Below are 222,954 nucleotides of genomic sequence, written 5' to 3'. Positions count from 1 at the left end.
CGGCCCTTGCGCACCGTGGCGTCGTCGGCGCGCAGCACGCCCTGGTCCTTGAGCTCCTGCTCGCGCACGGTGGCGTTCAGGCCGGCGTTGCGGTCGACGATGCGGAAGCAGCCGCTTTGCTGCATCAGCACGCGCACCAGCGGCAGCGGCGACTCCGGCAGGCCGCCGCGCCCGATGCCGACGTAGCCGCGCTGGTTCTCCACCAGCGAGACCACCGCCACCGGCGCGTCGCATTTCCGCAGCTCCTTGGCGGCATCCTGCGCGCCGGCGGAACCGCCCGAGCCGCTCACCACCGAGCCGCCCTGGCCGAGTTCGACGCCCTGCTTGCCGCAGCCGGCCAGCACCACAGCGGCGGCGGCCGCCGCCACCCACGCGAAGTTCTTCATCTGCCTGTTTCTCCCGAGCGCCGCGATGCTACGGCAACGGCGTGACGCCGCCGCGCCGGCCGAAGATCGCGCTGCCCACGCGCACCAGCGTGGCGCCTTCGAGGATGGCCGCTTCGAGATCGGCGCTCATGCCCATCGAGAGCGTGTCGAGCTCCAGCCCGCCGGCTCGCAGCCGTTCGAGCAGCGCGCGCAAGGCACGGTGCGGCACGCGCTGCGCGGCCAGGTCGCCGGCCGGCTCGGGAATCGCCATCAGCCCGCGCAGGCGCAGCCGCGGCAGCGCCGCCACCGCCGCGGCCACGGCCGGCACCTCGTGCGGCGCGAGCCCGCTCTTGCTCGCCTCGCCGCTGATGTTGACCTGCAGGCACACCTGCAAGGGCGGCAGCCCGGGCGGGCGCTGCGCCGACAGGCGCTGCGCGACCTTCAGCCGGTCGATCGAATGCACCCAGTCGAACTGCTCGGCGACGGCGCGTGTCTTGTTGCCCTGCAAGGGCCCGATCAGGTGCCACTCGATGCCGGGGCGCAGGTCGGCCAGCGCGGCGATCTTGTCCAGCGCCTCCTGCACGTAGTTCTCGCCGAAGCGGCGCTCGCCGGCCGCGTGCGCCTCGCGCACCGCGTCGGGGCCGAAGGTTTTGCTCACACAAAGCAGCGTGACGCTTTGCACGGGGCGCTTGGCGTCGTCGCAGGCGCGTGCAATGCGAGCACGCACTTGTTGTATGTTGCCGAGGGTCGTCGCCATAATCGTTCGAGAGTATCCACGCGGCGAGGCCTTCCGCGCGCCCGGCGCGCCGTTCAATCCGCACCTCCATGGACATCACCCAACTGCTGGCGTTCTCGGTCAAGAACAAGGCGTCCGACCTGCACCTCTCGTCGGGCCTGCCGCCGATGATCCGCGTGCACGGCGACGTGCGGCGCATCAACGTCGACCCGCTCGAGCACAAGCAGGTGCACGACATGGTGTACGACATCATGAACGACGCCCAGCGCAAGGCCTACGAGGAGACGCTGGAGTGCGACTTCTCGTTCGAGATCCAGGGCCTGGCGCGCTTCCGCGTCAACGCCTTCAACCAGAACCGCGGCGCGGGCGCGGTGTTCCGCACGATTCCCTCGAAGATCCTGACGCTCGAGCAGCTCAACGCGCCCAAGGTGTTCGCCGAGCTGGCGCTCAAGCCGCGCGGGCTGGTGCTGGTGACGGGGCCGACCGGCTCGGGCAAGTCGACCACGCTGGCGGCGATGGTCAACCACCTCAACGAGAACGAGTTCGGCCACGTGCTGACGGTGGAAGACCCGATCGAGTTCGTGCACGAGTCGAAGAAGTGCCTGGTCAACCAGCGCGAGGTGGGCCCGCACACGCTGAGCTTCGCCAACGCGCTGCGCTCGGCGCTGCGCGAGGACCCGGACGCCATCCTGGTCGGCGAAATGCGCGACCTGGAAACCATCCGCCTGGCGCTGACCGCCGCCGAGACCGGCCACTTGGTGTTCGGCACGCTGCACACCTCGAGCGCCGCCAAGACGGTCGACCGCGTGGTCGACGTGTTCCCGGCGGCCGAGAAGGAGATGGTGCGCGCGATGCTGTCGGAATCGCTGATCGGCGTGATCTCGCAGACGCTGTGCAAGACCAAGGACGGCTCGGGCCGCGTGGCGGCGCACGAGATCATGCTGGGCACCGCGGCCATCCGCAACCTGATCCGCGAGAACAAGATCGCGCAGATGTACTCGGCGATCCAGACCGGCAACAACATCGGCATGACCACGCTCGACCAGAACCTCGCCGAGCTGGTGCGCCGCAACGTGGTCTCGCCCGCCGAGGCGCGCATGAAGGCCAAGTTCCCCGAGAACTTCCCGGGGTGAGGCCGGACGTGCGCCGGTCCCTGCGGACCGACGCACGCCTGCCGAACCGGCCGAGCTCTGCGAGGCCGTGGACAGAGATAGGAGATCTGCAGAATGGAACGCGACCAGGCATCCAAGTTCGTCAACGACCTGCTGCGCCTGATGGTCAGCCGCAACGGCTCGGACCTCTTCCTCACCGCCGACTTCCCGCCCGCGATCAAGGTCGACGGCAAGGTCACCAAGGTGTCGCCGCAGCCGCTGACCGGCGCGCACACGCTGGCGCTGACGCGCTCGGTGATGAACGACAAGCAGGCCGCCGAGTTCGAGAAGACCAAGGAGTGCAACTTCGCGATCTCGCCGCAGGGCATCGGGCGCTTCCGCGTCAACGCCTTCGTGCAGCAGGGCAACGTCGGGATGGTGATGCGGACCATCCCGCAGCAGTTGCCGACCATCGACAACCTGAACCTGCCGCAGATCCTCAAGGACGTGGCGATGACCAAGCGCGGCCTGGTGATCTTCGTCGGCGCCACCGGCTCGGGCAAGAGCACCTCGCTGGCGGCGATGGTCGACTACCGCAACGAGAACTCGCACGGCCACATCATCACGATCGAGGATCCGGTCGAGTTCGTGCATCCGCACAAGAACTGCATCGTCACGCAGCGCGAGGTCGGCATCGACACCGACGGCTGGGAGCAGGCGCTGAAGAACACGCTGCGCCAGGCGCCCGACGTGATCCTGATGGGCGAGATCCGCGACCGCGAGACGATGGAGCACGCGGTGGCCTTCGCCGAGACCGGCCACCTGTGCATGGCCACGCTGCACGCCAACAGCGCCAACCAGGCGCTGGACCGCATCATCAACTTCTTCCCCGAGGAGCGCCGCGCCCAGTTGCTGATGGACCTGTCGCTCAACCTCAAGGGCCTGGTCTCGCAGCGCCTGCTGCCGCGCCAGGAGGGCAAGGGCCGCATCGCGGCGGTGGAGATCCTGCTGAACACGCCGCTGATCGCCGACATGATCTTCAAGGGCGAGGTCGCCGACATCAAGGACCTGATGAAGCGCTCGCGCGAGCTGGGCATGCAGACCTTCGACCAGGCGCTGTTCGACCTGTACGAGAGCAACCTCGTCACCTACGAGGACATCCTGCGCAACGCCGACTCGGTGAACGACCTGCGCCTGCAGGTCAAGCTGCACAGCCAGCGCGCGCGCAACGCCGACCTGGCCGCCGGCACCGAACACCTGACGATCGTCTGAGGGTTCGCATCCTGGGTCAGAATCGGCCCATGAGCACGAACAGCACGACCGCCTCCAAGACCTACGAGCCGACGCCGGCGCGCAGCGTCGCCTTCCTCGGCCTCGGCGTGATGGGCCTGCCGATGGCCGGCCACCTGGCGCGCGCCGGGCACCGCACCACCGTCTACAACCGCAGCGCCGCCAAGGCGGCGGCCTGGGCCGCCGAGTACGGCGGCCGCAGCGCGCCGACGCCGCGCGAGGCCGCGCAGGACGCCGACATCGTGTTCGCCTGCGTCGGCAACGACGACGACCTGCGCGCGGTGGTGCTGGGCGAGCACGGCGCCTTCGCCGGCATGCGGCCGGGCGCGATCTTCGTCGACCACACCACGGCCTCGGCCGAGGTCGCGCGCGAACTCGGCGCCGAGGCGCACAAGCGCGGCCTGCAGTTCATCGACGCGCCGGTGTCGGGCGGCAACCTCGGCGCGATCAACGGCGCGCTGACGGTGATGTGCGGCGGCGACGCCCAGGCCTTCGAGACGATCCGCCCGGTGGCGCTGGCCTTCGCCAAGGCGGTCACGCTGCTCGGGCCGAACGGCGCCGGGCAGCTCGCCAAGATGGTCAACCAGATCGCCATCGCCGGGCTGGTGCAGGGCCTGGCCGAAGCCATCGCCTTCGGCGAGCGCGCCGGGCTGGACATGAAGGCCGTGCTCGGCGTGATCGGCAAGGGCGCCGCGCAGAGCTGGCAGATGGACAACCGCGGGCCGACGATGGTCGACGACAAGTTCGACTTCGGCTTCGCGGTCGACTGGATGCGCAAGGACCTCGGCCTGTGCCTCGACGAAGCCAAGCGCAACGGCGCGCGGCTGCCGGTCACGGCGCTGGTCGACCAGTTCTACGCCGACGTGCAGGCCGGCGGCGGCAACCGGCTCGACACCTCGAGCCTGATCAAGCGGCTGCGCTGAGTTGCTGTTTGCGCCCGCCGCCGGGCCGCCCCAAGGCGGGCGCCTGGCGCCCCTCGGGGGCAGGAGCGCAAGCGATTGGGGGCCCTATTTCTGGGCCTGCTTGGGCTGGATCTCGGCCAGCTCTGCCTCGGTGATGACCTCGAAGACCTTCACCACCTTCTGCACGCCCGGCACGCCGCGCGCGATGTCGGTGGCGCGGGTCGCCTCGCGCTCGGTGACGCGGCCCATCAGGTAGACGGTGCCGCGCTCGGTGACGACCTTGATGGCGTTGGCGAACACGTCCTTGGCGTCGACGTAGCTCGCCTTGACCTTGCTGGTCAGCACCAGGTCGCTGGAGCGGCTGGCGATCGACGACGAGCCCATCACCGCCAGCTCGTTGACCACCGCGCGCACGCCCTCGATCTTGGCGACCGCCTGCTCGACGGCCACCTTGTCGGTCTCGGCGGCCACCTCGCCGGTCAGCAGCAGGTTGCGGTTGTAGCTGGTGATGGTGACGTGGCCGCGCTCGCCGACCGCCTCGCGCACGCGCGTCTGGCCCTTGATCTCGATGGACTGGTCCTCGAGCTGCGTGCCCGAGGTGCGGCGGTCGGTCACCACCATCGAGGTGCCGACCACGGCGCCGCCGACCAGCAGCGGCGCGCAGGCCGAGAGCGCCGTCGCGGCGGCGAGGCCGGCGATCAGCAGGGCGGGGCGACGAAGAGCGAAGAGGCGTCGATGGGTCATGTGTTGTCCTGTTCTCCCAGAAGCTGGAGGTCGACCGCGTCGCACAGGCAGTGCAGCACCAGCAGGTGCAGCTCCTGGATGCGCGCGCCGCGTTCGTGCGGCACGCAGACGTGCACGTCGGTCTCGCCGAGGCGCTCGCGCAGCCGGCCGCCGCCGCGGCCGGTCAGCGCGATCACCGTCATGTCCTTGGCCCGGGCGGCGTCCACCGCCGCCAGCACGTCGCCCGACTGGCCGCCGGTGCTGATGGCCAGCAGCACGTCGCCGGGCGAGCCCAGCGCCTGCACCTGCTTGGCGAACACCGTGTCGAAGCCGTAGTCCTTGCCCACCGCGGTGAGCAGCGCGCTGTCGGTGCTCAGCGCCAGCGCCGCGAGGCCAGGCCGTTCGCGCTCGAAACGGCCGACGAAACCGGCCGCGAAGTGCTGCGCGTTGCTCGCCGAGCCGCCGTTGCCGCACACCAGCACCTTGCCGCCGGCCGTGATGCAGCCGACCACCGCGTTGACGGCGTCGGCGATCGGCTTGGCGAGCATCTCGGCGGCGGCGTACTTGAGGTCGGCGCTGTCGAAGAACTGCTGCTGGATGCGTTGTTCGAGCATGGGCGGGCATCATAAGACAAGGGCTTACCCTGACAGTTCCGTGCTCACCACGCTGGTGCGCCCCGCTCAGGCCGCCTCGAACGCCCCACGCAGCCACTCGACGCGCCCGGCGTCTATCGCCACCACGTCGAAGCGGCAAGGCGGCGGACTGGCCCAGCGCATCAGGTAGTGCTGCGCGGCCAGCACGATGCGGCGCTGCTTGGCCGCGCCTATGCTGGCGGCCGCGCCGCCGTGGCCGGCGCCGGCGCGAGCGCGCACTTCGGCGAAGACCAGCGTGCCGTCGCGCTCGCGCAGAATCAGGTCGACCTCGCCGCCACGCGCGTGCGGGCCGTGCGCGACCCGATAATTGCGCTCCACCAGCACCAGCCCGGCGCGCTTCAGGTGCGCAAGGGCGAGCGCCTCGCCTTCGTCACCGATCGCCTTCGTCGTCCGCCGTTTTCCCGTGAACTCCATCGACGCCTCGCTGCTGCGGCAGGCGGCTTCGGCCGCCGCCGGTGGCCAGAGTTATCCGGCCGGCGCACTCTACGTCGTCGCCACGCCGATCGGCAACCTCGCCGACCTGAGCCTGCGCGCCATCCACCTGCTGGCGCTGGCCGACGCCGTCGCCTGCGAGGACACGCGCCACAGCGCGCCGCTGCTGCGCGCGCTGGGCATCGCCGACAAGCCGCTGCTGGCGGTGCACGAGCACAACGAGCGCGAAGCCGCCGCCGGCGTGATCGCGCGGCTGGCGCGCGGCGAGCGCATCGCCTTCGTCAGCGACGCCGGCACGCCCGCCGTCAGCGACCCCGGCGCGGCGCTGGTCGCGGCGGTGAACGCGGCCGGCCAGCGCTGCATTCCGCTGCCCGGCGCGAGCGCGGCGGCGGCGGCGCTGAGCGTGGCCGGCGACGCAAACGGCCAGGGCTTCGTGTTCCACGCCTTCCTGCCGGCCAAGGGCGGCGAGCGCGCCGCGGCGCTGCAAGCCCTCGCGGCCGACGCGCGCACCGCCATCGTCTACGAAGCGCCGCACCGCATCGAGGCGCTGGCGCGCGACCTCGCCGCGGCCTGCGGCGAGCGCACGCTGACGGTGTGCCGCGAGCTGACCAAGCAGTTCGAATCGGTGCACACGCTGCGCTGCGCGGCGCTGCCCGGCTGGCTGGCCGAAGACGGCAACCGCCTGCGCGGCGAGTTCGTGCTGGTGCTGCACGCCGCGAGCGCGCCGGCGGCCGGCGCCGACGCCGCGCTGGCGGCGCACGACCGCGTGCTCGACACGCTGCTGGCCGCGCTGCCGCTCAAGCAGGCGGTGGCGCTGGCCGTGGAGCTGACCGGCGCGCCGCGCAACGCGCTGTACGCGCGCGCGCTGGCGCGCAAACGGGACGCCGAGGCCTGACCGGATCAGGGTTTGGCCGTCTGCGCGTCGTGCTTCTGGCGGCGGATGTCGCGGCTGGCGTGGTTCTGCATCTTGTGCAGGCGGCGGCGCTCGGCGCGGGTGACGGTGCCGTCGGCCTTGGCCTTGTTCTCGGCGTGGTCGACGACATGCTGCTCGCGTTCGAGGCGGTGCGTCTCGCGCTTGTTGAGCTGGCCCGAGGCGATGCCCTGGTCGATGCGCTTTTCCTGGTTCGCCTGGCGCTGGTCGACGCCCGGGGTGTCGGCGGCGGCGAAGGCGCCGGCGGCGGCCAGCGCCAGCGCAGCGGCGGCGAGGGTGCGAAGCTTCAACATGGTGCGTGTCCTTTCGTTGTCGTGAGTGACCGCCTTCCAACGAGCGTGCCGCGCGCATCGTTCACCGTCGCCACGTAAAGCCAGGTAAAGCCACGCGAAGCCTTCCGCCGCACGCCGGCTCCTAGAATGGCCCGAACCCTCCAGGACGCGCCGCCATGATCTCCCGCGAACCGACCATCGAACGCCTGGCCATCGCGCGTTCGCTGCTGCTCGAACCCTTCGGGCTGAGCGAGGCGACGCTCGCCAAGGCGCTGGCCACCATCGCCACGCACCGCATCGACGACGCCGACCTGTATTTCCAGTACACGCGCAGCGAGGGCTGGAGCCTGGAGGAAGGCATCGTCAAGAGCGGCAGCTTCGGCATCGACCAGGGCGTGGGCGTGCGCGCGGTGGCCGGCGAGAAGACCGCCTTCGCCTATTCCGACGACATCTCCGAGGCCGCGCTGCTCGACGCCGCGGCGACGGTGCGCAGCATCGCCGCGGCCGGGCAGAGCCGGCGCATCAGGGTGGACGCGCCGCGCAAGGTGGCCGCCAGCCGCATCCTCTACGCGCCGATGGACCCGATCGCCACGCTCGACAGCACGCAGAAGGTGGCGCTGCTCGAACGCATCGAGAAGCTCGCGCGCGCCAAGGACCCGCGCATCGCGCAGGTGATGGCCGGCCTGGCCGGCGAATACGACGTGGTGCTGGTGGCGCGCGCCGACGGCACGCTGGCCGCCGACGTGCGGCCGCTGGTGCGCGTGTCGGTGACGGTGATCGCCGAGCAGACCATCGCCGGCCAGGTGCGCCGCGAGGTCGGCAGCTCGGGCGGCGGCGGGCGCTTCGGCTTCGGCTTCTTCCACGACGGCGTGATCGAAGCGTACGTCGACAAGGCGGTGCGCGCCGCGCTGACGAACCTCGAATCGCGCCCGGCCAAGGCCGGCGAGATGAGCGTGGTGCTCGGCCCCGGCTGGCCCGGCGTGCTGCTGCACGAGGCGGTGGGCCACGGGCTGGAGGGCGACTTCAACCGCAAGGGCTCGAGCGCGTTCTCCGGCCGCATCGGCCAGCGCGTCGCGGCCAGGGGCGTGACGGTGCTCGACGACGGCACCCTGCCCGACCGGCGCGGATCGCTCAACGTCGACGACGAGGGCCATGCCTCGCAGTGCAACGTGCTGATCGAGGACGGCATCCTCAAGGGCTACATCCAGGACGCGATGAACGCGCGGCTGATGAAGGTGAAGCCCACCGGCAACGGCCGGCGCGAGAGCTACGCCGCAGTGCCGATGCCGCGCATGACCAACACCTACATGCTCGGCGGCACGCGCCCGGCCGAGGAGATCGTCGCCGGCCTGAAGCGCGGGCTGTACGCCACCAACTTCGGCGGCGGGCAGGTCGACATCACCAGCGGCAAGTTCGTGTTCTCGGCCAGCGAGGCCTACTGGGTCGAGAACGGCCGCATCCAGTACCCGGTGAAGGGCGCGACCATCATCGGCAACGGCCCGGACGCGCTGACGCGCGTCAGCGCGATCGGCGACGACATGGCGCTGGACAGCGGCATCGGCGTGTGCGGCAAGGACGGCCAGAGCGTGCCTGTGGGCGTGGGGCAGCCAACTTTGCGCATCGACAAACTCACGGTGGGCGGCACCGCGTAGCCGTGTGGTAGAGTGCCGCCCATGTCTTCGCGCAACTTCTTTTTTGCGTACTTCTGGTTCTCGCACCGCCCGGCGGATGGAGAGGCAGGCGCATAAGCGAAGACAGCGCAGCGAATCCAGACAAACCGCCGGGCCCCACGCCCGGCGGTTTTTTTTCGACCGAGATTTCGACGAGGAGCCGTCCTTTCCATGTCCACCAAGTCCGCCACCGAGGGTTGGTATGCGCACTCCGAGCGCACCAGCCAGACCGACGACCAACGCATCAAGGACGTGACTCCCTTGCCCCCGCCCGAACACCTGATCCGCTTCTTCCCGATCGCCGGCACGCCGGTGGAGAAGCTGATCGGCGACACCCGCTCGGCGATCCGCCACATCATGAACGGCAAGGACGACCGCCTGCTGGTGGTGATGGGGCCGTGCTCTATCCACGACCCCGTCGCCGCGCTCGACTACGCGCGCAAGCTCAAGGCGCAGCGCGACAAGTACGCCGACCGGCTGGAGATCGTGATGCGCGTGTACTTCGAGAAGCCGCGCACCACGGTGGGCTGGAAGGGCCTGATCAACGACCCCTACCTCGACGAGAGCTACCGCATCGACGAGGGCCTGCGCATCGCGCGCCAGTTGCTGGTCGAGATCAACCGCCTGGGCGTGCCGGCCGGCAGCGAGTTCCTCGACGTGATCTCGCCGCAGTACATCGGCGACCTGATCTCCTGGGGCGCGATCGGCGCGCGCACCACCGAGAGCCAGGTGCACCGCGAGCTGGCCTCGGGGCTGTCGGCGCCGATCGGCTTCAAGAACGGCACCGACGGCAACATCCGCATCGCCACCGACGCGATCCAGGCGGCGGCGCGGCCGCACCACTTCCTGTCGGTGCACAAGAACGGCCAGGTGTCCATCGTCGAGACGCGCGGCAACAAGGACTGCCACGTGATCCTGCGCGGCGGCAAGGCGCCCAACTACGACGCGGCGAGCGTGGCCGCGGCCTGCAAGGAGATCGAGGCCGCCAAGCTCGGCTGCGCGCTGATGGTCGATTGCAGCCACGCCAACAGCAGCAAGCAGCACGAGAAGCAGCTCGACGTGGCGCGCGACATCGCGCAGCAGTTGCGCGACGGCGGGCGCTGCATCTTCGGCGTGATGGTCGAGAGTCACCTGCACGCCGGCGCGCAGAAGTTCAGCCCCGGCAAGGACGATCCGGCCCGGCTCGACTACGGCCGCAGCATCACCGACGCCTGCATCGGCTGGGACGACTCACTGCAGGTGCTCGAGGTGCTGGCCGGCGCGGTCGGCGCGCGCCGCCAGCGCTGAACGCCTAGGGGTTGAGTTCCAGCTCGACCCAGCGCGTGCCCGGCTCGTGCTTGTGCGCTTCCTCGCGGAAGCCGAGTTCGCGCGCGAGCTGCAGCATGCGGGTGTTCTCGGACAGCACGGTGGCGACCAGGCGCCGCGTGCCGCGCCCGCGCTGGTAGTCGATGATCTGCTTCATCAGCAGCTCGCCCAGGCCCTCGCCCTTCATCTCGCTGCGCACGATGATGCCGAACTCGGCCTCGACGTTGTCGGGGTCTGCGATGGCGCGCACCACGCCCAGCGTGCGCTCGACGCCCTGCGCGTCGCGCTCGATGGCGACGAAGGCCATCTCGCGCTCGTAGTCGATCTGCGTCAGGCGCGCCAGCTCGGTGCGCTCGATGCTGCGCCGGCTGTAGAAGACGCGCAGGCGCACGTCTTCCGGGTCGAGGTGCTGCAGGAATTCGAGGTGCTGCGCCTCGTCCTCCGGGCGCACCGGCCGCAGCGTCAGGCGCCGGCCGCGCCACGCCAGGCTCTGCGCGAGCTGCGCCGGGTAGGGCCGGATCGCGAAGTTCAGCGCGCCGGCCGGCGCGGCCATGCTGACGCGGATGCGCGCGTCGAGCGCCACCGCGCCGCCGGCGTCGGCGATCAGCGGGTTGATGTCCAGCTCGGCGATCTGCGGCACGTCGGCCAGCAGTTGCGACACCGCGACCAGCACGCGCAGCAGCGCGGCCTCGTCGGCCGGCGGCGTGTCGCGGAAGCCGCGCAGCAGCCTGGCCACGCGCGTGCGCGCCACCAGCGCGCGCGCCAGCGGCTCGTTCAGCGGCGGCAGCGCGACGGCTCGGTCGGCCAGCACCTCCACCGCCGTGCCGCCCTGGCCGAACAGGATCACCGGGCCGAAGGCGCGGTCGATGCTGGTGCCGACGATTAGCTCCTGCGCGCCGGCGCGGCGCTGCACCATCGCCTGCACCGTCAGGCCGGCGATGCGCGCCGCCGGGCGCTGCGCGCGCACGCGCGCGAGCATGTCGGCCGCGGCGGCCTGCACCTGCGCCTGGCCGTCCAGGCCGAGCACCACGCCGCCGACGTCGGACTTGTGGCTGATGTCGGGGCTGAGGATCTTGATCACCACCGGGAAGCCGATCGTGCGCGCCGCCTCGGCCGCCGCCGCCGGGTCGGGCCCGACGCGCAGCGTCGCCACCACCGGGATGCCGTAGGCGGCCAGCACCGCCTTGGCCTCGGCCTCGTCGAGCATCTCGCGGCCGCTGCCGAGCACCTGCTGCACCAGCGCGCGCACCGATTTCAGATCGGGCTCGGCGGCCTGCTCCGGGCGCGCCGGCGCCGCCTCGATCAACTGCGCCTGGTTGCGCCGGTAGGTGACCAGCATCTCGAAGGCGCGCACCGCTTCCTCGGGCGTCTCGAAGCCGGCGATGCCGGCGGCGCGGAAGATCTGACGCGCCTCCTCGACCGACTCGCCGCCCAGCCAGCAGCCCAGCACGCGCGGCGGGCTCTGGCTGGCCAGCGGCACCAGCGCCCGCGCGATCTCGGCGCTGGGCACGATCGCGGTGGGCGCGTGCACGAACAGCACCGCGCCGGCCTCGGGGTCGGCGTTGATCGCTTCGAGCGCGCGCACGTAGCGCTCGGCCGGCGCGTCGCCGATGATGTCCACCGGATTGCCGCGCGACCAGTTGGCCGGCATGTGCGCATCGAGCGCGGCGATCGTCGCGGGCGACAGCTCGGCCAGCTCGACGCCGAACTGCTCGGCGCAGTCGGCCGCCATCACGCCGGCGCCGCCGCCGTTGGTGAGGATCACGAGCTTCTCGCCGCGATTGGCGCGAAAGCGCGTCAGCGTCTCGGCGGCGAGGAAGAGCTGCTGCATCGTGTCGACGCGCAGCATGCCGGCGCGCGCCAGCGCCGCGTCGTAGACGATGTCCGAGCCCGCCAGCGCGCCGGTGTGCGAGGCGGCGGCGCGCTGGCCCTGCGCCGAGCGGCCCGACTTGACGACGATCACCGGCTTGTTGCGCGCCGCCGCGCGCGCCGCCGACATGAACTTGCGCGGCGCCTCGATCGACTCGATGTACAGCAGGATGGCGCGTGTCTTCGCGTCGCTGCCGAGGTAGTCGAGCATGTCGCCGAAATCGACGTCGGCATGCTCGCCGAGCGAGACGAGGTGGCTGAAGCCGATGCGCCGCGAGCGCGACCAGTCGAGCATCGCCGTCATCAGCGCGCCCGACTGCGTGACGAAGGCGAGCTCGCCCGGCAGCGCGCCGACGTGCGCGAAGCTCGCGTTCAGGCCCAGGTGCGGCACCAGCATGCCGATGCAGTTGGGGCCGAGGATGCGCAGCACGCTGGGCCGCGCGGCGTCCAGCATCGCCTGGCGCTGCGCGGCGTCGAGACCGGCGGTCAGCACCACCGCCGCGCGCGTGCCGGCCGCGGCCAGCTCGGCGACCAGCCCGGGCACGCTGGCCGGCGGCGTGCAGACGATGGCCAGTTCGGGCGCCTCGGGCAGCGCGGCGACGTTCGGGTAGGCGCGCGCGCCGTCGAAGTCGGCGTACTTCGGGTTGACCGCGTAGCAGCGCCCGGTGAAGCCGTTGCCGTTCAGGTTGCGCCAGACCGTGGCGCCGACGCTGGCCGGGCGCTGCGAGGCGCCGATCACGGCCACCGAGGCGGGCGCGAGGAGATGGTCGAGGTGTCGGATGCTCATGGTGGTCGATGATGGCGTGGCTTCGTGACGATCCTCGCCCCTGTGGTTGATGCCGGTCAAGCGAAGCCGCGCCGATGCGGCGCCGAGGCCGCCGCGCGCCCAGAATCGTCCGATGCACACGACCCACTGGCACCTGCGCGACGCCGACGACCTGGCGCGCGAACACGGCGTCGACCCGGCGCTCGGCCTGGACGACGCGCAGGCCGCGCTGCGCGCCGTGCGGCACGGCCCGAACGAGATCGCCGGCGGCACGCGCCGCACGCCGGCCGCGCTGCTGCTCGAGCAGTTCAAGGACTTCATGATCCTGGTGCTGCTCGCCGCGGCCGTGGTGTCGGGGCTGATCGGCGAGCTGGTCGACACGCTGGCGATCGTCGTGATCGTGCTGCTCAACGCGCTGATCGGCTTCGTGCAGGCCTGGCGCGCCGACCGCGCGCTGGCCGCGCTGCAGCAGCTCGCGGCGGCGCGCGCCACGGTGCTGCGCGGCGGGCAGCGCGTGCTGCTGCCGGCCAGCCAACTGGTGCCGGGCGACATCGTGCTGCTCGAAGCCGGCAACCAGGTGCCGGCCGACCTGCGGCTGATCGAGATCGCGCAGTTGCGCATCGACGAATCGGCGCTGACCGGCGAGTCGGTGGCGGTCGACAAGCACGTGAGCACGCTGCGCGAGGCCGGCGCGGCGCTGGGCGACCGGCTCAACATGGCCTTCAAGGGCACCACCGCCGCGCACGGCCGCGGCACCGGGCTGGTGGTGGCCACCGGCATGGCCACCGAGCTGGGCAAGGTGGCCGGCCTGCTCGACCGCGCCGGCGAGACGCAGACGCCGCTGCAGCAGCGCCTGGCGGCCTTCGGCAAGCGCCTCGCGCTGGTGGTGCTGGCGATCTGCGCGCTGATCTTCGCCATCGGCGTGCTGCGCGGCGAGCCGCCGGTGCTGATGGCGCTGACGGCGCTGAGCCTGGCGGTGGCGGCCATCCCCGAATCGCTGCCGGCGGTGGTGACGGTGCTGTTGGCGCTGGGCGCGCGCCGCATGGTGGCGCAGCACGCGCTGGTGCGGCGCCTGCCCTCGGTGGAGACGCTCGGCTCGGTCAGCACCATCTGCAGCGACAAGACCGGCACGCTGACGCTCAACCGCATGCACGCCGAGCGCCTCGTCGCCGACGGCGCGGCGCGCGAGGAGGCGCTGCGCGCCGCCGCGCTGTGCAACGACGCGGTGCGCGGCCCCGATGGCGCCTGGCAGGGCGACCCGACCGAGACCGCGCTGGCCGCGCTGGCCACCGAGGGCGGCGTGGACGCCGCGGCGCTGGCGCGCGAACGGCCGCGCGTCGCCGAGCTGCCCTTCGACTCCGAGCGCAAGCGCATGAGCACGCTGCACGAGGGCGCCGACGCCTACGTGCTCTACACCAAGGGCGCGCCCGAGTCGCTGCTGCCGCGCTGCACCGCGCGCTGGAGCGCCGAGGGCACGCTGGCGCTCGACCACGAGGCCGCGATGCGCCAGGCCGAGACACTGGCCGCGCAAGGCCTGCGCGTGCTGGCCTTCGCGCGCCGCGAGCTGTGCGACGCCGACCTGTGCGCCGGCGCGGACATCGTCGAGCGCGAGCTCGCGCTGGTCGGCCTGGTGGCGCTGATCGACCCGCCGCGCCCCGAGGCCGAGGCGGCGGTGCGCGACTGCCTGGCCGCCGGCATCACGCCGGTGATGATCACCGGCGACCACCCGGCCACCGCGCGCGCCATCGCGCAGCGGCTGGGCATCGTGGCCGACGCGCACGCCAGCGTGCTCACCGGCACCATGCTCGCGGCCATGGACGACGCCGAGCTGCGCGCGCGCTGCGCCGAGGTGCGCGTCTACGCGCGGGTCGATCCGGCGCAGAAGATCCGCATCGTCGAGGCGCTGCAATCGCTCGGCCGCTTCGTCGCGATGACCGGCGACGGCGTCAACGACGCGCCGGCGCTCAAGCGCGCCGACATCGGCGTGGCGATGGGCCGCGGCGGCACCGACGTGGCGCGCGAGGCGTCCAGCCTGGTGCTGCTGGACGACAACTTCGCCACCATCGTCGCCGCGGTGCGCGAGGGCCGTCGCATCTACGACAACATCCGCAAGTTCGTGCGCTACGCGATGACGGGCAACTCCGGCGAGATCTGGACGCTGTTCCTCGCGCCGCTGCTGGGGCTGCCGATCCCGCTGCTGCCGATCCACATCCTGTGGGTCAACCTCGTCACCGACGGCCTGCCCGGCCTGGCGCTGGCCGCCGAGCCGGCCGAGCGCGGCGTGATGAAGCGCCCGCCGCGCCCGCCCGGCGAGAGCCTGTTCGCCGACGGGCTGTGGCAGCACGTGCTGTTCATCGGCCTGCTGATCGGCGGCCTGTGCCTGGCGGTGCAGGCCTGGGCGCTGGCCACCGGCCACGCGCACTGGCAGACCATGGTGTTCACCGTGCTGACCTTTTCGCAGATGGCGCACGTGATGGCGGTGCGCTCCGAGCGCGATCCGCTGTGGCGGCAGGGGTTGAGCTCCAACCTGCCGCTGCTCGGCGCGGTGCTGCTGACCTTCGTGCTGCAGCTCGCGACGATCTACGTGCCGGTGCTGCAACCGATCTTCAAGACCGAGGCGCTGGACGCCGACGAGCTGGGCATCTGCTTCGGCGCGGCGGCCGTCGTCTACCTCGCGGCGGAAGCCGAGAAGCGCTGGCGCCGGCACCTGCGCTCGCGCGGCGAACACGGCGCATGAGGGCGGGCCGTCACTCGGCGCCGCCGCGCGCCAGCTTCTCGCTCTTCCAGTAGACGTCGTCGCCGCCGCGGCCGTCGAGATTGGCGCGGTTGAGCACGCGCGCCAGCACGAACAGCAGGTCGGACAGGCGGTTCAGGTAGTGGCGCGGCGTGGCGCGCACGGCCTCCGCGCGGCCCAGCGCCACCACCGCGCGCTCGGCGCGGCGCGCCACCGCGCGGCACACGTGCGCGACCGCCGCGCTGCGCGTGCCGGCCGGCAGGATGAACTCCTGCAGCCGCGGCAGCGCGGCGTTGTGCTGCGCCAGCGCTTCGTCCAGGCGCAGCACGGCCTCGTCCTTCAGCAGCGCGTAGCCGGGAATCGACAGCTCGCCGCCGAGGTTGAACAGCTCGTGCTGGATCACCACCAGCAGCTCGCGCACGGCGTCGGGCAGCGGTTCGGCCAGCAGCACGCCGAGGTGGGAGTTCAGCTCGTCGACGTCGCCCATCGCCGCGATGCGCAGATGGTCCTTGGCCACGCGCGTGCCGTCGCCCAGGCCGGTGCTGCCGTCGTCGCCGGTGCGGGTGGTGATCTGCGTCAGGCGTTGTCCCATGGGCGGAATATAAGCCGCTGCCTAGAATGAAGCGCATGAACGCCCCCACCGAACCGCCGCTGCGCGTCGAGCCGCGCGAAGTGCCCGAGGCCATGCTGGCCGCGCTGAAGGCGCGCTTCGGCGAGCGCTGCAGCACCGCGCTGGCGGTGCGCGAGCAGCACGGCCGCGACGAATCGCCCTTCGACGTGCGCCCGCCCGACGCGGTGCTGTTCTGCGAGAGCACCGAGGAGGTGGCCGCCGCCGTCGCGCTGGCCGACCGCCACGCGGTGCCGGTGATCCCGTTCGGCGTCGGCTCCTCGCTCGAAGGCCACCTGCTCGCGGTGCAGGGCGGCATCAGCATCGACGTGTCGCGCATGAACCGCGTGCTGCAGGTGAACCCGGAAGACCTGACCGTCACCGTCGAGCCCGGCGTCACGCGCGAGCAGCTCAACCGCGAGATCCGCGACACCGGGCTGTTCTTCCCCATCGACCCGGGCGCCAACGCCTCGCTGGGCGGCATGGCGGCCACGCGCGCCAGCGGCACGAACGCGGTGCGCTACGGCACGATGCGCGAGAACGTGCTCGCGCTGACCGTGGTGACGGCCAGCGGCGCGGTGATACGCACCGGCACGCGCGCGAAGAAGAGCAGCGCCGGCTACGACCTGACGCGCCTGATGGTCGGCAGCGAGGGCACGCTGGGCGTGATCACCGGCATCACGCTCAAGCTGTACCCGATCCCGGAGGCCATCTCGGCAGCCATCGTGATGTTCGAGCGCATCGAGTCGGCGGTGAACACCACCATCCAGATGATCCAGCTCGGCCTGCCGATCGCCCGCTGCGAGCTGCTCGACGTGAACGCGGTGCGCGCGGTCAACCGCCACGACAAGCTGAACCTGCGCGAAGGCCCGATGCTGCTGATGGAGTTCCACGGCAGCGCGGCGGGCGTGCAGGAGCAGGCCGAGACCGCGCAGGCGATCGCGCGCGAACACGGCGGCGAGGATTTCCAGTGGGCCACCACGCCGGAGGAGCGCACCCGGCTGTGGACGGCGCGCCACCGCGCCTACTTCGCCGGCATGCAGATGAAGCCGGGCTGCCGCACCGTCACCACCGACACCTGCGTGCCGATCTCGCGCCTGACCGAATGCATCAGCCAGGCGGTGGCGGACGCGCAGCAGGCCGGCCTGCCGTACTACATCGTCGGCCACGTCGGCGACGGCAACTTCCACATCGCCTACCTGACCGACCCCGCCGTGCCGGCCGAGCGCGCCACCGCCGAGCAGCTCAACGAGCGCCTGGTGCACCGCGCGCTGGCGATGGGCGGCACCTGCACCGGCGAGCACGGCATCGGGCTGCACAAGCAGGGCTTCCTGGTCGACGAGGCGGGCGAGGGCGCGGTCGAGACGATGCGCACGCTCAAGCGCGCGCTCGACCCGAAGAACATCCTGAATCCCGGGAAGATCTTCGCGCTCTGAGCGCCGGCGCGGCGCTCAGGCCGGGGCCCCCGAGCGTCACTCCCGGGTCGGGATGTTGCTCAGCTCGGTGTTGGCGTCGATCAGCAGCTTCATCAGCCGCATGAATTCCTTGCGCTCCACCGGCGCCAGCGGCGCCAGCAGGCGCTGCTGCGCCTTCAGCATGCGCGGCACGACGGCCTGCAGCACCTGTTCGCCCTTGCGGGTCGGCGTGATCAGCCGGGCCCGGCGGTCCAGCGGCGAGACGTTGCGCGCCACCAGCCCGCGCGCTTCGAGGCGGTCGATCACGCCGCCGATGGTCGAGGTGTCGTAGCCGATCGTCGTCGCCAGCGTCTTCTGGTCGATGCCCGGCTGGTCGCAGATCGTCTGCAAGGACGAGTACTGCACCGGCGTCAGGCCCAGCTCCGACACCTCCTGCGCGAACAGCGCGACGGCGAGCTGGTGAACCCGCCGCGCGAAGTGGCCGGGCTGAGCCCGCAGGTCAAGCTTCTTCCATTGCTCGCTCATGTCCAGCCGTCCAGCCTCCGCACGGGATTACCCGGATTCTAGGTATTCTGATAGACAGTATGCTTATTATCAGCATCGGGTCCATCGACCCGCATCCATCCCGGACGAAGGAGAAACGATGAGCAGGCGAAGCTTCCTGGCGCGTTGCGCGCTGCTGTGCGGTGGTTCGGCGCTGGCCGGCGCCCCGCTGGGCGCGCTGGCGCAGGGCGACGTGGTGAAGGTGGGGCTGATCTTCTCGATGACCGGCCCGTTCGCCTCCACCGGCCGGCAGCTCGAGGCCGGCGTGCGGCTGTTCCAGGCGCAGCACGGCGACCGGGTCGCCGGCAAGAAGGTCGAGCTGGTCATCAAGGACGATGCCGGCGTGCCCGAGCAGTCGCGCCGCCTGGCGCAGGAGCTGGTGGTCAACGACAAGGTGCAGATCCTCGGCGGCTTCTCGCTGACGCCGCTGGCGCTGTCGGCGGCGCCGGTCGCCACGCAGAGCAAGACGCCGGCGGTGGTGTTCGTCGCCGCCACCTCGAGCGTGATCGACGCCTCGCCGTACTTCGTGCGCAGCAGCTTCACGCTGCCGCAGGTCACGCTGGGCATCGCCGAATGGGCGCCGAAGAACGGGCTGAAGACCGTCGTCTCGCTGGTCAGCGACTACGGCCCCGGCATCGACGCCGAATCGGCCTTCAAGCAGCGCTTCGAGCAGCAGGGCGGCAAGGTCACCGAGGCCATCCGCGTGCCGGTGCGCAACCCCGACTTCGCGCCGTTCCTGCAGAAGGTGCGCGACATCAAGCCCGACGCGGTGTTCGTCTTCCTGCCCGCCGGCGTGGGGTCGGCCTTCATGAAGCAGTTCACCGAGCGCGGGCTGGACAAGGCGGGCATCAAGCTCATCGGCACCGGCGACGTCACCGAGGACGACATCCTCAACGACATGGGCGACGTGGCGCTGGGCGTCGTCACCTCGCACCACTACTCGGCGGCGCATCCCTCGGCCGCCAACCAGAAGTTCGTCGAGGCCTACCGCAAGGCCAACGGCGGCAAGCGGCCGAACTACATGGCGGTGGCGGCCTACGACGGCATGCGGATGATCTATTCGGCGTTGCAGGCCACCAACGGCGCCGCCGGCGACGCGCTGCTCGACGCGATGAAGGGGCAGTCCTTCGAGAGCCCGCGCGGCCCGGTCGTGATCGACGCGCAGACGCGCGACATCGTGCAGGACGTCTACATCCGCCGCGTCGAGCGCCGCAACGGGGAGTTCTACAACGTCGAGTTCGACGTGATGAAGGCGGTCCACGACCCCGGCCGCCGCAAGTGACGCCGGGGGCGCCGATGAACTGGCTGAAGAACGCCTGGTACGTGGCCGGCTTCGCGCACGAGCTGGACGAGGGCCGCGTCGTCGCGCGCCGCCTGCTCGACGTGCCGGTGGTGATGCTGCGCCACTCCGACGGCCGCATCGGCGCGCTGGAGGATCTGTGTCCGCACCGGCTGATGCCGCTGTCCTTCGGCACGCGCGTCGGCGACGAGCTGCAGTGCGGCTACCACGGCATGCGCTTCGGCGTCACCGGCGCCTGCACGCTGGCGCCGGGCCAGGCGCACATCCCGCCGCAGGCCTGCGTGCGCAGCTTCCCGCTGGTGCAGCGCCACGGCCTGCTGTGGATCTGGATGGGCGAGGCCGCGCGCGCCGACGCCGCGCTGATCCCCGACCTGCGCTGGAACGAACACCCCGACTGGACGCCCTCGCGCGGCTACCACCACATCGAGGCCGACTTCCGCCTGTCGGTCGACAACCTGATGGACCTCGGCCACGAGAGCTGGGTGCACCTGCGCACCATCGGCAACGGCGAGGAGGAATGCATCCCCAGCTACCCGGTCAAGTGCAGCGTCAAGGGCGAGGGCCTGCTGCACGCCCACCGGGAGATGCCTGACATCGAGCCGCCGCCCTTCTTCGCGATGGTGCTCGACCACCACGGCCGCATCAACCGCTGGCAGACGGCCGTCTACCTCGCGCCCTCGCTGTGCATGACCGACTTCGGCGTCTACCCCCGCGGCGGCTCGCCCGACGACGCCTACCGCAGCCACGTGCTGCACCTGCTGACGCCCGAGACCACGAAGTCGACGCACTACTTCTGGTCGGTGGCACGCAACCGGCGGCTGCACGATGCGGGCCTGACCGAAGCGATCGCCAAGGCCATCGCCCAGACCTTCGACGAGGACATGGTCGTGCTCGGCATCCAGCAGAAGCAGATCGACCGCCACGGCGGCACGCTGCCGCGCGTGGCGATGAAGGTCGACGAGGCGCCGATCCGCGCGCGGCGCATGCTGGAGGCGCTGCTCGAACGCGAACGCGAGGATCCGGAATTCGTCTACCGGCCGCAGGCGATGATCGAGGACAGCACGCCGGAACTCGGCATGGCCTGAGCCGCGGCGCCCCGCTCGCCGCCTCAGCGCCCCTCGAAGCGCGGCTTGCGTTTGGCGAAGAAGGCCTCGATGCCGCGCGGCATGTCTTCCGAACGGGCGCAGGCGTCGAAGGCCGCGGCCTCGGCGGCGAGCTGCTCGGCCAGGCTGCGGTCGAAGCTGGCGCGCATCAGCCGGCGCATGTGGCCCAGCGCCACCGTGGGCCCGGCGGCCAGGCGTTCGGCGAGCTGCCGCACGGCGTCGTCCAGCTCGGCGGCGGGCAGCACGCGGTTGACGAGCTGCAGGCGCAGCGCCTCTTCCGCGCCGAGCGTCTCGCCCAGCATCGCGATCTCCAGCGCGTGGCGCAGGCCGACGCGGCGCGGCAGCGCCCAGGAGGCGCCCACGTCGCAGCTCGTGCCCAGGTTGATGTAGGCGAGGTTCAGCCGCGTGCCCTCGGCCAGCAGGACGAAGTCGGCCAGCAGCATCAGGCTCATGCCGGCGCCGGCGGCCACGCCGTGCACCTTGGCGATCAGCGGCGCGTCGATGCCGGCCAGCAGCAGCGCGGCTTCGTTCAGCGGGCCCAGCAGCGCCGCCGCGCCGCCGGCGGGGTCGGCGCGCAGCGTGGGCAGGTCGCCGCCGGCCATGAAGCCCTTGCCGGCGCCGCACAGCACGACGGCTCGCACGCCGCGGTCGGCCGCGATGTCGCGCGCCGCGTCGCGCAGCGCGAGCGCCATCGGTACGTCGACGGCGTTGAGCGCCTCGGGGCGGTGGAACTGCAGCGTGACGATGGCGCCTTCGCGCGTCACGCGCAGCGGGGAGGCGGTGGATTCCATGGGCGCCTCGTCAGTGATACAGCGCGTCGATCTCGGCGCCGTAGGTCTTGTAGATGGAAGAGCGCCGCACCTTCATCGTCGCGGTGACTTCGCCGTCGTCGTGGTCCAGCTCCTTGGTCAGCAGGTGGAACTTGCGGATCTGCGCCACCTGCGCCAGGCGCGCGTTGCCCTGGCGGATCTCGGCGTCTATCAGTTCGCGCACCTGCGGCGTTTCCACCAGCGAGCGGAAGTGCGTGAACGGGATGCGCCGCGCCTCGGCCCATTTGCCGACGGTTTCGTAGTCGATCTGCACCAGCGCGGCGACGAACTTGCGGCCCTCGGCGACGATGATGCATTCCTTGATGTAGGGGCTGCCCTTCATCGTGTTCTCGATCTCGGACGGCGTGAGGTTCTTGCCGCCGGCGGTGATCATGATGTCCTTCAGGCGGTCGACGATTCTGATCTGGCCGTCGACCTCCTGCACCACGTCGCCGGTGTGCAGCCAGCCGTCCTGGATGCTTTGCGCGCTGGCTTCGGGGTTCTTGTAGTAGCCCGCGAAGACCATCTCGCCGCGGATCTGCAGTTCGCCCGTGTCGGCAATGCGGTACGCCACGCCCTGCGTCACCGGGCCGACCGTGCCGACGACCACGTGCTCCAGCCGGTGGCCGGTGACCATGCCGGTGGATTCGGTCAGGCCGTAGACCTCGACCAGCGGCACGCCGAGCACGCGGAACCAGCGCACCACGTCGGGCGGAATGGGCGCGGCACCGGTGAGCGCGACGCGCGCTTCGCGCAGGCCGATGAAGTTCTGCAGCGCGCGGAACACCAGCCAGTAGGCGATGAAGAAGCGCAGCCGCTCGCCCGGCGTCCACTGGCCGCGCGGCTTCTCGGCCAGCGGCGTGCAGGCGGCGAAGGCGCGCTCGAACAGCGCGCGGCGCAGCCGGCCGGTCTCCATCATCTTGATGTTGATCGCCGCGTGCAGCTTCTCCCAGATGCGCGGCACGCCGAGGAACATGCTGGGCGCGACTTCGCGCAGGTCTTCCTGCACGGTGCGGATCGACTCGCCGAAGTTGACCTGCGAACCCAGGTAGACCGGGCAGAAGGTGGTCAGCATCTGCTCGGCCACGTGGCACAGCGGCAGGTAGGACAGGTGCGTGGTGGCCGCGTCGAGCTGCAGCCGCTCGACGATGCCGGGCACCACGCCGCGCATGTTGCGCCACGAGATCATCGCGCCCTTGGGCTTGCCGGTGGAACCCGAGGTGTAGATCATCAGGCCGATGTCGTCCAGCGTCTGGCGCGCCAGCGCCGCGTCGATCACGGCGGCGTTGCCGCTGGCGGCGCCGAGCCGTTCCACTTCGTCGAAGGTGGCGATCAGCGCGCGCGCCTCGGGCGCGAAGCTGCGCAGGCCCTTGGTCTCCATCACGATGATCTTCTTCAGCCGCGGCAGCTCGGGCAGCGCCTCCAGCAGCTTGTCGGTCTGCTCCTGGTCTTCGCAGACCATGATCTCGATGTCGGCATGGCCCACGACGTAGGCCACCTCGGGCGTCGGGCTGGTGGGGTACACGCCCACGGTGATGGCGCCGACCAGGCCGGCGCCCATCTGCGCCAGCACCCATTCGATGCGGTTCTCGGCGATCACGCCGACGTGGCCGCCGGCCGACAGCCCCAGCGCCGCCAGGCCGCGGCCGAAGTGGCAGGCGCGCTCGTGGTACTGCGCCCAGGTGACCGGCTTCCAGATGCCGAAGTCCTTCTGCCGGATGGCCACGCGCGCGGCGTCGCTGCGCGCGCGCTCACGCAGCATCTGGGGCAGCGTCAGCTCGGGCAGGCTCATGACAGCCAGCGCTTGCGGCGCTTGTAGTGCTTGATGTTCTTGAAGCTCCTGGCTTCGCCGCCGCCGCCCATGCCGAGGTAGAACTCGCGCACGTCGGGGTCGTTGGCCAGGCGCTCGGCGCTGCCGTCGATGACGATGCGGCCGTTCTCCATGATGTAGCCGGCATGCGCCACGGCCAGCGCCACGGTGGCGTTCTGCTCCACCAGCAGCATGCTGGTGCCGCGCTCGGCGTTGATGCGCGCGATGATGCCGAAGATGTCCTCGGTGAGCTTGGGGCTCAGCCCCAGCGAGGGTTCGTCGAGCAGCATCAGGTCCGGCTCGGCGATCAGCGCGCGGCCGATGGCCAGCATCTGCTGCTCGCCGCCCGAGAGGTAGCCGGCCAGGCCCTTGCGCCGCTCGTGCAGGCGCGGGAAGTAGCCGTAGACGAGGTCGAAGTCGGGCTTCGCCGTTCGACCCCGGCCGGTCAGCGCGTAGCTGGCGGCCACCAGGTTCTCCTCCACCGTCAGGTCCTCGAACACGCGGCGCCCCTCCATCACGTGCGACAGGCCCTGGCGCACCAGCTCCTGCGGCGCGAACGCGGCGGTGCTGCGGCCCTTGAACATCACCGCGCCGGACTCCAGCTCGCCGTTCTCCAGCGCGAGCAGGCCCGAGACGGCTTTCAGCGTGGTGCTCTTGCCGGCGCCGTTGCTGCCCAGCAGCGCCACGATCTGCCCGCGCGGCACGGCCAGCGACAGGCCGCGCAGGGCCTGCACGGCCTTGTTGTAGACGACCTCGATGTTGTTGACTTCGAGGACCCTGTCCGTGGCGAGGGGCTGGCTCATGGCAAGCAAGGAACTTCAGGATTCAGTTGGCCATGACGCCGCACGCCATCCGCAACGCGCACAGCGAGCCCAAACCGAGCACTTGCACGGATCCGGCTTTGCCGGTCCGTAGCAAGGCGCCCCCTCGGGGGGCAGCGACCGGGAGGGAGCGTGGGGGCTCACAGTTTTATCCAGTCGGAGGCGGGCACCATCTTCTGCGCCTTCATGTCGGCGCGGTAGACGCGGCCCACCGGGATCGAGTTGCCGCTGATCGTGATGGGCACGCCGATCAGGCCGCCGGTGTCGAAGTCCTTGATCGTGTTCAGCGCCGCCTTGAGGTTCTTGCCGTTCAGCGGCTGGCCGGCGTCGAGGCAGCGCCTGGCCGATTCGGTGAACAGCATCGCGGCCAGGAAGCCTTGGAGGTAGGCCGTGCTCTGGTACTCCGGGCGCATCGCGCGGATCTTCTCCAGCATCGGCGCCTTCTCGGTGTCGTAGTAGTAGCGGTAGGGCATCACGCCCATGAAGCCGTCGCCGTCGGGGCCCATCTTCATCACGGTCGAGCTGTCCATGGTCCAGAAGGTGCCCATCCACTTGCTGGTCATGCCCTGCTGCTTGCCCTGGGTGACGAACTCGGGAATGGGCGCCAGCACGTAGCCGTGGAAGATGGTGTAGTCGGGCGCGGCGCGGCGCAGCTTGATGACCTCGGTGGACACGTCCACGCTGCCGGCCGGCGTCATGATCTTGATCGGCACCGACAGCCCGAGCTGCTTGGCCAGCGCCTCGCTGGACTCGATCGGGTCGCGCCCGAACTCCGAGTCGGAGTAGACGAAGGCCACCTTGGCGCCGGGCTTCTCCTTGGCGATGTGGCGCAGCAGGATGCCGAACATCTCGGTGTAGTCGGGCCCGACCAGGAACTGGTGGGGATACTTCTTCGGGTCGTTCAGCTCGGTGGCGAACGAGGCGCCGGCCATCAGGATGTTGCCGTTGCGGTCCAGCTCGGGGTTGATGGTCTTGGAGAAGCCGGTCGAGTCGCCGTAGTACAGGTTGACCTTGTTCTGGCTGGTGATCTTCTTGAAGGTGGCCACCGAGACATCCACCTTGTAGGCGGTGTCCTCGGGCACGTAGCGCAGCTTGCGGCCCTTGATGCCGCCGGCGTCGTTGACGATCTTCACGTAGTCCTGGATACCGGCGTTGATGCCCACGCCGGCGAAGGCGAACACGCCGGTCATCGGGATCGAGCCGCCGATGACGATGTCCTCGCTGCCCTGCGCCAGCACGGCCAGCGGATGCGTGAGCGCGGCGGCGCCGGCCGCGCCCAGCAGCAGGCCGCGGCGGCGGGTGGAAATGTGTTGTGCTTGCTGTGCCATGGTTGTCTCCTTGGGGGTCAATTGCGGAACGGCCACAGGTGGAAGAAACGGCGCACGCGGCGCCACATTTCTGCGAGCCCCAGCGGCTCGAAGACCAGAAATCCGATGATCAGCGCGCCGAACACCACCAGGCGCACGGGCGAGAGGAACACGGTCAGCTCGGCGCCGCCGGGCAGCAGGTCGACGACGAGCTTGAGCAGCTCGGGCACCAGGGTCATGAACACCGCGCCCAGGATGCCGCCGAGGATGGAGCCCATGCCGCCGACGATGATGGCGGCGAGGAAGAAGATCGACATCGACAGCGGAAAGCTCTCGGGCGTGACGACGCGGAAGAAGTACGCCCACAGCCCGCCCGCCACGCCGGCGTAGAACGACGACAGGCCGAAGGACAGCAGCTTGTAGCGCAGCAGCGGGATGCCCAGCACCTCGGCCGAGATGTCGCGGTCGCGGATCGCGATGAAGGCGCGGCCGATGCGCGTGCGGAACAGGTTGGCCGCGCCCAGCAGCATCAGCACCGTGACCGGCACGATCAGCCAGTAGATGCGGAACGAGGTGTCGAGGTCGACGCCGAAGAAGCGCGCCGGCTGCATCGAGAGGCCGGCCGTGCCGCCGGTCAGCGCCAGGTTGGCGAACAGGAAGTGCGCGATGAACGAGGCCGCGATGGTGGCGATGGCCAGGTACAGGCCCTTCACCCGCAGCGAGGGCACGCCCACGATCAGGCCGCCCAGCATGGCCACCACGCCGCCGGCGAGCAGGTTCAGCGCGGCCGGCGCGCCCCAGCGCGTCTGCAGCACGGCCACCGTGTAGGCGCCCAGCCCCATGAACGCGGCCTGGCCCAGGCTGACGAGCCCGGTGTAGCCGGTCAGGATGTTCAGCCCCGTCGCGCTGGCCACGTTGATCGCCACCAGGCAGGCCATGTACAGCCAGTAGTCGCTGGCGACGAAGGGGAACAGCAGCAGCAGCGCCGCCGCGATGCCCAGCCACGCCTTCTGCGTGCGCGAGTCGAACAGCGCCGCGTCGGCGATGTAGCTTTCCTTGAGAGTTCCGATGCGCATCAGGCCTCCCTACAGCCTCTCGATCTCGTGCGTGCCGAACAGGCCATAGGGCCGCGCCATCAGGATGACCACGAGCACGACGAAGGTGGCGAGCAGCTTGTATTCGCCCCCGAGGTAGGCACCGGCCAGCGCTTCGACCAGGCCGATGACCAGGCCGCCGAGCAGGGCGCCCAGCACGCTGTCCAGCCCGCCGACGATCACGACGACCAGCACCGACAGCCCGAACACGCCCATGCTCGACGAGATGCCGCCGATCGAGCCGACGATGATCCCCGAGACGGCGGCGAGCATCGCCGACACCACCCAGGCCAGCGAGAACACGCGCGGCACGTTGATGCCCACCGAGTAGGCCGCGGCCTGGTCGCTGGCCGTGGCGCGCAGCGCCACGCCGCCGCGCCAGAAGCGGAACACCAGCAGCACCGCACCGATGAACGCGGCCGCCACCACCGCGCCCCAGAACACCTTGGGCGCGAGGAAGGCCTCGCCGATCATGATCGGCGCGCTGGGCATGAACTCGGGCAGGCGGCGCTGGTCGGCGCTCCAGATCATCTCCACCAGCCCGACCAGCACCGAGCCCAGGCCGACGGTGACCATGAACACCGAGATCGGCGGCTCGCCCAGCAGCGGGCGGATCATCGTGCGCTCGATCACCGCGCCCAGCAGGCCGCTGGACAGCACCGCGGCCGGAATCGCCACCCACAGCGGCAGCGCCCACATCGCGGCGAAGGTGAAGAACAGGTAGCCGCCGGCCATCAGCATCTCGCCGATGGCGATGTTCACGACGCGCGTGGCCTTGTAGACCATCACGAAGGCCAGCGCCGCCAGCGCGTACAGCCCGCCGCCGGCGATGCCGGTCAGGCTGATCTCGAACAGGTAGGCCCAGTCCATCACGCCGCTTCCGCGCCTGCTCTCGCATGCAGCTTGCGGCGCAGCTCGCCGACGTCGCCCGAACCGAGGTAGGCGCGGCCCACTTCCGGGTCGGCCTGCACCACGGCCGGCGTGCCCTGCGCGATGACCTGCCCGAAGTTCAGCACCACGACGTGGTCGGACAGGTCCATCACCATGCCCATGTCGTGCTCCACCATCAGCACCGTCACGCCCCACTCGGCGCGCACGTCGAGGATGAAGCGCGCCATGTCCTCGGTCTCCTCGCGGTTCATGCCGGCGACCGGCTCGTCGAGCATCAGGACCTCGGGCTGCATGGCCAGCGCGCGCGCCATCTCGACGCGCTTTTGCAGGCCGTAGGACAGCGCCGCCACCGGCGCGTGGCGGATGTGGTCGATCTCGAGGAAGTCGATGATGCGTTCCTCGACGTCGCGGCGCAGCTCGGCCTCCTCGCGGCGCGCGCGGCCCAAGTACAGCAGCGCGTCGAACACGTTGGTCTTCAGGTGCGCGTGGCGGCCGAGCTTGATGTTGTCGAGCACCGTCATGCCGCGGAACAGCGCGATGTTCTGGAAGCTGCGGCCCAGGCCCATGCGCGCGCGGCGCGGCGCGCTCACGCGCGTGATGTCCTGGCCGTGGAAGCGGATGCCGCCGGCGGTGGGCCGGTAGAAGCCCGAGATGGTGTTGAACAGCGAGGTCTTGCCGGCGCCGTTCGGGCCGATCACCGCGGTGATGGAGCCGGGCCGCACGTCGAAGCTCACGCCGGTGAGCGCCTTCACACCGCCGAAGGCGAGCGTGACGCCGCTGACCTGCAGCAACGCGGCGGCGGCGTCTTCTCGTCTCGTCTCCATCGGTGCCCTTTTGCGGGTTTGCGCGAACGGACCGTGCTCTACTCTTAAGTAAGATGTCTACTCGCAAGTAGATTCTGGATGGCGGCCTTTCACGGAACATCGGTACTTTCCCGGCGCCACCGGTCCATGACCAAGACCACGCCCACCCCCGAGAAGAAACGCGCCGCGGCGGCCGCGTCGCCCTGGGCCAGCGCGCCCGCGCGCGAGCAGCAGCGCGAGGCCAAGCGCAACGCCGTGCTGAGCACGGCCGCGCAGATGTTCAACGAGCGCGGCTTCCACGCGACCTCGCTCGACGACATCGCCGCGCGGCTGCACGTCTCGAAGCCGACGCTGTACTACTACGTGAAGAACAAGGACGAGATCCTGCTCGCGTGCGTGCGCCAGGGCCTCGCGATGACGCTGGAGGGCATCGAGGCCTCGCGCCGGGCCGGCGGCGACGCGGTGGACCAGTTGCGCGCCTGCATGGAGGTCTACGCGCACATCGTGATGCAGCCCTTCGGCGCCTGCCTGATCCGCGTCGGCGACGAGCAGTTGCCGCCGGACAGCCGCAAGGAGCTGCGGCGCATGAAGGCCGGTATCGACCAGGCCTTCCGCCGGCTGGTGGCGCAGGGCGTGGAAGAGGGCTCGCTGGCGCCCTGCGACCCCAAGGTGACGGCCTTCGTGATCGCCGGCGCGCTGAGCTGGATCGCCCGCTGGTACCGGCCGGACGGCGACTACGACGCCGGGCAGATCGCGCAGCGCTGCGTGCAGACGCTGCTGGCCGGCGTGCTGCAGCGGCCCGCGCCGCCGGCCCCGGCCAGGAAGGTCGGCCGGAAAACGCCGCGTCCTTAGAGCCGGTTGGCGGCGGCTCAGCCGTCGGCGAACAGCCGCACGACGCTGGAGAAGTCCAGAGCGCCGCGTCCGGCGCGCTTGTTCATCGCGTACAGGTTGCGCGCCAGTTCGCCCAGCGGCACGGTGGCGCCTATGCCCATCGCGGCCTCGACGGCCAGGCCCAGGTCTTTCAGCATCAGGTCGTTGCCGAAGCCGCCGCTGTAGCCGCGCGAGGCCGGCGCGTTCTCCAGCACGCCGGGCCAGGGGTTGCAGACCTCGGTGGCCCAGCTCCGGCTGGTGCTGACGGCCATCATCTGCGACAGCGTCTTGGCGTCCAGCCCGTGCGCGACGCCCAGCGCGATCGCCTCGCCGGTGACGGCCATGATCACGCCCAGCGCCATGTTGTTGCACAGCTTGGCCACCTGGCCGGCGCCGGCCGCGCCCATGTGGAAGATGTTCTTGCCCATGGCCTGCAACGCCGGGCGGGCGCGCTCCAGCGCCTCGGCCTCGCCGCCGACGATGAAGGTCAGCGTGCCGGCGGCGGCGCCCGCGGTGCCGCCGGAGACCGGCGCGTCGATCATCGCCACGCCGCGCGCCGCGGCGGCCTGCGCCACCTTCTGCGCCGAGGCCGGCGCGATGGTGCTGCAGTCGATCACCAGCGCGCCGGCGGCGAGCTTGGCCAGCAGGCCCTGCTCACCCAGGTACAGCGCCTCGACGTGGCGGCTGGCCGGCAGCATCGAGATCACCACCGCGGCACCTTCCACCGCCGCCCGCGCCGAGGCCGCGACGGCCACGCCCTGCGCCTGCACCTTGGCGACGGCGTCGGCGCTCAGGTCGAAGGCGGTGACCGCGAAGCCGGCCTTGTGCAGGTTGGCCGCCATCGGGCCGCCCATGTTGCCCAGGCCGATGAAGGCGATGCGGGTTGTGTCGGACATGTCTCGTCTCCTTCGAAGATGCGTCAGGCCAGGTCGGCCAGCGGATGCGTGCCCGCGCGCTGCGGCCGCAGGTGGGCCTCGATCAGCGCCGGCGTCACCTCGTCCAGCGTGGCCGGCTGCCAGCGCGGATTCTTGTCCTTGTCGATCAGCAGCGCGCGCACGCCTTCGGACAGGTCGTGATGCCGGCAGCAGCCGACCGAGGCGTTCCATTCGAGCCGGAACACGTCGGCCAGCGACAGGCGGCGCGCGCGCCGCTGCATCTCGAAGCCCAGCGCCGCCGAGGTCGGCGAGCCCTTGGCGAACGCGGCACCGGCCTGTGCCAGCCAGGGGTCGGCGTCCGACGCCAGCGCGCGCAGGCGCGGCGCGATGTCTTGCAGCCGGTCGTGGCCGATCACCTCGCCGATGCGGTCCAGGTGCGCGCGCAGCGGCGACGCCGGCCGCTCGACGCCGCCGCCCAGGCGCTGCAACAGGTGGCTCAGGCGCGCGGCGTCGGCGTCGCGCTCGCCGTCCCACGCGGCGCCGGCGATCGCTTCGAGCAGCGCGCCATGGTCTTCGTGGCGCAGCAGCGCATCGGCCATGCCGGCGAAGCAGGCGTCGGCGGCGTTGATCGACGTGCCGGTCAGCGCCAGGAACAGCCCGGCGCCGCCGGGCAGCCGCGGCAGCAGCCAGCTCCCGCCGACGTCGGGGTACAGGCCGATGCCGATCTCGGGCATGGCCATGCGCGTCTTCGGCGTCACGACGCGGTGCGAGGCGCCGGCCAGCAGGCCGATGCCGCCGCCCATCACGATGCCGTGGCCCCAGCACAGCAGCGGCTTCGGATAACAGTGGATGCGGTGGTCGAGCCGGTACTCGCGCTCGAAGAAGGCTTCGGCCTCGGCCGGCGCCGCCTGGATCGCGCGGTACAGGCCGACGATGTCGCCGCCGGCGCAGAAGGCCTTGTCGCCGACGGCATCGAGCACGACGCCGGCGACCTGCGGGTCGGCGGCCCAGGCGGCGAGCTGCGGGTCGAGCGCATCGACCATCGCCAGCGACAGCGCATTCAGGCTGGCCGGCGCGTTCAGCGTCGCGCGGCCGAACAGGTGGCCGCTGGCGGTGCGCAGCGTGGTGAAGAGAACCGGATCGTCAGCCATTGCGCCACTCGGGCTGGCGCTTGCCCAGGAAGGCGGCCACGCCTTCGCGCTGGTCGGCGGTGTCGAACAGGTCGACGAAGGCCTCGCGTTCGGCCACCAGCGCCTGCGCCGGCGAGCCGTGGCGCGCGCCCTGGATGAGCTGCTTGCAGGCGCGCACGGCGCCCGGGCTCTGCCGCGCCACCTGCTCGGCCAGCGCCAGCGCGCGCGCCAGCGCCTGGCCGCGCGGCACCACCTCGTCGACCAGGCCGATGCGCGCGGCGGTGGCGGCATCGGCGCGCTCGCCCAGCAGCACCAGACGCTTGGCCCAGCTCTCGCCGACGGTCCAGGCCAGCCACTGCGTGCCGCCGGCGCAGGGCAGCAGGCCGACCGAGGCCTCGGGCAGCGCCATCACCGCGTGCTCCTCGGCGATGCGCAGGTCGCAGGCCAGCGCGCATTCCAGCCCGCCGCCCATCGCATAACCGTTGATCGCGGCGATGCTGACGCCGCCGAAGCCGGCCAGCGCCTCGAACGCGGCGCCGAAGCGGCGCGCCATCGTCGCGGCGACACCCTTGTCGCCATCAGCGAACAGCTTCAGGTCGGCGCCGGCGCTGAAGAACTTCTCGCCGGCGCCGGTGATCACCAGCGCGTAGACCTCGCGGTCGGCGTTCAGCGCGCCCACCAGGCGCTGCAGCGCGGCCAGGCTGTCGGCGGTCCAGGTGTGGGCCGGCGGGTTGTCCAGCGTGACCAGCGCGGTGTGTCCGCGCCGTTCGAGGCGCAGGCCGGTGTAGGTGTCGCTCATCGGATGCTTTCCGTCGCGCCGTCTTGCAGCATGCGCCGCGCGACGATCACGCGCATGATCTCGTTGGTGCCTTCGAGGATCTGGTGCACGCGCGCATCGCGCAGCAGCCGCTCGAGCGGAAATTCCTTCAGGTAGCCGTAGCCGCCGTGGATCTGCAAGGCCTGGTTGCAGACCTCGAAGCCGGCGTCGGTGGCCAGCCGCTTGGCCATCGCGCAATAGACCGCGGCGTCGGGGTCGCCGGCATCGAGCTTGGACGCGGCCAGCCGCACCATCTGCCGCGCCGCGACCAGCTCGGTGGCCATGTCGGCGAGCTTGAATTGCAGCGCCTGGAAGTCGGCCAGCGGCTTGCCGAACTGGCGCCGCTCGTGCATGTAGCGCTGCGCGGCGGCCAGCGCGCCCTGCGCCGCGCCGACCGAGCAGGTGGCGATGTTGATGCGCCCGCCGTCCAGCCCCTTCATCGCGATCTTGAAGCCGTCGCCTTCTTCGCCCAGCCGCTGCGCGACGGGCACGCGCACGCCGTCGAAGCTGATCACGCGCGTGGGCTGGCTGTTCCAGCCCATCTTGGCTTCTTTCTTGCCGTACTGGATGCCGGGGCTGTCGGCCGCCACCAGCAGCGCCGAGATGCCGGCCGCGCCGGGGCCGCCGGTGCGGCACATCACCACCAGCGCGTCGGTGGCGCCGGCGCCGGAGATGAAGGCCTTGCTGCCATTGAGCACGTAGTGCTCGCCGTCGAGCCGCGCCGTGGTCTTCAGCGAGGCGGCGTCGGAGCCGGCGCCGGGCTCGGTCAGGCAGTACGACGCGAGCTTGGCGCCGCTGGTCAGCGGCGGGCCCCACAGCGCGGCGACCTCGGGCCCGGCGAAGCTCGTCACCATCCACGTCGCCATGTTGTGGATGGTGATGAAGGCGGTGGTGGACGGGTCGGCCGCGGCCAGTTCCTCGAACACCAGCGTCGCGTCCAGCCGCGGCAGGCCCAGGCCGCCGTGCTCGGTGGCCGCGTACAGGCCGCAGAAACCCAGCTCGCCGGCCTGCGCGATCACCTCGCGCGGGAAATGCGCCTGCGCGTCCCATTCCGCGGCGCGCGGCGCGAGTTCATTGGCCGCGAACTCGCGCGCGGCCTGCTGGAAGGCGCGCTGTTCCTCCGACAGCTCGAAGTTCACCGCGGCGTCACTTCAGGCTGATCGTCGTGTTGACGCCCGAGGACACGCCGTCCTCGAACCAGCGCGCCGTGACGGTCTTGGTCTGCGTGTAGAACAGCACCACCTGCTTGCCGTAGGGCCCCAGGTCGCCGAGCTTGGAGGCGCGCGAGCCGGTGAACGAGAACATCGGCACCGGCACCGGGATCGGCACGTTGATGCCGACCTGGCCGATGTCGATGTCTTCCTCGAACTTGCGCGCCGCCGCGCCCGACTGCGTGAACACCGCGGTGCCGTTGCCGTTGGGGTTGGCGTTGATCATCGCGATCGCCTCGTCCAGCGTCTCGGCCTCGGCCAGGCACAGCACCGGGCCGAAGATCTCCTGCTCGTAGACCGCCATGCCGGGCTTGACGCCGGAGAAGATCGTCGGCGCGATGAAGTTGCCGGCGGCGGCCTCGCCGCCGATCTGCGGCTTGCGGCCGTCGAGTTCGAGCTTGGCGCCTTCTTCGACGCCGCGCGCGATCAGGCCCTCGACGCGCTCTTTCGCGGCGCACGAGATCACCGGGCCGAGGTCGAGGTTGTCCTTGCCCGGGCCGATCTTCAGCGTCCTGGCCTTGGCGACGATGTCGGGAATCCACTTGCGGGCGTCGCCCACCAGCACCGCCACCGACACCGCCATGCAGCGCTGGCCCGCGGCGCCGAAGCCGGCGCCGACCAGCGCGTTCAGCGTCTGTTCCTTGTGCGCGTCGGGCAGCACCACGGCGTGGTTCTTCGCGCCCATCATGCACTGCACGCGCTTGCCGGCCAGCGAGGCGCGGTTGTAGACGTGGGTGCCGACGCGCGTCGAGCCGACGAAGGAGATCGCCTTGATGTCCGGGTGGTCGCAGATCGCGTCCACCACCTCGGCCGCGCCGTGCACGACGTTGAGCACGCCCTTGGGGATGCCGGCCTCGAGCGCCAGCTTCACCAGCTCCATCGTCACCATCGGATCCTGCTCCGAGGGCTTGAGCACGAAGGTGTTGCCGCAGGCGATGGCCATCGGGAACATCCACAGCGGGATCATCGCCGGGAAGTTGAACGGCGTGATGCCGGCGCACACGCCCAGCGGCTGCAGCCGCGTGTAGGTGTCGACGCCGCCGGCCACGTTCATCGCCAGCTCGCCGAGCTGCAGGTTGCCGATGGCCGCGGCGTGCTCGACGACCTCCAGGCCGCGGAACACGTCGCCTTCCGCGTCGGCCAGGGTCTTGCCCTGCTCGGCGGTCAGCGTCGCGGCCAGCGACTTCATGTTCTCGCGGATGAGCTGCTGGTACTTCAGGAAGATGCGCGCGCGCGTGCCTATGGCCGTCTTGCGCCAGGCCGGGAAGGCCGCCTTGGCCGAGGCCACCGCGGCGGCCACCTCGTCGGGCGTGGCCAGCGGCACGCGCGCCAGCACCTGCTGCGTGGCGGGGTTGACGATGTCGCGCCACTGCGTGGTGCGCGACTCGACGAACTCGCCGTCGATCAGCAAGGGAATCTTCGGGACGGGGGTGGACGACATGGGCTTCTCCTGAGGGTTCGACGAACCTTTGAACTGGGCGGGAAGTTTATCCACCGACTTCACACATTTCAACAAGTTGTTGATGTGCAAGGAAAAACATGCAAAATCTTGCGAACAGAAAAGTATGAGTTTGCGAATCTTGTGAAATGACTCCGACCCGGAAACTCTTCGTCGGCCCGCGCGTGCGGCGCCTTCGCGAGCAGCGCCGCTGGAGCCAGGCGCAACTGGCCCAGCGCCTGGCGCTGTCGCTGAGCTACGTCAGCCAGATCGAGACCAACCAGCGCCCGGTGACGGCCGGCGTGCTGCTGAAGCTGGCCGAGATCTTCGGCGGCGACGCGGCGCAGTTCTCCGAGGAGCACCACCGCCAGCAGCTCGCCGAGCTGGACTTCGCGCTGCGCGACCGCACGCTGCGCAGCGAGCCGCTGCCCGCCGCCGCGCTGGTGCGCCTGACCGAGCAGGCGCCCGAGCTGGTGGACGCCTTCCTGACGCTGCACCAGCGCCACGGCCGCTTGCAGGAGGAACACGCGCAGACGGTGGACCGCTTCTACGGCGAGCTGGGTGCCGATGCCGGCAGCGGGCGGGCGCGCGAGGCGCTGGTGCCACTGCCTTACGAGGAAGTACGCGACCACTTCAACCGCCGCAACAACTACCTCGACACACTCGACCGCATCGGCGAGACGCTGGCCGGCGAGCTGAAGCTGGTGCCCGGCCAGCGCGCCGCGGCGCTGCGCGCGGCGCTGCGCCAGCGCTGCGGCATCGAGGTGACGGCCGAGACCGACGCCGAAGACGGCACCTGGCTGCGCCGGCTCGACGCCTCGCGGCGCCGGCTGGTGATTCCGGCCAACCTGACCGATGCGCAGCAGGCCTTCCAGATCGCCAGCCAGTACGCGCTGCTGGCGCACCGCGACGCGATCGAGGCCGAGGTGCGCGACGGCGGCTTCGCCGACCCGGCCACGCAGGCGCTGTCGCGCCAGGGCCTGGCGCACTACGTGGCCGGCGCCACGCTGCTGCCGTACCGCGAATTCCTCGCCGCGGCGCGCGCCTGCCGCTACGACATCGAGCTGCTGCAGCAGCGCTTCCACGTCGGCTTCGAGACGGTGTGCCACCGGCTCTCGACGCTGCAGCGCGGCGGCGCCAGCGGCGTGCCGTTCTATTTCGTGCGGCTCGACCAGGCGGGCAACGTCTCGAAGCGGCAGAGCGCCACGGCCTTCCACTTCGCGCGGCACGGCGGCGCCTGCCCGCTGTGGCACGTGCACGAGGCCTTCGCGCAGCCCGAGCGCATCCTGACGCAGGTGGCCGAGATGCCCGACGGCACGCGCTTCTTCGGCATCGCGCGCACCACCAGCCGCGGCGGCGGCGGCTTCCGCTCGCGGCGCAAGCTGTTCGCCATCGGGCTGGGCTGCGAGCTGGGCCACGCGCGCGAGCTGGTCTACGCCGACGGCATCGACCCGCAGCAGCCGCGCGACGTGGTGCCGATCGGCCCGGGCTGCCGCATCTGCCCGCGCGCCGACTGCGTGCAGCGCGCCTTCCCGCCGGCCGGCAAGGCGCTGCTGGCCGACAGCGACGTGGAGTCGCTGGTGTCGTACCGCTTCAGCAGCGACTGACGCCGCGCGGCCTCAGCCGACCTTGACTTCGCTGACCTGCAGCACCGGCTGCGCGTCGGTGTAGTTGGGGATGTCGCCCAGGATCTCGGCGCCATGCTGGCCCATCGCGGCGCTGAAGGCTTCCACCGAGGTGCACTTGAGCGAGCCGATGGCCACGTAGGGCGCGCCCTGGCCCGGGGCGCCGCCGGCCAGGCCGGCGTCGACGGTGAAGCCCACGCAGGCCGCGCCCAGCCGCGCCTTGACCATGGGCATGTGCTTCTCGCAGTAGTACTGCATGTCGAAGCGGCCGCCGGGCTGGTTGGGGTACAGGATGTGGACGGTGATCATCGGAACGTCTCCTCGCGGGGCGCACCCGCGGCGTGGGTTGAGGGTGAGGGGTTATCGCATGCGGGCCGGATCGCGGCGATGTGGGATTCGCCCGGAGGGCCGCGGGGCCGGACGTGTCAGGCTGGCACACCCGACCCATGCTGGATCAGCCCATTTCGGCGAGCAGCTCGCCGACCGCCGAGACCGGCACCACGTCGACGCCGTCGCGGAGCGGAAAGCGGCGCTCCACCGGGGCCACCACCACCGTGCGCTGCGGCTTCAGGTCGGCACGTGCCTGCCAGAAGCCCTTGCTCACCGTGGGCGCGGATGAGAACTTGACTTCGATGCCCAGCGTGCTCCGCCCGGCCTGCACGACGATGTCCATCTCGGCCCCGGCGGCGGTGCGGTAGAAGCCGAGCTGCGCGCCCGCGGGCAACTGCGCGGCGACCTGCTCGACCACGAAGCCTTCCCACGACGCGCCGACGATGGGGTGGCCTTGCAGGTCCGACAGGCTGGCGATGTTCAGCAGCGCATGCAGCAGGCCGCTGTCGCGGATGTAGGTCTTGGGCGACTTGACGAGGCGCTTGCCCACGTTGGGCAACTGCGGCTCGAGCCGGCGCACCAGCATCGTGTCCACCAGCAGGTCGAGGTAGCGCGTGGCGGTGCTGTGCGACGCGCCGCCCAGCGACAACCCGAGCTGCGAGGCGTTGAAAAGCTGCCCCTGCAAATGCGCCAGCATGCGCCAGAAGCGGTGCAGCGCATCGGCCGCCACGCCCACGCCCATCTGCGGCAGGTCGCGCTGCACAAAGGCCTGGATGAAGTCCTGCCGCCAGGAATAGGCCAGGCGCTCGCTCGGCGCGAGGTGCGCCAGCGGAAAGCCGCCGCGCAGCCAGAGCCGCTGCAAGGCGGCCAGGTCGGGCGCCACCTCGCCGGCCAGCAGCGGCGTCAGCTCCAGGTGGCCCACGCGCCCGGCCAGCGACTCGGCGCGCTGGCGCAGCAGCGCGCCGCCGGCCGAACCCAGCAGCAGGAAGCGGCCGGGCCGCCGGTGGGCGTCGATCTCGGGGCGCAGGTGCACGAACAGGTCGGGCAGCATCTGCACCTCGTCGAGCACGACCAGCTTGTCGCGGTGCTGGGCCAGGAACAGCTCGGGCTCCGCCAACTGCGCCCGGTCGGCGGGGCGCTCCAGGTCGAGGAACAGCGCGCCGGGGTGCCGCGCCGCGACGGCCCGGGCCAGCGTGGTCTTGCCCACCTGGCGCGGGCCGAGCAGCACGACGCCGGGGTAGAAGGCCAGGCGCTCTTCCAGCGCAGGGAGCAGTGCGCGTTCGATCATCATTGCATTTTGACTACGTCATGATCCAAATACAAGGATGATGCTTCCGAGGAAGCTCACCCCACCCCGGCGGGGTGGGGCGCGGCGGGGCGTCCGCCCCCAGACTCCGCGCCCTTCGACACCCGACCAAGGAAACCCCGCCATGCCCAGACGCATCACCGGCCCCCTCGTCTTCTTCGCGCTGGTCGCGGCGGCGCTGCTCGCGGCAGCGCTCGTCGCGACGACCGCCGGCAGCGCCTGGGCCGCCGGCGGCACCGACCCGGCCCGGTTCCGCCTCACCCCCGCGCTGCTGGAGCGCATGGAGGCGGCGACGGCCGAGGTCCGGAAACTGCCGCAGGCCCCTGCGAAGGCCGACGCCGACGATGGCGACGACGAAGATGAAAGCGAGGCCGAATCGGTCGACGACATCGCCCGCAAGCTCGACGCCGACCCGCGCGTGCGCGCCGCGCTGGCGCGCCACGGCCTGAGCAGCCGCGAGTACGCCACCGCCGTGCTGGCCGCGCTGCACGCCGGCATGGCGCTGGCCACCGAGAAGGCCGCCGCGCCCGGGACGGCGCGGAACTTCACGCCCGAACAGCGCGCGAACGTGGAGGTGATGCGCGAGCACCAGAGCCGGAAGAAGCGCCGATGAAAAACCTGCCCGCGCTCGGCCTCGCCCTCACCCTGCTGCTGGCGGCCTGCGGTGGCGGCGGCGCCGAGCCGCAGCCCGCGATCGACCACGTCGTCGCGGGCCGCTTCGTGCTGCGCGTTCAAGCCACCGCCACCGGCTATGCGGCGCTGGAGGAACGGCCCGCCCCGTACCGCGACGGCCTGCCGAGCGCCGCCGTCGACCGGCGCCTGCGCGTCGGCACGCCGGGCGGCGACCACCTCTACGCGCCGCCCGAGGGCTGGTCGCTGATCGACATCGCGGCGCACCCTTCCGGCGAACTCTCGGCCGTGCTGGCCACGCACCGCGAGCTGCGCCTGCTGCGGCTGGACGCGCAGGCGCGCGTGCTCACGAACACCGCGCTGACCGACCCGGCGGCGCCGCTCGACCCCTACTACGACGACGGCGGCATCAAGGACGACGACTCGCTGCTGCCGCTGCACACGCGCGATGCGGTGCGCCTGGCCGCGCTGGGCGAAGACCTGGCCGTGGCCCTGCGCACCGGCCGCCACGCCGTGGTGGCCTACCGCCACGCACATTCCGCGCAAGGCTACGCGCCGCGCTGGCGCCGCCTGTTGGAGCCCGGCACGACGGTGATGGCGCGCTACCTGAGCAGCGGCAGCCACGACACCTACGGCCAGCTCGTCAACCACTTCCAGGTGCTGCTGGCCGCCAACGCGCAGGGCGAGATCGCCGTGGCCGTGCCCGCCGCGCCGCACAACGGCGCCTTCGCGGCGCATGCGGCGCACTTCCCCGCCCAGGCGCCCGCGGTGCTGCCCGACCACGGCGCCATCCTCACACGGCTGGACGGCGCGGGCCAACGCCTGGGCGCCACCTTGTTCGACAGCGGCGGCCCGACGCAGGTGTACGCGCTGCGCGCCGTGCCCGAAGGCGGCTGGGCGCTCGCCGGCCGCCACAAGGTGGCGGGGCAGGACGGCGGCTGGAACGGCTTCGCCGCCTGGATCGACGGCGCCGGCCGCATGCAGCGCCACGCCGTGCTGCACGTGGACGCCGACGACGTGCTGTTCGACATCGCCCCGCTGCCCGACGGCCGCCATCTCGCCGCCGGGGCCACCGGCTACCAGCAGAACCCGGCGGGCGCCAGCATCTCCGACCAGGGCGCGCCTCTGCTCGCCGTGCTGGACGCCCAGGGCCGCATCGCCCGGCGCCTCACGCTGCCCGCCGCGCCGGGCCAGAACCCGGTGCGCAGCCTGCAGGCGCACAACGGCCGCTGGCTCGTGGCCGGCATGCGCGGCGGCCCCGGCACGCACACGGCCGACGCCGACCCCGCGCGGCTGCGCGCCGACGGCTACGTGCTGGAACTGGCGCTGCCCTGATCCAGGCGGCGCAGCAGGTCGCGCCGCTCCTGCAAGCCCAGCCGGTTGTAGAGCTGCCGCCGGTGGTAGACCACCGTGTTGGCGCTGATGCCCATGCGCGCGGCGATCTGCGATTCGGGCAGGCCGCGCGCCAGCCACCATGCCAGTTCGTGCTGGCGCTGCGGCAGGCCGAGCGCCTGCAAGGCCGACAGCAGGCGCACCCCTCGCGGCGCGCGCCGCGTGATGTGCACCGCCACGGCCTGCCGCTCGCCGCGCGCGGCCTCCATGCGCGTGGCGCGCAGCGAGAACCAGCCCTGCGCGTTGCACAGGCGCATCTGCGGCACGGGCAGCGGCTCGCCCGGCAGCGCGGGCGCATGCAGCCGCCGCAGCAGCGCCTGCAAGGGCGCGGGCAGCGCGCCCGCGGCGCCGCGCCAGCGCCAGCCGAAGGCCTGCCGCAGCAAGGCTTCGGCCTCGGGCGAGATCCACTGCGGCCGGCCCCCGGCGGTGGCGACGAGCAGGCCGCTGCCCAGCCGCTCGCTGTCGTCGCCGTCGTCGTGCGCGTCCGCATCGCCCGGCTGCAGCACGTGCGCCAGCGTGGCCTGCAGCGGCGCCAGCACGTCCAGCTCCTCGCGCGTGAACGGCGCCGAGCCCGCGTGGCGGTACAGGACCAGCGTGCCCACGCGCCGGCCGTCGGCGCGCAGCACCAGCGTGGCCCAGTCGGTCACGCCCGAGGGGCGCAGCATCACGTCGTAGAACTCGCTGCGCAGCAGCTCGGCGTAGGGCACCTTCAGCAACTGCGCCAGCATCAGCGGCCCCGCGCCCAGATGCACCGTGTGCCCCAGGTGGTGCAGGCTGCAGCGCAGCACCGCGTTCTCGCTGCGCAGGATGCGCGGGTCGAAGTACGCCGCCTCCCGCGCCTGGATGGCGGGGTCTTCCAGGTAGGTCTGCAACACCCCGTCGCTGCCCGGATGCACGTAGCCGCCCGCATCGAAGCCGACCAGCCGGTGCAGCGCCTGCATCACCGGCTCGACCAGCGGCGGCCCGCGCAGGTCCAGCCCGGCCATCTGCTGCAGACGGGCCAGGGCCTGGCGGGCGCAGCGCGGCGAGGGCAGGCGGGCCGCCGGCGTCGTCACGTCACTGCACCGAGATGCTCGCCGCCGTGGCGCTGGCATCGAACAGCAACTGGCTCGGCCACGCCGGCCACGCGACGCCCAGCGCCGCGTTGTTCGGGTCGCCGCTGCGCGCGAAGGCGGCCACGCTTTGCATCATCGCGTTCGACAGCGCCAGCCGCCCGGGCCGGTTGGCCGTGCTGTTGGCCACGTTCGCGAACAGCGACGGCCCGAAGGTGCCGAACACGAACGGCAGGTCGAAGGCGTGCGCGGCGCCGTAGATGTCGTTCCAGGGCGCGGGCTCCTCGTCCCAGTCGAAGCGGTAGTACCAGACCTTGTCCTGCTGCGACTTCAGCGCCGTCATCACGTTGTCGCGGCTCGTGCCGAAGAAGATCGCGTTCAGCAGGTCGGTCTTGGCGTTGAAGCCCGTCACCGGCGTCGTCACCGGCAGGTATTGCGCGGGGATCCACTGCTCGATCGTGACGGCCGGCGGCGCGTCGGGGTTGTAGCCGAGCTGCGTGGCGAACAGCGTCGCGTCGCTGACCAGCCGGCCGCTGACGCCGCCCAGCGCCGGCGCCAGCGCGAGGAAGGTCGGGAACAGCTTGGCCTCGTCGCGCGTGTTGCCCGCCAGCACCGGCACCTTGAGGTAGTTGCCGGCGTTGATCGCGGCGATCGGATCCTCCGGCAGCACCGCGCCGTCGGGAATCGGCCCCGAGCCGGCCAGCCCCAGCGGCGCCAGCTTGGTCAGCAGCGTCAGCAGCAGCGTGGCCGGATCCTTGGCGCGCAGGTAGGCGGCGATCTGCGCCGGCGTCTGCGTCGCGGCGTAGGCCTGCGCCGTGGCGTCGTCGGTCGCGAGGCGGTCGGCGATCAGCAGCGCGTTGAGCAGCGCGTTGCCCTGCGCCAGCGCGGTGGAGGCCGGGTTCAGCGTCGGGATGCTGCCGGGCGGCACGTTGCTGGCCAGCGAGATGCCGCCGCTCATCGGCACCGCCTTGTGCATCAGCTTCGGGTTGGCGCCGGCCACCAGCGGCGAGGTCAGCAGCGCGTAGACGTTGATCGCCCCGGCCGACTGGCCCATCACCGTGACGTTGTCCGGGTTGCCGCCGAAGGCCGCGATGTTGCCGTTGATGAACTGCAGCGCCTTGATGTTGTCCAGCGTCGCGAAGTTGCCCGAGTCCTCGGCCGCGCTCGCGCCTTCCTTGAGCTGCGGCAGGTTCAGCCAGCCGAAGATGCCGAGCCGGTAGTTCACGGTGACCACCACCGCGTCGGCCGCCTTGGCCAGCGCCGCGCCGTCGTAGACGGGATCGGCGGTGTAGCCCGAGACGTTGCTGCCGCCGTGGATGAACACGATCACCGGCAGGCCGGCGGCGTTGCTGGCGGGGCGCCAGATGTTCAGGTACAGGCAGTCTTCGCTGCCCACCGCCTGGTTCAGCGTGGTGCCGATGGTGGCGTCGTAGGTGTTGTTGGCGCCGGGGCCGTAGATGCGGCCGTACTGCACGCAGGCGTTGGCGAACTTGCTCGCGTCGCGCGTGCCGCTCCAGGCCTCGGGATCGGCCGGCGCCTTCCAGCGCAGCGCGCCCACCGGCGGCTTGGCGAACGGAATGCCCTTCCACGCCCAGGTGCCCGACTGCGCAGAATCGTCGGTGCCGCGCACCGCGCCGTAGCGCGTCTGGCGCAACGTGGGCTGGCTGTCGTCGTCGTCGCTGCTGCTGCCGCAGCCGCTCAGCGCGGCGGTCAGCGCCCCGAGCGACAGGACCGATAGAACCGCGCCGAGGCGCCGCTTGCCGTGCCATGCCATGGTGTGTCTCCTTGCTTGTTTGCGGGGCAAGGAGAGTATGCGTTGCCGGGGCCGGCCTGCGTCAAGAAGAATCCGCCCGCGGGCCCGGGCGCAGCGGCGCCGACACCACGCTCAGCCATAGCGCTTCTCCAGCGCATCCCACTCCGGCTTGCCGACCAGGCGCTGCCGCTCGGCGAAGGGCGTCACCAGGCCGCTGGACTCCTGCACTTCCCGGGTGTCGCGCAGCACGGTCAGCGCCTTCTGCATGCCGGCCACCGCGCCTTGCAGCGCGGCGTTGGCGTACAGCACGATGCCGTAGCCCAGCCCGGCCAGTTCGGCGGCGTTGAAGATCGGCGTGCGCCCGCCGATCACCATGTTCATCAACTGCGGCTTGGCAAGGCGCCGCGGCAGCGCGCGCACTTCCTCGGCCTTGGTGACCGCTTCGACGAACAGGATGTCGGCGCCGGCCTCGGCGAACTGCTGCGCGCGCTCCACGGCGGCGTCGAAGCCCTGCGTGGCGGCGGCGTCGGTGCGCGCCATGATCAGGAAGTCGGGGTCGCGCCGCGCGTCCACCGCCGCCTTGATCTTGCTCACCGCCTCTTCGGTGGAAATGACTTCCTTGCCCGAGAAGTGCCCGCAGCGCTTGGGCGCCACCTGGTCTTCGAGCTGGATGCAGTCGGCGCCTGCACGCTCCAGCGTGCGCACCGTGTGCACCACGTTCAGCGCATTGCCGAAGCCGGTGTCGGCGTCGACGATCAGCGGCACGGTCACCGCGTCGCGGATGCGCGCGGTGTGGTCGGCGATCTCGGCCAGGCCCATAAAACCCTGGTCCGGCATGCCGAACCACATGTTGGTGACGCCGGCGCCGGTGATGTAGATGGCCTCGAAGCCCAGATCTGCGATGACCTTGGCCGACAGCGCGTTGAACGCCCCGGGCACGATGACGCCGCGGCGCGCTTCGGCCAGGGCCTTGAGTCGTTTGCGTGTGGACATGGTCGTGGGTTCGGTGTTCAGAAACTGTCGCCGGGCACGCGCACCCAGCCTTCCATCAGGATGCGGGCGCTGCGGCTCATCTGGGCCTTGGCGACGGTCCAGCGGCCGTCGACCAACCGCGCCTCGGCGCCGACGCGCAGCGTGCCGGAGGGGTGGCCAAAAACAATCGATTTCGGCACCGCGGCACGCTCGCCGCCGCCGGCGGCCAGGTTGACCAGCGTGCCCGGCACCGCCGCGGCGGTGGCGATGGCCACCGAGGCCGTGCCCATCATCGCGTGGTGCAACTTGCCCATCGACAGCGCGCGCACCAGCAGGTCCACGTCACCGGCGGCGATGGTCTTGCCGCTGGCGGCCACGTGATCGCGCGGCGGCGCGACGAAGGCAACCTTCGGCGTGTGCTGGCGCGTCGCCGCCTCTTCGGGGGTCTTGATCAGGCCCATGCGCAGCGCGCCGGCCACGCGGATGGCTTCGAACCGGGCCAGCGCCTGGGCATCGCCGTTGATCGCCTCGCGCAGCTCGGTGCCGGTGCGGCCGATGTCGGCCGCATTGACGAAGACGGTGGGAATGCCGGCGTTGATCAGCGTGGCCTTCAGCGTGCCGATGCCGGGCACCTGCAGCTCGTCGACCAGCTTGCCGGTGGGGAACATCGCGCCGCCGTCGTCGTCGCCTTCCTCGGCAGGGGCTATGAATTCGAGCACGATCTCGGCGGCCGGGAAGGTCACGCCGTCGAGCTCGAAGTCGCCGGTTTCCTGCACCTGGCCGCCACTGACCGGCACATGGGCGATGATGGTCTTGCCGATGTTGGCCTGCCAGATGCGTACCGTGCAAGTTCCATCCTGCGGCACGCGCGCCGGGTCGATCAGCCCGGCGTGGATCGCAAACGCGCCGGCGGCGGTCGACAGGTTGCCGCAGTTGCCCGACCAGTCGACGAAATCCTTGTCGATAGCGACCTGGCCGTAGAGGTAGTCCACGTCGTGGCCGGGCCGGCTGCTGCGCGACAGGATCACGCACTTGCTGGTGCTGGAGGTGGCGCCGCCCATGCCGTCGATCTGCGCCGCGTACGGGTCGGGGCTGCCGATCACGCGCTGGAACAGTTGGTCGCGCGCCGGCCCGGGCTGCCGGCAGCGCTCGGGCAGGTCTTGCAGGCGGAAGAACACGCCCTTGCTGGTGCCGCCGCGCATGTAGGTGGCGGGAATGCGCACCTGGGGAACTCGGGGAATGGATGCCATGGTGTCAGGCCGCCTTCTTCTGGTCGGCCAGGAAGTCCTGCGCGAAGCGCTGCAGCACGCCGCCGGCCTCGTAGATCGACACTTCTTCCGCCGTATCCAGCCGGCAGGTGACGGGCACGTCGACGCTTTCGCCGTTGCGGCGCTGCACGCGCAGCGTCAGCGTGGCGCGCGGGGTGCGCTCGCCGAGCACGTCGTAGGTCTCGGTGCCGTCGAGCTGCAGCGTCAGCCGGTTGCTGCCGGGCTGGAATTCCAGCGGCAGCACGCCCATGCCGATCAGGTTGGTGCGGTGGATGCGCTCGAAGCCTTCGGCCACCACCGCCTCCACGCCGGCCAGGCGCACGCCCTTGGCGGCCCAGTCGCGCGAGCTGCCCTGGCCGTAGTCGGCGCCGGCGACGATGATCAGCGGCTGGCGCCGGTTCAGGTAGGTCTCGATCGCCTCCCACATGCGCACCACGCGGCCCTCGGGCTCGATGCGCGCCAACGAGCCGGCGCGCACGCTGCCGTCGGTATTGCGCACCATCTCGTTCTTCAGCGTCGGGTTCGCGAAGGTGGCGCGCATCGCGGTCAGGTGGTCGCCGCGGTGCGTGGCGTAGGAATTGAAGTCCTCTTCCGGCAGGCCCATCTTCGCCAGGTACTCGCCGGCCGCGCTGTCGGGCAGGATGGCGTTGGACGGCGACAGGTGGTCGGTCGTGATGTTGTCCGGCAGGATCGCCAGCGGGCGCAGCCCGGCCAGCGTGCGCGGGCTGGCGGCCAGCGCGCCCACGCCTTCGCGGTCCCAGTACGGCGGGCGGCGGATGTAGGTGGACTGCGGCCGCCAGTCGTACTGCGGGCTCACCGCGCCGCCATCGACCGGCCGCAGCGCGAACATAGTCTCGTACACCTGCCGGAACATCGCCGGCTTGACGGCAGCGCGCACCAGCGCGTCGATCTCGTCATCGCCGGGCCACAGGTCGGCCAGGCGGATCTCGCGGCCATCCACCACCGCGAGCACGTCGCGCTCGATGTCGAAGCGCACGGTGCCGGCGAGCGCGTAGGCAACGACCAGCGGCGGGCTGGCCAGGAAGGCCTGCTTCGCATACGGGTGGATGCGGCCGTCGAAGTTGCGGTTGCCCGACAGCACCGCGGTGGCGTACAGGTCGCGCTCGACGATCTCCTGCTGGATCTTGGGGTCCAGCGCGCCGCTCATGCCGTTGCAGGTGGTGCAGGCGAAGGCGACGATGCCGAAGCCGAGCTTCTCCAGGTCGGGCAGCAGGCCGGCTTCTTTCAGGTACAGCTCCACCGCCTTGGAGCCCGGGGCCAGCGAGGTCTTGACCCAGGGCTTGCGCGCGAGGCCCAGGCGGTTGGCGTTGCGCGCCAGCAGGCCGGCGGCGATGACGTTGCGCGGGTTGCTGGTGTTGGTGCAACTCGTGATGGCGGCGATGATCACCGCGCCGTCGGGCATCAGCCCCTGCGCCTCCTGCGCGCGCGCCTGCTCCAGGTTGCCGGCGATGCCGCGCTCGGCCAGCGCGCTGGTCGGCAGCCGGCGGTGCGGGTTCGACGGGCCGGCCATGTTGCGCACCACGGTCGAGAGGTCGAAGCTCAGCACACGCTCGTACTGGGCGCCGGCCAGCGTATCGGCCCAGAACCCTGCCGTCTTCGCATAGGTCTCGACCAGCTTGACCTGGGCCTCGTCGCGCCCGGTCAGGCGCAGGTAGTCCAGCGTCTGCGCGTCGATGTAGAACAGCGCCGCGGTCGCGCCGTACTCGGGGCACATGTTGGAGATGGTCGCGCGGTCGCCGATGGTCAGGCCCTTCGTGCCCTCGCCGAAGAACTCCAGGTAGGCGCCGACCACCTTTTCCTTGCGCAGGAACTCGGTCAGCGCCAGCACGATGTCGGTGGCGGTGATGCCGCTTTGGCGCCGGCCCGTCAGCTCGACGCCGACGATGTCGGGCAGCCGCATCCACGAGGCACGGCCCAGCATCACGTTCTCGGCCTCCAGCCCGCCGACGCCAACGGCGATGACACCCAGCGCATCGACGTGCGGCGTGTGGCTGTCGGTGCCGACGCAGGTGTCGGGGAAGGCCACCTGTCCACGTTCATCGTCCTGCACGTACACCACCGGCGACATCTTCTCCAGGTTGATCTGGTGCATGATGCCGTTGCCGGGCGGGATCACGTCCACGTTCCTGAAGGCCTGTTTCGTCCACTCGATGAAATGGAAGCGGTCCTCGTTCCGCCTGTCCTCGATGGCGCGGTTCTTCGCGAAGGCGCCGGGGTCGAAGCCGCCGCACTCCACCGCCAGCGAATGGTCGACGATCAACTGCACCGGCACCACCGGGTTCACCGCGGCCGGATCGCCGCCCTGCGACGCGATCGCGTCGCGCAGGCCGGCCAGGTCCACGAGCGCGGTCTGGCCCAGGATGTCGTGGCAGACCACGCGCACCGGGTACCACGGGAAGTCGCGGTCGCGCCGGCGCTCGATGATCTGGCGCAGGCAGTCGTCCAGGATCGCCGGGTCGGCGCGCCGCACCAGGTTCTCGGCATGCACGCGCGCGGTGTAGGGCAGAGCGTTCCAGGCGCCCGGTTTCAGGGCCTCGACCGCGGCACGCGCGTCGATGTAGTCCAGCGAGGTGCCGGGCAGGGGTTTGCGGAAAGGCTGGCTCGTCGGTTTCATCACGCGCGCTCTGCGATGGGGAAGAACTTCTGGTCTTCGGGCCCGGTGTAGTTGGCGCTGGGACGGATGATCTTGTTGTCGATGCGCTGCTCGATCACGTGCGCCGCCCAGCCGCTGGTGCGGGCGATGACGAACAGCGGCGTGAACATCGCCGTCGGCACGCCCATCATGTGGTAGCTGACGGCGCTGAACCAGTCGAGGTTCGGGAACATCTTCTTCACGTCCCACATCACCGACTCCAGCCGCTCGGCGATGTCGTACATCTTCATCGAGCCGGCCGTCTCCGACAGGCGCCGGGCCACGCCCTTGATGACCACGTTGCGCGGGTCGCTGACCGTGTAGACCGGGTGGCCGAAGCCGATGACGACCTCCTTGGCCTCGACGCGGCGGCGGATGTCGGCCTCGGCCTCGTCGGGATGGTCGTAGCGCTTCTGGATCTCGAAGGCCACCTCGTTGGCGCCGCCGTGCTTGGGGCCGCGCAGCGCGCCGATCGCCCCGGCGATGGCCGAATACATGTCGCTGCCGGTGCCGGCGATCACGCGCGCCGTGAAGGTGCTGGCGTTGAACTCGTGCTCGGCGTACAGGTTCAGCGAGGTGTGCATCGCGCGCACCCACTCGGCGGACGGCCTCTCGCCGTGCAGCAGGTGCAGGAAGTGGCCGCCGATGGAGTCGTCGTCGGTCTCGACCTCGATGCGCTTGCCCTGCGTGCTCCAGTGGTACCAGTACAGCAGCATCGAACCCAGCGAGGCCATCAGGCGGTCGGCGATGTCGCGCGCGCCGGGCGGGTTGTGGTCGTCCTTCTCGGGCAGCGCGCAGCCCAGCGCCGAGACACCGGTGCGCATCACGTCCATCGGGTGCGCGGCGGCGGGCACGGTCTCCAGCGCGCTCTTCACCGCGGCGGGCAGGCCGCGCATCGCCTTGAGCCTGGCCTTGTAGGCCTTCAGCTCGGCGCGCGTGGGCAGCTTGCCGTGCACCAGCAGGTGGGCGATCTCCTCGAACTCGCAGACCTCGGCGATGTCCAGGATGTCGTAGCCGCGGTAGTGCAGGTCGTTGCCGGTGCGGCCCACGGTGCACAGCGCGGTGTTGCCGGCCGTCACGCCGGACAGGGCCACGGACTTTTTCGGCTTGGGGCCGGTGCTGGGGGTCTCGCTCATGGAAGTCTCCGGTTCGGTGGGGTCTGAAGAGGGGTCGGGCGGCCCCGGGCGTCGACGGCGACCATCTCGAAATCGCCGCGCAGCACCGCGTCGGCGGCCGGGCCCTGCTCGGAGTCGAGGTAGCCGACGACGCGCGCCGTCAGCGAGCTGCGCCCGGTGCGCGCGATGCGGGCGCTGAGCTTCAGCACCGCCCCGACGGGCACCGGTTGCAGGAACTCGATGCGGTTGGCGGCCGCCATCACGATGGCCTGGCGCGCGTAGCGCGTGGCGACGAGAAACGCCGCCTTGCCCAGCAGCGCCAGCGCGTTGGGGCCGAACAGCGTGCCGTAGTGGTTGGCCTGTTCGGGAAGCACCAGCTCGGTCAGCGTCAGCTCGTCGCAGCGGGGCGGTTCGGTGGTGCGCAGCATGTTCGCAATCTTCGCGATGCGTTATGCTGGGCGCAACGCCTGAATTGGCGAAGGAAAGCGAAGCGGATTCTGCAAATCTGCGAAGTTTGCGAACAAGGGCGGCCGGGATGCGCAAGACGTTCATGGGGGTGCGGCTGCGCACGCTGCGCGAGCAGCGCGGCCTGACGCAGGCGGCGCTCGCGCAGTTGCTGGCGCTGTCGCCCAGCTACGTCAACCAGCTCGAGAACAACCAGCGCCCGCTGTCGGTGCCGGTGCTGCTGCGGCTGCAGGCGGCGCTGGGCGTGGACCTGCAATGGTTCTCCGAGGACGAGGAGGCGCGCCTGGTCGCGCAGTTGCAGGACGCCGCCGTCGACACCGGCCCGGGCGCCGCGATCGCCGCCGCCGAGCTGCGCTCGCTGGCGCAGCAGATGCCGGCGGTGGCGCGGCGCATGATCGAGCTGCACCGCCAGGCGCGCGAGGCGCGCGAGCGGCTCGAAGCGCTGGCCGACGAGGCCGGCGACCGCGCCGCGCTCAGCGGCGTCGCGCCGAGCCAGCCGCACGAGGAGGTGCGCGACTTCTTCTACGCCAACCACAACCACATCGCCGAGCTCGACGCGCTCGCCGAGTCGCTGCACGCGCAGTTGCGCCCGGCTTCGCTGCTGGCCGGCGAGCTGGCGCAGCCGCTGCAACGCCTGCTCAAGCAACGCCACGGTATCGCGGTGCAGACCGCCGAGAGCGACGCGGACGGCGCGCTGCGCCGCTTCGACGACGCGCGCCGCGTGCTGCGCCTGCACCCCGGGCTGACGCCCGGCCAGCGCAGCTTCCAGCTCGGCGTGCAGCTCGCGTTCCTGGAGGCCGGCGAGCTGATCGCGCAGCGCGTGGCCGGCGCGGCGCTGCGCGGCGCCGAGTCGCGCGCGCTGGCGCGCATCGGCCTGGCGAGCTACTTCGCCGGCGCGCTGGTGCTGCCCTACGGCGCCTTCCTGGCCGCGGCGCAGGCGCTGCGCTACGACATCGAGCTGCTGGCGCGTCGCTTCGGCGTGAGCTTCGAGACCGTCTGCCACCGCCTGTCGACGCTGCAGCGGCCCGAGGCGCCGGGCGTGCCCTTCTTCTTCATCCGCGTCGACCGCGCGGGCAACATCTCCAAGCGCCAGTCGGCCACCGACTTCCACTTCTCGCGCAGCGGCGGCACCTGCCCGCTGTGGAACGTGTACGAAGCCTTCGCGCAGCCCGACCGCGTGCTGACGCAGCTCGCGCAGATGCCCGACGGCCGCACCTACCTGTGGATCGCGCGCAGCGTGCGCAGCCCGGGCGGCGGCTTCGGCGCGCCCGAGCGCGCCTTCGCCGTCGCGCTCGGCTGCGACCGCCGCCACGCCGACCGGCTGGTCTACTCGCGCGGGCTGGCGCTGGACGCCGCCGCCGCCACGCCGATCGGCCCGGGCTGCAAGGTCTGCGACCGCCCGGCCTGCGCGCAGCGCGCCTTCCCGGCGCTGGGGCGGGCGCTGCGCATCCGCGAGGACGAGCGGCTGCCCGAGCCCTACGCGAGCGAGCCTCAGCCGCCCTGCTGAGCCGGCGGCGGCACGCTCCAGCGCTTGGTGGTCTCGCCTCGGGCGTTGACGCTGTCCAGGTGCACGCCGAAGCCCCACAGCCGCGCCACGTGCTTGAGCACTTCCTGCGCGGTGTCGTGCAGCGGGCGGTCGTCGTGCTGGGTGTGGCGCAGCGTCAGCGAGCGGTCGCCGCGCAGGTTGACGCTCCACACCTGGATGTTGGGCTCGCGCTGGCCCAGGTCGTACTGGCGCGACAGCGCCTCGCGCACCGCGCGGTAGCCGCTCTCGTCGTGGATCGCCGCCACCTCCAGCTCGCTGTCGCGCTCGTCGTCGACGATGGAGAACAGCCGGAAGTCGCGCATCAGCTTGGGGCTGAGGTACTGGCCGACGAAGCTCTCGTCCTTGAAGTTGCGCATCGCGTGGTCGAGCGTCTCGAGCCAGTCGCTGCCGGCGATGGCGGGGAACCAGGCGCGGTCCTCGTCGGTCGGGTTCTCGCAGATGCGCTTGATGTCGGTGTACATCGCGAAGCCGAGCGCGTAGGGGTTGATGCCGCTGTAGTGCGGGTGGCCCACCGGCGGCTGGTACACCACGTTGGTGTGCGACTTCAGCCACTCGATCATCATGCCCTCGGACATGCGGCCGTCGTCGTACAGCGTGTTGAGCAGCTTGTGGTGCCAGAAGGTCGCCCAGCCCTCGTTCATCACCTGCGTCTGGCGCTGCGGGTAGAAGTACTGCGCCACCTTGCGCACGATGCGCACCACCTCGCGCTGCCAGGGTTCGAGCAGCGGCGCGTTCTTCTCGATGAAGTACAGCAGGTTCTCCTGCGGCTCCTCGGGGAAGCGGCGCGGCTCCTTCTCGTCGGCGGCCTTCTCGGCCTTCTTCGGCAGCGTGCGCCACAGGTCGTTGACCTGCTGCTGCGCGTAGGCCTCGCGGTCCTTGCTGCGCGCCAGCTCCTGCGTCAGGCTGAGCTTGCTCGGGCGGCGGTAGCGGTCGACGCCGTGGCTCATCAGCGCGTGGCAGCTGTCGAGCAGCTCCTCGACCGCGGCGACGCCGTGGCGCTCCTCGCAGTCGGCGACGTAGTTCTTCGCGTAGACGAGGTAGTCGATGATCGACGCCGCATCGGTCCACATGCGGAACAGGTAGTTGCCCTTGAAGAAGCTGTTGTGGCCGTAGGCGGCGTGCGCGATCACCAGCGCCTGCATCGCCATCGTGTTCTCCTCCATCAGGTAGCTGATGCAGGGGTTGGAGTTGATGACGATCTCGTAGGCCAGCCCCATGTGGCCGCGCTTGTAGTTCTTCTCGGTGGCGATGAACTCCTTGCCGTAGCTCCAGTGGCGGTAGTTCACCGGCATGCCCACCGAGGCATAGGCGTCCATCATCTGCTCGGCGGTGATGATCTCGAGCTGGTTCGGGTAGGTGTCGAGGCCGAAGCGCTCGGCGGTCTCGCGGATCACCGCGTGGTACTGCTCGATCAGCTCGAACGACCAGTCGCTCGGCGCCTCCAGCGGCCGCGCGGCGCGCGGCGGCGTCACGATGTCGGCGGCGCGCCGCACGCGGCCCTTCAGCGCGCCGGCGAGCTCGGGCTCGAACAGGTCGGCGGTGCCGTCGGGCACGAAGTTGGCCTTGCGCGTCATGCGGGGTGCCCTTCCTTCTTGAACAGGTCGCGGAACACCGGGTAGATCTGGCTGGCCTCGGTCGCCTTGCGCACCGCGAAGACCTTGCTCTCGGCGGCCAGCGCGGCGTATTCGTCCCACAGGTTCTGCTCTTCCTCGGCCACCTGCACGTAGGCGAAGTAGCGGCACAGCGGCAGGATGCGGTCGTTCAGCAGATCGCGGCAGCGGCCGCTGTCGTGGTGCCAGTTGTCGCCGTCGCTGGCCTGCGCGCCGTAGATGTTCCACTCGCTGGTCGGGTAGCGCGCGCGCGCGATCTCGTCCATCAGCACCAGCGCGCTGGAGACCACCGTGCCGCCGGTCTCGGTGGCGTGGAAGAACTCGTGCTCGTCGACCTCCTGCGCCTGCGTGTGGTGGCGGATGAAGACGATGTCGATCTTCTCGTAGTGGCGCGTCAGGAACAGGTACAGCAGGATGAAGAAGCGCTTGGCCAGGTCCTTGCGCGCCTCGTCCATCGAGCCGGAGACGTCCATCAGGCAGAACATCACCGCCTTGGAGGTGGGCACCGGCACGCGCACGCGGCTGCGGAAGCGCAGGTCGATCGGGTCGAGGTAGGGAATGCGGTCGAGCCGCGCCCGCAGGGCCTCGATCTGCCGCTCGACTTCCTCGATCTCGCGCGCCGGCGCCTCGCCCTGGCGCTTCATCTCGGCCAGGCGCTCTTCCAGCGCGCGCAGCTCGCGGCGCGACTCGGTGCCCAGCGCGATGCGCCGGCCCAGCGCGCCGCGCATCGAGCGCACCACGTGCAGGTTGTTGGGCGTGCCGTCGCTGGAGAAGCCGGCGCGGTGCGTCTTGTACTCGGGCGTTTCGGCCAGCGTGGTGCGCGCGAGGTTGGGCAGCGCGAGGTCGTCGAAGAAGACCTGCATGAACTCTTCCTTGCTGAGGTGGAAGACGAAGTCGTCCTCGCCCTCGCCGGAATCGCTGGCCTGCCCGCCGCCGCCCCCACCGCCACCGCCGCCCTCGGGCCGCTTGATGCGGTCGCCGCGCACGAAGTCCTTGTTGCCCGGGTGCACCATTTCGCGCCGGCCGCCCTGGCCGTGGCCGAACACCGGCTCGCTGATGTCGCGCTTGGGAATGCGGATGTCCTCGCCGTTCTCGATGTCGCGGATGCCGCGGCCGTCGACCGCGCGCTTGACCGCCTCACGGATCTGCTCCTTGTGGCGGCGCAGGAAGCGCTCGCGGTTGCCGATGGACTTGTTCTTGCCCGCCAGCCGGCGATCGATGATGCTTTGCAGGGCCATCGGTGCCTCGGCTCGCGGCCTCAGGACGACTTCCTCACCCGCAGATACCACTCGCACAGCAGCCGCACCTGCTTGGCGGTGTAGCCCTTGGCGACCATGCGCGTCACGAAGTCCTCGTGCTTCTTGGCCTCGTCGGCGCTCGCCTTGGCGTTGAAGCTGATCACCGGCAGCAGCTCCTCGGTGTTCGAGAACATCTTCTTCTCGATCACCGTGCGCAGCTTCTCGTAGCTGGTCCACAGCGGGTTCTTGCCGGCGTTGTTGGCGCGCGCGCGCAGCACGAAGTTGACGATCTCGTTGCGGAAGTCCTTCGGGTTGGCGATGCCGGCCGGCTTCTCGATCTTCTCCAGCTCGGCGTTCAGGCTGGCGCGGTCGAACACCTCGCCGGTGTCGGTGTCGCGGTACTCGTGGTCCTGGATCCAGTAGTCGGCGTAGGTGACGTAGCGGTCGAAGATGTTCTGGCCGTACTCGCTGTAGCTCTCCAGGTAGGCGGTCTGGATCTCCTTGCCGATGAACTCGGCGTAGCGCGTGGCCAGGTGCTCCTTGATGAAGGCGAGGTACTTCTGCTCGGTCTCGGCCGGGAACTGCTCGCGCTCGATCTGCTGCTCGAGCACGTACATCAGGTGCACCGGGTTGGCGGCCACCTCGGTCGAGTCGAAGTTGAACACCTTGGAGATGATCTTGAAGGCGAAGCGCGTCGAGATGCCGCTCATGCCCTCGTCGACGCCGGCGTAGTCGCGGTACTCCTGGAAGCTCTTGGCGCGCGGGTCGGTGTCCTTCAGGTTCTCGCCGTCGTAGACCAGCATCTTGCTGAACAGCGACGAGTTCTCCGGCTCCTTCAGCCGCGTCAGCACCGCAAACTGGCTCATCATCTTCAGCGTGCCGGGCGCGCAGGTGGCGTTGGCCAGCGACGAGCCGCGCAGCAACTTCTCGTAGATCTTGATCTCTTCCGAGACGCGCAGGCAGTACGGCACCTTGACGATGTAGATGCGGTCGAGGAAGGCCTCGTTGTTCTTGTTGTTGCGGAACGCCTTCCACTCGCTCTCGTTGCTGTGCGCGAGCACCACGCCGTCGAACGGGATCGCGCCGAAGCCCTCGGTGCCCTTGAAGTTGCCTTCCTGCGTGGCGGTCAGCAGCGGGTGCAGCACCTTGATCGGCGCCTTGAACATCTCGACGAATTCGAGCAGGCCCTGGTTGGCCAGGCACAGCCCGCCGGAGAAGCTGTAGGCGTCGGGGTCGTCCTGCGCGAAGGTCTCGAGCTTGCGGATGTCGACCTTGCCGACGAGCGAGCTGATGTCCTGGTTGTTCTCGTCGCCCGGCTCGGTCTTGGCGATGCCGATCTGCTTGAGCACCGACGGGTAGCGCTTGACGACCTTGAACTTGCGGATGTCGCCGCCGTACTCGTCCAGGCGCTTCACCGCCCAGGGCGACAGGATGCGGTTCAGGTAGCGGCGCGGGATGCCGTATTCCTTCTCCAGGATCGGCCCGTCCTCCACGGCGTCGAACAGCCCGAGCGGCGACTCGTTCACCGGCGAGCCCTTGATCGCGTAGAAGGGCACCTCCTGCATCAGTTGCTTCAGGCGCTCGGCGATCGAGCTCTTGCCGCCGCCCACGGGCCCGAGCAGGTAGAGGATCTGCTTCTTCTCCTCCAGGCCCTGCGCGGCGTGGCGGAAGTACGAGACCACCTGCTCGATCGAGTCCTCCATGCCGTAGAACTCGGCGAAGGCCGGATAGATCTTGATGATCTTGTTCGCGAAGATGCGCGACAGGCGCGGGTCGTTGCGCGTGTCGATGGTCTGGGGCTCGCCGATGGCCTTGAGCATGCGCTCGGCGGCCGTGGCGTAGGCCAGGGGGTTGCGCTTGCACTCGGCGAGGTAGTCCTCGAGCGAGAGCTCTTCTTCGCGGGTGCGCTCGTAACGCGCGGCGAAGCTGCTGATCACGTCCATGCCGATCTCCTGTTCATTCAGGACTGGGGAAGTTCTGATGAAGTCCTGGCGGGCTCCATCAGAGCTTTCCGGTATCGGTCTCGCGCGTCCAGCGATGTCGATTCAAGCTTGCGGCAAATCGTTCCTGCCGTAAAGCCGATTTAACCGTGCATTCGGGCGTAGTTCCTCATAAGGGTCTTGTCGCCGCGAATTCAGCAATTAACGTGCCTCGCGCACATTGGTTGATCGGCGCGGCACGCACGGGCACGCCGGCGCGTGCAAAGTTTCGCAAAGCGCGCGTCGCGCTACGCCTCAGCGCGCGGACAGGCCGAGCCTGTCGAGCAGGCCGTTCAACTCGTCGAGCGAGCCGAAGGCGATCGCCACCTCGCCCTGTTCGCCGCGCTTGGTGCGCTTCTTGATGCGGATCTCGACCCTGGCCGTGAGCGCATCGGACAGCTCTTCCTCGATGCGCGTCACGTCGCGCGGCTTTTCCTTGGCCACGCGCAGCAGCGGCTGCTGGCGCTGGTGCTGCAGTCTTGCGACGAGCTTCTCGGCCTCGCGCACGCTGAGCTTGCGCGCCGCCACGTCGTTCGCGGCAAGGATCTGCTGCGCGCCGTCGAGCGGCAGCAGCGCGCGCGCATGGCCCATGTCGAGGTCGCCGGCCATCAGCATCTGCTGCACCGGCTCGCTCAGGTTGAGCAGGCGCAGCAGGTTGCTCGCCGCGCTGCGCGAGCGGCCCACCGCCTGCGCGGCCTGCTCGTGCGTCAGGCCGAACTCGTCGGTCAGGCGCTTGAGGCCTTGCGCCTCTTCGAGCGGGTTGAGGTCTTCACGCTGGATGTTCTCGATCAGCGACATCGCCGCGGCGGCCTCGTCGGGCACGTCCTTCACCAGCACCGGCACTTCGTCGAGCCCGGCCAGCCGCGCCGCGCGCGTGCGCCGCTCGCCGGCGATGATCTCGTAGCGGCCGCCGGCGAGCGGGCGCACCAGCACCGGCTGCATCACGCCCTGCGCCTTGATGCTCTCGGCCAGCTCGTACAGCGAGCCCTCGTCCATGCGCGTGCGCGGCTGGTACTTGCCGGGCTGCAGCACGTCGAGCTTGAGCGCGGCAGGCGGCGCGTCGCCGGCCGGGCGCGGCGCGTCGGCGACCTTGGGGCCGAGCAGCGCTTCCAGCCCGAGCCCGAGGCCCTTGGGTTTCTTGGTGACCATGGGGCGCGATTGTCCGCGATCAGCCGGCGCGCCCGGCCACGCGGCCGAGCAGGGCCAGGCCCTCGGGCCAGTCGCCCAGGCCCGACTCGCCGTTGATGTGGCCGCGCGCGCCGATGTCGACCCGCTCGCTGCCCCAGTCGGCCGCCATGCGCTGCGCGCGCGCCGGCGCGCAGTAGGGGTCGTCGCTGCTGACCACCGCCAGGCTCGGGAAGGGCAAGGCGCGGCGCACGATGGGGCGCCAGTTGAACAGGTTCGGCGGCATGTCGTCGCGCTCGGTGTCCGGCGGCGCGACCAGCAGCGCCGCGGCGACACGATCGTGCAGCGCCGAATGCGCGGCCCAGCTCGCCACGAGCTGGCAGCCCAGGCTGTGCGCGACCAGCAGCGCGCGCTGCGGGGTCTGCAGCAGCACGTCGTCGAGCCGCGCCATCCAGTCGCCGCGGCGCGGCCATTCCCAGTCGGCCTGCTCGACGCGGCGATGGCCGTGCAGCGCTTCCCAGCGGCTTTGCCAATGCTCGGGGCCGGAGTTCAGCCAGCCCGGCAGCAGCAGCACCGCGAGGCCGTCGAGCTCAGGGTTTGCCTTATGCTTGTCGCTCATCGTTTGGAAGCCTCACATGAAGACCCGCGTGTTCGTCGATGGCCAGGAGGGCACCACCGGCCTGCGCATCCACGAGTATCTCGCCCAGCGCGACGACGTCGAGGTGCTGCGCATCCACGCCGACAAGCGCAAGGATCAGGCCGAGCGCGCGCGCCTGCTGAACGCCGCCGACGTGGCCTTCCTGTGCCTGCCCGACGCGGCGGCGAAGGAGGCGGCCGCGCTGGTGACCAACCCCAAGACCTGCCTGATCGACGCCAGCACCGCACACCGCACCGCGCCGGGCTGGGCCTTCGGCCTGCCCGAACTGGCCCCCGGGCAGCGCGCCGCGCTGCGTGAGAGCAAGCGCATCGCGAACCCGGGCTGCCACGCCTCGGCCTTCATCCTGCTGCTGCGCCCGCTGGTCGATGCCGGCCTGGTGCCGGCGGCGCTGCCGATCAGCGCGACCTCGATCACCGGCTATTCCGGCGGCGGCAAGAAGATGATCGAGCAGTACGAAGCGGGCGGCGATGCGCGCCTGAGTTCGCCGCGGCCTTATGCGCTGACGCTGGCGCACAAGCACATTCCGGAGATGACGACACATGCGCGGCTTGCGCAGGCACCGAACTTCATGCCCATCGTCGCCAGCTTCTACAAGGGTTTGACAGTGAGTGTGCCCTTGCATCTGTCGCAATTGCCGGCCGGAACGACCGGCGAGGCGCTGCACGCCGCCTACGTGAAACACTACGGCGGCGAGCGCTTCGTGCGCGTGATGCCGCTGTCCGACCCGGCCACGCTGGAAGCGGGCTTCTTCGACGTGCAGGCCTGCAACGACACCAACCGCGTCGACATCTTCGTGTTCGCCAACGACACCCAGGCGCTGCTGATGGCGCGCCTCGACAATCTCGGCAAGGGCGCCAGCGGCGCCGCCGTGCAGGCGATGAACCTGCACCTGGGCGTGGACGAGGGCCTGGGCCTCTGAGCGCTCAGGCCGCTACGGGGTCGCGCGCCCGGTAGTGGTAGGCGTAGGCGTCGGCGAAGCCGAGCCGGTGGTAGATGGCCCGCGCGGCGTGGTTGTCGCTGTCGACCTGCAAGTAGGCATGCTTCGCACCGTGTTGGTGCGCTTCGGTCAGCATCCGGGCGCACAAGCGGCTCGGCATAACCCCGGCCGCGCGCCGATTCGGCGGTGAAGATGTCGTACAGCCCGACCAGATCGGCCTCCTGCGCATACTGTCCGCAAGCGACCACTTCGCCGTCCAGCCGCATTTCATAAGCATGAAAGGGCACCGGCGACTGCGCCAGCCGCTGGCCGTGCGCGAGCCTCTGCGCCAGCGGCGAGCCGCGCAGCGCGCCGACCCGCTGGGCAAACGCCTCCAGCCCGACCGGCTGGATGACGAGGTTCGCCGGCAGGCTGGGCGGCACGATGTTGGCCACATCGTCCAGCACCATCACGCGGGTGTCGGCCAAGCGCTGCAGACCCATCGCTTCGAGCGTCGCGTCCAGCCCGGCGGGTTCGCTGAAGGGCGTGATGCGCATGATCAGCGGCAGCCCGGCCTGCGCATACACCGGCTCGCACAGCGCCAGCTTGTGCGCCGCCGGCATGCGCCCGGGCGCCACCGCGTTGATGCAGCGCGCGCGCTTGGCCTTGCCTGGCGAGAAGCGCAGCAGCCACCCGTCGACCCAGCGCTGCTGCGGCGGGGCGCTGGCGTTCAGGCCGGCGTCTTCGACGCGCGACAGCAGACAGGGGTCGAAGCTGCGCGCGATGACCGGGTTCATGCGCATCGGCGTCGGCCCCGGGCGGTCAGCGCATGCCCTCGATGCGCCGCACCATCTCGTTGGCGAACTCGACGAAAGCGACCGCGCCGCGCGAGGAGGGGTCGAACACCACGCCCGGCAGCCCGTAGCTGGGCGCTTCGGCCAGGCGCACGTTGCGCGGAATCACGGTGTCGAAGACCTTGTCGCCGAAATGCGCCTTGAGCTGCTCGCTGACCTGCTGCTGCAGCGTGATGCGCGGATCGAACATCACGCGCAGCAGGCCGATGATCTGCAGGTCGGGGTTCAGGTTGGCGTGCACCTGCTTGATGGTGTTGACCAGGTCCGACAGCCCTTCGAGCGCGAAGTACTCGCACTGCATCGGCACCACCACGCCGTGCGCGGCGCACAGGCCGTTGAGCGTCAGCAGGCTCAGCGAAGGCGGGCAGTCGATCAGCACGAAGTCGTACTCGGCATCGACGGCGGCCAGCGCGGCTTTCAACCGCTTGTCGCGGCGCTCCAGCTCGACCAGCTCGACCTCGGCGCCGGCCAGCTCGCGGTTGGCGCCCAGCACGTCGAACCCGGCTTTCTCGCTGCGGCGGCGCGCTTCGGCGATGCCGGCGCTTTCGAGCAGCACGTCGTAGACCGACAGCTCCAGCGCGCGCTTGTCGACGCCCGAGCCCATCGTGGCATTGCCCTGAGGATCGAGGTCGACCACCAGCACGCGCTGGCCGATGCGCGCCAGCCCGGCGGCCAGATTGACGGTGGTGGTGGTCTTGCCGACGCCGCCTTTCTGGTTGGCGATGCAGAAGATTCGGGCCATGTGACTCGCGAGGGGGAAATGCGGGCCGGGGCCCAGGAACGGCGCGCCGCGGATACCCTGCGGCGCGACTCAGGAATGTACCAGCCCGGGGCCGGGCGCCTAGGCCTGTTGGCGCATCCAGACGATGCAGCGCTCGGCGTCCAGGCCGGGTACGGTGATCGGTTCCACGTGAAACACGTCGATCCCGGCGGGCAGGGCGTCCAGTTCGACCAGTTCGGCCGTCGGCGTCTTGCCTTTCATCGCCGCCCAGACGCCCGTGGGCGCCAGCAACGGCCGGGTGAGCGTCACGAAGTCGGCCAGCGAGGCAAAAGCGCGCGAGACGATCAGGTCGAAGCCGCCGGCTTTCAGCGACTCGACACGCGCATGCTCGGCGCTCAGGTTGCGCAAGCCCAGTTCGACCGCCGCCTGCCGGATGAACGCGGCCTTCTTGCCCACGGCATCGACGCACGTCACCGACCACGCCGGCTCCAGCGCGGCCAGCACCACGCCGGGCAGGCCGCCGCCGCTGCCGACGTCGAGGATGCGGCACGCCGCACTGCTGCCGAGCTGCCGGCGCAGCGGGCCGACCACCGCAAGGCAATCGGCCAGGTGCTGGGTCAGCATCTCGGCCGGCTCGCGCACCGCGGTCAGGTTGTAGGTGGCGTTCCAGCGTTGCAGCAGCGCGAGGTAGGCGAGCAGCCTGGCCTGCGTGGCCGCGTCGACCGCCAGGCCCAGCGATTCGCAGACGCCGGCCAGCGCCGGGCCGAGCGCCGGGCCGAGCGCCGAGGCCTCAGGCCGCATCGTCGACCGATTCGGTGTTCGCGGCGAAGCCCTTGAAGCGGCCCTTGCGCAGATGCACCAGCAACAGCGAGATCGCCGCCGGCGTCACGCCCGAGATGCGCGAGGCCTGGCCCAGCGTCTGCGGCTTGTGGCGCGCCAGCTTCTGGCGCACCTCGAAGGACAGGGCGGTCACCTGCGCATAGTCCAGCTCGGCGGGCAGCTTCAGGTTCTCGTAGGCCGCGGCGCGCTCGACCTCTTCGTTCTGCTTGTCGATGTAGCCGGCGTATTTGATGGCGATCTGCACCTGCTCGATCACCGCGTCGGCCAGGCGCTCGCCCAGCTCGGCGCGCAGCGTTTCACGTGAAACGCCGGCTTCGGGCTTGGTGATCGCGGCCAGTTCCGCCACTTGATCGAAGGCCACGCCGGGCCGGCGCAGCAGTTCAGCCAGGCTGTATTCGTGCTCCAGCGCCTTGCCGATCAGCCGTTCGGCGTCGGCCGCCGTCACCAGCCCGGGGTGCACCCAGGTCGATTTCAGCTTCTCGCTCTCGCGCGCCAGCGCGTCGCGCTTGCGGCTGAACGCCGCCCAGCGCGCATCGTCCACCAGGCCCAGGCGCCGGCCTTCATCGGTCAGGCGCAGGTCGGCGTTGTCCTCGCGCAGTTGCAGCCGGAACTCGGCGCGGCTGGTGAACATGCGGTAGGGCTCGGTCACGCCCTTGGTGATCAGGTCGTCGACCAGCACGCCGAGGTAGGCCTGGTCGCGCCGCGGCAGCCAGGCCGGCTCGCCGCGCACTTGCAGCGCCGCGTTCAGGCCGGCGAACAGGCCTTGCGCCGCCGCCTCTTCGTAGCCGGTGGTGCCGTTGATCTGGCCGGCGAAGAACAGCCCGCCGATCGCGCGCGTCTCGAAGCTCGCTGTCAGCTCGCGCGGGTCGAAGTAGTCGTACTCGATCGCATACCCGGGGCGCAGGATGTGCGCGTTCTCCAGCCCGTCCATCGAGCGCACCGCGGCGATCTGGACGTCGAAGGGCAGCGAGGTCGAGATGCCGTTCGGATAGAACTCGTGCGTCGTCAGCCCCTCGGGTTCGAGGAAGATCTGGTGGCTCGTCTTGTCGGCGAAGCGGTTGATCTTGTCTTCGATGCTCGGGCAGTAGCGTGGGCCCACGCCTTCGATCACGCCGGTGAACATCGGGCTGCGGTCGAAGCCGGAGCGGATGATTTCGTGCGTGCGCTCGTTGGTGTGGGTGATCCAGCAGGGGAGCTGGCGCGGGTGCATCACCGTGTCGCCGACGAAGCTGAACACCGGCATGGGTGCATCGGAACCCGGCATGCCGTCGCCGGGCTGCTCGGTCAGGCGGGTGAAGTCGATCGAACGGCCGTCCAGGCGCGGCGGCGTGCCGGTCTTGAGCCGGCCCTGCGGCAGCTTCAGTTCCTTGAGCCGGGACGAGAGCGAAATCGCCGGCGGATCGCCGGCGCGGCCGGCCGAGTGGTTCTGCAGGCCGACGTGGATGCGTCCGTCGAGAAAGGTGCCGGCCGTCAGCACCACGGCCCGCGCCACGAAGCGGACGCCCACTTGCGTGACGACGCCGGCAACGCGGTCGCCTTGCAGGACCAGGTCGTCGCAGGCGCCCTGGAACAGCCACAGATTCGGCTGGTTCTCTACCCGGCGGCGGATCGCGGCCTTGTAGAGCAGGCGGTCGGCCTGCGCGCGCGTCGCCCGCACCGCCGGGCCCTTGGAGCCGTTGAGCATGCGGAACTGGATGCCGGCCTCGTCGGTGGCCAGCGCCATCGCGCCGCCCAGCGCATCGACCTCCTTGACCAGATGCCCCTTGCCGATGCCGCCGATCGACGGGTTGCAGCTCATCTGGCCGAGGGTCTCGATGTTGTGCGTCAGCAGCAGCGTGGCCGCGCCCATGCGGGCGGCCGCCAGCGCCGCCTCGGTGCCGGCATGGCCGCCGCCGACGACGATCACGTCGAATTCCTGGGGGAACAGCATCTCAGTGGCGCCCGGCCGTTCCGAAGCCACTGAGCGCCCCCTCGGGGGGCAGCGAACGACGTGAGCTGGGGGGTGTCATCCTGATTGCCTGATTTTTCAGCAGGTCGAGATTGTAGGGAGCGATCGGCTATCGTGCCTTCCGCAATGAACACCCCACCGTCCGCCGCCGAGATCCAGCAGCTCGATGCCCTGTACCCTGCGCTGGCCGCGCTGCCGCCCGCGCTGCACGACACGGTGCTGACGCGGCAGACGGCGTGGCTGAGCGTGCCCGCCGCCGCCACGGTGTTCGAGGAGCAGTCGCCCTGCCAGGGTTTCCCGTTGCTGCTGGCCGGCGAGGTGCGCGTCGCGCGCGGCTCGGCGCAGGGGCGCTCGCTGGAGCTGTACCGCGTCGGCCCCGGCGAGCTGTGCGTGGTCTCGGCCTCCTGCCTGTTCGGCCACCATCTGCTCAGCGCGCACGGCCAGACCACCGCGCCCACGCGGCTGGCCGTGCTGTCGCCGGCAGCGCTGGACGCCTGCTGCGCGCACGAGCCGTTCCGCCGCTTCGTCTTCGGCGTGTTCGCCGACCGGCTCGCCGAGCTGATGGAGCTGGCCGAGGCGGTGGCCTTCCAGCGCCTCGACCGGCGCCTGGCCGCCGCGCTGCTCGGCCACGGCGAGGTGCTGCAAACCAGCCACCAGGCGCTGGCCGACGAGCTGGGCACGGTGCGCGAGATGGTGACGCGGCTGCTGCGCCGCTTCGAGCGCGCCGGCTGGTTGGCGCTGGGCCGCGAGCGCATCGAGCTGAAGGACGCCGCGGCGCTGCGCCGCCTGGCTGCTGGCGAGGCGGGCGAGCTTCCGGCTGTGTGACCGCGGTCACAGACCGGCGCCGCGGCGCGCCGCACACTGCGCCTACCCCGGCCCGTATCCCCTGGAGCGCCGGATCTCAGGAGCAGACACCATGAAAACCAACGCAGGAACCCTGGACCGCGCGCTGCGCATCATCGCCGGCCTCGTGCTGATCGGCCTGGCCGCCACCGGCACGGTGGGAATGTGGGGCTGGATCGGCATCGTGCCGCTGGTCACCGGAGCGCTCGGCTGGTGCCCGGCCTACACGATGCTCGGCATCAACACCTGCCCGATGAAGCGTTAGCGCCCCGGCGGCCGCAGCATCTCGATGTGCGGGATGTTGTCTTCCAGGTATTCCTCGCCGACGCTGGCGAAGCCGAAGCCGCCGTAGAAGCGCGCGAGGTGCGCCTGCGCGGAGATGCGCAGGCCGCCGCCGGGGAACAGCGCCTCGGCCTCGGCCACCGCGCGGCGCACCAGTTCGCGGCCCAGCCCGGTGCCGCGCGCGGCCGCGCTGGTGATCACGCGCCCGATCGAGGCCTCGGCGTACTTCACGCCCGGCGCCACCAGGCGCGCATAGGCCAGCGGCTCGCCGGGTGATGCCGTCGACGCGGCCGGCCACGCGGCAAGGTGCCAGCAACTCGGGTCGACGCCGTCGGCGTCGAGGTACGGGCAGTTCTGTTCGACGACGAAGACCTGCTGGCGCGCGCGGTAGATCGCGTCCAGCTCGGCGACGCTCAGGCGCTCGAAGGCGCTGCAGCGCCAATGGATCTCGGAAGGGTTGGAATCGGCCATGCGGCGATGATGCCAGCGCCGCTTCAGCGCACCGCCGCGCGGCGCAGCACGCCGGCGACGAAGCCCACGCCCAGCAGCGCCAGCGCCGCGCACACCAGCAGCGAGGCCAGCAGCGCCTCGGTGCCGAGCGCCTCGCCCTTGAGCACGCGCGTCATCAACGTGTTCTGCGCCAGCGCCGGCACCCAGAAGTGCCAGCGCTCCTCGGCGCCCGGGTTGAGCAGGCCCACCAGCGGCAGCAGCGAGCAGGCCAGCACCACCAGCGCGGTGCTGGCCTGCGCCTCCTTGACGCTCTTGCAGCGGATCGCCACCGCCATCAGCAGCGCGGCCAACGCCGCCGCGAAGGGCGCGATCACCGCGATGAACCACAGCGCCTCGCGCACGCCGAACTGGAACAGCGCCGCCAGCGAATCGCCGCGCAGCAGCCATTGCGCGGGGATGAAGCTGAAACACGACAGCACCGCGATCAGCAGCGCCACCGCCGACACCGCCGCCCACTTGCCCAGCACCAGCGCCAGCGGCGCGGCAGGGTTCATCAGCAGCGGCTCCAGCGAGCCGCGCTCGCGCTCGCCGGCGGTGGTGTCCAGCGCCGCGTGCAGCGCGCCGTACAGCACCGCCATCAGCACGAAGAAGGGCAGCATGCCGGTGAGCTGCGTGCCGCGCGTCTGCGGGTTGGCGAGGTCGCGCTCGTCGAGCCGCACCGCCTCGGTCAGCTCGGTGGACACGCCGCGCAGCGCCAGCGCCAGCGTGGCGCGCTCGCGGTTGAAGCCCGCCACCAGTTGCTGCACGCGCCACACGCCGGCGCTGGCGCGCTTGTTGGCGCTGTCGCTCACCAGCCGCAGGCGCGGCGCCTCGCCGCGCGCCAGCGCCGCCTCGAAGCCGTCCGGCACCACCAGCACCGGGTCGCCCAGCTCGGCGCGGCGCAACTGCGCCTCGTGCTCGGGCGGCGCCGGCTTGATCGTGAAACCCTGGCGCGCGAGGTAGTTGGTGAGCGTGGGCGCGTGCTCGGCGCCCGAAAGCACCAGCTCGCGCCGCTCGGCGCGCGCCTCGAACGAGGCCACCAGGCCCGACAGCGCCACCAGCACCAGCGGCCCCATCAACACGCTGGACAGCAGCACCACCGCCAGCGTGCGGCGGTCGCGCAGCGCATCGAGCAGCTCTTTCCCGAACACCGTCCACGCGCCGCTCATGCCGGCACCTCGTCGTCCGCGTAAGCCAGGCGCACGAAGGCCTCCTCGAAGTCGCGCGTCGCGCAGCGCGCCAGCAGCTCGGGCACCGTGCCCTGCGCGACGGTGCGGCCGCGCGCGATCACGACCACCTCGTCGCACAGCCGCTCGACCTCCTGCATGATGTGCGTCGAGAAGACGATGCACTTGCCGCCGCCGGCCGGCGAGGCGAGCCATTGCAGCGTCTCGCGCAGCGCGCGCGTGGCGACCACGTCCAGGCCGTTGGTCGGCTCGTCGAGCACGATGTGCGCCGGGTCGTGCACCAGCGCGCGCGCCAGCGCCACCTTCATGCGCTCGCCCTGGCTGAAACCCTCGGTACGGCGGCCCAGCAACTGCGTGCACTCCAGCATCTGCGCCAGCGCCTCGGCGCGCGCGGCCGCCTCGTCGCGCGCCATGCCTTGCAGCGCGGCGAAGTAGAGGATGTTCTCGCGCGCCGTCAGGCGCGGGTAGAGGCCGCGCGCGTCGCTGAGCACGCCCATGCGCGCCAGCGCCTCGCGCGGGCGCTGCGCCACCGCGATGCCGTCGACCTCCAGCGTGCCGGCGTCGGGCGCGATCAGCCCGGCGAGCATGCGCAGCGTCGTGGTCTTGCCCGCGCCGTTGGGGCCGAGCAGCCCGGTGATGCGGCCGTCGGCGGCGACGAAACTCACGTCGCGCACCGCCTGCACCGGCGCGGCGCGCGCGCCCAAGGGCGTGCCGCGCGGCGCCGCGAAACACTTGCTCAGGCCGGCCACGCGGATCATCGCGCCGGCTCCCGGGCGAAGGCCTGCGGCGGCAGGAAGGCCGGCGGGCGCGGCATCGTGGTGGCGCAGGCGGCGTCGAGCGCCAGCGCGTCGGCGTCGCCGGCCGCGTCGATGAAGCGGAACAGCAGGTCGGGCACGCAGCCGCTGCCGAGCAGGCCGTGGCCGGCGTTGGGCACGATCACGTGGCGCGCCTGCGCGCCCAGCGCCTCGGCCACGCGCCGGGCGTGGCGCGGCGGCGTCGCCGGGTCGAGCCCGCCGCTGAGCAGCAGCACCGGCGTGGCCGAGCGGCCGACGGTGTAGAAGGCCTCGGGCACCGCGCCGCGCGGCCAGAAGGCGCAGGCCTGCTCGTACAGCGGCGCGAGGCCGGCGCCGAAGTCGCGCGCCGGCGCCGCGTTCGCGCGCGCCAGGCGCGGCATGTCCTCGGCGCAGATCACCGAGAAGTGCATGCCGGTGGCGATGCCCGGCGCGCCGCGCCGCGACAGCGCGCCGCCCAGCGTCACCAGCGGCTCGAAGCGCGACTGCGCGGCCGCCTCGATCGCCGCCGGCAGCGCGGCGGCCAGCGCCGGCACGTACAGCGGCGCGCGCACCACGGCCAGCACCACGTCGCGCGTCAGCGTGAAGCGCTGCGGCGCGCCGGTCAGCGGGTCGGCCACGGTCGCCTCGCGCGGCAGCGAGGCGAGCAGCGCCTCCCAGTCCTGGCGCAGCGCCGACCAGCGCCGCTCGCAGGCCGGCTCGGCGTGGCAGGCGGCGAACAGCGCATCGAGCGCCGCCTGCGCATCGACGCCGCTGCTGGCCGGCAGCACCATGTCCGGCGGCGCCACGCCGTCGAGCACGCTGCGCCGCAGCGCCTGCGGAAACTGGCGCTGGTACTCCAGCGCGGCGCGCGTGCCGTACGACGCGCCGACCAGGTTGATGCGCCGCGCGCCCAGCGCCTGCCGCACCGCGTCGAGGTCCTGCATCGCCAGCGTGGTCGTGTAGAAGCCCAGGCTGGCCGCCTCCTTCACGTGCGGGCGCTGCAGCAGGCGCTCGCGGCACTCGCGCAGCTTCTGCAACTGCCGGCCCACGTCGGCCGACTCGGCCAGCGGCTGCGCGGCCGGCTCCTCGCAATCGAGCGGCGCCGAGCGGCCGGTGCCGCGCTGGTCGACGAAGACGATGTCGCGGCGGTTGTTCAGGCGCGCGAACACGCCCATCATCGCGCCGGCCAGGTCGATCGCGCTCTGGCCGGGGCCGCCGGCGAGCGGAAACACCGGGTCGGGCAGCTTGCGCCGCGCCAGCGCCGGCACGACGACGTAGTGCACCTCGATGCCGATGCCCTCGGGCCGCGCCGGGTCGAGCGGACGCGCCACCGAGCCGCACAGCACCTCGCGCGCCAGCCCGTCGATGCGGCAGGGCGCGGGCTCGGCGGCCTGCGCCGCGCCGCCGGCGCCCAGCAGCACGGCCAGCGCGGCCGCAAGACGCCGGGCCCTCACGGCTCGCCGAGGAAGCGGTTCAGCTCGCCCGAGGCGAGCAGGCGTTCGAGATCGCTCGCGCCGCCGATCAGCACGCCCTTGGCGAACACCATCGGGAAGGTCGGCCAGCCGCTCCACATCTTCAGCGCGTTGCGGCGCCGCCACTGGCTGAAGTAGCTGCCGAACGCCAGGTACTGGTGCGCCAGGCCGGCGCGGTCGAGCGCGCGGCGCGCCTTGCGGCAATGCGGGTTGCCGGCCATGCCGACGACGAGGATGCGGTTCGAGGCCGCCGCCGCCTGCACGTTGTGCACGATGTCGGCGTGGCGGTTGGCGACGCTGTCGCGGATCGCCGGGTGGATGCGGCTTTCCTCCAGGATGCTGCGGGGCATGGCGCGATGGTCCTCGGGCTGTCCGGCTCGCTGCCGGCAAGGCCCGAGGTTAGCCGACCGCGCCGCTCAGGCCGCCAGCACCCCGCGCTGGTAGTCGGCGAAAGCCTGCCGGAGCTCCTGCGCCGTGTTCATCACGAAGGGGCCGTGCTGCGCGATCGGCTCGTTCAGCGGCGCCCCGGCGACCAGCAGGATCTGCACCGCGCCGCCGCCTTCCGGCGCGGCCAGGCGCACGCCGTCGGCGTCGGGCGCGTTGGCGAGGATGGCCATCGTCTCGCTGCCCACCTCCGTGCCGCCGACCCGCGCCGGCGCGCCGCCGTACACGTAAGCGAAGGCGTTGTGCCCGGCCGGCAGCGGCAGGTCGAAGCCCGCGCCGGGCGGCAGCGTGATGTCCAGCACCAGCGGCTCGGTGGTCGGGCGCGTGACCGCGCCGTCCACGCCGTGCGTGCGGCCGGCGATCACGCGCACCGCCGTGCCGTCGTCCAGCGTGAAGGCCGGCACCTGCGCGCCCGGCACGTCGCGGTAGGCGGGCGGCTGCATCTTGTCGCGGGCCGCGAGGTTGACCCACAACTGGAAGCCGGCCATGCGGCCCTGTTCCTGCTCGGGCATCTCGGAGTGCACGATGCCGCGCCCGGCGGTCATCCACTGCACGCTGCCGGGCTCCAGCAGGCCGCTGTGGCCGGCGCTGTCGCCGTGGCGCATGCGCCCGGCCTTCATGATCGTGACGGTCTCGAAGCCGCGGTGCGGATGGTCGGGAAAACCGCCGATGTAGTCGCTCGCCGCGTCGCTGCCGAAGGCGTCGAGCATCAGGAAGGGGTCGAGGCGGCGTTGCAGCGGCTGCGCCAGCACGCGCGTGAGCCTGACGCCGGCGCCGTCGGAGGTGGCTTGTCCGCGCACCAGCCGCTCGACGCCGCGCGAGCGGGCGATGGTTCGGGCAGGAAGGGTCTTCATGGCGTCAATGTAGGCGCGCGGGCGCGCCGTTTCGAGTCAGGCGATTCGAACGCCGCGCGCAATCCCCTTGCACGCCGGTAGTCCGCGCGGCGATGTAATCTGCGCCATCCCATCAACCCCACGGAGACCCTCTTGAAGCTCTACTACAGCCCCGGCGCCTGCTCGCTCTCGCCCCACATCGCGCTGCGCGAGGCCGGCCTCGCCTTCGAGCCGGTGCTCGCCAGCACCAAGACGCACAAGCTGCAGGACGGCACCGACTACTACACCATCAACGCCAAGGGCTACGTGCCGCTGCTCGAACTCGACAACGGCGAGCGCCTCAGCGAAGGCCCGGCGATCGTGCAGTACATCGCCGACCAGGCGCCGGCCAGGAAGCTCGCGCCGCCGGCCGGCACGATGGCGCGCTACCGCCTGCAGGAGTGGCTGAACTTCATCACCACCGAGCTGCACAAGAGCTTCTCGCCGCTGTTCAATCCGGCGATGCCGGAAGAGGCGCGCGCGCTGTACCGCGCCAAGCTCGCCGAGCGCTTCAAGTGGGTCGACGGCCAGCTCGCCGGCAAGACCTACCTGATGGGCGAGGACTTCAGCGTCGCCGACGGCTACCTGTTCGTCGTCGCCGGCTGGGGCAAGCACGTCGGCGTCGACATCGGCGGCCTGGCCAACCTGGGCGCGTTCATGGCGCGCGTCGCCGCGCGGCCGGCGGTGCAGGAAGCGCTGAAGGCCGAAGGCCTGCTGAAGTGAGCTGACACGCGATGCGCGCGCGCGGCCGGCGCGTGGGGTTCGCGGTGATGGCGCTGGCGGCGCTGGCCGCCGGCGCCGCGCGCGCCGACGCGCCCGCGCCGGGCCGCTACGCCGGCCGCCTGTGCGTCGCGGTCGGCGCGGCCCCGGCCGACTGCGGGCCGGCACGCATCGACGTGCTGGGCGCGCGGCGCCTGAACGTGCGCATCGCCGACCTGGTCTGGCGGCTGCGGCTGAAAAGCAGCCAGGTCGACGTGGTGCTGATGCACGGCACGATGCAGATCGACGGCTTCTTCGCCCCCTTCGAGTGGGACGGCCGGACGCTGAACTTCCTCGACCTCGAAAAGCGCACGCACTACGCGGTCGAGATCGGGCGCTGAGGCACTGCGGCGCCGCGGCCCCGAGGCCCCCGATCAGGCCGCCGCGGCGGGTTTCAGCACCGCGTCGCAGACGCCGCGCGCCTCGCCGCCGGCGGGCAGCCTGGCGCACACCGCGTCCAGGCGCCGCTGCAGGCGTTGCAGCACGGCGGCGTGTTCGCCCATCGGATCCCAGTCGCGCAGCAGCTTGCCGATGCGCTGCATCGAGCGGCCGCTGCGCGCCTCGAAGGCATCGGGCTGCGCCGCCGCCTCGTCGATCAGGCGCGCCGCCAGCGCCTCGATGCGCGCCGCGTCCCGCGGCGCCAGCTCGACCAGCGCGCGCAGGTGGCCGGCGCCCCATTGCAGCCGCGTCGCCGCGCCTTCGCTCTTCTCGAAGGCCTGCGCCGACCAGTCGACCGCCGCGGCCGCGTCGCCGCGCTTCCTCGCGTTGTCGGCCAGGCCGGACATCAGGTAGTAGGGCGAGTGGCTGCGGGCCAGGTTGGCCTTCAGCAGCGCGTCGGAATCGTCGAGCAGCCCGGCTTCTTCGAGCGCCCAGGCGGCGGTGGTGATCACGGCCTGGCGCTCGTAGCCGTCGCTGATCTCGCGGTCGAAGCGCGCGGCCAGCGCGCGCAGCTCGGCCTGCAGGGCCGGCAGCCGCTCCGGCTTCGTCAATTGCACACGCGCCGCCAGCGCGCCGAGGCGGTCGGCGCGCGACAGCGTCGCATCGGCCTGCAGCGTCGCCAGCGCCGCGTCGAAGGCCGCCACCAGCGGCGCGCGCTCGGGCGCGTCGGGCGCCGCCAGCGCGGCCACGATCTCCCGGGCGCTGCCGGCCAGCACGTCGACGTGGCGGCGCGCGCGGCCGGCATCGGCCAGCAGCGCCGTCAGCGTGCGGCGCTGCTCGGCGGCGTCGGCCACCACGCCCTGGCCGCCCTGGGCACCCTCGGCGGCCAGCGCCTTCAGGCGCAGCCGCAGCGCCGCGTCGGCCGAGCTGTCGGGGCAGGCGCGCGCCAGCTCGCGCAGCAGCGCGGCCGGGCCGTCGCGGCCGGCGAGTTGCTGCTGGTCGGTCTCCCACGAGTACCAGGCGAGCAGCCGCCAGTCGGCGTCGCTCAGGTCCTTGCCGCCGGCGCGGGCAGCGGCCAGCAGCTCGCCGGCCGGGCGCTGCGCCGCCAGCGCGAGCGCCAGCAGCTCGTTGTACTGCTGCGCATCGACCTCGCCGGGCAGGCGCGTCAGCTCGCGGCCGTCGCGGGCGAACACCACCGTGGTCGGGTAGCCGCGCACCGCGAAGCGCGCGCCGAGCTTCTGCGCGCCCGGCGCGTCGCCGTCGACGTAGACCGGCACGAAGGCGCGCGAGCGCTCGATGAAGTCCTGCCGGTTGAACAGCGTCGCCTTCAACTGGTTGCACGGCGGACACCACTGCGCGCCCCAGTAGACGAACACCGGCTTGCCCTCGGCCCGGGCGCGCGCGAAGGCGGCGTCCACCTCGGCGTCGCCGGCGGCCCGCACCCAGGCGATGCCGGCCGGCGGCGGCGCCTCGTCCTTCTTCGAGCAGGCGGCTGCGGCCAGCGCGGCGGCGAGGACGAGAAGCGGGGCGAATCGCGGCGTCGGCATGGTCGGGACAGTGTGCCGCATCGGCGCCGTTCGCGCCCGCGCCCTCACTCCAGCGGCGGCACCGAGTCGCGCAGCTCGTCGCGCGCGCCGTGCGAGGCGAACTGCGCCAGCGCCACGCCGCCGAGCGTGATCGCCGCGCCGGCCAGCTTGGTGGCGGTGTAGCGCTCGCCGGTGGCGAGCCAGGCCACCAGCGCGGCCACCGGCGGCATCAGGTACATCAGCGGCGCGGTGCGCGCCACGCCGCGCACGGCGTTGATCCAGCCCCACGCGATCCAGCCGAAGAAGGCCGCCACCAGCACCGCGTAGAGCGTGCCGAGCCAGACCAGCGGCGGCACCGCGCCCCAGTCGACGCGCAGGCCCTGTGCGGCGCTGAGCGCGATCACCGGCAGGCTGCCGAGCAGCGTGCCGTAGGCCATCACCACCACGCCGCCGTGGCGCTCGATCAGCGGCTTGCACCACACGGTGTACAGCGAGAAGAAGGCCGCCGCGACCAGCAGCACCAGGTCGCCGCCGCTGGCCTGCCACTGCGCGCCGACCAGCTTGTCGGACAGGAACACCAGCACGCCGCACACCGCCAGCGCCACGCCGGCGACCTGGCCGCGCGTGAGCTGCTCGCTGCCGTGCCAGCGCAGGATCAGCAGCGTGAACACCGGCCCGATGGCCAGGATCAGCGAGCTGGAGAACGCCGTCGACCAGTGGATGCCGTAGGTCACCAGCCCGACGTGCAGCAGGTGCCCGGTGAGCCCGAGCCTGAAGAGCTGCCAGAACTCGCGCCGCGACAGGCGCGGCCAGCGCGTGCCGAAATGCGCCAGCAGCAGCAGCGCCGCGGCCACCGGCATGATCAGGTAGCGCACGAACAGGAAGCCGCCCGGCGTCAGCGCGGTGAACACCGCCTTCTGCACGCTGAAGTTGCTGCCCCAGCACAGCACCAGCACGAGCGCGGCCCACAGCGCGACACGTTCCCGCTTCGCGGCGGCCGTCGTCATGCGCTGCTCCCGCCCAGCCAGGCCTGCGCCTCGTCGTCGAGCGCCGGCTCGGCCGTCGCGCGCGCCAGCGCCATCCAGGTGGCCAGCGGCAGGCGCATCGCGCGGCGCGGCGCCGGCCGCGCCACCTCGAGCGCGCCGGCCGGGCCGGCGAACATCACTCCGAATTCCATCGGCACCTCGTCGGCATCGGCGATGCCTTGTTTGAGCACGTACCAGCATTGGCTGGACAGCATGCGATAGGCCTCGCGCTTGCAGGGCTGGCGCAGGTCGGACAGCAGGTCGGCGCGCGTCACCTTGACCTCGTGCGCGGCCGGCTCCAGCCAGTCTTCCACCGTGGTGTGGCGGATCGAGAAGACGTCGGGCATCGCCATCACCCAGCGGCCCGCCCCGCCGTCCCCGGCGCCCTCGACGTGCGCGCGCAGCGACAGCCCGCGCCAGGCGATGCGGCCGGCGCGTGTCATCTCGCGCGCCACGCGCCCGACCAGCGCCTCGTGCGCGCCGCGCCGCGCGCGGTTGCGCGCCAGCGTGGCGGCCAGCGCGGCGACGCCGCCGTCGGTGACACGCAGCGTCTCGTGGCCGCTGCCGTGGCGCACGCGCTCCAGCAGCCCGGCGGCGAGCAGCTCGGCTTCGATCAGGTCCTGGCAGGGCCAGCCGGCCGAGCGCCACACCTCGCGCAGGCGCCGCTGGTGCGCCGCCGAGGCGGCCAGCGGCGGTGAGGACGGGGTCGGTTCGGGCGGCGTCGGCACGGCCCGCAGCGTAGCGCGAAGCCGGCCGGCCCGCTTGCCACACATACCCTACAGGGCATATACTCCATACTGTATATGAACCGTGCCGCCATGAAACTCCTGCTCGCCGCCTCGCTGCTCGCCGCCGGCGCCCACGCCGCCGAGCCGGTCGGCGTGCCGACCATCGCGGTCGCCGCCGGCGGCGGCGGCGCCACGGCCGAGTTCGACGGCGTGCTGCAGCCGGTGCGCCAGGCGACGCTGACCGCGCAGACCGGCGGCAACGTGCTGGCGCTGCGCGTGCGCGCCGGCGAGCGCGTGCGGCGCGGCCAGCCGCTGCTGCGCACCGACGACCGCGACAGCCGCGCCGGCGTGGCGCAGAGCGACGCCGCGGTGACGCAGGCCGAAGCCGAGGCGCGCCTGGCCGAGGTGGCGCTGACGCGCAGCCGCGACCTGAACAGGAGCGGCTTCATCAGCCAGGCCGCGGTGGACAGCGCCGAGACGCAGGCCCAGGCGGCGCGCGCCGGGTTGGACCGGGCGCGCGCCGCGCGCGCCCAGGCCGCGCTGGCGCAAGGCCATGCCGAGGTGCTCGCGCCCTACGACGCGGTGGTCAGCGCCACGCACGTCGAAGTCGGCGACCTCGCGCTGCCCGGCCGGGCGCTGCTGACGCTGTACGAACCCGGCCGCCTGCGCGCCGTGGTGCAGGTGCCGGCCTCGCGCGCCGCGGCGCTGGCGGCGGCCGGCGAGGTTCGCGTGTTGCTGCCCGACGGTCGCGCGCTCGAACCCGGCGCGCGCGAGCTGCTGCCCGCCGCCGACCCGGTGTCGCAGACGATCGAATGGCGCCTCGAGCTGCCGGCCGAGGCGAACGGCGCGCGCCCCGGCCAGTCGCTGCGCGTGCGCGCCGCCGGACTGCGCGCCGAGGGCGCGGCCGGGCGCCCCAGCCTGCCGGCCGGCGCCGTGCTGCGGCGCGGCGAGCTGACCGCCGTCTACGTCGCCACGCCGCAGGGCTTCGCGCTGCGCGCGGTGCGTGTCGCCGCGGCGGCCGGCGGGCGCGTCGAGGTGCTGGCCGGCCTGAACCCGGGCGAGCGCGTCGCCGCCGACCCGCTGCGCGCCGGGCTGCACGGCGCGCGCGCCGCGCCATGAGCGCCCCCACCCTCGGCGTCTCCGGCCGCCTCGCCCGGACCTTCCAGCGCCACGCGCTGACGCCGCTGCTGGCGCTGGTCGCGCTGCTGCTCGGCGCCTTCGCGGTGCTGGTCACGCCGCGCGAGGAAGAGCCGCAGATCAACGTGACGATGGCCAACGTGCTGATCGCCTTCCCGGGCGCATCGAGCGCCGACGTGCACGCGCTCGTCGCGCGCCCGGCCGAACAGGTGCTCGGCCAGATCGCCGGCATAGACCACACCTTCTCGGTGTCGCGCCCCGGCATGGCGGTGCTGACGGTGCAGTTCCAGGTCGGCGTGCCGCGCACCGAGGCGCTGGTGCGGCTGTACGACGTGCTCGACGCCAACCAGGACTGGCTGCCCGCCAACCTCGGCGTGCTGCCGCCGGTGGTCAAGCCCAAGGGCATCGACGACGTGCCGGTGCTGGCCGTCACGCTGTGGACGCGCGAGGGCGCCAGCGCCGCCGAACTGGAGCGCGTGGCGCACACGATGGAGGCCGAGCTCAAGCGCGTGGCCGGCGTGCGCGAGGTGACGACGATCGGCGGCCCGGGGCGCGCGGTGAACGTCTGGCTCGACCCCGGCCGGCTGCGCGAGCGCGGCATCGACATCGCGCGGCTGCAAACCACGCTGGCGGCCGCCAACCAGGCCATGCCCTCGGGCGCGGTGCTCGACGACGGCGCCGCGCAGCCGCGCCTGCTCGGCGTCGAGACCGGCGAGTTCCTGCGCTCGGCGGCCGAGGTCGGCGAGCTGATCGTCGGCGTGTCCGGCGGCAAGCCGGTGCGGCTGTCGGAAGTCGCGCGCATCGAGGACGGCGCCCGGCAGCCGCGGCGCTACGTCTGGTTCACGCCGGGCGCGGCGGCATCGGACGCCGCCGGCGCGGCGCAGCCGGCGGTGACGATCACGATCACCAAGAAGCCGGGCAGCAACGCCGTCGACGTGGCGCGCGCCGCGCGCGAGCGCCTGGCCGAGCTGCGCAACACGGTGCTGCCGCAGGGCGTGGAGGCGAGCATCACGCGCGACTACGGCGAGACGGCCGCCGAGAAGGCCAACAAGCTGATCCAGAAGCTGGCCTTCGCCACCGGCTCGGTGATCCTGCTGGTGGGCCTGGCGCTGGGCCGGCGCGAGGCGGTGATCGTGGGCGCGGCGGTCGTGCTCACGCTCGCCGCCACGCTGTTCGCGTCCTGGGCCTGGGGCTTCACGCTGAACCGCGTCTCGCTGTTCGCGCTGATCTTCTCGATCGGCATCCTGGTCGACGACGCCATCGTGGTGGTCGAGAACATCCACCGCCACCAGGCGCTGGCGCCCGGCAGGCCGCTGTCCGACATCATCCCGGCGGCGGTCGACGAGGTCGGCGGGCCGACCATCCTCGCCACGCTGACGGTGATCGCCGCGCTGCTGCCGATGGCCTTCGTCAGCGGGCTGATGGGGCCGTACATGAGCCCGATCCCGATCAACTCCAGCCTGGGCATGGCGCTGTCGCTGGCGATCGCCTTCACGGTCACGCCCTGGCTGGCGCTGCACCTGATGAAGCCCCACGGCGGCGGCGACCACGCCGTGGCGACGAACGCGCCGACACGCTTGCAGCGCCTGTTCGAGCGCGTGCTGCGCCCGCTGCTGGCCAGCGCGCGCAAGCGCTGGCTGCTGCTGGCGGGCATCGTCGCCGCGCTGCTGCTGTCGGCCGGGCTGGCGGTGGTGCAGTGGGTGGTGCTGAAGATGCTGCCCTTCGACAACAAGAGCGAGTTCCAGGTGGTGCTGGAGATGCCCGCCGGCACGCCGCTGGAGCAGACCGCCGCGACGCTGCAGCGGCTGGGCGCGCAGCTCGCGCAGCAGCCCGAGGTGCGCGACCTGCAGGGTTACGCCGGCACCGCCAGCCCGATCACCTTCAACGGCCTGGTGCGCCAGTACTACCTGCGCGCCGACGCCGAGCAGGGCGAGTTGCAGGTCAACCTGGTCGACAAGTCGCGGCGCCACGAGCAGAGCCATGCCATCGCGCAGCGCCTGCGCCCGGCGCTGGACGCCATCGCCGCCGAGCACGGCGCGCGGCTGAAGGTGGTGGAGGTGCCGCCCGGCCCGCCGGTGCTGGCGCCGCTGGTGGCCGAGGTCTACGGGCCCGACGAGGCGATGCGCACGCACGCCGCCGAGCAGTTGCTGAAGGCGTTCGGCGAGACCGCGCACATCGTCGGCATCGACAGCACGCTGGCCGCCGACGCGCCGCGCGCCTGGCTGCGCATCGAGCGCCAGCGCGCCGAGACGCTGGGCATCCCGGTCGCCGTGATCGCGCAGACGGTGCACGCCGCGCTGTCGGGCGCCGACGCGAGCTACCTGCACGACGGCCACAGCAAGTACCCGGTGCCGGTGCGGCTGCAACTGCCCGCCGAACAGCAGTTCGGGCTGGACGCGCTGCTGGCGCTGCCGCTGCGCGCGGCGGGCGGACCACTGGTGCCGCTGTCCGAACTCGTGCGCGTCGAGCGCGGCGTGATCGACAAGCCGCTGCACACCAAGGACTTGCAGCCGGTGGTCTACGTGCTCGGCGACGTCGGCGAGCGCGCGGTGGCCGGCGACGAGCGCCGCCTGGTCGACTCGCCGCTGTACGGCCTGTTCGCGGTGCGCGCCCGGCTCGGCGACGCCGGGCCCGGCGAGTACTGGATCCGCCAGCCGGGCGACCCGTACCGCGAGGTCGCGCTGAAGTGGGACGGCGAGTGGCAGATCACCTACGAGACCTTCCGCGACATGGGCGCGGCCTACGCGGTCGGCCTGGTGCTGATCTACCTGCTGGTGGTGGCGCAGTTCCGCAGCTACCTGACGCCGCTGGTGATCATGGCGCCGATCCCGCTGACCCTCATCGGCGTGATGCCCGGCCACGCGCTGCTCGGCGCGCAGTTCACCGCCACCTCGATGATCGGCATGATCGCGCTGGCCGGCATCATCGTGCGCAACTCCATCCTGCTGGTCGACTTCATCGAGCTGCAGCTCGCGCGGGGCCGGCCCTTCGAGGACGCGGTGGTCGCCGCGGCCGCGGTGCGCGCGCAGCCGATCGCGCTGACCGGCCTGGCCGCGATGACCGGCGCCTTCTTCATCCTCGACGACCCGATCTTCAACGGCCTGGCGGTTTCGCTGATCTTCGGCATCTTCGTCTCGACGCTGTTGACGCTGGTCGTCATCCCGGTTCTTTATTTCGCGCTGTACCGGCGGCGCATCCAACCCAGGAGTTCCACATGACCGTCGAACGCGCCGTGCGCATCATGGCCGGCTTCTTCGTGCTGCTCTCGCTCGCGCTGGGCGTCGAAGGCAGCCCGATCTTCGTCAGCCGCTGGTTCCTCGCCTTCACCGCCTTCGTCGGCGCGAACCTGTTCCAGTCGGGCATCACCGGCTTCTGCCCGCCGAGCTTCCTGCTGCGCAGGCTCGGCCTGAAGGACGGGGGCTCGGCCTGCTCGCGCTGAAAAATGAACGACAAACCGCTCGCGCACCTGTTCCCCGGCTGGTTCGCCATCGTGATGGGCTGGTCGGGCCTGGGGCTGGCCTGGCACCGCGCCGCGCCGCTGATGGGCGAGGCCGCGCAGGGCATCGCGCTGGTGGCCGCCGCCGTCGCGGCGCTGCTGTTCGTGCTGCTGGCCGCGGCGATGCTGCTGCGCCGCCGGCGCCACGCGCAGGCGCTGCGCGACGACCTCGCGCATCCGGTGCGCCACACCTTCTTCGCCGCCATCCCGATCTCCGGGCTGCTGCTGGCCACGCTCGCCGTGGCGCTGTTCGGGCCCGAGGTTCCGGGCGCACGCACGCTGTGGTGGATCGCCTCGCTGGCGCAGTTCGGCATCACGCTGTGGGTGCTGGCCAAATGGACCGCCGGCCCGGCCGGTGGCCCCGGCCACAAGCCGAACTGGAGCGCGGTGACGCCGGTGCTGATCATTCCCATCGTCGGCAACGTGCTCGCGCCGCTGGCCGGCGTGCCGCTCGGTCACGCGGCCTGGGCCTCGGCGCAGTTCGGCCTGGGGCTGCTGTTCTGGCCGGTGGTGCTGGTGCTGAACTTCGTGCGCACCGCGCAGGCCGGCATGCCGCCCGAGCGGCTGCTGCCCTCGCTGTTCATCTTCATCGCGCCGCCGGCGGTGGTGGGCATCGCGGCGCTGCAGTACGGCGCGCCCGCGCCGCTGCCGTGGATGCTGTGGGGCATGGCGCTGTTCCACGCGCTGTGGGCCGGCACGCAGCTGCGCCGCATCGCCGCGCTGCCCTTCGGCATACCGCACTGGGGCATGAGCTTCCCGCTCGCCGCGCTGGTGGTGCTGTCGCTGCGCCTGGCCGCCACGCCCGACGGCGCCTGGCTGCGCGTGCCGGCGCTGGCGCTGCTGGCGCTCGCTTCGCTGGTGATCCTCGCGCTGAGCGCCGCCACGCTGCGCGGCCTGCGCGCCGGCACGCTGCTGGTGGCCGAGGGGCCGGCGGTGGTGCCCATCCACGCGCAGCCGGGCGCGGCGTGAACCACGGCGGCGTCGCACGGTATCGCACACAATGGCTGCCCGCCCGACGACTCCGGCCGTGTCCAGCGCGCCGTCCTGCACCATGCCCGTCCTGAACGACGAGAAGTCCCGCACCGACCTGCTGCACCGCCTGCGGCGCGCCGAAGGCCAGTTGCGCGGCATCCAGCGCATGATCGAGGAAGGCGAGGAGTGCCTGGCGATCGCCGGCCAGATGTCGGCGGTGCGCAAGGCGCTGGACAGCGCCTACGTGCGCATGACGGTGTGTTTCATGGAGCAGGAGCTGGCCGCCCGGCTCGGCGACAAGCCCGCGGCCCAAGCCGACCTGGGCCAGATGCTCGACAACGTCGAGACGCTGCTGGGCAAGATCCGCTGAACGGCGAGCAACCCTGTTGCGCACAGGGGAACGCCCGGCGCAGATTCGCAGCGCGGCCCATCCTGGCCGCCTTCTTCACGAGGAGTCCACGATGAAGAACGCCCTGATGGCGCTGTCCCTCGCCCTGGCCGCCGGCACCGCCCTGGCCCACAACTGCCCCAACGAGATGAAGGCCATCGACGCCAAGCTGGCCACCAGCCCCAAGCTCGGCGACGCCGACGCCGCGAAGGTGAAGCAGTTGCGCGCCGACGGCGAGACGGCGCACAAGGCCGGCAAGCACGACGATTCGATGAAGGCGCTGGGCGAGGCGAAGAAGATCCTGGGGATCTGATCGCCTCGCCGCGTCGTGCCACGGCGCCTCAGGGCGCCCAGTAGTCGATCGAGACCAGTTGCATCCCGTTGGCCAACGTGGTGGTGAGCCCGAGTTCGCGGTAGTCACCCGCCACGCCGGCCAGCGGCACCAGCGATTTGTCGGCCTCGCTGCAACGCGGGTTCTGCGCCGCGGCGATGCCGGCGGTGTAGGTCGAGGTCGAGATGCCCGAGGCCCACGGCGTCCGGCCGCCCGTCACGCTGGCCGTCGTGTCGCCCGGCTTGGCGATCCGGGGCGAGAGGATGGTGCGCTTGTTGTAGCTGGTGCCGTCGACGATCGCGTTGTTCTGCCCGAACAGGTAGGCGCTGTCGACGCGGCCGAGCAGCGCGGGCGCCGTCCACGACAGCGACACGTCGGTCAGCGCGCCGGCGCCGCTGCCCGTCGGGCTGAGGTAGGCGGCCACGCTGGCCGGCGCCAGCGTCGGCCACCAGCCGGCGGCGTTGTCGACGTAGGGATTGAAGTCGGGGTCGCTGACGATCAGGCGGTGATAGGCGATCCGGTCGGGCTGGTCCGGCGTCGCGCTGCCGAAGAAGAAGAACTCCCACTTGTAGGTGCCGTAGGGCACCAGCGCCTCGGTGGTTCCCTCCGGCGTGTCGGCGTAGTCCACGTTGGCCCCCGGCCACGCGCCGCCCGGCCCTTCGCCGGTGAGGAATTCGGCCCCGACCTTGAAGTCCACGCTCGCGTTGCCGGTCCAGTAGCGCGGCTGGTTGACGCCGCCGTCGACCACGTAGGTGTCGCCGGTCTTGCTGACGATCACCATGCGGTCGGAGGTGCAGCGCGACGAACGCGACAGCACCACGCCGGCCGCCGGCAGCCCGGGGCCGCTGACCCGCGCCGCGCGCACGCCGTTCATGCCGGGGCCGGACGGATCGAGCATCAGGCGCAGCACGGCCTCGTAGCGCGACCGCGAGGAATAGCCGGCCGGATTGGCGGGCGCCGCATTGCGGTTGACGTAGCGCTGCAGACGCAGCTGCACGTCGTAGTCGTAGGGCCGCTGGTTGCCGACGAACTTCCACGCGCCGTCCACCTTCGCCAGCAGCAGCGCACGGCGCGTCGCCTGGTTGTTGGCCGCCGGCAGCGTGGCGCGCATGTCGACCGCCACGCACTGCGCGGTGTTGCAGTAAGGGTTCTTGATCTCTTTCGGATCGCTCAGGTTCGCCGCCGGCACCACCAGCAGGATCGCCGGGCGCTGGAACTTCGCGCCGTCGAGATTGGGGTTGAGCAGGCTGGCGCCCTGCGACGCCATCCAGGAGTAGCCGTTGACCTTGAAGTCCGGCACGTCGGCCTCGCAGGCGGCGGCCAGGGCGGTGGGCGAGCCGTTCGCGTCGGTGGCCGTCACGCGCTGCGCCGCCGGCAGCGCGTAACACGCCGTCCAGCGCGCCGCGATCGCATCCAGTTCGGCGGCCGTCGGCAGGTCGCTCGCCGTCGGCGGCAGCGTCGGCGCCGTGGCCGGCGTGGTCGCGGGCGTCAGCGTCGCGGGCGGCGCGACGCCGTTGCTCGTGGCCGCCTGCGCATTGTTCTGGATCGTCACCGTGCCGGCCGGCATGTCGCTCGGGTTGGTCTTCACGGTGATCTGGTCGAGTACCGCGTCGACGCCGCCGCCGGTCGCGGCGAACGTGGTCGTCACCGGGTTGTAGGTGCCGCCGGCGCCGGCGGCCGCCGCCAGCGCCGCCGCGATCGTCGGGTCGCTGTTGAGCACCGCCATCAGCGAAGCCACCGCATTGGCGAAGGCATCGGCATTCGCGCCGCTGAATGCGGCGGCGAGCTGCGCCGGATCGCTCAGCGCCGCCGGGTTGCCGCCGGGCGCCACCAGCACCGCGATGGCGTCGGTCAGCGGCGTGATGTTGGCGGTGTTGGCGGCGCCGGCGGTGGCCGTCGGCAGCACCGAGTAGAGCGTGCGCGCCACCCCGTCCTGCGTGAAGGAGACTCGCAGCGAGAACGGCGCGCGCAGGTTCCGGCCGACGATGCTGAAGCTGCCGTCGGCCGCGGTGGTCACCGCCGCCGGATCGACCGAGGCGCCGTCGGCATCGACCAGCGTGACGGTCGCTCCGGCGATCGGCTCGCCGTTGGCGGCGACGCCGACGACGGTGGTCGCCGGGCCCGGCTCGTCCGAACCGCCGGACGAGCCGCCGCCACAGGCGGCCAGCAAGGCGATGCTGCCGGCCAGCGCGGCGACGAGCGGAATGGGTCGGAAGGGAATGCGCGTCATGAAGTGCCTCCGTTGAAGCCGCAGGAATGCGGCACGGAGGCACTGTCGTCAAGACGCGCACATCCGGCATCGCCAGATGTGAGGAAGGCGCGGCTTCGTGTCGCCGATCAAGTCGCCGGCTTGTCCGACAAGGCCTTGAGGTTGTCCTTCAGCTCCTGGCTCATCGGCGCCTGCAGGTTGATGCCCTTGGGCGGGATCGGCGACTCGAACCACTTCTTGTAGAGCCGCTCGAACTCGCCGCTCTTCATCATGGTGGCCAGCGTGTCGTCGACCAGCTTCTTGAATGCCGGGTCGTCCTTGCGCAGCATGATCGCGTAGGGCTCGACCTGGATCGGGTCGCCCACCACGGCCAGCTCGGCCGGGTTCGCGGCGCTGGCCTTCAGGCCGTACAGCAGGATGTCGTCCATCGCGAAGGCCACCGCGCGGCCGCTTTGCACCAGCAGCGCGGCCTCGGCGTGGTCTTTCGCGCCGATCAGGTCGATGCCGAGCTTCTGCTCGTCGTTGAGCGAGCGGATGATCTTGAAGTTCGTGGTGCCCGTGGTCGAGACCACCGTCTTGCCCTTCAGGTCGGCCAGCGTCTTGACCGCCGTGCCGGCCTTCACCAGGAAGCGCGTGCCGGTGTAGAAATAGTTGGTCGCGAAGGCCACCTGCTTGGCGCGCTCGCTGTTGTTGGTGGTGGAGCCGCACTCGATGTCGATGGTGCCGTTCGCCAGCAGCGGAATGCGGTTGGCCGAGGTCACCGCCTGCGTGGTGACCTTCAGGTCGGCGCGGCCGGTGGCCTTCTTCACCTCGTCGACGATCTTGCCGCAGATCTCCCAGCCGAAGCCGGTGGGCTGCGCCTTGTCGTCGAGGTAGCTGAACGGGATCGACGACTCGCGGTAGGCCACGCCGATGCTGCCGCTGGCCTTGACCTTGTCGAGCGTGGATTGCGCTTGGGCCGCGAACGGCAGGGCACAGGCGACGGCGATGAGCGAGAGAGAGAGTCTGCGCATGGAGAGTGTTCCTCGGTGAGGGGTGAACAAGGGATTGAGGCGGCTGGTGGCCGCCGCAAGAACCATGCTAGCCCGCGCGGCGCATGCGGTCACTCGGGGTGTTCTCGGTACTGCGCCGCGGCGCGCCGCAGCCGCTGCGCGATCGCGGCGGCCAGCGCCTTGTCACCCACCACCTGCACGCTGTCGCCGTGGCGCAGGATGTCCATCGACAGCTCGGTGGCGTCGGCATAGGGCACCTGCAGCTCGTAGCGGCCGTCGCTCAGGTGGCGCGACTTCTGCTGCGGATGCCACTCCTCGCTGGCCACCCACTGCGCGGCGTCGGGCACGAAGCGCAGCGTGGCCCACTTCAGCTTCGCGCCGCTGGCGCCGTAGATGCCGTAGCCGGCGTCCAGCGCCGCCTCCAGCTCGCGCAGCGGCAGGCTCTTCGCCCGGGCGTCGAGCACGCCGGCCTCGCGCACCGCGTCGAGCGCGAAGCGGCGCAGCGCGTCGCTGCGGTGGCACCAGGCGTCCAGGTACCAGGTGGCGCGGTAGTGCACCAGGCGCTGCGGCGAGACCTCGCGTTCGCTCTCGCGCCGGTCGCTGCGCTTGAAGTAGCGCAGCCGCACGCGCTTGCGCTGCAGCAGCGCGCTGCCCAGCAGTTCGAACCAGCGGCTGGGCACGCGCCGGCGCGCAGTGCCGATCACCTTGATGCGCCGCATCAGCTCGCGCGACTCGGCGGCGTCGGCGCCGATCAGTCCTTGCAGCCGCTCCAGCAGCGGCTGCAGGTGGCGCGACAGCACGCCGTCGTCGTCCAGGCCCGCGAGCAACTGGTGCATGGTCAGCAGCGCGTGGATCTCGTGCTCGCTGAACCACAGGCCGGGCAGCTCGTGGCGCGCGCCGCGCGGCGCGGCGGCGCCGCTGTCGAAGCGGTAGCCCTTGTCGAAGGCGTCGTAGACGATGGGCGCGTACAGCCGGTCGCGCAGGTATTGCAGGTCGCGCTTGAGCGTCGCGGGCGAGACGGCCAGCTCCTCGCGCAGCGCGGCGAAGCCGACGCTGCCGCGGCTCCTGAGCAGCATCTCGATCTTGTAGAAGCGTTCGGTGCGGTCCATCGGTCGTGCTCGGATCCTGCCGGTGGCTCACGGCGTGAGCCTGCCCGGGCGAGCTTACCCCGGCTTCGCGCGGCGCCGCTGGCTCATCCCCTGAGCCACCCGGCCGTAACACTGCATTGGCCTGCCGCGGCCCGCGGCGCCCACCGGGAACCCGACCATGACCACCACCTTCACCCACGACACCTGCCCCGCCACCACGCTGACCGCGCTCGACCGCATCGGCTTCGAGCTGGGCTGGGACTACGCCCACCACGGCGTGCAGCCGCCGGCGCCGTACGCCGACGAGGCCTCCAGCCTGCGCGACGGCCTGCGCGCCGGCGCGGCCACCTTCGGCACGCGCACGCTGATGCCGACGCGCCACGTGCGCAAGTGGCTGCAACTGCGGCTGCACGCCTGGCTGCGCGGGCGCAGCGTCGAGCTGATGCAGGTCACGCCCAGCCACCTGCGGCAGATCGAGGCCAGCCACTGCCCGGTGACGCGCATCGCGCTGTCGGCCGCCACGCTGCAAGGCAGCGACGCCTCGGTCGACCGCGTGCGCAACGACGCCGGCTACGCCGCCGGCAACCTCGTGATGATGTCCACCCAGGCCAACCACGCCAAGGCGGCGCACGGCTTCCGCGACGCGCTGCGCATCGTGCGCGACCTGGAAACCGCCCGCGCCGGCGCGGGCGGCGGGCTGACGGTGGCGCAGTGGGCGCGCGTCGCGGTGCTGTGCAGCTTCGTCGAGCCGCTGTCGCACGAGGAGGCGAGTGCGCTGCCGCTGCTGGTGCTGCCGCCGAACCGCCTGCGCCTGTTCAACCCGGTGCAGGCGGTGCAGGCCTTCGTGAGCCGCCAGTTGCTCACGGCGGGCTGGAGCCAGCGCATCGCGCGCTTCGAGGTGCTGCTGCCCGGCAAGCCGGCGCGGCGCGCCTTCCAGATGTTCTTCCACGCGCTGCTGCCGCGCGTGCTGGAGGCCGGCCGCTGCGACGAGCCGCAGCGCGCCCGCTGGGCGGTCGAAGACGCCTGGCGCAATCCGCTGGTGATGAAGCGCTGGCGCGCCTTCGCCCGGCTGCTGACGCCGGCGCAGTGCGAAGCGCTGCTGGCGCGCGCCGCCGCCAAGGGGCTGGCGACGCAGCGCATCGAGCAGATCGGCACCGCCCAGGCCACCGAGGGCTGGAACCTCGATTCGCGCGGCTACGTGCCGCATGCGGTGGTGGCGCGGCGGCCGTTTGCCATGCCGCACCAGGCGACGCTGCCTTTGATGTGAGCCGGTGCTCACACTGATTAATTTTCATTATACCAATCCATTTCAATCAAACGTTTGATTTGCGGAGTACCATCTCCGCCCATGACCGATATCAATATCGCGGCCGCGCCGCGGCCGGCGCGACCCGGCCGCGGCGACGGCGAGGCGGCGCGCGAGCGGCTGCTGCACGCCGCGCTCAACCTGTTCGCCCACCAGGGTTTCGCCACCACCTCGACGCGCGAGATCGCCGAGGCCGCCGGCGCCAACCTCGCGGCCATCAAGTACTACTTCGGCGACAAGGCCGGGCTGTACCGCGCGGTGTTCTTCGAGATGCAGTCCAAGCCGGAGGACGACATCCGCCGCTTCGGCGGCGAGGCGCTGAGCCTGCGCGAAGCGCTGCGCGGCCTGTACCTGGGCTTCCTGGAGCCGCTCAAGCAGGGCGAGCTGACCACCTTGTGCATGAAGCTGCACATGCGCGAGATGCTCGAACCCAACGGGCTGTGGGGCGAGGAGATCGAGCACGGCATCCGCCCGATGCACGAGGCGCTGCTGCGCGTGCTGTGCCGGCACGTCGGCGCGGCCGCGCCGGACGAGCACATCGAGCGCCTGGCCGTCTGCGTGGCGGCGCTGGGCGTGCACCTGCACGTTGCCCGCGACGTCACCGACGCGCTCGCCCCGGCGCTGAACGAAGGCGCCGACGCGCTCGACCGCTGGCTGGACGCGCTGGTGATGTACGCCGAGGCGATGGTCGCGTCGGAAGTGCGCCGGCGCGCCTCGGCCCGCCAGCCGTGACACCAGGGAGAAACAAGCCCATGCCGCGACACCCGCTTTCCCCGCGCCGCGCGCCGCTGGCGCTGGCCGCGCTCGCGCTGGCCGCCTGCGCCAGCATCGACCCCGCCCCGGCGCCGGCCACGGCCGCCGCGCCGGCGGCGCAATGGCAGGCGGCGCTGCCGGCCGGCGCCGACCCCGCCGTTGCCCTGCGCGACTGGTGGCAACAGTTCGACGACCCGCTGCTGACGCAGTTGATAGACGCCGCCCAGGCCGCCAGCCCGACGCTGGCCGACGCGCGCGCCCGCATCGAGCAGGCGAGCGCCGCGCGCACCGGCGCCGGCGCAGCGCTGGGTCCGACCCTGAACGCCGGCGCCAACGCCACGCGCGGCCGGCTCGACCTCGCCACGCCGGTCGGCACCTCGCTGGGCGCGAGCCTGCAGGCCGGCTGGGAGATCGACCTGTTCGGCGCCAACCGCGCCAGCCGCGACGCCGCCCAGGCGCGCCTCGAAGGCAGCCAGGCGCAGTGGCACGACGCGCGCATTTCGGTGGCCGCCGAAACCGGCTCGGCCTACCTGGCCTTGCGCGCCTGCGAAGCGCAGCTCGCGCAGCGCGAGCTGGACGCCGCTTCACGCGCCGAGACCGCGCGGCTGACCGAGCTGGCCGCCAAGGCCGGCTTCGAGGCGCCGGCCAGCGCCGAGCTGGCGCGCGCCAGCGCCGCCCAGGGCAACGCCACGCTGACGCAGCAGCGCGCCAGTTGCGAGCTGGCCGTCAAGGCGCTGGTGGCGCTCACCGCCTTGCCCGAAGCGTCCTTGCGCGAGCAACTGGCCGCACGCCGCGCCAGCCTGCCCCGGCCGGCGCAGCTCGGCGTCGCCGCGGTGCCGGCGCAGGCGCTGGCGCAGCGGCCCGACGTGGCCGCCGCCGAGCGCGAGCTGGCCGCCGCCGCCGCCGACACCGCGCAGGCGCGCGCCCAGCGTTATCCGCGCGTCACGCTGGCCGGCAGCATCGGCCCGTCGCGCTTCGAGAGCGGCGGCGCCAGCGCCAGCGGCACGCTGTGGAGCATCGGGCCGGTCAGCGTCAGCCTGCCGCTGTTCGACGGCGGCGTGCGGCGCGCCAACGTGCGCGCCGCGCAGGCCGCCTACGACGCCGCCGCCACGCGCTACGCCGCCCGCCTGCGCGGCGCGGTGCGCGAGGTCGAGGAGGCGCTGGTGGCGCTGGCCAGCACGGCCGCGCGCGGCGAGGACGCGCGCAACGCCGCCGAGGGCTACGAACGCAGCCTGCGCGCCGTCGAGGCGCGCTACCGCGGCGGGCTGGCCAGCCTGTTCGAACTGGAAGACGCGCGCCGCAGCGCCGTGGCCGCGCAGTCCGCGCTGATCGAGCTGCAGCGCGAGCGCGTCGCCGCGTGGATCTCGCTGTACCGCTCGCTCGGCGGGGGCTGGAGCGCCGACGCGCTGGCCGCCGCCGCCGACACCCCCCGCCGCTGAACCCAACACCGAGAAGAACGCCATGCCCGCCTCCCACCGACTCCTGTTCGCCGCCGCGCCGCTCGCCGTCGCGCTGGCCGCCCTGGCGATCACCGTCGTCGTGCACGCCGCCGACGCGCCCGCCGCCGCGGCGCCGGCCAAGCCGGCGCTGACCGTCACCGTCACCAGCCCGCAGCCGGCCAGCGTGCCGCTGAAGATCGCCGCCAACGGCAACATCGCCGCGTGGCAGGAGGCCAGCATAGGCACCGAGGCGAACGGGCTGCGCCTGGCCGAGGTGCGGGTCAACGTCGGCGACGTGGTCAAGCGCGGCCAGGCGCTCGCCACCTTCGCGCCCGACACCATCGCCGCCGAGCTGGCGCAGACGCGCGCCGCCGTCGCCGAGGCCGAGGCCACGCTCGCCGAGGCCGGCGCCAACGCGCAGCGCGCGCGCGAGCTGCAGGCCACCGGCGCGCTGTCGGCGCAGCAGATCAACCAGTACCTGACCGCCGAGCGCACCGCGCAGGCGCGCCTGGAAGCGCAGCGCGCCGCCGCGAAGACCCAGCAACTGCGCCTGGCGCAGACGCAGGTGCTGGCGCCCGACAACGGCGTGATCTCGGCGCGCAGCGCCACCGTCGGCGCGGTGCTGCCGGCCGGGCAGGAGCTGTTCCGCCTGATCCGCGGCGGGCGCCTCGAATGGCGCGCCGAGGTGGCCGCCGCCGACCTGGCGCAGCTCAAGCCGGGTGTCGCCGCGACGGTCACGCCGGCCGGCGGCACGGCCATCGCCGGCCGGCTGCGCATGGTCGCGCCGACCGTCGACGCGGCCACGCGCAACGGCATCGTCTACGTCGACCTGCCGCAGCCCGGCGCGGCGCGCGCCGGCATGTTCGCGCGCGGCGAGTTCGAGATCGGCCAGGCGCAGGGCCTGTCGCTGCCGCAGGGCGCGGTGCTGCTGCGCGACGGCTTCAGCTACGTGCTGCGCGTCGGCCCCGACTCGAAGGTGCAGCAGGTGAAGGTGAGCACCGGCCGGCGCTGGGCCGACCGCGTCGAGATCACCGGCGGGGTCGACCGCAACGCGCGGGTGGTCGCCGCCGGCGCCGGCTTCCTCGGCGACGGCGACCTGGTGCGCGTGGTCGACGCGGCGCCCGCCGCACCTTCCGCGGCGTCGGCGCCGGCGGCCAAATAAGGAGCGCGGGCATGGCCATCAACGTCTCCGCCTGGTCGATCCGCAACCCGACGCCGTCCATCCTGCTGTTCCTGATGCTCACGCTGGCCGGGCTGGTCGGCTTCCGGGCGATGAAGGTGCAGAACTTCCCCGACATCGACCTGCCGATGGTCAACATCGTCGCCGCGCTGCCCGGCGCCTCGCCGGGGCAGCTCGAAACCGAGGTGGCGCGCAAGATCGAGAACTCGCTGGCCACGGTGCAGGGCCTCAAGCACCTGTACACCAGCCTGACCGACGGCACCGTCACGATCACCGCCGAGTTCCGCCTCGAGAAGCCCACGCAGGAAGCGGTGGACGACGTGCGCGACGCCGTCTCGCGCGTGCGCTCCGACCTGCCGTCCGACCTGCGCGACCCGGTGATCAAGAAGGTCGACCTCGCCGGCACGCCCATCCTCACCTACACGGTGGCCTCGCAGAAGATGGACGACGAGGCGCTGTCGTGGTTCGTCGACAACCAGGTCGCCAAGGCGATGCTGGCGGTGCCCGGCGTCGGCGCGGTGTCGCGCGTCGGCGGCGTCGCGCGCGAGGTGCGCGTCGAGCTGGACCCGGCGCGGCTGCTGGCGCTCAACGCCACCGCCGCCGACATCTCGCGCCAGCTCCGCCAGGTGCAGCAGGAGGCCTCGGGCGGCCGCGCCGACCTGGGCGGCGCAGAGCAGTCGGTGCGCACCATCGCCACCGTGCAGTCGGCCGAGGAGCTGGCGCGCATGGAGGTGGCGCTGGCCGACGGGCGCCGCATCCGCCTCGACCAGGTGGCGCGCGTGCACGACACCGTGGCCGAGCCGCGCTCGGCGGCGCTGCTGGACGGCAAGCCGGTGGTCGGCTTCGAGATCGTGCGCTCGCGCGGCGCCGGCGAGATCGAGGTCACCGACGGCGTGCGCGCCGCGCTGGCCAAGCTCAAGGCCGAGCACCCCGACATCGCCATCACCGAGGCCTTCAACTTCGTCGATCCGGTGCAGGAGAACTACGACGGCTCGATGAAGCTGCTCTACGAGGGCGCGGCGCTGGCGGTGCTGGTGGTGTGGCTGTTCCTGCGCGACTGGCGCGCCACCTTCGTCTCGGCGGTGGCGCTGCCGCTGTCGGCGATCCCGACCTTCTTCGTGATGCACCTGATGGGCTTCACGGTCAACACGGTGACGCTGCTGAGCCTGTCGCTGGTGGTCGGCATCCTGGTCGACGACGCGATCGTCGAGATCGAGAACATCATGCGCCACCTGCGCATGGGCAAGACGCCGTACCAGGCCGCGATGGAGGCCGCCGACGAGATCGGCCTGGCGGTGATCGCCACCACCTTCACGCTGATCGCGGTGTTCCTGCCCACCGCCTTCATGAGCGGCATCGCCGGCCGCTTCTTCGTGCAGTTCGGCTGGACGGCGGCGATCGCGGTGTTCTTCTCGCTGGTGGTGGCGCGCATGCTGACGCCGATGATGGCGGCCTACATCCTGCGCTCGCCCAAGCACGTGGAGAAGCCGGCGCGCTGGCTGGACGTCTACCTCGGCTGGGCGCGCTGGTGCCTGAAGCACCGCTTCTGGACGCTGCTGGCCGCCGCGGCGTTCTTCGTCGGCAGCTTCGCGCTGGTGCCGCTGCTGCCCACCGGCTTCATCCCGCCCGACGACCTCTCGCAGACCCAGGTGACGCTGACGCTGCCGCCGGGCAGCACGCTGGCCGAGACCACCGCCGCCGCCGAGCAGGCGCGCGCGCTGGTGCAGAAGAACGAGCACGTCAAGCTGGTCTACACCGCGATCGGCGGCGGCGCGGCCGGCTCCGACCCGTTCGCGCCCACGCTCGCCGAGGTGCGCCGCGCGGTGCTGACGATCAACATGACGCACCGCGACGCGCGCCGCGGCCTGTCCAAGCAGGCCATCGAGGCGCAGTTGCGCGACGCGCTCGAGGTGCTGCCGGGCGCGCGCGTCAAGGTCGGCCTGGGCGCCTCCAGCGAGAAGTACGTGCTGGTGCTGGCCGGCGAGGACGGCCGCGTGCTGAGCGCGCACGCCGCGCAGGTCGAGCGCGAGCTGCGCGGCATCCCCGGCATAGGCGCGGTGACCTCGAGCGCCAGCCTGGTGCGGCCCGAGCTGATCGTGCGGCCCGACTTCGCGCGCGCCGCCGACCTGGGCGTCACCTCGCAGGCCATCGCCGACACGCTGCGCATCGCCACCAACGGCGACTACGACCAGGGCCTGCCGAAGCTGAACCTCAGCGAACGCCAGGTGCCGGTGGTGGTGAAGCTCGCCGACGACGCGCGCGCCGACCTCGCGCTGCTGTCGCGCCTGCCGGTGCCCGGCGCGCGCGGGCCGGTGCCGCTGGGCAACGTCGCGACGCTGGCGATCGATTCCGGCCCGACCGAGATCGCGCGCTACGACCGGCTGCGCAACGTCAACTTCGAGATCGAGCTGAACGGCCAGCCGCTCGGCGAGGTCGAGAAGGCCGCGCTGGCGCTGCCCTCGCTGAAGAACCTGCCGCCCGGCGTGATCCAGACCTCGGTGGGCGACGCCGAGGCGATGGGCGAGCTGTTCGAGAGCTTCGGCCTGGCGATGATCACCGGCGTGCTGTGCATCTACGTCGTGCTGGTGCTGCTGCTGAAGGACTTCGTGCAGCCGGCCACCATCCTGGCCGCGCTGGTGCTGTCGGTGCCGGGCGCGTTCCTGGCGCTGTTCATCACGCAGTCCTCGCTGTCCATGCCCTCGATGATCGGCCTGATCATGCTGATGGGCATCGCGACCAAGAACTCCATCCTGCTGATCGACTACGTGGTGCTGGCGCGCCGCGAGCACGGCCTCGCCCGCTGGGACGCGCTGCTCGACGCCTGCCGCAAGCGCGCGCGGCCCATCGTGATGACCACCATCGCGATGGGCGCCGGCATGATGCCGATCGCGCTCGGCCTGGGCGTGGACCCGAGCTTCCGCGCGCCGATGGCCATCGTCGTGATCGGCGGGCTGATCACCAGCACCTTCCTGAGCCTGCTGGTGATCCCGGTGGTGTTCACCTTCGTCGACGACCTCGTGCAGTGGTTCGCCCGGCACGCGCACCGGCGCGGCCACGCCGCCGGCGCGGCGCCGGCGCAGCCGACGTGACGCCGGCCGAGCACCGCACGCTGGCCGCCGCGCTGGGCGCGGCGCTCGGCCCCGGCACGCGCACGATCGAGACGCACATCTCGACGCTGCTGCTGGCCGGCGACTTCGCCTACAAGCTGCGCAAGCCGCTGCGCCTGCCCTTCCTCGACTTCTCGACGCCGGCGGCGCGGCGCCGCGACTGCGAGGAAGAGCTGCGCCTGAACCGGCGCACCGCGCCGGAGCTCTACCTCGACGTGCGGCCGGTGCAGGGCAGCCTCGCCGCGCCGCGCGTCGGCACGCCCGGCGATGCATCCGGCGCGATCGACTGGCTGCTGCGCATGCGCCGTTTCGACGACGACCTGCTGCTGGCCCGCCTGGCCGCGCGCGGCGCGCTGGGCGCGGCCGAGGTCGATGCGCTGGCGCGCGAGGTGGCCGATTTCCACGCGGCGCTGCCCGCCTCGCCGGCCGCCTGGGGCGAGCCCGAGGACGTGCTGCGCTGGGCGCGCGCTAACTTCGCTGCGCTCGGCGACACACGCGGCCTGCGCGAGCTGCACGGCTGGAGCGAACGCGAGTTCGAGCGCATCGCGCCGCGGCTCGCGCTGCGCCGCGCCCAGGGCCGCGTGCGCGAGGGCCACGGCGACCTGCACCTGGCCAACATCGTGATGCTGGATGGTCGGCCGGTGCCCTTCGACGCGATCGAATTCAACCCGGCGCTGCGCCACGCCGACACGATGGCCGACGCCGCCTTCGTCTTCATGGACCTGTGGCGCCACGGCCTGCCATCGCTCGCCTGGCGCTTCGCCAGCGCCTACGCCGAGCGCGGCGGCGACCACGAGGGCCTGGCGCTGTTGCCCTTCTTCGCCGTCTACCGCGCGCTGGTGCGCGCCCAGGTGGCGGCGCTGCGCAACGACGAAGCCGCCTGCGCGCGCGACATCGGCGTGGCGCGCGAGATCGCCGCGGCGCGCCGCGCGCGGCCGCTGCTGCTGCTGACCGTCGGGCTGTCGGGCTCGGGCAAGAGCACGGTCGCGCTCGAACTGCTGCAGGCGCTGGGCGCGCTGCGGCTGCGCTCCGACGTCGAACGCAAACGCCTGGCCGGGCTGGCCGCCGAGGCGCGGCCGACGCCGGCGCAGGCCGGCGCGCTCTACGCCGCCGCGATGACGCGGCGCACCTACGCGTGCCTGGGCCGCCTGGCGGGCACGCTGCTGGAGGCGGGCCTGAACGTGGTCGTCGACGCCGCCGCGCTGCGCCGCCACGAACGCGACGCGCTGCGCGCGCTCGCCGAGGCGCACGGCGCCGAGTTCCGCCTCGTCGAATGCGTGGCGCCCGAGGCGGTGCTGCGCGAGCGCATCGCGCGCCGCGCGGCCGAGGGCCGCGACGCCTCGGACGCCGACCAGGAGGTGCTGGGTTTGCAGTTGCGCATCGTCGAGATCCCGGCCGCCGACGAAGGCGCGCTGCGCCTGGACACCGACGCCGACCCGGCCACCGTGGCGCGCCGCTGCGCCGCGCTGGCGGCGCGGCTGGCGGCTCAGTGATCCTCGAGCCGCGTGCCGGTGCCCTCGGCCAGCTCGCCGGTGTCGGCGTCGACCCAGTCGGCCAGGCCCAGCTCCTGCTCGGCTTCCTGCAGCGTCTCGCCGGGCTCGGGGTTGTCGTCGAAGCCGGCGTTCATGTCGGCCAGCGCCTCGGCCGCCGTGTCGAAGGGGCCGAACTCCTGGTGGCCGTCGATGGCGATCCAGTAGTAGCCGTCGGGATGGCGCACGATGCTGCCGTCGTCGGGCAGCGAGGCATCGGCCAGCGAGGCCTCGTCGAAGCCGGGCTCGGGCGGCATGTTCAGCGTGGCTTTGAGCGACTTCATGGCGGCTTCTCCGGTCGACGGCCGCATCGTATGCCGCAGCGGCGCGGCCGTGTTGAACTGAATCAATCGCCCGCCCAGGCCCGATCGAAGGCCGGCATACTGCGCCCCATGCGAACCCTCACCTCACGCCTGACCGCCGTCCTCGCCTCGCTGCTGCTCGCCGCCTGCGCCCTGCTGCCGGGCAGCGACCCGCTGCGCGTCGAACTGGTGGGCATCGAACCGATCGAAGGCCAGGGCCTGGAGCTGCGCCTGGCCGTCAAGCTGCGCGTGCAGAACCCGAACGACGCGCCGGTGGAGTTCGACGGCAGCGCGCTCGAACTGGAGGTCAACGGCAAGACGCTGGCCAGCGGCGTGAGCGACCAGCGCGGCAGCGTGCCGCGCTACGGCGAGCGCGTGCTGGTGGTGCCGATGAGCATCTCGGCGCTCGGCGCGGTGCGCCAGGCGCTGGCGCTGGCCGACGGCAGCATGACGACGCGCGACTCGGTGCCCTTCGTGCTGCGCGGCAAGCTCGCCGGCGGCGCCTTCGGCGCGGTGCGCTTCAGCCAGGAAGGCTCGCTCGCGGTCGGAACGCTGCTGCCGCGCGCGGCGCGCTGAGCGTCTTCAGATCGCCCCCACGCAGCCCGGCGCGCCGCAGCGGCAGGCGAGCCTGCCCTCGTGGTGCGTCTCGCCGTAGTTGGCGGTGATCTCCTCGCCCGGCGCGATGTCGCGCATCGCGTAGAACTCGACGCGGCCCTGGCGGATGCGCAGCACCGCGTTGGGCCGGCACGAGTGGTTGGTGAAGCGCAGCGGGTCGGCCGAATGCGAAGCGTCGATCGCGCGCGTTTCGCTCAGCTCGACGATCATGATGCGCCGCTGGCCCTTGGCGCGGCGCCGCGCCTCGCGCACGCTGATCGCCTCGCCGCGGATCTCGCCGATCTTGCGCCGCGCCGGCACCGCCTCGGCGGCGAAGGCGCCGCGGCCGTCGATGCGGCTGGGCTTCACGTCCACCGCGTACTTCTGCGGGTCGGCGGGCACGCCGCGCCGGCGCGGCGCGGCGGGGGCGGGCGCAGGGGCGGCGGGCAAGGGCTGGACGCGGGGCATGGTCACGATTGTCGCGCCGCGCGGCCGGGCGGCGATACTGCCGGCCATGCTCCAGCTCGACGCCGCCGCCACCGCCGCGCAGCTCGCCTTCGAGGCGCTGGTGCCGGCGCTGCGCGAGGCCTTCGCGCATGGCGCCGAGGTGCCGCTGCGCCACACCCACACCATCACCGATCCGGCCGACCCGCAGGGCCCCGGCGGCACGGTGCTGCTGATGCCGGCGTGGCGGCCGGGCGGCCTGTTCGGGCTGAAGACGGTGATGATCTTCCCGGCCAATAGCGCTCGCGGCCTGCCCGGGCTGCATTCGCTGTACACGCTGTTCGACGCGCGCACCGGCGTGCCGCTGGCGCAGCTCGACGGCAACGAGATCACCTCGCGCCGCACCGCCGCGGCGGCGGCGCTGGCGGCCTCCTTTCTGGCGCGCGAAGGCGCCGCGCGGCTGCTGGTGCTGGGCACCGGCCGCGTCGCGCGGCTGCTGCCCGAGGCGATGCGCTGCGTGCGGCCCATCGCGCGGGTGCGGGTGTGGAACCACCGCCCCGAAGGCGCCGCGGCGCTGGCACGCGACTGGCGCGAACAAGGCCTGGACGCGCAGCCCGTGGACGAGCTCGCCGCCGCGGTGGCCGAGGCCGACATCGTCAGTTGCGCCACGCTGGCCACCGCGCCGCTGGTGCAAGGGCGCTGGCTGCGCGCGGGCGCGCACCTCGACCTGATCGGCAGTTTCACGCCGCGCATGCGCGAGTGCGACGCCGAGTGCTTCGCACGCGCCCGCGTCTTCGTCGACACCGAGGAGGCGCTGGCCAAGTCGGGCGACGTGCTGGCCGCCGTCGCCGAAGGCGGCTTCCGCGCCGAGCGGCTGCAAGGCACGCTGGCGCAACTGGTGCGCGGCGAGCGCGCCGGCCGCCGCGACGCCGGCGAGATCACGCTCTTCAAGGCTGTCGGCAACGCGCTCGAAGACCTGGCCGCGGCCGAACTCGCCGCCGCCGCTATGCTCGGGCGATGAGCAGCACCGCACGCCCCATCCGTTTCTGGTTCGAAGACTTCCCCGCCGGCAGCGTGCGCGAGTTCGGCGCCAAGCCGGTGACGCGCGAGGCCGTGCTCGCCTTCGCCGCCGAGTTCGACCCGCAGCCCTTCCACCTCGACGACGCGGCCGCCCAAGCCTCGCTGTTCGGGCGCCTGTCGGCCAGCGGCTGGCACACCTGCGCGATGACCATGCGCATGATCTGCGACGACCACCTGCTCGACGCCGCCAGCCTCGGCTCGCCGGGCATCGACAGCCTGCGCTGGACCCGCCCGGTGTACCCGGGCGACACGCTGTCGGTGCGCATGGAAGTGCTGGAGGCGCGCCCCATGGGCAGCCGCCCCGACGTCGGCCTGGTGCGCCAGCGCTGGCAGGTTCTGAATCAGCAGCGCGAGGTGGTGATGACGATGGAAGGCTGGGGCATGCTGCGGCGCCGGCCCGCGACGGACTCCTGAGCGCGGCGCCGGCTCACCAGTCGCCTTCGTCCAGGCGGCCCGGCGTGCTGTCTTCCTCGACCAGCGTATTGCCCAGGCCGAGCAGTTCGCGCGCGCGTTGCAGCGCGATCAGCCCGTCGTGCGTGCGCTGATGGTGGCGCAGGCCGCGCTCCATGGTCCACACCACGTCGATCAGCGTCGCGCTGGCCGGCGCCGTGCGCACCTTCTCGGCCAGCCGCGCGCCGTTGGGCTGCGGGTCGAGCCGCAGGCAGTCGAGCAACTGCGCGCGCGCCCGCTGCAGCACCGGCGGCTCCTCGGCGGGCGGTGGCGGTGGCGGCGGCGGTGGCGGCTCGGGCGGCAGGAAGGGCGCCGGTTCCGGAGTCATCTGTTCTTGTTCTTGCTCCTGCTCCTGCTCCCGCTCCGGTGCCTCGTCCACCTCGCCGCCGACCTCCACGGCCAGCTCGGTGATCTCGGCCGGCCGCGGCGACTCCAGCGGCGCTTCGTCCGGCGGCGGCGCCGCGCTCGGCGGCTCGGGCGGCAGCTCGACGTAGCCCATGCGCACCAGGTCCTCGAAATGGCTGGTGGCCGACCCGGCCTGGTGCGCCAGGCTCAGCACCTGCGCCAGCGCGCGCCGCCCGTCGACCAGGAACAGGATGGTGCGGTGGCGCGGGCCGATGTCGCCGGTGCGCCGCCGCAGCGCCAACTGGCCGAGCGCGGTCTTGGTGGGGATAACCGGGGCGGACATCGGCGGTCGGGTGGGCCTGCGGGACGGAGCGCCATCATTGTCCGGCGCGCCCCCGGGCGCACGACGCGCTCGCCCGCAACCCGCACCATGCCCGTGATTTCCGTCGCATGCCCGTCGCCCGGCGGCGACCCCTGGCGCCGGGTGCGTGCACGCTGACGGACAAAGCCCTTCGCGGCGGATGACGCGCGGCGAGCGGCTGCCTATCTTTGCGGCTCTCGTTCAACACCCCCGCACGGAATCCCGGAGTGAACCGCGTCACGTTCGCCGTCGTCAGACTGCTGACGCTGGGCCGCTGGCCCGCGTCGCCCTCGCGCGCGCCGTCGGCGCGGCGGCGCGTCTGGCGCATCACCGACAGCAAGCCCGAGGGCGAGTGGGTCGAGATCGACGACAGCGGCCCGCCGCGCAGCACCACGCCGGCCGACTTCGACGACCGCCCGACCCTGCCGATGGACAGTTGGGCCACCTCGTCGATGGACCTGCGCGACGGCATGCACGTCGTCGAACTGGATCACCCGCCCGGCGACGACGCCGCCCGGCCCCGCTGAGCCCGTGCGGGCCGCGCCCGGCCGACAATCGCGCCATGAAGTACCTGCACACCATGGTCCGCGTGAGCGACCCGCAAGCCTCGCTGCGTTTCTACTGCGATGCCCTCGGCCTGGAACTGGTGCGCCGGCACGAGGTGCCGGCCGGCCGCTTCACGCTCTACTTCCTTGCCGCGCCGGGGCAGCACGAGGCGCAGGTCGAGCTGACGCACAACTGGGATCCCGAGGCCTACGGCGGCGGGCGCAACTTCGGCCACCTCGCTTACGAAGTCGACGACATCTACGCCGCCTGCGAGCGCCTGCAACGCCACGGCGTGACCATCAACCGCCCGCCGCGTGACGGCCGCATGGCCTTCGTGCGCTCGCCCGACGCGATCTCGATCGAACTGCTGCAGGCCGGCGCGCCGCTGCCGCCGGCCGAGCCCTGGGTGTCTATGGCCAACAGCGGGAGCTGGTGAGCGGTCGCCAAAGCTGGAAGCTAGTTTGATCGCTGGACTCCTGCCGGACAATCACGGGCCATGAGCGCCTTCACCCTCCCCGGCTTCGACCTTCCGGCCTTCATCGCCGCCACGCTGGCCGAGGATCTCGGCGTGGGCTTTCCCGGCGGCGGTCGCGACGTGACCAGCGAGAGCGTCATCCCCGCCGAGGCGCGCTTCGCGGGCGTGATGGCAAGCCGCGAGGATATCGTCGTCGCCGGCCTGCCGATCGCCGCGGCCTTCTTCCGCCATCTCGACCCGGCGTGCGCGGTCGACATCCTCGCCGCCGAGGGCGAGGCGGTCCCGGCCGGCGCCGAACTGCTGCGCGTCACCGGCGCCGCCCGCGCGCTGCTCACGGCAGAGCGCAACGCCTTGAACACGGTGCAGCACCTGAGCGGCATCGCCACCATGACCCGTGCCTACGTGCATGCGATGGGCGGCCGCGCAACGCTGCTCGACACACGCAAGACGCTGCCGGGCCTGCGCCGCCTGGAGAAATACGCGACGCGGCTGGGCGGGGCGGAGAACTACCGCATGGGCCTGTGGGACGCGGCGATGATCAAGGACAACCACATCGCGGTGGCGGGGGGTGTCGGCGCGGCGGTGGCGCGGGCGAAGGCGGCGGGCATCGCGTGGATCATCTGCGAGGTGGATCGGCTGGACCAGATCGAGCCGGCGCTGGCGGCGGGAGCGAACCATCTGCTGCTGGACAACATGGCGCCGGCAACGCTGGCCGAGGCGGTGGCGCTGGTCGCAGGGCGCGCGAAGACCGAGGCTTCGGGAGGCGTGCGGCTCGACACGATCGGCACGATTGCGGCGAGCGGCGTGGACTACGTCTCGGTCGGCCGGTTGATGCAGAGCGCGCCGGCGGCGGATATCGGGCTGGATCTGGCGATGGTGTGAGCGCGGGTTCTTGAAGTCTCGGAGACGCCTAGCGTTTGAGCCGAGCCGCAAGCATCGGCATGGCGCTTGTCGGCTCCAGCGAAGGGTTAGGCGTCACTGCGGCACTTCGCGTACATGTAGCAAGCTCTGGGTATGGATGAGATGTTTGGATGGATTGTGTACTGCTCAAACCTACCCTCCCGGTCGAAGCCTGATTTCTCCAGAGTTCGTCGAGAAGCCTTGTTGTCTACGTCGCAGGTTGCCTGGACGCGATAGATGCCAGGAAGGGAAAACAACTGGCTGACCAGGGCTTCGATAGCCTCGGGCATGAAGCCGTGGCCCCATTCGCGTTTGGCCAAGACGTACCCGATGTCGACCATATGCCCCTGGAACCGAGCATCGAGCATACCGATCGGTTCATCGCGATCCTGACGAGTAATTACGTAGGGAAGGCGGTCTTCACCTTCCCAGGATCTCAAACAGTCGCAGATAAACTCCTGAGTCTGGCTGACTTCTGTGTGCGGCCGCCAGATCATGTAATGCGCTACATCGGGGTCTTGTCCATATGCAGCGAAGATGCGTGAGGCGTCCGATGCTTTCGGCTTTCTGAGTCGCAACCTGTGCGTATTGAGAGTCTCTGGAAGTACGGGCATGGGAGTTGTGACGCCTAACGTGCTTTAGACCGCACCTTTCGCCTTGCCCCGCTGACCAGACTTCTGCCGGGCTGGCGGCTTGGGCTTCGGCAGCGGAAGAGCAGCCTCCGTGACTTCGAAGGCCCTGCCAAGAAGCGTCGGGTTCTCGAGCTCTTCCTCGAGCAAGAAATAGTTCTTGGAGCCGGGATAGGCCGGCGCCTCCGTGGGCGACCCGAGCAGGGCGCGCGCCGCATCCGTGGGCTTCAGGTAGAGCTTGTCGTCGCAAACGAAGGCAACGACCTTCGTGTTCAGATAAAGCGCGTATTCGCCGAACATGCGCTTATGGGCAAGGCGATCGCCGAGGCCGCTCTGGTCGGCGATGAACGCCACGGTCTTGATGTCGGAAGCCATCGCGAGAGACGGTGGACAGACGGTGGACGCGCGACCCGACGACACCTCACACGTCGATGTTCGCCGCCCTCAGCGCGTTCGTCTCGATGAAGTCTCGCCGCGGCTCGACCTCGTCGCCCATCAGCATCGTGAAGACGCGGTCGGCCTCGATGGCGTCGTCGATCTGCACCTTCAGCAGCCGGCGCACTGTCGGGTCCATCGTGGTCTCCCACAACTGCTCGGGGTTCATCTCGCCCAGGCCCTTGTAGCGCTGGCGGCCCACCGCGTTCTCGGCCTGCTGCATCAGCCAGGCCATGGCCTGGCGGAAGTCGTCCACCTTGGCTTCCTTCAGCCGCTCGCCCTCGCCGCGGCTCACGGTGGCTTCGCTGCCCACCAGGCCCTTGAAGGTCTTGCCGGCGCCGGCCAGCGCCTCGTAGTCGGCGCCGTGCACGAAGTCGGCGGTGATCACGCTGCTCTTGGCGTTGCCGTGGTGCATGCGGCTGATGCGCAGGTGGTGCTTGTCGGTGCGCGCGTCGAATTCGGCCACCACCTCGGCGGCGTTCAGCGCGCCTTTCAGCGCCGCGGCCGAGGCCTCGGCGGCTTCCAGCGTGTCGAGGTTCAGCTCCAGGCCGTTGGCCAGTGCGCGCAGCGCCTCCACGTCCATCCAGTTCGACAGCCGCTCCACCACGTTGTTGGCCAGCACGTATTGCCGCGCCAGCGTCTCCAGCGCCTCGCCCTGCAGCAGCGCGGCGCCGGGCACGCCGGTGGCGAGCCTGGCGTCCTTCAGCGCCACGCGCAGCAGGTAGGCGTCGAGCTCGTGGCCGTCTTTCAGGTACTGCTCGTCCTTGCCGAGCTTGACCTTGTACAGCGGCGGCTGCGCGATGTAGACGTGGCCGCGCTCCACCAGCACCGGCATCTGGCGGTAGAAGAAGGTCAGCAGCAGCGTGCGGATGTGCGCGCCGTCCACGTCGGCGTCGGTCATGATGATGATGCGGTGGTAGCGCAGCTTGTCGGCGTTGAAGTCCTCGTTGCCGATGCCGGTGCCCAACGCGGTGATCAGCGTCAGGATCGCGTCGCTGGACAGCAGCTTCTCGTAGCGCGCCTTCTCGACGTTGAGGATCTTGCCGCGCAGCGGCAGGATCGCCTGGAACTTGCGGTCGCGCCCCTGCTTGGCCGAGCCGCCGGCCGAGTCGCCCTCGACGATGTAGATCTCGCACAGCGCCGGGTCTTTCTCCTGGCAGTCGGCCAGCTTGCCGGGCAGGCCCATGCCGTCGAGCACGCCCTTGCGGCGCGTCATCTCGCGCGCCTTGCGCGCGGCCTCGCGGGCGCGCGCGGCCTCGACGATCTTGCCGCAGATGATCTTGGCGTCGTTCGGGTTCTCCAGCAGGTAGTCGGCCAGCGCCTTGCCGACGACTTCCTCCACCGGCCCGCGCACCTCGCTGGACACCAGCTTGTCCTTGGTCTGGCTGCTGAACTTCGGCTCGGGCACCTTCACGCTCAGCACGCAGCACAGGCCCTCGCGCATGTCGTCGCCGCTGATCTCGACCTTGGCCTTCTTGGCCAGCTCGTTGTCCTCGATGTACTTGTTGATCACGCGCGTCATCGCCGCGCGCAGGCCGGTCAGGTGCGTGCCGCCGTCGCGCTGCGGGATGTTGTTGGTGAAGCACAGAACCGATTCGCTGTAGCCGTCGTTCCACTGCATCGCCACTTCGCTGGTGATGGTGGTGCCCTGGTCGCTGGCCTTCTCGCCGGTGGCGTGGAAGACGGTGCCGTGCAGCACCTTCTTGCCGGTGTTGATGAAGTCGACGAAGCCCTTCACGCCGCCGGCGAAGGCGAAGTTGTCTTCCTTGTTGTTGCGCTCGTCGACGAGGCGGATCTTCACGCCGTTGTTCAGGAAGCTCAGCTCGCGCAGCCGCTTGCTGAGGATCTCGTAGTGGAAGTCGACGTTGCTGAAGATCTCCTCGTCGGGCAGGAAGTGCACCTCGGTGCCGCGCTTCTCGGTGTCGCCCGTGATCTTCATCGGCGAAACGTCGAACCCGTCCTTCTGCTCGATCAGGCGATCCTGCGGCACGCCCTTGCGGAACTCGATGAAGTGCATCTTGCCGTCGCGCCGCACCGTCAGGCGCAGCCACTTCGACAGCGCGTTCACGCAGCTCACGCCCACGCCGTGCAGGCCGCCCGAGACCTTGTAGCTGTTCTGGTTGAACTTGCCGCCGGCGTGCAGCTCGGTCAGCGCGATCTCGGCGGCGCTGCGCTTGGGCTCGTGCTTGTCGTCCATCTTCACGCCGGTCGGGATGCCGCGGCCGTTGTCGATGACTGAGATCGAGTTGTCGGTGTGGATGGTGACGACGATGTCGTCGCAGTAGCCGGCCAGCGCCTCGTCGATCGAGTTGTCGACCACCTCGAAGACGAGGTGGTGCAGGCCGGTGCCGTCGGAGGTGTCGCCGATGTACATGCCGGGCCGCTTGCGCACCGCCTCCAGGCCTTCGAGGATCTGGATGCTGCCTTCGCCGTAGCCGGAATCGGAAGGCTTGGGATCGGGCGACTGCGATTCACTCATGGCGTGTATTCGAGAGGGCCGGCAAAGCCGGACCGGGTGTCTAACGAGACAGAACCCCCCGCTTGGCGGGGGGCAGGGGGGAGCGAAGTGGAAACGATCCGAAGGATCTGGGCGCCGCAGGCGCTCAGATCCGCATCGGCATCACGACGTACTTGAAGCCGGTCTGTTCCGGAATGGTGATCAGCGCGCTGGAATTGGTGTCCTGCAGCTCCAGCTTGATCATCTCCTGGCTCATGTTGGTCAGCGCGTCGATCAGGTAGGTGACGTTGAAGCCGATCTCGATGCTGTCGCCGTCGTAGTCGACCTCGAGTTCTTCCTTGGCCTCTTCCTGCTCGGCGTTGCTCGACGCGATGCGCAAGGTGCCCGGCTCGATGTTGACGCGCACGCCCTTGAACTTCTCGGACGTCAGGATCGCGGCGCGCTGCAGGCTCGCCAGCAGCGGCGCGCGGCCCAGCGTCACGGCGTTCTTGTGGTTCTTCGGGATCACGCGGTTGTAGTCGGGGAACTTGCCCTCCACCAGCTTGGTGACGAACTCCATGCCGCTGAACACGAACTTGGCCTGGTTGCCGGCGAAGCGCATCTCGATGGCGGTGTCCTCGTCCTTCAGCAGGCGCTGCAGTTCGAGCACCGTCTTGCGCGGCAGGATCACCTCCTGCTTGGGGATCTCGACGTCCAGCGTGGCCTGCGCCAGCGCGAGGCGGTGGCCGTCGGTGGCCACCAGCGTCAGGTTGCGGCCTTCGGCGACGAACAGGATGCCGTTGAGGTAGTAGCGGATGTCGTGCACCGCCATCGCGAAGTGCACCTGGTTGATCAGGCCCTTGAGCGTCTTCTGCGGCACGCTGAACATCGGGCCGAAGTCGACGGCCTCCTGCACCAGCGGGAAGTCGTCGGCCGGCAGTGTCTGCAGCGTGAAGCGGCTCTTGCCGCCTTGCAGCGTCAGCTTGTTCTGGCTCGCGCTCAGGCTCACGGTCTGGTCGGCCGGCATCGAACGCAGGATGTCGATCAGCTTGCGCGCGCCGACGGTGGTCGCGAAGCTGCCGGCGTCGCCGTCGAGCTCGGCGCTGGTGCGCACCTGGATCTCGAGGTCGCTGGTCGTCAGTTCGACCTGGCCGCCGTTCTTGCGGATCAGCACGTTGGCCAGGATGGGCAGCGTGTGGCGCCGCTCGACGATGCCCGCCACGGCCTGCAGCGCGCCCAGCACTTTTTCCTGCGTTGCCTTCAAGACAATCATGTCAACCTCTTGAATTGGTCGTCTTAGTAGAGGACCGGGTTTTCTGTGGAGAACGCTATTTTCGCCTTTTCCGTCAAGCCTTTACGCACGGCCAAACCCTGTGCGGCAAGGGCCGGAGAAGGCCCGCGCGAACTTGAACAACTGCGCCGGTCGGCCGCAGGCTGTGGACAGCCGCGCGCTTGTTCCGGCGCTGTCCCCAGAGTTGTCCCTTGACACCGGTCGGTTTTCAAGGCTTCAACCCTTCAGGGTCTGTTCCAGCACGTGCAGTTGCTGGTTCAGCTCGCTGTTCTTCTGCCGCTCGCCGGCGATCTTGCGCACCGCGTGCAGCACCGTCGTGTGGTCGCGCCCGCCGAACAGCTCGCCGATCTCGGGCAGGCTCTTCTGCGTCATCTCCTTGGCCAGGTACATCGCGATCTGGCGCGGCCGCGCGATCGAGGCCGGGCGCTTCTTGCTGTACATGTCGGCGACCTTGATCTTGTAGAAGTCGGCCACCGTCTTCTGGATGTTCTCGACGCCGACCTGGCGGTTCTGGATCGACAGCAGATCCTTCAACGCCTCGCGCGCCAGCCCGATGTTGATCTCCTTCTGGCTGAAGCGCGAGTAGGCGAGGATCTTGCGCAGCGCGCCTTCCAGCTCGCGCACGTTGGCGCGCACGTTCTTGGCGACGAAGAAGGCCACGTCTTCCGGCATCGGCGCGCCTTCCTGCTCGGCCTTGCGCATCAGGATGGCCACGCGCATCTCCAGCTCGGGCGGCTCGATGGCCACCGTCAGGCCGGCGTCGAAGCGGCTGGTCAGGCGCTCGTCGATGTCCACCAGCCCCTTGGGGTAGGTGTCGCTGGTCATGATGATGTGCGCCCGCTTGGCCAGCAGCGCCTCGAAGGCGTTGAAGAACTCCTCCTGCGTGCGCTCCTTGCCGGCGAAGAACTGCACGTCGTCGATCAGTAGCAGGTCGAGCGAGTGGTACTTGGCCTTCAGCTCGTCGAAGGTCTTGCGCTGGTAGTTGCGCACCACGTCGGTGATGAACTGCTCGGCGTGCAGGTACAGGATGCGCGCGTCGGGCCGGTCGGCCAGCAGCGCGTTGCCCACGGCGTGGATCAGGTGCGTCTTGCCCAGGCCGACGCCGCCGTAGATGAAGAGGGGGTTGTACATCTGCCCCGGCGCGCCGGCCACGTGCAGCGCGGCGGTGCGCGCCATCTGGTTGGCGCGGCCGGGCACCAGCGTGTCGAAGGTCAGTTGCGGGTTCAGGCGGCTCAGCGAGGACGGCGACGGCGGCGCCGCGGCCGGGCCGCGCGGCGTGGCCGTGGCGGCGTTGCTGCCGGGCATGCGCAGCGCCGCCACCACCTGCTGCGCGGCGGGTGCTGCGCTGCGCGTGGCGGCCACCGGCGCGTCGCGCGGCGCCAGCGTGATGTCCAGGCGCACCGGCTTGCCGGCCAGCTCGCTGAGCACGGTCTCGATGCGGCCGGCGTACTGGTTGCGGATCCAGTCGAGCTTGAAGCGGTTCGGCACCCGCACGGTCACGACCGCGCCGCCGGATGCGTCGTCGCTGACGTCGGCGGCCGGCAAGGGCCGGATCCAGGTGTTGAATTGCTGCTCTGGCAGCTCGGCTGCGAGTTTCTCGCAGCCGCGTTGCCACAGGTCTGCCGCCATGTTGTGGAAAAGTCTTCTGGAAAGCGCCCGGATTCTACCCATAGCCGGCCGGCGCGCCAGTGGTTATCCACAGATCGGCGCGGCACCCGGTCCGGCACCACGGCGGGGCTTTGGCGCCCAAGTCGTTGACCACAAAGCGCTTTCTTGCTGTAATCGCGGGTTCGCCGAAGCCCTCCTGCGTGGAAACCCTCGAGTTCCCGCGAGCGGCCGGCCAAGCCCCGCGGAGTCGCAGCCGCCCGTGGGCACACCGCCTCGAAACTGCACACGCTGGACCCATCATGAAGCGCACCTACCAAGCCTCCAAAGTCCGCCGCGCCCGCACGCACGGCTTCCTCGTCCGCATGAAGACGCGCGGTGGCCGCGCGGTCATCAACGCGCGCCGCGCCAAGGGCCGCAAGCGCCTGGCCGTCTGAGGCCGGCGGCCACCCGCCGCCCGCTCCTGCGCCGTGCTCGGTCGCATCGTGCGCTCCGTCGACTTCGAACGTGTGCTGCGCTGCGCGCCGCGGGCGCGCACGGCGCACTTCGCACTGCACCACCTGCGCGGCCGGCCGACACCGCCCGCGGGGGGCCGCGCCAAGCGCGATCGGGCCGACTTGTCAACAGGCGAAGCCCCTCTTCCCGAATGGCCTGTGGATGACTGTTGCGCCAGCACAAGTCCGCCGGCCGTGCGGCACTGGCTCGGGCTGGTGCTGCCCAAGCGCCATGCGCGTCGCGCGGTCACCCGTTCGCTGCTGAAGCGCCAGATCCGCGCCGCCGCCGGCCGCGGCGAAGCGGCGCTGGACGACGGTCTGTGGGTGGTGCGGCTGCGTTCGCCGTTCGACGTGCGCGCCTTCCCCTCGGCCGCCTCGGCCGCGCTGGCGGCGGCGGCGCGCGAGGAACTGAGCACCCTGTTCCGCCAGGCCCGCACGTGATGAAACGCCTGCTGATCGCCCTGGTGCGCGGCTACCGGCTGCTGCTGAGCCCCTGGCTGGGCAGCGGTTGCCGCTTCGAGCCGACCTGCTCGGCCTATGCGCTCGAAGCGCTGGAACGCCACGGCGCCGCGGCCGGCAGCTACCTCGCGGCGGCGCGCGTCCTGCGCTGCCACCCGTGGTGCGCGGGCGGCGTCGATGCCGTGCCGGCGTGCAAGCCGGCGCTGTTCTCCCATTTGTCCGACAAGACCTCCTCATGACCGACTTCCGCCGCACCCTGCTGTGGGTGGTGTTCTCGATGTCCCTGGTGCTGATCTGGGACGCCTGGCAACGCCACAACGGCCAGCCCTCGATGTTCGCCCCGGCGCCGGCCAAGCCGGCCGCGGCGGGCGCATCGGCGGCGCCCGGCGCCGTGCCGAGCCCGGCCACGCCGGCTCCCGCGCTGGCTGCGGCGACGGCCGCGCCCGGCGCCGAGCCGGCGGCGCCCGCCGCCGCGGCCTCCGCGCCGGTGGCCAAGCAGGTGACCATCGCCACCGATCTCGTCAAGGCGACGCTGGACAGCGCGGGCGGCTCGCTGGTGCGCCTGGAACTGCTCAAGCAGGCCGACCAGAACGACCGCACCAAGAACGTCGTGCTGTTCGACCAGTCGGCCAAGCGCCTGTACAAAGCCGAGAGCGGCCTGATCCCGCCGGCCGGCGGCGCCGGGCTGCCCAACCACCGCACGGTGATGGAGCTGGTGCCGGGCGACCTCGCGCTGAAGGAGGGCAGCAACGAGCTGCAGGTGCGCTTCGAGTCGCCCGAGATCGGCGGCGTCAAGCTCGCCAAGATCTACACCTTCCGCCGCGGCGACTACGTGATCGGCGTGCGCCACGAGGTGAGCAACCCGTCGGGCGCGGCGCTCAGCCCGCGCCTGTACCTGCAACTGGTGCGCGACGGCAACCCGCCGGAGGGCGAGTCGAGCTTCTACTTCACCTTCACCGGCCCGGCGATCTACACCGACGCGAGCAAGTTCCAGAAGATCGACTTCAAGAAGATCGAGAAGCGCCAGCCCGGCGACAAGCCCGACCACGCCGTCACCGGCGACGACGGCTGGGTGGCGATGGTGCAGCACTACTTCGCCTCGGCCTGGCTGCCCGACAACGGCAGCGGCGCCAGGCTGCCGCGCGAGTTCTACACCGGCAAGGTCGACACCAACACCTATTCGGTCGGCATGTTCCTGCCGGTCGGCGAGGTGGCCGCCGGCGCCACCAAGGCCTTCGACGCGCAGCTCTACGCCGGCCCGCAGGAGGAGAACAAGCTCGCCGCGCTGGCGCCAGGGCTCGAACTGGTGAAGGACTACGGTTGGTTCACCATCCTGGCCAAGCCGCTGTTCTGGCTGCTGACGCAGCTTCACGGGTTGCTGGGCAACTGGGGCTGGGCGATCGTCGCGCTGGTGGTGCTGCTGAAGATCGCCTTCTTCTGGCTCAACGCCAGCGCCTACCGCTCGATGGCGAAGATGAAGGCCATCAACCCGAAGGTGATGGAGCTGCGCGAGCGCCTGAAGGACAAGCCGCAGCAGATGCAGCAGGAGATGATGCGCATCTACCGCGAGGAGAAGGTCAACCCGCTGGGCGGCTGCCTGCCGATCTTCGCGCAGATGCCCTTCTTCATCGCGCTGTACTGGGTGCTGCTGTCCAGCGTCGAGATGCGCAACGCGCCGTGGATCGGCTGGATCAAGGACCTGTCGGCGATCGACCCGTTCTACATCCTGCCGCTGCTGATGACCGGCACCAGCCTGCTGCAGACCTGGCTGAACCCGACGCCGCCCGATCCGGTGCAGGCCAAGATGATGTGGATCATGCCGCTGGTGTTCTCGGTGATGTTCTTCTTCTTCCCGGCCGGCCTGGTGCTGTACTGGCTGACGAACAACATCCTGTCGATCGCGCAGCAGTACCTGATCAACAAGCAGCTCGGCGTGCTCGGCAAGGGCTGACGGGCTTTTTCGTGAAGCACTTGGGCTGGGGGGCGTCTCCCCTCGCCTGGGGGCTAGGCGTGAAAGCCGCGCCTGCGGAACATCGGCGCCAAGGAAGCACTCCTTCCACCGATTCCATGCGGGGCAGACCCGGACCAGCACGACGCGTGCACCGGCCGGCTCGGGCAGTGCAACGGACCGGCGCCCCCCAGGCCGGACGCCGCTACCCCCCGCGCCAACCAAGGGCGGTGCGTCGCCATGACGCACCGCCCTTCGTCTTGCCAGAATCCGTCCCATGCTGCCTCGCCACCACGAGCCCATCGTCGCCGTCGCGACCGCGCCCGGCCGCGGCGCGGTGGGCATCGTGCGCGTGTCGGGGCGTGCGCTCGAAACGCTGATCGCCGCAGTGTGTGCACGCCCGCTCGCGCCGCGCGTGGCGAGTTACGGGCCTTTCCTCGCCGCCGACGGCTCTACGCTCGACCAGGGCCTGGCGATCCACTTCCCGGCGCCGCACTCGTACACCGGCGAGGCCGTGCTCGAACTGCAGGCGCATGGCGGGCCGGTGCTGCTGCAACTGCTGCTGGCGCGCTGCCTGGAGGCGATGCCGGGGCTGCGCCTGGCGGCGCCGGGTGAATTCACCGAGCGCGCCTTCCTCAACGGCAAGCTCGACCTGGCGCAGGCCGAGGCCGTCAGCGACCTGATCGAAGCGAGCACCGAGCAGGCCGCGCGCTCGGCCGGGCGCTCGCTCGCCGGTGCGTTCTCGAAGCAGGTCAACTCGCTGCGCGACCGGCTGGTCGAACTGCGCATGCTGGTCGAGGCGACGCTGGACTTCCCCGAGGAGGAGATCGACTTCCTCGAAAAAGCCGACGCGCGCGGCCGCCTCGCGCGCATCGCGGCCGAGCTCGACGCGGTGCTGGAGCGCGCGCGCAGCGGCGCGCTGCTGCGCGAAGGCATGCGCGTGGTGCTGGCCGGCCAGCCCAACGTGGGGAAGAGCTCGCTGCTCAACGCGCTGGCCGGCGCCGAGCTGGCGATCGTCACGCCGATTCCCGGCACCACGCGCGACAAGGTCAGCGAGACGATCCAGATCCGCGGCGTGCCGGTGCACGTGACCGACACCGCCGGGCTGCGCGACCCGGAGGCCTGCGCCGACGAGGTCGAGCGCATCGGCATCGCACGAAGCTGGGACGAGATCGCGCGCGCCGACGCGGTGCTGTTCCTGCGCGACCTGACGCGCCTGGGCGAGCCCGGCTACGACGAAGCCGATCGCCGCATCGCGCAGGCCTGGCCCGCCGGCCTGGCCGGCTCGGGCCGGCTGATCGAGGTCTTCAACAAGGCCGACGCGAGCACGCTGCGGCCCGAAGGCGGCGACGCCATCGTGGTCTCGGCGCGCAGCGGCGACGGCCTCGAACGCCTGCGCGAGCGCCTGCTCGAACGCGCCGGCTGGCATGCGCAGCCCGAAGGCGTGTTCATCGCGCGCACGCGCCACGTGCAGGCGCTGCGGCGCACGCGCGAGCATCTCGAACGCGCCGCCGCGCTGGCCGCGCAACGTGACGCCGCGCTCGACCTGCTGGCCGAAGAGCTGCGCCTCGCGCACGACGCGCTCGGCGAGATCACCGGTGTCTTCACGGCCGACGACCTGCTCGGCGAGATCTTCGGCCGCTTCTGTATCGGGAAGTAAAGGCGCCGCCACCGCGTGTTCACGCGGGTTGAGACGGCTGTAACAGCGGCCGATAATGAGTCGACAACCGGCGCAAACCCGCGCCGCACAAGGAACACGATGGACATCGCCCCGCTGGTTCAGGCCATGCAGACGCTCAACGCGGAAGACGCCTTCCGCCCTCGGCTCACGCTGGACCAGTGGCGTGTCATCGCCCCGTTCCTGACGCGCCACGAGATCCGCTCGGGCGACCTGCTGATCAAGCAGGGCGACAACGACCGCTCGATGTACATGCTCGCGCAGGGCTCGCTGCAGGTGTTCATCAGCGGCGGCGCGCCGGGCAGCAGCCGCATCGCGATCCTGCGCGCGGGCTCGGTGGTCGGCGAGCCGGGCCTGTTCAACGACGGCCCGCGCATGGCCAACGTCGAGGCGATGACGGCCTGCGAGGTGTGGGCGCTGCGCGGCCCGCGCCTGGAAGAGCTGGCCCAGCGCAACCCGGCGTTGGCGCTCGAGCTGCTGCGCGCCGCTGGCAACGTGATGGCGGTGCGCATGCGCGCCAACCTCTCCAAGCAGATCCCGTTCACCTGAAGCCCGCGGCCGGGCCAGGGGTCGTCAGCCCGTCCCCAGCAGCTTGCCCTCGGCCAGCGCCAGCGGCTCGGGCAGGCCCGAGAGCACCAGCGTGTCGCCCGCGCCCAGCAGCAGCGCGTCGGTCGGCGCCGTCACCGCGCCGGAGGCGCGCCGCACCGACACCACCGAGACGCCGATCGCGTGCAGCGCCTGGTCGGCCAGCGTCTGGCCCAGGCAGGCGGCCGCGCCGGGCAGCGTCACGCTGAGCAGCCGCGCGGTCTGGCGCTCGTCGACGTTGTCGTCGTCGGCGCCGTGGAAGTAGCCGCGCAGCAGGCCGTAGCGCGCGTCGCGCTGGTCCTGCACGACGCGGATGACGCGCCGCATCGGCACGCCCACCAGCGCCAGCGCGTGGCTGGCCAGCATCAGCGAGCCCTCGATCGCCTCGGGCACCACCTCGGTGGCGCCGGCGGCGCGCAGCCGCTCCATCTCGCTGTCGTCGATGGTGCGCACGATCACCGGCACCTTGGGCGCGTGTTCCTGCACCAGGTGCAGGATCTTCAGCGCGGAGGGCGTGTCCTGGTAGCTCACCACCACCGCGCTGGCGCGCGCCAGGCCGGCGGCCATCAGGCTTTGCAGCCGCGCGGCGTCGCCGAACACCACGCTCTGGCCGGCGGCGGCGGCCTGGCGCACGCGGTCGGGGTCGAGGTCCAGCGCCATGTAGGGGATGCGCTCGTGCTCGAGGATGCGCGCCAGGTTCTGCCCGCAGCGGCCGTAGCCGGCGATGATCACGTGCGCCGCGGTATTGATCGAGCGCTTGGCGATCGAGGTCATCGCCACCGACTGCATCAGCCAGTCGCTGGCCGACAGCTTCATCACGATGCGGTTGCTGTACATCACCAGGATCGGCGTGGCCAGCATCGACAGCACCATGCTGGCCAGCACCGGGCTGAGCCAGCGCGCGTCGACGAGCTGGTGGCCGGCGCCCAGCGTCAGCAGCACGAAGCCGAACTCGCCGGCCTGCGCGAGGTACAGCCCGGTGCGCAGCGCCACGCCGGGCTGCGCGCCGAACAGCCGCGCCAGCGCCGCCACCAGCGCGAACTTGGCCAGCACCGGCACCAGCGTCAGCAGCAGCACCAGCGGCCACTCGGCGACCACCGGGTGCCAGTCGAGCTTCATGCCGATGGTGATGAAGAACAGGCCGAGCAGCACGTCGTGGAAGGGCCGGATGTCGGTCTCGACCTGGTGCTTGTATTCGGTCTCGGCCACCAGCATGCCGGCGACGAAGGCGCCCAGCGCCAGCGACAGCCCGAAGTGCTCGGTCAGCCAGGCCAGGCCGAGCGTGATCAGCAGCAGGTTGAGGACGAACAGCTCCTCGCTCTTGCGCCGCGCCACCAGCGTCAGCCACCAGCGCATCGCGCGCTGGCCGCCGACCAGCAGCACCGTCAGCAGCGCCGCCGCCTTCAGCCCGGCGGCGCCGAGCGACACCGCCATGTCGGCCGCGGGCGAGCCCAGCGAGGGGATCAGCACCAGCAGCGGCACCACGGCCAGGTCCTGCAGCAGCAGCACGCCCATCACGCGGCGGCCGTGTTCGCTCTCCAGCTCGAGCCGGTCGGCCATCAGCTTGACGATGATCGCGGTGCTCGACATCGCCATCGCGCTGCCGAGCACCACGGCGCCCTGCCAGTGCAGGTCCCAGGGCTGGCCGGTCAGCAGCGTGTAGCCGTGCGACAGCAGCGTGTTGCCCAGCACCGCGCCGAGGATGGTCAGCAGCACCTGCGCCAGCCCGAGCCCGAACACCAGGTGGCGCATGCTCTTGAGCTTGGGCAGGTTGAATTCCAGCCCGATCACGAACATCAGGAAGACGACGCCGAACTCGGCCAGGTACTGGACGCCGGCCGAGTCCTTGGCCAGCGCCGTCGCGTTCGGCCCGATCAGCACGCCGACCACCAGGTAGCCGAGCATCGGCGGCAGCTTGGCGAGCCGGCAGACGACCGCGCCGGTGACCGCGGCCACCAGGTAGAGCAGGACGAGTTCGAGCGTGGTGGCCATGAAGCGCGCGGGGATGGGGCGATGCTACTGGACGCGCGGCCCGCTTGACCCTCGGCTAGACTGCGCCGGCCATGCCGCCGACCTCCGCCCCCCCGCCCTCGCAGCCGGCCCGGCAGTTCGCGCCCGAGAGCCTGCTGGCCGCGCAGGGCGTGCGCGTCGCGATCTTCGACGTCGACGGCGTGCTGACCGACGGGCGCATCTACGTCGGCGAGCAGGGCGAGGTCTTCAAGGCCTTCAGCACGCTCGACGGCCACGGCCTGAAGCTGCTCGCGCGCGGCGGCATCGAGCCGGTGGTGATCACCGGGCGCGACTCGCCGGCGGTGCGGCGGCGCGTCGCCGACCTCGGCATCCGCCACGCGGTGTACGGTGCGGCCGACAAGCTCGCCGCCGCGGCGCCCGTGCTCGCGGCGCTGGGCGCCGGTTGGCGCGAAGTCGCGGCGATGGGCGACGACTGGCCCGACCTGCCGCTGATGACCCGCGCCGCCTTCGCCTGCGCGCCGGCCGGCGCGCACGTCGAGGTGCTCGCCATCGCCCACCACGTGACGCGCGCGCGCGGCGGCCACGGCGCGGCGCGCGAATGCTGCGACCTGCTGCTGACGGCGGCGGGGCGCTACGCCGAGCTGCTGCGCGGGCACCTCGTCACGCTGGACGGCGCTGCGTCGTGAAGCTGGCCGGGCGCCGGGCCGCTCCCAAGCCGGCCAGCATCCCCTCGGGGGATCGACCGACGTACCCGTCGGGCGAGGGGCCGACATGAGCGACACCCTCGACGACCTGGCGGTGCTCGCGCCGGCGCCGGCCACCGACCGGCGCCGGCTGCGCCTGCCCTGGCACCTGCGCCTGCTCGAAGCCGCCACCGCCTACCTGCCGGTGCTGCTGATGGGCGCGCTGGCGCTGTCCACCTGGTGGCTGGTCAACGTCTCGCCGCCGCCCGAGGCCGCGCGCCCACCGGCACCGCCGCGCCACGAGCCCGACTACACGATGCAGCGCTTCACCGTGCAGCGCTTCGCCGCCGACGGCCACCTGCGCGTGCAGATCGAGGGCACCGAGATGCGCCACTACCCCGACACCGACACGCTGGAGATCGACAGCCCGCGCATCCGCGCCTTCGCGCTCGACGGGCAGGTCACCAACGCCTCGGCCAAGCGCGCGCTGGCCAACGGCGACGGCAGCGAGGTGCAGTTGTTCGGCGCGGCGCAGGTGGTGCGCGAGGCGGCGCGCGGGCAGGCGGCGCTGGAGTTCCGCAGCGAGTTCCTGCACGCCTTCCTCGACACCGAACGGGTGCGCTCGCACCTGCCGGTGCAGGTGCGCCGCGGCGGCGCCGAGATGCGCGCCGACGGCATGGAGTACGACAACCTGGCGCGCACCGTCGAGCTGAAGGGGCGCCAGCGCGCCACCTTCGCGGCGCGCCCGCGTCCGTGAGGTCCGCATGAACGAGCGCCCCCTGGTTTTCATCACCGGTGCCTCCAGCGGCATCGGCCAGGCGCTGGCCGCGCGCTACCGCCGGGCCGGCTGGCGCCTCGCGCTGGTGGCGCGGCGCGACGCCGAGCTGCGCGCCTGGACGCAGGCGCAGGGCTGCGCGGCGGACGACGCCGGCGTCTACGCCGCCGACGTGCGCGACATCGCCGCCGTCACCGCCGCCGGCAAGGCCTGCCTGGCCGCGCAGGGCGTGCCCGACGTGGTGATCGCCAACGCCGGCATCAGCGTCGGCATGGACACCGAGGTGGCCGAGGACCTCGAGGTGATGCGCGCCACCGTCGAGACCAACGTGGTCGGCATGGCGGCCAGCTTCCACCCGTTCGTGCGCGCGATGCGCGAGCGCGGCAGCGGCGCGCTGGTGGGCATCGCCAGCGTGGCCGGCATCCGCGGCCTGCCCGGCCACGGTGCCTACTGCGCCAGCAAGGCGGCGGCCATCGCCTACTGCGAAAGCCTGCGCGGCGAGCTGCGCGGCAGCGGCGTGAAGGTGGTGACGCTGCTGCCCGGCTACATCGCCACGCCGCTGACGCAGCGCAACCGCTACGGCATGCCCTTCCTGCTGCAGCCCGACGAGTTCGCCGAGCGCGCCTTGCGCGCCATCGAGGCCGGCACCAGTTACCGCGTCATTCCCTGGCAGATGGGCGTGGCGGCCAAGCTGATGCGGCTGCTGCCCAACCCGCTGTTCGATCGCCTGCTGGCTGGCCGGCCGCGCAAGCGCCGCCAGGGCGAGTGAAGCGGCGCGCCGTCGCGATGCCGGCCGCGCTGGTGGCCGCGCTGCTGGGCTGCGGCGCGGCGCTGGCGCAGCCGCAGGCCTGGCGCCTGGACGCCGGCGCGGCGCCGCTGCGCATCGACGGCCGGCTCGACGAGCCCGCCTGGGCGGACGCGCCGGTGCACGACACCTTCGTGCAGTACCTGCCGCTGGACCGCCAGCCCGCGCCGGCGGGATACCGCACCACGCTGCAGATCGTCGTCGAGGCGCATGCGCTGGTGATCGGCCTGCGCGCCTGGGACCCGCGCCCGCAGGACATCCGCGCGCCGCTGATGCGGCGCGACAAGGTGGCGCGCGACCAGGACTTCGTCGCCGTGCTGATCGACCCGAGCGGCTCGCGCCGCTCGGCGCAGTTCGTGCGCGTCAACGCCGCCGGCGTGGTGGCCGACGGCATGTTCGTCGTCGGCCGCCAGGACGAGGAGGAGGACTTCGCGCCCGACTTCGAGCTCGACGCCGCGGTGCAGCGCCTGCCCGACGGCTACAGCGTCGAGCTGCGCCTGCCGCTGCTGAGCCTGCGCTACCCGCACGAGGGCGGCGCGCCGTGGCGGCTGATGGCGCTGCGCAGCATCCCGCGCGACGACAGCGTGCTGCTGACCAGCGCGCCGCTGACCAAGGACGCGATCAGCTTCATCGCCGAGCTGCAGGAGATCGGCGGCATGGACGCCGTCGCCGAACAGGCGCGCTCGCAGGCACTGCTGTCGATCCGCCCCGAGCTGACGCTGCGCTCGACGCGCGATGACGACGGCCGGGGCCGGCGCGGCGGCTCGTCGCGCGCGTCGCTGGGCGCCGAGATCAAGTGGCGGCCGCGCGCCGACTGGGTGTTCGACGCGACGCTGAACCCCGACTTCTCGCAGGTCGAGCTCGACGTGCCGCAGCTCGCCGTCAACACCCGCTTCGCCCAGGCGCTGCCCGAGAAGCGGCCGTTCTTCCTGGAAAGCACCGACGTCATCGCCTTGCCCGAGGCGGCCTTCTACTCGCGCACCGTCACCGACCCCGCCTGGGGCCTGCGCGCCACCTGGCGCGGCGCGAGCGCCGACGCCACCGCCTTGTCGCTGCGCGACGAGGGCGGCGGCCTGCTGCGCCGGCCCGGGCCGTTCGGCACCGCCTGGCTGCCGCAGCAGCGCCGCTCGCAGGCCACGCTGCTGCGCGGGCGCTGGCATGGCGGCGAGCAGTTCAGCGCCGGCGCGCTGCTGAGCACGCGCGAGGAGGCCGAAGGCGGCGCGAACAACCGCGTCGCCGGCGTCGATGTCGAATGGCGGCCGGGTCCCGAGCAGCGCTGGAGCGCCCGCGCGATGGCCTCGCGCAGCCGCGACGCCGGCATCGGCCCGGGCGAGAACGGCCACCACCTGCAAGCCGACTGGCTGATGCGCACGCCCGACTGGCAATTCACCGCCCAGGCGATCGAGATCAGCCCGCGCTTTCGCAACGACAACGGGTTTTTCGACCAGGCCGGCGTGCGCATCGCGCAGACCGAAGTCATCCGCCGCTGGGGCGAGGCCGAGCTGCCCGGGCCTTTCGCGCTGCGCGCCCACGAGCTGGAGACCTACCTGTGGGTGCAGCACCGCTCGACGCTGGCCGACGGCGCGCAGCCGGCCGGCCAGACCGTGCTGCGCCAGCTTCACCCCGGGCTGTGGCTGGCCGCCGCGCGCAACACCGAGGCGTGGGTGCAACTGCAGTTCGACGCCGAGCGCGCGCGGCGCGACACGCCGCTGCGCTCGACGACCCGGCTCGCCGCCGGCTACACCGTCAACCCGGCGCCGTGGCTGACGCGGCTGAACGTCGAGGGCGAGCTCGGCCGCCGGCTCGACGTCGACGCCGACCGCGTCGGCCGCGGCACGCAACTGCTGGCCGAGCTGAACCTGCGCGCGCCGCTGGGGCGCTGGTGGCTGGAGTCGGAGCAGCGCGTCGAGCACGTCGCCATCGCCGCGCCCGACGGCCGGCGCGCGCGCGCCGACACCGCGCTGCAATGGCTGGCGGTGCTGCACGCCGACGCGCGCGACTCGCTGCGCGTGATCTGGCAGGGCACGCGCAGCCGGCGCTTCGGCAGCGGCGAGGCGCTGCCGCCCGAGGATGCGCGCGGCGAGGTGGCGAGCCTGGTGTTCCTGCGCCGCTTCGGCGTCGGCCGCAGCCTCAGCCTGGGCTGGAGCCGGCAGGCCGAGCGGCCGGCGCCGGGGCTGCCGCGCGAACGCGAGCGCGAGGTCTTCGCCAAGATCTCGATCGACGTGCCATGAAAAAGGGGCGGTGCCTGCGCACCGCCCCTTCTCTCGAAACCCGCTTCGGCTCAGTAGCCGCCGCGGCCACCACCGCCGCCGCCGTAGCTGCCGCCGCCACCGCCGCCGGAACGGCCGCCGCCGCCGTAGCCGCCACCGCCGGAACGGCCGCCGCCACCACCGTAGCCACCACCGCCACCGCCACCGTAGCCGCCGCCACCCGAGCGGCCACCGCCGCCGTAGCCGCCACCGCCATAACCGCCGCGGCCGCCGCCGCCGCCGAAGCCGCCCGGACGCTCCTCGCGCGGACGGGCTTCGTTGACCACCACCGCGCGGCCCGCCAGCGGCTGGCCGTTCATGCCGTTGATGGCGGCTTGCGCCTCGGCGTCCGAACCCATCTCGACGAAGCCGAAGCCCTTCGAGCGGCCGGTGTCACGGTCCATCATGACCTTGGCGGACGTCACCGTCCCGAACTGCGAGAAGGACTGCTGGAGATCCTCGTCGCGGATCGAATAGGCGAGGTTGCCGACGTAGAGTTTGTTGCCCATGGGAAGAGCCCCTTTTTCAAAGACCTGCAGAACTGGAGCTTCTACCCATCGTGAACCATTCAAGCGAAGGCGCCGCGTCCAAGCACAGGCTGAGGAATATAAGTGAACTGCGTGAAACTTCGCAGCGTGTCAAGCGAGAAAGTGTTGTTTTCGGGCTCACGGTGAGCAGGCCCTAGCATTCGCCCATGGACCTGTTCAAACCCCTGATCGCGCTGCTGGCCATCGTCAACCCGATAGGGGTTATCCCTTTCTTCATCCACTTCACGCGCGGCTTCAGCGCCGAGCAGCGCGTGCGCACCATCCGCGTGTCCGCTTTCAGTGCGTTCTGCGTCATCTCGGTGAGCGCGCTGGCGGGCATCCGCATCATCGAGTTCTTCGGCATCTCGCTGGCGTCGTTCCAGGTCGGCGGCGGCATGCTGCTGCTGATCTCCTCGCTGCAGATGCTCAACGCCCAGCCGGCCGAGGGCCGCCGCGAGGACGTGAGCGACGGCGACAGCAAGGTCGACGCCGGCGCGAGCATCGCCGTGGTGCCGCTGACCATCCCGCTGCTGACCGGCCCGGCGACGATCTCGACCATGGTCATCTACGCCGAGAAGACGCGCCACTGGTGGCAGCTCGGCGTGCTGGTCGGCTACGGCGTGGTCATCGGCCTGGCGGTGTGGGCGGCGTTCAGCCTGTCGGGGCGCATCGCGCGCGTGCTCGGCCAGACCGGCATCAACGTGATGACGCGGCTGATGGGCCTGATCCTCGCCGCGCTGGCGGTCGAGGTGATGAGCGACGGATTGGTGAAACTCTTCCCCGTGCTGGCCTCGGTGGTGCGCTGAGAATCGGGGCATGACGGAAACCCGATACGACACCATCGTCTGCGGCGCCGGCACGGCCGGCTGCCTGCTGGCCAACCGCCTGAGCGCCGACAAGACCCGCCGCGTGCTGCTGGTCGAAGCCGGCGGCAACGATGACTACGTCTGGGTGCACGTGCCGGTGGGCTACCTCTACTGCATCGGCAACCCGCGCACCGACTGGCTCTACGCCACCGACCCCGACCCCGGCCTGAACGGCCGCTCGCTGCGCTACCCGCGCGGCAAGGTGCTGGGCGGCTGCTCCAGCATCAACGGCATGATCTACATGCGCGGCCAGGCGCGCGACTACGACCACTGGGGCGCGCTCGGCAACCCGGGCTGGAGCTGGGCCGAGTGCCTGCCCTGCTTCCTGAAACACGAGGACTTCCACAAGGGCGCCGACGCCTTCCACGCCGCGCCCGGCTTCGACCCGAGCGGCGAGCGCCCCGGCGGCGAATGGCGCGTCGAGCGCCAGCGGCTGCGCTGGGACATCCTCGACGCCTTCGCCGCCGCCGCGCAGCAGACGGGCATCCCGGCCTGCGACGACTTCAACCGCGGCGACAACGAAGGCGTGGGCTACTTCGAGGTCAACCAGCGCGCCGGCGTGCGCTGGAACGCCACCAAGGCCTTCCTGCGTCCGATCCAGGAGCGCGACAACCTGCAGGTCTGGACCGGCGCCCAGGTGCGCCGGCTGCTGCTGGAGCGCGACGACGCCGGCGCGCTGCGCACCGCCGGCATCGAGGTGCGGCCGCACGGCGGCGGCGAGCCCGTCGAGGCGCGGCTGAAACCCGGCGGCGAAGTGATCCTGGCCAGCGGCGCGATCGGCACGCCGCAGATCCTGCAGCTCTCCGGCATCGGCCCGGCCGCGCTGCTGCGCGAGCACGGCATCGCGGTCGAGCACGAGCTGCCCGGCGTCGGCGCCAACCTGCAGGACCACCTGCAGATCCGCGCCGTCTTCCAGGTCGAGGGCGTGGACACGCTCAACGTGCTGGCCGGCTCGTGGTGGGGCAAGGCGCGCATCGGGCTCGAATACCTGTTCAAGCGCAGCGGGCCGATGAGCATGGCGCCCTCGCAGCTCGGCGCGTTCACGCGCAGCGACGCCGCGCAGCCGCACGCCAACCTCGAATACCACGTGCAGCCGCTCTCGCTCGACGCCTTCGGCCAGCCGCTGCACCCCTTCCCGGCCTTCACCGCCAGCGTGTGCAACCTCAACCCGAGCAGCCGCGGCGCGGTGCGCATCCGCAGCGCCGACTGCGCCGACGCGCCGAGCATCGCGCCGAACTACCTCTCGACCGAGGAAGACCGGCGCATCGCCGCCGAGTCGCTGCGCCTGACGCGCCGCATCGTCGCGCAGCCGGCGCTGGCGCGCTACAAGCCGCGCGAGTACAAACCCGGCGTGCAGTTCCAGAGCGACGCGGAGCTGGCGCGCCTGGCCGGCGACATCGGCACCACCATCTTCCACCCGGTGGGCACCGCGAAGATGGGACCGGCCGGCGACGCCGGCGCGGTGGTCGACGCGCGCCTGCGCGTGCACGGCGTGGCCGGGCTGCGCGTGGCCGACGCCAGCGTGATGCCCACCATCACCAGCGGCAACACCAACGCGCCGACGCTGATGATCGCCGAACGCGCCGCGCAATGGATCGCCGAGGAGCGGCGCTGAGCGCCCCGCCATGACCGAGGCGCTGTACGCCGCCAACTCGGCCGTCTGCCTGGGCTGCGGCGCGGCGCTGCTGCTGGCCTGGCGGCGCGACCACGAGCAGGCCTTCCTGCGCATGGTCGGCCTGGCCTTCCTGCTGCACGCGCTGCTCGCGCCGTCCTACGCGGCGATGCGCGCCAGCGCGCCGCCGCTCGACCGGCTGGCGCTGGGCGTGATCCTGCTGGTGGCGATGCTGTCGGCCGGGCTGGTGCTGATGGGCGTGGCCTACCTCGCCGAGCGGCCGCTGACCAGGCGCCAGCAGCGCATCAGCCTGGCGCTGCTGCTGGCCGGCGCGGTGCTGCTGCTGCCGCTGGGTGATCCCGCCGCGCTGATGGTGCCGACGCTGATCAACGCGCTGCTCGGCGCGGCCGCGCTGGCCTGGCTGGCGCGGCGCGGCGGCGTCGCCGAACTGCTGTCGGGCGTGCTGCTGGTGCTGCTGGCGTTCAACGCATTGCAGGTGCAGGTGATCGGACCCTCGGCCACCGAGCGCCAGCTCGTGCTGGCCATGCTGCTGCGCCTGGGCGCCGCGCTGGCGCTGCTGCACGCCGCCGGGCGCCGCTCGGCGCAGGCGTCGCGCCTCGCGCGCGAGCGCTTCGAGCGGCTCACCGAGCATTCGCACCAGGGCGTGGCGGTGATCCGCGGCGAGCAGATGCTCTACGCCAACCCGGCGCTGCTGCGCATCTACGGCCTGGCCTCGCTGCAGGAGGTGCACACGCTGTGGCGCGACGCCACCATGCCCGAAGGCGAACGCGCCGCCGGCCGCGAGCGGCACCGCCGCCTGATCGCCGGCGAGACGGAGCGCGAGGACTGGTCGGGCCAGCGCTTCCGCTTCGACGGCACGCCGATCCGGCTGCGCTTCTCGGCCTGGCGCGTCGACTGGGACGGCGAGAGCGCCGAGCAGGTGATCGTCACCGACGAGACCGCGCAGCACGACGCGACGATGGCGCTGCTGCACCAGGCCACGCACGACGAGCTGACCGGCCTGCCCAACCGCAGCGCGCTGCTGGCGCGGCTGCGCGAGCTGTGCGCCGCCGACGCCGGCTTCGCGCTGCTGCTGCTCGACGTCGACCGCTTCAAGCTCTTCAACGAGGCGCACGGCCCCTCGCTCGGCGACGCGGTGCTGCGCGCGCTGGCCGAGCGGCTGACGCAGGCGCTGCGCGGCGAGGCCGAGGTGATGCGCCTGGGCGAAGACGAATTCGCGCTGCTCGCGCCGGCCGACGACGCCGAGCGCGCCGCGCACGCCCTGGCGCAGCGCGTGCGCGAGCTGCTGGCGCGGCCGCTGGCGCTGCCGGGTCAGGAGTTCTTCCTCGACGTGTCGATGGGCGTCGCGCTGCACCCGGCGCACGGGCGCGGCGCCGAGGCGCTGCTGCGCGCCGCCAACGCCGCGATGCACGAGGCCAAGCTGGTGCCCGGCACCTCGCTGCAGTTCGCCGAGGAGCGTTTCGAGCGCGGCTCGGGCGTCACGCTGCTGGCCGAGCAGGCGCTGCGCGCCGGGCTGCGCGACGAGCAGTTCAGCCTGGTCTACCAGCCCAAGGTCGAGGTGCGCAGCGCGGCGCGCCCGCCGGTGCTGGTGGGTTTCGAGGCGCTGGTGCGCTGGGACCACCCGGTCAGCGGGCGCATGTCGCCGCTCGAATTCGTGCCGGCCTCCGAGCGCACCGGCATGGTCCGCGCGCTCGGCGCGCTGATCCTGGAGCGTGCCTGCGCGCAGCTCGCGCGCTGGCGCGCCGACTACGGCCACGCCGTGCCGGTGGCGGTGAACGTCTCGCCGCTGCAACTGCTCGACCCCGGCTTCGTCGACGAGGTGCTGGCGCTGCTGGCGCGCCACGGCGTGCCGCCGGCGCTGCTGACGCTGGAGATCACCGAGAGCGTCGCGGTCACGCACATGGAACAGGCGCGCGGCCGCATCGCGCGGCTGCGCGCGCACGGCATCGAGGTGGCGCTGGACGACTTCGGCACCGGCTTCTCGTCGCTGAACATGCTGCGCAGCCTGCCGCTGCGCACCGTGAAGATCGACCGCAGCCTGGTCGAGCCGCTGCCGGCGCCCGACGCCACCGCGGTGGTCAAGGCGATCTGCGACCTGGCCGCGACGCTGGACCTCGACGTGATCGCCGAGGGCGTCGAGACGGAGGCGCAGTCGGAGGCGCTGCGCGCCGCCGGCTGCAAGGTGATGCAGGGTTACCTGTACGCGCGCCCGCTGGCGCCCGCCGAGGCGGCGCGCTGGCTAGACCGCGCCGACGGCGGCGGCGCCGGCATGGCCTTCCGGCTGCGCGGCTGACGCCGGCCGCTGCCGGCCGCTGCGGCACACTCGGCGCATGTCTTCCGCCCGCGACTTCAGCACCGTTCTGCTGCCCGGCCTGGCCTGCGATGCCGAGCTGTGGCGCGACCAGCTCGCCGCGCTCGGGCCGCGTTACGCGCCGCGCGTGGCGGACGTGCACACCCGCGCCGAGACCCTTGCCGCGATGGCCGAGCTGCTGCTGGCCGAACACCCCGGCGAACTGGTGCTGATCGGTGCCTCGATGGGCGGCCGCATCGCGCTGGAGGCGGCGCGGCGCGCGCCGAGGCGCGTGCGCGGCCTCGCGCTGCTGGGCAGCACCGCGCGCGCCGACAGCGACGAGATGCGCGCGATGCGCGGCCAGGCGGTCGCCGAGTTCGAGGCCGGGCGCGGCGAGGCGCTGCTCGACGCCAACGTCTGGTTCGTGTTCCACCGCAGCGCCTGGGACGACGAGCCGCTGCTCGACCGCTACCGCGCGATGGTGACGCGCGCCGGTGACGCGCAACTGGTCCGGCAGAACCGCGCGATCATGGGCGCCGCCGACCAGCGTGGCGCGCTGCCGGCCATCACCTGCCCGACCCTGGTGGTGTGCGGCGAGGGCGACGCGGTGACGCCGCCCGAATGCTCGCGCGAGATGGCCGCCGCGATCCCCGGCGCGCGGCTCGAATGGCTGCCCGGCTGCGGGCACATGCCGACGATGGAAAAGCCCGCCGCGGTGAACGCGCTGCTGCTCGACTGGCTGTCCGGGGCAGGGTAATTCCCGCTGCGGCGCGGGCGCCCACCCCCCTACAGTTCGCCCACTGCGCGGCGGCACCCTCGGGTGCCCGGCTGGGCGGGGGACTGAGGAGACGAACAAGCAGCAGGCCGCGCCAAGTCGGCCGATGCACAATCCGAAGGGCGCCGGGGCCATCCCCGGCGCCCTTTTCACTTCCCCCTTCCCATGACCGAACTGGCCTTCGTCGCGCTGGCGTCGCTGTTCGCCGGCTGCGTCGACGCCATCGTCGGCGGCGGCGGGCTGATCCTGGTGCCGGCGCTGTTCGGCATGTACCCGGGCGCCGCGCCGGCGACCCTGCTGGGCACCAACAAGGGCGCGGGCATCTGGGGCACGGCCTGGGCCACCGGGCAGTTCGCGCGCCGCGTCCGGCTCGCCTGGGGCGCGCTGCTGCCGGCCGCGCTGGCGGCGTTTGCCGGCAGCCTCGTCGGCGCCTGGGCGCTGACGCTGGCCAGCCCCGACGGCCTGCGCCGCGCGCTGCCCTTCGTGCTGCTGGCGGTGCTCGCCTACACGCTGGCACGCAAGGACCTGGGCCGCGAACACGCGCCGCGCCTGGCCGGTACGGCGCAGACGCTGGCGGCCTGCACGATCGGCGCGGTGGTCGGCTGCTACGACGGCTTCTTCGGCCCGGGCACCGGCAGCTTCCTGGTCTTTCTGTTCGTGCGCATGCTCGGCTTCGACTTCCTGCACGCCTCGGCCGGCGCCAAGCTGCTGAACACCGCCACCAACGCCGCGGCGCTGCTGCTGCTGGGCTGGAAGGGGCATGTGTGGTGGCAGGTCGCCGCCGTGCTGGCGCTGGCCAACGTGGCCGGCAGCCTGATCGGCACGCGGCTCGCGCTGCGCCACGGCGCCGGCTTCGTGCGCGTGGCCTTCATCGTCGTGGTGGCGGCGCTGATCGCCAAGACCGGCTGGGACGCCTTCGCCATCGCCCGCTAAGGCCCCGGCACCGAATTGGCCGCGTTCGCCGGCGCTGTTCCGCGCTTCGGCGCTTGGCGCGCCGCCTAGCATCCGGGCCATGCCCGTCGACGCCCAACTGCGCTCCCTCGACATCGACATCCCGGCCCAGCCCGAGGCGCTGGTCGAGCTGTCGCTGCTGCTGGCCGACGACGAGGTCAACCTGCAGGCCGTCAGCGCGCTGATCACCGCCGACATGGCGCTGGCCGCCGCGGTGCTCAAGGCCGTCAACTCCTCGCGCTACGGCCTGGCCGGGCGCGTGCAGAGCGTGCAGCAGGCCATCACCTACCTGGGCACGCGCGAAGTCGCGGCGGTGACCTTCGAGCTGGGCTTGAAAGCCGTCTTCCCCGGCGCGCCCGAGCTGCAGCCGCTGTGGGAGCGCGCCGGCGTGCGCGGCCTGCTGATGGGGCGCATCGGCCAGGCGATCGGCGTCGACCCGTGGGCGGCGCATTCGGCCGGGCTGTTCGAGGAATGCGGCAAGGCGGTGCTGTTCCGCCACGCGCCGCGGCGCTACGAGCCGCTGCTGCGCGCCGCCGAGAACGACGAAGACCTGCTGCTGCTAGAGCACGACGAATTCGGCGTCAGCCACGACGCGCTGGGCGCGGCGCTGTGCGAGACCTGGGGCCTGTCGCCCGCGGCGGTGCACAGCGTGCGCTTCCACGTGATGGTCAACGCCACGCTGCAACTGCCGATGCAGGTGCAGCGCCGAGCGATCTGCGCCGTCTCGGCGATCGCCGGCGCGATGATGCGCGACCCGGCCACGCTCGACGTGGTGGCCGCCAGGGTGGCGCCGCAGGCCGACCTGGACACGACGCTGGTGATCCGCGGCGCGCGCCGCGTGCAGCAGCAGATCGAGAACGCGGTGGCGCACGCGCGCGCCGAGGGGTAGCCGGCCGGGCCCTAGCCGCCCTGCCCGCCCTCGTCGCGCATGCCCTGGTGGTGGCTGAGGAACACCCGGCCGCGGAACCAGCGCTGCCAGCCGCCGGCGCGCAGCCGGTCGAGCACCGGGCCCTTGACCTCGGTGAGATCGAGCCGGATGCCGCGCTCGGCCAGCAGGTCGTGCAGCGCGCGCAGCGCCTCCAGCGCGCTGAAGTCGATCGCATTGACGGGGGACATCAGCAGCACCACGCGCCGCGTGCCGGGCAGCGCGGCGAGCTGCCCGTCGACCACGCCCACCAGCCGGCGCGCGTTGGTGAACAGCAGGCTCTCGTCGATGCGCAGCGCCAGCACGCCGGGCGTGCAGTGCACCGCGTGGCGGTCGACGTTGCGGTAGTGCTCGGTGTCGCCGACGCGCCCGATGCGCGCCACGTGCGGGTTGGCACTGCGCTGCAGCAGCAGCCCGACCGACAGCACCACGCCGGCGGCCAGCGCCACCTCGGAGCCGACGAACAGCGTCAGCACGCCAACGCCGGCCATCACCCCGAACTCCGGCGGCGAGTAGCGCCAGGCCTCCGCGAAGGCGCGCCACTCGACCACGCCCAGCACCGCGATGACGATGCTGGCCGCCAGCACCGCGCGCGGCAGCCAGGCCAGCGGCGCGGTCAGCAGCAGCATCGCCAGCGCCATCAGCAGCGCGGTCCAGGCGCCGGCGGCGCGTGTGCGCGCCCCGGCCTCGGCGTTCAGCGCGCCGCGCGAGAAGCTGCCGCCGATCGGCATGCCGGCCGAGCAGGCCGACACCAGGTCGGCGGCCGCCAGGCCGGTCAGCTCGCGGCGCGCGTCGACCTGCTCGCGGCGGCGCAGCCCCAGGCTCTCGGAGACGGCCAGGCTGCTGACGAAGGTCACCAGCGCGAGCGGCACCGCGCTGGGCAGCAGCCGCCACCACAGCGCGGCGTCGAGCGGCGGCAGCGCCAGCGGCAAGGCGAACGCCGGCAGCGCGCCGACCAGCGCCACGCCGCGTGTGTCGGCGGCCAGCGCCCAGGCCAGCGCGATGGCCAGCCCGACCACCGCCAGCGGCGCGCAGCGCGCCAGCAGCGACGCGTGCTGAGGGCTCAGCCAGCGCGCCAGCAGCGGCCGGGCGGCGCGCCGCGTCCACCACAGCAGGGCCAGCGCCAGCAGGCCGAAGGCGGCGGTGAGGGCGTGGCCCGGCACGCCGCTGGCCCGCCACGAAGCGACCAGCGCCGGCACCGTGAAGCCCTTGGCCGGGCTGCCCAGCAGCGCCGGCAGTTGCGACAGGCTGATCGCCAGCGCCGCCCCGGTGGAAAAGCCGTGCAGCACCGGCGTGGACAGCAGCGCGGCCAGCGCGTCGAGCCGGAACAGCGCGGCCGCGCCGAGCAGCAGCCCGGCTTCGGCGGCCAGCACCAGCGCGGCGGCCGTGGCCGGCGTGCCGGCGGCCACCACCGGCTCGATCGCGTGCGCGGTCAGCAGCGCCACCACCGCCACCGGCCCGACCGAATTGACGCTCGACGAGCCGAGCGCGGCGTACACCGCCATCGGCAGCAGGCTGGCATACAGGCCCGCCTGCGGCGGCAGGCCGGCGAGCAGCGCGTAGGCGAGGCTCTGCGGAATCAGCAGGACGGCGACGATGGCCGCCGCCAGCAGGTCGTCGCGCAGCGCTTCACGCCGGTAGGCCCGCCAGCGCGCGCGCATTCAGTCGACCTGCGCCCCCGAGGCCTTGACGACGGCGGTCCACTTCTTCGTCTCGGCGCCGATGAACTTCGCGAAGTCCGCCGGGCTCATGCCGCTCGGGATCGCGCCCTGCGCCTGCAGCCGCTCTTTCAGCGCCGGCGTGGCCAGGGCCTTGGCGGTTTCCTGCTGCAGCCGGTTCACCACCTCGGCCGGCGTGCCGGCCGGCGCCAGCAGCCCGAACCACGAGCTGGCCTCGAAACCCGGCAGCGGCCCGGCCTCGGCCACCGTGGGCAGATCGGGCAGCGCCGCGCTGCGCTCGGCGCTGGTGACCGCCAGCGCCTTGAGCTTGCCCGACTTGATGTGCGGCATCGCCGAGGGCAGGTTGTCGAACATCAGGTCCATGTTGCCGCCGATCAGGTCGAGCAGCGCCGGGCCCGAGCCGCGGTACGGGAAGTGGACCATGTAGGTGCCGGTCATGCTCTTGAACAGCTCGCCGGCGAGGTGGATCGAGGTGCCGTTGCCGCTGCTGGCCATGTTCAGCTTGCCGGGGTTCGCCTTGGCGACGCGGATCAGGTCGGGCACGCCGCGGATGCCCAGCGTCTCGGCCTTGGCCGGGTTCATCACCAGCACGTTGGGCACGCCGGCCACCAGCGTCACGGGCACGAAGTCCTTGACGTGGTCGTAGGGCATCTTGCGGTACAGCGCCGGGTTGATCGCGTGCGTGCCCACCGTGCCCATCAGCAGCGTGTGGCCGTCGTTCGACTTCGCCACCATGTCGGCGCCGACGTTGCCGCCGGCGCCGGGCTTGTTCTCGATCACGAAAGGCTGGCCGAAGACGCGGCTCAGCTCGGGCGCGAGCGCGCGCGCCAGGATGTCGGTGGTGCCGGCCGGCGCGAAGGGCACGACGATGCGCACCGGCTTGTTCGGCCAGGCGCTTTGCGCGAGCGCCGGCAGCGGCGCGAGGCAGACGGTCAGGAGGGCGGCGAGCAGCGGACGGCGCATGACGGGAGTCCTTGGCTGGGGTTCGAAGGGAACCCGCAGTGTCGTGCCGGGCGCCGCGGCGCCGTCAGAGGTCGAACCCTGGAAGGAGGCGAAAAAAGGAGGGAAGCGGGACGAAGGTTCCGGGGCTCGCTCTCAACCCCCCCGGAGTCGCCCGCTTCCCTTGGTGGACAGGTGTCAGTCCGCGAAAAAAAGCCCCTCTCTCACAACCTCGAAACGATCGACTGGCCGTTCAACGCGCGCCGCTCGGGCGCGGGAACAGCGAAAGCTGAGCCGGCTCGCGGCTCGACTTCAGGACTTGCGTCTGGCGCGAGGCCAGCACCGGCCGCACGGCGGTCGGCCGCACCGGCTGCGCCGCGGCCAGGCGCGGCGTGGGGGTCGGGGGGGTGATCGGCAGCATGGCGGGCACCTCTCGAATTCAACGGAACTCGCTGGCCGCGAAGGCCGGGCCCTCGCGGTTCAGCCCCAGCACGCCGGCGGCGCGCTCCACCCAGTCGGCCAGCGCCGGCGCCTTGGGCAGTCGCGGCGCCGCGGCGTTCGACAGCCGCAGCAGCGACGACGCGCCGCCGTGGCAGTGCGGGCCGGCCGGACGCAGCCGGCGGGTGGCGGGGGCGAAAGGCGAGCGGGCTTGCGGCATGGTGTCAACGACGTCCGGTATGTGTCTCGTGCGTCCCGGCGGCGGTGGCTGCCGCTGCGCGGGCGTGTGCACTCGCCAACGCATCGTCCGTGCCATGCCGGCGCGGCGGCGGCGCCGTGCGCTAGATCACGAACTGCGGCATGACACAGCCGCCACGCGGCGCGGGCGGCGGCAAAAACGGGCTGAAATGTAAGTGCTTCGATACAAGGCCGACCAAGCCGGTCAGGCCGCCGCCACGTAGCCCCGCGGCACCGCGCCCAGCAGCCGCCGGGTGTACTCCTCGCGCGGCGCGCTGAGGATCTGCGCCACGCCGGCCTGCTCGACCACCGCGCCGTCCTTCATCACCAGCACCTCGTCGGCCATGAAGCGCACCACCGCGAGGTCGTGGCTGATGAAGATGTAGGCGAGGCCCAGCTCGTCCTGCAGGTCTTTCAGCAGGTTGAGCACCTGCGCCTGCACCGAGACGTCGAGCGCGCTGACGGCCTCGTCGAGCACCAGCACCTCGGGCTCCAGCGTCAGGCAGCGCGCGATCGCGATGCGCTGGCGCTGGCCGCCGGAGAACTCGTGCGGGTAGCGGTTCAGCGCGGCGTCGTCCAGGCCCACCCTGGCCAGCAGCGCGCGGGCGCGCTGCGCGCGCTCGGCGTCGTTCGCGGCGATGCCGTGGATGGCCATCGGCTCGGTGAGCGTCTGCGCCACCGTGAAGCGCGGGTTCAGCGAGGCGTAGGGGTTCTGGAACACCACCTGGATGCGCCGGCGCATCGGCAGCATCTGCTCGCGCGACAGCGTGAACAGGTCGCGCCCGTCGAACACCGCGCTGCCGCCCACCGGTCCGCCGGCCGGCTCGTGCAGGCGCAGCAGCGCCAGGCCCAGCGTGGTCTTGCCCGAGCCCGATTCGCCGACGATGCCCAGCGTGTGGCCGCGCCGCAGCGTGAAGCTCGCGCCCTTGACGGCCTGGAACTCGCGCCGCCCGAACACGCCGCGGCGGATCCAGAAGCTCTTGGTGACGCCGCTGGCCTCCAGCACCACCGGCGCGTCGGCGCGCTTGGGCGGCGGCGGCGCGGCGGCGGCGGTGTCGCGCCCGGCCAGGTGGTCGTCGATCACCTTGAGCCGCGCGCCGCGCTGCTCCAGCGTCGGCCGGCAGGCCAGCAGCGCCCGCGTGTAGGCGTCGCGCGGCGCGGCGAAGATCTCGGCCGCCGAGCCCTGCTCGCGCACCGTGCCCTGGCGCATCACGACGACGCGGTCGGCGATCTCGCCGACCAGCGCGAGGTCGTGGCTGATGAACAGCATGCTCATGCGGTGCGTGTCCTTCAGCCGGCGCAGCAGCTCGAGGATCTGGCGCTGGATGGTCACGTCCAGCGCGGTGGTCGGCTCGTCGGCGATCAGCAGCTTGGGCTCGCAGGCCAGCGCCATCGCGATCATCACGCGCTGCTGCTGGCCGCCCGAGAGCTCGTGCGGATGCGCCGCCAGGCGCCGCTTCGGCTCGGGCAGGCCGACCTCGGCGAGCAGCGCCTCGGCCTTCTCGAGCGCCTGGCGGCGGCCCAGGCCGAGGTGCTGCCGCATCGGCTCGCAGAGCTGGCGGCCGATGGTGAACACCGGGTTCAGCGAGCTCATCGGGTCCTGGAACACGCAGGCGATGTCGCGGCCGCGCAGCGCGCGCAGCTCGGCCGGCGCGGCGGCCAGCAGCTCGCGGCCCTGGAAGCGGATGCGGCCGCGCCGCTCGGCGTTGTCGGGCAGCAGGTTGAGGATGGACATCGCGGTGACGCTCTTGCCCGAGCCCGATTCGCCCACCAGCGCGACGGTGGTGTTCTCGGGCACCTCGAAGCTCACGCCGGCGTCGCCGCGCCCGACCGCCTCGGTGTAGCTCGCGCGCTGGCCGCGCCCGAGGCGGAAGCGCACGCGCAGGTCGTCGATGGTCAGCAGCATCATTCCGCTCCGCGCAGCTTGGGATCGAGCGCGTCGCGCAGCGCGTCGGTCATCAGCGAGAAGGCGGTGACGAACACCGCCATGAAGGCCGTCGCCGCGGCGAGCTGCCACCAGTGGCCGAGGATCAGCTCGCTCTGCGCCTCGGCGAGCATGGTGCCCCAGCTCACCTGGTCGACGCTGACGCCCAGGCCGAGGTACGACAGGATCACCTCCGCCTTGATGAAGCCGACCACCAGGATCGAGAGCTGCACCAGGATCACGTGGCTGGTGTTGGGCAGGATGTGGCGGAAGATGCGCGAGAGCGCGCTGGCGCCGATCGCCTCGGCGGCGCGCACGTACTCGCGCACCGAGTGCTTCAGGAACTCGGCGCGCACGAGGCGGTAGACGCCGGTCCAGCCGGTGAGCCCGAGGATCAGCACCACCGACTGCACGCCGCGCCCGGCCACCGCCGCGAAGGCGAAGATCAGCAGGATGCCGGGAATCGAGGTGAAGACGTTGTAGAGCCACTCCAGGAAGTCGCCCGCGCGCCCGCCGAAGAAGCCCGCCAGCGCGCCCAGCACGGTGCCGATCAGCGTGGCGACGATGGCCGCCGCGACGCCGACGAACACCGAGATCTGCGCGCCCTTGATCGCCTTGGCGAGCACGTCGCGGCCGAGGCGGTCGCCGCCGAAGGGCAGCGTCTCGCGCCGCACGACCTCGGCGGTCTGGTACTTCTTGGCCAGCTCGGCCCATTCGGCGTAGCGCGGCGCCAGCGGGTCGACCGCCGAGATGTCGACGTTCGGCCCCTCGGGCACCGGGATCGCGCCGGCGCCGGCCGTCTTCGCCGCCGGGCCCATGAAGGTCGGCGGCGCGTTCGGCACGCCGACCTCGCGCTGCCAGTCGCCGGCCACCAGCCCCAGCGCGGCGGCCAGCATCAGCAGCACGAAGGCCGCCACCACCGCCAGCGACACCATGCCGACGCGGTCGCCCCGGAAGCGTCGCCACGCCGCGGCCCACACGCCCTCCGAGCGCGCGCCATCAGGCAGTCGCCGCGGAACCGGCTTCGCCGGGCCGCTGGCGGCGCCCCCCTGGGGGGGGGCGACGAAGTCGCTTCCGGGGGGGGTCATTTCAGCACCACCCGCGGGTCGACCAGCTTGTACAGAACGTCGGTGGCGAGGTTCACCACCATCGTGATCACCGCGAGGTAGACGGTCACGGCCTGGATCACCGGGTAGTCGCTGCGGTTGACCGCCAGCAGCACCTCGCGGCCCAGGCCCGGGATCGAGAAGAACACCTCGATCAGGAACGAGCCGACGAAGATGCCCGGCAGCGACACCGCCACGTTGGTGAGGATGGGGATCAGCGCGTTGCGCATCACGTGCGTCAGCAGGATGCGCGGCTCGGCCAGGCCCTTGGCGCGCGCGGTGCGCACGTAGTCCTGGCCGATCTCGTCGAGGAAGAAGCTGCGGTACAGGCGCGTCTGCGGCGCGATGCCCACCATCACCGCCAGCAGCACCGGCAGCGGCGTGTAGACCAGCAGGTTGGTCGCCAGGCTGTCGGTCCAGCCCTGCACCGGGAACCAGCCGAGCTGGAAGGCGAACAGGTACTGGCCGACGATCACGTAGACCAGGAAGGAGATCGACAGCGCGATGGTGGTGGCGATCATGATCGTGCGGTCGGTCAGCGAGCCGCGCAGGTAGGCCACCAGCAGCGCGATCGGAATCGCCAGCAGCGTGTCGAGGATCAGGATCGGCACCATCACCGTCAGCGTCGCCGGCAGCCGCGTGGCGAACAGGTTGGCCACCGATTCGTTGGTGGCCCAGCTCCGCCCCCAGTCGAAGGTGACGATCTGCTTCAGGAAGATGCCGAGCTGCACCCACCACGGCTCGTTCAGCCCGAGCTGCTGGCGGATCGCGTCGACCTGCTCGGGCGAGGCCGACAGCCCGCCGAGGATCTCGGCCGGGTCGCCGCCGAAGGCCTTGAAGAGGAAGAACACCAGCAGCACGACGCCGGCGAGCGTCGGGATCATCTGCCACAGGCGTCGGATCAGGTAGGCGGCCATGGGCCGGGAGTCTAGGGCCATCCGCCGATAGACTCCGCGCCGATGCGACCCCGAGAATTCCCGTGATGTCCGTGCGCGCCCTTGCCGCGACCCTGATCCTCGCGCTCGCCGGTGCCGCCGCCGCGGCGGCCGACGGCGCGCCGCGCGTGCTGCGCTACGCCTTCCCGGTCGCCGAGACGGGCTTCGATCCGGTGCAGATCTCCGACCTGTACTCGCGCACCGTCGTGGCCGGCATCTTCGACGCGCCGCTGACCTTCGACTTCCTGGCGCGCCCGCCGCGCATGAAGCCGAACACGCTGGTGGCCATGCCGGAGATCGACGCCGAGTTCCGCACCTTCACCTTCCGCGTGAAGCCGGGCATCTTCTTCGCCGACGACCCGGCCTTCCAGGGCAGGAAGCGCGAGCTGGTCGCGCAGGACTACGTCTACACCCTCAAGCGCCACTACGACCCGCGCTGGAACAGCCCCAACCTGTACCGCCTGGAGGCGGTGAAGATCCTCGGCCTGTCGGAGCTGCGCCGCGAGGTGCTGGCGAGCAAGAAGCCCTTCCCCTACGACCAGCCGGTCGAGGGCGTGCGCGCGCTGGATCGCTACACCTTCCAGGTCAGGCTCGCCGAAGCCTCGCCGCGCTTCCACCAGGAGGTGATGACCGACCACGGCAACTTCGGCGCGGTGGCGCGCGAGGTGGTCGAGGCCTACGGCGACAAGATCATGGAGCACCCGGTGGGCACCGGCGCGTTCCGCCTCGCGCAGTGGCGGCGCAGCTCGCGCATCGTGCTGGAGCGCAACCCCGGCTACCGCGAGCAGTTCTACGACGAGCAGGCGCCGGCCGACGACCCGCGCTCGCAGGCCATCGCCGCGCAACTGGCAGGGCGGCGCATGCCGATGCTCGACCGCGTCGAGATCGCCATCATCGAGGAGTCGCAGCCGCGCTGGCTGTCGTTCCTGAACGGGCAGACCGACCTGATGGAGCGGCTGCCCAACGAGTTCGCGCCGGCGGTGATCCCGAACGACAGGCTGGCGCCCAACCTCGCCAGGCGCGGCATCACGATGGAGCGCACGCCGCTGGTGGACATCACGCTGGCCGCGCTGTTCAACCAGGACGACCCGGTGGTGGGCGGCTACACGCCCGAGAAGGTGGCGCTGCGCCGCGCCATCGCGCTGGCCTACGACAGCGACCAGGAGATCCGCCTGGTGCGCAAGTCGCAGGCCATTCCGGCGCAGACCGCGGTGGCGCCGCTGACCTTCGGCTACAACCCGGCGCTGAAGACCACGATGAGCGACCACGACCCGGCGCGCGCGATGGCGCTGCTCGACCTGTACGGCTATGTCGACCGTGACGGCGACGGCTGGCGCGAGCGGCCCGACGGCTCGCCGCTGGTGCTGGAGTACGCCACGCAGCCCGACCAGGTGAGCCGCCAGCTCGCCGAGCTGTGGGAGAAGAACATGAAGGCCGTCGGGCTGAAGATGGTCTTCAAGGTCGCCAAGTGGCCCGAGAACCTGAAGGCCTCGCGCGCCGGCAAGCTGATGATGTGGGGCGTGGCCTGGGCGGCCACCACGCCGGACGGCGACACCTTCCTCGCGCTGGCCTACGGGCCGAACAAGGGCGGCGCGAATCACTCGCGCTTCGCGCTGCCGGCCTTCGATGCGCTGTACGAGAAGCAGAAGGCGATGCCCGACGGCGCCGAGCGCCAGCAGACCATCGAGGAGGCCAGCAAGCTGATGGTGGCCTACGTGCCCTACAAGCTCAGCAGCCACCGCATCGCCACCGACCTGATGCATCCGTGGGTGATCGGCTTCCGCCGCAATCCGTTCGTGCGCGAGTTCTACAAGTACCTCGACGTCGACCCGGCGCTGCGCGACAAGGAGGTGAAATGAAGCGCTGGCGCCGCGTCGCGCTGGCGCTGCTGTGCGCGCTGCCGCTGCTCGCCTCGGCGCAAGGCCAGAAGGTGCTGCGCTACGCCTTTCCCGCCGCCGAGACCGGCTTCGACCCGGCGCGCGTCAACGACCTGTATTCGCGCTACGTCACCGCGCACGTGTTCGACGGCCTGTACGAGTTCGACCCGCTGGCGCGGCCCTTCCTGGTGCGGCCCAACGTCGCCGAGAGCATGCCGCGGCACAGCGACGACTTCCGCACCTGGACGGTCCGCATCCGGCCCGGCATCCACTTCGCCGACGACCCCGCCTTCAAGGGCGCCAAGCGCGAGCTGGTGGCGGCCGACTTCGTCTATTCGTACAAGCGCTTTTTCGACCCCGAGACCAAGAGCCCGGTCTACTCGGGCCTGGCCGAGCAGGGCATGCTCGGGCTAGACGCGCTACGCGAGCAGGCGCTGAAGACGGGCCGCTTCGACTACGACCGCGAGGTCGAGGGCCTGCGCGCGCTGGACCGCTACACCCTCCAGTTCAAGCTCGCGCAGCCGCGCCCGCGCTTCATCTACACGCTGGCCGCCGGCGACCTGTTCGGCGCGGTGGCGCGCGAGGTGATCGAGGCCTACCCCGCGCAGAGCATGGAGCATCCGGTGGGCACCGGGCCGTTCCGCCTCGTGCAGTGGCGGCGCAGCTCGCGCATCGTGCTGGAGCGCAACCCGAACTTCCGCGAGCAGGTCTACGACGCGCAGCCGGCGCCCGACGACACCGAGGGCCAGGCCATCCTGGCGCGCTTCAAGGGCCGCAGGCTGCCGATGATCGACCGCGTCGAGATCGCCATCGTCGAGGTGCAGCAGCCGCGCTGGCTGTCCTTCCTCAACGAGCAGTTCGACCTGCTCGCCGTGCCGGGCGACTTCGTCAACATGGCGGCGCCCAACGGCAAGCTCGCGCCCAACCTCGCCAGGCGCGGCATCGGGCTGCACCGCGTGCTCAACCCCGACCGCACGCTGTTCTTCTTCAACATGGAAGACGCGCTGGTCGGCGGCGTCGAGCCCGGGAAGGTGGCGCTGCGCCGCGCCATCAGCCTGGCCACCGACACCGCGCGCGAGATCACCAGCGTGTGGCGCGGCCAGGCGGTGCCGGCGCAGAGCGTGGTGGCGCCCGGCACCTGGGGCTACGACCCGGCCTACAAGAGCGAGAACGGCGAATACGACCCGGCGCGCGCCAAGGCGCTGCTCGACCTGTACGGCTACCTCGACCGCGACGGCGACGGCTGGCGCGAGCGCCCCGACGGCACGCCGCTGGAGTTGCACTACGCCTCCACGCCCGACGAAAGCTCGCGCCCCTTCGAAGACCTGTGGAAGCGCAACATGGACGCGATCGGCCTGCGCCTGGCGATCGACAAGGCGCAGTGGCCCGAGCAGCTCAAGCGGGCCAAGGCCGGGCAACTGATGATCTGGCAGCTCGGCTACTCGGCGGCCAACCCCGACGTGCAGGACGGCCTGGGCATCCTCTACGGCCCGGCCTCGGGCGGGCAGAACCTGCCGCGCTTCCGCCACGCGCGCTTCGACGAGATCTACCGCCGCATGGACGGCCTGCCCGACGGCCCCGAGCGCCTCGCGCTGCTGCGCGAGGCGCAGTCCATCGTCACCGCGCTGATGCCGATGAAGTACAAGGTGCACCGCGTGCTCACCGACCTGACGCAGCCCTGGCTCGCGGGCTACCGCCGGCCGCTGTACGGCCAGCAGTTCTGGCAGTACGTCGACATCGACCCGGCGCGCCAGCCGCCGCGGCGCTGAGGCCATGCGGCGGCGCGACTGGCTCGCCACGTCCGCCGCGTCCGCCGCGCTGCTGGCCGCGCCGCGCCTGCCGGCCGCCGCCCCCGCGCCGCGCGACAACACCTTGCGCGTGGCCTTCCGCGTCGCCGAGACCGGCTTCGATCCGCTGGCCATAGGCGACGAAAACTCGAACCGCGTCGCCGCCTGCATCTTCGAGTCGCCGCTGACCTACGACCACCTGGCGCGGCCGGTGCGGATGGTGCCGCTGACCGCCGCCGCGCTGCCCGAGGCGGCCGACGACTTCCGCAGCTTCACCTTCCGCATCCGCCCGGGCATCTTCTTCGCCGACGACCCGGCCTTCAAGGGCCGGCCGCGCGAGCTGGTGGCGGCCGACTACGTCTACGCCGTCAAGCGCTACTACGACCCGCGCAACAACAGCGAACTGCTCTACCTGTGGGAGAACGCCGGGCTGCTCGGCCTGACCGAACTGCGCGAGCGCGCGATCCGCAGCAAGACGCCGTTCGACTACGACCGCGAGGTCGAGGGCATACGCGCGCTGGACCGCTACGCCTTCCGCGTCCGGCTCGACAAGCCGGCGCCGCGCCTGGCGTACCTGTTCGCGCAGACCGGGCTGGCCGGCGCCGTCGCGCGCGAGGTGGTCGAGGCCTACGGCGCCGACATCGCCGCGCACCCGGTGGGCACCGGCGCCTTCATGCTCGGCGCGTGGCGGCGCGGCTCGCGCATCGAGCTCGTGCGCAACCCGCGCTACCGCGAGCGCGTCTTCGAGGCCGCGCCGGCCGAGGGCGACGCCCAGGCCCAGGCCCTCGCGCGCGAACTGGCCGGGCGGCGCCTGCCGCTGGCCGACCGCGTGGAGATCAGCGTGATCGAGGAGTCGCAGCCGCGCTGGCTGGCCTTTCTCGACGGCTCGCTCGACCAGCTCGAGGTGCCGCTGGACTTCGCGCCGGTGGCCCTGGCCGGCGGGGCGCCCGCGCCGCACCTGGCGCGGCGCGGCGTGCGCCTGCAGCGCGTGCCGCAGCCCGACATGGCGATGACCTACTTCAACATGCAGCACCCGCTGGTGGGCGGCTACACGGCGGACAAGGTGGCGCTGCGCCGCGCCGTCGCGCTCGCCTACGACAGCGGCGAGGAGCTGCGCGCGCTGCGCCACGGCCAGGGCATCGCCGCGCAGTCGACCGTGCCGCCCTTCACCTCCGGCTACGACCCCGCCTACCGCAGCGAGATGGGCACGCACGACCCGGCGCGCGCGATGGCGCTGCTCGACCTGTACGGCTACGTCGACCGCGACGGCGACGGCTGGCGCGAGCAGCCCGACGGCTCGCCGCTGGTGCTGCGCCTGTCGTCCACCGGCAGCCAGTTGGCGCGGCGCGTCAACGAGCTGTGGCGCAAGCACATGGCGCGCGTCGGCCTGCGCATGGAGTTCGACGTCGCCACCTGGGGCGACCTGCTCAAGCGCAGCCGCGCCGCGACGCTGATGATGTGGGGCTACACCTGGGTGGCGCAGTCGCCCGACGGCGGCTTCTTCCTCGGCATCGCCTACGGGCCGAACGGCAACGAGTCGAACGACGCGCGCTTCGCGCTGCCCGCCTTCGACCGCCTCTACGAACGCCAGGGCGTGCTGCCCGACGGCGCCGGGCGCGACGCGCTGATCCGCGAGGGCAAGAACCTGCTGGCCGCGCACATGCCGTACAAGGCGCACGTGCATACCATCGTCAACGACCTGCTGCAGCCGCGCGTGCGCGGCTTCTGGCGCCATCCGTTCGCACGCGACACCTGGGTCTACACCGGGGTCGACATGGAGACATCGACATGAACACGCTGCCCGAACCGCAGATCCTGAGATTCACCCGCTGGCTGGCCGAGCACCGCGGCCTGCGCTTCGACCCCGGCACCGCCGAGGGCTACGACACGATGTGGCGCTGGTCGGTGACCGAGCTGGAGGCCTTCTGGGGCGCGGTCTGGGACTACTTCGGCATCGAGTCGCCGACGCCGCACGCGCGCGTGCTCGCCGCGGCGGCGATGCCCGGCGCGCGCTGGTTCGAGGGCGCGCAGCTCAACTACGCGCGCCAGGTGCTGCGCCACGCCGACGCGGCGCACGCGGCCGGGCATCCGGCCCTGGTGTTCCAGAACGAACGCATGCGCGCGCGCGGCGAGCTGCAACACGTCGCCTGGCCCGAGCTGCGCCGCCAGGTGGCCTCGCTCGCCGCGGCCCTGCGCGGCATGGGCGTGCGGCGCGGCGACCGCGTCTGCGCCTTCCTGCCCAACACGCCGCAGACCATCGTCGCCTTCCTCGCCGCGGCCAGCGTGGGCGCGATCTGGTCGGTGTGCTCGCCCGACATGGGGCCGCTGGCGGTGCTCGACCGCTTCCGCCAGATCGAGCCCCAGGTGCTGATCGGCGTGGACGGCTACGTCTACGCCGGCACGGAGCACGACCGCCTGCCGGTGCTGCGCCAGTTGCTCGACGAACTGCCCAGCGTGAAGCACGCGGTGCTGCTGCGCTACCGCGACGAGGCGGCGGATGCCGCCGCGCTGGCCGCGCCCGGGCGCACGCTGCACGACTTCGCCGCGCTGACCGCGAACGACGCGCCCTTCGAGCCCGAGTGGCTGCCCTTCGACCACCCGCTGTGGGTGGTGTATTCCAGCGGCACCACCGGCCTGCCCAAGCCCATCGTGCACGGCCACGGCGGCGTGGTGCTGGAGTCGCTCAAGATGGGCACGCTGCACAACAACCTCGGCGCCAGCGTCGAGACCGGCGACCGCTACCACTGGTACAGCGCGACCGGCTGGATCATGTGGAACACGCAGCCCGGCGCGCTGCTCGGCGGCACCACCGTGTGCATCTACGACGGCAACCCCGGCACGCCCGACCTGACGACGCTGTGGCGCTTCGCCGCCGACGCCGGCGCGACCTTCTTCGGCGCCGGCGCGGCCTTCTACGCGAGCTGCATGAAGGCCGGCATCGAACCGGCGAAGGCGGCGGACCTCTCGAAGCTGCGCGCCATCGGCTCCACCGGCTCGCCGCTGGCCAGCGACGCCTACCAGTGGGTCTGGGACCACCTGCCGCAGGTGGACGGCCGGCGCATCTGGCTCACGCCGATCTGCGGCGGCACCGACTTCGCTGGCGCCTTCCTCGCCGGGCTGCCCACGCTGCCGGTGGTCGAGGGCGAGATGCAGTGCCGCTGCCTGGGCGCGGCGGTGGAGGCCTGGAGCGAGCCGGACGCGAGCGGACGCGGCCGCGCGCTGGTGGACGAAGTCGGCGAGCTGGTGTGCGTGCGGCCGATGCCGTCGATGCCGCTGCGCTTCTGGAACGACGCCGGCGACAGGCGCTACCTCGACAGCTATTTCGACATGTACCCCGGCATCTGGCGCCACGGCGACTGGCTGCGCATCACGCCGCGCGGCGGCGCCATCGTCTACGGCCGCAGCGACGCCACCATCAACCGCCACGGCATCCGCATGGGCACGGCCGAGCTGTACCGCGCGGTGGACGCGCAGCCCGAGGTGCTGGACAGCCTGGTGGTCGACCTCGAATACCTCGGCCGCGAGAGCTACATGCCCCTGTTCGTGGTGCTGCGCGAGGGCGCGGTGCTCGACGAGGCGCTGGTCAAGCGGCTCAAGCAGGCCATCAAGCAAGCGCTGTCGGCGCGCCACGTGCCCAACGAGATCTTCCAGGTCAGCGCGATCCCGCGCACGCTGTCGGGCAAGAAGATGGAGCTGCCCGTCAAGAAGCTGCTGATGGGCACGCCGCCCGAGCAGGTGTTCAAGCTCGACGCGATGGCCAACGCCGAGTGCGTGGCATGGTTCGCCGGCTTCGCGAAGCGGCGCCAGGCCGCCTCGCAGGGCTGAGCCTCACAGCGGCAATTCGGTGTAGTAGCGCCCGCCGTGGAAGATCAGCGGCTGCGCGCCGGCGCGGTGCGTGCAGCGCTCGACCTCGCCGACGAAGATGACGTGGTCGCCCTCGTCGTAGCGGCTGCGGTTGAAGCACTCGAACACCGCCGCCGCGCCCTCGATCAGCGGCGCGCCGGCCGTGCCCTCGTGCCAGGCCACGCCGGCGAAGCGGTCGACCTGCTTGGCGGCGAAGCGCTCGGCCAGCGCATGCTGGTCGGCCGCGAGGATGTTGATCGCGTAGTGCGAGCCGGCGTGGAAGGCCGCCATCGAGTTGGCGCGGCGCGACAGGCTCCACAGCACCAGCGGCGGCGTGAGCGACACCGAGTTGAAGGAGTTGGCCGTCAGCCCGACCGGCACGCCGTCGGCCCCGCGCGCGGTGACGATGGTCACGCCGGTGGCGAACATGCCCAGCGCCGCGCGGAATTCGAGCGAGGAGAAGGAGGGCGAGCGCGCCTGCATGGGGGGATTGTCATGCAGCGGCCGCGCCGGGGTGGCGGCGGGGGAATAGCCGGCCGCCGGCCTGCGAAGTCGCCGAACTCCGTTCGCCCTGAGCTTGTCGAAGGGCTCAGCCCGAACGGGGGGATTGGCCAGAGTCGAGACCGGGGCGAGAGAGTCACCGACCTCGATCTGCCGAACGGAACGTGCCATGGCTAAACCACGCCGACCAGGCTGCCAGAATATGCCAACCGACCCGCCTTCCCGAAGCTCAGCCATGCCGACACCCAACGTCGTTCTCAGCGACCACCAGCACGAACTCGTCGAGGCGCTGGTGCAGTCGGGGCGCTACCAGAACGCCAGCGAGGTGCTGCGTGAAGGCCTTCGCCTGATCGAAGAGCGCGAGCGCCTCGAAGACATCAAGCTCGAGGCGCTCAAGCAGGCGGCGCGGCAGGGCTGGGCCGACGTTTCCGCCGGGCGCTATGCCGATGTCGACGATGCCCGGCTCGGGGACTTTGTCGGGCAACTGGGCCTGCGCGCGGCGCGCCGGGCGAAGACCGCGAGCTGATGCCTCGCCATCGCCTTTCGGCGGCGGCGCTGCGCGACATCGCCGCGCAGCCCGAGCGGCCGGGCAGCATCGACCGCCCGGAGCTGGGCGCGGGCGTGCGCTCATGGCACCTGCGCCTGAGCCGCGAGCGCGCGGCGAGCGGCCCCGTTCGGCGGCCGCGCCACTTTCTCGTCTACCGCGTCGAGCCGGGGCTCGTCGTGATCGGCCGCGTGCTCCACGATGCGATGGAGCTGGCGCGGCACCTGGACCCGGGAGCGGACTGGTCGTGACCCCGCACCGCCCGCTCGCGCAGCGCCTCGCCGCCTGGCACCGCCTCCTCGTCGTCGCCCTGCTCGGCTTCGCCAGCGGGCTGCCGCTGGCGCTCACCGGCCAGGCGATGCAGGCCTGGCTGAGCATGCAGGGGCTGGACGTGGCCACCATCGGCTTCCTCAGCCTGGTCGGCCTGCCCTACACCTTCAAGTTCCTGTGGGCGCCGCTGATGGACCGCTTCGAACTGCCCTGGCTGGGCCGGCGCCGCGGCTGGCTGGTGCTCACGCAGCTCGCGCTGGCCGGCGCGCTGCTGGCGATGGCCGCCACCTCGCCCACCGACGCCACGCGCGCCTTCGCGCTGCTGGCGCTGCTGACGGCCTTCGTCTCGGCCTCGCAGGACGTGGTGATCGACGCCTACCGCACCGACCTGCTGCCCGCCGCCGAGCGCGGCCTGGGCTCGTCGCTGAACGTGCTCGGCTACCGCCTGGCGATGATCGTCTCCGGCGGGCTGGCGCTGATCTGGACCGACCCGACCCAGGGCGGCGGCTGGAGCTGGCCCGAGGTCTACCGCTTCATGGCCGGCGTGATGGTGGCCGCCGCCGTGGTGTCGGCGCTGCTGCTGCCGCGCCTGCCGCGCGCGCCGCGGCCCAGGACCGACGCGCGCCACGACCTGCTCGGCTTCCTGGCGCTGCTGGCGGCCGTGGCGGCCGGCGTGCTGCTCACCGACCGCGTCGTCGCGCCGCTGCTGCGCGCGCTGCTGCCCGCCGCGCCGCGCTGGGCCGACCTGCTCGCGCTGCTGGCCGGCATCGCGATCACGCTGCCGCTGGCCGCCTTCGCGGCGCGGCGGGCGCGCTTCGAGACGCTGCTGTCGGGCCTGGCGAACTATTTCGCGCAGCCGGGCGCGGCGGCCTTCCTCGCCTTCATCGTGCTGTACAAGCTCGGCGACGCCTTCGCCGGCTCGCTGATGACGCCCTTCCTGCTCAAGAGCATGGCCTACGCGCCGGCCGAGGTCGGCGTGGTCAACAAGGTGATCGGGCTGTGGCTGACCATCGGCGGCGCGCTGCTCGGCGGCGCGCTGATGCTCAAGCTCGGCCTGTGGCGCGCGCTGTTCGCGTTCGGCATCCTGCAGATGGCCAGCAACCTCGGCTTCTGGTGGCTGGCGGCCAACGGCAAGGGCGTGCTGCCGGGCCTGGTGATCCCGGCCTTCGACTGGGGTTTCGTGCAGCTCGCCGCGGCCACGCCGGTGGACGGCGGGCTGCTGATGGTGATCGCCTTCGAGAACCTCTCCGGCGGCATGGGCACGGCGGCTTTCGTCGCCTTCCTGATGAGCCTGTGCAACCAGCGCTTCACCGCCACGCAGTTCGCGCTGCTGTCGGCCTTCGCGTCGGTGGGGCGGGTGTGGGTGGGGCCGCTGGCCGGCGTGCTGGCCGAGGCGATCGGCTGGCCGGCCTTCTTCCTGGTGTCCACGCTGGCCGCGCTGCCGGCGTTGTGGATGCTCTGGTGGCTTCGCGCGCCGCTGCGCGCGCTGGAAGCCGAACCCGGGACCCCTTGATCGAATTGGCCGGGTTTGGCCGGGAATGCCTTAGATTGCGCGCCATGAAGCAAGATTTCCGCACCGATGCCGAGCTGACCCTGCCCGCGCTGGCGCGGGCCCATGCCCGCGGCTGCCGCTGCGCGCTGCACTCGCGGCGCCTGTTCACCGGCGGGCTGCTGGCCGCCGCCGCGCTGCCCGCGCTGGCGCGCGAGGGCGTGAACGTGGGCAAGCGCTCGAGCTTCTCGAAGCTGGTGTCGGCCGACCAGATCGAGCAGGCCGCCGCGCAGCAGTACCTGCAACTGCGCCAGGAGGCCGCCTCGAAGAGCGCGCTGGCGCCCGACAACCACCCGCAGGTGGTGCGCCTGCGCGCCATCGCGCAGCGCATCATCCCCTTCACCTACGAGTGGAACTCGCGCGCGCGCGAATGGAAGTGGGAGGTCAACCTGATCGGCAGCAAGGAGCTGAACGCCTTCTGCATGCCGGGCGGCAAGATCGCCTTCTACTACGGCATCCTGCAGGAGCTGCAGCTCAGCGACGACGAGGTGGCGATGATCATGGGCCACGAGGCGGCGCACGCGCTGCGCGAACACGCCCGCGAGCGCGTCGGCAAGACCGCCGCGACGCGCGGCGCGATCGAGATCGGCGCCGCGCTGTTCGGCCTGGGCAACGCCGGGCGCCTGGCGGCCGACCTCGGCGGCCAGTTGCTGACGCTGAAGTTCAGCCGCGAAGACGAATCCGAGGCCGACCTGGTCGGCATCGACCTGGCCGCGCGCGCCGGCTACGACCCGCACGCCGGCGTGACGCTGTGGCAGAAGATGGCGCAGGCCTCCAAGGGCGCGCCGCCGCAGTTCATGAGCACCCACCCCTCGGGCCCGACGCGCATCCAGGACATCCAGAAGAACCTGCCCAAGGTGCAGCCGCTGTACCAGCGCGCGCCCAAGCCGCCGCGGCGCTTCGAGCCGCCGAAGAAGGCCTGAGCGGCGCCCGGGCGGCCGCCCCTCAGGTGCCGCCCACGAACGGATTGCTGCGCCGCTCCTGCCCGAACGTGCTCTGCGGCCCGTGGCCGGGCGTGAAGCGCACCGCGTCGCCGAGCGGCCACAGCCGCGTCGTGATGGAGCGCACCAGCGTGTCGAAGTCGCCCTGCGGGAAGTCGGTGCGGCCGATGCTGCCGGCGAACAGCACGTCGCCGACGAAGGCGTGCCGCGTGGTCGGCTCGTAGAACACCACGTGCCCCGGCGTGTGGCCGGGGCAGTGGCGCACCAGCAGCTCGCAGCCGCCGACGCGCACGCGGTCGCCGTCGTGCAGCCAGCGTGTCGGCGTGAACGGCTCGGCCTCGGGAAAGCCGAACATGCGGCTTTGCTGCGGCAGCGCGTCGATCCAGAACTGGTCGGCCTCGTGCGGGCCGACGATCGGCAGCCCGAGCGTGCGCGCCAGCGTGCCGGTGGCGCCGGCATGGTCGATGTGCGCGTGCGTCAGCCAGATCTGTTCGAGCGCGAGGCCCAGCTCCTTCACGGCGCCGAGCAGCACGTCGATGTCGCCGCCGGGGTCGATCAGGGCGGCCTGCATCGTGGCGTCGTCCCACACCAGCGAGCAGTTCTGCTGGAAGGCGGTGACGGGGAGGGTGCGGTGGCGGAAGCTCATGCTGCGTGTTCTTCGGCAACTCGGAGTCGACGCTCGACGACTGGGCCGGCAAAGCGCACAGAGTATGCCGCCGCGGCTTCAGACGCTCGCAAGGCTCGACCCCGAGGGCCGGGCTCAGCGCGGCCGGTCGCCCAGGATGGTCGCGCGATGCATCACGCGCCGGTGCGGCAGGTAGTCGGCCGTGGCGTAGTGCTGGGTCAGCCGGTTGTCCCAGAAGGCGAGGTCGTGGCGCTTCCAGCGCCAGCGCACGCTGAACTCGGGCTTCGCGGCGTGCACCCTCAACTGGGCCAGCACGGCGTCGCTCTCGGACTTGCCGAGTTCGACGATGCGGCTGGTGAAGCCCTCGTTGACGAACAGTCCGCGGCGCCCGCTCTCCGGATGGGTGCGGATCACCGGGTGGACCACCGGCGGATGGCGGTCGCGCGCCGCTTCCCAGCGCAGCCGCTCCTCCGGCGTGCGGGCGAAGCGCCAGGCCGGGAAGGACTGCAGGAAATCGTGTTCCGCGTGCAGCGGGTCGAGGAAGCGCCGGTAGGGCTCGGACAGCGCCTCGTAGGCGGCGATGCCGCTGGCCCACAGCGTGTCGCCGCCCGTGGGCGGCAGCAACTGCGCGGTCAGGATCGCGCCGAGCGGCGGCGTCTCGATGAAGGTGACGTCGGTGTGCCAGTTGTCGTTGTCCGGCGGGTTGTCGTTCGAGGTGTCGAGCACGACGATCTCGGGCGCCTCGGGATGCGAGGGATAGACCGGGTGGATGTGCAGCTCGCCGAACCGGGCCGCCAGGTCGCGCTGCTGCCGCGGCGTGACGGGCTGGTTCTCGAAGAACAGCACGTGGTGGGCGAGCAGGGCGCGGTGCAGCGCCGCCCGGTCGTGCCCGGCCAGCGGGCGCGTCAGGTCGACGCCGTCGACGAGGGCGCCGACGGCCGGCCCCAGGGGCGTGACGTTCATGATCTTCCCTGCCAGGGCACGAGGCGGCGCTGCAGCGCGCGCAGGCCGAGTTCGAGCGAGAACGCGATCAGCGCGATCACGACGATGCCGAGCACGACGATGTCGGTGTTCAGGAACTGCGCCGCCGACTGCACCATGAAACCCAGGCCGCGCGTGGCCGCGACCAGTTCCGCGGCGACCAGCGTGGACCAGCCCAGGCCGACGCGGATGCCGGTCAGCACGTCGGGCAGGGCGCTGGGCAGCACGACATGGCGCAGCACCTGCGCGCGGCTGGCGCCGAACGACTGCGCGGCGCGCAGCCGGCTCTGCTCGACGCGGCGCACGCCCGTGGCGGTGGCGATCACCACCGGCGCGAAGATGGCCAGCGCGATGAGCAGCACCTTGGAGACCTCCCCGATGCCGAACCAGATCACGATCAGCGGCAGGTAGGCCAGCGGCGGCACCGGCCGGTAGAACTCGACCAGCGGGTCGAACACCGCGCGCGCCCGGGGCGACAGGCCCATCCACAGGCCCAGCGGAATGGCGCCGGCCAGCGCCAGCAGCAGCGCCAGGCCCACGCGCGCGAGGCTGGCGCGCGCATGCTGCCAGAGCGTGGCGTCCATGAAACCTTCGCCGGCCACGGCGGCGAACTTGGCTGCCACCAGCGCGGGCGGCGGCAGGAACAGCGGCGCGATCCAGCCGGCGGCCGTGACCAGTTGCCAGAGCCCCAGCAGCGCGGCCACCGTCAGGGCGCTCAGCCAGCGTGGATGCCAGGGGCGCGGCGCGCGGGCCGAGGGCGGCTGGTTCATGTCCGCGAGCGCCTTGCGCAGCGTGATCGGCGATACGGCTTGCATGGCTCAGGCGGCGCGGTCTTCGAGCGCGAACACCGCGCCGAGCACCTGCTCGCGCACCGCGACGAACTCGGGCAGCGACTTGAGCCGCCGCGCCGGCTCGCCGGCGGCGAAGCGGCGCGAGAAGGCGAGCGGCCGCTGCTCGACGATGCGGGCCGGGCGCGGCGACAGCAGCACCAGCTCGGTGGCGAGGAACACGGCCTCCTCGACGCCGTGCGTCACCAGCACGATGGTCTTGCCGGTGGCCGTCCAGACCCGCAGCAGCAGCTCCTGCATGCGCTCGCGGGTCAGCGCGTCGAGCGCGCCGAAGGGCTCGTCCATCAGCAGCACCTCGGGATCGGCGGCCAGCGCGCGCGCGATGCCCACACGCTGGCGCATGCCGCCGGAGAGCTCCCAGACGCGCCGGTCGGCATGGTCGCGCAGCCCCACCAGGTCGAGGAAGTGGCGCGCGCGCTCTTCCCGCGCCGCGCGGTCCAGGCCGCGCAGCCGCAGCGGCAGCGCGACGTTGCCGAGCACGTCGAGCCAGGGCAGCAGGGCGTCGTCCTGGAACACCACGCCGCGGTCGGCGCCGGGGCCGTCGATGTTTCGCCCCGACACGCTCGCGCGTCCGGCGCGCAAGGGCACGAAGCCGGCGATCAGGTTCAGCAGGCTGGACTTGCCGCAGCCCGAGGGCCCGAGCAGCACGGTGATGCCGCCGTCGGGGATCGTCAGCGACAAGGCGTCCAGCACCGTGGTCGAGCCGGCGTCGTCCCCGTAGCCCGCCACGACCCTCTCCAGCTCGACCACGGCCTGGACCCGGTGGTGTTCAGTTCCGGGCGGCGACCTGCTGCGCCGCGCCCTTCAGCGCGGCCTGCACGAAGCGCGGCGTCGCGTAGGGTTTGTAGTCGGCCAGCAGCTTGTCGACCTTGCCCTGCTCCTTCAGGAACTTCGAGGTCTCGGTCAGCGCCTTGACCGTGCTGCCGCCCAGCAGCGTGGCCTGCTCGGCCAGCGTCGGGAAGCCGCTGCCGGCCAGCAGCTCGGCGATCTCCTGCGGCTTCGCGCCGGTGAGCCGGCTGATCTTCTCGACGTTCGCCGCATCGCCGGCGAAGGCCTTGGCGTCCTTGCGGTAGGCCGCATAGGCCTCGCCCGTGACACGCGCGAACGCGGCGACCACGTCCGGGTTCTTCTGCGCAAAATCGCGCCGGACGATCCAGGCGTCGAAGGTCGGCGCGCCCCACTTGGCGACCTGCGCCGAGTCGGTCAGCACCTTGCCGCTGGCCTTGATCTGGCCGAGGGCGGGGTCCCACACGTACGCAGCGTCGATGTCGCCGCGCTGCCAGGCGGCCGCGATCTCGGTCGGGCGCAGGTTGACGATGTCGACCTTCTTCGCATCGACGCCCCAGTGCCGGAGCGCGGCGAGCAGGCTGTAGTGGGTCGTCGAGACGAAGGGCACCGCGACCTTCCTGCCGACCAGGTCGGCCGCCTTCGAGATGCGGCTGCCGTTGCGCACCACCAGGGCCTCGGCGTTGCCGATCTCGGCGGCGATGAAGAAGGTCTCGACCGGCAGCTCCTTGCTCGCCGCCGCGGCCAGCGGGCTGGAGCCGACGTAGCCGATCTGGATGTCGCCCGAGGCGACCGCCGCGATGACCTCGGCGCCGCTCTCGAACTTGCGCCATTCGATCGTCCGGCCGGTGGCCTTCTCGTACAGGCCATCGGCCTGCGCGACCTTGGCGGGCTCCACGACGGTCTGATAGGCGATGCGCACCGTCTCCTGCGCCAGCGCGGCGCCGCCAACGGTGAACGGACCCAGCGACAAGGCCAGGGTCATGAGGAACTGCGATCGGCGCATGGAAGACCTCCTGTGATTCGAGGAGGCGGAAGTTAGCGGGCGCCGTCGATGGCGTGAACGACCGAATCCGGATGAGCTCATGCCGATTCCGCAGCTTCGCGCCGATGCCGATCGGGCGCCGATGGCGCGCGGCGGGGCTTTCCCGCTTTGCGCATATCGAAGCACACAAAGCTTCGTTCCGCCGTGCGTGGCGAATGCCTACGCTGCCTGCCGTCCATAGCCATCAGAACCGCCGAGAGCCCCATGTCCGCCGTACTGAACGAGATCCGACTGCCCCCCGTGCTCGAAACCGCGCGCGCCGCCGCGCAGGCGGCCGGCCTGCCCTACGCCGGAAGCGTGACGCCGGCCGACGCCTGGGCGCTGGCGCAGGTGGGGCTGGCGACGCTGATCGACGTGCGCAGCACCGAAGAGCGCAAGTTCGTCGGCCATGTGCCGGGCATCGCGCACGTCGCCTGGGCCACCGGCACCAGCCTGACGCGCAATCCGCGCTTCGTGCGCGAACTCGAGGCCAAGGTCCGCAAGGACGAGGCCGTCCTGCTGCTGTGCCGCAGCGGCAAGCGCTCGGCCCTGGCGGCCGAGGCGGCCGCCAGGGCCGGCTTCACGGCCGTGTTCAACGTGCTCGAAGGCTTCGAGGGCGAGATCGACGAGCGGCATCAACGCGGCCAGTCCGGCGGCTGGCGCTTCCACGGCCTGCCCTGGGTTCAAGACTGAGGAGATCCACCATGACCCGCATCCACGATGACAACTCGCTGTCCATCGGCCGCACGCCGCTGGTCAGGCTCCACCGCGTGCTCGACGGCGCCAAGGCCACCGTGCTGGCCAAGATCGAGGGCCGCAACCCGGCCTATTCGGTGAAGTGCCGCATCGGCGCGGCGCTGATCTGGGACGCGGAGAAGCGCGGCCTGCTCGGGCCGGGCAAGGAGATCGTCGAGCCGACCAGCGGCAACACCGGCATCGCGCTGGCCTTCGTCGCCGCCGCGCGCGGCATCCCGATCACGCTGACCATGCCCGAGACCATGAGCCTGGAGCGCCGCAAGCTGCTGCTGGCCTACGGCGCGAAGCTGGTGCTGACCGAAGGCGCCAAGGGCATGAAGGGCGCGGTGGCCAAGGCCGAGGAGATCGCCGCGTCCGACCCGAAGTACGTGCTGCTGCAGCAGTTCAAGAACCCGGCCAACCCGGCGATCCACGAAACCACCACCGGCCCCGAGATCTGGGAGGACACCGGCGGCGCGATCGACATCCTGGTCTCGGGCGTCGGCACCGGCGGCACGATCACCGGCGTGTCGCGCTACATCAAGAACACCCGGGGCAAGGCGATCCAGTCGGTGGCGGTGGAGCCCGCCGCCAGCCCGGTGCTGACGCAGCAGCGCAACGGCGAGGAACTGAAACCCTCGCCGCACAAGATCCAGGGCATCGGCGCCGGCTTCGTGCCGGAGGTGCTCGACCTCTCGCTGGTCGACGGCATCGAGCAGGTCGGCAACGAAGAGGCGATCCGCTACGCGCAACGCCTCACGCGCGAGGAAGGCATCCTCTCCGGCATCTCCTGCGGCGCGGCGGCGGCGGTGGCGGCGCGCCTGGCGCAGCGCCCCGAGAACGCCGGCAAGACCATCGTCGTGATCCTGCCCGACTCGGGCGAGCGCTACCTCAGCTCGGTGCTGTTCGAGGGCGTGTTCGACGCCGCCGGGCTTCCGCCCGCGCCGGCGAAGGCGGCCTGAATGGGCGGCGAGTCCTTCGACCTGACGCGCATCGTCGACGGGCTGCGCCAGGCGCGCACGCGCTGGCGCAACGCACGGCAGCGCGGCCGCGAGGTCGGCGGGCGCGAGCTGCCCTCGCGCGAGGCGCTCGCGGCCATCGTCGACGGACTGCGCGGCGCGCTGTTCCCGATGCGGCTGGGGCCGCCCGACCTGCGCCAGGAGAGCGAGGACTACTACGTCGGCCACACGCTCGACGCGGTGCTCGGCGCGCTGCTCGCGCAGGTGGGCCTCGAACTGCGCCACGCGGCGCGGCAGCAGCCCGGCCACGGCGACGCCGACGCGCGCGCGCTGGCCCTCGTGCGCGAGTTCGGCGGCGCCTTGCCGCGCATCCGCGAGCTGCTGGACAGCGACGTGCTCGCGGCCTTCCACGGCGACCCGGCGGCGCGCAGCGTCGACGAGGTGCTGCTGTGCTATCCCGGCGTGCACGCGATGATCCACCACCGCATCGCGCACGAGCTGCACGTGCTGGGCGTGCCGCTGCTCGCGCGCCTGGTGGCCGAGCTGGCCCACGGCGCGACGGGCATCGACATCCACCCCGGCGCGAACATCGGCGCGGGCTTCTTCATCGACCACGGCACCGGCGTCGTGATCGGCGAGACGGCGCAGATCGGCCGCAACGTGCGCCTGTACCAGGCCGTCACGCTGGGCGCCAAGCGCTTCGCCACCGACGCCGACGGCCATCTCGCCAAGGGCGGCGCGCGGCATCCGGTCGTCGAGGACGACGTGGTGATCTACGCCGGCGCCACCATCCTCGGCCGCGTGACCATCGGCCACGGCTCGACCATCGGCGGCAACGTCTGGTTGACGCGCAGCGTGCCGCCGGGCAGCCGCATCGCCCAGGCCAGCGCGCGCGAGGACGCGGTGCTCGAAGGGGCGGGGATCTAGAAGATGGGCGATCCCCGCGCCGGCGTCGGCGAACGTTTCGGCCACGCGGTGCGGCAACTGCGCGAGGCGCGCGGCTGGTCGCAGGAGCGGCTGGCCAATTGCGCCGAGCTCAACCGTTCGTACATGGGCGAGATCGAGCGCGCCGCGGCGATGCCCTCGCTGGCCACCGCCGCCAAGCTGGCCCGGGCGCTCGACGTGCCGCTGTCGCACCTGATCTCGCGCTGCGAGTCGCCAGTCGCGGACTGATTGGTGGCTATAGCCGGTTGATCCCGCGCGAGGGGGCCTCGACACTGCCACGCGCCGAATTCCTCGTCGACAAATCCGCTTTTTGCATCCAGGAGCCTCTCATGGCAGACCCCCAGGCCTCGCAGCTCGCGCTCGGCGACGCCGCCGCGCGGCAGCTCGCCAACGCCACCAAGACCGCGCCCGTCCTCTCGACCATCAGCCCGCGCTGGCTGACGCATCTACTGCAATGGCTGCCGGTCGAGGCCGGCATCTACCGCCTCAACCGCGTCAGGAACCCCGAGGCGCTGAAGGTGCTGTGCGCCAAGCGCGACGAGGCCGAACTGCCCACCACCTTCGCCGACTACGACGAAACGCCGCGCGAGTACTTCCTCAACGCCGTCAGCACGGTGCTGGACGTGCATACGCGCGTGTCGGACCTCTACAGCAGCCCGCACGACCAGATCAAGGAGCAACTGCGCCTGACGATCGAGACGATCAAGGAGAAGCAGGAAAGCGAGCTGATCAACAACCCCGACTACGGCCTGCTCGCCAGCGTGACGCCCGAACAGATCGTCTACCCGCTGACCGGCGCGCCCACGCCCGACGATCTCGACGAACTGCTGACGCGCGTGTGGAAGGAGCCGGCCTTCTTCCTGACGCACCCGCTGGCCATCGCCGCCTTCGGCCGTGAGTGCACGCGGCGCGGCGTGCCGCCGCCGACGGTGAGCCTGTTCGGCTCGCAGTTCCTGACCTGGCGCGGCATCCCGCTGGTGCCCAGCGACAAGGTGCCGGTGGCCGACGGCAAGACCAAGATCCTGCTGCTGCGCGTCGGCGAGAAGCGCCAGGGCGTGGTCGGCCTGTACCAGCCCGGGCTGCCGGGCGAGCAGAGCCCGGGGCTGTCGGTGCGCTTCATGGGCATCAGCCGCAACGCCATCGCCTCGTACCTGATCTCGCTGTACTGCTCGCTGGCCGTGCAGACCGACGATGCGCTGGCGGTGCTGGAAGACGTGGAGATCGGCAAGTACCACGACTATCCGGACACCTACAAGTAAGCCGCGCGGAGCCTCGTGATGACGACTCCCGACATCCCGGGCGCCGCGTTGCCGCCCGGCCTGCCCGACCCCGCGGCGCTGGCGCGGCTGGCCGGCGAGTTCTTCGCCGCGCCGCCCGGCAGCGGCGCACCGGCCATCGGCGGCGTGCCGGTGCCGGCCACCGTGCAGCCGGCGGGCCTGTCGCTGCCGCCCGGCGCCAGCGGCCCGGCCACGCCGGCCGCGCAACCCACGGGCCTGCCGCCCGGTGTCAACCTCGTGCCGACCTCGCCGCAATCGGTCGGCGTGCTGGGCGCGACGGCGCCCAAGCTCGTGCCGAACGCCACGGCGCCCAACGGCGTGCCCGACCATGCGCTGGAGGCCGCGCCGGCCTATGACGGCCGGCTCGGCAGCCATCTGCTCGGCCTGCCCCGCGTCCCCGAGTTCTACTTCGTCGAGCAGGCGGCGCGGCGCGAGCCCGTGGTGCCGGCCGTTCCCGCCGAGGCCCATCCGCCGTTCGACGTCGACGCGGTGCGGCGCGACTTCCCGATCCTGCAAGAGCGCGTCAACGGCCGGCAGCTCGTGTGGTTCGACAACGCCGCGACGACGCACAAGCCGCAGGCGGTGATCGACCGCCTCGCGCACTTCTACGCGCACGAGAACTCGAACATCCACCGCGCCGCGCACGAACTCGCCGCGCGCGCGACCGACGCCTACGAGAACGCGCGCGAGATCGTGCGCCGCTTCATCGGTGCCGGCTCGACCGATGAGATCGTCTTCGTGCGCGGCACCACCGAGGCGATCAACCTGGTGGCCAAGAGCTGGGGCGCGCGCAAGGTCGGCGCGGGCGACGAGATCGTGGTCTCCCACCTCGAGCACCACGCCAACATCGTGCCGTGGCAGCAACTCGCCGCCGAGAAGGGCGCGACGCTGCGCGTGATCCCGGTCGACGATTCGGGCCAGGTGATCCTCTCCGAATACGAGAAGCTGCTCAACGGTCGCACCCGGATCGTCTCGGTCACGCAGGTGAGCAACGCGCTGGGCACGGTGGTGCCGGTGCGGGAGATCGTCGAGATCGCCAGGCGCCGCGGCATCACGACGCTGGTGGACGGCGCGCAGTCGGTGTCGCACCTGCGCGTGGACGTGCAAGCGCTCGGCACCGACTTCTTCGTCTTCTCCGGCCACAAGATCTTCGGGCCCACCGGCATCGGCGTGCTCTACGGCCGCCGCGAGGTGCTCGAGGACATGCCGCCCTGGCAGGGCGGCGGCAACATGATTGCCGACGTGACCTTCGAGAAGACCGTCTACCACGGCCCGCCGACACGCTTCGAGGCCGGCACCGGCAACATCGCCGACGCGGTGGGGCTGGGTGCCGCGCTGGAGTACGTCGAACGCATCGGCATCGAGGCGATCGGCCGCTACGAGCACGCGCTGCTCGACTACGCCACCGCGCGGATGAAGCCGATTCCCGGCGTGCGCCTGGTCGGCACCGCCAGGGACAAGGCCAGCGTGCTGAGCTTCGTGCTCGACGGCCACGGCACCGGCGAAGTCGGCCAGGCGCTCGACCGGGAAGGCATCGCGGTGCGCACCGGCCACCATTGCGCGCAGCCCATCCTGCGCCGTTTCGGGCTGGAGACGACGGTGCGGCCTTCGCTGGCGTTCTACAACACCCGCGAGGAAGTCGACCGGCTGGTGGCGGTGGTGCGGCGACTGGCCGGCACACGGCGCTGACGCCGGCCGGCGCGCGCGCCTAGGGCCTGTTCACCCTACGGATGCCAGTGCGAACGAGCCTGGCAGGGCGCAGGGCAAGGCGCGCGACGACGCCAAGCCTGGACGGCTTGGCTAGGAGCGCAACGCCGCCGTGCGCCCTGCCAGGCCCGTTCCCTGCGGGTTGCCCCGACAAAGCCCGCGCGCGGCGTTGCAAACCTTGCCCAGGCGTCCAGCCTGGGCTGCGCTTTGCGCCTTGCTCGCGGGCTTTGTCGTGGCAACGCATCTGGCATCCGTAGGGTGAACAGGCCCTAACGCCACAGGTCGACCGGCCGGCCCTGCGCGCGCAGCCGCTCGGCGCGGGCCTGCACGAAGCGCTGGAACTGCGGCTCGTCGCGGTAGGCGCGGCTGGCGACGTAGTCGAACGCGCTCTCGATGTGGAAGGGCCGCAGGTAGCCGTCGAAGCGGAACACCTCGGCGCCCGCGGCGTCGAAGAACACCGCCGTCGGGTAGAGGTTGATCTTCAGGTCGCGCGCCCACAGCGAGGCATCGAGCCGGCGGCCGTCGGGCGTGACGAGCCGCGCAGGCGTCCCCGGCACGAGGCGCGCGACGTCGAAGCCCGCGAGCAGCCGGCGCAGCGGCTCGCGCGTGAAGGCCTCGTCGTGCATCTCCGCGCATTCCTTGCACGACGGCGACTCGAACAGCACCGCCAGCGGCCGGCCGCGCCCGGCCCGCGCCAGCAGCGACGGATCGCGCATCAGGTACGGGCGCGCGCCGCGCTGGGGCACCGGCGGTTCGTCCAGCCGTTCGCTCATGTATTCGGCCAGCGAGCGCTCGCGGTCGCGGCGCTGGATCACGTAGTCCAGCACATGCGTGAAGCGCTCGGGCGGCAGGTAGCCGTTCAGGCGCAGCACGAGGCGGCCGTCGGTCTCGAAGAACAGCAGCGTCGGCGTGAACTGCACGTTCAGCGTCCGCGCCAGCGCCTTCTCGGTGGTGTGCGAGCCGTCGATCCAGGTCACCTCGGCATCGCCCCATATGTTGATCGCGATGGCGACGAAGTTCGCGCGCGTCTTGTCGGCCAAGGGCCCGGGGCCGAAGTTGGCCTTCATCAGCGCCTTGCAGTAGGGGCAGCCGTCCTGCCCGAAATAGACCATCACGCGCTTGCCAGCGCGGGCCGCCTCCGGGATCTCGTCCTTGAAGTCGAGCAGGCTGTTGGAGAACCAGCGCGGGATGTCGATCGCCTGCGGCGAAGGCTGGGGCGCCTGCGCGGCGGCCGGCAGCGCGGCCCACAGCAGCGCTGCCAGCAGCACGCGGAACAGGCGTGGCAGTGTCGGGGAGGAGCTGCTCATCGTCGCTTCGGTCACGAGGGGCGGGTCGGGCCGATGGTAGCGGGCCGCCGCGTCCCATGGCGCCTTCAGCGCTGCATGCCCCAGCGCCGCACGGTGAGGCGCTCCAGCGTGTCGAAGCCGAGGCGCTCGACCAGCAGGCCGATCAGGATCACCATCACCAGCCCGGCGAACACCTTGTCGGTGTACAGCTCGTTGCGGTTCTGGAAGATGTACCAGCCGAGCCCGCCGCGGCCCGACGAGGCGCCGAAGAATAGCTCGGCGGCGATCAGCGTGCGCCACGCGAAGGCCCAGCCGATGCGCAGGCCGGAGAGCACCGCCGGCAGCGCCGACGGCACCAGGATCTGCGCCACGTAGCGCAGCCCGCGCAGGCCGTAATTGCGGCCGGCCATGCGCAGCGTCTCGGGCACGGCCTGGAAGCCGCTGAAGGTGGCCAGCGCGAGCGGCCACAGCACCGAGTGCACCAGCACGAAGACCAGGCTGGCGCGGCCGAGGCCGAACCACAGCAGGGCCAGCGGCAGCAGCGCGATGGCCGGCAGCGGGTTGAACATCGCGGTGAGCGTGGCCAGCAGGTCGCGCCCGATCTGCGTCGACACCGCCAGCACGGTGAGCACGAAGGCGGCCAGCACACCCAGCGCGTAACCCTGCACCAGCACGGCCAGCGAGATGCGCGCCTTGTCGAGCAACTCGCCGCCGGCCAGGCCGTCGGCGAGCGCGCGCGCGGTCTGCGTGAACGTGGGCAGCAGCAGGTCGTTGCCGGCCAGCCGCGCGGCGACTTCCCACAGGAGCGCCAGCGCGAGCACGATCAGCCCCTGGCGCAGCGCCGCGTGCCGCCACAGCCGTTGCGCGAGCGGCAGCGGCCGCTCGGGCGCCACGTCGGCGAGCGGCTCGAGCGCGCGTTCGAACTCCGGGCGCACCGGCGGCAGCACGGCGCTCACGCCGGCGCCTCCTCGAACAGCAGCCGGTGGATGCGCTGCGCCTGCGCCTGGAAGGCCGGGCTGCCCGCGCCGGCGAGGTCGAACTCGTGCGCGTTCAGCTCGGCGCGCACGCGCCCCGGCCGCGGCGAGAGCACCAGGATGCGGTTGCCGACCACCAGCGCTTCCTCGATCGAGTGCGTCACGAACAGCAGCGTGAAGCGCACCTCCTCCCACAGCGCGAGCAGTTCCTCCTGCATGCGCCGGCGCGTCAGCGCGTCGAGCGCGGCGAAGGGTTCGTCCATCAGCAGCACCTTGGGCTGCATCGCCAGCGCGCGCGCGATCGCCACGCGCTGCTTCATGCCGCCCGAGAGCTGGTGCGGGTAAGCACCGGCGAAGTCGGCCAGCCCCACCTTGGCCAGCGCGTCCAGCGCGCGCTCGCGCACCTCGGCGCGCGGCCAGCGGCGCGTCGCGCGCAGCGGGAATTCGACATTGCCCAGCACCGTCTTCCACGGCGGCAGCTGGTCGAACTCCTGGAATACGACGATGCGCTCCGGCCCGGGGCCGTGCACCGCCTCGCCGTCGAGCAGGATCTCGCCCTCGCGCGGCGCGAGGAAGCCGGCCACGGCCTTGAGCAGCGAACTCTTGCCGCAGCCCGAGGCGCCCAGCAGCACGAAGCGGTCGCCGCGATGCAGCTCGAAGCCGACGCGGTGCGTGGCGCGCACCACGCGCTCGGTGGTGGCGTATTCGAGCGTCAGGTCGCGCACGCGCAGCAAGGGTTGCGCGGCCGCCGCGGCATCCGCGACGCGCGGCGCCGCGCCGCGGTGGTCGAGCGCCGGCAGGGGCAGGACCGCGGCCATGCTCAGTTGGCCGCGGCGTTGTGCGCGTCGTCGAAGAAGTAGTCCTTCGCCGACGCGGGCTTGTTCTTGATCGCGCCGATGCGGTGCATGAACTCGGCCAGCGCGTAGGTGTTCTGCGGCGTCAGCTTGAACTCGACCTCGGGGTTGCGGATGATCTTCAGCAGCAGTTCGCGGTCGACGCCGCTCTTGTTGCCGCGGATGAAGATGTCGGCCGCCTTCTCCGGGTTGGCGCGGATGAACTGCGCGGCCTCGGCCAGCGCGTCGACGAAGGCCTTGTAGGTCTTCGGGTTCTCCTTGCGGAACTTCTCGGTGGCGTACAGCACCGTCGCCGAGGCCGGGCCGCCGAGCACGTCGTAGCTGTTGAGCACGATGCGCGCGTTCGGGTTGCCGGCCAGCTCCTGCTCCTGGAAGGGCGGGTTGCCGAAGTGCGCCGTGACCTCGGTGCCGCCCTTGATGATCGCCGCGGCCGCCTCGGGGTGCGGCACCGCCACCTGCAGCCTGTCGAGGCGGTTGTACTGCGCGTCGCCCCACAGCCTGGCCGAGGCGAGCTGCAGGATGCGCGACTGCACCGACACGCCCGCCGCCGGCGTCGCGATGCGGTCCTTGTCGCCGAAGTCGGCGATCGTCTTCACCGCCGGATTGTTGGTGACGAGGTAGTAGGGGAAGTTGCCCAGCGAGGCGATGCCCTTGACGTTCTGCCTGCCGAGCGTGCGGTCCCAGACCGTCAGCAGCGGGCCGACGCCGGCGCCGGCCACCTCGATCGAGCCGGACAGCAGCGCTTCGTTGACGGCGGGGCCGCCGGAGAGCTTGACGTACTCGACCTTGACGTCGATACCCTGCGCCTTGCCGTGCTTCTCGATCAGCTTCAGGTCGTCGGCCACGTTGAGCGCCAGGTAGACGATGCCGAACTGCTCGGCGATGCGCAACTGGCCTTCGGCCCGGGCGGGCGTGGCGACGGCGGCGGTCAGGGCAAGGGCGAGTGCGGCGAGGTCGCGGCGGGCGTGGCGGGTCATCGGATCTCCAGTGGAAAGGCTCAGAAGGGCCGGTCGCCCTCGATCGTGGTGCGGTTCAAGCGGCGCCGCAGCGTGTCGGGGCAGCCGGTGGCGAGGTGGATGACGCAGCGGTTGTCCCAGAACACCATGTCGTGGGGCCGCCAGCGGTGGCGGTACACATGCTCCGGGCGCACGCTGTGCGCGAACAGCCGCGCCAGCAGGTCGGCGCTTTCGTCTTCCGGCAGGCCGACGATGCGCGTCGTGAAGTGCTCGCTGACGAACAGGGCCTTGCGGCCGGTTTCGGGGTGCGTGCGCACGACCGGGTGCACCTGCGGCTTCACCTGGGCGATCTGCGCGTCGCTGAGCCTGGGCCGCCAGGGACTGCGCGCGCGCAGCGCCTCGTACTTGCACAGGTACGAGTGCTCGGCCCGAAGCCCCTCGACGGAGCGCTTCAGCGCCGCCGGCAGCGTGTCGTAGGCGAGGTGCATGTTCGCGAACAGCGTGTCTCCACCTTCGGACGGCAGCTCCTGCGCGTGCAGCATCGAGCCCAGGCTGGGCTTCTCGACGTAGGACAGGTCGGAATGCCAGTAGTGCCCGGCGTCGCCCAGGCCGATGGGCCGGCCGTTCTCGACGATGTTGGAGACGACCAGGATCTCCGGGTGGCCCGGCAACTGGAACTGGTGCAGCACGTGGATCTGCAGCGGCCCGAAGCGCCGACTGAAGTCGATCTGCTGCCGCGGCGTGATGCGCTGGTCGCGCAACACCAGCACATGGTGGTCGAGGTGGGCCCGGTGGATGCGCGCGAAGGCCGCGTCGTCGAGCGCGCTGCCGAGGTCGAGGCCCGTCAGCTCGGCGCCGAGCGGCGCATCGAGGCGCCGCACGACGAAGTCATCCCGCCGATGCCGCGTCGGTGCGGCCTGCGTCGAGGGTGAGAGAGCGAGGCTCATGGCGGTGTCCGGGGTAAAACCGCCACTCTAGGCAGGGCGCCCCGCGAACCGAAGCGCGGAATGCGCATGCGCTTCCTCGCTCGGCGCATGAGCGCGCGCGGGCGAGAATGCCGCCATGAACGACACCCCTGAACTCGAAACCCTGGAAGGCGCCACCGGCGACTCGCCGGTGGCCAGCGTGATCGTGCTGCACGGCCTGGGCGCCGACGGCCGCGACTTCGTGCCGGTGGCGCAGGCGCTCGACCTGACGGCGGTGGGCGCGGTGCGCTTCGTCTTTCCGAACGCGCCGGTGCGGCCGGTGACGATCAACGGCGGCTACCGCATGCGCGCCTGGTACGACATCGTCGGCGCCGACCTGCAGCGCCGCGAGGACGAAGCCGGCCTGCGCGAATCGGCGCGCGCCGTCGCCGCGCTGATCGCCCGCGAGCGCGAACGCGGCGTCGCCGCGAATCGCATCGTGCTGGCCGGCTTCTCGCAGGGCTGCGCGATGACGCTGCTGGCCGGGCTGCGCTACCCCGAGCGCCTGGCCGGCCTCGCCGGGTTGTCGGGTTACCTTCCGCTGGCGGCCAGCACCGCGGCCGAGCGCAGCGAGGCGAACCGCGACGTGCCGGTCTTCCTCGCCCACGGCAGCCAGGACGAGGTCGTCGCGCCGGCACGCGGCATCGCCTCGCGCGACGCGCTGCGCGCGCTCGGCCACGAGGTCGAGTGGCACGAGTACCCGATGGGGCACTCGGTGTGCCCCGAGGAGGTGGGCGCGCTCAACCAGTGGCTGCTGCGCGTGCTCGGCGCCCTGCCCTGAGCCTCAGATCACGCCCTGCGCCAGCATCGCGTCGGCCACCTTGACGAAGCCGGCGACGTTGGCGCCGTCCACGTAGCTGATGCGGCCGTCGGCGCGCCGGCCGTGCTGCAGGCAGGCCTCGTGGATGCTGCTCATGATGCCGTGCAGGCGCGCGTCGACCTCGTCGCGGCCCCACGACAGGCGCATCGCGTTCTGGCTCATCTCCAGGCCCGAGGTGGCCACGCCGCCGGCGTTGCTGGCCTTGCCCGGCGCGTAGAGCACGTCGCTGGCCTCGAACACCTTCACCGCCTCCAGCGTCGAGGGCATGTTGGCGCCCTCGGCCACGCACTTCACGCCGTTGGCGACCAGCGTCCGGGCGTCGTTCTCGTCGAGTTCGTTCTGCGTCGCGCAGGGCAGCGCCACGTCCACCGGCAACCGCCAGGGCCGCGCGCCGGGCAGGAACTCGACGCCCTTGACGCGCTTCGCGTAGTCGTCGACGCGGCCGTAGTGGTGGTTCTTCACCTCCATCAGCTCGGCCAGCTTGTCGGGCGTGAAGCCCTGCGAGTCGACCACCGTGCCGCTGGAGTCGGACACGCTGACCACCTTCGCGCCCAGCGCCATCGCCTTCTCCACCGCGTACTGCGCCACGTTGCCCGAGCCCGAGACGCTGACGCGCAGGCCCTCGAACGACAGGCCCTTGCGCTTGAGCATCTCCTCGGCGAAGTAGACGGTGCCGTAGCCGGTGGCCTCGGGGCGGATCAGCGAGCCGCCGTAGGCCAGGCCCTTGCCGGTGAACACGCAGTCGGCGCGGTTGCTGAGCTTCTTCATCATGCCGGCCATGAAGCCGACCTCGCGGCCGCCCACGCCGATGTCGCCGGCCGGCACGTCGGTGTCGGCGCCGACGTGGCGGAACAGCTCGCTGACGAAGGCCTGGCAGAAGCGCATCACCTCGCCGGCGCTGCGGCCCTTGGGGTCGAAGTCGGAGCCGCCCTTGCCGCCGCCCATCGGCAGCGTGGTCAGCGCGTTCTTGAAGGTCTGCTCGAAGGCGAGGAACTTCAGGATCGACAGGTTCACCGAGGGATGGAAGCGCAACCCGCCCTTGTACGGCCCGATCGCCAGGCTGTGCTGGATGCGGTAGCCGCGGTTGACCTGCACGTTGCCGTGGTCGTCGACCCAGGAGACGCGGAACAGGATCACCCGCTCGGGCTCGACCAGGCGGTCGAGCAGGCCGTGCTCGGCGTATTTCGGGTGCGCCGTGATGTAGGGCCACAGGCTCTCGATGACCTCGGTCACCGCCTGGAGGTACTCCGGCTGGCCGGGGTTGCGTTGGGCCACGTGGGCCAGGAAGTCGTGGCTGGAGGCGTGCTTCATGAGGTGGGGCGCGGCGCGGGCGGGGTGGGGGAAATCCCCAAATTATCCCAGCCGGGAACCTTTCCGGTGCCTGACGCCCGTCTGCGGGGCGCAAAACGCACTTGTGCGGTGCTTCGCGGCTTCTAGGGAGGCTGGGCCGTCGCGGTCGCCGTACTTCATCGCTAACATTTCCGGCGAACGGGAAGGTGGTATCCAAAAAGGGGCGACAGCGATGGGCGACATCACCGCGTTGATCCGGCGCGCGCGCGGCGGCGACCGCGGCGCGCTCGACGCGCTGTTCGACACGCTCCACCCCGAGCTGCGCCGCATCGCCCACGCGCGGCTGACGCGCCACCTGCGCGACACGCTGCTCGACACCACCGCGCTGGTCAACGAGTGCTACCTCAAGTTCTCGCAGGCGCAGCGGCTCGGCCCGGACGACCGCGCGCACTTCCTCGCCTACGCCGCCAGCGCGATGCGCTCGATCATCGTCGACTTCGCGCGCGCCAAGGCCGCCGAGCGGCGCGGCGGCGACGCGCCGCACGTGACGCTGGACACCACGCTGGCCGAGGGGCTGGGCGCGCCGCACGGCGAAGACGAGATCGTGCGCGTGCACGAGGCGCTGGCCGAACTGGCCCGGCTCGACGCGCGCCTCGCGCAGGTGGTGGAGATGCGCTACTTCGGCGGCATGACCGACGCCGAGATCGGCGCCGCGCTGGGCCTGACCGATCGCACCGTGCGGCGCGACTGGGACAAGGCGCGGCTGCTGCTGGCCGCCGCGCTGAAGGCGTGACGCGCCGCGGTGTCCGGATCGGCGCGCGCAGTCCGTAACACAGGGCAAGCCACCGACCCGCCGGAGTTCCCCGCCGATGCTGCTGCCCGTCACCGCCGCCGACTGGCCCGCCGTCAGCGCGCTGCTCGACGAACTGCTCGCGCTGCCGCCGGCCGAGCGCGACAGCTTCGTGCAGGCGCTCGACGGCGAGAGCGCGCGCTACCGCGACACGCTGCGCCACCTGCTGGCGCAGTCGGCCGGCAAGGAGACCGCCGACCTGCTGGCCACGCTGCCGCGCGTGGCGCTGCCGGGGCTGGGCGACGAACCCGGCGCGGGCCAGCAGGTCGGCCCCTACCGGCTGCTGCGCGAACTGGGCGCCGGCGGCATGGGCGCGGTCTGGCTGGCCGAGCGCGCCGACGGCACGCTCAAGCGCCAGGTGGCGCTGAAGCTGCCGCGCCTGGCCTGGGGCGCCGGGCTGGCCGAGCGCATGGCGCGCGAGCGCGACATCCTCGCCGCGCTGGAGCATCCGCACATCGCGCGGCTGTACGACGCCGGCGCCGACGACCACGGCCGGCCCTACCTGGCGCTGGAGTACGTCGAAGGCCAGCCGATCGACGCCTACGCCAGCGCCCACGGCCTGAACGTGCGGCAGCGGCTCGAACTGCTGCTGCAGGTGGCCGCCGCGGTGGCGTTCGCGCACAGCCGGCTGGTGGTGCATCGCGACCTGAAGCCGAGCAACATCCTGGTGACGGCCGACGGCCAGGCGCGGCTGCTCGACTTCGGCATCGCCAAGCTGATGGAAGGCGGCACGGCGAACGAGACGCAGCTCACCCGACAGGCCGGCCGCGCGCTGACGCTGGCCTACGCCAGCCCGGAGCAGATCAAGGGCGAGGCCATCGGCACGGCCAGCGACGTTTACTCGCTGGGCGTGGTCGCCTACGAACTGCTGGCCGGCGTGCGGCCCTACAAGCTCAAGCGCGGCAGCGCCGCCGAACTGGAAGAGGCGATCGCCGCCGTCGACCCGCCGCGCGCCAGCGACGCCGCCGTCGATGCGCAGGCAAGGAAGGCGCTGCGCGGCGACCTCGACGCGATCCTGAACAAGGCGTTGAAGAAGGATCCGGCGCAGCGTTATGCGACGGTCGAGGCCTTCATCGACGACGTGCAGGCGGCCCTGGCCTCGCGCCCGGTGAAGGCGCGGCCCGACGGCTGGGCCTACCGGGCGCGCAAGTTCGTCGCGCGCAACCGCGCCGCTGTCGCCTCCGCCGCGCTGCTGCTGGCCGTCGCGGCGGTCGGCGCGGGATCCTCGATCCACCAATACCGGCAGACGGTGGCCGAGCGCGACCGGACGCTGAGCGCACTCGAGCGCGAACAGGCGGTCAGTGCGTTCATGCAGTCGCTGATCACCAGCATCGACATCGGCCGCAGCGTGACGGCGCCGGAGCTGCTCGAACGCAGCGAAGCGCTGCTGGCGAACGAGCGCCTGTCACCGCCCCAGGAGGCCACGGTCCTGTACACCATCGCGCAGTTGCATTCGTCGCACGGCGCTTTCGCCCGCGCGCAGCCGCTGATCGACCGCGCCGTGGAGCGCGCCGAGCAAGGCGGCGACCGCGAGCAGCTCGGCCTGGTGCGCTGCCTGCAGGCGTCGATCGCCGGCCGCCGCGGCGCAGACCCCGATGCGGCCGACCGGCTCGAGAGGCTCGCCGCCGAGCATGCCGACTCCGACACGGTGTTCGTCGATTGCCTGACGGCACGCGCGTATCTGGCGCAGCTTGCCAATGACGCAACCACCGCTGTCCGTTCCGCCGGTCTGGCGCTCGAACGCGCGCGCCGGCAGGCCAACCTGAAACCGGCCCATCACGCCATGCCGGTCGCCGCGCTCGCATATGGACATTCGCTGGCGGGACAGCCGGACAGCGCGCTGCCGCTGTACGCAGAAGCGATCGACCTGTTCCGCTCGGTCGGCCAGGAAGACTCGGTGCGCGCGATGACGGTCTGGAACAACTGGGCCCTGGCGCTGCTGGCGGCCGGCGACCCGAGCCAGGCGCTGGCGGTGCTCGATCGGGCGCTGGCCCTGCACGCGCGGCGCGCGGCCGGCGCCGCGCCGCCGCTCTTCGTGGTGGCCAACCGGGCGCGCATGCTGCTCAATCTCCACCGCCTCGACGAGGCGGTGGCCGAGGCACGGCGAGCCGCTCCGCTCGCCCAGGCCGCCGGCAATCCCACTGCGTTGATCGTTGCGGGCGTCACCGAAGCCGATGCGCTGCGCCTGCAGGGGCGATCCGGCGAGGCGCGCGCGCGGCTGCAGGCCTTGCGGGCCGCCGCGCAGGGCAAGGTGCCCGCGGGCGGCCCGGCCGACATCGGCCTGCTGCGCTTGCAGGCGCTGCTCGATGCGCAGGGCGGCCACGTCGCGCAGGCGCGCGCGACGCTCGACCAGGTCGTCGGCATGCTGGACGACCGCGGCCTCAAAACCGCGGTATTGGCCTCGGCGCTGAATGAGCGCGCGCAACTGGCGTTGCGGGCCGATCGCCTGCCGGAGGCCGAACGGGACATCGAGCGCGCGCTGGCCATCGCCCGCGCGGCCCAGGGCAGGCAGCCGCACAGCGGCGTCACCGGGCTCGTCTTGCTCGAACGCGCCCGGCTGAAGGCGCTGCGCGGCGACGCCGCCGGAGCACGCGCCGATGCCGCCGAGGCGCAGCGGCAGTTGCAGGCCGCGCTGGGCGCGGCCCATCCGGAAACGCTGGCGGCGGCGCGCGCCGTGTCTTCCTAGCGTCCGCCGCGCTGTCCGGATCCGGCGCCCGCTTCCGTACTGAGAGGCAAGGGGGCCAATCGGCCCACGTCGGGAGCACACGATGGACTGGGCTTACAAGGGGATGATGGCCGCCGGCGCGCCGCGGCGCGCGTGGCGCACGGCGCTGCGGGGCCACTACCGGCAACTGCTGGGCTGGGCCTTCACGCTGTTCGCCACGCTGCGCGTGGTGGCCTACCTGCCCACGCTGGCACTGATCTGGCAGCAGGGCGATTCCAGCCAGCACTCGCTGCTGACCTGGCTCATCTGGCTGGGCGGCAACCTGACGATGGCCGCCTGGCTGCACGAAACCGCCCCCGGCCGCAACAGCAAGGCGATCCTGGTGAACCTGGGCAACGCCACGATGTGCCTGGCCGGCGTCGTGACGATCCTCTGGTTCCGCCTGTAGCCGCCGGGCTCGCCTACAGCGTGAAGTCGTAGTCGATCACCAGCGGCGCGTGGTCGGAGAAGCGCTGCTCTAGGTAGATGTGCTCGTGCCGCGCCAGCTTCGCAAGCGCCGGCGTCGCCAGGTGGTAGTCGAGCCGCCAGCCGACGTTCTTGGCCCAGGCCTGGCCGCGGTTGCTCCACCACGTGTACTGCTCGGGGTGCGGGTTGAGGGTGCGGAACACGTCGACCAGGCCGATCTCGTCGAGCAGCGCGGTCATCCAGGCGCGCTCTTCGGGCAGGAAGCCGCTGTTCTTCCGGTTGCCGCGCCAGTTCTTCAGGTCGATCTCCTTGTGGGCGATGTTGACGTCGCCCACCAGGATGAACTCGCGCTCGGCCTTCAGCGCGCGCAGGTGCGGCGCCATCAGCGCGAGGAAGCGGTACTTGGCCTGCTGGCGCTCCTCGCCGCTGCTGCCGCTGGGGAAGTAGCAGCTGACGATCGAGAGCCTGCGCCCGGGCGTGTCGAAGCGCGCCTCGACGTAGCGGCCCTCGGCGTCGAACTCGGCGTTGCCGATGCCGGTGATCACCGCGCTGGGCGCCCGGCGCGTGTACAGGCCGACGCCGGCGTAGCCCTTCTTCTCGGCGAAGTGGAAGTGCCCGCTCATGCCGGCCACCACCTCGAAGCGGCCGGCCACGTCGGCGGCCTGCGCCTTGACTTCCTGCACCCCCATACAATCGGCCACCACGCCTTCGGCCCAGGCTGCGAAGCCCTTGGTGGCCGCCGAGCGGATGCCGTTCAGGTTGAGCGTGACGAGACGGAACACGAGACAAACCCTCCGATGACGACGAACCCCGCGACCGACCCCCTGGCCCAGGACTTCGTGCGGTTCGCGGTCGACGCCGGCGTGCTGCGCTTCGGCGAGTTCAAGACCAAGGCAGGCCGGCTCTCGCCCTATTTCTTCAACGCCGGGCTGTTCGACGACGGCGCCAAGCTCGGCCGGCTGGCGGAATTCTATGCACGCCGCCTGGTCGCCTCGGGCCTGCCCTTCGACATGCTGTTCGGCCCGGCCTACAAGGGCATCACGCTGGCGGCGGCGGTGGCCATCGAGCTGGCGCGGCTGGGGCGCAACGTGCCCTACGCCTACAACCGCAAGGAGGCCAAGGACCACGGCGAGGGCGGCACGCTTGTCGGCGCGAAGCTGGCCGGCCGCGTTCTCATCGTCGACGACGTGATCTCGGCAGGAACCTCGGTGCGCGAATCCATCTCCCTGATCCAGGCCGCCGGCGCGCAGCCGGGCGGCGTGGCGATCGCGCTCGACCGCCAGGAGAAGGCGACGGCCGACGACGGCGCCGACGCGCCCTGGTCGGCCGTGCAGTATGTCCAGCAGCGGCTGGGTCTGCCGGTGGCGGCCATCGCAACGCTGGCCGACTTGCTGCAATACTTGAACGCGAGCGCCGATGCCGGGCTGCGGTCCCACCTCGGCGCGGTTTCGGCCTATCGGGAACGCTACGGAGTCTGACCACGTGCTCAATTCGCTTCGCCCGCTGCTGCTCGCGTCCCTGACGGGCGCGGCGCTGCTCGCGCCGTTCGCGTCGGGTGCGCAGGACAAGCGCGGCGGCCTGATCTACAGCTGCGAAGTGGGCGGCCGCCGCATCACGTCCGACCGGCCGATCGCCGAGTGCAACGCGCGCGACCAGCGCGTGCTGAACTCCGACGGCTCGGTGCGCGAGGTGCGCGCGCCGGTGCTCACCGCCGACGAACGCGCCGCCTTCGAGGCCCGCCAGCAGGAGGAAGCGCTGGCGCGCGCCCAGCAGCGCGAGGCGATCCGGCGCGACCGCAACCTGCTGGCGCGCTTTCCCACCCAGCAGGCGCACGACAAGGCGCGCGAGGCGGCGCTCGACGTGGTGCGCACCAGCCTGAAGACCTCCGAGTCGCGCCTGGCCGCGCTGGAGAAGGAGCGCAAGCCGCTGGTCGACGAGACCGAGTTCTACGTCGGCAAGCAGTTGCCGCTGAAGCTGCGCCAGGCGATCGACGCCAACGACGCCGCCGCCGACGCGCAGCGCGACCTGGTGGCGAACCAGAAGGCGGAGATCGTGCGCATCAACCGCAACTACGACGAAGAGCTGGAACGGCTGCGCCGCCTGTGGAGCGGCGCGCAGCCGGGCTCGCTCGGGCCGCTGGCGGTCAGCCCGCCAGCTTCTTCTTCAGCAACTCGTTGACCTGGGCCGGGTTGGCCTTGCCCTTGCTCGCCTTCATCGCCTGGCCGACCAGCGCGTTGAAGGCCTTGTCCTTGCCGGCGCGGTATTCCTCCACCGACTTCGGGTTGGCGGCCAGCACCTCGTCGAGGATGCGTTCCAGCTCGCCGCTGTCGGACATCTGCTTCAGGCCCTTGTCCGCGATGACGGCGTCGACCTCGCCGCCCTGGCCGCTCCACAGCGCGTCGAACACCTGACGCGCGCCGTTGTTCGAGATGGTGCCGTCGGCGATGCGCGCGACCAGCGCGCCGAGCTGCGCGGCGCCGACCGGGCTGGCCTCGATGGCGCGGTCCTCGGCGTTCAGGCGCCGCGACACCTCGCCCATCAGCCAGTTCGCCACCAGCTTGGGCTGGCCGCAGGCCCGCGCGGCGGCCTCGAAGAACGCGCCCATCGCCTTGCCCTGCGTCATCATCGCCGCGTCGTAGGCGGGCAGCCCGTAGTCGCGCTGGAAGCGTTCGCTCATCGCGCGCGGCAGCTCGGGCATGCCGGCCGCGACGCGCGCCACCCACTCCGGCGCGATCACCAGCGGCGGCAGGTCGGGGTCGGGGAAGTAGCGGTAGTCGTGCGCGTCTTCCTTGGTGCGCATCGCGCGCGTCTCGCCGGTGTCGGGGTCGAACAGCACGGTGGCCTGCTCGACGCGGCCGCCGTCCTCGATCAGGTCGATCTGCCACTGCACCTCGAAGTCGATCGCCTGCTGCAGGAACTTGAAGCTGTTCAGGTTCTTGATCTCGCGCCGCGTGCCGAAGGGCGCGCCGGGCCGGCGCACCGAGACGTTGGCGTCGCAGCGGAAAGAGCCCTCCTGCATGTTGCCGTCGCAGATGTCGAGCCAGGTCACCAGCGCGTGCAGCGCGCGCGCGTAGGCCGCGGCCTGCGCCGAGCTGCGCATGTCGGGCTCGGTGACGATCTCCAGCAGCGGCGTGCCGGCGCGGTTCAGGTCGATGCCGGTCTGGCCGTGGTAGTCCTCGTGCAAGGACTTGCCGGCGTCTTCCTCCAGGTGGGCGCGCGTCAGGCGCACCACGTGGCGTGCCTGCCCGATGAAGAACTCGAGCTCGCCGCCCTGCACCACCGGGATCTCGTACTGGCTGATCTGGTAGCCCTTGGGCAGGTCGGGGTAGAAGTAGTTCTTGCGCGCGAAGATCGACAGCGGCGCCACCGTGGCGCCGACCGCCAGCCCGAAGCGGATCGCGCGCTCGACCGCGCCGCGGTTGAGCACCGGCAGCGTGCCGGGCAGCGCCAGGTCCACCGGGCAGGCCTGGGTGTTCGGCGCGGCGCCGAACTGCGTGCTCGCGCCGCTGAAGATCTTCGAGCGCGTGGAGAGCTGGGCGTGCGTCTCCAGGCCGATCACGACCTCGTAGCCGCGGATCAGGTGTGTGCTGCTGCTCATGCTGCCTCGAATCCGCCCGGCACGCGGGCGTGCCAGTCGGTGGCCTGCTGGAAGGCGTGCGCGGCGTGCAGCAGCGCGCCTTCCCGGAAGTAGTTGCCGATGAGCTGCAGGCCCACCGGCATGCGCCCCTCGCCGAAGCCGGCCGGCACGCTCATGCCCGGCAGCCCGGCCAGGCTGGCCGGCAGCGTGAAGATGTCGGCCAGGTAGGCGGCCACCGGGTCGTCGCCCTGCGCGCCGATCTTCCAGGCCACGCTGGGCGCCACCGGGCCGGCGATCAGGTCGCACTGGCGGAACGCGGACTGGAAGTCGTCGGCGATCATGCGGCGCAGCTTCTGCGCCTGCAGGTAGTAGGCGTCGTAGTAGCCGTGCGAGAGCACGTAGGTGCCGATCATGATGCGGCGCTTGACCTCGGCGCCGAAGCCCTCGCTGCGGCTCTTCTTGTACATGTCGAGCAGGTCGGCGTACTTCGCCGCGCGGTGCCCGTAGCGCACGCCGTCGAAGCGCGACAGGTTCGAGCTGGCCTCGGCCGGCGCGATGATGTAGTAGACCGGGATCGACAGCTCGGTGCGCGGCAGGCTGACGTCGAGCAGCGTGGCGCCGAGCTTCTCGAACTCGGCCAGCGCGGTGCGCACAGCGCCGTCCACGTCGGCGGCCAGCGCGGCGGGGAAGAACTCGCGCGGCAGGCCGATGCGCAGGCCGGCCAGCGGCTTGCCGGCCGGCGCGCCCTCGCGCGGCGCGAGCATCTGCGCATGGAAGTCCTGCGGCGCGCGCTCGGCGCTGGTGGAATCGCGTTCGTCGAAGCCGCTCATCGCCGACAGCAGCAGCGCGCAGTCGGCCGCCGAGCGCGCCATCGGGCCGGCCTGGTCGAGGCTGGAGGCGAAGGCCACCATGCCGTAGCGCGAGCAGGTGCCGTAGGTCGGCTTGATGCCGGTGATGCCGCAGAAGCTCGCCGGCTGGCGGATCGAGCCGCCGGTGTCGGTGCCGGTGGCCGCCGGCACGAGGCGCGCCGCCACCGCGGCCGCCGAGCCGCCCGAGGAGCCGCCCGGCACGCGCGTCGTGTCCCAGGGGTTGTGCACCGGGCCGAAGGCCGAGTTCTCGTTGGCCGAGCCCATCGCGAACTCGTCGCAGTTCAGCTTGGCCAGCGTGACGGTGCCGGCCTGCGCGAGCCGCGCGACCACGGTGGCGTCGAACGGGCTGCGGTAGCCCTCCAGCATCCTCGAGCCGGCGGTGGTGGGCAGCGCGGCGCTGGCGAAGATGTCCTTGTGCGCGATCGGCACGCCCAGCAGCGCGCCGCCGCCGTCCTTGCCGCCGGCGCGGCGCGCGTCGGCGGCCGCGGCCTGCGCCAGCGCCGCCTCGCGGTCGCTGGCCAGCACGGCGCCGAGCGCGGCGTGTTTCTCCAAACGATCAAGCAGCGCGCCGGTCGCTTCGACGCTGGACACCTCGCGCGCACCCAGCGCGCTCGCCAGCTCGGCCACGCCCATCTCGTGGACCGGCTTCATGAAGCCCCCTTGGCGCTTCGCGCCGTCCCCCCAAGGGGGAGCACGCACGTCTTGAGGCGGCTCGGCGACGCGCTCATTCAATCACCTTGGGCACGAGGAACAGGCCGTCTTCCACCGCCGGCGCGCTGCGCTGGTTGAGCGCGCGCGCGTCGCTCTCGGTGACGGCGTCGTCGCGCAGGCGCGCCGCGACCTCCTGCACCGCCGACAGCGGCGTGTACAGCGGCTCGACGCCGGAGGTGTCGACCGCGCTCATCTGCTCGACGATGCGGAAGAAGCCGTTGAGCTGCGGCAGCAGCGCGGCCCGCTCGGGCTCGGAAAGCTCCAGCCGCGCGAGGTGGGCGATGCGGCTCACGTCCTGGGGGGTGAGGGCCATGGATGGAAAGGCGGAAACAGGGTGAAAACGCGCGGCCCGCACCCCGGGGAATGCAGGCCGATGGGGTATTATCCCCGGTTATCCACAAGCCCTTGCGCAGCGCGCCGCGCTTCGCACCGAAGCGCTTTCCACACCCATGTTCGAATCCTTTCGTCGCTACTTCTCGACGGACCTCGCCATCGACCTGGGCACGGCCAACACGCTGATCTACGTGCGTGGCAAGGGCATCGTGCTCGACGAGCCGTCGGTCGTGGCGATCCGCCACGAGGGCGGCCCCAACGGCAAGAAGACCATCCAGGCCGTCGGCGCCGAGGCCAAGGCGATGCTCGGCAAGGTGCCCGGCAACATCGAGGCGATCCGCCCGATGAAGGACGGCGTGATCGCCGACTTCACCGTCACCGAGCAGATGCTCAAGCAGTTCATCAAGATGGTCCACCCGCGGTCCGTCCTGAAGCCGAGCCCGCGCATCATCATCTGCGTGCCCTGCGGCTCGACCCAGGTCGAGCGCCGCGCGATCCGCGAATCGGCGCTCGGCGCCGGCGCCAGCGAGGTGTACCTGATCGAGGAGCCGATGGCCGCGGCCATCGGCGCCGGCCTGCCGGTGTCGGAGGCCTCCGGCTCGATGGTGGTCGACATCGGCGGCGGCACCACCGAGGTCGGCGTCATTTCCCTCGGCGGCATGGTCTACAAGGGCTCGGTGCGCGTCGGCGGCGACAAGTTCGACGAGGCCATCATCAACTACATCCGCCGCAACTACGGCATGCTGATCGGCGAGCCGACCGCCGAGGCGATCAAGAAGCAGATCGGCTCGGCCTTCCCCGGCTCCGAGGTCAAGGAGATGGAGGTCAAGGGCCGCAACCTCAGCGAAGGCGTGCCGCGCAGCTTCACGATCTCGTCCAACGAGATCCTGGAGGCGCTGACCGACCCGCTCAACCAGATCGTCTCCAGCGTCAAGAACGCGCTCGAGCAGACGCCGCCCGAACTCGGCGCCGACATCGCCGAGCGCGGCATGATGCTCACCGGCGGCGGCGCGCTGCTGCGCGACCTCGACCGCCTGCTCGCCGAGGAAACCGGCCTGCCGGTGCTCGTCGCCGAGGATCCGCTGACCTGCGTGGTGCGTGGCTGCGGCATGGCGCTGGAGCGCATGGAACGCCTGGGCTCGATCTTCACCTCGGAGTGACGCGCGTCGCCGCGCGCGCGTGAATCCGGCAAGGCGGCCATGCCCCTCGGCACCCTCGACCGCACGCCGCCGCCGTTCTTCCGCCAGGGACCGTCGGCGCTGACGCGGCTGATGATCTTCTCGGCGCTGGCGCTGTTCCTGATGGTGGCCGACACGCGCTTCGAGCTGGCGCGCACGCTGCGCGCGGCCATCGCCACCGTGCTGCACCCGATCGAGCGCGTGCTGCTCGTGCCGGTGGCGGCGTGGCGGGGTGGCAGCGACTACCTGATGGGCCTGCAGCGCGCGCTCGCCAAGGAAGAACGCGCCGGCGCGGCGCTGGCGCGCCAGGCCGAGCGCGCCGCGCGTGTCGAGCAGTTGCAGGCCGAGAACGACCGGCTGCGCGCGCTGCTCGAACTGCGCCCGGCGCTGGCCGTGCGCACCATGGCCGCCGAGGTGCTCTACGACGCGCCCGACCCGTACTCGCGCAAGGTGATCATCGACCGCGGCGCGACGCACGGCGTGGCGCCGGCCTCGCCGGTGATCAACGAGGCCGGCGTGCTCGGGCAGGTGACGCGCGTCTACCCGCTGTCCTCCGAGGTGACGCTGCTGTCCGACAAGGACGCGGCGATCCCCGTGCTCAACACCCGCAACCAGTTGCGCAGCGCCGCCTTCGGCGTGCGCAACGGCATGGAGCTGCGCTTCATGGCCGGCAACGCCGACGTGCAGGTCGGCGACCTGCTCGCCACCTCGGGTGTCGACGGCATCTACCCGCCGGGGCTGCCGGTGGCGAAGGTGACCGTGGTCGACCGCAAGATCGACACCAGCTTCGCGCGCATCCTGCTCGAACCGGTGGCGGTGGCCGACGCGGTGCGCCACGTGCTGGTGCTGGAGCCGGTGGGCGTGCAGATGCCGCCGCCGCCGGAGCCGGTGCCCGACGAGCCCGCCAAGCCGGCGAAGCGGGGGACGAGGCGATGACTGGGCCGCCGTCACGGGAGCGCGCGCCATGATCATGCCGCGTGGCGACACCCTGCTGCTGCCGGCGAACCCGCTGTTCGTCTGGCTGACGCTGGTGCTGGCCTTCCTGCTCAACCTGGTGCCGCTCGGCCGCGTGCCGGCGATGCCCGACTTCCTGGCCGTCGTGCTGGTGTTCTGGAACGTGCACCAGTCGCGCCGCGTCGGCGTCGGCGCGGCCTTCGTGTTCGGGCTGGCGATGGACGTGCACGACGGCGCGGTGCTCGGCCAGCACGCGCTGGCCTACACGCTGCTGAGCTTCTTCGCCACCACCGTGCACCGCCGGCTGCTGTGGTTCACGGTGCCGTCGCAGGCGGTGCAGATCCTGCCGCTGTTCTTCGCCGCGCACCTGGTCTCGCTGGTGGTGCGCATGGTCGCCGGCGGCATGTTCCCGGGCTGGGAGCTGCTGCTCGCGCCGGTGTTCGAGGCGCTGCTGTGGCCGCTGGTCACCTGGATCCTGCTGGCGCCGCAGCGCCGACCGCCCGACCCGGACGAGAATCGACCGCTGTGATGACGACCCCCGGCTTCCCGAGTACGGCAAGCCACCCCCCGAGGGGGTGCGGGCCGGCTCGGGAGCGGCCCGGCGCTCGGCCCGCCTGCCGTGGAGCTGCGACGTGACCGAGCTGAAGAACGTCGAGCAGGAACTGTCGCGTTTCAACACGCGGCTGCTGGCGGCCGGCGCGTTCGTGCTGTTCGGCTTCGGGCTGCTCGGCGCGCGCCTGGTGCACCTGCAGATCGTCAAGCACGAGGAACTCGCCACCCAGGCCGAGAACAACCGCATCGCGGTGGTGCCCATCGTGCCCAACCGCGGCCTGATCGTCGACCGCAACGGCATCGTGCTGGCGAACAACTACTCGGCCTACACGCTGGAGGTCACGCCGTCCAAGGCCGGTGAGCTCGAGCCGCTGATCGACCGGCTCTCCGAGATCGTCGAGATCCAGCCGCGCGACCGCAAGCGCCTGAAGCGGCTGCTGGAGGAGAGCAAGAGCTTCGAGTCGCTGCCGATCCGCACCAAGCTCAGCGACGAGGAGGTGGCGCGCTTCACCGCGCAGCGCTTCCGCTTCCCGGGCGTGGACATCAAGGCGCGGCTGTTCCGCAACTACCCGCTGGGCGACACCGGCGCGCACCTGCTGGGCTACATCGGCCGCATCAACCAGGCCGAGAAGGAAGCCATCGAGGAGACCGAGGACGCCGCCAACTACCGCGGCACCGAGTACATCGGCAAGCTCGGCATCGAGCAGAGCTACGAGGCCGAGCTGCACGGCATCACCGGCTTCGAGGAGGTCGAGACCAGCGCCGCCGGCCGGCCGGTGCGGCGCCTGCGCAGCAGCCCGGCGACGCCCGGCAACAAGGTGGTGCTGTCGGTGGACATCAAGCTGCAGGCGCTGGTGGAGCGGCTGTTCGGCGAGCGGCGCGGCGCGCTGGTGGCGCTCGACCCGCGCAACGGCGAGGTGCTGGCCTTCGTCAGCAAGCCGACCTTCGACCCCAACCTGTTCGTCGACGGCATCGACCACGAGAGCTGGAAGGAGCTCAACGAGTCGATCGACAAGCCGCTGCTGAACCGGGCCCTGCGCGGCACCTACCCGCCCGGCTCGACCTTCAAGCCCTTCATGGCGATCGCGGCGCTGAATTCCGGCAAGCGCGGCCCGACGCAGGTGATCTACGACGGCGGCACCTTCCAGTTCGGCAACCACACCTTCCGCAGCCACGGCGACAGCGGGCTGGGGCCGGTGGACATGGTGCGCAGCATCGTCAAGTCGAGCAACGTCTACTACTACTCGCTGGCCAACGAGATGGGCGTCGACCTGATGCACGAGCAGCTCTCGCCGTTCGGCTTCGGGCGCAAGACCGGCATCGACGTCGAGGGCGAGGTGACCGGACTGCTGCCGTCCACCGAGTGGAAGCGCCGCGCCTACAAGAAGCCCGAGCAGCAGAAGTGGTACGCCGGCGAGACCATCTCGCTGGGCATCGGCCAGGGCTACAACAACTTCACGATGCTGCAGCTCGCCAGCGCCACCGCCACGCTGGTCTCCGGCGGGCAGCGCTACAAGCCGCGCTTGGTGCGCGAGGTGGAAGACGTGAGCACCGGCGAGCGCCGCGAGATGGCGCACGCCGAGCTGCCGCCGCTGCCGCTCAAGCCCGAGCACGTCGAGCTGATCACGCGGGCGCTGTACGGCGTCACGCAGGAGGGCACCTCGGTGCGCTCCTACCTCGGCGCGCCGTACAAGTCGGGCGGCAAGACCGGCACCGCGCAGGCGGTGGGCATCCGCCAGAACGAGCGCTACAACGCCGCCAAGCTCGAGGAGCACAAGCGCGACCACTCGCTGTACATGGCCTTCGCGCCGCTGGAGGCGCCGACCATCGCGCTGGCCATCGTGGTCGAGAACGCCGGCTTCGGCTCCGAGGCGGCCGCGCCGATCTCGCGGCGCGTGTTCGACTACGCGATCGCCGGCCTGTACCCCAGCGAGGAGGACATCGCGCTGACGCGCGAGGGCAAGTCCGGCGCGCCGGTGGGCAAGCCGCGCCCGGCCGCCGAAGTGCCGCTGCCCGGCGCGATGACCGTGCTGCCGGCCCTGGTGGCCGGCGCCGCGCCATGAACGCCGGCACCCGCCCCGCGGCGATGAACGTCGCCTTCGAGCGGCCCTCGGTGTGGCAGCGCATCGTGCCGGTGTTCACCGGCTTCGACGGCCCGCTGTCGCTGGCCATCCTGCTGCTGGCCGGCGCCGGCATGGTGACGATGTACTCGGCCGGCTACGACAGCGGTACGCGCTTCGTCGACCACGGCCGCAACATGCTGATCGCCTTCGGCATCCTGTTCGTCGTCGCGCAGGTGCCGCCGCAGCGGCTGATGCGGCTGGCGGTGCCGCTGTACGTGCTGGGCGTGATCCTGCTGCTGGCGGTCGAGTTCGCCGGCATCACCAAGAAGGGCGCGACGCGCTGGCTCAACGTCGGCATCGTGATCCAGCCCAGCGAGATGCTCAAGATCGCCGTGCCGCTGATGCTGGCGTGGTGGTTCCAGCGCCGCGAGGGCGCGCTGCGCGTGCCCGACTTCCTCGTCGCCGCCGCGCTGCTGGCGCTGCCGGTCGGGCTGATCGTGAAGCAGCCCGACCTCGGCACCGCGATCCTGGTGCTGTCCGCCGGGCTGTACGTCATCTTCTTCGCCGGGCTGTCGTGGAAGCTGATCGTGCCGGTGCTGCTGACCGGCGCGGTGGCGATCACCGCGCTGGTGATGTCGGGCGACGCGATCTGCGAGCCCGGCGTGAAGTGGCCGGGGCTGCGCGAGTACCAGAAGCACCGCGTCTGCACGCTGCTCGACCCGAGCAAGGACCCGCTCGGCAAGGGCTTCCACACATTGCAGGGCATGATCGCCATCGGCTCGGGCGGCGTCGAGGGCAAGGGTTTCATGAAGGGCACGCAGACGCACCTGGAGTTCATCCCCGAACGCACCACCGACTTCGTGTTCGCCGCCTTCGCCGAGGAGTTCGGGCTGATCGGCTGTGCCGCGCTGCTGCTGGGTTTCGTGTTCCTGATCTTCCGCGGGCTGATGATCGCCGCCGAGGCGCCCACGGTGTTCAGCCGGCTGCTGGCCGGCGCGATCACGCTGAGCTTCTTCACCTACGCCTTCGTCAACATGGGCATGGTCAGCGGCATCCTGCCGGTGGTGGGCGTGCCGCTGCCCTTCATCAGCTACGGCGGCACGGCGATGGTGACGCTGGGGCTGGGGCTGGGCATCCTGATGTCGATCGCGAAGAGCCGCCGGATGCTGCAAAGCTGAGGCGCGCTACGGCGCCGGCGCGGCTGCCGCGTCGCCGCCCGGCGCCTGCGCCTCGGGCGGCTCGGCGTGCGCGGCCGGGAAGCGCAGCGTGAAGCGCGCGCCGGGGCCGAAGGCCGCGCCGCCCTGGTCGCTCAGGCCCGGGCGATGGCGCAGGTTGGCGTCTTCGAGCTGGATCTGCGCGCCGTGCTGCACGGCGATCTCGCGCACGATCGCCAGGCCCAGGCCGCTGCCGTCGACCTCGGTGCCCAGCGTGCGGTAGAAGGGCTGGAAGACACGCTCGCGCTCGGCCGGCGGGATGCCGGGGCCGGAATCCTCCACCTGCAGCACCACGACCTGGCCGAAGGGGTCGTCGACCAGCCGCACCGTCACCGTGCCGCCCACCGGCGTGTACTGCAACGCGTTGTCGACCAGGTTGCGGATCAGCTCGCGCAGCAGCAGCGGGTTGCCGCTGACCAGCGCCTTGCCCGCGCCGGCCGTGCCGCCGCGGCCGGTTTCGGGGCCCTCGTAGCCGAGGTCGATGCGCTTTTCCAGCGCACGCGGCACGAAGTCGTGCACGGTCTCGGTGGCCAGCCGCGCCAGGTTGACGCGCTGGCGCTGCACCTGCTGCTCGCGGTTCTCGGCGCGCGCCATCGCCAGCAACTGGTTGACCATGTGCGCCGCGCTCTGGCTCGACAGCGCGATCTGCTGCAAGGACTTCTTCAGCTCCTTCGGGTCGCGCTGGCCGGCGTCGATCTCGCGCTGCGCCAGCTCGGCCTGGGTGCGCAGCCCGGCCAGCGGCGTCTTGAGCTGGTGCGCCGCGTCGGCGAGGAAGTGCTTCTGCGTGGCGATCGACTGGTCGAGCCGCGCCAGCAGGTCGTTGATCGCGCGCACCAGCGGCGACACCTCCTCGGGCGCCTCGCGCTCGTCGATCGGCGAGAGGTCGCTGCTGTCGCGCCGGCGGATGCGCCGCTGCAGCTCGTTCAGCGGCGCGATGCCGCGCACCAGCGCCAGCCACACCAGCAGCACCGCCAGCGGCAGGATCACGAACTGCGGCAGGATCACGCCCTTGATGATCTCGGTGGCCAGTCGCGAGCGCTTGCCCAGCGTCTCGGCCACCTGCACCAGCGCCATGCCCGCCTCGACGGGGCGCCCCGGCATCGCCACCCAGACGTAGCCGATGCGCAGGTCTTCGTTGTGCAGCATGCCGTCGCGAAAGCGCAGCTCGCCGGGCGCGCGCGGCTCCTCCTCGGCGGGCAGCGGCAGGCTCAGCTCGCCGCTGAGCAGCTCGCCGCGCAGGCCCAGCACCTGGTAGTGGATCTCGTCGTCCTGGTCGGTGTGCAGCACTTCCGAGGCGCCGCCGGGCAGCGTGAAGCCGGCGCTGGCCTCGCCGTCGGCCGCCTCCAGCAGCACCACCTGCTTGGCCAGCACGCGCGTCATCTCGCCCAGCTCGCGGTCGAACGGCTTGTTGGCGATGTTCTGCGCCACCAGCCAGGTCAGCGCGACGCTCATCGGCCACAGCAGCAGCAGCGGCGCGAGCATCCAGTCGAGGATCTCGCCGAAGAGGGAGCGCTGTTCCCTGGTGCTGCCGGGCATTCAGTTCAGTTCAGGCCGCGATCTTTTCCAGGCAGTAGCCCAGGCCGCGCACGGTGGCGATGCGCACCGGCCCCTGCTCGATCTTCTTGCGCAGGCGGTGGATGTAGACCTCGATCGCGTTGTTGCTGACCTCCTCGCCCCACTCGCACAGGCGCTCGACGAGCTGGTCCTTGCTGACCAGCCGCCCGGCGCGCTGCAGCAGCACCTCGAGCAGCGAGAGCTCGCGCGCCGACAGCTCGATCATCTGGTCGTTGATGTAGGCGACGCGGCCGGTGGCGTCGAAGGTCAGCGGGCCATGTTTGATCACCGACGAGGCGGTGCCCAGGCCGCGGCGCGTCAGCGCGCGCACGCGCGCCTCGAGTTCCTGCAAGGAGAAGGGCTTGGCCATGTAGTCGTCGGCGCCCAGGTCCAGGCCCTTGACGCGCTGCTCGATGCTGTCGGCCGCCGTCAGGATCAGCACCGGCACCGCCGAGCCGCGCGCGCGCAGCTTGCGCAGCACCTCCAGCCCGTGCAGCTTGGGCAGGCCCAGGTCGAGGATCAGCAGGTCGAACTCGTGCGAGGCGAGCGCCGCGTCGGCCTCGGTGCCGCTGCTGACCCGGTCGACCGCGTAGCCGGCGTTGCGCAGCGAGCGCAGCAGGCCGTCGGCCAGGACCTGATCGTCTTCGGCGACAAGGATGCGCATGGTTGTCTCCTAGCGGCCCTCGCCGGGGGCCATCGCCCTCATTGTAGGGATGGGCGAAGATCGGGCCCGCATCTACTGTACAAACATCCAGCTTTTGCGCTACAGTGCCGTCACTTCCCAGGAGAACGCCGCATGGACGCACCCGTCAAAGCCCTCAACACCGAAAAAGCCAAGGCCCTGCAGGCCGCGCTGGCGCAGATCGAGAAGCAGTTCGGCAAGGGCTCGATCATGCGCCTGGGCGAGGGCGAGAAGATCGAGGACATCGAGGTCGTCTCCACCGGCTCGCTGGGGCTGGACATCGCGCTGGGCGTCGGCGGCCTGCCGCGCGGCCGCGTGGTCGAGATCTACGGCCCCGAATCCTCGGGCAAGACCACGCTGACGCTGCAGGTCATCGCCGAGATGCAAAAGGGCGGCGGCACCTGCGCCTTCATCGACGCCGAGCACGCGCTCGACACCGCCTACGCGCAAAAGCTCGGCGTCAACCTGCAGGAGCTGCTGATCTCGCAGCCCGACACCGGCGAGCAGGCGCTGGAAATCGTCGACGCGCTGGTGCGCTCGGGCTCGGTCGACCTGGTGGTGGTCGACTCGGTGGCCGCGCTGACGCCCAAGGCCGAGATCGAAGGCGAGATGGGCGACTCGCTGCCCGGCCTGCAGGCGCGGCTGATGAGCCAGGCGCTGCGCAAGCTCACCGCCACGATCAAGAAGACCAACACCATGGTCATCTTCATCAACCAGATCCGCATGAAGATCGGCGTGATGTTCGGCAGCCCCGAGACCACCACCGGCGGCAACGCGCTGAAGTTCTACGCCTCGGTGCGCCTGGACATCCGCCGCATCGGCTCGATCAAGAAGGGCGACGAGGTCATCGGCAACGAGACCAAGGTCAAGGTCGTCAAGAACAAGGTCTCGCCGCCGTTCAAGACCGCCGAGTTCGACATCCTCTACGGCCAGGGCATCAGCCGCGAGGGCGAAGTGATCGACATGGGCGTCACCCACAAGATCCTCGACAAGAGCGGCGCCTGGTACGCCTACGCCGGCGAGAAGATCGGCCAGGGCAAGGACAACGCGCGCGAGTTCCTGCGCGAGAACCCCGAGCTGGCGCGCGAGATCGAGAACAAGGTGCGCGAGGCCGTGGGCATTCCGCAACTGCCCGCCGACGCCGCCGCCGAGAAGTGACGGGCGCGTCGTGGCCGCACCGCCGCGCTCGCTGAAGGGGCGGGCGTTGCAGTGGCTGGCTCAGCGCGAGCACAGCCGCGCCGAGATGCAGCGCAAGCTGCTGCCGCACGCGCGCGCGCTGGCGGCCGAAGCGCCCGAGCCCGGCGAGGTGATGGCGCGCGTCACCGAAGTGCTCGACTGGTTGCAGGCCCACCAGTACCTGTCCGAACGGCGCTTCGCCGAGTCGCGCATCCACGTGCGCGCCGCGCGCCACGGCAACCTGCGCATCCGGCAGGAACTGGCCCAGCACGGCATCACGCTCGACGCCGATGCGGCGCAGGCCTTGAAGTCCAGCGAGTTCGAGCGCGCCCGCGAGGTCTGGGCACGCAAGTTCGGCGCGCCGGCCGCCGACGCCGCCGGCCGCGCCCGGCAGGCGCGCTTCCTGACCGGCCGGGGCTTTTCGCCCGAGACGGTGCGGCGCGTGCTGCGCCAGTCCGGCACGCCCGGCGACGACTGATCCGGCGCGCCGGCGCGGCGCCAGCGCGCTGTCAGCTTTGATGCAAAGCAGCATGCTACATTGCGCGCCGTTCGCCGCCCCTCCCCTCCTTTCCGCAAGCGAGACAATCCCATGAAGATCCACGAGTACCAGGGCAAGGAAATCCTGCGCCAGTTCTCCGTGCCGGTGCCGCGCGGCTACCCCGCGTTCAGCGTGCTGGAGGCCACCGAAGCCGCGCAGAAGCTCGGCGGCCCGGTCTGGGTGGTGAAGGCGCAGATCCACGCCGGCGGGCGCGGCAAGGGCGGCGGCGTCAAGCTCGCCAAGAGCCTGGACGACGTCAAGGCGCTGGCCGGCCAGATCCTGGGCATGCAGCTCAAGACGCACCAGACCGGCCCCGAGGGCCAGAAGGTGCGCCGCCTCTACATCGAGGAAGGCGCCGACATCAAGAAGGAGTACTACGTCTCGCTGGTCACCGACCGCGCGACGCAGAAGGTCGCCTTCATCGCGTCCAGCGAAGGCGGCATGGACATCGAGGAAGTCGCGCACAGCAGCCCCGAGAAGATCATCACCGAGACGATCGATCCGCTGACCGGCCTGTCCGACGCGCAGGCGAAGAAGATCGCCGCGGCGATCGGCCTGCCCGAAGGCTCGCACGCGCAGGCGGTGACGCTGTTCCAGAACCTGTACCGCTGCTACATGGAGACGGACGCCTCGCTGGTCGAGATCAACCCGCTGAACTGCGACAGCAAGGGCAACCTGATCGCGCTCGACGCGAAGTTCAACTTCGACTCCAACGCGCTGTTCCGCCACCCCGAGATCGTCGCCTACCGCGACCTCGACGAGGAGGACCCGGCCGAGATCGAGGCCAGCAAGTTCGACCTCGCCTACATCCAGCTCGACGGCAACATCGGCTGCCTGGTCAACGGCGCGGGCCTGGCGATGGCGACGATGGACACCATCAAGCTGTTCGGCGGCGAGCCGGCCAACTTCCTCGACGTGGGCGGCGGCGCCACCGCCGAGAAGGTCACCGAGGCCTTCAAGATCATGCTCTCCTCGCCCAAGGTGAAGGCCATCCTGGTCAACATCTTCGGCGGCATCATGCGCTGCGACACCATCGCCGAGGGCGTGATCGCCGCGTGCAAGGCGGTCAACCTGAGCGTGCCGCTGGTCGTGCGCATGAAGGGCACCAACGAGGAGCTGGGCAAGAAGATGCTGGCCGATTCCGGCCTGCCCATCATCAGCGCCGACACGATGGCCGAAGCCGCGACCAAGATCGTCGCGGCCGTGAAATAAGGAGCACGCACATGAGCATCCTGATCAACAAGGACACCAAGGTCATCACCCAGGGCATCACGGGCAAGACCGGCCAGTTCCACACCCGCGGCTGCCAGGCCTACGCGAACGGCAAGAACTGCTTCGTCGCCGGCGTCAACCCGAAGAAGGCCGGCGAGCACTTCGAGGGCATCCCCATCCACGCCAGCGTGAAGGACGCCAAGGCCGCCACCGGCGCGACCGTCAGCGTGATCTACGTGCCGCCGGCGGGCGCCGCCGACGCGATCTGGGAAGCCGTCGAGGCCGACCTCGACCTGGTGATCTGCATCACCGAGGGCATTCCCATCCGCGACATGCTGATGGTGCGCAACAAGATGAAGCGCAAGGAGGCGCAGGGCGGCAAGAAGACCTTGCTGCTGGGCCCCAACTGCCCCGGCCTGATCACCCCCGACGAGATCAAGATCGGCATCATGCCCGGCCACATCCACAAGAAGGGCCGCATCGGCGTGGTGTCGCGCTCGGGCACGCTGACCTACGAAGCGGTGGCGCAGCTCACCGAGATCGGCCTGGGCCAGAGCAGCGCGGTGGGCATCGGCGGCGACCCGATCAACGGCCTCAAGCACATCGACGTGATGAAGGCCTTCAACGACGACCCCGACACCGACGCCGTCATCATGATCGGCGAGATCGGCGGCCCCGACGAGGCCGACGCGGCGCGCTGGTGCAAAGCCAACATGAAGAAGCCGATCGTCGGCTTCATCGCCGGCGTCACCGCCCCCCCGGGCAAGCGCATGGGCCACGCCGGCGCGCTGATCTCGGGCGGCGCCGACACCGCCGACGCCAAGCTCGCCATCATGGAGGAGTGCGGCTTCAAGGTGACGCGCAACCCGTCGGAGATGGGCCGGCTGCTGAAGTCCCTGCTGTGACGCGCCGGGGGCGCGCGCCGCGTTCGTAGTTGTACGAACGCACCCGGTCGGCCGAGCTGCCTAGAATCCAGGCAGCTCGCAAAAAGGAGGGCCCGCGTGGCCCTCCGCTCCATTCCGACAAACGGGCCCTCCTGCCATGGACCTCTCTTCCGGCGCCTTCTGGGCAGCCCTCGGCTCCATCATCCTCGCCAACGTGGTGCTGTCCGGCGACAACGCCGTGGTGATCGCGCTGGCGGCCCGCTCGCTGCCGCCGCAACAGCAGAAGAAGGCGATCTTCTGGGGCAGCGGCGCGGCCATCGTGATGCGCATCGTGCTGACGCTGATCGCCGTCGAGATGCTCAAGTGGCCGTGGCTGAAGGCGGTGGGCGCGGTGCTGCTGGTCTACATCGGCGTCTCGCTGCTGCTGGAGGACGAAGGCGAGGGCGACGGCGGCCACGAGGCCGGCGGCATGGTGGCGGCGATCCGCACCATCCTCGTCGCCGACCTGGTGATGAGCCTGGACAACGTGCTGGCCGTCGCCGCCGCCGCCAAGGGCGACACCGTGCTGCTGGTCATCGGCCTGGCGGTCAGCATCCCGCTGATCATCTTCGGCAGCACGCTGCTGCTCAAGGTGATGGAGCGCTTCCCGATCATCATCACGCTGGGCGCCGCGCTGCTCGGCTTCCTGGCCGGCGAGATGCTGCTCACCGACCCGGCGGTGACCGAGCGCTTCGGCACGCTGTCGCACGAGGTCGTCAACGCCGCCGGCGTGGCCGGCGCGGTGCTGGTGGTGGCCCTGGGCACCTGGCTGCAGCGCCGCGCGCGGCGGCGCGCCGACGCGGCCTGAGAGGCCCCCGGGGCGTCCGGTCTTCGGTAATCCCTCACTTGCGCCGTGGTCCGGGGCGCCTATACTGCGCCGCTAGAAGGGGAGTAGCTCAACTCCATCGCACGCGCCCCCGGGAGCGTGCGCCAAGGTTTCGACAGATCGCCAATCCGAAGCGCAAGCTTCCGGTCTGTCGGGCAACAACAAACGACTTCAGCCGAGCAAGACCTTCGATGCAAGCCGCATGAGCGGCAGGATCGAAGCCGTCTCGCCTCGCACAAGGGGCCGCTCCCTCGTTCCTGTCGCCCATCCGGTTTGCACCGTTGTCGTGCAACCCGTTTGGAGCCGTTATGGAACTTTTCACCGCTTCGTGGTGGTCAGCGCTGCTGGCCATCGTGCTCATCGACCTCGTGCTGGCCGGCGACAACGCCATCGTCATCGCGCTGGCCGCCCGCAACCTGCCCGCGCACCTGCAGAAGCGCGCCATCGTCTGGGGCACCCTCGGCGCCGTGGTCACGCGCAGCGCGATGACCATCGGCGTCGTCTGGCTGCTGCGCATCCCGGGGCTGATGCTGGTCGGCGGCCTGGGCCTGGTCTGGATCGCCTACAAGCTGCTCGCGCCCAGCGAGGGCGGCGGCGAGCACGCGCCGCAGGCCCACACCTTCTGGGGCGCGATGAAGACCATCGTCATCGCCGATGCGCTGATGGGCGTCGACAACGTGCTCGGCGTGGCCGGCGCGGCCAAGGGCAGCTTCGACCTGGTCGTGATCGGCCTGGTGATCAGCGTGCCCATCGTCGTCTGGGGCAGCACGCTGGTGCTCAAGCTGGTCGAGCGCTTCCCGGCCATCACCTATATCGGCGCCGGTGTGCTCGCTTACACCGCGGGCCACATGATCGTCAGCGAGCCGCTGCTCAACCAGGTCTACGACCCGAGCCTGGCCGGCCGCATCGCCACCTACGCGGTGCTGATCGTCGGCGTGCTCGCCGCCGGCTGGTGGGCCGCGCGGCGCGCCGAGGCGCGCAACGCCGCGTCGGCCACATGAATCCCCTGTCCGCACACGAGAGGAGCCCCGAGATGGAAAAGATCGTCGTCTTCGTCAACGATGCGGAGCATGCGCTGCACATCGTCCAGCCGATGCTGCCGGGCAGCGCGCCCACGCACTGGATCATCGTCGCCACGCCGCCGACGCTGACGCGCCACATCGGCCGCTGGGTGTCGCACTCGGCGCGCCAGCAGTGGCTGGAGCGCTGGAGCGGCGAGCTGTTCGCGCGCCTGGAGCCGGTGCTGCGCGAAGCCCCCGGCAGCAAGGTCGAGAAGATGATGGTCAAGCGCCCGCTGGTCGAGGTCAGCGAAAAGCTGAAGACGCGCCTGGGCGCGGTGCGCTTCCTCGATGCGCGCCGGCCCAAGCTCGGCAAGACCGACGAGCCGGTCAGCGCCGACCAGCCGGCCGCCGAGCAGAGCCAGTGGGCCTACCCGGTGGCCGCCACCGCCGGGCTCAGCGCGATGCTGACACTGGCCGACTGACGCCGCGCCCCGCCGCCGCGCTCCGGCTTCCGGGGCGCGGCGTGTGCTAACTTCCCGCCCCAATGGGCGTGCTGTGGTTAGTCTCGGTCCCGCTGGTGGCCGCGTACCTGTTGTGGGGCTTGCCGCGCCTGGGCGCGCGCCGGGCCGGGCTGCTGACGGCCGCCGTCGTGGTGGCGGCCTGCGTCGGCGCCGCGCTGGCCGGCGCGATGTGGCCGGTGGCCGCGGCGCTGGTGCTGCTCGCCGGCCATGCCGGATACGAACTCGGCGCCTCGCGCGCACGCCGCGCCGACGCCCCGGCTGCCGCCGCGCCGCCCGCGCCTGAGGCCACGCGGCCGGCCGGCGCGATGCCCGCCACGCTCGGCCGCTACCGCATCGAAAGCGAGATCGGGCGCGGCTCCATGGGCGCCGTGTACCTGGGGCGCGACCCGCAGATCGGCCGCCAGGTGGCGATCAAGACCCACGCCCTGGGCCGCGAGTTCGGCGCCGACAAGCTCGGCGAGGCGCGCGAGCGCTTCTTCCGCGAAGCCGAGACCGCCGGCCGCCTGCAACACCCCGACATCGTGACCATCTTCGACGCCGGCGAGGCCGACGGGCTGGCCTGGATCGCGATGGAATACGTGCGCGGCGTCGACCTGCAGCGCCACACCGCGCCGGGCCGGCTGCTGCCGGTGCCGCAGGTGCTGGAGATCGGCGCGCGCGTGGCCGAGGCGCTGTCGTACGCGCATTCGCAGGGCGTGGTGCACCGCGACGTCAAGCCCGCCAACGTGATGGTCGACCCCGAGGGCGGCGCGGTCAGGGTGATGGATTTCGGCGTCGCGCGCATGGACGACGCCAGCCGCACGCGCAGCGGCATCGTGCTGGGCACGCCCTCGTTCATGTCGCCCGAGCAGATGGCCGGGCGCCGCGCCGACGGCCGCAGCGACCTGTATTCGCTCGGCGTCACGCTGTTCCAGCTCCTCACCGGCACGCTGCCGTTCGAGGGCGGCAGCATGGCCGAGCTGATGCGCCGCATCGCCACCGAGCCGCCGCCCGACCTGTGCAGCCTGCGCCCCGAGCTGCCGCGCGCGCTCGCCGACGTGGTGGCGCTGGCGCTGGAAAAGCGCCCCGAGGTGCGCTACGCCGACGGCTTGCAGATGGCGCAGGACCTGCGCGCGGTCGCCTCCGCGATGCTGGCCCCGGTGGGCGCGCCGGACGTGAAGGATGACGCGTTCGAGAAAACCGTGACGCTGGCCCGCGTCGAACCAAGGCACAATTCCGCATCATGAGTGAGCGCGCCCGGCGCTCCCGACCCGGCCGCTTCCCGCCATGTCCCTGCCCGACGCCGACTCAAACATGCCCCTGGAGTTCTTCTGCGCCACCGACACGGGCCGGGCGCGCAGCAACAACGAAGACTCGGTGGCGGTCGACGACGCGTCGCGCCTGGTCGTGCTGGCCGACGGCATGGGCGGCTACAACGCCGGCGAGGTCGCCAGCGGCATGGCCACCTCGTTCATCAAGACCGAACTGGGGCGCTGGCTGGAGGAGGCGTCGGACAACGCCTCCGACACCGACGTGCGCCGCGCGATGGACATCTGCGTCGACAACGCCAACCGCGCGATCTTCAACGCCGCCAACTCCAACCCGCAGTACGCCGGCATGGGCACCACGCTGGTGGTCGGCGTGTTCCGCGACGGGCGGCTGCTGATGGGCCACGTCGGCGACTCGCGCGGCTACCGGCTGCGCGGCGGCCGGCTGGCGCAGATCACGCACGACCACTCCTTGTTGCAGGAGCAGATCGACTCGGGCCTGATCACCGCCGAGCAGGCCGCCTTCTCGGCCAACAAGAACCTCGTCACGCGCGCCGTCGGCGTCGAGGACACCGTGCTGCTCGAGACGCACCTGCACGACGTGATGCCCGGCGACGTGTACCTGCTGTGCTCCGACGGCCTGTCCGACATGCTGGACGACGAAAGCATCGCGCAGTTGTTGCAGAGCAGCGACGCACTCGGTGAAGTGGCCGCGGCCCTGGTGGACGCCGCCAACGACGCAGGCGGAAAGGATAATATCTCGGTCGTGCTGGCGAGGGTGCGCGGCCCGGCCGGTCCGGCTCGATCGTGGTGGCCCTTCCGTCGGTGACGCGGCCCGGGGACGAGAACAGAACCGAAAACACACGAGATCACGAGGACAACGAGCATGGGCAAGCTGGTCGTTTCACTGGACGGCGTGGTGATCAAGGAAGTGCAGATCACCAAGGACAAGACCACCCTCGGCCGGCGGCCCTACAACGACATCGTGATCGACAACCTCGCCGTCAGCGGCGAGCACGCCGTGCTGCAGATGGTGGGCGCCGACGTCTTCATCGAAGACCTCAACAGCACCAACGGCACCTACATCAACGGCAAGGCGGTTAAGAAGCAGCTTCTCAGCCACAACGACACGGTCGAGATCGGCAAGTACAAGATCAAGTACCTGGTCGAAGACGGCACCGACTACGAGAAGACCATGATCATGAAGCCCGGCGCGGCCCAGCCCGCCGGCTCCGCGCACGGCTACCAGCCGACGCAGGCCTTCGGCGCCTCGGCCTTCGGCACGCTGGGCGGCGGCTCCGGCCCGGCCTCGATCAAGGTGCTCAACGGCGCGGCGGCTGGCCGCGAGGTCATGCTCACCAAGGTCGTCACCACCGTCGGCAAGCCCGGCGTGCAGGTGGCCTCTATCACCAAGCGCCCGGGCGGCTACGTGCTCGCCCACGTCGAGGGCGCGCTGCGGCCCACCGTCAACGGCAGCCCGGTGACCGGCGAGACCGTGCAGCTCAAGAACGGCGACGTCGTCGAGCTGGCCGGCACGCAGATGCAGTTCGTGCAGGCCTGACGCCGCCGGCCCGACGCGCGCCCCGATGCGTACCGGCGCGCTGCGCTGGGCCCTGCTGGGCATCGCGCTGGCGCTTTCGCTGATGCATGCCAGCGGCCTCGTGCCGCTGCGCTTTGTCGAGCAGCTCGACTTCGCCATCGACGACGCGCGCCTGCGCGCCACGCTGCCGGGCAGGAAGGATGCGCGCATCGTCATCGTCGACATCGACGACGCCAGCCTCGCGCGCATCGGCCGCTGGCCCTGGCCGCGCGAGCGCATCGCGGCGCTGGCCGAGGCGCTGTTCGAGCGCCAGCGCGCCGCGCTGGTCGGCTTCGACCTGGTGTTCTCCGAACCCGAGGCGGGCGGCGCGGGCGATGCCGCGCTGGCGCGCGCGCTGGCCGGCCGGCCGGCGGTGCTGGGCTACTTCCTCACCGACTCCGCCGGCGCGCCGCGCAGCGGCGTGCTGCCGGCGCCCGTGCTCGACGCGCCGCTGCCCGGCGCGCCGGCCTGGCGCGGCTGGGCCGCCAGCATCGCGCCGCTGGCCGCCGCGGCGCCGGCGGCCGGCTTCTTCAACGCCCTGCCCGATGCCGACGGCGTGCTGCGCAGCCTGCCGCTGCTGGCCACGGTGGACGGCGCGGCGCGCGAATCGCTGGCGCTGGCGATGCTGCGCGTGCACGCCGGCCGGCCGGCGGTGCGGGCCCTGCCCGGCGCCATCGAACTGCAGCAGCACGGCGCGCGGCTGCGCATCCCGCTCGACGCGCGCGGCGCCGTGCGCGTGCCCTACCGCGGCGCCGGCGGCGCGCGCGGCGGCTCGTTCGACTACGTTGCGGCGGCCGACGTGCTCGAAGGCGCGCTGGCCGACGGCGCGCTGGCCGGCAAGCTGGTGCTGGTGGGCTCCAGCGCGCCGGGCGTGTTCGACCTGCGCAGCACGCCGGTGGCGGCGGTCTACCCCGGCGTCGAGGTGCATGCCAGCCTGCTGTCCGGCCTGCTCGACGGCCGCGGCCCGGTGGCGCCCGACTGGTCGCGCGGCTACGCAGTGGCGCAACTGCTGGCCGTCACCGCGCTGCTGGCCCTGCTGCTGCCGCGCCTGCGCCCGGCGCGCGCCGCCGCCGCGACGGTGGCGCTGGCCGTCGCGCTGGTGCTGCTCGACCAGTGGCTGTACCGCGTCCACGGCCTCGCGCTGCCGCTGGCCGCCGCGCTGCTGCTCACCACGCTGGTCTACGCCGGCATCACCGGCTGGGGCGTGGTGGTCGAGGGCGCGCGGCGGCGCGGGCTGGCGAAGCTGTTCGGCACCTACGTGCCGCCGGAGCTGGTGGCGCAGATGGCGCGCGACCCGCAGCGCTACGGCATGCAGGCCGAGAACCGCGAGCTGACCATCCTGTTCTGCGACATGCGCAACTTCACGCGCATCTCCGAGGCGCTGCCGCCCGAGGAGCTGCGCGCGCTGATCAACCGCTTCTTCTCGGCGATGACGCAGGAGATCCGCGCCCACCGCGGCACGCTCGACAAGTACATCGGCGACGCGATCATGGCCTTCTGGGGCGCGCCGGTGGCCGACGCCGACCATGCGCTGCACGCCGTGCAGGCGGCGCAGGCCATGCTGGCCCGCATGGACGGGCTGAACCGCGCGCTGCGCGAGCGCGGCCTGCCCGAAATCGGGCTGGGCATCGGCATCAACACCGGCCTGGTGTGCGTGGGCGACATGGGCTCCGACATCCGCCGCAGCTACACCGTGATGGGCGACGCGGTGAACCTCGCCTCGCGCATCGAGGCGCTGACGCGCGTCTACGGCGTCGACATCCTGCTCGGCCAGGGCACGCGCGAAGCCATCGGGCAGCGGCTGCCTCTGGTCGAGGTCGACCGCGTGCGCGTCAAGGGCAAGCAACAGGCCGTGACCCTTTTCACGCCGCCCTTGCAGGCCCATGCGGCGCAGGCCAGATTTGCCGACGAAGTGCGACTTTGGAGCCTTGCCTTGGCGCACCACCGGGCGCAGCATGCCCAGCAGGCGCTGGATTCGCTGGCCGCGTTGCGAGACGGGTTCGGCGATTCGGCGTTGAGTGGGCTGTACGCCCAGCTCGGCGAGCGCATCCGGCGCTGGGCCGAACACCCCGAGCCGCCCGACTGGGACGGCACCCGCACCTTCGACAGCAAATGATCGTCAAAGTCCTCGGCTGTTCCGGCGCCATCGCGGCCGGCAGCAGGACCACGTCCTTCCTCGTCGACGACGACGTGCTGATCGACGCGGGCACCGGCGTCGGCGACCTCGCGCTCGAGGCGCTGGCGCGCATCGAGCACATCCTGATCAGCCACTCGCACCTCGACCACGTGCTGGCCATCGGCCTGCTGGCCGACAGCGTGATGCGCGCGCGCCGCGCCGCCGGGCGCGGGCCGATCCGCGTGCACGCGCTGCCCGAGACGCTGGCCGCGCTGCGCGAGCACATCTTCAACGGCGTGATCTGGCCCGACTTCACGCGCCTGCCCAGCGCCGAGCATCCGGTGCTGCAGTTCGTGCCCTTCGCGGTGGGCAACCAGATCGAGGTGGCCGGCAAGCGCATCGAGGTGATCAGCGCCTCGCACACCGTGCCGGCCTGCGGCTTCGCCGTCGACGGCGGCGAGGCGGGCTGGTGGGTCTACACCGGCGACACCGGCCCCAACCCGGCGCTGTGGGTGCGCCTGCGCCACATGAAGATCGCCCACCTCGTGATCGAGACCGCGTTCAGCGACGAGGAGCGCCAGCTCGCCTACATCAGCCGCCACCTCTGCCCCGCCGCGCTGGGCCACGAGCTGGCGCAACTGCCCGGCAGCGTCGAGGTGCACATCACGCACATCAAGCCCGGCGAGACCGAGGCGGTGATGAGCGAGATCGGCAAGCTGGCCAGCGGCCACCGCATCCGGGCGCTGAGCGCGGGGCAGGTGATGCGGCTCGGCGAGGCGTAGCAAGACCGCACAGCCCGAGCCGGCGCTGGCGGAGCGTCGAACAAGCAATGTAGTAACATTCCTACATTTCTTGATTCGTTCAGGAGTTGCGCCATGACCATCACCACCCTCTCCAGCCGAGAGCTGAATCAGGACGTGACCCGGGCCAAGAAGGCGACCCGCAGCGGCCCAGTGTTCATCACCGATCGCGGCAAGCCCGCGCACGTGCTGTTGAGCTTCGAGGACTATCAGAGGCTGACCGGACAGCGACGCAACATTGCCGATGCGCTGGCAATGCCCGGCATTGCTGACATCGAGTTCGAGCTGCCACGTGTGACCCTTCGCGCCCGGCCGGCTGATTTTCGATGATGTACGTGCTCGACACCAACGTGCTGTCCGAGCTGCGCAAGGTGCGGCTCGGCAAGGCCGATGCGAACGTGGCGGCGTGGTCGGAAAGCGTCGATGCGGCCGACCTCTTCGTGTCGGCCATCAGCATCATGGAACTGGAGCTTGGCGTCCTGTCGGTCGAACGCAAGGACGCAGCCCAAGGAGCCTTGCTGCGCTCGTGGCTCGATCAGCACGTGCTGCCCGAGTTCGCCGGGCGCACCTTGCCCGTCGACACTGCCGTGGCGCAACGCTGCGCCCGGCTGCACGTGCCCGACAAGCGCGGCGAGCGTGACGCGCTCATCGCGGCGACGGCGCTGGTGCACGGCATGGCGGTGGTCACTCGCAACGTGGCCGATTTCGAGCCGACGGGAGTGAGCCTCGTCAACCCGTGGGAAGCAATGTCGTGAACACCCTGCAGGGCGCGCTGCCACACTGAACAACGGGCCCGCGGGCCCTTTTTTCGTTGGATCACAAGGACTTGGCGCGGGTGACCATTTGCGTCAGCCGCGACCGGACCGGTCCGGCCAGCCGAACCGACTGTGACTGTTTGCGTCAGCGGTGCGGCCGCAATTCACGGAATTTCGGGCCGATTTCGATGGCACGCCCTTCGCAACGGAGAAAGCCGTGTCCCTCCCCAACCTCTCTTAGACAGGAGTTCTCATGAAGCGTCGTATGCAACAGGGTTTCACCCTCATCGAACTGATGATCGTCGTGGCGATCATCGGCATCCTGGCGGCGGTTGCGCTGCCGGCGTATCAGGACTACACGATCCGCTCGAAGGTCACTGAAGGTCTGGCCCAGGCCAACGGCGCGAAGACGGTGGTCTCCGAGACCTTCGGCTCCAACGGCGGCTTCCCGGCGGGTGCCACGTTCACCCCCTCTGCTGCGACGGCCGCTGCCTGCGTCAACACGGACCACTGGTGCTTTGTCGTGACGAAGAATGTGTCATCGGTTGCTATCACCCCGGCCAATGGCGAGGTCACGGTCACGTTCGACACGACGGCCACTGGCATCCCGCAACTGGGTGCTGCCAATACCCTGACCCTGGTGCCGACGATCGGCGGCACGGCGCTGGCCGCTGCCAACGCCACCGGCAACATCGACTGGCACTGCAAGAGCGCTGGCTCGACCTTCGCTGTCGGTACCGCGGGCACGCTGCTGGCCCGTTATGCCCCGGCCCAATGCCGCGGCGCGGTCTAAGGACTGGCTGACAGGAAAGGTTGCGGCCCTGCGCCGCAACCCGCCCAGACAACGGCGTGCCTCGGCACGCCGTTGTCGTTCCGGCAACGCGTTTTGCATCCGCACCCCTACACTGCGCGACCCATGACCGAGTCGAGACTCATTGCGCTCAAGGATCGCTTCGTCGCTGCGGGCTGGCACCTGGCGATTTCCGCGTTGCTGGCCGCCGCCTGCGCAGCCCTGGTTTTCGGGCTGTGGTATCCAGGCGCTTTTCGCCTGCTGGCGGGCGGCCAGAGCCTGTTCCTGTTGGTCGTCAGCGTCGACGTGGTGCTCGGCCCCCTGCTCACATTCGCGGTATTCAACCGCGCCAAGGGCTGGCCGCACCTGCGTCGCGATCTGGCCGTGATCGGCGCACTGCAACTGGCCGGCCTTGTGTACGGATTGCACACGGTCTACATCGCGCGCCCGGTCGCGCTGGTCTTCGAGGCCGACCGCTTTCGCATGGTCTCCGCCCTGGACGTCTACGAGCCCGAACTGCCAAAGGCGCGAGTCGAATATCGCAAACTTCCGCTGACAGGCCCGTGGATGCTGGCCACGCGCGACGCCGAGGCGGGTGCCGAAAAGTCGGATGCCCTGATGATGGCCTTGGAGAAGGGCTTTGACATGGGGCAGCGGCCCCTGTTCTGGGAGCCCTACGACGCGTTCAAGTCGGTGGCGGTTCGGCGCGCACGTCCGATGAAACTCCTGCTCGATCGCTATCCGGCGCAATTGAACCAGATGGCGTCCGTGTTGGCCAAGCACGGGCTGGCCCCCGACGCGGCGCGCTTTGCGCCCGTATTGGCGCGCGGCGACTGGGTTGCCGTGCTCGACGCGCAGGGCAACATCGTCACCTTCCTCGAGGCGGACGGGTTCTTCTGATCGCTCCGAGTAGCGCATATCGGATCGGCGGTGTACTAGCTGCGCCGCACATCATTCGCTCCCCGTGCGGCGGAACACCCTGAACGAATGACGGCATAATTGCATTTCGACATCATTGGAAGTCGAGCATGACAGCCAAAGCCGCGCCCCTGCGGGCCACCACCTTCCGCCTGACACCCGAGAACGAAGAAGGCCTGCGCCTGCTGCACGCCGAACTCGGGCGGCCGCTGAACAAGCTCGTGAACCAGGCGGTGGCCGAGTACATCGAGGCGCAGTCGGAGAGCCTGGAGCGCAAGCTCGAGCAGACGCTGACGAGCCTGAAGGCCTATCGGCGCCGCGATCCGGGCTTCAGGAAGGCCATCGAGGCGTTCGCCGAAGCCGAGGCCGCGCTCGACGATCCGGCCGAGGGGCACGTATCTTCCCTTCCCGAAGGCCCCGCGCTGACGCTCGTGCGCGAGGCGCTGCGTGGCGGCTGACTGGGAAGAGGACTCCCCGCGGCTGCGCGGGAATCTCATCGAACTGCTGGAGACGCTTGCCGACGCGGCGCCCGCGCGCCACGCCATCGACGTCCAGGCGGTCAAGGCGTGGCATCGCCGGACGATGCAGGGCCTGCGCGTGCCGGATCCGGCGCTGGTCGGTGTGTTCCGCGGCGAGCCGGGCGCCGAGCGCCTTCGCGTCCACGTCGGGTCGCACGAAGGCGTGCCGCCGGCGCAGGTGGCCGGCGAAGTGGGGCGCTTCGAAGCGACGCTGGCGCGCGTGTTGGCGCGGCTCGACGAGATCGTCCCGGCGGGCGCGGCGTTGACCACCGACGGCGCCGCCGCCGTCGTCGAACTGGCCGCTTGGGCGCACGGCGAATGGGTGCGCATCCATCCGTTCTGCAACGGCAATGGCCGCACGGCGCGCATCCTCGCGAACGTGATCCTGATGCGCTACGGCCTGCCGCCGGCGCTGCGGCTGAGGCCGCGCCCGGAGGGCCGCTATGCCGTGGCGTCGTTCGAGGCCATGCGCGGCAATCACCAGCCGATGGTCGCGGTGATCGTCGAAGCGCTGAGGGACCAGACGGCCCCGCCGCCGTAGCCCAGACGCATGCAACACCTCCCCGCCCCACACCTCGCCCTCGCCACCGCGGCCGTTGCCGCCCCGGTGCTGATCGCCTTCAACGTCGCCCCTTCGGCGACCTTCATCAACCAAGCCGCCGCGCTGGTCGGCTGGGGCGCGTGGGCGATGCTGCTGGCGATGGCCTTGCCGAGCGCGGCCCCGCCATCGAACACAGCGCCCGATCGCGGCGCGGCCGCGCTGCTGCTGGCGCTCCTGCTCATCGCCGCCAGCGCCTTCGCCGCGCCGCTGTGGACCGGCCTGCCGTGGACGCTCGCGCTCTCGGCCATCGGCGTGATCGGCGCGGCGATGCTGGTGGCGGCGCTGGCCGTGGCGCTGCAACGCGCGGGCCTCGGCGAAGCCGCTTTTGCCTCGTTCTGCTTCGCGCTGCTCGCCGCCGGGGTGCTGGCCGCGCTGGTGGGCTTCGTGCAGGTGTATGCGCCGGCCTGGGCCGACGGGCAGTGGATCGCCGCCGGCACGCTGGGCGCGCGCGCGGTCGGCAACCTGCGCCAGCCCAACCACCAGAGCAGCCTGCTGCTGTGGGCGATGATCGCCACCGTCTGGCTGGGCGGCAGCGGGCGGCTGTCGCGCGTGGCCCTGCCGGCCTTGCTGCTCGCGCTGCTGGCCGGCGTGGTGCTCACGGCCTCGCGCACCGGCATGGTGGGCGCGGCGCTGCTGACGCTGTGGGGGCTGGCCGACCGGCGCCTGACGCGCCGCGTGCGCCTGCAGCTCGTGCTGGTGCCGCTGGTGTACTTCTTCTGGTACGAGCTGTTCGCCGCGCTGGCGCACCAGGGCGGCACCACCTTCGCCGGCGAGGCGCAGATGCACAAGGCCGATCCGTCCAGCTCGCGCTTCGGCATCTGGGCCAACACGCTGACCCTGATCGCGGCGCATCCGTGGGCCGGCGTGGGTTTCGGCGGCTTCAACTTCGCGTGGTCGCTGCATGTGTTCCCGGGGCGGCCGGTGGCGTTCTTCGACCACACGCACAACCTGCCCTTGCAGCTCGCGGTGGAGCTCGGCCTGCCGCTGGCCGCGCTGGTGCTGGCGCTGCTGCTCTACGCGCTGTGGCGTGCGCTGCGCCTGGCGCGCGAGGGGGAGGCCGGCGACATCGCGGCGCGGCGCGCGGCGCTGGCGATGGTGGTGATGATCGCGCTGCACAGCCAGCTCGAATATCCGCTGTGGTACGCCTACTTCCTGCTGCCGGCGGCGTTCGCCTTCGGCATCGCGCTGGGTGGGCCGGCGCCGGCCGGGGCGTCGCGGCGCTCCCGGGCGGCGGGGGCGCGACCCCCTCTCTGGCTGCCGGCCGCGCTGGCGCTGCTGCTCGGCGGCGCGGCCTCGCTGGCCGACTACCGCCGCGTCGCGGTGATCTTCTCGCCGGCCAGCGCCACGCCGCTGGCGCAGCGCATCGAGGAGGGCCGGCAGAGCTGGTTCTTCGGCCATCACGCCGACTACGCCGCGGCCACCGTGGCCGCGCACCCCTCCGACGAGATGGCCGCGCTGGCGCGCGCCACGCACTACCTGCTGGATACGCGCATCACGGTGGCCTGGGCCAAGGCGCTGGCCGAGCGCGGCGAGGTCGACAAGGCCCGCCACCTCGCGGCGCGGCTGCGCGAGTTCCGCAACCCCTTGTCGGCGGAGTTCTTCGCGGTGTGCGACGAGCCGGCGGGCGAGGGCGCGCCGAAGCCGTTCCAGTGCGAGGCGCCGCGGCGGGGGTATGACTACGTGGATTTCCGCTGAAAGCCCGTAGCGCAATTGCGATACGATGCCGCCATGAAGACCGCCACGATCCCGTCCGTCCGCGTCGAGCCCGAGTTCCGCGCCGAGGTCGAGGCTGTGCTGGGCGAAGGCGAAACGCTCTCGGAGTTCGTGGAAGCCTCGGTGCGCGCCGGGGTCGAGCGGCGTCGCACCCAGGCGGAGTTCATTGCGCGCGGGCTGCGCTCGCGCGACGAAGCGCGCCGCACCGGACAGTACGTCGATGCCGAGGTGGTTCTGGCCAAGCTGCAGCGCAAGCTCGACGCGGCACGCGAGCAGCTCGCCAAGAAGAGCCGGTGAGCTTCAAGGTCAGGCTGACGCGCGAGGCGGATGCCGATCTCGCGCGCTTGTTCGATTTCATCGTCGAACGCGAATTGGCGCGCGACAGCGGCGGCGATCTCAGCCTGGCGGAGCGTGCGCACGCGGCGATCCGCGCGGGTTTTGCGACGCTCGAAACTTCGCCGTTCACCTGCCGCAAGGCCGCATCGAGCCCCTTCCTGCGCGAGCTGATCGTGCCTTTCGGTCGCGCGGGCTACGTCGTGCTGTTCGAGATCGAAGGTGCCGCCGAGGTCACGGTTGTCGCCGTGCGCCACCAGCTCGAAGACGACTACCACTGATACCCATTCGCGTTCGAACGCATCAATGTTCCCGTTCGGGCTGAGCTTGTCGAAGCCCCACCGAGGCACTCGCGTGCCCTTCGACAAGCTCAGGGCGAGCGGAGTCTGACGCTCGAACGCGAATGGGTATGAGTCGCGGCATCGGCGCGACTCGCTACGCCGCCACCCACTCCCCGCTCTTCCCCCCGCGCTTTTCCAGTACGCGGATCCCCTCCATCACCATCCCGCGATCGGCCGCCTTGCACATGTCGTAGACGGTCAGCAGGCCCACCTGCACCGCGGTCAGCGCCTCCATCTCGACGCCGGTGCGGCCGAAGGTCTCGACCTGCGCGGTGCAGCGCACGGCGCTGGCCGCCGCGTCGATCTCGAACTCCACCGCCACGCGCGTGATCGGCAGCGGGTGGCACAGCGGGATCAGCTCGGCGGTGCGCTTGGCGGCCTGGATCGCCGCGATGCGCGCCACGCCGAGCACGTCGCCCTTCTTCGCGCCGCCGTCGCGGATCAGCGCCAGCGTCGCGGCCTGCATGCGGATGGTGCCGGTGGCGCGCGCGACGCGGTGCGTCTCGGCCTTGGCCGACACGTCGACCATGTGCGCCTGGCCCCGTGCGTCGAAGTGCGTCAGCGGTGAGGAGGACATGCGAGGAAACACGCGGGAAACGTTTAGCGGGCATCATAGCGACGATGCTTGCCCGCCTTCGCCGCGCGCTCGCGGCCGTCTGCGCCGCCAGCCTGCTCGCGCCCGCCGCGCCGCCGCTGCGCGCGCAGAACAACCTGCCCGCGCTCGGCGACGCCGCCACCGAGGATTTCGGCGTGGCCACCGAGCGCCAGATCGGCGAGCAGATCATGCGCGAGATCCGCCGCGACGCGGCCTACCTCGACGACCCGCTGCTGCTCGAATACGTGCAGGGCATCTTCGCGCCGCTGGTGGCCGAGTCGCGCCGCGAGGGCCACGTCACGCCCGACATCGACTCGCGCTTCGCCTGGGAGGCCTTCCTGGTGCGCGACCGCAGCGTCAACGCCTTCGCGCTGCCCGGCGGCTACGTCGGCGTGCACCTCGGGCTGATCGCGGTGACGGCCACGCGCGACGAGCTCGCCTCGGTGCTCGCGCACGAGCTGTCGCACATCACGCAGCGCCACATCGCGCGCGGCATCTCGAACAGCAAGCGCCAGTCGATGCTCGGGCTGGCCGCGCTGCTGATCGGCATGATCGCGGCCAGCCGCTCGAACAGCGCCGACGCCGCCAACGCGGTGATCGCCGGCAGCCAGGCCGGCATGATCCAGGGCCAGCTCAACTTCTCGCGCGACATGGAGCGCGAGGCCGACCGCATCGGCTTCCAGTTGCTCGCCGGCGCCGGCTTCTCGCCGGCCGGCATGGCCGCGATGTTCGAGAAGCTCGACCAGGCCGCGCGGCTGAACGACAACGGCGGCTACCCCTATCTGCGCAGCCACCCGCTGACCTCGGAGCGCATCGGCGAGGCGCGCGCGCGCCTGGGCACCACGCCGCCGCGGCCGGCGCCGGGGCCGGACGGCGCGAGCTACGAGCACGCGCTGGCGCAGGCGCGCGCGCGCGTGCTGATGGACACGCGCGTCGACGCGCTGCGGCGCTGGCAGTCGCTCGACCTCGCGCGCACCGATGTCACCGCAGCGCAGAAGCTGGGCGACGCCTACAGCAGCGCGCTGGCCTCGGTGCTGCTGCGTGAGCCGGCGCGCGCCGACGGCGCGCTCGCGCGGGTGCAGTCGCTGCTGGCCGACAGCGGCCGGCCCGAGGCGCGCGCCGCGCGCTGGGTGGCGATGCTGCGCGCCCAGGCGCTGCTGGCGCGCGGCGACGCCGCCGGCGCCGGCGCGGCGCTGGCGCCGCTGGCCTCCGACACCAGCCGGCCGGTGCAGCTCATGCACGCCGACGTGGCGCTCGGCGCCAGCGCCGGCAACGAAGCCGCGCTGCGCCGCAGCGCCGAGGAATTGCAGACGCGCGTGGCGGTGCAGCCCGGCGACGCCACCGCCTGGGCCACGCTCGGCCGGCTGTGGGCGCGCCTGAACGAGCCGCTGCGCGCGCTGCGCGCCGAGGGCGAATCGGTCTACGCGCTGGGCGACCTGCGCGGCGCGATCGACCGCCTGCGCGCCGGCCAGCGCGCCGCGCGGCCCGGCAATGCGTCCGACTTCATCGAGGTGTCGGTGATCGACGCGCGGCTGCGCGACATCCAGGCCCAGTTGCGCGCGCTGATGGCCGAGCAGGAGCAGCAGCGCTGAGGCCCTAGACTGCCCGGCTGACATCGAGACCGGGAGAGACGATGCGTGCAGGGATGGGCAAGGCGGCTGCCGCATGGCTGGCGGCGCTGGCGTGCACGGCGGCGCAGGCCGTCAGCGTCGCGACGATGACGCCGCGCGGCGAGGTGGCGCAGGTGCGCCAGGTGACGCTGCGCTTCAGCGAGGCCGTGGTGCCCTTCGGCGACCTGCGCCTGCCCGATCCGGCGCGCGTGCGCTGCGAAGGCACTTCGATCAGCGGCCGCGGCCGCTGGGCCGACGAGCGCACCTGGCTGTACGACTTCAGCGCGGCGCTGCCGCCGGGCTCGCGCTGCACGCTGCAGATCGACGCCGGCTGGAAGCCGCTCAACGGCAGCGTCAGCGGCGCGCGCGAGTTCGGCTTCGGCACCGGCGGGCCGGCGGTGGTCTCCACCCAGCCGTGGAGCGGCGCCACGATCGAGGAAGACCAGCACTTCCTGCTGCGCCTGTCCGGTGCCGCCGCGCCGGCCAGCGTGGCGGCCAACGCCTGGTGCGAGGTCGAGGGCATCGGCGAGCGGCTGCCGCTGAAGATCGTCGAAGGCGCCGCGCGCGAGGCGGTGCTGAAGGCGCGCCGCCTGTCCCCCCGGGCCGGGGCCGACGCGCTGCTCGCCGCCTGCCAGCGCCCGCTGCCGCCGGACGCGCGCGTGCGCCTCGTGTGGGGCCGCGGCATCGCGGCGCAGGCCAACCCGAAGGTGCTCACCAGCGTCGAGCAGCGTTTCGAGTTCCGCGTGCGCGCGCCCTTCCAGGCCGAGTTCTCCTGCGAGCGCGAACGCGCCGGCGCGCCCTGCCTGCCGATCCGGCCGCTGAGCGTCGGCTTCTCGTCGGCGGTGCCGCGCGCGCTGGCGGCGCAACTGCGCCTGCAGCCCGAAGGCGGCGGGCAGGGCATCGCGCCGGCCTTCGACAAGGACGACAAGAGCGAAGACGTGCAGCACGTCGCCTTCCCGACGCCGCTGGCCGCGAACGCGCGCTTCCGCGTCGTGCTGCCGGCAGGCCTGAAGGACAGCAGCGGCCGCGCGCTCACCAACGCATCGAGCTTCCCGCTCGCGGTCGCCACCGGCGACGCGCCGCCGATCGCGAAGTTCGCCGCCGCGCCCTTCGGCATCGTCGAGCGCGAGGCCGGCGGCGCGGTGCTGCCGGTGACGCTGCGCCACGTGCAGGGCGAGCTGCGCCCGGCCGGCGGCGGCGGCGCGGTGCGCATCAAGCGGCTGGACGGCGATGCCGAGGTGCTGGCCTGGTACGCCAAGGTGCTCAAGTACCACGAGGCGCGGCTGAGCGCGAAGGAGCTGGGCCTGCCCTCGCGCGAGTGGACCGAGACCGTGCGCGAGACCGACGCGCGCGGGCGCGTCGTCGAGCGCCGCGTCGAGCGTTACGTGGGCACGCGCGAGGTGTCGCTGCTGGCCAGCGACGCGCAGGCGCAGCGCCTCGAACTGCCCGCGCTCGCCGGCGGCGACCCGCGGCCCTTCGAGGTGGTGGGCATTCCGCTCGCGCAGCCGGGTTTCCACGTCGTCGAGATCGAGTCGCGCCGGCTCGGCCAGGCGCTGCTCGACCGCGACGCGCCGGTGTTCGTGCGCAGCGCGGTGCTGGCCACCAACCTCGGCGTGCACGTCAAGATCGGGCGCGAGAACGCGCTGGTGTGGGTGACCTCGCTGGACCGCGGCAAGCCGGTGGCCGATGCCGAGGTGGCGGTCAACGACTGCCGCGGCGCGCGCCTGTGGGCTGGCCGCAGCGACGCCAGCGGCATCGCCCGGGTCGAGCGCGCGCTGGCCGAGCAGGGCGACTGCCCGGCCGACGGCGGCTTCTTCGTCACCGCGCGCAGCGGCGCCGACATGGCCTTCGTGTTCAGCAGTTGGCAGAAGGGCATAGAGCCGTGGCGCTTCGCGCACCCGACCGCCAGCGGGCCGCAGGCCGAGACGGTGGCGCACACGGTGTTCGACCGCACGCTGCTGCGCGCCGGCGAAACGGTGGCCATGAAGCACTTCGTGCGCGGCGAAGCCGCCAGCGGCCTCGTCAACCTCGACGCCAAGGCATTGCCCGACCGCGCCGTGCTCGTGCACGAAGGCAGCGGCGAGGAAGTGGTGCTGCCATTGGCCTGGAGCGGCACGCGCAGCGCCACCTCGAGCTGGCACATCCCGGCGGCCGCCAAGCTCGGCAGCTACCGCGTGCTGCTGCAGCGCTCGAACGCCGACGAACGCCTGCAGCAGCGCTGGGACAGCGGCGACTTCCGCGTCGAGGAGTTCCGCGTGCCGATGGTCGATGCGCGCGTGAGCGGCCCGCGCGAGCTGCCGATCGCGCCGGCGGCGCTCGACCTCGCGGTGCAGCTCAACTTCCTGTCCGGCGGCGCGATGGGCAACGCGCCGATCAAGGCCAGCGCGCTGCTGCGCCCGCGCGGCGTGAGCCTGCCCGGCTACGAGGACTACAGCTTCCAGCCGCCGCGCGGCGCCGAGGCCGCCGCCGACGAGACGGGCGACGAAGACTCGCCGCACGGCGACGGCGTGCTGGTGGCCGACAAGCTCGCGCTCGCCACCGACAAGGCCGGCGCCGCCACCGTGGCGCTGAAGAACCTGCCGAAGATCGAACGCCCGAGCGAGCTGCTGGCCGAGGTGAGCTACACCGACCCGAACGGCGAGGCGCAGACGGTGGCCACCACGCTGAAGCTGTGGCCCGCCGCGGTGCTGCCCGGCATCCGCGCCGGCTCGTGGGCCAGCGTGCGCGGCAAGGTGAACTTCACCGCGCTGGCGCTCGATACCGCCGGCAAGCCGCTCAAGGGCCAGGCGCTGGAAGTGCGCGCGCGGCTGTCGCAGGTGATCAGCACGCGCAAGCGCATCGTCGGCGGCTTCTACGCCTACGACAACCGCACCGAGGTCAAGGAGCTCGGCACGCTGTGCACGGGCAGCAGCGACGAGCGCGGCCAGCTCGCCTGCGAGGCGAAGCTGGACAGCGCCGGGCAGGTGGAGCTGGTGGTGGCGGCCAAGGACGGCGCCGGCCGTGTCGCCGAGGCCGCCACCGACGTCTGGGTGACGCGCCACGGCGAGCTGTGGTTCGCGCAGGACAACGACGACCGCGTCGACCTGCTGCCCGAGAAGAAGCGCTACGAGCCGGGCGAGACCGCGACGCTGCAACTGCGCATGCCGTTCCGCGCCGCCACCGCGCTGGTGGCGATCGAGCGCGAGGGCGTGATGGACACGCGCGTCGTCGCGCTGCGTGGCGACGACCCGAACATCGCGCTGAAGATCGAGAAGGGCTGGGCGCCCAACGTCTACGTCAGCGTGCTGGCGCTGCGCGGCCGGGTGCGCGAGGTGCCATGGTACTCGCTGTTCCAGTGGGGCTGGAAGCAGCCGCTCGCGTGGTGGCGCGCCTACCGCGACGAGGGCCCCGACTACGCGCCCCCGACCGCGATGGTCGACCTGGCCAAGCCGGCCTTCAAGCTCGGCGTGGCGGCCTTGCAGGTGGGCCTGGCCGAGCACGAGCTTCAGGTGAAGGTCGCGGCCGACCAGCCGCAGTACGCGGTGCGCCAGACCGCCAAGGCGCGCATCCAGGTGCTGCACGCCGGCCAGCCGCTGGCGAACGCCGAGGTGGCGTTCGCGGCGGTCGACGAAGGGCTGCTCGCGCTGCGCGGCAACGCGTCGTGGGACCTGCTGCACGCGATGCTGCGCCAGCGCGCCTGGGGCGTGGCCACGGCCACCGGCCAGAGCGAGATCGTCGGCCGGCGCCACTACGGCCGCAAGGCGGTGGCCGCGGGCGGCGGCGGCGGGCGCGGCGGCACGCGCGAGCTGTTCGACACGCTGCTGCTGTGGAAAGACCGCATCACGCTCGACGCCAAGGGCGAGGCGCTGGTCGAGGTGCCGCTGAACGATTCGCTGACCAGCTTCCGCCTCGTCGCGATCGCCGACGACGGCGCGCAGCGCTTCGGCAGCGGCGCGACCAGCATCCGCGTCACGCAGGACTTGCAGATGCTCTCCGGCCTGCCGCCGCTGGTGCGCGAGGGCGACCGCTTCGCCGCGCTGCTGACGCTGCGCAACACCACCGCGCGGGCGATGACGCTGCGCGCCACGCTGGCCGGCACCGCCAACGGCAACGGCGCTGGCGGCGAGATCGTGCGCACGCCGCTGAACCTGCCGCCGCAGGCGCTGACGCTGGCCGCCGGCGCGGCGCAGGAAGTGAGCTGGCCGATCGACGTGCCGGCGGACGCCTTCAGCATCACCTGGCAGGCCAGCGTGCAGGAGCAGGGCGGCGCCGGCGCGAAGGATGCGCTGAAGGTGACGCAACAGGTGAGCGCGGCGGTGCCGGTGCGCGTGCTGCAGGCGACGCTGGCGCAGCTCGACGGCGGCTTCTCGCTGCCGGTGGCGGCGCCGGCCGATGCGCTGCCCGCCAGCGGCGCGAAGCGCGGCGGCCTGTCCGTCGGCCTGCAGCCCCGGCTCACCGGCGCGCTGCCCGGGCTGCGGCGCTTTTTCGAGAGCTACCCCTTCGTCTGCCTGGAGCAGAAGGTGTCCAAGGCGGTGGGCCTGCGCGACGCGGCGCTGTGGGCCACGGTCAGCGGCGAGCTGCCGGGTTATCTGGACGGCGACGGCCTGGCCAACTACTTCCCGCCGCGCGCCGAAGACGGCGCGCGCGGCAGCGACCGCCTCACCGCCTACCTGATCGCCGCGACGCACGAAGCCGGCTTCGCGCTGCCCGAGGCCGCGCGCAAGGCGATGCTCGACGGCCTGGCCGCCTTCGTCGAAGGGCGCATCGAGCGGCGTTTCTGGTCGCCCCGGGCCGACCTGGACGTGCGCAAGCTCGCCGCGCTGGAGGCGCTGTCGCGCCACGGCCGCGCGCAGCCGAGGATGCTGGGGGCTATCAAGCTCACGCCGAACCTGTGGCCGACCGCGGCGGTGATCGACTGGCTCTCGATCCTGCGCCGCGTCGAAGGCATTCCCGAGCGCGCCGGGCGCATCGAGGAAGCGCAGCAGATCCTGCGCGCGCGGCTGACGTTCAGCGGCAGCACGCTGCGCTTTTCCACCGAGGACGAGGACTTCTGGTGGTGGCTGATGGACAGCGCCGACGCCAACGCCGCGCGGCTGATCCTCGCGACGCTGGACGAGCCCGGCTGGAAGGACGACCTGCCGCGCCTGGTGGTGGGCAGCCTGGCGCGCCAGAAGCGCGGCGCGTGGCTGACGACGACGGCCAACCTGTGGGGCTCGCTGGCGCTCGACAAGTTCTCGGCCAGGTTCGAGGCCGAGAAAGTGGCCGGGCGCAGCAGCGCGAGCAGCGGCGCCGCGTCGCGGACGCTGGACTGGGCCGCCAAGCCCGAGGGCGATCGTTTCACGCTGCCCTGGCCGGCCGCGCCGGGCACGCTGGCGGTGAACCACCAGGGCGCCGGCAAGCCCTGGCTGACGGTGCAAAGCCTGGCCGCGATTCCGCTCGAAGCGCCGCTGCGCGCCGGCTACGCGATCACGCGCAGCGTCGGCGCGGTCGAGCGCAAGGACGGCGGCCGCTGGTCGCGCGGCGACGTGATGCGCGTGCGCCTTGAAATCGACGCGCAGTCCGACATGAGCTGGGTGGTGGTGAGCGATCCGGTGCCCGCCGGCGCCACGCTGCTGGGCTCGGGCCTGGGCCGCGACTCGGCGCTCGCCACGCGCGGCGAGAAGCGCGAAGGCGGCGCGTGGCTGGCTTACGAGGAACGCAGCTTCGAGGCCTGGCGCGGCTATTACGAATTCCTGCCGCGCGGCAGGCACGTGGTGGAGTACAGCGTGCGGCTCAACAACCCCGGCCGCTTCGCGCTGCCGCCGACGCGCGTCGAGGCGATGTACGCGCCCGAGGCCTTCGGCGAGCTGCCCAACGCGGCGCTGGAGGTCGCGCCGTGAAGCGCGCGCTGGCCGCGCTCGCGCTCGCCGTCTCGACGGCGGCGCAGGCGCTGCCCGGCTTCGACGAGGTGCGCGCCGCGCACCGCCCGTCGGACCTCGTGCTGCTCGACCGCCACGGCGTGGCGGTGCAGACGCTGCGCGTCGACAAGCAGGTGCGCCGCCTCGAATGGGTGGCCATCGAGCAGATGTCGCCGGCGCTGCTGCGCGCCGTGATCGCCAGCGAGGACAGGCGCTTCCACGAGCACAGCGGCGTCGACTGGCGCGCGGTGGCGGCCAGCGCCTGGAGCAACCTGTGGAACACGCGCACACGCGGCGCCTCGACGCTGACGATGCAGCTCGCCGGCCTGCTCGACGACGGCCTGGCGCGGCCCGAGGGCGGGCGCAGCGCGGCGCGCAAGCTCGGCCAGGCCTTCACCGCGACGCAGCTCGAACGGCGCTGGCGCAAGAGCCAGATCCTGGAGGCCTACCTGAACTCCGTGCCGCTGCGCGGCGAGCTGGTCGGCGTGGGCGCGATCGCGCAGACGCTGTTCGGCAAGCACGCCAGCGGGCTCGACGACACCGAGGCCGCCATCATCGCGGCGCTGGTGCGCGCGCCCAACGCCGCGCCGCAGCGCGTCGCGCAGCGCGCCTGCGAACTGCTGAAGCAGCAGGCGCTGGGCTGCGAAGGCCTGGACGTGATCACGCGCGCCGCGCTGGAGCGGCGCGGCGCGATGCCGCTGGGCGAGCAGCTCGCGCCGCACTTCGCGCGCCAGGTGATGGACCCCGCCGGCCCGGCGCGCCAGCCGAGCACGCTGGATGCGCGCGTGCAGCGCCTGGCGATCGGCGCCTTGCGCCGCCAGCTCGCCGAACTCTCGGGCCGCAACGTGGAGGACGGCGCCATCGTCGTGCTCGACAACGCCAGCGGCGCGGTGCTGGCCTGGGTCGGCGCCAACGGCGCCACCTCGGCGGCGGCGCAGGTCGACGGCGTGCTGGCGCGGCGCCAGCCGGGCTCGACGATCAAGCCCTTCGTCTACCAGCTCGCCTTCGAGCGCCGCCTGCTGACGCCGGCCAGCCTGCTCGACGACTCGCCGGCGCAGATCGCCACCGCCGCCGGGCTGTACCTGCCGCAGAACTACGACCGCGACTTCAAGGGCTGGGTCAGCGTGCGCAGCGCGCTGGGCAACAGCCTGAACGTGCCGGCGGTGCGCGCCGGCGCGATGCTAGGGCCGGACGCGCTGTTCGCGCGGCTGAACGACTTCGGCCTCGCGCTGGCCGAGAGCGGCGGCCACCACGGCGCGGCGCTCGCGCTGGGCAGCGCCGACGTCACGCTGCTCGGCCTGGCCAACGCCTACCGCGCGCTGGCCAACGGCGGGCTGTTCGGCGCGCCGTCGCTGCGCGGCGAGGCGCCGGCGCCGCGGCGCGTGGCCGACGCCGGCGCGGTGCACCTGGTGGTCGACATCCTGGCCGACGACGCGGCGCGCGCGCGCACCTTCGGACTGTCCAGCGCGCTGGCCACGCGCGGCTTCGCAGCGGTGAAGACCGGCACCAGCAAGGACTTGCGCGACAACTGGTGCGTCGGCTTCACCGATCGCTACACCGTCGGCGTGTGGGTCGGCAACGCCAGCGGCGCGGCGATGCACGCGGTGTCGGGCATCAGCGGCGCGGCGCCCATCTGGCGCGAGATCGTCGCGGCGCTGCACGAAGGCCGGCCCTCGCGCGCGCCGGCGCGGCCGGCCGGCGTGCTGGCGCAGCGCATCGAATTCGACGGCGGCCGCGAGCCGGCGCGCGACGAGCTGTTCCTCGCCGGCACCGAGCAGGCACGCTGGCGCGCCAGCGCGCAGCTCGCGCCGCAGCGCAGCTTCGGCATCACCAGCCCGCGCGACGGCAGCCGCTTCGCGCTCGACCCCGACATCCCGCCGCAGGCGCAGCGCATCGTCTTCGAGGGCGAGCACGGCACCTGGCTGCTCGACGGCAAGCGCCTGGGCACCGGCAGCCGGCTGCGCTGGGCGCCCTGGCCGGGCCGGCACGAACTGAGTCTGCTCGACGCGCGCGGGCGCGCGGTGCAGACGGTGCGCTTCGAGGTGCGCGGCGCGACGCTGCGCGCGCAGGCGGCGCAGGACCCCGCTCAGGCCACCAGCTTGCGCGACGCGAAGAGGCGCTCCATCGCCGCGTCGATCACGATGCCGCAGGCGCTGTAGATCAGCGAGCCGATCAGCGCGGCCGCGAAGCCGCTGACCGTGAAGCCTTCGAGGATGTTGGCGGCGGCCCAGAACATCAGCGCGTTGATCACGAACAGGAACAGTCCGAGCGTCAGCAGCGTCACCGGCAGCGTCAGCAGCACCAGCAGCGGACGCAGCAGCGTGTTGAAGATGCCGATGACAAACGCCGCGATCATCGCCGAGCCGAAGCTCTTCACGCTCACGCCCGGGTAGAGGTAGGCCACCAGCAGCAATGCCGAGGCCAGCAGCAGCCAGCGGATCAGGATCTTCATGGGGCGAAGAATAACCGTGCGCGGCGCGCACCGTCTTGACTTCCGTTAACAATCGGAAGTAATACGAATGATTCGTGTTAATCTAGTCGGTTGCGACAGCCCGAACCACGAACCACCGTGCCCCGACCACCCCAACGAGACGAACTCCCGCCCGCGCAGCGCCGCATTGCCGTGCTGGCGATCCTGGCGCTGCACGGCGCCGCCGCCTGGGGCCTGATGCAGGTCGACGCGGTGCGCAACGCGGTGGCCGAGGCCGCGCCGCTGTTCGTCGACCTCATCGCGCCGCCGGCGCCCGAGCGTCCGCCCGAGCCGCCGCCGCCGCCACCGCCGTTGAAGAAGCCGCCGCCGCCGGCGCCGGTGATCGCCGCGCCGCCCAGGCCCAGCCCGGCGCCGCCGCCCTTCGTCGTGCCCGAGCCGCCGCCCGAGCCGGTGCCGCCCGCGCCGCCGGAGCCGCCGCCGGTGGTGGCCGTGGCCCCGGCGCCGCCCGCGCCGCCACCGCCGCCGCAGCCCACGCGCGAGCTGCCCGCCTCGGCGATCCAGTACCTCGACCCGCCCGACCCGGTGTACCCGCGCGCCTCGCGCCGGCTCAACGAATCGGGCCAGGTGATCGTGCGCGTGTACGTCGGCTCCGACGGCCTGCCGCGCCAGGTGCAGGTGCTGCAGTCCAGCGGCTTCGCGCGGCTCGACGAGGCGGCGGTCGAAGGCGTGCGCCGCGCCCGCTTCCGCCCGCCCACCGAGAACGGCCAGCCGATCGCCGGCTGGGCGCGCATCCCGATTCCCTTCGAACTGGAGAAATGAACGTGAACGCTGAAACCTCGCTGGGCTTCGGCCACTTCATCGCGCAAAGCGATGCGGTGGGCAAGACGCTGCTGGCGGTGCTGGTGCTGATGTCGGTGCTGTCGTGGGTGATCATCGCCCTCAAGGGCCTGACGCTGGTCGCGCGCCGCCGCCGCAGCAACACCTTCCTGAACTTCTTCTGGAACGCCACTTCGCTGGAGGCGGTGCAGCACGAGATCGTCACGCACGGCGCGCGCGACCCGTTCTCGCACCTGGCCAGCCACGCGATGCAGGCGCAGTCGCACCACGCGCGCTACGGCGCCGCCAAGCTCGAAGAGGCCGGCACGGCGAGCGACTTCGTCACGCGCACCATCAAGAAGGTGCTCGACGAGGAGAACACGCGCATGGAAAACGGCCTGGCGGTGCTCGCCACCGTCGGCGCCACGGCGCCCTTCGTCGGCCTGTTCGGCACGGTCTGGGGCGTGTACCACGCGCTGGTGGCCATCGGCATGAGCGGCTCGGGCACGCTCGACAAGGTGGCCGGCCCGGTGGGCGAGGCGCTGATCATGACCGGCCTGGGCCTGGCGGTCGCGATTCCCGCGGTGGTGGGCTACAACTGGCTGACGCGCGCCAACCGCGTGCTGATGTCGCGCCTGGACGCCTTCGCCTACGAGGTGCACACCTTCGTCGCGATGGGCCAGCCGCTGGCCGCCGCCGACGCGCCGCCGGCGCCGCCGGTGCGCGCCGTGCCGACGCGCGCGGCCTGAGCGGAAGGAGGCGCCCATGGCCTTCGCCAGCTTCGATTCGCAGCGCGGCAGCGCGCCGGTCTCCGACATCAACATGGTGCCGCTGATCGACGTGATGCTGGTGCTGCTGGTGATCTTCATCGTCACCGCGCCGCTGCTCACCCACGCCGTCAAGCTCGAGCTGCCGCAGGCCAGCTCGCAGGTCAACCAGGCCAAGGCGGACAAGGTCGAGTTCGCGATCGACGCCACCGGCAAGCTCTACTGGAACGGCGAGCAGGTCTCGCGCGAAGAGGCCGCCGCGCGCTTTGCCGCGGCCGGCCGGCAGCAGCCGCAGCCCGAGATCCACCTGCGCGCCGATCAGGCCGTGCCCTACCGCCACGTGGCGCGCACGCTGGCCGACGCCTCGCGCGCCGGACTGACCAAGGTGGGCTTCGTCAGCGACCCCGAGAACCCCTGAAGACACGTCCCTGAAGACACAAACCCCCAGACAACGAGGAGTGAGGAACCCATGAAGAGCAACCGCAGACAAGCCCGGCGCAGCGCGCCGGCCGCATCGCCCCTGCTGCCGCTGGGCGCGCTGGCCGCCGGCTTCGGCCTGGCGTTCGGCAGCGCGCAGGCTCAGACCGCCGCGCCGGCCGAGGAGGCCAAGAACGAGGCCACGCTGGCGCCGATCAAGGTGAAGGCGCAGGCCGAGACGCAGGGCAAGGACGGCGTGCGCGCCACCGAGACGCGCATCGGCAAGGGCCAGCAGGAGCTGCGCGACATTCCGCAGTCGATCACCGTGGTCACCGAGCGCCTGATCGACGACCGCAACCTCGACACGATGAAGGACGCGCTGCGCAACACCGCCGGCATCACCTTCCAGGCCGCCGAGGGCCAGGAGGAGGACATCCGCCTGCGCGGCTTCGCGCTGCAGTCCACCGGCGACATCTTCCTCGACGGCATGCGCGACCCGGGCTTCTACGACCGCGACAGCTTCAACTGGGACCGCCTCGAGGTGATGCGCGGCTCGGCCTCGATGCTGTTCGGGCGCGGCTCGACCGGCGGCGCGGTGAACCAGGTCAACAAGCAGCCGATGCTGATGAACCAGAACGAGCTGTCGCTGACGCTGGGCAACGGCAGCTTCGTGCGCGGCACCGGCGACTTCAACGTCAAGACCGGCGACGAATCGGCGCTGCGCGTCAACGCGCTGGTCAACCAGGCCGACCTGGGCGGCAACGAGATCGACAAGCTGGGCATCGCGCCGACCTTCCGCTGGGGCATCGGCACGCGCGACGAGTTCTCGGTCGGCCTGTACAAGCTGCAGTACAAGAACGGCATCAACTACGGCTTCCCCTGGCTGCAGAACAAGATCAACGATGCCTTCGAGCCCGACGCCTACTACGGCGCGGCCAGCGACTACATGGCCGGCGGCACGACCTGGGGCACGCTGACGCACACGCACCGCTTCAGCACCGACAACGAACTGCGCACGGTGCTGCGCATCGGGCGCTACACGCGCGACCAGCGCGCCAGCCCGATCCGCTTCGCGGGTATGGCGCTGCAGCCCGGCGGCGTGGCGGTTTCGCCCGCGACCATCGGGCCGGACACGGTGCTGACGCGCGGCAATCCGAACGGCACGAACAAGATCCAGGACATGGACAGCATCTACTTGCAGAGCGACTACAGCGGCAAGTTCGATGCCCTCGGCATGAAGCACGCGCTGCTGTCGGGCGTGGACATCGCGATCGACGATTTCAACCGCTATGCCACGGTGACGCCGCCCGGCGTGACGATTCCCGCCAAGCCGAACACCACGATCGGCACGCCGGGCGACAGCGGCGCGGTCAACGAGGGCGCCCGCTCCGTTCGCCGCAGCCAGACCTTCGACGCCAAGGCGATCGGCGTGTACGCGCAGGACCTGGTCGAGTTCATGCCGAAGTGGAAGCTGCTCGCCGGCCTGCGCTGGGACCAGTTCGACGGTGACTACCGCACCTATGCCACAGCCAACCTGGGCGGCACCAACACCACGCCTCCCGGCACCGAGACCGCCCAGCGCGACCGCAAGGACTCGCTGTGGAGCAAGCGCTTCGGCCTGCTGTTCCAGCCGACCGACCACCAGTCCTACCACCTGTCCTACGGCACCTCGTTCAACACCTTCGGCGACGCCTACTCGTTCGACCCCAAGGGCGCGAACACGCCGCCGGAGGCCAGCCGCAACATCGAGCTGGGCGGCGCGATCGACTGGGCGCAGGGCCGCTTCACGACGCGCTTCGCGCTCTTCCACGCCACCAAGTACAACGAGCGCAACACCGACCAGGACACGGTCAGCCCGGACAACTACATCCTCTCCGGCAAGCGCCACGCCGCCGGCATCGACCTCGACTTCGCCGGCCGCATCACGCCGGAGTGGGAGCTGTTCGCGGCCTACGAGTGGATCCCGTCGGCCAAGGTCGACAAGGGCATCCTGGTGGGCGGCGAAGTCGAAGGCAGCCGCCCGGCGATGACGCCGCGCCACTCGGGCACGGTCTGGACCACCTACCGGCTCTCGCCGAGCTGGCGCGTCGGCGGCGGCCTGACCGCGCGCAGCGGCACGCGGCCCTACCTGGCGAACTTCTACGCGCCGAAGTTCGTCACCGGCGACCTGATGGCCGAGTACACCACCGGCAACCTGGCCTTCAAGCTGAACGTCACCAACGTGACCGACAAGCTGTACGCCGACCAGCTCTACCGGGGCCATTACATTCCAGGCAAGGGACGCACGGTGCAACTGACCAGCACCGTCAAGTTCTGAGGCCTTTTCCCTTTCTCCAACGAGCAGAGCCGCCGCCATGCTCCTGACCCTGAGCGGGGTGCTGAACCCCGACGAACTGCGCGAGGCGCGCCGGCTGCTGGCCGGCGCGGCCTGGGAGGACGGCCGCGCCACGGCCGGCGCCCAGGCCGCCACGGTGAAGAACAACCAGCAGCTCGCCCAGGACGGCGAGGCCGCGCGCGCGCTGCGCGCGCTGGTGCTGCACGCGCTGGAGCGCCACGCCACCTTCTTCTCGGCGGCGCTGCCGAAGAACATCTTCCCGCCGATGTTCAACCGCTACGCCGGCGAGGCCAACACCTACGGCAACCACGTCGACGCGGCCATACGCTACACGCCGGCCGGGCGCGTGCGCACCGACCTGTCGTGCACGCTGTTCCTCGCCGACCCGCACGAGTACGACGGCGGCGAGCTCGTCATCGACGGCGCCGCGGGCGAGCGCCGCGTCAAGCTGCCGGCCGGCGACATGGTGCTCTACCCGAGCACCAGCGTGCACCGCGTCGAGCCGGTGACCCGCGGCGCGCGCGTGGCCAGCTTCTTCTGGGTGCAGAGCATGGTGCGCAGCGACGAGCAGCGCAGCCTGCTGTTCGAGATGGACCGCGCGCTGATGCACCTGCGCTCGACGGTGGGCGAGATGGACGCGGGCGTGGTGGCGCTGACCGGCACCTACCACAACCTGCTGCGCCTCTGGGCGGATACGTGACCCCCCCCCGCAGCGCCTCCGGCGCTCCCCCCCGGGGGGGCGCCGCTGGCGGACCGGCGGAGCCGGATCCGCGGCGGCCGCTCGAGGGTGCCGCGATTCGTCTCGACGACTACGAGGCGCTGGCGCGCGAGCGCCTCGACGCCAACGCCTGGGCCTACTTCGCCGGCGGCGCGGCCGACGAGATCACGCTGCGCGCCAACCGCGAGGCCTGGGCCGCGCACTGGCTGCACCCGCGCGTGCTGCGCACGCTGGCGCACGGGCACACGCGCGTCGAGCTGCTGGGCCGCACGCTGGCGCACCCGATCCTGGTCGCGCCGATGGCCTTCCAGCGCCTCGCGCACGACGGCGGCGAACTCGCCAGCGGCTTCGCCGCCGCGGTGCAAGGCGCCGGCATGGTGCTCTCGGCGCAGGCCAGCGTGCCGCTCGAAGACGTGGCGCGGCTGGTGCTGCCCGAGGCGACGCGCGGCCCGCTGTGGTTCCAGCTCTACCTGCAGGGCGACCGCGGCTTCGACCTCGACCTGGTGCGGCGCGCCGAAGCGGCCGGCTTCGAGGCGCTGGTGCTGACCGTCGACGCGCCCATGCACGGCGCGCGCGACCGCGAGCGCCGCGCCGGCTTCGCGCTGCCCGGCGGCATCGCCGCGGTGAACCTCGCCGGCGCGCCGCCGCTGCCGCGCGGCGGCGAACTGTGCGGCGGCCTGCTCGCCGCCGCGCCGGGCTGGGACGACGTCGACTGGCTGCGCGCGCAGACGCGCCTGCCGCTGGTGCTCAAGGGCGTGCTGCATCCCGACGACGCGAAGCGCGCGCAGGCGCGCGGCGCCGACGCGCTGATCGTCTCCAACCACGGCGGCCGCACGCTCGACACCGCGCTGCCGACGGCCTGGGCGCTGCCGCGCATCGCCGACGCGCTCGGCGGCACGCTGCCGCTGCTGGTCGACGGCGGCATCCGCCGCGGCACCGACGTGCTCAAGGCGCTCGCGCTCGGCGCGCGCGCGGTGCTGGTGGGCCGGCCCATCGTCTTCGCGCTGGCGGCCGCGGGGCCGCAAGGCGTGGCGCACGCGCTGCGCCTGCTGCGCGACGAACTCGAGATCGCGATGGCGCTGGCGGGCATCGCGACGCTCGATGCGGTGCCGCGCGAACTGCTCTTCGATGCGCCGAAATCGCAGCCGGCGCTCCCTGGGAGCGCCCCAGGTGACGCTTGAGCGCGACAAAAGCGCACTTTCGCTCGACAAGATCGACTCGCCACGAGTGAAAACTGCTTCTCAATGCAGCAGGCACGCTATACCATTCGCTCCGCACGGTGCTATGGAGAAATGAGGTTCCACGCGAGCCTCGCCCATCCCGGGCACATCAATCAGACTTTTGATGGAGAGAATCGACATGGCAACTGCGAAGAAGGCTCCCGCCAAGAAGGCGGCAGCGAAGAAGGCCCCGGCCAAGAAGGCCGCCGCTCCGGCGAAGAAGGCTGCGGCCAAGAAGGCGCCGGCCAAGAAGGCCGCCCCGGCGAAGAAGGCACCGGCGAAGAAGGCTGCCGCGAAGAAGGCTCCGGCCAAGAAGCGCACCCCGAACGCCGCGTTCCTCAAGCCGATGACCCCCAGCTCGGCACTGGCCGCGATCATCGGCGACAAGCCGCTGCCGCGCACCGAGGTGACCAAGAAGGTGTGGGAGTACATCAAGAAGCACGGCCTGCAGGACAAGATCAAGCGCACGCTGATCAACGCCGACGCCAAGCTGAAGGACGTCACCAAGCAGGCTCAGGTCTCGATGTTCGAGCTGACGAAGTACGTCAACGCCCACCTGAAGTGAGCGATGCTGCGGCGGCCCCCCGGGGCCGCGCAGACTGCAAGCCGGCCCGCGTGGCCGGCTTTTTCATGCCCGCGGCGCTGGCTCAGCCGAACACGCGCTGCAAGCCGGCCAGTACCTCGCGCACGTCGATCGGCTTGGTCCAGTAGTCCTCGAAGCCGGCCTCGCGCGCCGCCGCGATCTGCGGCGCCATCGCGTCGGCCGACAGCGCGATGCAGCGCAGCGTGCGCGTCGCCGGCGCCTCGCGCAGCCGCCGCACGACTTCGGCGCCGCCGAGGTCGGGCAGGTTCATGTCGACCAGCACCAGGTCGGGGTGCAGCGCGGCGGCGCGCGCCAGGCCGTCGTGGCCGCTGGTGGCCACGTGCAGCGACCACGCCGGGCGCAGCCGGAACACCTCGTGCATCAGCAGCGCGTTGAGCGGCTCGTCCTCGATGTAGAGCACGCAGCGCGGCGTGCTGGAGGCCTCGGCCGGCAAGGGTTCCGGCTCCGTGTGCGCCGGCGCGTCGCCGTCGATGCCGGTATCGGGGGCGGGCTCGCTGGCGGCCAGCACCACGCTGAAGGTCGAGCCGCTGCCGGGCGCGCTGCGCACCTGCAGCGCCGCGCCCATCGCCTGCACCAGCTCGCGCGTGATCACCAGCCCGAGGCCGCTGCCGGGCACGCCGCTGGCCTCGGCGCCGAGGCGCTCGAAGTGCTGGAACAGCCGCGCCTGCTGCTGCGCCGTGAGTCCGGCGCCCTCGTCGCGCACGGCGATGCGCACGTGGCCGTCGATGCGCACGATGTCGACGTGCACCGCGCCGCCCGGCCGGTTGTACTTGATCGCGTTGGACAGCAGGTTCACCAGCACCTGTTCGAGCGCGCGCCGTTCGGCGCGCACCCAGTGCGCCGCGGCGCCGGCCCGCGGCGCCGGCAGGTGGATGCCGGCCGTCTCGGCCAGCGGCGCCACCAGCGCCAGGCAGTGCGCCAGCGCCGCGCCGGCGTCCACCGGTTCGAGCACCAGCGCGGAGGCGTCGCGCTGGTGTTCGATGCGCGCCAGGTCGAGCACGTCGTTGATCAGCGCGAGCAGGTGCGTGCCGGCCTGCACGACCTTGTCGATGCGGCCCTGCTGGTCGGGCGCCAGCGGCGCCCGGCGGTCCAGCGCCATCAACTGCGCGAAGCCGAGGATGGCGTTCAGCGGCGTGCGCAGCTCGTGGCTCATGCGCGAGAGGAACTCGCTCTTGGCTCGGTTGGCGCGCTCGGCGTTCTCCTTGTCCTGGCGCAGCCGCTCGGTCTCGGCCTGCTCGGTGACGTCGCGGCAGGTGATCACCATGCCGCCGTGCGCGCCGTGCGTGTCGAGCAGCGTGTTGCCGACGAATTCGAGCGTGTAGGCGCCGCCGTCGGGGCGGCGCATGCGCGCCCGCGCGTGCAGCGGCCCGCCGCCGGCGATGGCGCGCCGCAAGGCGGCCACGGTGCGCTCGCGGTCCTCGGGCGCGATCGCGGCGGCCCAGTCGTCGATGGTGCGCGCCGGCTGCGGATGCGGCAGACCGTGGTGGGCGCAGGCGCGCTCGTCGAATTGCAGGCGGCGGCCGGCGAGGTCCAGCTCCATCAGGCCGAGCCCGGTGGCGCGCGCGGCCATCTGCCAGCGCGCCTCGATGCGGCGCAGCGCGTGCGCGGTCTGCTCGCGCTCGGTGACGTCGGCGCTGAAGGCGTGCCACAGCGTCGCGCCGTCGGGCAGGCGCTCGGGCGAGGCGTGCGTCTCGATCCAGCGCAGCCGGCCGTCGGCCAGCGTGCAGCGGTAGACGTCGTGCCAGCGGCTCAGCTCGCGGCCCGAGCGCTCGATGCCGGCCAGCACGCGCGCGCGGTCGTCGGCGTGCACGATCTCGAAGGCGTGGTCGGGGTGCGCGATCACCTGCGCGGCGGGCACGCCGAACACCTCCTCGACGCCGCGGCTGATGTAGGGGAAGGAGCGCCGCCCGTCGGCGTGGCTGACGAACTGGAAGATCATCCCCGGGATCTGCGACGACAGCTTGCGCAGCAGTTCGTCGTGGCGCGTCGCGCTGCTGCGCGCGTCGATCTGCGCGGTGACGTCGCGCGCCGTGCCGCGCCAGCCGCGCAGGCGGCCGTCGGTGTCGACGATGGGCAGGGCGCTGCGCGACACCAGCAGCCGGCCGCGCGGCGTGTGCTTGGCGGTGACGGTGCGGCTGAACGGCTCGCCGCGGCGCAGCAGTTCGAGCAGCGTGGCCGGCGGCTGCAGGGGCTGGCCCTGCGCGTCGAGCAGCGGCGCGTCGGCGATGGCCTGGCCGAGCAGCGATTCGCTGGGCAGCCCGGTGACCGGCTCGAACTGCCCCGAGATCCAGCGGTAGCGCAGCGCCTCGTCCAGCTCCCACATCCAGTCGCCGCTGGCGCGCGCCAGGTCGTGCAGCCGCACGCGCTCCTCGTGCAGCGCGCGCAGGCGGCGCCGGCTGCGCAGCAGCTCGCAGCCGAGCCGCGCCAGCCCGAGCAGCGCGGCGTGCTGCGCGGCGTCGAGCGTGCGCGGCGCGCGGTCCATCACCGCCAGCGTGCCGAGCCCTTGGCCGTCGAGCACCAGCGGCACGCCGGCGTAGAAGCGCAGGCCCTCGGTGCCGGTGTCGTCGATCACCAGCGGGGCCGTGCCGAGGATGGCGCGGGCGCACAGGCTGTGCGGGCGCGGCACCTCGGCCAGCGTGATGCCGTGCGCCGCCTTGACCCACTGGCGCTCGGCGTCGATCAGCGAGAACGTGGCGATCGCGCAGCCGGTGGCCGCGGCGGCGGTGGCGACGAGCGCGTCGTAGGCCGGCTCGCGCGGCGTGTCGAGCAGGGCGAGCTCGCGCAGCGCGGCCAGACGCGAGGGCTCGTCGGCGGGGAGCGCGGGTTCGGGCACGGCGGGCTCAGCCGCGCGCGAGGCGGCGCTGCACGAAGTCGAGCCGGTCCTGGCCCCAGAACAGCTCGCCGTCGATCACGTAGCTCGGCGCGCCGAACACGCCGGCGGCGATGGCGCGCTCGGTGTCGCGCTCGTAGCGCACATGGGCCGCCTGGCTCATCGCGTCGTCGAGGCGGCGCGCCGGCAGGCCTTCCTCCGCGACGATCTTCGCCAGGTCGCGCGGGTCGGCGATGTTGCGCTCGTCGACCCACACGCCGCGCAGGATGCGCCCGGCGATGCGCATCGCCGCGTCGCCGCCGTCGTGCATGTCGACCGCGATGATCAGCTTGGCGGCGTCGTCGGGGTTGACCGGGAAGAACTTCGGCTGCAGCACGATCGGCCGGCCGAGGAACTCGCTGAAGCGCTGCAGCTCGACGAGCCGGTAGGCCAGGCGCTGCGGCGCGCGCTTGGCCAGCGGCAGCCCGCCGGAGACCGGGAAGACCTTGCCGCCCAGGTCGACCGGCAGCACGTTGATCGCCGCGCCGGCCTCGCCGGCGATCCGCGCGAAGCGCTCGTGGCCGAGGTAGGTCCACGGCGAGTGGGGGGCGAAGTAGTAGTCCACCGTCAGCGCCATCGCCGGCTCCTCGTTCGTGTGTGCGGGAGGCGCAGTCTAGAGCAGCCCCGCCAGATATCTCCCCGTATGGCTGTGCGGATGGCCCGCCACTTCTTCCGGCGTGCCCTGCGCCACCACCGTGCCGCCGCCGGCGCCGCCTTCGGGGCCCATGTCGATGACCCAGTCGGCGGTCTTGATCACGTCGAGGTTGTGTTCGATCACGACGATGGTGTTGCCGGCGTCGCGCAACTGGTGCAGCACGCGCAGCAGCAGCGCGATGTCGGCGAAGTGCAGCCCGGTGGTCGGCTCGTCGAGGATGTAGAGCGTGCGGCCGGTGTCGCGCTTGGAGAGCTCCAGCGCCAGCTTGACGCGCTGCGCCTCGCCGCCGGACAGCGTGGTCGCGCTCTGGCCGAGGCGGATGTAGCCCAGGCCCACGTCGAGCAGCGTGCGCAGCTTGCGCGCCAGCGTGGGCACGGCGGCGAAGAACGCATGCGCGTCTTCCACCGTCAGGTCGAGCACCTCGGTGATGTTCCTGCCCTTGTAGAGCACCTCCAGCGTCTCGCGGTTGTAGCGCCGGCCGTGGCAGACGTCGCAGGGCACGTAGACGTCGGGCAGGAAGTGCATCTCCACCTTGATCACGCCGTCGCCCTGGCAGGCCTCGCAGCGCCCGCCGCCCGACGACGAGGCGACGTTGAAGCTGAAGCGCCCGGCGCCGTAGCCGCGCTCGCGCGCCATCGGCACCTCGGCGAACAGCTCGCGGATCGGCGTGAACAGGCCGGTGTAGGTGGCCGGGTTGGAGCGCGGCGTGCGGCCGATCGGGCTCTGGTCGACGTTGATCACCTTGTCGAAGGCGTCCAGCCCGTCGATCGTGTCGTGCGGCGCGGCCTCGGCGTGCGCGTTGTAGAGCTTGCGCGCCACCGCGGCGTACAGCGTGTCGTTGACCAGCGTGCTCTTGCCCGAGCCCGACACGCCGGTGACGCAGGTGAACAGGCCCACCGGGATGTCGACGTCGACGTTCCTCAGGTTGTTGCCGCGCGCGCCGGTGATCTTCAGCGCCTGCGTCGCGGCGCCGTCGGCGAACGCGCGGCGGCGTCGCGGCACCTCGATCCTCAGCGCGCGCGCGAGGTAGCGGCCGGTCAGCGATTCGGGGTTGGCGGCCACCTCGTCGGCCGTGCCCTGCGCGATCACGCGGCCGCCGTGCACGCCGGCGCCGGGGCCGAGGTCGATCACGTGGTCGGCGGCGCGGATCGCGTCTTCGTCGTGTTCGACCACCAGCACGCTGTTGCCCAGGTCGCGCAGGTGGCGCAGCGTGCCGATCAGGCGTTCGTTGTCGCGCTGGTGCAGCCCGATGCTGGGCTCGTCGAGCACGTACATCACGCCGGTCAGGCCCGAGCCGATCTGCGAGGCGAGGCGGATGCGCTGCGCCTCGCCGCCCGAGAGCGTGTCGGCCGAGCGGTCCAGGCTCAGGTAGTTCAGGCCCACGTCGTTGAGGAACTGCAGCCGCGAGCGGATTTCGCGCACCACCTTGTCGGCGATGCCGGCCTTGGCGCCTTCCAGCCGCAGCGACTCGAAGTAGGCCAGGCACTCGCGCAGCGTGAAGTGCTCGACGCGGTAGATCGGCTCCTGGGGCGCGTCGGCCGTCTCGGCGCCGCTGACCAGGAACACGTTGCGCGCCTCGCGCCGCAGCCGCGCGCCTTCGCAGTCGGGGCAGGGGCGGGCGGCCTGGTAGCGCGCCAGGTCTTCGCGCACCGCGGCCGAGTCGGTCTCGCGGAAGCGCCGCTCGAAGTTCGGCAGGATCCCCTCGAAGGGATGGTGGCGCTTGACCACGCGCTGCCGGCCCTTGGCGCCTTCGGCCTGGTAGACGAACTCGATGTCCTCGCCGCCCGAGCCGTGCAGCAGCACGCGGCGTGCGGTCTCGGGCAGTTCCTCGAAGGGCGTGTCGATGTCGAAGGCGTAGTGGCGCGCCACGCTTTCCAGCAGCGAGAAGGTGTAGGCGTTGCGCCGGTCCCAGCCCTTGACCGCGCCGCTGGCCAGCGACAGCGACGGGAAGGCGACCACACGCTCGGCGTCGAAGGCCGTCACCTGGCCCAGCCCGTCGCAGCTCGGGCAGGCGCCCACCGGCGAGTTGAACGAGAACAGGCGCGGCTCGAGCTCGGGCAGCGAGTAGCTGCACACCGGGCAGGCGAACTGGCTGGAGAACAGGTGCTCGGCGCCGGTGTCCATCTCCAGCGCGATCGCGCGGCCCTCGGCGAGGCGCAGCGCGGCCTCGAAGCTCTCGGCCAGGCGCTGCTGCAGGCCGGGCTGCACCTTGACGCGGTCGATCACCACGTCGATGTCGTGCTTCTCGGTCTTCTTCAGCCTGGGCAGCTCGGCCGCCTCGAAGGCGGTGCCGTCGACGCGGAAGCGCACGAAACCCTGCGCCTGCCAGTCGGCGAAGGCCTCGGCGAACTCGCCCTTGCGGTCGCGCACCACCGGTGCCAGCACCATCAGCCGCGTGCCCTCGGGCAGCGCCAGCGCCGCGTCGACCATCTGGCTGACGCTCTGCGCGCGCAGCGGCAGGTGGTGGTCGGGGCAGAACGGCGTGCCGGCGCGCGCGTAGAGCAGGCGCAGGTAGTCGTGGATCTCGGTGACGGTGCCCACCGTCGAGCGCGGGTTGTGGCTGGTGGCCTTCTGCTCGATGCTGATCGCCGGCGACAGGCCCTCGATCACGTCGACGTCGGGCTTGTCCATCAGTTGCAGGAACTGGCGCGCGTAGGCCGACAGGCTCTCGACGTAGCGGCGCTGGCCCTCGGCGTAGAGCGTGTCGAAGGCCAGGCTCGACTTGCCCGAGCCCGACAGCCCGGTGATCACCACCAGCCGGTGGCGCGGGATGTCGAGGTCGATGTTCTTGAGGTTGTGGGTGCGGGCCCCGCGCACGCGGATGGCGTGCGCGTTGTCATCCCCGACGCGGATGGCCGGCGACTCGGGAACGACGGGAGCGGGAGAGGGCGGCATCGCTTCGCTCGGGGCAAACCGCCCATCATAGCGAGGCGGGCGAAGCCACCCAGGCTCACCTCAGGGGCCGAGCGCGTCGAGCGAGGATTGCAGCGCGCCCATCTGGCCGGCCGACAGCGCCACCGACTCGGTCTTGCCGCCGCGCGTGAGCTGCATGCCGTTGGGGCCCAGGCGCAGCACGGCGCGCGTGACGCCGTCGCGCGTGAAGCGCAGCGTGGTGCTCGTGGTCGCGCCGGCCGCGGCGCCGTGCTGCCAGGACGGGCGCGACGCGCGGTCGGCCTGGGCGATCCAGTTCTGCATCGCGTCGTCCATCGCGCGCGACTCGCCGTCGTCGCGCTGCCAGCTCCAGGCCTCGGCCTTGCGGCGGATCTCGAAGCGCAGGTTGCTCAGGCTGGGCGTTTCGACGGCGGAGGCGGCCGGCGCGGGCGCGGCGGCCGCAGTGGCGGCGGCCATGCCCGCCGCGGCGGCTTCGCGGCGCTCGGCGCGGGCGCTGTCGCGCGTGGCCATCTCGGCGGCGGCGGGGGCCGCAGTGGCTGGCGCCGGCGGGGCCGGCGCCGCCGCGACCACGGGCGGCGGCTGCTGCGCTTCGACCTTGCGCGCCGGCGCGGCGGCCACGATGGCGGGTGCCGGCTTCTCGGCGACACGCCGGGCCGCTTCGGGCGCGCGCGTCTCGGCGGGGGCTGTCGCGGGTGCGGGTGTGGCGGGTGCGGGTGTGACAGGCGCGGGCGGTGCGGCCGCCACGACCTCCTCGCGCGGCGCGGCGTCGTTCTCGTCGGGCGAGTCGCCCATCCACACGACGCCGGCCACGGTGCAGAGGAACACCGCGGCGAAGCCCGCCGCCACCGGCGGCCGCGCCAGCCAGGCCCACAGCGCCGCCAGCGGGCCCGGTGCGCCGCCGCCTTCGCGCAGCGTGCCCGAGTTCACCGCCGCCGGCGCGCGCTCGATGCGCGGCGCCACCGCGGCGCGGCCCATGCGCAGAATCGTTTCGTTCAGCTTGGGCGGCGGCGCGGCCTCGGCGTCGGGCGCGTGGCGCAGCGCCTCGCGCAGCCAGGCGTCGCGCGGCAGGTCGCTGCTCTCATGCGATTCATTCATCGCGGCGACTCCGGCGCGAGGTAGGCGCCCATGCAGGCACGCAGCTTGGCCATCGCATAGCGCAGCCGCGTCTTGGCCGTCTCGAAGCCGACTTCCAGCGCATGCGCCACCTCGGCCAGCGCGAGGCCGTCGTCGTGGTGCAGCAGGAAGGCGCTGCGCTGCGCCAGCGGCAGCTCGTCGAGGCAGGCGAGCAGCTTCTCGCCGGCGCGGCGCCAGAAGGCCAGTTCATCGCCCTGCAAGGCGGCCGCGGCCGGCGCGGGCCAGTGCTGCCAGGCGTTGACGCCGGCCTCGGGCTGCCAGGGCTCGCCGTCTTCGCCCGCGTGCGCATCGAGCGCGACCTCGCGGCCGCTCTTGCGCAGCAGGTCGATGGCGCGGTGGTGCGCCAGCGTGAACAGCCAGGTGCGGAAGCTCGCGCCCTGCGGCTGCCAGCGCGCGCGCGCCTGCACCACGCGCAGCCAGGTGTCCTGGAACACCTCGTCGGCTTGCGCCGCGTGGGCGCCGCCCAGCAGCCGCCGCACGAAGCGGTACAGCGCCAGCCGGTGGCGCGCGTAGAGCTGCTCGAACGCCGCGGCCTCGCCGCGCGCGTAGGCGGCCATCAAGGCGTCGTCGTCATCGGGCAGGGCTTGCTCGCTCATCGGGGTGGGAGTCTGCCTCATCCGCCCTTGCTACGGCCGGCGCGCGCGAACGGGGTGATTTCCATTTGTAGTTCGAGCCGTGGTTCAGCCGGCGCCACCCCGTTGTCACCCCGTTCGGCGCCCTGTCGCGTATCAGCCTCGTCCCCCCACGACGAACAGGAGCATGACGATGGGAGCCCCGCGATTCTTCTTGTCCACCCTCGCGCCGCTGGGCGCCGCGCTGGCCTTGCTGGCCGCCTGCGCGCAGGCCGCGCCCGCCGCCTGGCCGCCGGCCTGGAACGAGCCGCCGGCGCCGCAGCAGCAGCAGGACTTCACGCTGCCGGCCTTCGAGCCGCCGAGCGCGAGCCACTGCCGCCGCCTGCCGGGCACGCGCGAGGTGCCGGGCGGCGGCGGCCAGTGGAGCGAAGGCCGCCTGCGCCGCGGCCTCGGCCACGCCGAGAGCGCGCCGGCCGCCGCCGAAGACCGCGCCGAAGACCGCGCCGAGGGTCGTGCCGAGGGTCGTGCCGAGATGGCGGCCAGAAGCATGGCGCCCGCACCCGCCGCCACGGCGGCGCTGCCGCAGCCCGCGCCGCGCATCGCGCCGCGCCGCGAAGCGGTCACCGCCGGCATGGTCGACGACAACGCCGACTTCGGCGAATACCTCGCCTACCGCCAGCGCAACGCCGGCCTGGCGGTGCGCGAGCGCGACATCGCCGAGCGCTACCTGCTCGAAGTCACCGATGCCGCCGGCCGCCCGGTGCACGACGCCGAGGTGGCGGTGCAGCGCGCCGGCCGCGCCGAGCCGGTGATGTGGGCCCGCACCGACACCGCCGGGCGCGTCTGGCTGCACCCGCGCGCCTTTCTCGCCCCCGGCGTCGACGACCGCGCGCTCGGCATCGCGGTGCGCAAGGGCGCGGCCTGGTCGCGCGCCACGCTGCTGCGCGGCGAGCAGCGCGCCGCGTTGCAGGTGCGCCTGGGGGGCGCGCAGAACCCGGCGCAGCGTGCGCGCCTGGACCTCGTGTTCCTGGTCGATGCCACCGGCTCGATGGGCGACGAGATCGCCAAGCTGAAGGCCTCGATGCGCGCGATGGCGCAGCAGATCGCGCAACTGCCCGGCCAGCCCGACATCTGCTGGGGCCTGGTGGCCTACCGCGACCGCGGCGACGCTTTCCTGACGCGCACGCACGACTTCACCGACGACCTGGCCGCCTTCCAGGGCGTGCTGGCGCGTGTGCAGGCCGGCGGTGGCGGCGACACGCCCGAGGCGCTCAACGAGGCGCTGCACGAGACGGTGCACCGCCTGAGCTGGCGCGCCGACGCGGCGCGCATGGTGGTGCTGGTCGCCGACGCGCCGCCGCACCTCGACTACGGCGGGTGCATGGAGCCCCCCGAAGCCGAAGGCTTCGGCCCCCCGAGGGGGCAGCGTCCAGGCTCGGGGCGGCCCGGCGCCTGTCCGCAGTACGACATCGAC

The 222,954-nt window shown here is 71.8% G+C and carries 204 protein-coding genes (2 of these 204 running past the window's edge); 111 read left to right on the top strand and 93 right to left on the bottom strand.

All coding sequences use genetic code 11. The annotated features are described in order from the left end of the window. Both QM792_RS02585 and QM792_RS02580 read right to left on the bottom strand, forming a co-directional pair. A protein-coding gene (locus QM792_RS02585; protein ID WP_415147616.1) for a CsgG/HfaB family protein crosses the window boundary here: on the bottom strand, window positions 1–386 show its start. Its footprint begins 421 nt before the window's first position; the window shows 386 of its 807 coding nt (coding positions 1–386); the start codon lies at window positions 384–386; its stop codon lies off the left edge, out of view. A gap of 28 nt (window positions 387–414) precedes the next feature. Next, window positions 415–1,122, bottom strand: coding sequence for a YggS family pyridoxal phosphate-dependent enzyme (locus QM792_RS02580; protein ID WP_415147615.1), 708 nt, complete (start codon window positions 1,120–1,122; stop codon window positions 415–417). Between the two features lie 68 nt (window positions 1,123–1,190). On the opposite strand from QM792_RS02580, the gene QM792_RS02575 reads away from it, so the two are divergent. The 3 genes from QM792_RS02575 to QM792_RS02565 all read left to right on the top strand — a co-directional run bounded on the left by QM792_RS02575 (window position 1,191) and on the right by QM792_RS02565 (window position 4,405). Beyond that, window positions 1,191–2,234, top strand: coding sequence for a type IV pilus twitching motility protein PilT (locus QM792_RS02575; protein ID WP_415147614.1), 1,044 nt, complete (start codon window positions 1,191–1,193; stop codon window positions 2,232–2,234). Between the two features lie 93 nt (window positions 2,235–2,327). After that, window positions 2,328–3,464, top strand: a complete 1,137-nt coding sequence (locus tag QM792_RS02570) for a PilT/PilU family type 4a pilus ATPase (protein WP_374366556.1) — start codon at window positions 2,328–2,330, stop codon at window positions 3,462–3,464. Window positions 3,465–3,493: 29 nt separating this feature from the next. Continuing rightward, window positions 3,494–4,405 carry an NAD(P)-dependent oxidoreductase gene (locus tag QM792_RS02565; RefSeq protein WP_415147613.1) on the top strand — a complete coding sequence of 304 codons (912 nt, stop codon included), beginning with the start codon at window positions 3,494–3,496 and terminating at the stop codon, window positions 4,403–4,405. An 84-nt stretch (window positions 4,406–4,489) separates the two neighbouring features. Here the strand turns inward: QM792_RS02565 and QM792_RS02560 are convergent, their stop codons facing one another. From QM792_RS02560 to QM792_RS02550, 3 genes are all read right to left on the bottom strand, one after another. Then, window positions 4,490–5,128, bottom strand: coding sequence for a BON domain-containing protein (locus QM792_RS02560; RefSeq protein ID WP_415147612.1), 639 nt, complete (start codon window positions 5,126–5,128; stop codon window positions 4,490–4,492). Continuing rightward, window positions 5,125–5,721: a phosphoheptose isomerase gene (locus QM792_RS02555; protein ID WP_415147611.1), complete on the bottom strand. Its 597-nt coding sequence runs from the start codon at window positions 5,719–5,721 to the stop codon at window positions 5,125–5,127. Before QM792_RS02555 ends, QM792_RS02560 begins: the two co-directional genes overlap by 4 nt. A gap of 66 nt (window positions 5,722–5,787) precedes the next feature. After that, on the bottom strand, window positions 5,788–6,174 hold the full coding sequence (locus QM792_RS02550) for a YraN family protein (RefSeq protein ID WP_415147610.1): 387 nt from the start codon (window positions 6,172–6,174) through the stop codon (window positions 5,788–5,790). On the opposite strand from QM792_RS02550, the gene rsmI reads away from it, so the two are divergent. Then, window positions 6,164–7,087 carry a 16S rRNA (cytidine(1402)-2'-O)-methyltransferase gene (rsmI, locus tag QM792_RS02545; RefSeq protein WP_415147609.1) on the top strand — a complete coding sequence of 308 codons (924 nt, stop codon included), beginning with the start codon at window positions 6,164–6,166 and terminating at the stop codon, window positions 7,085–7,087. The two genes, QM792_RS02550 and rsmI, sit on opposite strands and share 11 nt — an antisense overlap. Window positions 7,088–7,092: 5 nt before the next feature. On the opposite strand, the gene QM792_RS02540 is transcribed toward rsmI, so the two are convergent. After that, window positions 7,093–7,416 carry a hypothetical protein gene (locus QM792_RS02540; RefSeq protein ID WP_415147608.1) on the bottom strand — a complete coding sequence of 108 codons (324 nt, stop codon included), beginning with the start codon at window positions 7,414–7,416 and terminating at the stop codon, window positions 7,093–7,095. A gap of 155 nt (window positions 7,417–7,571) precedes the next feature. Between QM792_RS02540 and tldD the strand changes: the two genes are divergently transcribed. Beyond that, the gene (tldD, locus tag QM792_RS02535; RefSeq protein WP_415147607.1) at window positions 7,572–9,047 is read left to right on the top strand and encodes a metalloprotease TldD; all 1,476 of its coding nucleotides are present in this window, start codon (window positions 7,572–7,574) and stop codon (window positions 9,045–9,047) included. Window positions 9,048–9,236: 189 nt separating this feature from the next. After that, a complete protein-coding gene (locus QM792_RS02530; RefSeq protein ID WP_415147606.1) occupies window positions 9,237–10,352 on the top strand; it encodes a 3-deoxy-7-phosphoheptulonate synthase in 1,116 nt (371 codons plus the stop codon). 4 nt (window positions 10,353–10,356) lie between these two features. On the opposite strand, the gene QM792_RS02525 is transcribed toward QM792_RS02530, so the two are convergent. Further along, entirely contained in the window at window positions 10,357–13,026 is a 2,670-nt protein-coding gene (locus QM792_RS02525) for a bifunctional acetate--CoA ligase family protein/GNAT family N-acetyltransferase (protein ID WP_415147605.1), read from the bottom strand. A gap of 112 nt (window positions 13,027–13,138) precedes the next feature. Here QM792_RS02525 and QM792_RS02520 point away from each other — a divergent pair, with 112 nt between their 5' ends. Beyond that, window positions 13,139–15,742 (top strand): cation-translocating P-type ATPase, encoded by a 2,604-nt coding sequence (locus QM792_RS02520; RefSeq protein ID WP_415147604.1) that lies wholly within the window; start codon window positions 13,139–13,141, stop codon window positions 15,740–15,742. 10 nt (window positions 15,743–15,752) lie between these two features. Here QM792_RS02520 and QM792_RS02515 read toward each other — a convergent pair whose 3' ends face one another. Further along, window positions 15,753–16,331 (bottom strand): cob(I)yrinic acid a,c-diamide adenosyltransferase, encoded by a 579-nt coding sequence (locus QM792_RS02515; protein WP_415147603.1) that lies wholly within the window; start codon window positions 16,329–16,331, stop codon window positions 15,753–15,755. 35 nt (window positions 16,332–16,366) lie between these two features. Here QM792_RS02515 and QM792_RS02510 point away from each other — a divergent pair, with 35 nt between their 5' ends. Next, window positions 16,367–17,782 (top strand): FAD-binding oxidoreductase, encoded by a 1,416-nt coding sequence (locus tag QM792_RS02510; protein ID WP_415147602.1) that lies wholly within the window; start codon window positions 16,367–16,369, stop codon window positions 17,780–17,782. 36 nt (window positions 17,783–17,818) lie between these two features. On the opposite strand, the gene QM792_RS02505 is transcribed toward QM792_RS02510, so the two are convergent. Further along, window positions 17,819–18,286, bottom strand: coding sequence for a MarR family winged helix-turn-helix transcriptional regulator (locus QM792_RS02505; protein ID WP_415147601.1), 468 nt, complete (start codon window positions 18,284–18,286; stop codon window positions 17,819–17,821). Window positions 18,287–18,404: 118 nt separating this feature from the next. On the opposite strand from QM792_RS02505, the gene QM792_RS02500 reads away from it, so the two are divergent. Further along, window positions 18,405–19,586 carry an ABC transporter substrate-binding protein gene (locus QM792_RS02500; protein WP_415147600.1) on the top strand — a complete coding sequence of 394 codons (1,182 nt, stop codon included), beginning with the start codon at window positions 18,405–18,407 and terminating at the stop codon, window positions 19,584–19,586. 14 nt (window positions 19,587–19,600) lie between these two features. Next, window positions 19,601–20,689, top strand: coding sequence for a Rieske 2Fe-2S domain-containing protein (locus QM792_RS02495; RefSeq protein WP_415147599.1), 1,089 nt, complete (start codon window positions 19,601–19,603; stop codon window positions 20,687–20,689). A 23-nt stretch (window positions 20,690–20,712) separates the two neighbouring features. Here QM792_RS02495 and QM792_RS02490 read toward each other — a convergent pair whose 3' ends face one another. From QM792_RS02490 to QM792_RS02460, 7 genes are all read right to left on the bottom strand, one after another. After that, complete coding sequence (locus QM792_RS02490; protein WP_415147598.1) at window positions 20,713–21,498, bottom strand: enoyl-CoA hydratase/isomerase family protein; 786 nt, start codon at window positions 21,496–21,498, stop codon at window positions 20,713–20,715. Between the two features lie 10 nt (window positions 21,499–21,508). Beyond that, complete coding sequence (locus QM792_RS02485) at window positions 21,509–23,308, bottom strand: AMP-dependent synthetase/ligase (RefSeq protein WP_415147597.1); 1,800 nt, start codon at window positions 23,306–23,308, stop codon at window positions 21,509–21,511. After that, complete coding sequence (locus QM792_RS02480) at window positions 23,305–24,129, bottom strand: ABC transporter ATP-binding protein (RefSeq protein WP_415147596.1); 825 nt, start codon at window positions 24,127–24,129, stop codon at window positions 23,305–23,307. Before QM792_RS02480 ends, QM792_RS02485 begins: the two co-directional genes overlap by 4 nt. Window positions 24,130–24,287: 158 nt before the next feature. Continuing rightward, complete coding sequence (locus QM792_RS02475) at window positions 24,288–25,475, bottom strand: ABC transporter substrate-binding protein (RefSeq protein WP_415147595.1); 1,188 nt, start codon at window positions 25,473–25,475, stop codon at window positions 24,288–24,290. Between the two features lie 17 nt (window positions 25,476–25,492). Then, window positions 25,493–26,530: a branched-chain amino acid ABC transporter permease gene (locus QM792_RS02470; RefSeq protein WP_415147594.1), complete on the bottom strand. Its 1,038-nt coding sequence runs from the start codon at window positions 26,528–26,530 to the stop codon at window positions 25,493–25,495. 9 nt (window positions 26,531–26,539) lie between these two features. Then, entirely contained in the window at window positions 26,540–27,418 is an 879-nt protein-coding gene (locus QM792_RS02465) for a branched-chain amino acid ABC transporter permease (RefSeq protein ID WP_415147593.1), read from the bottom strand. Further along, on the bottom strand, window positions 27,418–28,263 hold the full coding sequence (locus QM792_RS02460) for an ABC transporter ATP-binding protein (RefSeq protein ID WP_415147592.1): 846 nt from the start codon (window positions 28,261–28,263) through the stop codon (window positions 27,418–27,420). The genes QM792_RS02465 and QM792_RS02460 overlap by 1 nt, the downstream gene beginning before the upstream one ends. A gap of 126 nt (window positions 28,264–28,389) precedes the next feature. Between QM792_RS02460 and QM792_RS02455 the strand changes: the two genes are divergently transcribed. Further along, a complete protein-coding gene (locus tag QM792_RS02455) occupies window positions 28,390–29,094 on the top strand; it encodes a TetR/AcrR family transcriptional regulator (protein WP_415147591.1) in 705 nt (234 codons plus the stop codon). 17 nt (window positions 29,095–29,111) lie between these two features. Here the strand turns inward: QM792_RS02455 and mmsB are convergent, their stop codons facing one another. The 5 genes from mmsB to QM792_RS02430 are packed head-to-tail and all read right to left on the bottom strand — an operon-like array spanning window position 29,112 to window position 34,586. Beyond that, entirely contained in the window at window positions 29,112–30,008 is an 897-nt protein-coding gene (gene mmsB / locus QM792_RS02450) for a 3-hydroxyisobutyrate dehydrogenase (protein ID WP_415147590.1), read from the bottom strand. Between the two features lie 23 nt (window positions 30,009–30,031). Beyond that, window positions 30,032–31,138, bottom strand: a complete 1,107-nt coding sequence (locus tag QM792_RS02445) for an enoyl-CoA hydratase/isomerase family protein (protein ID WP_415147589.1) — start codon at window positions 31,136–31,138, stop codon at window positions 30,032–30,034. Further along, window positions 31,131–31,916 carry an enoyl-CoA hydratase gene (locus QM792_RS02440; RefSeq protein WP_415147588.1) on the bottom strand — a complete coding sequence of 262 codons (786 nt, stop codon included), beginning with the start codon at window positions 31,914–31,916 and terminating at the stop codon, window positions 31,131–31,133. The genes QM792_RS02445 and QM792_RS02440 overlap by 8 nt, the downstream gene beginning before the upstream one ends. Beyond that, window positions 31,913–33,073: an acyl-CoA dehydrogenase family protein gene (locus QM792_RS02435; protein ID WP_415147587.1), complete on the bottom strand. Its 1,161-nt coding sequence runs from the start codon at window positions 33,071–33,073 to the stop codon at window positions 31,913–31,915. Before QM792_RS02435 ends, QM792_RS02440 begins: the two co-directional genes overlap by 4 nt. A 7-nt stretch (window positions 33,074–33,080) precedes the next feature. Further along, window positions 33,081–34,586: a CoA-acylating methylmalonate-semialdehyde dehydrogenase gene (locus QM792_RS02430; RefSeq protein ID WP_415147586.1), complete on the bottom strand. Its 1,506-nt coding sequence runs from the start codon at window positions 34,584–34,586 to the stop codon at window positions 33,081–33,083. A gap of 146 nt (window positions 34,587–34,732) precedes the next feature. On the opposite strand from QM792_RS02430, the gene QM792_RS02425 reads away from it, so the two are divergent. Further along, complete coding sequence (locus tag QM792_RS02425) at window positions 34,733–36,190, top strand: helix-turn-helix domain-containing protein (RefSeq protein WP_415147585.1); 1,458 nt, start codon at window positions 34,733–34,735, stop codon at window positions 36,188–36,190. 12 nt (window positions 36,191–36,202) lie between these two features. Here the strand turns inward: QM792_RS02425 and QM792_RS02420 are convergent, their stop codons facing one another. Both QM792_RS02420 and QM792_RS02415 read right to left on the bottom strand, forming a co-directional pair. Beyond that, complete coding sequence (locus tag QM792_RS02420; RefSeq protein ID WP_415147584.1) at window positions 36,203–36,517, bottom strand: EthD family reductase; 315 nt, start codon at window positions 36,515–36,517, stop codon at window positions 36,203–36,205. 145 nt (window positions 36,518–36,662) lie between these two features. Further along, window positions 36,663–37,826, bottom strand: a complete 1,164-nt coding sequence (locus tag QM792_RS02415) for an ATP-binding protein (protein WP_415147583.1) — start codon at window positions 37,824–37,826, stop codon at window positions 36,663–36,665. Between the two features lie 142 nt (window positions 37,827–37,968). On the opposite strand from QM792_RS02415, the gene QM792_RS02410 reads away from it, so the two are divergent. Together QM792_RS02410 and QM792_RS02405 are read left to right on the top strand one after the other, a co-directional pair. Next, window positions 37,969–38,457, top strand: coding sequence for a hypothetical protein (locus tag QM792_RS02410; protein WP_415147582.1), 489 nt, complete (start codon window positions 37,969–37,971; stop codon window positions 38,455–38,457). Then, window positions 38,454–39,809 (top strand): hypothetical protein, encoded by a 1,356-nt coding sequence (locus tag QM792_RS02405; RefSeq protein WP_415147581.1) that lies wholly within the window; start codon window positions 38,454–38,456, stop codon window positions 39,807–39,809. The genes QM792_RS02410 and QM792_RS02405 overlap by 4 nt, the downstream gene beginning before the upstream one ends. On the opposite strand, the gene QM792_RS02400 is transcribed toward QM792_RS02405, so the two are convergent. The 7 genes from QM792_RS02400 to QM792_RS02370 all read right to left on the bottom strand — a co-directional run bounded on the left by QM792_RS02400 (window position 39,782) and on the right by QM792_RS02370 (window position 49,107). Beyond that, window positions 39,782–40,921 (bottom strand): helix-turn-helix transcriptional regulator, encoded by a 1,140-nt coding sequence (locus QM792_RS02400; RefSeq protein WP_415147580.1) that lies wholly within the window; start codon window positions 40,919–40,921, stop codon window positions 39,782–39,784. The two genes, QM792_RS02405 and QM792_RS02400, sit on opposite strands and share 28 nt — an antisense overlap. A 1-nt stretch (window position 40,922) precedes the next feature. Continuing rightward, window positions 40,923–42,692: a carboxylesterase/lipase family protein gene (locus QM792_RS02395; RefSeq protein ID WP_415147579.1), complete on the bottom strand. Its 1,770-nt coding sequence runs from the start codon at window positions 42,690–42,692 to the stop codon at window positions 40,923–40,925. 111 nt (window positions 42,693–42,803) lie between these two features. Then, the gene (locus QM792_RS02390) at window positions 42,804–43,664 is read right to left on the bottom strand and encodes an isocitrate lyase/PEP mutase family protein (protein WP_415147578.1); all 861 of its coding nucleotides are present in this window, start codon (window positions 43,662–43,664) and stop codon (window positions 42,804–42,806) included. A gap of 17 nt (window positions 43,665–43,681) precedes the next feature. Further along, window positions 43,682–44,893: a 2-methylaconitate cis-trans isomerase PrpF gene (gene prpF / locus QM792_RS02385; protein WP_415147577.1), complete on the bottom strand. Its 1,212-nt coding sequence runs from the start codon at window positions 44,891–44,893 to the stop codon at window positions 43,682–43,684. 4 nt (window positions 44,894–44,897) lie between these two features. Then, entirely contained in the window at window positions 44,898–47,546 is a 2,649-nt protein-coding gene (acnD, locus tag QM792_RS02380; RefSeq protein ID WP_415147576.1) for a Fe/S-dependent 2-methylisocitrate dehydratase AcnD, read from the bottom strand. Further along, complete coding sequence (prpC, locus tag QM792_RS02375; RefSeq protein WP_415147575.1) at window positions 47,546–48,700, bottom strand: 2-methylcitrate synthase; 1,155 nt, start codon at window positions 48,698–48,700, stop codon at window positions 47,546–47,548. Before prpC ends, acnD begins: the two co-directional genes overlap by 1 nt. Then, entirely contained in the window at window positions 48,697–49,107 is a 411-nt protein-coding gene (locus QM792_RS02370) for an acyl-CoA thioesterase (RefSeq protein ID WP_415147574.1), read from the bottom strand. Before QM792_RS02370 ends, prpC begins: the two co-directional genes overlap by 4 nt. 107 nt (window positions 49,108–49,214) lie before the next feature. Between QM792_RS02370 and QM792_RS02365 the strand changes: the two genes are divergently transcribed. Beyond that, complete coding sequence (locus tag QM792_RS02365) at window positions 49,215–50,651, top strand: short-chain fatty acyl-CoA regulator family protein (protein ID WP_415147573.1); 1,437 nt, start codon at window positions 49,215–49,217, stop codon at window positions 50,649–50,651. On the opposite strand, the gene QM792_RS02360 is transcribed toward QM792_RS02365, so the two are convergent. The 5 genes from QM792_RS02360 to QM792_RS02340 form a co-directional block, all read right to left on the bottom strand. Then, window positions 50,636–52,264, bottom strand: a complete 1,629-nt coding sequence (locus QM792_RS02360; protein ID WP_415147572.1) for a SpoVR family protein — start codon at window positions 52,262–52,264, stop codon at window positions 50,636–50,638. The two genes, QM792_RS02365 and QM792_RS02360, sit on opposite strands and share 16 nt — an antisense overlap. Beyond that, a complete protein-coding gene (locus tag QM792_RS02355; RefSeq protein WP_415147571.1) occupies window positions 52,261–53,538 on the bottom strand; it encodes a YeaH/YhbH family protein in 1,278 nt (425 codons plus the stop codon). Before QM792_RS02355 ends, QM792_RS02360 begins: the two co-directional genes overlap by 4 nt. A 20-nt stretch (window positions 53,539–53,558) precedes the next feature. Then, window positions 53,559–55,481 (bottom strand): PrkA family serine protein kinase, encoded by a 1,923-nt coding sequence (locus tag QM792_RS02350; protein ID WP_415147570.1) that lies wholly within the window; start codon window positions 55,479–55,481, stop codon window positions 53,559–53,561. Between the two features lie 291 nt (window positions 55,482–55,772). Then, window positions 55,773–56,666 (bottom strand): ParB/RepB/Spo0J family partition protein, encoded by an 894-nt coding sequence (locus QM792_RS02345; protein ID WP_415147569.1) that lies wholly within the window; start codon window positions 56,664–56,666, stop codon window positions 55,773–55,775. Between the two features lie 19 nt (window positions 56,667–56,685). Continuing rightward, window positions 56,686–57,261 (bottom strand): RBBP9/YdeN family alpha/beta hydrolase, encoded by a 576-nt coding sequence (locus tag QM792_RS02340; RefSeq protein ID WP_415147568.1) that lies wholly within the window; start codon window positions 57,259–57,261, stop codon window positions 56,686–56,688. A gap of 16 nt (window positions 57,262–57,277) precedes the next feature. Here QM792_RS02340 and argC point away from each other — a divergent pair, with 16 nt between their 5' ends. After that, window positions 57,278–58,219 (top strand): N-acetyl-gamma-glutamyl-phosphate reductase, encoded by a 942-nt coding sequence (gene argC / locus QM792_RS02335; protein ID WP_415147567.1) that lies wholly within the window; start codon window positions 57,278–57,280, stop codon window positions 58,217–58,219. A gap of 4 nt (window positions 58,220–58,223) precedes the next feature. Here argC and QM792_RS02330 read toward each other — a convergent pair whose 3' ends face one another. The 4 genes from QM792_RS02330 to mnmG all read right to left on the bottom strand — a co-directional run bounded on the left by QM792_RS02330 (window position 58,224) and on the right by mnmG (window position 62,561). After that, window positions 58,224–58,397: a GNAT family N-acetyltransferase gene (locus tag QM792_RS02330; RefSeq protein ID WP_415147566.1), complete on the bottom strand. Its 174-nt coding sequence runs from the start codon at window positions 58,395–58,397 to the stop codon at window positions 58,224–58,226. A 641-nt stretch (window positions 58,398–59,038) separates the two neighbouring features. Next, window positions 59,039–59,812 (bottom strand): ParA family protein, encoded by a 774-nt coding sequence (locus QM792_RS02325; protein ID WP_415147565.1) that lies wholly within the window; start codon window positions 59,810–59,812, stop codon window positions 59,039–59,041. 99 nt (window positions 59,813–59,911) lie between these two features. Continuing rightward, window positions 59,912–60,592 (bottom strand): 16S rRNA (guanine(527)-N(7))-methyltransferase RsmG, encoded by a 681-nt coding sequence (rsmG, locus tag QM792_RS02320; RefSeq protein ID WP_415147564.1) that lies wholly within the window; start codon window positions 60,590–60,592, stop codon window positions 59,912–59,914. Next, a complete protein-coding gene (gene mnmG / locus QM792_RS02315; RefSeq protein WP_415147563.1) occupies window positions 60,582–62,561 on the bottom strand; it encodes a tRNA uridine-5-carboxymethylaminomethyl(34) synthesis enzyme MnmG in 1,980 nt (659 codons plus the stop codon). The genes rsmG and mnmG overlap by 11 nt, the downstream gene beginning before the upstream one ends. 144 nt (window positions 62,562–62,705) lie before the next feature. On the opposite strand from mnmG, the gene QM792_RS02310 reads away from it, so the two are divergent. After that, complete coding sequence (locus QM792_RS02310) at window positions 62,706–63,404, top strand: Crp/Fnr family transcriptional regulator (protein WP_415147562.1); 699 nt, start codon at window positions 62,706–62,708, stop codon at window positions 63,402–63,404. A 91-nt stretch (window positions 63,405–63,495) separates the two neighbouring features. Then, entirely contained in the window at window positions 63,496–63,687 is a 192-nt protein-coding gene (locus QM792_RS02305; RefSeq protein ID WP_415147561.1) for a DUF2892 domain-containing protein, read from the top strand. On the opposite strand, the gene QM792_RS02300 is transcribed toward QM792_RS02305, so the two are convergent. From QM792_RS02300 to QM792_RS02275, 6 genes are all read right to left on the bottom strand, one after another. Beyond that, the gene (locus tag QM792_RS02300) at window positions 63,684–64,175 is read right to left on the bottom strand and encodes a GNAT family N-acetyltransferase (RefSeq protein WP_415147560.1); all 492 of its coding nucleotides are present in this window, start codon (window positions 64,173–64,175) and stop codon (window positions 63,684–63,686) included. The two genes, QM792_RS02305 and QM792_RS02300, sit on opposite strands and share 4 nt — an antisense overlap. Window positions 64,176–64,198: 23 nt before the next feature. Continuing rightward, entirely contained in the window at window positions 64,199–65,362 is a 1,164-nt protein-coding gene (locus QM792_RS02295) for an ABC transporter permease (RefSeq protein ID WP_415147559.1), read from the bottom strand. After that, window positions 65,359–66,138 (bottom strand): ATP-binding cassette domain-containing protein, encoded by a 780-nt coding sequence (locus QM792_RS02290; protein ID WP_415147558.1) that lies wholly within the window; start codon window positions 66,136–66,138, stop codon window positions 65,359–65,361. Before QM792_RS02290 ends, QM792_RS02295 begins: the two co-directional genes overlap by 4 nt. Further along, a complete protein-coding gene (locus QM792_RS02285; RefSeq protein ID WP_415147557.1) occupies window positions 66,135–67,607 on the bottom strand; it encodes an alpha/beta hydrolase in 1,473 nt (490 codons plus the stop codon). The genes QM792_RS02290 and QM792_RS02285 overlap by 4 nt, the downstream gene beginning before the upstream one ends. Continuing rightward, window positions 67,604–67,975, bottom strand: coding sequence for a glutaredoxin (locus QM792_RS02280; RefSeq protein WP_415147556.1), 372 nt, complete (start codon window positions 67,973–67,975; stop codon window positions 67,604–67,606). Before QM792_RS02280 ends, QM792_RS02285 begins: the two co-directional genes overlap by 4 nt. Window positions 67,976–68,041: 66 nt before the next feature. Then, complete coding sequence (locus QM792_RS02275; protein ID WP_415147555.1) at window positions 68,042–68,923, bottom strand: pirin family protein; 882 nt, start codon at window positions 68,921–68,923, stop codon at window positions 68,042–68,044. Window positions 68,924–69,055: 132 nt separating this feature from the next. On the opposite strand from QM792_RS02275, the gene gstA reads away from it, so the two are divergent. Together gstA and QM792_RS02265 are read left to right on the top strand one after the other, a co-directional pair. Next, a complete protein-coding gene (gene gstA / locus QM792_RS02270; RefSeq protein ID WP_415147554.1) occupies window positions 69,056–69,664 on the top strand; it encodes a glutathione transferase GstA in 609 nt (202 codons plus the stop codon). Window positions 69,665–69,675: 11 nt separating this feature from the next. Further along, window positions 69,676–70,041, top strand: coding sequence for a hypothetical protein (locus QM792_RS02265; protein WP_415147553.1), 366 nt, complete (start codon window positions 69,676–69,678; stop codon window positions 70,039–70,041). Between the two features lie 33 nt (window positions 70,042–70,074). Here QM792_RS02265 and QM792_RS02260 read toward each other — a convergent pair whose 3' ends face one another. The 3 genes from QM792_RS02260 to QM792_RS02250 are packed head-to-tail and all read right to left on the bottom strand — an operon-like array spanning window position 70,075 to window position 73,357. Further along, on the bottom strand, window positions 70,075–71,625 hold the full coding sequence (locus QM792_RS02260) for a thioredoxin fold domain-containing protein (protein ID WP_415147552.1): 1,551 nt from the start codon (window positions 71,623–71,625) through the stop codon (window positions 70,075–70,077). A gap of 44 nt (window positions 71,626–71,669) precedes the next feature. Continuing rightward, the gene (locus tag QM792_RS02255) at window positions 71,670–72,611 is read right to left on the bottom strand and encodes a DMT family transporter (RefSeq protein WP_415147551.1); all 942 of its coding nucleotides are present in this window, start codon (window positions 72,609–72,611) and stop codon (window positions 71,670–71,672) included. Next, entirely contained in the window at window positions 72,608–73,357 is a 750-nt protein-coding gene (locus tag QM792_RS02250; RefSeq protein ID WP_415147550.1) for a hypothetical protein, read from the bottom strand. Before QM792_RS02250 ends, QM792_RS02255 begins: the two co-directional genes overlap by 4 nt. 90 nt (window positions 73,358–73,447) lie before the next feature. On the opposite strand from QM792_RS02250, the gene QM792_RS02245 reads away from it, so the two are divergent. The 6 genes from QM792_RS02245 (at window position 73,448) to QM792_RS02220 (ending at window position 79,663) form a co-directional block, all read left to right on the top strand. Further along, window positions 73,448–74,476 carry an efflux RND transporter periplasmic adaptor subunit gene (locus tag QM792_RS02245; protein WP_415147549.1) on the top strand — a complete coding sequence of 343 codons (1,029 nt, stop codon included), beginning with the start codon at window positions 73,448–73,450 and terminating at the stop codon, window positions 74,474–74,476. Further along, entirely contained in the window at window positions 74,473–77,712 is a 3,240-nt protein-coding gene (locus QM792_RS02240) for an efflux RND transporter permease subunit (protein ID WP_415147548.1), read from the top strand. The genes QM792_RS02245 and QM792_RS02240 overlap by 4 nt, the downstream gene beginning before the upstream one ends. Further along, entirely contained in the window at window positions 77,709–77,933 is a 225-nt protein-coding gene (locus QM792_RS02235) for a DUF2892 domain-containing protein (protein WP_415147547.1), read from the top strand. Before QM792_RS02240 ends, QM792_RS02235 begins: the two co-directional genes overlap by 4 nt. 3 nt (window positions 77,934–77,936) lie before the next feature. Next, entirely contained in the window at window positions 77,937–78,959 is a 1,023-nt protein-coding gene (locus QM792_RS02230) for a C4-dicarboxylate ABC transporter (protein WP_415147546.1), read from the top strand. Between the two features lie 82 nt (window positions 78,960–79,041). Beyond that, window positions 79,042–79,332: a metal-sensing transcriptional repressor gene (locus tag QM792_RS02225; protein ID WP_415147545.1), complete on the top strand. Its 291-nt coding sequence runs from the start codon at window positions 79,042–79,044 to the stop codon at window positions 79,330–79,332. Between the two features lie 91 nt (window positions 79,333–79,423). Next, window positions 79,424–79,663 carry a hypothetical protein gene (locus tag QM792_RS02220; RefSeq protein WP_415147544.1) on the top strand — a complete coding sequence of 80 codons (240 nt, stop codon included), beginning with the start codon at window positions 79,424–79,426 and terminating at the stop codon, window positions 79,661–79,663. Between the two features lie 28 nt (window positions 79,664–79,691). Here the strand turns inward: QM792_RS02220 and QM792_RS02215 are convergent, their stop codons facing one another. The 3 genes from QM792_RS02215 to QM792_RS02205 form a co-directional block, all read right to left on the bottom strand. Continuing rightward, window positions 79,692–81,911, bottom strand: coding sequence for a carboxypeptidase-like regulatory domain-containing protein (locus tag QM792_RS02215; protein WP_415147543.1), 2,220 nt, complete (start codon window positions 81,909–81,911; stop codon window positions 79,692–79,694). Between the two features lie 107 nt (window positions 81,912–82,018). Then, window positions 82,019–82,903: a transporter substrate-binding domain-containing protein gene (locus QM792_RS02210; RefSeq protein ID WP_415147542.1), complete on the bottom strand. Its 885-nt coding sequence runs from the start codon at window positions 82,901–82,903 to the stop codon at window positions 82,019–82,021. An 89-nt stretch (window positions 82,904–82,992) separates the two neighbouring features. Continuing rightward, window positions 82,993–83,991, bottom strand: a complete 999-nt coding sequence (locus QM792_RS02205; protein WP_415147541.1) for a helix-turn-helix transcriptional regulator — start codon at window positions 83,989–83,991, stop codon at window positions 82,993–82,995. A gap of 157 nt (window positions 83,992–84,148) precedes the next feature. On the opposite strand from QM792_RS02205, the gene QM792_RS02200 reads away from it, so the two are divergent. The 6 genes from QM792_RS02200 to QM792_RS02175 all read left to right on the top strand — a co-directional run bounded on the left by QM792_RS02200 (window position 84,149) and on the right by QM792_RS02175 (window position 93,248). Further along, the gene (locus QM792_RS02200; RefSeq protein ID WP_415147540.1) at window positions 84,149–85,237 is read left to right on the top strand and encodes a hypothetical protein; all 1,089 of its coding nucleotides are present in this window, start codon (window positions 84,149–84,151) and stop codon (window positions 85,235–85,237) included. Window positions 85,238–85,318: 81 nt separating this feature from the next. Then, on the top strand, window positions 85,319–86,008 hold the full coding sequence (locus QM792_RS02195; RefSeq protein ID WP_415147539.1) for a CerR family C-terminal domain-containing protein: 690 nt from the start codon (window positions 85,319–85,321) through the stop codon (window positions 86,006–86,008). 20 nt (window positions 86,009–86,028) lie between these two features. Next, on the top strand, window positions 86,029–87,468 hold the full coding sequence (locus QM792_RS02190) for an efflux transporter outer membrane subunit (RefSeq protein ID WP_415147538.1): 1,440 nt from the start codon (window positions 86,029–86,031) through the stop codon (window positions 87,466–87,468). Window positions 87,469–87,490: 22 nt separating this feature from the next. Beyond that, entirely contained in the window at window positions 87,491–88,630 is a 1,140-nt protein-coding gene (locus QM792_RS02185; protein WP_415147536.1) for an efflux RND transporter periplasmic adaptor subunit, read from the top strand. Between the two features lie 11 nt (window positions 88,631–88,641). Next, window positions 88,642–91,737 carry an efflux RND transporter permease subunit gene (locus tag QM792_RS02180; protein ID WP_415147535.1) on the top strand — a complete coding sequence of 1,032 codons (3,096 nt, stop codon included), beginning with the start codon at window positions 88,642–88,644 and terminating at the stop codon, window positions 91,735–91,737. Then, window positions 91,734–93,248, top strand: coding sequence for an AAA family ATPase (locus QM792_RS02175; protein ID WP_415147534.1), 1,515 nt, complete (start codon window positions 91,734–91,736; stop codon window positions 93,246–93,248). The genes QM792_RS02180 and QM792_RS02175 overlap by 4 nt, the downstream gene beginning before the upstream one ends. Here QM792_RS02175 and QM792_RS02170 read toward each other — a convergent pair. Continuing rightward, window positions 93,242–93,568 (bottom strand): hypothetical protein, encoded by a 327-nt coding sequence (locus QM792_RS02170; protein ID WP_415147533.1) that lies wholly within the window; start codon window positions 93,566–93,568, stop codon window positions 93,242–93,244. The two genes, QM792_RS02175 and QM792_RS02170, sit on opposite strands and share 7 nt — an antisense overlap. Before the next feature lie 108 nt (window positions 93,569–93,676). On the opposite strand from QM792_RS02170, the gene QM792_RS02165 reads away from it, so the two are divergent. Continuing rightward, entirely contained in the window at window positions 93,677–94,162 is a 486-nt protein-coding gene (locus QM792_RS02165) for an LEA type 2 family protein (RefSeq protein WP_415147532.1), read from the top strand. Window positions 94,163–94,168: 6 nt separating this feature from the next. On the opposite strand, the gene QM792_RS02160 is transcribed toward QM792_RS02165, so the two are convergent. Next, window positions 94,169–94,648: an SET domain-containing protein gene (locus tag QM792_RS02160; protein WP_415147531.1), complete on the bottom strand. Its 480-nt coding sequence runs from the start codon at window positions 94,646–94,648 to the stop codon at window positions 94,169–94,171. Window positions 94,649–94,694: 46 nt separating this feature from the next. Between QM792_RS02160 and QM792_RS02155 the strand changes: the two genes are divergently transcribed. Together QM792_RS02155 and QM792_RS02150 are read left to right on the top strand one after the other, a co-directional pair. After that, the gene (locus QM792_RS02155; RefSeq protein WP_415147530.1) at window positions 94,695–95,645 is read left to right on the top strand and encodes an ornithine cyclodeaminase family protein; all 951 of its coding nucleotides are present in this window, start codon (window positions 94,695–94,697) and stop codon (window positions 95,643–95,645) included. Beyond that, entirely contained in the window at window positions 95,642–96,118 is a 477-nt protein-coding gene (locus QM792_RS02150) for a MaoC family dehydratase (RefSeq protein ID WP_415147529.1), read from the top strand. Before QM792_RS02155 ends, QM792_RS02150 begins: the two co-directional genes overlap by 4 nt. A gap of 13 nt (window positions 96,119–96,131) precedes the next feature. Here QM792_RS02150 and QM792_RS02145 read toward each other — a convergent pair whose 3' ends face one another. Continuing rightward, window positions 96,132–96,842 carry a hypothetical protein gene (locus QM792_RS02145; protein WP_415147528.1) on the bottom strand — a complete coding sequence of 237 codons (711 nt, stop codon included), beginning with the start codon at window positions 96,840–96,842 and terminating at the stop codon, window positions 96,132–96,134. A 245-nt stretch (window positions 96,843–97,087) separates the two neighbouring features. On the opposite strand from QM792_RS02145, the gene QM792_RS02140 reads away from it, so the two are divergent. Genes QM792_RS02140 through nadC form a run of 3 tightly spaced genes read left to right on the top strand, consistent with a single transcriptional unit; the run spans window position 97,088 to window position 98,763 of the window. Continuing rightward, complete coding sequence (locus tag QM792_RS02140) at window positions 97,088–97,387, top strand: hypothetical protein (RefSeq protein WP_415147527.1); 300 nt, start codon at window positions 97,088–97,090, stop codon at window positions 97,385–97,387. 35 nt (window positions 97,388–97,422) lie between these two features. Continuing rightward, a complete protein-coding gene (locus tag QM792_RS02135; RefSeq protein WP_415147526.1) occupies window positions 97,423–97,842 on the top strand; it encodes a VOC family protein in 420 nt (139 codons plus the stop codon). Between the two features lie 60 nt (window positions 97,843–97,902). Next, on the top strand, window positions 97,903–98,763 hold the full coding sequence (gene nadC / locus QM792_RS02130; RefSeq protein ID WP_415147525.1) for a carboxylating nicotinate-nucleotide diphosphorylase: 861 nt from the start codon (window positions 97,903–97,905) through the stop codon (window positions 98,761–98,763). Between the two features lie 86 nt (window positions 98,764–98,849). Here the strand turns inward: nadC and QM792_RS02125 are convergent, their stop codons facing one another. From QM792_RS02125 to dnaA, 5 genes are all read right to left on the bottom strand, one after another. Next, window positions 98,850–99,395, bottom strand: coding sequence for a GNAT family N-acetyltransferase (locus QM792_RS02125; protein WP_415147524.1), 546 nt, complete (start codon window positions 99,393–99,395; stop codon window positions 98,850–98,852). A 24-nt stretch (window positions 99,396–99,419) separates the two neighbouring features. Continuing rightward, window positions 99,420–99,785: a TfoX/Sxy family protein gene (locus QM792_RS02120; RefSeq protein ID WP_415147523.1), complete on the bottom strand. Its 366-nt coding sequence runs from the start codon at window positions 99,783–99,785 to the stop codon at window positions 99,420–99,422. 46 nt (window positions 99,786–99,831) lie between these two features. Next, a complete protein-coding gene (gyrB, locus tag QM792_RS02115) occupies window positions 99,832–102,324 on the bottom strand; it encodes a DNA topoisomerase (ATP-hydrolyzing) subunit B (RefSeq protein WP_415147522.1) in 2,493 nt (830 codons plus the stop codon). A gap of 124 nt (window positions 102,325–102,448) precedes the next feature. Beyond that, window positions 102,449–103,555, bottom strand: coding sequence for a DNA polymerase III subunit beta (gene dnaN, locus QM792_RS02110; RefSeq protein ID WP_415147521.1), 1,107 nt, complete (start codon window positions 103,553–103,555; stop codon window positions 102,449–102,451). Window positions 103,556–103,789: 234 nt separating this feature from the next. Continuing rightward, entirely contained in the window at window positions 103,790–105,202 is a 1,413-nt protein-coding gene (dnaA, locus tag QM792_RS02105; RefSeq protein ID WP_415147520.1) for a chromosomal replication initiator protein DnaA, read from the bottom strand. Window positions 105,203–105,480: 278 nt separating this feature from the next. Here dnaA and rpmH point away from each other — a divergent pair, with 278 nt between their 5' ends. From rpmH to QM792_RS02075, 6 genes are all read left to right on the top strand, one after another. Then, complete coding sequence (gene rpmH, locus QM792_RS02100; RefSeq protein WP_007834827.1) at window positions 105,481–105,615, top strand: 50S ribosomal protein L34; 135 nt, start codon at window positions 105,481–105,483, stop codon at window positions 105,613–105,615. Window positions 105,616–105,648: 33 nt separating this feature from the next. Further along, entirely contained in the window at window positions 105,649–106,113 is a 465-nt protein-coding gene (locus QM792_RS02095; protein WP_415147519.1) for a ribonuclease P protein component, read from the top strand. Continuing rightward, entirely contained in the window at window positions 106,110–106,370 is a 261-nt protein-coding gene (gene yidD, locus QM792_RS02090; protein ID WP_415147518.1) for a membrane protein insertion efficiency factor YidD, read from the top strand. Before QM792_RS02095 ends, yidD begins: the two co-directional genes overlap by 4 nt. Then, window positions 106,367–108,082, top strand: a complete 1,716-nt coding sequence (gene yidC, locus QM792_RS02085) for a membrane protein insertase YidC (protein ID WP_415147517.1) — start codon at window positions 106,367–106,369, stop codon at window positions 108,080–108,082. The genes yidD and yidC overlap by 4 nt, the downstream gene beginning before the upstream one ends. Before the next feature lie 274 nt (window positions 108,083–108,356). Beyond that, window positions 108,357–109,739, top strand: a complete 1,383-nt coding sequence (mnmE, locus tag QM792_RS02080; RefSeq protein WP_415147516.1) for a tRNA uridine-5-carboxymethylaminomethyl(34) synthesis GTPase MnmE — start codon at window positions 108,357–108,359, stop codon at window positions 109,737–109,739. A 99-nt stretch (window positions 109,740–109,838) separates the two neighbouring features. Then, window positions 109,839–110,306 (top strand): cyclic nucleotide-binding domain-containing protein, encoded by a 468-nt coding sequence (locus QM792_RS02075; protein ID WP_415147515.1) that lies wholly within the window; start codon window positions 109,839–109,841, stop codon window positions 110,304–110,306. A gap of 24 nt (window positions 110,307–110,330) precedes the next feature. Here the strand turns inward: QM792_RS02075 and QM792_RS02070 are convergent, their stop codons facing one another. Further along, window positions 110,331–112,334 carry a cation:proton antiporter gene (locus tag QM792_RS02070; RefSeq protein ID WP_415147514.1) on the bottom strand — a complete coding sequence of 668 codons (2,004 nt, stop codon included), beginning with the start codon at window positions 112,332–112,334 and terminating at the stop codon, window positions 110,331–110,333. Window positions 112,335–112,405: 71 nt separating this feature from the next. Between QM792_RS02070 and QM792_RS02065 the strand changes: the two genes are divergently transcribed. From QM792_RS02065 to QM792_RS02050, 4 genes are all read left to right on the top strand, one after another. After that, window positions 112,406–112,999 (top strand): KdsC family phosphatase, encoded by a 594-nt coding sequence (locus QM792_RS02065; RefSeq protein WP_415147513.1) that lies wholly within the window; start codon window positions 112,406–112,408, stop codon window positions 112,997–112,999. Between the two features lie 85 nt (window positions 113,000–113,084). Continuing rightward, on the top strand, window positions 113,085–113,753 hold the full coding sequence (gene lptC / locus QM792_RS02060) for an LPS export ABC transporter periplasmic protein LptC (protein ID WP_415147512.1): 669 nt from the start codon (window positions 113,085–113,087) through the stop codon (window positions 113,751–113,753). A 7-nt stretch (window positions 113,754–113,760) separates the two neighbouring features. After that, entirely contained in the window at window positions 113,761–114,540 is a 780-nt protein-coding gene (locus QM792_RS02055; RefSeq protein ID WP_415147511.1) for an SDR family oxidoreductase, read from the top strand. Then, window positions 114,537–116,807, top strand: a complete 2,271-nt coding sequence (locus tag QM792_RS02050; protein ID WP_415147510.1) for a DUF5916 domain-containing protein — start codon at window positions 114,537–114,539, stop codon at window positions 116,805–116,807. Before QM792_RS02055 ends, QM792_RS02050 begins: the two co-directional genes overlap by 4 nt. A gap of 50 nt (window positions 116,808–116,857) precedes the next feature. Here QM792_RS02050 and QM792_RS02045 read toward each other — a convergent pair whose 3' ends face one another. Then, on the bottom strand, window positions 116,858–117,334 hold the full coding sequence (locus QM792_RS02045) for an RNA recognition motif domain-containing protein (RefSeq protein ID WP_415147509.1): 477 nt from the start codon (window positions 117,332–117,334) through the stop codon (window positions 116,858–116,860). 185 nt (window positions 117,335–117,519) lie between these two features. On the opposite strand from QM792_RS02045, the gene QM792_RS02040 reads away from it, so the two are divergent. The 6 genes from QM792_RS02040 to QM792_RS02015 all read left to right on the top strand — a co-directional run bounded on the left by QM792_RS02040 (window position 117,520) and on the right by QM792_RS02015 (window position 124,756). Beyond that, window positions 117,520–118,158, top strand: coding sequence for a MarC family protein (locus tag QM792_RS02040; RefSeq protein WP_415147508.1), 639 nt, complete (start codon window positions 117,520–117,522; stop codon window positions 118,156–118,158). Window positions 118,159–118,168: 10 nt separating this feature from the next. Then, window positions 118,169–119,833 carry a GMC family oxidoreductase gene (locus QM792_RS02035; protein ID WP_415147507.1) on the top strand — a complete coding sequence of 555 codons (1,665 nt, stop codon included), beginning with the start codon at window positions 118,169–118,171 and terminating at the stop codon, window positions 119,831–119,833. A 10-nt stretch (window positions 119,834–119,843) separates the two neighbouring features. After that, a complete protein-coding gene (locus QM792_RS02030) occupies window positions 119,844–122,144 on the top strand; it encodes a putative bifunctional diguanylate cyclase/phosphodiesterase (RefSeq protein ID WP_415147506.1) in 2,301 nt (766 codons plus the stop codon). A gap of 37 nt (window positions 122,145–122,181) precedes the next feature. Beyond that, window positions 122,182–122,898: an alpha/beta fold hydrolase gene (locus tag QM792_RS02025; RefSeq protein WP_415147505.1), complete on the top strand. Its 717-nt coding sequence runs from the start codon at window positions 122,182–122,184 to the stop codon at window positions 122,896–122,898. A 183-nt stretch (window positions 122,899–123,081) separates the two neighbouring features. Then, entirely contained in the window at window positions 123,082–123,849 is a 768-nt protein-coding gene (locus tag QM792_RS02020) for a sulfite exporter TauE/SafE family protein (RefSeq protein WP_415147504.1), read from the top strand. Window positions 123,850–123,928: 79 nt separating this feature from the next. After that, window positions 123,929–124,756: an HDOD domain-containing protein gene (locus QM792_RS02015; RefSeq protein WP_415147503.1), complete on the top strand. Its 828-nt coding sequence runs from the start codon at window positions 123,929–123,931 to the stop codon at window positions 124,754–124,756. An 11-nt stretch (window positions 124,757–124,767) separates the two neighbouring features. On the opposite strand, the gene QM792_RS02010 is transcribed toward QM792_RS02015, so the two are convergent. The 7 genes from QM792_RS02010 to QM792_RS01980 all read right to left on the bottom strand — a co-directional run bounded on the left by QM792_RS02010 (window position 124,768) and on the right by QM792_RS01980 (window position 132,032). Further along, window positions 124,768–126,453, bottom strand: a complete 1,686-nt coding sequence (locus QM792_RS02010) for a SulP family inorganic anion transporter (protein ID WP_415147502.1) — start codon at window positions 126,451–126,453, stop codon at window positions 124,768–124,770. After that, window positions 126,454–127,434: a Bug family tripartite tricarboxylate transporter substrate binding protein gene (locus QM792_RS02005; protein ID WP_415147501.1), complete on the bottom strand. Its 981-nt coding sequence runs from the start codon at window positions 127,432–127,434 to the stop codon at window positions 126,454–126,456. It abuts the gene before it with no gap. Between the two features lie 229 nt (window positions 127,435–127,663). After that, complete coding sequence (locus QM792_RS02000) at window positions 127,664–127,831, bottom strand: hypothetical protein (protein WP_415147500.1); 168 nt, start codon at window positions 127,829–127,831, stop codon at window positions 127,664–127,666. A gap of 18 nt (window positions 127,832–127,849) precedes the next feature. Continuing rightward, complete coding sequence (locus QM792_RS01995) at window positions 127,850–128,068, bottom strand: hypothetical protein (protein ID WP_415147499.1); 219 nt, start codon at window positions 128,066–128,068, stop codon at window positions 127,850–127,852. A 222-nt stretch (window positions 128,069–128,290) separates the two neighbouring features. Beyond that, window positions 128,291–129,994, bottom strand: coding sequence for an ABC transporter ATP-binding protein (locus QM792_RS01990; protein ID WP_415147498.1), 1,704 nt, complete (start codon window positions 129,992–129,994; stop codon window positions 128,291–128,293). Further along, window positions 129,991–131,097 (bottom strand): ABC transporter permease, encoded by a 1,107-nt coding sequence (locus QM792_RS01985; protein ID WP_415147497.1) that lies wholly within the window; start codon window positions 131,095–131,097, stop codon window positions 129,991–129,993. The genes QM792_RS01990 and QM792_RS01985 overlap by 4 nt, the downstream gene beginning before the upstream one ends. Then, a complete protein-coding gene (locus QM792_RS01980) occupies window positions 131,094–132,032 on the bottom strand; it encodes an ABC transporter permease (protein WP_415147496.1) in 939 nt (312 codons plus the stop codon). The genes QM792_RS01985 and QM792_RS01980 overlap by 4 nt, the downstream gene beginning before the upstream one ends. Before the next feature lie 65 nt (window positions 132,033–132,097). Here QM792_RS01980 and QM792_RS01975 point away from each other — a divergent pair, with 65 nt between their 5' ends. The 4 genes from QM792_RS01975 to QM792_RS01960 are packed head-to-tail and all read left to right on the top strand — an operon-like array spanning window position 132,098 to window position 139,539. Continuing rightward, window positions 132,098–133,909 (top strand): ABC transporter substrate-binding protein, encoded by a 1,812-nt coding sequence (locus QM792_RS01975; protein ID WP_415147495.1) that lies wholly within the window; start codon window positions 132,098–132,100, stop codon window positions 133,907–133,909. Continuing rightward, window positions 133,906–135,696, top strand: a complete 1,791-nt coding sequence (locus tag QM792_RS01970; RefSeq protein ID WP_415147494.1) for an ABC transporter substrate-binding protein — start codon at window positions 133,906–133,908, stop codon at window positions 135,694–135,696. Before QM792_RS01975 ends, QM792_RS01970 begins: the two co-directional genes overlap by 4 nt. Window positions 135,697–135,700: 4 nt before the next feature. Beyond that, window positions 135,701–137,506, top strand: coding sequence for an ABC transporter substrate-binding protein (locus QM792_RS01965; RefSeq protein ID WP_415147493.1), 1,806 nt, complete (start codon window positions 135,701–135,703; stop codon window positions 137,504–137,506). Beyond that, complete coding sequence (locus tag QM792_RS01960; protein ID WP_415147492.1) at window positions 137,503–139,539, top strand: acetoacetate--CoA ligase; 2,037 nt, start codon at window positions 137,503–137,505, stop codon at window positions 139,537–139,539. Before QM792_RS01965 ends, QM792_RS01960 begins: the two co-directional genes overlap by 4 nt. A gap of 3 nt (window positions 139,540–139,542) precedes the next feature. On the opposite strand, the gene QM792_RS01955 is transcribed toward QM792_RS01960, so the two are convergent. Further along, on the bottom strand, window positions 139,543–140,040 hold the full coding sequence (locus QM792_RS01955) for a flavin reductase family protein (protein WP_415147491.1): 498 nt from the start codon (window positions 140,038–140,040) through the stop codon (window positions 139,543–139,545). A gap of 253 nt (window positions 140,041–140,293) precedes the next feature. On the opposite strand from QM792_RS01955, the gene QM792_RS01950 reads away from it, so the two are divergent. Genes QM792_RS01950 through QM792_RS01935 form a run of 4 tightly spaced genes read left to right on the top strand, consistent with a single transcriptional unit; the run spans window position 140,294 to window position 143,344 of the window. Next, window positions 140,294–140,584, top strand: a complete 291-nt coding sequence (locus QM792_RS01950; RefSeq protein ID WP_415147490.1) for a type II toxin-antitoxin system ParD family antitoxin — start codon at window positions 140,294–140,296, stop codon at window positions 140,582–140,584. Beyond that, window positions 140,584–140,853 carry a hypothetical protein gene (locus tag QM792_RS01945; protein ID WP_415147489.1) on the top strand — a complete coding sequence of 90 codons (270 nt, stop codon included), beginning with the start codon at window positions 140,584–140,586 and terminating at the stop codon, window positions 140,851–140,853. Before QM792_RS01950 ends, QM792_RS01945 begins: the two co-directional genes overlap by 1 nt. Beyond that, window positions 140,850–142,385 (top strand): AmpG family muropeptide MFS transporter, encoded by a 1,536-nt coding sequence (locus tag QM792_RS01940; RefSeq protein ID WP_415147488.1) that lies wholly within the window; start codon window positions 140,850–140,852, stop codon window positions 142,383–142,385. The genes QM792_RS01945 and QM792_RS01940 overlap by 4 nt, the downstream gene beginning before the upstream one ends. Window positions 142,386–142,429: 44 nt before the next feature. Next, window positions 142,430–143,344, top strand: a complete 915-nt coding sequence (locus QM792_RS01935; protein ID WP_415147487.1) for a M48 family metallopeptidase — start codon at window positions 142,430–142,432, stop codon at window positions 143,342–143,344. 22 nt (window positions 143,345–143,366) lie between these two features. Here the strand turns inward: QM792_RS01935 and QM792_RS01930 are convergent, their stop codons facing one another. The 5 genes from QM792_RS01930 to tauA form a co-directional block, all read right to left on the bottom strand. Beyond that, on the bottom strand, window positions 143,367–144,008 hold the full coding sequence (locus QM792_RS01930; protein ID WP_415147486.1) for an MBL fold metallo-hydrolase: 642 nt from the start codon (window positions 144,006–144,008) through the stop codon (window positions 143,367–143,369). A gap of 114 nt (window positions 144,009–144,122) precedes the next feature. Next, the gene (gene tauD, locus QM792_RS01925) at window positions 144,123–144,950 is read right to left on the bottom strand and encodes a taurine dioxygenase (RefSeq protein WP_415147485.1); all 828 of its coding nucleotides are present in this window, start codon (window positions 144,948–144,950) and stop codon (window positions 144,123–144,125) included. Continuing rightward, window positions 144,947–145,783, bottom strand: a complete 837-nt coding sequence (gene tauC, locus QM792_RS01920) for a taurine ABC transporter permease TauC (protein WP_415147484.1) — start codon at window positions 145,781–145,783, stop codon at window positions 144,947–144,949. Before tauC ends, tauD begins: the two co-directional genes overlap by 4 nt. 3 nt (window positions 145,784–145,786) lie before the next feature. Continuing rightward, window positions 145,787–146,545 carry a taurine ABC transporter ATP-binding protein gene (locus QM792_RS01915; protein ID WP_415147483.1) on the bottom strand — a complete coding sequence of 253 codons (759 nt, stop codon included), beginning with the start codon at window positions 146,543–146,545 and terminating at the stop codon, window positions 145,787–145,789. Between the two features lie 40 nt (window positions 146,546–146,585). Continuing rightward, window positions 146,586–147,608, bottom strand: a complete 1,023-nt coding sequence (gene tauA / locus QM792_RS01910; protein ID WP_415147482.1) for a taurine ABC transporter substrate-binding protein — start codon at window positions 147,606–147,608, stop codon at window positions 146,586–146,588. A 243-nt stretch (window positions 147,609–147,851) separates the two neighbouring features. Here tauA and QM792_RS01905 point away from each other — a divergent pair, with 243 nt between their 5' ends. From QM792_RS01905 to QM792_RS01880, 6 genes are all read left to right on the top strand, one after another. Further along, complete coding sequence (locus QM792_RS01905; protein WP_415147481.1) at window positions 147,852–148,319, top strand: rhodanese-like domain-containing protein; 468 nt, start codon at window positions 147,852–147,854, stop codon at window positions 148,317–148,319. Between the two features lie 11 nt (window positions 148,320–148,330). Beyond that, the gene (cysK, locus tag QM792_RS01900) at window positions 148,331–149,323 is read left to right on the top strand and encodes a cysteine synthase A (protein ID WP_415147480.1); all 993 of its coding nucleotides are present in this window, start codon (window positions 148,331–148,333) and stop codon (window positions 149,321–149,323) included. Continuing rightward, window positions 149,324–150,247, top strand: coding sequence for a serine O-acetyltransferase EpsC (gene epsC, locus QM792_RS01895; protein WP_415147479.1), 924 nt, complete (start codon window positions 149,324–149,326; stop codon window positions 150,245–150,247). A 3-nt stretch (window positions 150,248–150,250) separates the two neighbouring features. Beyond that, window positions 150,251–150,493, top strand: coding sequence for a helix-turn-helix domain-containing protein (locus QM792_RS01890; protein ID WP_415147478.1), 243 nt, complete (start codon window positions 150,251–150,253; stop codon window positions 150,491–150,493). Between the two features lie 101 nt (window positions 150,494–150,594). Then, a complete protein-coding gene (locus QM792_RS01885) occupies window positions 150,595–151,524 on the top strand; it encodes a family 2A encapsulin nanocompartment shell protein (RefSeq protein WP_415147477.1) in 930 nt (309 codons plus the stop codon). Between the two features lie 18 nt (window positions 151,525–151,542). Next, on the top strand, window positions 151,543–153,231 hold the full coding sequence (locus tag QM792_RS01880) for a family 2A encapsulin nanocompartment cargo protein cysteine desulfurase (RefSeq protein ID WP_415147476.1): 1,689 nt from the start codon (window positions 151,543–151,545) through the stop codon (window positions 153,229–153,231). A gap of 287 nt (window positions 153,232–153,518) precedes the next feature. Here QM792_RS01880 and QM792_RS01875 read toward each other — a convergent pair whose 3' ends face one another. From QM792_RS01875 to QM792_RS01855, 5 genes are all read right to left on the bottom strand, one after another. Continuing rightward, window positions 153,519–154,556 carry a thioredoxin family protein gene (locus tag QM792_RS01875; RefSeq protein WP_415147475.1) on the bottom strand — a complete coding sequence of 346 codons (1,038 nt, stop codon included), beginning with the start codon at window positions 154,554–154,556 and terminating at the stop codon, window positions 153,519–153,521. A gap of 65 nt (window positions 154,557–154,621) precedes the next feature. Then, entirely contained in the window at window positions 154,622–155,491 is an 870-nt protein-coding gene (locus QM792_RS01870; RefSeq protein ID WP_415147474.1) for an ABC transporter permease, read from the bottom strand. Further along, window positions 155,488–156,327, bottom strand: a complete 840-nt coding sequence (locus QM792_RS01865; RefSeq protein WP_415147473.1) for an ABC transporter ATP-binding protein — start codon at window positions 156,325–156,327, stop codon at window positions 155,488–155,490. Before QM792_RS01865 ends, QM792_RS01870 begins: the two co-directional genes overlap by 4 nt. Window positions 156,328–156,329: 2 nt before the next feature. Next, on the bottom strand, window positions 156,330–157,340 hold the full coding sequence (locus tag QM792_RS01860) for an ABC transporter substrate-binding protein (protein WP_415147472.1): 1,011 nt from the start codon (window positions 157,338–157,340) through the stop codon (window positions 156,330–156,332). Window positions 157,341–157,360: 20 nt separating this feature from the next. Continuing rightward, entirely contained in the window at window positions 157,361–158,266 is a 906-nt protein-coding gene (locus QM792_RS01855) for a TauD/TfdA dioxygenase family protein (protein WP_415147471.1), read from the bottom strand. 115 nt (window positions 158,267–158,381) lie between these two features. Here QM792_RS01855 and QM792_RS01850 point away from each other — a divergent pair, with 115 nt between their 5' ends. After that, window positions 158,382–159,065 (top strand): alpha/beta hydrolase, encoded by a 684-nt coding sequence (locus QM792_RS01850; protein WP_415147470.1) that lies wholly within the window; start codon window positions 158,382–158,384, stop codon window positions 159,063–159,065. A 3-nt stretch (window positions 159,066–159,068) separates the two neighbouring features. Here QM792_RS01850 and gdhA read toward each other — a convergent pair whose 3' ends face one another. Continuing rightward, entirely contained in the window at window positions 159,069–160,415 is a 1,347-nt protein-coding gene (gene gdhA, locus QM792_RS01845) for an NADP-specific glutamate dehydrogenase (protein ID WP_415147469.1), read from the bottom strand. 211 nt (window positions 160,416–160,626) lie between these two features. On the opposite strand from gdhA, the gene QM792_RS01840 reads away from it, so the two are divergent. From QM792_RS01840 to QM792_RS01830, 3 genes are all read left to right on the top strand, one after another. Further along, entirely contained in the window at window positions 160,627–161,187 is a 561-nt protein-coding gene (locus QM792_RS01840; protein ID WP_415147468.1) for an ECF-type sigma factor, read from the top strand. Window positions 161,188–161,263: 76 nt separating this feature from the next. After that, complete coding sequence (locus QM792_RS01835; RefSeq protein ID WP_415147467.1) at window positions 161,264–163,930, top strand: protein kinase domain-containing protein; 2,667 nt, start codon at window positions 161,264–161,266, stop codon at window positions 163,928–163,930. Window positions 163,931–164,012: 82 nt separating this feature from the next. Then, window positions 164,013–164,357 carry a hypothetical protein gene (locus QM792_RS01830; protein WP_415147466.1) on the top strand — a complete coding sequence of 115 codons (345 nt, stop codon included), beginning with the start codon at window positions 164,013–164,015 and terminating at the stop codon, window positions 164,355–164,357. A gap of 13 nt (window positions 164,358–164,370) precedes the next feature. On the opposite strand, the gene QM792_RS01825 is transcribed toward QM792_RS01830, so the two are convergent. Then, window positions 164,371–165,156 (bottom strand): exodeoxyribonuclease III, encoded by a 786-nt coding sequence (locus QM792_RS01825; protein WP_415147465.1) that lies wholly within the window; start codon window positions 165,154–165,156, stop codon window positions 164,371–164,373. Window positions 165,157–165,171: 15 nt separating this feature from the next. On the opposite strand from QM792_RS01825, the gene pyrE reads away from it, so the two are divergent. Beyond that, window positions 165,172–165,852 (top strand): orotate phosphoribosyltransferase, encoded by a 681-nt coding sequence (gene pyrE / locus QM792_RS01820; RefSeq protein WP_415147464.1) that lies wholly within the window; start codon window positions 165,172–165,174, stop codon window positions 165,850–165,852. Window positions 165,853–165,856: 4 nt separating this feature from the next. Continuing rightward, window positions 165,857–166,552 (top strand): hypothetical protein, encoded by a 696-nt coding sequence (locus QM792_RS01815; protein WP_415147463.1) that lies wholly within the window; start codon window positions 165,857–165,859, stop codon window positions 166,550–166,552. Here the strand turns inward: QM792_RS01815 and gatB are convergent. The 3 genes from gatB to gatC all read right to left on the bottom strand — a co-directional run bounded on the left by gatB (window position 166,518) and on the right by gatC (window position 169,844). Continuing rightward, a complete protein-coding gene (gene gatB / locus QM792_RS01810; protein ID WP_415147462.1) occupies window positions 166,518–167,972 on the bottom strand; it encodes an Asp-tRNA(Asn)/Glu-tRNA(Gln) amidotransferase subunit GatB in 1,455 nt (484 codons plus the stop codon). The genes QM792_RS01815 and gatB overlap by 35 nt on opposite strands. Further along, window positions 167,969–169,471, bottom strand: a complete 1,503-nt coding sequence (gene gatA, locus QM792_RS01805) for an Asp-tRNA(Asn)/Glu-tRNA(Gln) amidotransferase subunit GatA (protein ID WP_415147461.1) — start codon at window positions 169,469–169,471, stop codon at window positions 167,969–167,971. The genes gatB and gatA overlap by 4 nt, the downstream gene beginning before the upstream one ends. 73 nt (window positions 169,472–169,544) lie before the next feature. Further along, window positions 169,545–169,844: an Asp-tRNA(Asn)/Glu-tRNA(Gln) amidotransferase subunit GatC gene (gene gatC, locus QM792_RS01800; RefSeq protein ID WP_415147460.1), complete on the bottom strand. Its 300-nt coding sequence runs from the start codon at window positions 169,842–169,844 to the stop codon at window positions 169,545–169,547. A gap of 136 nt (window positions 169,845–169,980) precedes the next feature. Here gatC and QM792_RS01795 point away from each other — a divergent pair, with 136 nt between their 5' ends. The 5 genes from QM792_RS01795 to rodA all read left to right on the top strand — a co-directional run bounded on the left by QM792_RS01795 (window position 169,981) and on the right by rodA (window position 175,789). Beyond that, entirely contained in the window at window positions 169,981–171,024 is a 1,044-nt protein-coding gene (locus QM792_RS01795; protein WP_415147459.1) for a rod shape-determining protein, read from the top strand. 39 nt (window positions 171,025–171,063) lie between these two features. Further along, complete coding sequence (mreC, locus tag QM792_RS01790) at window positions 171,064–171,978, top strand: rod shape-determining protein MreC (RefSeq protein WP_415147458.1); 915 nt, start codon at window positions 171,064–171,066, stop codon at window positions 171,976–171,978. A gap of 28 nt (window positions 171,979–172,006) precedes the next feature. Beyond that, entirely contained in the window at window positions 172,007–172,525 is a 519-nt protein-coding gene (gene mreD, locus QM792_RS01785; protein WP_415147457.1) for a rod shape-determining protein MreD, read from the top strand. Between the two features lie 103 nt (window positions 172,526–172,628). Further along, entirely contained in the window at window positions 172,629–174,611 is a 1,983-nt protein-coding gene (gene mrdA, locus QM792_RS01780; RefSeq protein ID WP_415147456.1) for a penicillin-binding protein 2, read from the top strand. A gap of 23 nt (window positions 174,612–174,634) precedes the next feature. Further along, window positions 174,635–175,789 (top strand): rod shape-determining protein RodA, encoded by a 1,155-nt coding sequence (gene rodA / locus QM792_RS01775; RefSeq protein ID WP_415147892.1) that lies wholly within the window; start codon window positions 174,635–174,637, stop codon window positions 175,787–175,789. Window positions 175,790–175,795: 6 nt separating this feature from the next. On the opposite strand, the gene QM792_RS01770 is transcribed toward rodA, so the two are convergent. Both QM792_RS01770 and QM792_RS01765 read right to left on the bottom strand, forming a co-directional pair. Next, window positions 175,796–177,361, bottom strand: coding sequence for a sensor histidine kinase (locus QM792_RS01770; protein WP_415147455.1), 1,566 nt, complete (start codon window positions 177,359–177,361; stop codon window positions 175,796–175,798). 10 nt (window positions 177,362–177,371) lie between these two features. Beyond that, a complete protein-coding gene (locus QM792_RS01765) occupies window positions 177,372–178,043 on the bottom strand; it encodes a response regulator (protein ID WP_415147454.1) in 672 nt (223 codons plus the stop codon). Window positions 178,044–178,175: 132 nt separating this feature from the next. Here QM792_RS01765 and recA point away from each other — a divergent pair, with 132 nt between their 5' ends. The 21 genes from recA (at window position 178,176) to QM792_RS01660 (ending at window position 195,909) form a co-directional block, all read left to right on the top strand. Then, window positions 178,176–179,219: a recombinase RecA gene (gene recA / locus QM792_RS01760; RefSeq protein ID WP_415147453.1), complete on the top strand. Its 1,044-nt coding sequence runs from the start codon at window positions 178,176–178,178 to the stop codon at window positions 179,217–179,219. Window positions 179,220–179,229: 10 nt separating this feature from the next. After that, window positions 179,230–179,715 (top strand): recombination regulator RecX, encoded by a 486-nt coding sequence (recX, locus tag QM792_RS01755; protein WP_415147452.1) that lies wholly within the window; start codon window positions 179,230–179,232, stop codon window positions 179,713–179,715. 111 nt (window positions 179,716–179,826) lie between these two features. Further along, a complete protein-coding gene (gene sucC, locus QM792_RS01750) occupies window positions 179,827–180,987 on the top strand; it encodes an ADP-forming succinate--CoA ligase subunit beta (RefSeq protein WP_415147451.1) in 1,161 nt (386 codons plus the stop codon). Between the two features lie 11 nt (window positions 180,988–180,998). Beyond that, window positions 180,999–181,892, top strand: coding sequence for a succinate--CoA ligase subunit alpha (sucD, locus tag QM792_RS01745; protein ID WP_415147450.1), 894 nt, complete (start codon window positions 180,999–181,001; stop codon window positions 181,890–181,892). Between the two features lie 136 nt (window positions 181,893–182,028). Next, window positions 182,029–182,718: a TerC family protein gene (locus tag QM792_RS01740; protein ID WP_415147449.1), complete on the top strand. Its 690-nt coding sequence runs from the start codon at window positions 182,029–182,031 to the stop codon at window positions 182,716–182,718. A gap of 326 nt (window positions 182,719–183,044) precedes the next feature. Then, the gene (locus QM792_RS01735) at window positions 183,045–183,737 is read left to right on the top strand and encodes a TerC family protein (protein ID WP_415147448.1); all 693 of its coding nucleotides are present in this window, start codon (window positions 183,045–183,047) and stop codon (window positions 183,735–183,737) included. A 32-nt stretch (window positions 183,738–183,769) separates the two neighbouring features. Beyond that, window positions 183,770–184,219 carry a hypothetical protein gene (locus QM792_RS01730; protein ID WP_415147447.1) on the top strand — a complete coding sequence of 150 codons (450 nt, stop codon included), beginning with the start codon at window positions 183,770–183,772 and terminating at the stop codon, window positions 184,217–184,219. Window positions 184,220–184,281: 62 nt separating this feature from the next. Then, window positions 184,282–185,484, top strand: coding sequence for a serine/threonine-protein kinase (locus tag QM792_RS01725; RefSeq protein WP_415147446.1), 1,203 nt, complete (start codon window positions 184,282–184,284; stop codon window positions 185,482–185,484). Between the two features lie 67 nt (window positions 185,485–185,551). Then, window positions 185,552–186,334: a Stp1/IreP family PP2C-type Ser/Thr phosphatase gene (locus tag QM792_RS01720; RefSeq protein WP_415147891.1), complete on the top strand. Its 783-nt coding sequence runs from the start codon at window positions 185,552–185,554 to the stop codon at window positions 186,332–186,334. Window positions 186,335–186,391: 57 nt separating this feature from the next. Further along, a complete protein-coding gene (locus QM792_RS01715) occupies window positions 186,392–187,066 on the top strand; it encodes an FHA domain-containing protein (RefSeq protein ID WP_415147445.1) in 675 nt (224 codons plus the stop codon). A 25-nt stretch (window positions 187,067–187,091) separates the two neighbouring features. Next, a complete protein-coding gene (locus tag QM792_RS01710) occupies window positions 187,092–189,200 on the top strand; it encodes a CHASE2 domain-containing protein (RefSeq protein WP_415147444.1) in 2,109 nt (702 codons plus the stop codon). Further along, complete coding sequence (locus QM792_RS01705; protein ID WP_415147443.1) at window positions 189,197–189,982, top strand: MBL fold metallo-hydrolase; 786 nt, start codon at window positions 189,197–189,199, stop codon at window positions 189,980–189,982. Before QM792_RS01710 ends, QM792_RS01705 begins: the two co-directional genes overlap by 4 nt. A gap of 93 nt (window positions 189,983–190,075) precedes the next feature. Beyond that, window positions 190,076–190,330, top strand: coding sequence for a type II toxin-antitoxin system Phd/YefM family antitoxin (locus tag QM792_RS01700; protein WP_415147442.1), 255 nt, complete (start codon window positions 190,076–190,078; stop codon window positions 190,328–190,330). After that, window positions 190,327–190,755: a type II toxin-antitoxin system VapC family toxin gene (locus QM792_RS01695; RefSeq protein ID WP_415147441.1), complete on the top strand. Its 429-nt coding sequence runs from the start codon at window positions 190,327–190,329 to the stop codon at window positions 190,753–190,755. Before QM792_RS01700 ends, QM792_RS01695 begins: the two co-directional genes overlap by 4 nt. 253 nt (window positions 190,756–191,008) lie before the next feature. Continuing rightward, the gene (locus tag QM792_RS01690) at window positions 191,009–191,548 is read left to right on the top strand and encodes a pilin (protein WP_415147440.1); all 540 of its coding nucleotides are present in this window, start codon (window positions 191,009–191,011) and stop codon (window positions 191,546–191,548) included. A 123-nt stretch (window positions 191,549–191,671) separates the two neighbouring features. Continuing rightward, on the top strand, window positions 191,672–192,445 hold the full coding sequence (gene tfpZ, locus QM792_RS01685; RefSeq protein WP_415147439.1) for a TfpX/TfpZ family type IV pilin accessory protein: 774 nt from the start codon (window positions 191,672–191,674) through the stop codon (window positions 192,443–192,445). A gap of 128 nt (window positions 192,446–192,573) precedes the next feature. Continuing rightward, window positions 192,574–192,921, top strand: coding sequence for a hypothetical protein (locus QM792_RS01680; protein WP_415147438.1), 348 nt, complete (start codon window positions 192,574–192,576; stop codon window positions 192,919–192,921). Beyond that, window positions 192,911–193,522 (top strand): Fic family protein, encoded by a 612-nt coding sequence (locus tag QM792_RS01675; RefSeq protein ID WP_415147437.1) that lies wholly within the window; start codon window positions 192,911–192,913, stop codon window positions 193,520–193,522. Before QM792_RS01680 ends, QM792_RS01675 begins: the two co-directional genes overlap by 11 nt. A 9-nt stretch (window positions 193,523–193,531) precedes the next feature. Next, window positions 193,532–195,277, top strand: coding sequence for a Wzy polymerase domain-containing protein (locus tag QM792_RS01670; protein ID WP_415147436.1), 1,746 nt, complete (start codon window positions 193,532–193,534; stop codon window positions 195,275–195,277). Between the two features lie 33 nt (window positions 195,278–195,310). Next, entirely contained in the window at window positions 195,311–195,592 is a 282-nt protein-coding gene (locus QM792_RS01665; RefSeq protein WP_415147435.1) for a YlcI/YnfO family protein, read from the top strand. After that, complete coding sequence (locus QM792_RS01660) at window positions 195,589–195,909, top strand: type II toxin-antitoxin system RelE/ParE family toxin (protein ID WP_415147434.1); 321 nt, start codon at window positions 195,589–195,591, stop codon at window positions 195,907–195,909. Before QM792_RS01665 ends, QM792_RS01660 begins: the two co-directional genes overlap by 4 nt. Before the next feature lie 154 nt (window positions 195,910–196,063). Here QM792_RS01660 and moaC read toward each other — a convergent pair whose 3' ends face one another. Beyond that, window positions 196,064–196,546, bottom strand: coding sequence for a cyclic pyranopterin monophosphate synthase MoaC (gene moaC / locus QM792_RS01655; protein ID WP_415147433.1), 483 nt, complete (start codon window positions 196,544–196,546; stop codon window positions 196,064–196,066). A gap of 44 nt (window positions 196,547–196,590) precedes the next feature. Between moaC and QM792_RS01650 the strand changes: the two genes are divergently transcribed. From QM792_RS01650 to pbpC, 3 genes are read left to right on the top strand one after another with little or no spacing between them, the layout of a single operon-like run. Continuing rightward, on the top strand, window positions 196,591–198,156 hold the full coding sequence (locus tag QM792_RS01650; RefSeq protein WP_415147432.1) for a M48 family metalloprotease: 1,566 nt from the start codon (window positions 196,591–196,593) through the stop codon (window positions 198,154–198,156). A 41-nt stretch (window positions 198,157–198,197) separates the two neighbouring features. Further along, on the top strand, window positions 198,198–204,032 hold the full coding sequence (locus tag QM792_RS01645) for an alpha-2-macroglobulin family protein (protein WP_415147431.1): 5,835 nt from the start codon (window positions 198,198–198,200) through the stop codon (window positions 204,030–204,032). Further along, window positions 204,029–206,209, top strand: a complete 2,181-nt coding sequence (gene pbpC / locus QM792_RS01640; protein ID WP_415147430.1) for a penicillin-binding protein 1C — start codon at window positions 204,029–204,031, stop codon at window positions 206,207–206,209. The genes QM792_RS01645 and pbpC overlap by 4 nt, the downstream gene beginning before the upstream one ends. On the opposite strand, the gene QM792_RS01635 is transcribed toward pbpC, so the two are convergent. Beyond that, window positions 206,137–206,502: a phage holin family protein gene (locus tag QM792_RS01635; protein ID WP_415147429.1), complete on the bottom strand. Its 366-nt coding sequence runs from the start codon at window positions 206,500–206,502 to the stop codon at window positions 206,137–206,139. The two genes, pbpC and QM792_RS01635, sit on opposite strands and share 73 nt — an antisense overlap. Window positions 206,503–206,619: 117 nt before the next feature. Here QM792_RS01635 and QM792_RS01630 point away from each other — a divergent pair, with 117 nt between their 5' ends. The 7 genes from QM792_RS01630 to QM792_RS01600 all read left to right on the top strand — a co-directional run bounded on the left by QM792_RS01630 (window position 206,620) and on the right by QM792_RS01600 (window position 213,319). Continuing rightward, window positions 206,620–207,300, top strand: coding sequence for an energy transducer TonB (locus tag QM792_RS01630; protein ID WP_415147428.1), 681 nt, complete (start codon window positions 206,620–206,622; stop codon window positions 207,298–207,300). Then, on the top strand, window positions 207,297–208,046 hold the full coding sequence (locus tag QM792_RS01625) for a MotA/TolQ/ExbB proton channel family protein (RefSeq protein WP_415147427.1): 750 nt from the start codon (window positions 207,297–207,299) through the stop codon (window positions 208,044–208,046). The genes QM792_RS01630 and QM792_RS01625 overlap by 4 nt, the downstream gene beginning before the upstream one ends. Window positions 208,047–208,062: 16 nt before the next feature. Then, the gene (locus QM792_RS01620; RefSeq protein WP_415147426.1) at window positions 208,063–208,482 is read left to right on the top strand and encodes an ExbD/TolR family protein; all 420 of its coding nucleotides are present in this window, start codon (window positions 208,063–208,065) and stop codon (window positions 208,480–208,482) included. Window positions 208,483–208,533: 51 nt separating this feature from the next. Beyond that, window positions 208,534–210,798 (top strand): TonB-dependent receptor, encoded by a 2,265-nt coding sequence (locus QM792_RS01615; protein ID WP_415147425.1) that lies wholly within the window; start codon window positions 208,534–208,536, stop codon window positions 210,796–210,798. A gap of 37 nt (window positions 210,799–210,835) precedes the next feature. Further along, on the top strand, window positions 210,836–211,516 hold the full coding sequence (locus tag QM792_RS01610; protein ID WP_415147424.1) for a Fe2+-dependent dioxygenase: 681 nt from the start codon (window positions 210,836–210,838) through the stop codon (window positions 211,514–211,516). 95 nt (window positions 211,517–211,611) lie between these two features. After that, window positions 211,612–212,715 carry an alpha-hydroxy acid oxidase gene (locus QM792_RS01605; protein ID WP_415147890.1) on the top strand — a complete coding sequence of 368 codons (1,104 nt, stop codon included), beginning with the start codon at window positions 211,612–211,614 and terminating at the stop codon, window positions 212,713–212,715. Window positions 212,716–212,893: 178 nt separating this feature from the next. Then, window positions 212,894–213,319 carry an SWIB/MDM2 domain-containing protein gene (locus tag QM792_RS01600; protein WP_415147423.1) on the top strand — a complete coding sequence of 142 codons (426 nt, stop codon included), beginning with the start codon at window positions 212,894–212,896 and terminating at the stop codon, window positions 213,317–213,319. An 82-nt stretch (window positions 213,320–213,401) separates the two neighbouring features. On the opposite strand, the gene QM792_RS01595 is transcribed toward QM792_RS01600, so the two are convergent. Genes QM792_RS01595 through QM792_RS01575 form a run of 5 tightly spaced genes read right to left on the bottom strand, consistent with a single transcriptional unit; the run spans window position 213,402 to window position 221,504 of the window. Then, a complete protein-coding gene (locus QM792_RS01595) occupies window positions 213,402–216,191 on the bottom strand; it encodes a PAS domain-containing protein (RefSeq protein WP_415147422.1) in 2,790 nt (929 codons plus the stop codon). 7 nt (window positions 216,192–216,198) lie between these two features. Next, window positions 216,199–216,804: a 2-hydroxychromene-2-carboxylate isomerase gene (locus tag QM792_RS01590; RefSeq protein WP_415147421.1), complete on the bottom strand. Its 606-nt coding sequence runs from the start codon at window positions 216,802–216,804 to the stop codon at window positions 216,199–216,201. A 36-nt stretch (window positions 216,805–216,840) separates the two neighbouring features. Beyond that, window positions 216,841–219,777 carry an excinuclease ABC subunit UvrA gene (gene uvrA / locus QM792_RS01585; protein ID WP_415147420.1) on the bottom strand — a complete coding sequence of 979 codons (2,937 nt, stop codon included), beginning with the start codon at window positions 219,775–219,777 and terminating at the stop codon, window positions 216,841–216,843. Between the two features lie 60 nt (window positions 219,778–219,837). After that, window positions 219,838–220,869 carry a hypothetical protein gene (locus QM792_RS01580; protein WP_415147419.1) on the bottom strand — a complete coding sequence of 344 codons (1,032 nt, stop codon included), beginning with the start codon at window positions 220,867–220,869 and terminating at the stop codon, window positions 219,838–219,840. Beyond that, window positions 220,866–221,504: a sigma-70 family RNA polymerase sigma factor gene (locus QM792_RS01575; RefSeq protein ID WP_415147418.1), complete on the bottom strand. Its 639-nt coding sequence runs from the start codon at window positions 221,502–221,504 to the stop codon at window positions 220,866–220,868. Before QM792_RS01575 ends, QM792_RS01580 begins: the two co-directional genes overlap by 4 nt. A gap of 169 nt (window positions 221,505–221,673) precedes the next feature. Between QM792_RS01575 and QM792_RS01570 the strand changes: the two genes are divergently transcribed. After that, window positions 221,674–222,954: the 5' portion of a vWA domain-containing protein gene (locus QM792_RS01570; RefSeq protein WP_415147417.1), read on the top strand. The gene runs 264 nt beyond the window's last position; 1,281 of the gene's 1,545 nt are visible here — the first part of the coding sequence; it begins with the start codon at window positions 221,674–221,676; its stop codon lies off the right edge, out of view.

It is taken from the genome of Piscinibacter sp., from assembly GCF_047600445.1.
Classification (GTDB): Bacteria; Pseudomonadota; Gammaproteobacteria; order Burkholderiales; family Burkholderiaceae_C; genus Piscinibacter.
This window is presented reverse-complemented; position numbering and strand designations above follow the sequence as displayed.

Excerpts from the sequence above, each read along its gene's own strand:
- QM792_RS02445 (WP_415147589.1), bottom strand. The coding sequence starts at position 31,138 with ATGGCTGACGATCCGGTTCTCTTCACCACGCTGCGCACCGCCAGCGGC.
- QM792_RS02035 (WP_415147507.1), top strand. The coding sequence starts at position 118,169 with ATGACGGAAACCCGATACGACACCATCGTCTGCGGCGCCGGCACGGCC.
- QM792_RS02345 (WP_415147569.1), bottom strand. The coding sequence starts at position 56,666 with ATGGTCACCAAGAAACCCAAGGGCCTCGGGCTCGGGCTGGAAGCGCTG.
- QM792_RS02570 (WP_374366556.1), top strand. The coding sequence starts at position 2,328 with ATGGAACGCGACCAGGCATCCAAGTTCGTCAACGACCTGCTGCGCCTG.
- rpmH (WP_007834827.1), top strand. The coding sequence starts at position 105,481 with ATGAAGCGCACCTACCAAGCCTCCAAAGTCCGCCGCGCCCGCACGCAC.
- QM792_RS02240 (WP_415147548.1), top strand. The coding sequence starts at position 74,473 with ATGAGCGCCCCCACCCTCGGCGTCTCCGGCCGCCTCGCCCGGACCTTC.
- QM792_RS01770 (WP_415147455.1), bottom strand. The coding sequence starts at position 177,361 with ATGCCCGGCAGCACCAGGGAACAGCGCTCCCTCTTCGGCGAGATCCTC.
- QM792_RS01995 (WP_415147499.1), bottom strand. The coding sequence starts at position 128,068 with ATGCCGCAAGCCCGCTCGCCTTTCGCCCCCGCCACCCGCCGGCTGCGT.
- QM792_RS01715 (WP_415147445.1), top strand. The coding sequence starts at position 186,392 with ATGGGCAAGCTGGTCGTTTCACTGGACGGCGTGGTGATCAAGGAAGTG.
- moaC (WP_415147433.1), bottom strand. The coding sequence starts at position 196,546 with ATGTCCTCCTCACCGCTGACGCACTTCGACGCACGGGGCCAGGCGCAC.
- QM792_RS02355 (WP_415147571.1), bottom strand. The coding sequence starts at position 53,538 with ATGGCCCTGCAAAGCATCATCGATCGCCGGCTGGCGGGCAAGAACAAG.
- QM792_RS01635 (WP_415147429.1), bottom strand. The coding sequence starts at position 206,502 with ATGAAGATCCTGATCCGCTGGCTGCTGCTGGCCTCGGCATTGCTGCTG.
- QM792_RS02200 (WP_415147540.1), top strand. The coding sequence starts at position 84,149 with ATGACCACCACCTTCACCCACGACACCTGCCCCGCCACCACGCTGACC.
- tfpZ (WP_415147439.1), top strand. The coding sequence starts at position 191,672 with ATGACCGAGTCGAGACTCATTGCGCTCAAGGATCGCTTCGTCGCTGCG.
- QM792_RS02350 (WP_415147570.1), bottom strand. The coding sequence starts at position 55,481 with ATGGACGTGATCAGCAGCTTCGCCGCGCGTTACGAGCGCACCCGCGAA.
- rsmG (WP_415147564.1), bottom strand. The coding sequence starts at position 60,592 with ATGCGGCCTGAGGCCTCGGCGCTCGGCCCGGCGCTCGGCCCGGCGCTG.
- prpF (WP_415147577.1), bottom strand. The coding sequence starts at position 44,893 with ATGGCATCCATTCCCCGAGTTCCCCAGGTGCGCATTCCCGCCACCTAC.
- QM792_RS02125 (WP_415147524.1), bottom strand. The coding sequence starts at position 99,395 with ATGCCCGTACTTCCAGAGACTCTCAATACGCACAGGTTGCGACTCAGA.
- QM792_RS01935 (WP_415147487.1), top strand. The coding sequence starts at position 142,430 with ATGAAGCAAGATTTCCGCACCGATGCCGAGCTGACCCTGCCCGCGCTG.
- QM792_RS01980 (WP_415147496.1), bottom strand. The coding sequence starts at position 132,032 with ATGGCCGCCTACCTGATCCGACGCCTGTGGCAGATGATCCCGACGCTC.
- QM792_RS02255 (WP_415147551.1), bottom strand. The coding sequence starts at position 72,611 with ATGACGACGGCCGCCGCGAAGCGGGAACGTGTCGCGCTGTGGGCCGCG.
- QM792_RS01590 (WP_415147421.1), bottom strand. The coding sequence starts at position 216,804 with ATGGCGCTGACGGTGGACTACTACTTCGCCCCCCACTCGCCGTGGACC.
- QM792_RS01890 (WP_415147478.1), top strand. The coding sequence starts at position 150,251 with ATGGGCGATCCCCGCGCCGGCGTCGGCGAACGTTTCGGCCACGCGGTG.
- gyrB (WP_415147522.1), bottom strand. The coding sequence starts at position 102,324 with ATGAGTGAATCGCAGTCGCCCGATCCCAAGCCTTCCGATTCCGGCTAC.
- QM792_RS01700 (WP_415147442.1), top strand. The coding sequence starts at position 190,076 with ATGACCATCACCACCCTCTCCAGCCGAGAGCTGAATCAGGACGTGACC.
- QM792_RS01860 (WP_415147472.1), bottom strand. The coding sequence starts at position 157,340 with ATGACCCGCCACGCCCGCCGCGACCTCGCCGCACTCGCCCTTGCCCTG.
- QM792_RS01930 (WP_415147486.1), bottom strand. The coding sequence starts at position 144,008 with ATGAGCTTCCGCCACCGCACCCTCCCCGTCACCGCCTTCCAGCAGAAC.
- QM792_RS01580 (WP_415147419.1), bottom strand. The coding sequence starts at position 220,869 with ATGAATGAATCGCATGAGAGCAGCGACCTGCCGCGCGACGCCTGGCTG.
- mnmG (WP_415147563.1), bottom strand. The coding sequence starts at position 62,561 with ATGCTGTTCCCCCAGGAATTCGACGTGATCGTCGTCGGCGGCGGCCAT.
- QM792_RS01905 (WP_415147481.1), top strand. The coding sequence starts at position 147,852 with ATGTCCGCCGTACTGAACGAGATCCGACTGCCCCCCGTGCTCGAAACC.
- QM792_RS02025 (WP_415147505.1), top strand. The coding sequence starts at position 122,182 with ATGTCTTCCGCCCGCGACTTCAGCACCGTTCTGCTGCCCGGCCTGGCC.
- QM792_RS01665 (WP_415147435.1), top strand. The coding sequence starts at position 195,311 with ATGAAGACCGCCACGATCCCGTCCGTCCGCGTCGAGCCCGAGTTCCGC.
- QM792_RS02480 (WP_415147596.1), bottom strand. The coding sequence starts at position 24,129 with ATGAGCCAGCCCCTCGCCACGGACAGGGTCCTCGAAGTCAACAACATC.
- QM792_RS02190 (WP_415147538.1), top strand. The coding sequence starts at position 86,029 with ATGCCGCGACACCCGCTTTCCCCGCGCCGCGCGCCGCTGGCGCTGGCC.
- QM792_RS02005 (WP_415147501.1), bottom strand. The coding sequence starts at position 127,434 with ATGCGCCGTCCGCTGCTCGCCGCCCTCCTGACCGTCTGCCTCGCGCCG.
- QM792_RS02340 (WP_415147568.1), bottom strand. The coding sequence starts at position 57,261 with ATGAGCGACAAGCATAAGGCAAACCCTGAGCTCGACGGCCTCGCGGTG.
- QM792_RS02160 (WP_415147531.1), bottom strand. The coding sequence starts at position 94,648 with ATGCCCCGCGTCCAGCCCTTGCCCGCCGCCCCTGCGCCCGCCCCCGCC.
- QM792_RS02030 (WP_415147506.1), top strand. The coding sequence starts at position 119,844 with ATGACCGAGGCGCTGTACGCCGCCAACTCGGCCGTCTGCCTGGGCTGC.
- QM792_RS02310 (WP_415147562.1), top strand. The coding sequence starts at position 62,706 with ATGAACACCCCACCGTCCGCCGCCGAGATCCAGCAGCTCGATGCCCTG.
- gdhA (WP_415147469.1), bottom strand. The coding sequence starts at position 160,415 with ATGAAGCACGCCTCCAGCCACGACTTCCTGGCCCACGTGGCCCAACGC.
- yidC (WP_415147517.1), top strand. The coding sequence starts at position 106,367 with ATGACCGACTTCCGCCGCACCCTGCTGTGGGTGGTGTTCTCGATGTCC.
- QM792_RS01970 (WP_415147494.1), top strand. The coding sequence starts at position 133,906 with ATGAAGCGCTGGCGCCGCGTCGCGCTGGCGCTGCTGTGCGCGCTGCCG.
- QM792_RS02560 (WP_415147612.1), bottom strand. The coding sequence starts at position 5,128 with ATGACCCATCGACGCCTCTTCGCTCTTCGTCGCCCCGCCCTGCTGATC.
- QM792_RS02455 (WP_415147591.1), top strand. The coding sequence starts at position 28,390 with ATGACCAAGACCACGCCCACCCCCGAGAAGAAACGCGCCGCGGCGGCC.
- QM792_RS02180 (WP_415147535.1), top strand. The coding sequence starts at position 88,642 with ATGGCCATCAACGTCTCCGCCTGGTCGATCCGCAACCCGACGCCGTCC.
- QM792_RS02170 (WP_415147533.1), bottom strand. The coding sequence starts at position 93,568 with ATGAAGTCGCTCAAAGCCACGCTGAACATGCCGCCCGAGCCCGGCTTC.
- QM792_RS01620 (WP_415147426.1), top strand. The coding sequence starts at position 208,063 with ATGGCCTTCGCCAGCTTCGATTCGCAGCGCGGCAGCGCGCCGGTCTCC.
- tauD (WP_415147485.1), bottom strand. The coding sequence starts at position 144,950 with ATGAACGTCACGCCCCTGGGGCCGGCCGTCGGCGCCCTCGTCGACGGC.
- QM792_RS02520 (WP_415147604.1), top strand. The coding sequence starts at position 13,139 with ATGCACACGACCCACTGGCACCTGCGCGACGCCGACGACCTGGCGCGC.
- QM792_RS01955 (WP_415147491.1), bottom strand. The coding sequence starts at position 140,040 with ATGCAGGCGCGCTCGCCCTCCTTCTCCTCGCTCGAATTCCGCGCGGCG.
- QM792_RS01985 (WP_415147497.1), bottom strand. The coding sequence starts at position 131,097 with ATGACCCCCCCCGGAAGCGACTTCGTCGCCCCCCCCCAGGGGGGCGCC.
- QM792_RS02470 (WP_415147594.1), bottom strand. The coding sequence starts at position 26,530 with ATGCGCATCGGAACTCTCAAGGAAAGCTACATCGCCGACGCGGCGCTG.
- QM792_RS02495 (WP_415147599.1), top strand. The coding sequence starts at position 19,601 with ATGAACTGGCTGAAGAACGCCTGGTACGTGGCCGGCTTCGCGCACGAG.
- QM792_RS02425 (WP_415147585.1), top strand. The coding sequence starts at position 34,733 with ATGACTCCGACCCGGAAACTCTTCGTCGGCCCGCGCGTGCGGCGCCTT.
- QM792_RS01875 (WP_415147475.1), bottom strand. The coding sequence starts at position 154,556 with ATGAGCAGCTCCTCCCCGACACTGCCACGCCTGTTCCGCGTGCTGCTG.
- QM792_RS02575 (WP_415147614.1), top strand. The coding sequence starts at position 1,191 with ATGGACATCACCCAACTGCTGGCGTTCTCGGTCAAGAACAAGGCGTCC.
- QM792_RS02135 (WP_415147526.1), top strand. The coding sequence starts at position 97,423 with ATGAAGTACCTGCACACCATGGTCCGCGTGAGCGACCCGCAAGCCTCG.
- QM792_RS02120 (WP_415147523.1), bottom strand. The coding sequence starts at position 99,785 with ATGGCTTCCGACATCAAGACCGTGGCGTTCATCGCCGACCAGAGCGGC.
- mreC (WP_415147458.1), top strand. The coding sequence starts at position 171,064 with ATGCCCCTCGGCACCCTCGACCGCACGCCGCCGCCGTTCTTCCGCCAG.
- QM792_RS01695 (WP_415147441.1), top strand. The coding sequence starts at position 190,327 with ATGATGTACGTGCTCGACACCAACGTGCTGTCCGAGCTGCGCAAGGTG.
- dnaA (WP_415147520.1), bottom strand. The coding sequence starts at position 105,202 with ATGGCGGCAGACCTGTGGCAACGCGGCTGCGAGAAACTCGCAGCCGAG.
- argC (WP_415147567.1), top strand. The coding sequence starts at position 57,278 with ATGAAGACCCGCGTGTTCGTCGATGGCCAGGAGGGCACCACCGGCCTG.
- QM792_RS02195 (WP_415147539.1), top strand. The coding sequence starts at position 85,319 with ATGACCGATATCAATATCGCGGCCGCGCCGCGGCCGGCGCGACCCGGC.
- QM792_RS02490 (WP_415147598.1), bottom strand. The coding sequence starts at position 21,498 with ATGGAATCCACCGCCTCCCCGCTGCGCGTGACGCGCGAAGGCGCCATC.
- QM792_RS02420 (WP_415147584.1), bottom strand. The coding sequence starts at position 36,517 with ATGATCACCGTCCACATCCTGTACCCCAACCAGCCCGGCGGCCGCTTC.
- QM792_RS02540 (WP_415147608.1), bottom strand. The coding sequence starts at position 7,416 with ATGTTGAAGCTTCGCACCCTCGCCGCCGCTGCGCTGGCGCTGGCCGCC.
- QM792_RS01725 (WP_415147446.1), top strand. The coding sequence starts at position 184,282 with ATGGGCGTGCTGTGGTTAGTCTCGGTCCCGCTGGTGGCCGCGTACCTG.
- QM792_RS01865 (WP_415147473.1), bottom strand. The coding sequence starts at position 156,327 with ATGGCCGCGGTCCTGCCCCTGCCGGCGCTCGACCACCGCGGCGCGGCG.
- QM792_RS02510 (WP_415147602.1), top strand. The coding sequence starts at position 16,367 with ATGAACGCCCCCACCGAACCGCCGCTGCGCGTCGAGCCGCGCGAAGTG.
- QM792_RS01960 (WP_415147492.1), top strand. The coding sequence starts at position 137,503 with ATGAACACGCTGCCCGAACCGCAGATCCTGAGATTCACCCGCTGGCTG.
- QM792_RS02465 (WP_415147593.1), bottom strand. The coding sequence starts at position 27,418 with ATGGACTGGGCCTACCTGTTCGAGATCAGCCTGACCGGCATCGCCGGC.
- QM792_RS01945 (WP_415147489.1), top strand. The coding sequence starts at position 140,584 with ATGCCTCGCCATCGCCTTTCGGCGGCGGCGCTGCGCGACATCGCCGCG.
- QM792_RS02370 (WP_415147574.1), bottom strand. The coding sequence starts at position 49,107 with ATGCTGCGCACCACCGAACCGCCCCGCTGCGACGAGCTGACGCTGACC.
- QM792_RS02500 (WP_415147600.1), top strand. The coding sequence starts at position 18,405 with ATGAGCAGGCGAAGCTTCCTGGCGCGTTGCGCGCTGCTGTGCGGTGGT.
- QM792_RS02390 (WP_415147578.1), bottom strand. The coding sequence starts at position 43,664 with ATGTCCACACGCAAACGACTCAAGGCCCTGGCCGAAGCGCGCCGCGGC.
- QM792_RS02215 (WP_415147543.1), bottom strand. The coding sequence starts at position 81,911 with ATGACGCGCATTCCCTTCCGACCCATTCCGCTCGTCGCCGCGCTGGCC.
- tauC (WP_415147484.1), bottom strand. The coding sequence starts at position 145,783 with ATGCAAGCCGTATCGCCGATCACGCTGCGCAAGGCGCTCGCGGACATG.
- QM792_RS02070 (WP_415147514.1), bottom strand. The coding sequence starts at position 112,334 with ATGGCCACCACGCTCGAACTCGTCCTGCTCTACCTGGTGGCCGCGGTC.
- gatA (WP_415147461.1), bottom strand. The coding sequence starts at position 169,471 with ATGAAGCCGGTCCACGAGATGGGCGTGGCCGAGCTGGCGAGCGCGCTG.
- QM792_RS01975 (WP_415147495.1), top strand. The coding sequence starts at position 132,098 with ATGTCCGTGCGCGCCCTTGCCGCGACCCTGATCCTCGCGCTCGCCGGT.
- QM792_RS02405 (WP_415147581.1), top strand. The coding sequence starts at position 38,454 with ATGAAAAACCTGCCCGCGCTCGGCCTCGCCCTCACCCTGCTGCTGGCG.
- QM792_RS01690 (WP_415147440.1), top strand. The coding sequence starts at position 191,009 with ATGAAGCGTCGTATGCAACAGGGTTTCACCCTCATCGAACTGATGATC.
- dnaN (WP_415147521.1), bottom strand. The coding sequence starts at position 103,555 with ATGATTGTCTTGAAGGCAACGCAGGAAAAAGTGCTGGGCGCGCTGCAG.
- rodA (WP_415147892.1), top strand. The coding sequence starts at position 174,635 with ATGAACGTCGCCTTCGAGCGGCCCTCGGTGTGGCAGCGCATCGTGCCG.
- QM792_RS02325 (WP_415147565.1), bottom strand. The coding sequence starts at position 59,812 with ATGGCCCGAATCTTCTGCATCGCCAACCAGAAAGGCGGCGTCGGCAAG.
- QM792_RS02460 (WP_415147592.1), bottom strand. The coding sequence starts at position 28,263 with ATGGAGACGAGACGAGAAGACGCCGCCGCCGCGTTGCTGCAGGTCAGC.
- gatC (WP_415147460.1), bottom strand. The coding sequence starts at position 169,844 with ATGGCCCTCACCCCCCAGGACGTGAGCCGCATCGCCCACCTCGCGCGG.
- QM792_RS02330 (WP_415147566.1), bottom strand. The coding sequence starts at position 58,397 with ATGCCGAGCCGCTTGTGCGCCCGGATGCTGACCGAAGCGCACCAACAC.
- QM792_RS02210 (WP_415147542.1), bottom strand. The coding sequence starts at position 82,903 with ATGCGCAGACTCTCTCTCTCGCTCATCGCCGTCGCCTGTGCCCTGCCG.
- QM792_RS02065 (WP_415147513.1), top strand. The coding sequence starts at position 112,406 with ATGCCGCCGACCTCCGCCCCCCCGCCCTCGCAGCCGGCCCGGCAGTTC.
- QM792_RS02550 (WP_415147610.1), bottom strand. The coding sequence starts at position 6,174 with ATGGAGTTCACGGGAAAACGGCGGACGACGAAGGCGATCGGTGACGAA.
- QM792_RS02300 (WP_415147560.1), bottom strand. The coding sequence starts at position 64,175 with ATGGCCGATTCCAACCCTTCCGAGATCCATTGGCGCTGCAGCGCCTTC.
- QM792_RS02040 (WP_415147508.1), top strand. The coding sequence starts at position 117,520 with ATGGACCTGTTCAAACCCCTGATCGCGCTGCTGGCCATCGTCAACCCG.
- QM792_RS01765 (WP_415147454.1), bottom strand. The coding sequence starts at position 178,043 with ATGCGCATCCTTGTCGCCGAAGACGATCAGGTCCTGGCCGACGGCCTG.
- sucC (WP_415147451.1), top strand. The coding sequence starts at position 179,827 with ATGAAGATCCACGAGTACCAGGGCAAGGAAATCCTGCGCCAGTTCTCC.
- QM792_RS01850 (WP_415147470.1), top strand. The coding sequence starts at position 158,382 with ATGAACGACACCCCTGAACTCGAAACCCTGGAAGGCGCCACCGGCGAC.
- QM792_RS01600 (WP_415147423.1), top strand. The coding sequence starts at position 212,894 with ATGGCAACTGCGAAGAAGGCTCCCGCCAAGAAGGCGGCAGCGAAGAAG.
- QM792_RS01830 (WP_415147466.1), top strand. The coding sequence starts at position 164,013 with ATGGACTGGGCTTACAAGGGGATGATGGCCGCCGGCGCGCCGCGGCGC.
- uvrA (WP_415147420.1), bottom strand. The coding sequence starts at position 219,777 with ATGCCGCCCTCTCCCGCTCCCGTCGTTCCCGAGTCGCCGGCCATCCGC.
- QM792_RS02565 (WP_415147613.1), top strand. The coding sequence starts at position 3,494 with ATGAGCACGAACAGCACGACCGCCTCCAAGACCTACGAGCCGACGCCG.
- QM792_RS01885 (WP_415147477.1), top strand. The coding sequence starts at position 150,595 with ATGGCAGACCCCCAGGCCTCGCAGCTCGCGCTCGGCGACGCCGCCGCG.
- QM792_RS01710 (WP_415147444.1), top strand. The coding sequence starts at position 187,092 with ATGCGTACCGGCGCGCTGCGCTGGGCCCTGCTGGGCATCGCGCTGGCG.
- QM792_RS02055 (WP_415147511.1), top strand. The coding sequence starts at position 113,761 with ATGAACGAGCGCCCCCTGGTTTTCATCACCGGTGCCTCCAGCGGCATC.
- QM792_RS02010 (WP_415147502.1), bottom strand. The coding sequence starts at position 126,453 with ATGCGCGCGCGCTGGCGGGCCTACCGGCGTGAAGCGCTGCGCGACGAC.
- QM792_RS02415 (WP_415147583.1), bottom strand. The coding sequence starts at position 37,826 with ATGATCGAACGCGCACTGCTCCCTGCGCTGGAAGAGCGCCTGGCCTTC.
- recA (WP_415147453.1), top strand. The coding sequence starts at position 178,176 with ATGGACGCACCCGTCAAAGCCCTCAACACCGAAAAAGCCAAGGCCCTG.
- QM792_RS02220 (WP_415147544.1), top strand. The coding sequence starts at position 79,424 with ATGAAGAACGCCCTGATGGCGCTGTCCCTCGCCCTGGCCGCCGGCACC.
- QM792_RS01880 (WP_415147476.1), top strand. The coding sequence starts at position 151,543 with ATGACGACTCCCGACATCCCGGGCGCCGCGTTGCCGCCCGGCCTGCCC.
- QM792_RS01680 (WP_415147438.1), top strand. The coding sequence starts at position 192,574 with ATGACAGCCAAAGCCGCGCCCCTGCGGGCCACCACCTTCCGCCTGACA.
- QM792_RS02280 (WP_415147556.1), bottom strand. The coding sequence starts at position 67,975 with ATGCCCCGCAGCATCCTGGAGGAAAGCCGCATCCACCCGGCGATCCGC.
- pyrE (WP_415147464.1), top strand. The coding sequence starts at position 165,172 with ATGACGACGAACCCCGCGACCGACCCCCTGGCCCAGGACTTCGTGCGG.
- QM792_RS02265 (WP_415147553.1), top strand. The coding sequence starts at position 69,676 with ATGCGCGCGCGCGGCCGGCGCGTGGGGTTCGCGGTGATGGCGCTGGCG.
- QM792_RS02395 (WP_415147579.1), bottom strand. The coding sequence starts at position 42,692 with ATGGCATGGCACGGCAAGCGGCGCCTCGGCGCGGTTCTATCGGTCCTG.
- QM792_RS02185 (WP_415147536.1), top strand. The coding sequence starts at position 87,491 with ATGCCCGCCTCCCACCGACTCCTGTTCGCCGCCGCGCCGCTCGCCGTC.
- QM792_RS01610 (WP_415147424.1), top strand. The coding sequence starts at position 210,836 with ATGCTCCTGACCCTGAGCGGGGTGCTGAACCCCGACGAACTGCGCGAG.
- QM792_RS02150 (WP_415147529.1), top strand. The coding sequence starts at position 95,642 with ATGAGCAGCACCGCACGCCCCATCCGTTTCTGGTTCGAAGACTTCCCC.
- QM792_RS02440 (WP_415147588.1), bottom strand. The coding sequence starts at position 31,916 with ATGAGCGACACCTACACCGGCCTGCGCCTCGAACGGCGCGGACACACC.
- QM792_RS01625 (WP_415147427.1), top strand. The coding sequence starts at position 207,297 with ATGAACGTGAACGCTGAAACCTCGCTGGGCTTCGGCCACTTCATCGCG.
- QM792_RS02275 (WP_415147555.1), bottom strand. The coding sequence starts at position 68,923 with ATGAAGACCCTTCCTGCCCGAACCATCGCCCGCTCGCGCGGCGTCGAG.
- epsC (WP_415147479.1), top strand. The coding sequence starts at position 149,324 with ATGGGCGGCGAGTCCTTCGACCTGACGCGCATCGTCGACGGGCTGCGC.
- QM792_RS02075 (WP_415147515.1), top strand. The coding sequence starts at position 109,839 with ATGGACATCGCCCCGCTGGTTCAGGCCATGCAGACGCTCAACGCGGAA.
- QM792_RS01705 (WP_415147443.1), top strand. The coding sequence starts at position 189,197 with ATGATCGTCAAAGTCCTCGGCTGTTCCGGCGCCATCGCGGCCGGCAGC.
- QM792_RS02525 (WP_415147605.1), bottom strand. The coding sequence starts at position 13,026 with ATGAGCATCCGACACCTCGACCATCTCCTCGCGCCCGCCTCGGTGGCC.
- QM792_RS02230 (WP_415147546.1), top strand. The coding sequence starts at position 77,937 with ATGAACGACAAACCGCTCGCGCACCTGTTCCCCGGCTGGTTCGCCATC.
- QM792_RS02020 (WP_415147504.1), top strand. The coding sequence starts at position 123,082 with ATGACCGAACTGGCCTTCGTCGCGCTGGCGTCGCTGTTCGCCGGCTGC.
- QM792_RS02360 (WP_415147572.1), bottom strand. The coding sequence starts at position 52,264 with ATGACGCGCAAGGCCAACTTCGTGCCCGACGGCACCGCCGACCTGTTC.
- QM792_RS01835 (WP_415147467.1), top strand. The coding sequence starts at position 161,264 with ATGCTGCTGCCCGTCACCGCCGCCGACTGGCCCGCCGTCAGCGCGCTG.
- mnmE (WP_415147516.1), top strand. The coding sequence starts at position 108,357 with ATGCTGCCTCGCCACCACGAGCCCATCGTCGCCGTCGCGACCGCGCCC.
- mreD (WP_415147457.1), top strand. The coding sequence starts at position 172,007 with ATGATCATGCCGCGTGGCGACACCCTGCTGCTGCCGGCGAACCCGCTG.
- QM792_RS01615 (WP_415147425.1), top strand. The coding sequence starts at position 208,534 with ATGAAGAGCAACCGCAGACAAGCCCGGCGCAGCGCGCCGGCCGCATCG.
- cysK (WP_415147480.1), top strand. The coding sequence starts at position 148,331 with ATGACCCGCATCCACGATGACAACTCGCTGTCCATCGGCCGCACGCCG.
- QM792_RS01730 (WP_415147447.1), top strand. The coding sequence starts at position 183,770 with ATGGAAAAGATCGTCGTCTTCGTCAACGATGCGGAGCATGCGCTGCAC.
- QM792_RS02580 (WP_415147615.1), bottom strand. The coding sequence starts at position 1,122 with ATGGCGACGACCCTCGGCAACATACAACAAGTGCGTGCTCGCATTGCA.
- QM792_RS01855 (WP_415147471.1), bottom strand. The coding sequence starts at position 158,266 with ATGAGCCTCGCTCTCTCACCCTCGACGCAGGCCGCACCGACGCGGCAT.
- QM792_RS02290 (WP_415147558.1), bottom strand. The coding sequence starts at position 66,138 with ATGATCCGCGTGGCCGGCCTGAGCAAGTGTTTCGCGGCGCCGCGCGGC.
- QM792_RS02015 (WP_415147503.1), top strand. The coding sequence starts at position 123,929 with ATGCCCGTCGACGCCCAACTGCGCTCCCTCGACATCGACATCCCGGCC.
- QM792_RS02000 (WP_415147500.1), bottom strand. The coding sequence starts at position 127,831 with ATGCTGCCGATCACCCCCCCGACCCCCACGCCGCGCCTGGCCGCGGCG.
- lptC (WP_415147512.1), top strand. The coding sequence starts at position 113,085 with ATGAGCGACACCCTCGACGACCTGGCGGTGCTCGCGCCGGCGCCGGCC.
- QM792_RS02515 (WP_415147603.1), bottom strand. The coding sequence starts at position 16,331 with ATGGGACAACGCCTGACGCAGATCACCACCCGCACCGGCGACGACGGC.
- QM792_RS02235 (WP_415147547.1), top strand. The coding sequence starts at position 77,709 with ATGACCGTCGAACGCGCCGTGCGCATCATGGCCGGCTTCTTCGTGCTG.
- mmsB (WP_415147590.1), bottom strand. The coding sequence starts at position 30,008 with ATGTCCGACACAACCCGCATCGCCTTCATCGGCCTGGGCAACATGGGC.
- QM792_RS02505 (WP_415147601.1), bottom strand. The coding sequence starts at position 18,286 with ATGAGCGAGCAATGGAAGAAGCTTGACCTGCGGGCTCAGCCCGGCCAC.
- QM792_RS02555 (WP_415147611.1), bottom strand. The coding sequence starts at position 5,721 with ATGCTCGAACAACGCATCCAGCAGCAGTTCTTCGACAGCGCCGACCTC.
- QM792_RS02475 (WP_415147595.1), bottom strand. The coding sequence starts at position 25,475 with ATGGCACAGCAAGCACAACACATTTCCACCCGCCGCCGCGGCCTGCTG.
- QM792_RS02365 (WP_415147573.1), top strand. The coding sequence starts at position 49,215 with ATGCGCAAGACGTTCATGGGGGTGCGGCTGCGCACGCTGCGCGAGCAG.
- tauA (WP_415147482.1), bottom strand. The coding sequence starts at position 147,608 with ATGCGCCGATCGCAGTTCCTCATGACCCTGGCCTTGTCGCTGGGTCCG.
- QM792_RS02295 (WP_415147559.1), bottom strand. The coding sequence starts at position 65,362 with ATGAGCGGCGCGTGGACGGTGTTCGGGAAAGAGCTGCTCGATGCGCTG.
- QM792_RS01650 (WP_415147432.1), top strand. The coding sequence starts at position 196,591 with ATGCTTGCCCGCCTTCGCCGCGCGCTCGCGGCCGTCTGCGCCGCCAGC.
- QM792_RS02225 (WP_415147545.1), top strand. The coding sequence starts at position 79,042 with ATGCCCGTCCTGAACGACGAGAAGTCCCGCACCGACCTGCTGCACCGC.
- nadC (WP_415147525.1), top strand. The coding sequence starts at position 97,903 with ATGAGCGCCTTCACCCTCCCCGGCTTCGACCTTCCGGCCTTCATCGCC.
- acnD (WP_415147576.1), bottom strand. The coding sequence starts at position 47,546 with ATGAAACCGACGAGCCAGCCTTTCCGCAAACCCCTGCCCGGCACCTCG.
- QM792_RS01645 (WP_415147431.1), top strand. The coding sequence starts at position 198,198 with ATGCGTGCAGGGATGGGCAAGGCGGCTGCCGCATGGCTGGCGGCGCTG.
- QM792_RS01735 (WP_415147448.1), top strand. The coding sequence starts at position 183,045 with ATGGAACTTTTCACCGCTTCGTGGTGGTCAGCGCTGCTGGCCATCGTG.
- QM792_RS02485 (WP_415147597.1), bottom strand. The coding sequence starts at position 23,308 with ATGAGCCTGCCCGAGCTGACGCTGCCCCAGATGCTGCGTGAGCGCGCG.
- QM792_RS02305 (WP_415147561.1), top strand. The coding sequence starts at position 63,496 with ATGAAAACCAACGCAGGAACCCTGGACCGCGCGCTGCGCATCATCGCC.
- QM792_RS02045 (WP_415147509.1), bottom strand. The coding sequence starts at position 117,334 with ATGGGCAACAAACTCTACGTCGGCAACCTCGCCTATTCGATCCGCGAC.
- QM792_RS02165 (WP_415147532.1), top strand. The coding sequence starts at position 93,677 with ATGCGAACCCTCACCTCACGCCTGACCGCCGTCCTCGCCTCGCTGCTG.
- QM792_RS01840 (WP_415147468.1), top strand. The coding sequence starts at position 160,627 with ATGGGCGACATCACCGCGTTGATCCGGCGCGCGCGCGGCGGCGACCGC.
- QM792_RS02430 (WP_415147586.1), bottom strand. The coding sequence starts at position 34,586 with ATGTCGTCCACCCCCGTCCCGAAGATTCCCTTGCTGATCGACGGCGAG.
- QM792_RS02205 (WP_415147541.1), bottom strand. The coding sequence starts at position 83,991 with ATGGACCGCACCGAACGCTTCTACAAGATCGAGATGCTGCTCAGGAGC.
- QM792_RS01950 (WP_415147490.1), top strand. The coding sequence starts at position 140,294 with ATGCCGACACCCAACGTCGTTCTCAGCGACCACCAGCACGAACTCGTC.
- QM792_RS01795 (WP_415147459.1), top strand. The coding sequence starts at position 169,981 with ATGTTCGAATCCTTTCGTCGCTACTTCTCGACGGACCTCGCCATCGAC.
- QM792_RS02530 (WP_415147606.1), top strand. The coding sequence starts at position 9,237 with ATGTCCACCAAGTCCGCCACCGAGGGTTGGTATGCGCACTCCGAGCGC.
- sucD (WP_415147450.1), top strand. The coding sequence starts at position 180,999 with ATGAGCATCCTGATCAACAAGGACACCAAGGTCATCACCCAGGGCATC.
- QM792_RS02145 (WP_415147528.1), bottom strand. The coding sequence starts at position 96,842 with ATGTCCGCCCCGGTTATCCCCACCAAGACCGCGCTCGGCCAGTTGGCG.
- QM792_RS01670 (WP_415147436.1), top strand. The coding sequence starts at position 193,532 with ATGCAACACCTCCCCGCCCCACACCTCGCCCTCGCCACCGCGGCCGTT.
- QM792_RS01990 (WP_415147498.1), bottom strand. The coding sequence starts at position 129,994 with ATGATGCTGCTGACCATCGACGACCTGCGCGTGCGCTTCCGCCTCGGG.
- tldD (WP_415147607.1), top strand. The coding sequence starts at position 7,572 with ATGATCTCCCGCGAACCGACCATCGAACGCCTGGCCATCGCGCGTTCG.
- QM792_RS02410 (WP_415147582.1), top strand. The coding sequence starts at position 37,969 with ATGCCCAGACGCATCACCGGCCCCCTCGTCTTCTTCGCGCTGGTCGCG.
- prpC (WP_415147575.1), bottom strand. The coding sequence starts at position 48,700 with ATGAGCGAGACCCCCAGCACCGGCCCCAAGCCGAAAAAGTCCGTGGCC.
- QM792_RS01720 (WP_415147891.1), top strand. The coding sequence starts at position 185,552 with ATGCCCCTGGAGTTCTTCTGCGCCACCGACACGGGCCGGGCGCGCAGC.
- QM792_RS01965 (WP_415147493.1), top strand. The coding sequence starts at position 135,701 with ATGCGGCGGCGCGACTGGCTCGCCACGTCCGCCGCGTCCGCCGCGCTG.
- QM792_RS02155 (WP_415147530.1), top strand. The coding sequence starts at position 94,695 with ATGCTCCAGCTCGACGCCGCCGCCACCGCCGCGCAGCTCGCCTTCGAG.
- QM792_RS02245 (WP_415147549.1), top strand. The coding sequence starts at position 73,448 with ATGAAACTCCTGCTCGCCGCCTCGCTGCTCGCCGCCGGCGCCCACGCC.
- QM792_RS02260 (WP_415147552.1), bottom strand. The coding sequence starts at position 71,625 with ATGCCGACGCCGCGATTCGCCCCGCTTCTCGTCCTCGCCGCCGCGCTG.
- gatB (WP_415147462.1), bottom strand. The coding sequence starts at position 167,972 with ATGAGCAGCAGCACACACCTGATCCGCGGCTACGAGGTCGTGATCGGC.
- QM792_RS01575 (WP_415147418.1), bottom strand. The coding sequence starts at position 221,504 with ATGAGCGAGCAAGCCCTGCCCGATGACGACGACGCCTTGATGGCCGCC.
- QM792_RS01740 (WP_415147449.1), top strand. The coding sequence starts at position 182,029 with ATGGACCTCTCTTCCGGCGCCTTCTGGGCAGCCCTCGGCTCCATCATC.